The sequence below is a fragment of the Armatimonadota bacterium genome (genome assembly GCA_016789105.1).
Taxonomy (GTDB): Bacteria; Armatimonadota; Fimbriimonadia; order Fimbriimonadales; family Fimbriimonadaceae; genus UphvI-Ar2.
In genome coordinates, this window is record JAEURN010000006.1 from 1 (window position 1) to 227846 (window position 227846).

At 58.5% G+C, this 227846-nt stretch carries 223 protein-coding genes, 2 tRNA genes and 1 pseudogene (1 of these 226 running past the window's edge); 92 read left to right on the forward strand and 134 right to left on the reverse strand.

The window, feature by feature from the left end:
* Window positions 1-398: 398 nt before the first annotated feature.
* The 3 genes from JNM28_05635 to JNM28_05645 form a co-directional block, all read right to left on the reverse strand.
* Window positions 399-484: transfer RNA gene (locus tag JNM28_05635), tRNA-Leu, on the reverse strand.
* An 82-nt stretch (window positions 485-566) separates the two neighbouring features.
* Window positions 567-893, reverse strand: a complete 327-nt coding sequence (locus tag JNM28_05640) for a helix-turn-helix transcriptional regulator (protein ID MBL8067910.1) — start codon at window positions 891-893, stop codon at window positions 567-569.
* Window positions 883-1317, reverse strand: coding sequence for an SRPBCC domain-containing protein (locus JNM28_05645; GenBank protein ID MBL8067911.1), 435 nt, complete (start codon window positions 1315-1317; stop codon window positions 883-885). Before JNM28_05645 ends, JNM28_05640 begins: the two co-directional genes overlap by 11 nt.
* Before the next feature lie 98 nt (window positions 1318-1415).
* Between JNM28_05645 and JNM28_05650 the strand changes: the two genes are divergently transcribed.
* Window positions 1416-1736, forward strand: a complete 321-nt coding sequence (locus JNM28_05650) for a helix-turn-helix transcriptional regulator (protein MBL8067912.1) — start codon at window positions 1416-1418, stop codon at window positions 1734-1736.
* On the forward strand, window positions 1726-2172 hold the full coding sequence (locus JNM28_05655) for a hypothetical protein (GenBank protein ID MBL8067913.1): 447 nt from the start codon (window positions 1726-1728) through the stop codon (window positions 2170-2172). Before JNM28_05650 ends, JNM28_05655 begins: the two co-directional genes overlap by 11 nt.
* A 21-nt stretch (window positions 2173-2193) precedes the next feature.
* Here the strand turns inward: JNM28_05655 and pheT are convergent, their stop codons facing one another.
* Genes pheT through rocD form a run of 3 tightly spaced genes read right to left on the reverse strand, consistent with a single transcriptional unit; the run spans window position 2194 to window position 6430 of the window.
* The gene (pheT, locus tag JNM28_05660) at window positions 2194-4248 is read right to left on the reverse strand and encodes a phenylalanine--tRNA ligase subunit beta (protein ID MBL8067914.1); all 2055 of its coding nucleotides are present in this window, start codon (window positions 4246-4248) and stop codon (window positions 2194-2196) included.
* A gap of 3 nt (window positions 4249-4251) precedes the next feature.
* Window positions 4252-5247 carry a phenylalanine--tRNA ligase subunit alpha gene (gene pheS, locus JNM28_05665; GenBank protein ID MBL8067915.1) on the reverse strand — a complete coding sequence of 332 codons (996 nt, stop codon included), beginning with the start codon at window positions 5245-5247 and terminating at the stop codon, window positions 4252-4254.
* A gap of 4 nt (window positions 5248-5251) precedes the next feature.
* Complete coding sequence (gene rocD, locus JNM28_05670) at window positions 5252-6430, reverse strand: ornithine--oxo-acid transaminase (GenBank protein MBL8067916.1); 1179 nt, start codon at window positions 6428-6430, stop codon at window positions 5252-5254.
* A gap of 220 nt (window positions 6431-6650) precedes the next feature.
* Between rocD and JNM28_05675 the strand changes: the two genes are divergently transcribed.
* Complete coding sequence (locus tag JNM28_05675) at window positions 6651-7253, forward strand: flagellar basal body-associated FliL family protein (GenBank protein MBL8067917.1); 603 nt, start codon at window positions 6651-6653, stop codon at window positions 7251-7253.
* On the opposite strand, the gene JNM28_05680 is transcribed toward JNM28_05675, so the two are convergent.
* Genes JNM28_05680 through JNM28_05690 form a run of 3 tightly spaced genes read right to left on the reverse strand, consistent with a single transcriptional unit; the run spans window position 7250 to window position 10302 of the window.
* A complete protein-coding gene (locus JNM28_05680) occupies window positions 7250-8539 on the reverse strand; it encodes a glycosyltransferase family 39 protein (protein MBL8067918.1) in 1290 nt (429 codons plus the stop codon). The genes JNM28_05675 and JNM28_05680 overlap by 4 nt on opposite strands.
* A gap of 30 nt (window positions 8540-8569) precedes the next feature.
* Complete coding sequence (locus JNM28_05685) at window positions 8570-9586, reverse strand: transglutaminase domain-containing protein (GenBank protein MBL8067919.1); 1017 nt, start codon at window positions 9584-9586, stop codon at window positions 8570-8572.
* Between the two features lie 26 nt (window positions 9587-9612).
* On the reverse strand, window positions 9613-10302 hold the full coding sequence (locus JNM28_05690) for a peptidase E (protein MBL8067920.1): 690 nt from the start codon (window positions 10300-10302) through the stop codon (window positions 9613-9615).
* Window positions 10303-10351: 49 nt separating this feature from the next.
* On the opposite strand from JNM28_05690, the gene JNM28_05695 reads away from it, so the two are divergent.
* The gene (locus tag JNM28_05695; protein MBL8067921.1) at window positions 10352-10975 is read left to right on the forward strand and encodes a YdcF family protein; all 624 of its coding nucleotides are present in this window, start codon (window positions 10352-10354) and stop codon (window positions 10973-10975) included.
* Here the strand turns inward: JNM28_05695 and JNM28_05700 are convergent, their stop codons facing one another.
* From JNM28_05700 to JNM28_05710, 3 genes are all read right to left on the reverse strand, one after another.
* Window positions 10976-12175 (reverse strand): metallophosphoesterase family protein, encoded by a 1200-nt coding sequence (locus JNM28_05700; GenBank protein ID MBL8067922.1) that lies wholly within the window; start codon window positions 12173-12175, stop codon window positions 10976-10978.
* A 114-nt stretch (window positions 12176-12289) separates the two neighbouring features.
* Window positions 12290-13144 carry a ParB/RepB/Spo0J family partition protein gene (locus JNM28_05705; protein MBL8067923.1) on the reverse strand — a complete coding sequence of 285 codons (855 nt, stop codon included), beginning with the start codon at window positions 13142-13144 and terminating at the stop codon, window positions 12290-12292.
* The gene (locus JNM28_05710; GenBank protein ID MBL8067924.1) at window positions 13141-13917 is read right to left on the reverse strand and encodes a ParA family protein; all 777 of its coding nucleotides are present in this window, start codon (window positions 13915-13917) and stop codon (window positions 13141-13143) included. The genes JNM28_05705 and JNM28_05710 overlap by 4 nt, the downstream gene beginning before the upstream one ends.
* Before the next feature lie 42 nt (window positions 13918-13959).
* Here JNM28_05710 and carB point away from each other — a divergent pair, with 42 nt between their 5' ends.
* Window positions 13960-15633 carry a carbamoyl-phosphate synthase large subunit gene (carB, locus tag JNM28_05715; GenBank protein MBL8067925.1) on the forward strand — a complete coding sequence of 558 codons (1674 nt, stop codon included), beginning with the start codon at window positions 13960-13962 and terminating at the stop codon, window positions 15631-15633.
* A gap of 5 nt (window positions 15634-15638) precedes the next feature.
* The gene (locus JNM28_05720) at window positions 15639-16136 is read left to right on the forward strand and encodes a bifunctional nuclease family protein (protein MBL8067926.1); all 498 of its coding nucleotides are present in this window, start codon (window positions 15639-15641) and stop codon (window positions 16134-16136) included.
* Between the two features lie 2 nt (window positions 16137-16138).
* Here the strand turns inward: JNM28_05720 and JNM28_05725 are convergent, their stop codons facing one another.
* The 3 genes from JNM28_05725 to JNM28_05735 form a co-directional block, all read right to left on the reverse strand.
* The gene (locus JNM28_05725) at window positions 16139-17590 is read right to left on the reverse strand and encodes a hypothetical protein (GenBank protein ID MBL8067927.1); all 1452 of its coding nucleotides are present in this window, start codon (window positions 17588-17590) and stop codon (window positions 16139-16141) included.
* A gap of 161 nt (window positions 17591-17751) precedes the next feature.
* Window positions 17752-18885 carry a hypothetical protein gene (locus tag JNM28_05730; GenBank protein ID MBL8067928.1) on the reverse strand — a complete coding sequence of 378 codons (1134 nt, stop codon included), beginning with the start codon at window positions 18883-18885 and terminating at the stop codon, window positions 17752-17754.
* Window positions 18886-18970: 85 nt separating this feature from the next.
* Window positions 18971-19423: a cyclic nucleotide-binding domain-containing protein gene (locus tag JNM28_05735; protein ID MBL8067929.1), complete on the reverse strand. Its 453-nt coding sequence runs from the start codon at window positions 19421-19423 to the stop codon at window positions 18971-18973.
* A gap of 192 nt (window positions 19424-19615) precedes the next feature.
* Here JNM28_05735 and groES point away from each other — a divergent pair, with 192 nt between their 5' ends.
* The 5 genes from groES (at window position 19616) to JNM28_05760 (ending at window position 23279) form a co-directional block, all read left to right on the forward strand.
* Window positions 19616-19909, forward strand: coding sequence for a co-chaperone GroES (groES, locus tag JNM28_05740; GenBank protein ID MBL8067930.1), 294 nt, complete (start codon window positions 19616-19618; stop codon window positions 19907-19909).
* A 17-nt stretch (window positions 19910-19926) separates the two neighbouring features.
* Window positions 19927-21561 (forward strand): chaperonin GroEL, encoded by a 1635-nt coding sequence (gene groL / locus JNM28_05745; protein ID MBL8067931.1) that lies wholly within the window; start codon window positions 19927-19929, stop codon window positions 21559-21561.
* 136 nt (window positions 21562-21697) lie between these two features.
* On the forward strand, window positions 21698-22087 hold the full coding sequence (locus tag JNM28_05750) for an MmcQ/YjbR family DNA-binding protein (protein MBL8067932.1): 390 nt from the start codon (window positions 21698-21700) through the stop codon (window positions 22085-22087).
* Window positions 22088-22101: 14 nt separating this feature from the next.
* Window positions 22102-23142, forward strand: coding sequence for a hypothetical protein (locus tag JNM28_05755; GenBank protein ID MBL8067933.1), 1041 nt, complete (start codon window positions 22102-22104; stop codon window positions 23140-23142).
* A gap of 60 nt (window positions 23143-23202) precedes the next feature.
* A tRNA-Met gene (locus tag JNM28_05760) sits at window positions 23203-23279 on the forward strand.
* On the opposite strand, the gene JNM28_05765 is transcribed toward JNM28_05760, so the two are convergent.
* Window positions 23236-24087: a recombinase zinc beta ribbon domain-containing protein gene (locus JNM28_05765; GenBank protein ID MBL8067934.1), complete on the reverse strand. Its 852-nt coding sequence runs from the start codon at window positions 24085-24087 to the stop codon at window positions 23236-23238. The two genes, JNM28_05760 and JNM28_05765, sit on opposite strands and share 44 nt — an antisense overlap.
* 216 nt (window positions 24088-24303) lie before the next feature.
* Window positions 24304-24774, reverse strand: a pseudogene (locus tag JNM28_05770) (recombinase family protein).
* A 383-nt stretch (window positions 24775-25157) separates the two neighbouring features.
* Here JNM28_05770 and JNM28_05775 point away from each other — a divergent pair.
* Complete coding sequence (locus JNM28_05775; GenBank protein MBL8067935.1) at window positions 25158-25610, forward strand: hypothetical protein; 453 nt, start codon at window positions 25158-25160, stop codon at window positions 25608-25610.
* 382 nt (window positions 25611-25992) lie between these two features.
* On the opposite strand, the gene JNM28_05780 is transcribed toward JNM28_05775, so the two are convergent.
* From JNM28_05780 to JNM28_05860, 17 genes are all read right to left on the reverse strand, one after another.
* The gene (locus JNM28_05780; GenBank protein MBL8067936.1) at window positions 25993-28077 is read right to left on the reverse strand and encodes an AAA family ATPase; all 2085 of its coding nucleotides are present in this window, start codon (window positions 28075-28077) and stop codon (window positions 25993-25995) included.
* Window positions 28078-28080: 3 nt separating this feature from the next.
* Complete coding sequence (locus tag JNM28_05785) at window positions 28081-29466, reverse strand: hypothetical protein (protein ID MBL8067937.1); 1386 nt, start codon at window positions 29464-29466, stop codon at window positions 28081-28083.
* Window positions 29467-29501: 35 nt separating this feature from the next.
* On the reverse strand, window positions 29502-32477 hold the full coding sequence (locus JNM28_05790) for an HsdR family type I site-specific deoxyribonuclease (protein MBL8067938.1): 2976 nt from the start codon (window positions 32475-32477) through the stop codon (window positions 29502-29504).
* A 5-nt stretch (window positions 32478-32482) separates the two neighbouring features.
* Window positions 32483-33652, reverse strand: coding sequence for a restriction endonuclease subunit S (locus JNM28_05795; protein MBL8067939.1), 1170 nt, complete (start codon window positions 33650-33652; stop codon window positions 32483-32485).
* A complete protein-coding gene (locus JNM28_05800) occupies window positions 33649-34485 on the reverse strand; it encodes a hypothetical protein (protein ID MBL8067940.1) in 837 nt (278 codons plus the stop codon). Before JNM28_05800 ends, JNM28_05795 begins: the two co-directional genes overlap by 4 nt.
* The gene (locus JNM28_05805; protein MBL8067941.1) at window positions 34472-35611 is read right to left on the reverse strand and encodes a helix-turn-helix domain-containing protein; all 1140 of its coding nucleotides are present in this window, start codon (window positions 35609-35611) and stop codon (window positions 34472-34474) included. The genes JNM28_05800 and JNM28_05805 overlap by 14 nt, the downstream gene beginning before the upstream one ends.
* Window positions 35604-35945 carry a killer suppression protein gene (locus tag JNM28_05810; protein ID MBL8067942.1) on the reverse strand — a complete coding sequence of 114 codons (342 nt, stop codon included), beginning with the start codon at window positions 35943-35945 and terminating at the stop codon, window positions 35604-35606. The genes JNM28_05805 and JNM28_05810 overlap by 8 nt, the downstream gene beginning before the upstream one ends.
* A gap of 87 nt (window positions 35946-36032) precedes the next feature.
* The gene (locus tag JNM28_05815; protein ID MBL8067943.1) at window positions 36033-37520 is read right to left on the reverse strand and encodes an SAM-dependent DNA methyltransferase; all 1488 of its coding nucleotides are present in this window, start codon (window positions 37518-37520) and stop codon (window positions 36033-36035) included.
* Window positions 37517-39034, reverse strand: coding sequence for an SAM-dependent DNA methyltransferase (locus JNM28_05820; protein MBL8067944.1), 1518 nt, complete (start codon window positions 39032-39034; stop codon window positions 37517-37519). Before JNM28_05820 ends, JNM28_05815 begins: the two co-directional genes overlap by 4 nt.
* Window positions 39009-39515: an NADAR family protein gene (locus JNM28_05825; GenBank protein MBL8067945.1), complete on the reverse strand. Its 507-nt coding sequence runs from the start codon at window positions 39513-39515 to the stop codon at window positions 39009-39011. The genes JNM28_05820 and JNM28_05825 overlap by 26 nt, the downstream gene beginning before the upstream one ends.
* Before the next feature lie 504 nt (window positions 39516-40019).
* Entirely contained in the window at window positions 40020-41981 is a 1962-nt protein-coding gene (locus JNM28_05830; protein ID MBL8067946.1) for a hypothetical protein, read from the reverse strand.
* Window positions 41982-41995: 14 nt separating this feature from the next.
* Complete coding sequence (locus tag JNM28_05835; protein MBL8067947.1) at window positions 41996-42229, reverse strand: hypothetical protein; 234 nt, start codon at window positions 42227-42229, stop codon at window positions 41996-41998.
* A 207-nt stretch (window positions 42230-42436) separates the two neighbouring features.
* The gene (locus JNM28_05840) at window positions 42437-42631 is read right to left on the reverse strand and encodes a hypothetical protein (protein ID MBL8067948.1); all 195 of its coding nucleotides are present in this window, start codon (window positions 42629-42631) and stop codon (window positions 42437-42439) included.
* A gap of 493 nt (window positions 42632-43124) precedes the next feature.
* Window positions 43125-43382 (reverse strand): hypothetical protein, encoded by a 258-nt coding sequence (locus tag JNM28_05845; protein MBL8067949.1) that lies wholly within the window; start codon window positions 43380-43382, stop codon window positions 43125-43127.
* Window positions 43379-43960: a recombinase family protein gene (locus tag JNM28_05850; GenBank protein MBL8067950.1), complete on the reverse strand. Its 582-nt coding sequence runs from the start codon at window positions 43958-43960 to the stop codon at window positions 43379-43381. The genes JNM28_05845 and JNM28_05850 overlap by 4 nt, the downstream gene beginning before the upstream one ends.
* 156 nt (window positions 43961-44116) lie before the next feature.
* On the reverse strand, window positions 44117-44500 hold the full coding sequence (locus JNM28_05855; protein ID MBL8067951.1) for a hypothetical protein: 384 nt from the start codon (window positions 44498-44500) through the stop codon (window positions 44117-44119).
* 639 nt (window positions 44501-45139) lie between these two features.
* Complete coding sequence (locus JNM28_05860; GenBank protein MBL8067952.1) at window positions 45140-45421, reverse strand: hypothetical protein; 282 nt, start codon at window positions 45419-45421, stop codon at window positions 45140-45142.
* Window positions 45422-45477: 56 nt separating this feature from the next.
* On the opposite strand from JNM28_05860, the gene JNM28_05865 reads away from it, so the two are divergent.
* The gene (locus JNM28_05865) at window positions 45478-45747 is read left to right on the forward strand and encodes a helix-turn-helix transcriptional regulator (protein MBL8067953.1); all 270 of its coding nucleotides are present in this window, start codon (window positions 45478-45480) and stop codon (window positions 45745-45747) included.
* On the opposite strand, the gene JNM28_05870 is transcribed toward JNM28_05865, so the two are convergent.
* A complete protein-coding gene (locus JNM28_05870) occupies window positions 45722-46111 on the reverse strand; it encodes a hypothetical protein (protein ID MBL8067954.1) in 390 nt (129 codons plus the stop codon). The two genes, JNM28_05865 and JNM28_05870, sit on opposite strands and share 26 nt — an antisense overlap.
* Window positions 46112-46123: 12 nt before the next feature.
* The gene (locus JNM28_05875; protein ID MBL8067955.1) at window positions 46124-46954 is read right to left on the reverse strand and encodes a DUF1738 domain-containing protein; all 831 of its coding nucleotides are present in this window, start codon (window positions 46952-46954) and stop codon (window positions 46124-46126) included.
* A 229-nt stretch (window positions 46955-47183) separates the two neighbouring features.
* On the opposite strand from JNM28_05875, the gene JNM28_05880 reads away from it, so the two are divergent.
* Both JNM28_05880 and JNM28_05885 read left to right on the forward strand, forming a co-directional pair.
* Window positions 47184-47789 carry a type IV toxin-antitoxin system AbiEi family antitoxin domain-containing protein gene (locus JNM28_05880; GenBank protein MBL8067956.1) on the forward strand — a complete coding sequence of 202 codons (606 nt, stop codon included), beginning with the start codon at window positions 47184-47186 and terminating at the stop codon, window positions 47787-47789.
* Window positions 47786-48649, forward strand: a complete 864-nt coding sequence (locus tag JNM28_05885) for a nucleotidyl transferase AbiEii/AbiGii toxin family protein (protein ID MBL8067957.1) — start codon at window positions 47786-47788, stop codon at window positions 48647-48649. The genes JNM28_05880 and JNM28_05885 overlap by 4 nt, the downstream gene beginning before the upstream one ends.
* 260 nt (window positions 48650-48909) lie before the next feature.
* Here the strand turns inward: JNM28_05885 and JNM28_05890 are convergent, their stop codons facing one another.
* Window positions 48910-49368, reverse strand: a complete 459-nt coding sequence (locus JNM28_05890; GenBank protein ID MBL8067958.1) for a hypothetical protein — start codon at window positions 49366-49368, stop codon at window positions 48910-48912.
* Window positions 49365-49703: a P-II family nitrogen regulator gene (locus tag JNM28_05895; protein MBL8067959.1), complete on the reverse strand. Its 339-nt coding sequence runs from the start codon at window positions 49701-49703 to the stop codon at window positions 49365-49367. Before JNM28_05895 ends, JNM28_05890 begins: the two co-directional genes overlap by 4 nt.
* A gap of 113 nt (window positions 49704-49816) precedes the next feature.
* Between JNM28_05895 and JNM28_05900 the strand changes: the two genes are divergently transcribed.
* Window positions 49817-51067, forward strand: coding sequence for a hypothetical protein (locus JNM28_05900; GenBank protein ID MBL8067960.1), 1251 nt, complete (start codon window positions 49817-49819; stop codon window positions 51065-51067).
* Here JNM28_05900 and JNM28_05905 read toward each other — a convergent pair.
* The gene (locus tag JNM28_05905; protein MBL8067961.1) at window positions 51000-52481 is read right to left on the reverse strand and encodes a family 10 glycosylhydrolase; all 1482 of its coding nucleotides are present in this window, start codon (window positions 52479-52481) and stop codon (window positions 51000-51002) included. The two genes, JNM28_05900 and JNM28_05905, sit on opposite strands and share 68 nt — an antisense overlap.
* A gap of 100 nt (window positions 52482-52581) precedes the next feature.
* Here JNM28_05905 and JNM28_05910 point away from each other — a divergent pair, with 100 nt between their 5' ends.
* Window positions 52582-53097: an LmeA family phospholipid-binding protein gene (locus JNM28_05910; GenBank protein ID MBL8067962.1), complete on the forward strand. Its 516-nt coding sequence runs from the start codon at window positions 52582-52584 to the stop codon at window positions 53095-53097.
* On the opposite strand, the gene JNM28_05915 is transcribed toward JNM28_05910, so the two are convergent.
* Genes JNM28_05915 through JNM28_05930 form a run of 4 tightly spaced genes read right to left on the reverse strand, consistent with a single transcriptional unit; the run spans window position 53090 to window position 56546 of the window.
* Window positions 53090-54121 carry a glycoside hydrolase family 88 protein gene (locus tag JNM28_05915; protein ID MBL8067963.1) on the reverse strand — a complete coding sequence of 344 codons (1032 nt, stop codon included), beginning with the start codon at window positions 54119-54121 and terminating at the stop codon, window positions 53090-53092. The genes JNM28_05910 and JNM28_05915 overlap by 8 nt on opposite strands.
* A 19-nt stretch (window positions 54122-54140) precedes the next feature.
* Window positions 54141-54797, reverse strand: coding sequence for a phosphatase PAP2 family protein (locus JNM28_05920; protein ID MBL8067964.1), 657 nt, complete (start codon window positions 54795-54797; stop codon window positions 54141-54143).
* Window positions 54784-56376 (reverse strand): NFACT family protein, encoded by a 1593-nt coding sequence (locus JNM28_05925; GenBank protein ID MBL8067965.1) that lies wholly within the window; start codon window positions 56374-56376, stop codon window positions 54784-54786. Before JNM28_05925 ends, JNM28_05920 begins: the two co-directional genes overlap by 14 nt.
* Window positions 56373-56546 (reverse strand): hypothetical protein, encoded by a 174-nt coding sequence (locus JNM28_05930; GenBank protein ID MBL8067966.1) that lies wholly within the window; start codon window positions 56544-56546, stop codon window positions 56373-56375. The genes JNM28_05925 and JNM28_05930 overlap by 4 nt, the downstream gene beginning before the upstream one ends.
* 43 nt (window positions 56547-56589) lie before the next feature.
* Between JNM28_05930 and JNM28_05935 the strand changes: the two genes are divergently transcribed.
* Complete coding sequence (locus tag JNM28_05935) at window positions 56590-57006, forward strand: hypothetical protein (GenBank protein ID MBL8067967.1); 417 nt, start codon at window positions 56590-56592, stop codon at window positions 57004-57006.
* A 32-nt stretch (window positions 57007-57038) separates the two neighbouring features.
* The gene (locus tag JNM28_05940) at window positions 57039-58139 is read left to right on the forward strand and encodes an Mrp/NBP35 family ATP-binding protein (GenBank protein MBL8067968.1); all 1101 of its coding nucleotides are present in this window, start codon (window positions 57039-57041) and stop codon (window positions 58137-58139) included.
* Here JNM28_05940 and JNM28_05945 read toward each other — a convergent pair.
* Window positions 58024-58962, reverse strand: a complete 939-nt coding sequence (locus tag JNM28_05945; GenBank protein MBL8067969.1) for a M48 family metalloprotease — start codon at window positions 58960-58962, stop codon at window positions 58024-58026. The genes JNM28_05940 and JNM28_05945 overlap by 116 nt on opposite strands.
* Window positions 58963-59123: 161 nt before the next feature.
* On the opposite strand from JNM28_05945, the gene JNM28_05950 reads away from it, so the two are divergent.
* From JNM28_05950 to trpB, 7 genes are all read left to right on the forward strand, one after another.
* Entirely contained in the window at window positions 59124-59507 is a 384-nt protein-coding gene (locus tag JNM28_05950; GenBank protein ID MBL8067970.1) for a prepilin-type N-terminal cleavage/methylation domain-containing protein, read from the forward strand.
* A gap of 204 nt (window positions 59508-59711) precedes the next feature.
* Window positions 59712-60095 carry a prepilin-type N-terminal cleavage/methylation domain-containing protein gene (locus tag JNM28_05955; protein MBL8067971.1) on the forward strand — a complete coding sequence of 128 codons (384 nt, stop codon included), beginning with the start codon at window positions 59712-59714 and terminating at the stop codon, window positions 60093-60095.
* Window positions 60096-60213: 118 nt separating this feature from the next.
* Window positions 60214-60744, forward strand: coding sequence for a hypothetical protein (locus JNM28_05960; GenBank protein MBL8067972.1), 531 nt, complete (start codon window positions 60214-60216; stop codon window positions 60742-60744).
* 7 nt (window positions 60745-60751) lie between these two features.
* Entirely contained in the window at window positions 60752-61378 is a 627-nt protein-coding gene (locus JNM28_05965; GenBank protein MBL8067973.1) for a prepilin-type N-terminal cleavage/methylation domain-containing protein, read from the forward strand.
* Between the two features lie 14 nt (window positions 61379-61392).
* Window positions 61393-63360 (forward strand): hypothetical protein, encoded by a 1968-nt coding sequence (locus tag JNM28_05970; protein MBL8067974.1) that lies wholly within the window; start codon window positions 61393-61395, stop codon window positions 63358-63360.
* Window positions 63361-63362: 2 nt separating this feature from the next.
* Complete coding sequence (locus JNM28_05975; GenBank protein ID MBL8067975.1) at window positions 63363-63797, forward strand: hypothetical protein; 435 nt, start codon at window positions 63363-63365, stop codon at window positions 63795-63797.
* Between the two features lie 38 nt (window positions 63798-63835).
* Entirely contained in the window at window positions 63836-65011 is a 1176-nt protein-coding gene (gene trpB, locus JNM28_05980; protein MBL8067976.1) for a tryptophan synthase subunit beta, read from the forward strand.
* Window positions 65012-65013: 2 nt separating this feature from the next.
* On the opposite strand, the gene JNM28_05985 is transcribed toward trpB, so the two are convergent.
* On the reverse strand, window positions 65014-65874 hold the full coding sequence (locus JNM28_05985) for a helix-turn-helix transcriptional regulator (protein ID MBL8067977.1): 861 nt from the start codon (window positions 65872-65874) through the stop codon (window positions 65014-65016).
* A gap of 120 nt (window positions 65875-65994) precedes the next feature.
* Between JNM28_05985 and JNM28_05990 the strand changes: the two genes are divergently transcribed.
* Complete coding sequence (locus JNM28_05990; protein MBL8067978.1) at window positions 65995-67002, forward strand: aspartate-semialdehyde dehydrogenase; 1008 nt, start codon at window positions 65995-65997, stop codon at window positions 67000-67002.
* Window positions 67003-67008: 6 nt separating this feature from the next.
* On the opposite strand, the gene JNM28_05995 is transcribed toward JNM28_05990, so the two are convergent.
* The 4 genes from JNM28_05995 to JNM28_06010 all read right to left on the reverse strand — a co-directional run bounded on the left by JNM28_05995 (window position 67009) and on the right by JNM28_06010 (window position 71602).
* A complete protein-coding gene (locus JNM28_05995) occupies window positions 67009-67944 on the reverse strand; it encodes a helix-turn-helix transcriptional regulator (protein ID MBL8067979.1) in 936 nt (311 codons plus the stop codon).
* Window positions 67945-68329: 385 nt separating this feature from the next.
* The gene (locus tag JNM28_06000; GenBank protein ID MBL8067980.1) at window positions 68330-69634 is read right to left on the reverse strand and encodes a DUF1501 domain-containing protein; all 1305 of its coding nucleotides are present in this window, start codon (window positions 69632-69634) and stop codon (window positions 68330-68332) included.
* Window positions 69631-71064, reverse strand: coding sequence for a DUF1800 domain-containing protein (locus tag JNM28_06005; GenBank protein ID MBL8067981.1), 1434 nt, complete (start codon window positions 71062-71064; stop codon window positions 69631-69633). Before JNM28_06005 ends, JNM28_06000 begins: the two co-directional genes overlap by 4 nt.
* A 13-nt stretch (window positions 71065-71077) precedes the next feature.
* A complete protein-coding gene (locus JNM28_06010) occupies window positions 71078-71602 on the reverse strand; it encodes a hypothetical protein (protein ID MBL8067982.1) in 525 nt (174 codons plus the stop codon).
* 187 nt (window positions 71603-71789) lie between these two features.
* Between JNM28_06010 and JNM28_06015 the strand changes: the two genes are divergently transcribed.
* Window positions 71790-73748 (forward strand): hypothetical protein, encoded by a 1959-nt coding sequence (locus JNM28_06015; protein MBL8067983.1) that lies wholly within the window; start codon window positions 71790-71792, stop codon window positions 73746-73748.
* Window positions 73749-73762: 14 nt separating this feature from the next.
* Here JNM28_06015 and JNM28_06020 read toward each other — a convergent pair whose 3' ends face one another.
* Window positions 73763-75211, reverse strand: coding sequence for a glycogen synthase (locus JNM28_06020; protein MBL8067984.1), 1449 nt, complete (start codon window positions 75209-75211; stop codon window positions 73763-73765).
* Window positions 75212-75224: 13 nt separating this feature from the next.
* Window positions 75225-75692, reverse strand: coding sequence for an EVE domain-containing protein (locus JNM28_06025; protein MBL8067985.1), 468 nt, complete (start codon window positions 75690-75692; stop codon window positions 75225-75227).
* Window positions 75693-75824: 132 nt separating this feature from the next.
* Here JNM28_06025 and JNM28_06030 point away from each other — a divergent pair, with 132 nt between their 5' ends.
* Window positions 75825-76994: a hypothetical protein gene (locus JNM28_06030; protein ID MBL8067986.1), complete on the forward strand. Its 1170-nt coding sequence runs from the start codon at window positions 75825-75827 to the stop codon at window positions 76992-76994.
* 58 nt (window positions 76995-77052) lie between these two features.
* Here JNM28_06030 and JNM28_06035 read toward each other — a convergent pair whose 3' ends face one another.
* A complete protein-coding gene (locus tag JNM28_06035) occupies window positions 77053-77976 on the reverse strand; it encodes a hypothetical protein (protein ID MBL8067987.1) in 924 nt (307 codons plus the stop codon).
* Between the two features lie 38 nt (window positions 77977-78014).
* The gene (gyrA, locus tag JNM28_06040) at window positions 78015-80528 is read right to left on the reverse strand and encodes a DNA gyrase subunit A (protein MBL8067988.1); all 2514 of its coding nucleotides are present in this window, start codon (window positions 80526-80528) and stop codon (window positions 78015-78017) included.
* Between the two features lie 94 nt (window positions 80529-80622).
* Between gyrA and JNM28_06045 the strand changes: the two genes are divergently transcribed.
* Window positions 80623-81114, forward strand: coding sequence for a GNAT family N-acetyltransferase (locus JNM28_06045; protein ID MBL8067989.1), 492 nt, complete (start codon window positions 80623-80625; stop codon window positions 81112-81114).
* Window positions 81115-81121: 7 nt separating this feature from the next.
* Here the strand turns inward: JNM28_06045 and JNM28_06050 are convergent, their stop codons facing one another.
* Together JNM28_06050 and upp are read right to left on the reverse strand one after the other, a co-directional pair.
* Complete coding sequence (locus JNM28_06050) at window positions 81122-81730, reverse strand: 2,3-bisphosphoglycerate-dependent phosphoglycerate mutase (GenBank protein MBL8067990.1); 609 nt, start codon at window positions 81728-81730, stop codon at window positions 81122-81124.
* A gap of 21 nt (window positions 81731-81751) precedes the next feature.
* Window positions 81752-82372, reverse strand: a complete 621-nt coding sequence (upp, locus tag JNM28_06055; protein MBL8067991.1) for a uracil phosphoribosyltransferase — start codon at window positions 82370-82372, stop codon at window positions 81752-81754.
* Between the two features lie 53 nt (window positions 82373-82425).
* Between upp and glmU the strand changes: the two genes are divergently transcribed.
* From glmU to JNM28_06115, 12 genes are read left to right on the forward strand one after another with little or no spacing between them, the layout of a single operon-like run.
* On the forward strand, window positions 82426-83814 hold the full coding sequence (glmU, locus tag JNM28_06060) for a bifunctional UDP-N-acetylglucosamine diphosphorylase/glucosamine-1-phosphate N-acetyltransferase GlmU (GenBank protein ID MBL8067992.1): 1389 nt from the start codon (window positions 82426-82428) through the stop codon (window positions 83812-83814).
* A complete protein-coding gene (locus JNM28_06065; protein ID MBL8067993.1) occupies window positions 83811-84776 on the forward strand; it encodes a ribose-phosphate pyrophosphokinase in 966 nt (321 codons plus the stop codon). Before glmU ends, JNM28_06065 begins: the two co-directional genes overlap by 4 nt.
* Window positions 84777-84810: 34 nt before the next feature.
* Window positions 84811-85236, forward strand: coding sequence for a hypothetical protein (locus JNM28_06070; protein MBL8067994.1), 426 nt, complete (start codon window positions 84811-84813; stop codon window positions 85234-85236).
* Window positions 85199-85573, forward strand: coding sequence for a hypothetical protein (locus JNM28_06075; protein ID MBL8067995.1), 375 nt, complete (start codon window positions 85199-85201; stop codon window positions 85571-85573). Before JNM28_06070 ends, JNM28_06075 begins: the two co-directional genes overlap by 38 nt.
* Window positions 85545-86543, forward strand: a complete 999-nt coding sequence (locus tag JNM28_06080) for a hypothetical protein (GenBank protein MBL8067996.1) — start codon at window positions 85545-85547, stop codon at window positions 86541-86543. Before JNM28_06075 ends, JNM28_06080 begins: the two co-directional genes overlap by 29 nt.
* Window positions 86543-87472 (forward strand): hypothetical protein, encoded by a 930-nt coding sequence (locus tag JNM28_06085; protein MBL8067997.1) that lies wholly within the window; start codon window positions 86543-86545, stop codon window positions 87470-87472. Before JNM28_06080 ends, JNM28_06085 begins: the two co-directional genes overlap by 1 nt.
* The gene (locus JNM28_06090; GenBank protein MBL8067998.1) at window positions 87469-88425 is read left to right on the forward strand and encodes a hypothetical protein; all 957 of its coding nucleotides are present in this window, start codon (window positions 87469-87471) and stop codon (window positions 88423-88425) included. Before JNM28_06085 ends, JNM28_06090 begins: the two co-directional genes overlap by 4 nt.
* Complete coding sequence (locus tag JNM28_06095) at window positions 88422-89204, forward strand: hypothetical protein (GenBank protein ID MBL8067999.1); 783 nt, start codon at window positions 88422-88424, stop codon at window positions 89202-89204. Before JNM28_06090 ends, JNM28_06095 begins: the two co-directional genes overlap by 4 nt.
* Before the next feature lie 31 nt (window positions 89205-89235).
* Window positions 89236-89949, forward strand: coding sequence for a DNA repair protein RecO (gene recO / locus JNM28_06100; GenBank protein ID MBL8068000.1), 714 nt, complete (start codon window positions 89236-89238; stop codon window positions 89947-89949).
* A 10-nt stretch (window positions 89950-89959) separates the two neighbouring features.
* Entirely contained in the window at window positions 89960-91594 is a 1635-nt protein-coding gene (locus tag JNM28_06105) for an ABC transporter substrate-binding protein (GenBank protein MBL8068001.1), read from the forward strand.
* Window positions 91578-92771: a helix-turn-helix transcriptional regulator gene (locus JNM28_06110; GenBank protein MBL8068002.1), complete on the forward strand. Its 1194-nt coding sequence runs from the start codon at window positions 91578-91580 to the stop codon at window positions 92769-92771. Before JNM28_06105 ends, JNM28_06110 begins: the two co-directional genes overlap by 17 nt.
* 40 nt (window positions 92772-92811) lie before the next feature.
* Window positions 92812-92949 (forward strand): hypothetical protein, encoded by a 138-nt coding sequence (locus JNM28_06115; protein ID MBL8068003.1) that lies wholly within the window; start codon window positions 92812-92814, stop codon window positions 92947-92949.
* Here the strand turns inward: JNM28_06115 and JNM28_06120 are convergent.
* On the reverse strand, window positions 92946-93509 hold the full coding sequence (locus tag JNM28_06120) for a LemA family protein (GenBank protein MBL8068004.1): 564 nt from the start codon (window positions 93507-93509) through the stop codon (window positions 92946-92948). The genes JNM28_06115 and JNM28_06120 overlap by 4 nt on opposite strands.
* A gap of 32 nt (window positions 93510-93541) precedes the next feature.
* Window positions 93542-93967 carry a hypothetical protein gene (locus JNM28_06125; protein MBL8068005.1) on the reverse strand — a complete coding sequence of 142 codons (426 nt, stop codon included), beginning with the start codon at window positions 93965-93967 and terminating at the stop codon, window positions 93542-93544.
* Between JNM28_06125 and purL the strand changes: the two genes are divergently transcribed.
* The 8 genes from purL (at window position 93966) to JNM28_06165 (ending at window position 102869) form a co-directional block, all read left to right on the forward strand.
* Window positions 93966-96215 (forward strand): phosphoribosylformylglycinamidine synthase subunit PurL, encoded by a 2250-nt coding sequence (purL, locus tag JNM28_06130; GenBank protein MBL8068006.1) that lies wholly within the window; start codon window positions 93966-93968, stop codon window positions 96213-96215. The two genes, JNM28_06125 and purL, sit on opposite strands and share 2 nt — an antisense overlap.
* A gap of 49 nt (window positions 96216-96264) precedes the next feature.
* The gene (locus JNM28_06135) at window positions 96265-98268 is read left to right on the forward strand and encodes a tetratricopeptide repeat protein (GenBank protein ID MBL8068007.1); all 2004 of its coding nucleotides are present in this window, start codon (window positions 96265-96267) and stop codon (window positions 98266-98268) included.
* Window positions 98268-99119: an NAD(+)/NADH kinase gene (locus JNM28_06140; protein MBL8068008.1), complete on the forward strand. Its 852-nt coding sequence runs from the start codon at window positions 98268-98270 to the stop codon at window positions 99117-99119. Before JNM28_06135 ends, JNM28_06140 begins: the two co-directional genes overlap by 1 nt.
* Window positions 99095-100027: an ABC transporter ATP-binding protein gene (locus tag JNM28_06145; GenBank protein ID MBL8068009.1), complete on the forward strand. Its 933-nt coding sequence runs from the start codon at window positions 99095-99097 to the stop codon at window positions 100025-100027. Before JNM28_06140 ends, JNM28_06145 begins: the two co-directional genes overlap by 25 nt.
* A gap of 63 nt (window positions 100028-100090) precedes the next feature.
* Window positions 100091-100780: a phosphate signaling complex protein PhoU gene (gene phoU, locus JNM28_06150; GenBank protein MBL8068010.1), complete on the forward strand. Its 690-nt coding sequence runs from the start codon at window positions 100091-100093 to the stop codon at window positions 100778-100780.
* 44 nt (window positions 100781-100824) lie between these two features.
* The gene (locus tag JNM28_06155) at window positions 100825-101244 is read left to right on the forward strand and encodes a hypothetical protein (GenBank protein ID MBL8068011.1); all 420 of its coding nucleotides are present in this window, start codon (window positions 100825-100827) and stop codon (window positions 101242-101244) included.
* 21 nt (window positions 101245-101265) lie between these two features.
* Window positions 101266-102132 carry an ABC transporter permease gene (locus JNM28_06160; protein MBL8068012.1) on the forward strand — a complete coding sequence of 289 codons (867 nt, stop codon included), beginning with the start codon at window positions 101266-101268 and terminating at the stop codon, window positions 102130-102132.
* Window positions 102129-102869 (forward strand): ABC transporter ATP-binding protein, encoded by a 741-nt coding sequence (locus tag JNM28_06165; GenBank protein MBL8068013.1) that lies wholly within the window; start codon window positions 102129-102131, stop codon window positions 102867-102869. The genes JNM28_06160 and JNM28_06165 overlap by 4 nt, the downstream gene beginning before the upstream one ends.
* On the opposite strand, the gene JNM28_06170 is transcribed toward JNM28_06165, so the two are convergent.
* On the reverse strand, window positions 102866-103768 hold the full coding sequence (locus tag JNM28_06170; protein MBL8068014.1) for a glycosyltransferase family 2 protein: 903 nt from the start codon (window positions 103766-103768) through the stop codon (window positions 102866-102868). The genes JNM28_06165 and JNM28_06170 overlap by 4 nt on opposite strands.
* Window positions 103769-103841: 73 nt before the next feature.
* Here JNM28_06170 and mqnC point away from each other — a divergent pair, with 73 nt between their 5' ends.
* The 3 genes from mqnC (at window position 103842) to JNM28_06185 (ending at window position 107554) form a co-directional block, all read left to right on the forward strand.
* Window positions 103842-104933 carry a dehypoxanthine futalosine cyclase gene (mqnC, locus tag JNM28_06175; protein ID MBL8068015.1) on the forward strand — a complete coding sequence of 364 codons (1092 nt, stop codon included), beginning with the start codon at window positions 103842-103844 and terminating at the stop codon, window positions 104931-104933.
* Window positions 104934-105000: 67 nt separating this feature from the next.
* Window positions 105001-106359: an MHS family MFS transporter gene (locus JNM28_06180; protein MBL8068016.1), complete on the forward strand. Its 1359-nt coding sequence runs from the start codon at window positions 105001-105003 to the stop codon at window positions 106357-106359.
* Between the two features lie 55 nt (window positions 106360-106414).
* A complete protein-coding gene (locus JNM28_06185; protein ID MBL8068017.1) occupies window positions 106415-107554 on the forward strand; it encodes a hypothetical protein in 1140 nt (379 codons plus the stop codon).
* 3 nt (window positions 107555-107557) lie between these two features.
* On the opposite strand, the gene JNM28_06190 is transcribed toward JNM28_06185, so the two are convergent.
* From JNM28_06190 to tilS, 6 genes are all read right to left on the reverse strand, one after another.
* Window positions 107558-107959, reverse strand: a complete 402-nt coding sequence (locus JNM28_06190) for an ATP-dependent Clp protease adaptor ClpS (GenBank protein MBL8068018.1) — start codon at window positions 107957-107959, stop codon at window positions 107558-107560.
* Entirely contained in the window at window positions 107956-108243 is a 288-nt protein-coding gene (locus tag JNM28_06195) for an ATP-dependent Clp protease adaptor ClpS (GenBank protein ID MBL8068019.1), read from the reverse strand. The genes JNM28_06190 and JNM28_06195 overlap by 4 nt, the downstream gene beginning before the upstream one ends.
* Entirely contained in the window at window positions 108240-110570 is a 2331-nt protein-coding gene (locus JNM28_06200) for a hypothetical protein (GenBank protein ID MBL8068020.1), read from the reverse strand. Before JNM28_06200 ends, JNM28_06195 begins: the two co-directional genes overlap by 4 nt.
* 24 nt (window positions 110571-110594) lie before the next feature.
* Window positions 110595-110942, reverse strand: coding sequence for a tetratricopeptide repeat protein (locus JNM28_06205; GenBank protein MBL8068021.1), 348 nt, complete (start codon window positions 110940-110942; stop codon window positions 110595-110597).
* 71 nt (window positions 110943-111013) lie between these two features.
* On the reverse strand, window positions 111014-112984 hold the full coding sequence (ftsH, locus tag JNM28_06210; protein ID MBL8068022.1) for an ATP-dependent zinc metalloprotease FtsH: 1971 nt from the start codon (window positions 112982-112984) through the stop codon (window positions 111014-111016).
* Window positions 112985-113031: 47 nt separating this feature from the next.
* Window positions 113032-114402, reverse strand: a complete 1371-nt coding sequence (gene tilS, locus JNM28_06215) for a tRNA lysidine(34) synthetase TilS (GenBank protein ID MBL8068023.1) — start codon at window positions 114400-114402, stop codon at window positions 113032-113034.
* 58 nt (window positions 114403-114460) lie between these two features.
* Here tilS and mgtE point away from each other — a divergent pair, with 58 nt between their 5' ends.
* Window positions 114461-115915, forward strand: coding sequence for a magnesium transporter (gene mgtE, locus JNM28_06220; GenBank protein MBL8068024.1), 1455 nt, complete (start codon window positions 114461-114463; stop codon window positions 115913-115915).
* A 76-nt stretch (window positions 115916-115991) separates the two neighbouring features.
* A complete protein-coding gene (locus tag JNM28_06225) occupies window positions 115992-117254 on the forward strand; it encodes a PDZ domain-containing protein (GenBank protein MBL8068025.1) in 1263 nt (420 codons plus the stop codon).
* Window positions 117255-117270: 16 nt separating this feature from the next.
* Here JNM28_06225 and JNM28_06230 read toward each other — a convergent pair whose 3' ends face one another.
* From JNM28_06230 to JNM28_06250, 5 genes are read right to left on the reverse strand one after another with little or no spacing between them, the layout of a single operon-like run.
* Window positions 117271-118524, reverse strand: coding sequence for a hypothetical protein (locus tag JNM28_06230; protein MBL8068026.1), 1254 nt, complete (start codon window positions 118522-118524; stop codon window positions 117271-117273).
* 5 nt (window positions 118525-118529) lie between these two features.
* Window positions 118530-119411 (reverse strand): ABC transporter permease, encoded by an 882-nt coding sequence (locus tag JNM28_06235; protein ID MBL8068027.1) that lies wholly within the window; start codon window positions 119409-119411, stop codon window positions 118530-118532.
* A complete protein-coding gene (locus JNM28_06240) occupies window positions 119404-120411 on the reverse strand; it encodes an ABC transporter permease (GenBank protein ID MBL8068028.1) in 1008 nt (335 codons plus the stop codon). The genes JNM28_06235 and JNM28_06240 overlap by 8 nt, the downstream gene beginning before the upstream one ends.
* Window positions 120408-121886 (reverse strand): ABC transporter ATP-binding protein, encoded by a 1479-nt coding sequence (locus JNM28_06245; protein ID MBL8068029.1) that lies wholly within the window; start codon window positions 121884-121886, stop codon window positions 120408-120410. Before JNM28_06245 ends, JNM28_06240 begins: the two co-directional genes overlap by 4 nt.
* 17 nt (window positions 121887-121903) lie before the next feature.
* Window positions 121904-122776, reverse strand: coding sequence for an NAD(P)-dependent oxidoreductase (locus JNM28_06250; GenBank protein ID MBL8068030.1), 873 nt, complete (start codon window positions 122774-122776; stop codon window positions 121904-121906).
* Window positions 122777-122846: 70 nt separating this feature from the next.
* Between JNM28_06250 and JNM28_06255 the strand changes: the two genes are divergently transcribed.
* From JNM28_06255 to JNM28_06265, 3 genes are read left to right on the forward strand one after another with little or no spacing between them, the layout of a single operon-like run.
* Window positions 122847-123425 carry a nucleotide exchange factor GrpE gene (locus JNM28_06255; protein MBL8068031.1) on the forward strand — a complete coding sequence of 193 codons (579 nt, stop codon included), beginning with the start codon at window positions 122847-122849 and terminating at the stop codon, window positions 123423-123425.
* Between the two features lie 2 nt (window positions 123426-123427).
* The gene (glmM, locus tag JNM28_06260) at window positions 123428-124810 is read left to right on the forward strand and encodes a phosphoglucosamine mutase (GenBank protein ID MBL8068032.1); all 1383 of its coding nucleotides are present in this window, start codon (window positions 123428-123430) and stop codon (window positions 124808-124810) included.
* Complete coding sequence (locus JNM28_06265; protein ID MBL8068033.1) at window positions 124794-125558, forward strand: type III pantothenate kinase; 765 nt, start codon at window positions 124794-124796, stop codon at window positions 125556-125558. The genes glmM and JNM28_06265 overlap by 17 nt, the downstream gene beginning before the upstream one ends.
* Here the strand turns inward: JNM28_06265 and JNM28_06270 are convergent.
* The 5 genes from JNM28_06270 to JNM28_06290 are packed head-to-tail and all read right to left on the reverse strand — an operon-like array spanning window position 125555 to window position 130959.
* A complete protein-coding gene (locus JNM28_06270) occupies window positions 125555-126427 on the reverse strand; it encodes a hypothetical protein (protein MBL8068034.1) in 873 nt (290 codons plus the stop codon). The genes JNM28_06265 and JNM28_06270 overlap by 4 nt on opposite strands.
* A gap of 58 nt (window positions 126428-126485) precedes the next feature.
* A complete protein-coding gene (locus JNM28_06275) occupies window positions 126486-127856 on the reverse strand; it encodes a caspase family protein (protein MBL8068035.1) in 1371 nt (456 codons plus the stop codon).
* A 9-nt stretch (window positions 127857-127865) separates the two neighbouring features.
* Window positions 127866-128999, reverse strand: a complete 1134-nt coding sequence (locus tag JNM28_06280) for a hypothetical protein (protein ID MBL8068036.1) — start codon at window positions 128997-128999, stop codon at window positions 127866-127868.
* Window positions 129000-129041: 42 nt separating this feature from the next.
* Window positions 129042-130142, reverse strand: coding sequence for a hypothetical protein (locus JNM28_06285; GenBank protein ID MBL8068037.1), 1101 nt, complete (start codon window positions 130140-130142; stop codon window positions 129042-129044).
* Between the two features lie 7 nt (window positions 130143-130149).
* Window positions 130150-130959 carry an HAD family hydrolase gene (locus JNM28_06290; protein MBL8068038.1) on the reverse strand — a complete coding sequence of 270 codons (810 nt, stop codon included), beginning with the start codon at window positions 130957-130959 and terminating at the stop codon, window positions 130150-130152.
* A 94-nt stretch (window positions 130960-131053) separates the two neighbouring features.
* On the opposite strand from JNM28_06290, the gene JNM28_06295 reads away from it, so the two are divergent.
* From JNM28_06295 to fliD, 4 genes are read left to right on the forward strand one after another with little or no spacing between them, the layout of a single operon-like run.
* Window positions 131054-131512 carry a purine-binding chemotaxis protein CheW gene (locus JNM28_06295; GenBank protein ID MBL8068039.1) on the forward strand — a complete coding sequence of 153 codons (459 nt, stop codon included), beginning with the start codon at window positions 131054-131056 and terminating at the stop codon, window positions 131510-131512.
* Between the two features lie 20 nt (window positions 131513-131532).
* The gene (locus JNM28_06300) at window positions 131533-133620 is read left to right on the forward strand and encodes a chemotaxis protein CheA (GenBank protein ID MBL8068040.1); all 2088 of its coding nucleotides are present in this window, start codon (window positions 131533-131535) and stop codon (window positions 133618-133620) included.
* Between the two features lie 15 nt (window positions 133621-133635).
* On the forward strand, window positions 133636-134508 hold the full coding sequence (locus JNM28_06305) for an HDOD domain-containing protein (GenBank protein ID MBL8068041.1): 873 nt from the start codon (window positions 133636-133638) through the stop codon (window positions 134506-134508).
* Window positions 134509-134532: 24 nt separating this feature from the next.
* On the forward strand, window positions 134533-136764 hold the full coding sequence (gene fliD, locus JNM28_06310) for a flagellar filament capping protein FliD (GenBank protein MBL8068042.1): 2232 nt from the start codon (window positions 134533-134535) through the stop codon (window positions 136762-136764).
* Here the strand turns inward: fliD and JNM28_06315 are convergent.
* The 3 genes from JNM28_06315 to JNM28_06325 are packed head-to-tail and all read right to left on the reverse strand — an operon-like array spanning window position 136761 to window position 139433.
* Window positions 136761-137948 carry an ABC transporter permease gene (locus JNM28_06315; protein MBL8068043.1) on the reverse strand — a complete coding sequence of 396 codons (1188 nt, stop codon included), beginning with the start codon at window positions 137946-137948 and terminating at the stop codon, window positions 136761-136763. The two genes, fliD and JNM28_06315, sit on opposite strands and share 4 nt — an antisense overlap.
* Window positions 137945-138688, reverse strand: a complete 744-nt coding sequence (locus JNM28_06320) for an ATP-binding cassette domain-containing protein (protein ID MBL8068044.1) — start codon at window positions 138686-138688, stop codon at window positions 137945-137947. Before JNM28_06320 ends, JNM28_06315 begins: the two co-directional genes overlap by 4 nt.
* A complete protein-coding gene (locus JNM28_06325) occupies window positions 138663-139433 on the reverse strand; it encodes a TerC family protein (GenBank protein ID MBL8068045.1) in 771 nt (256 codons plus the stop codon). The genes JNM28_06320 and JNM28_06325 overlap by 26 nt, the downstream gene beginning before the upstream one ends.
* 92 nt (window positions 139434-139525) lie before the next feature.
* On the opposite strand from JNM28_06325, the gene JNM28_06330 reads away from it, so the two are divergent.
* Window positions 139526-140950: a Gfo/Idh/MocA family oxidoreductase gene (locus JNM28_06330; GenBank protein ID MBL8068046.1), complete on the forward strand. Its 1425-nt coding sequence runs from the start codon at window positions 139526-139528 to the stop codon at window positions 140948-140950.
* 102 nt (window positions 140951-141052) lie between these two features.
* Here JNM28_06330 and JNM28_06335 read toward each other — a convergent pair whose 3' ends face one another.
* The 7 genes from JNM28_06335 to nusA all read right to left on the reverse strand — a co-directional run bounded on the left by JNM28_06335 (window position 141053) and on the right by nusA (window position 148616).
* On the reverse strand, window positions 141053-141664 hold the full coding sequence (locus tag JNM28_06335; protein MBL8068047.1) for a hypothetical protein: 612 nt from the start codon (window positions 141662-141664) through the stop codon (window positions 141053-141055).
* Window positions 141665-141734: 70 nt separating this feature from the next.
* Window positions 141735-143315, reverse strand: coding sequence for a GAF domain-containing protein (locus tag JNM28_06340; GenBank protein ID MBL8068048.1), 1581 nt, complete (start codon window positions 143313-143315; stop codon window positions 141735-141737).
* Between the two features lie 9 nt (window positions 143316-143324).
* On the reverse strand, window positions 143325-144551 hold the full coding sequence (locus JNM28_06345; GenBank protein MBL8068049.1) for an insulinase family protein: 1227 nt from the start codon (window positions 144549-144551) through the stop codon (window positions 143325-143327).
* 8 nt (window positions 144552-144559) lie between these two features.
* Window positions 144560-145348, reverse strand: coding sequence for a fumarylacetoacetate hydrolase family protein (locus JNM28_06350; GenBank protein MBL8068050.1), 789 nt, complete (start codon window positions 145346-145348; stop codon window positions 144560-144562).
* A 12-nt stretch (window positions 145349-145360) separates the two neighbouring features.
* On the reverse strand, window positions 145361-147283 hold the full coding sequence (gene infB / locus JNM28_06355; GenBank protein MBL8068051.1) for a translation initiation factor IF-2: 1923 nt from the start codon (window positions 147281-147283) through the stop codon (window positions 145361-145363).
* Window positions 147284-147294: 11 nt separating this feature from the next.
* Window positions 147295-147630: a YlxR family protein gene (locus tag JNM28_06360; GenBank protein ID MBL8068052.1), complete on the reverse strand. Its 336-nt coding sequence runs from the start codon at window positions 147628-147630 to the stop codon at window positions 147295-147297.
* On the reverse strand, window positions 147537-148616 hold the full coding sequence (gene nusA, locus JNM28_06365) for a transcription termination/antitermination protein NusA (protein MBL8068053.1): 1080 nt from the start codon (window positions 148614-148616) through the stop codon (window positions 147537-147539). Before nusA ends, JNM28_06360 begins: the two co-directional genes overlap by 94 nt.
* A 676-nt stretch (window positions 148617-149292) precedes the next feature.
* On the opposite strand from nusA, the gene JNM28_06370 reads away from it, so the two are divergent.
* Both JNM28_06370 and JNM28_06375 read left to right on the forward strand, forming a co-directional pair.
* Entirely contained in the window at window positions 149293-149826 is a 534-nt protein-coding gene (locus tag JNM28_06370; GenBank protein MBL8068054.1) for a hypothetical protein, read from the forward strand.
* Window positions 149808-150422, forward strand: a complete 615-nt coding sequence (locus JNM28_06375) for a type II secretion system protein (protein ID MBL8068055.1) — start codon at window positions 149808-149810, stop codon at window positions 150420-150422. The genes JNM28_06370 and JNM28_06375 overlap by 19 nt, the downstream gene beginning before the upstream one ends.
* Here the strand turns inward: JNM28_06375 and JNM28_06380 are convergent.
* From JNM28_06380 to JNM28_06395, 4 genes are all read right to left on the reverse strand, one after another.
* Window positions 150412-150909, reverse strand: a complete 498-nt coding sequence (locus tag JNM28_06380) for a DUF192 domain-containing protein (protein MBL8068056.1) — start codon at window positions 150907-150909, stop codon at window positions 150412-150414. The two genes, JNM28_06375 and JNM28_06380, sit on opposite strands and share 11 nt — an antisense overlap.
* 53 nt (window positions 150910-150962) lie before the next feature.
* Window positions 150963-151562, reverse strand: coding sequence for a 3-isopropylmalate dehydratase small subunit (leuD, locus tag JNM28_06385; protein MBL8068057.1), 600 nt, complete (start codon window positions 151560-151562; stop codon window positions 150963-150965).
* Between the two features lie 155 nt (window positions 151563-151717).
* Window positions 151718-152137, reverse strand: a complete 420-nt coding sequence (locus tag JNM28_06390) for a cell division protein SepF (GenBank protein MBL8068058.1) — start codon at window positions 152135-152137, stop codon at window positions 151718-151720.
* A gap of 26 nt (window positions 152138-152163) precedes the next feature.
* Complete coding sequence (locus JNM28_06395; GenBank protein ID MBL8068059.1) at window positions 152164-152838, reverse strand: YggS family pyridoxal phosphate-dependent enzyme; 675 nt, start codon at window positions 152836-152838, stop codon at window positions 152164-152166.
* 24 nt (window positions 152839-152862) lie between these two features.
* Here JNM28_06395 and trpE point away from each other — a divergent pair, with 24 nt between their 5' ends.
* On the forward strand, window positions 152863-154296 hold the full coding sequence (gene trpE, locus JNM28_06400) for an anthranilate synthase component I (protein ID MBL8068060.1): 1434 nt from the start codon (window positions 152863-152865) through the stop codon (window positions 154294-154296).
* Here trpE and JNM28_06405 read toward each other — a convergent pair.
* A complete protein-coding gene (locus tag JNM28_06405) occupies window positions 154293-154880 on the reverse strand; it encodes a DUF4339 domain-containing protein (protein MBL8068061.1) in 588 nt (195 codons plus the stop codon). The two genes, trpE and JNM28_06405, sit on opposite strands and share 4 nt — an antisense overlap.
* Before the next feature lie 118 nt (window positions 154881-154998).
* On the opposite strand from JNM28_06405, the gene JNM28_06410 reads away from it, so the two are divergent.
* Together JNM28_06410 and hisD are read left to right on the forward strand one after the other, a co-directional pair.
* The gene (locus JNM28_06410) at window positions 154999-156531 is read left to right on the forward strand and encodes a glutamate--tRNA ligase (protein ID MBL8068062.1); all 1533 of its coding nucleotides are present in this window, start codon (window positions 154999-155001) and stop codon (window positions 156529-156531) included.
* The gene (gene hisD, locus JNM28_06415; protein ID MBL8068063.1) at window positions 156528-157850 is read left to right on the forward strand and encodes a histidinol dehydrogenase; all 1323 of its coding nucleotides are present in this window, start codon (window positions 156528-156530) and stop codon (window positions 157848-157850) included. Before JNM28_06410 ends, hisD begins: the two co-directional genes overlap by 4 nt.
* Before the next feature lie 96 nt (window positions 157851-157946).
* Here the strand turns inward: hisD and JNM28_06420 are convergent, their stop codons facing one another.
* The 3 genes from JNM28_06420 to JNM28_06430 form a co-directional block, all read right to left on the reverse strand.
* Window positions 157947-158573, reverse strand: coding sequence for a thioredoxin domain-containing protein (locus tag JNM28_06420; GenBank protein MBL8068064.1), 627 nt, complete (start codon window positions 158571-158573; stop codon window positions 157947-157949).
* A 7-nt stretch (window positions 158574-158580) separates the two neighbouring features.
* On the reverse strand, window positions 158581-159180 hold the full coding sequence (locus JNM28_06425; protein MBL8068065.1) for a hypothetical protein: 600 nt from the start codon (window positions 159178-159180) through the stop codon (window positions 158581-158583).
* A gap of 355 nt (window positions 159181-159535) precedes the next feature.
* On the reverse strand, window positions 159536-159736 hold the full coding sequence (locus tag JNM28_06430) for a hypothetical protein (GenBank protein MBL8068066.1): 201 nt from the start codon (window positions 159734-159736) through the stop codon (window positions 159536-159538).
* A 698-nt stretch (window positions 159737-160434) separates the two neighbouring features.
* On the opposite strand from JNM28_06430, the gene JNM28_06435 reads away from it, so the two are divergent.
* Complete coding sequence (locus tag JNM28_06435) at window positions 160435-161049, forward strand: PEP-CTERM sorting domain-containing protein (GenBank protein MBL8068067.1); 615 nt, start codon at window positions 160435-160437, stop codon at window positions 161047-161049.
* 73 nt (window positions 161050-161122) lie between these two features.
* Here JNM28_06435 and JNM28_06440 read toward each other — a convergent pair whose 3' ends face one another.
* The 7 genes from JNM28_06440 to JNM28_06470 form a co-directional block, all read right to left on the reverse strand.
* The gene (locus JNM28_06440) at window positions 161123-162232 is read right to left on the reverse strand and encodes a sigma-70 family RNA polymerase sigma factor (GenBank protein MBL8068068.1); all 1110 of its coding nucleotides are present in this window, start codon (window positions 162230-162232) and stop codon (window positions 161123-161125) included.
* A gap of 265 nt (window positions 162233-162497) precedes the next feature.
* Window positions 162498-163556, reverse strand: coding sequence for an aminotransferase class V-fold PLP-dependent enzyme (locus JNM28_06445; protein ID MBL8068069.1), 1059 nt, complete (start codon window positions 163554-163556; stop codon window positions 162498-162500).
* Between the two features lie 31 nt (window positions 163557-163587).
* Entirely contained in the window at window positions 163588-164472 is an 885-nt protein-coding gene (gene sucD / locus JNM28_06450; protein ID MBL8068070.1) for a succinate--CoA ligase subunit alpha, read from the reverse strand.
* Between the two features lie 49 nt (window positions 164473-164521).
* Window positions 164522-165058 carry a peptidylprolyl isomerase gene (locus tag JNM28_06455; protein ID MBL8068071.1) on the reverse strand — a complete coding sequence of 179 codons (537 nt, stop codon included), beginning with the start codon at window positions 165056-165058 and terminating at the stop codon, window positions 164522-164524.
* A gap of 35 nt (window positions 165059-165093) precedes the next feature.
* A complete protein-coding gene (locus JNM28_06460; GenBank protein ID MBL8068072.1) occupies window positions 165094-165243 on the reverse strand; it encodes a hypothetical protein in 150 nt (49 codons plus the stop codon).
* Between the two features lie 40 nt (window positions 165244-165283).
* A complete protein-coding gene (locus JNM28_06465) occupies window positions 165284-165928 on the reverse strand; it encodes a hypothetical protein (GenBank protein MBL8068073.1) in 645 nt (214 codons plus the stop codon).
* Window positions 165929-166088: 160 nt separating this feature from the next.
* Entirely contained in the window at window positions 166089-167213 is a 1125-nt protein-coding gene (locus JNM28_06470; protein ID MBL8068074.1) for an enterochelin esterase, read from the reverse strand.
* Between the two features lie 229 nt (window positions 167214-167442).
* Between JNM28_06470 and JNM28_06475 the strand changes: the two genes are divergently transcribed.
* Both JNM28_06475 and JNM28_06480 read left to right on the forward strand, forming a co-directional pair.
* Entirely contained in the window at window positions 167443-171021 is a 3579-nt protein-coding gene (locus tag JNM28_06475; protein MBL8068075.1) for a DNA polymerase III subunit alpha, read from the forward strand.
* A gap of 26 nt (window positions 171022-171047) precedes the next feature.
* Complete coding sequence (locus tag JNM28_06480) at window positions 171048-171758, forward strand: hypothetical protein (protein MBL8068076.1); 711 nt, start codon at window positions 171048-171050, stop codon at window positions 171756-171758.
* Here JNM28_06480 and JNM28_06485 read toward each other — a convergent pair.
* Genes JNM28_06485 through JNM28_06495 form a run of 3 tightly spaced genes read right to left on the reverse strand, consistent with a single transcriptional unit; the run spans window position 171745 to window position 173923 of the window.
* A complete protein-coding gene (locus tag JNM28_06485; GenBank protein ID MBL8068077.1) occupies window positions 171745-172401 on the reverse strand; it encodes an SdpI family protein in 657 nt (218 codons plus the stop codon). The genes JNM28_06480 and JNM28_06485 overlap by 14 nt on opposite strands.
* Window positions 172398-172685, reverse strand: a complete 288-nt coding sequence (locus JNM28_06490; GenBank protein MBL8068078.1) for a winged helix-turn-helix transcriptional regulator — start codon at window positions 172683-172685, stop codon at window positions 172398-172400. The genes JNM28_06485 and JNM28_06490 overlap by 4 nt, the downstream gene beginning before the upstream one ends.
* Window positions 172686-172708: 23 nt before the next feature.
* Window positions 172709-173923 (reverse strand): cation:proton antiporter, encoded by a 1215-nt coding sequence (locus JNM28_06495; protein ID MBL8068079.1) that lies wholly within the window; start codon window positions 173921-173923, stop codon window positions 172709-172711.
* 813 nt (window positions 173924-174736) lie between these two features.
* On the opposite strand from JNM28_06495, the gene JNM28_06500 reads away from it, so the two are divergent.
* Both JNM28_06500 and JNM28_06505 read left to right on the forward strand, forming a co-directional pair.
* Window positions 174737-175525 (forward strand): tryptophan synthase subunit alpha, encoded by a 789-nt coding sequence (locus tag JNM28_06500; protein ID MBL8068080.1) that lies wholly within the window; start codon window positions 174737-174739, stop codon window positions 175523-175525.
* The gene (locus tag JNM28_06505; GenBank protein ID MBL8068081.1) at window positions 175522-176625 is read left to right on the forward strand and encodes a histidinol-phosphate aminotransferase family protein; all 1104 of its coding nucleotides are present in this window, start codon (window positions 175522-175524) and stop codon (window positions 176623-176625) included. Before JNM28_06500 ends, JNM28_06505 begins: the two co-directional genes overlap by 4 nt.
* Here the strand turns inward: JNM28_06505 and JNM28_06510 are convergent.
* Both JNM28_06510 and rpsD read right to left on the reverse strand, forming a co-directional pair.
* The gene (locus tag JNM28_06510) at window positions 176615-177808 is read right to left on the reverse strand and encodes a TlpA family protein disulfide reductase (protein ID MBL8068082.1); all 1194 of its coding nucleotides are present in this window, start codon (window positions 177806-177808) and stop codon (window positions 176615-176617) included. The genes JNM28_06505 and JNM28_06510 overlap by 11 nt on opposite strands.
* 70 nt (window positions 177809-177878) lie before the next feature.
* On the reverse strand, window positions 177879-178487 hold the full coding sequence (gene rpsD, locus JNM28_06515; protein MBL8068083.1) for a 30S ribosomal protein S4: 609 nt from the start codon (window positions 178485-178487) through the stop codon (window positions 177879-177881).
* A 217-nt stretch (window positions 178488-178704) separates the two neighbouring features.
* Between rpsD and JNM28_06520 the strand changes: the two genes are divergently transcribed.
* Window positions 178705-179295 carry a PilZ domain-containing protein gene (locus tag JNM28_06520; protein ID MBL8068084.1) on the forward strand — a complete coding sequence of 197 codons (591 nt, stop codon included), beginning with the start codon at window positions 178705-178707 and terminating at the stop codon, window positions 179293-179295.
* Between the two features lie 57 nt (window positions 179296-179352).
* Here JNM28_06520 and JNM28_06525 read toward each other — a convergent pair whose 3' ends face one another.
* Complete coding sequence (locus tag JNM28_06525) at window positions 179353-179640, reverse strand: hypothetical protein (protein ID MBL8068085.1); 288 nt, start codon at window positions 179638-179640, stop codon at window positions 179353-179355.
* A gap of 41 nt (window positions 179641-179681) precedes the next feature.
* Here JNM28_06525 and JNM28_06530 point away from each other — a divergent pair, with 41 nt between their 5' ends.
* A complete protein-coding gene (locus tag JNM28_06530; protein MBL8068086.1) occupies window positions 179682-180365 on the forward strand; it encodes a 16S rRNA (guanine(527)-N(7))-methyltransferase RsmG in 684 nt (227 codons plus the stop codon).
* On the opposite strand, the gene JNM28_06535 is transcribed toward JNM28_06530, so the two are convergent.
* From JNM28_06535 to JNM28_06545, 3 genes are read right to left on the reverse strand one after another with little or no spacing between them, the layout of a single operon-like run.
* On the reverse strand, window positions 180337-180909 hold the full coding sequence (locus JNM28_06535; protein ID MBL8068087.1) for a hypothetical protein: 573 nt from the start codon (window positions 180907-180909) through the stop codon (window positions 180337-180339). The genes JNM28_06530 and JNM28_06535 overlap by 29 nt on opposite strands.
* A 37-nt stretch (window positions 180910-180946) precedes the next feature.
* Entirely contained in the window at window positions 180947-183643 is a 2697-nt protein-coding gene (locus JNM28_06540; GenBank protein ID MBL8068088.1) for a leucine--tRNA ligase, read from the reverse strand.
* Window positions 183644-183679: 36 nt separating this feature from the next.
* Window positions 183680-185746 carry a hypothetical protein gene (locus JNM28_06545; protein MBL8068089.1) on the reverse strand — a complete coding sequence of 689 codons (2067 nt, stop codon included), beginning with the start codon at window positions 185744-185746 and terminating at the stop codon, window positions 183680-183682.
* Window positions 185747-185801: 55 nt separating this feature from the next.
* Here JNM28_06545 and JNM28_06550 point away from each other — a divergent pair, with 55 nt between their 5' ends.
* A complete protein-coding gene (locus tag JNM28_06550; GenBank protein MBL8068090.1) occupies window positions 185802-186710 on the forward strand; it encodes an RluA family pseudouridine synthase in 909 nt (302 codons plus the stop codon).
* 32 nt (window positions 186711-186742) lie between these two features.
* Window positions 186743-187360 (forward strand): DNA repair protein RadC, encoded by a 618-nt coding sequence (radC, locus tag JNM28_06555; GenBank protein ID MBL8068091.1) that lies wholly within the window; start codon window positions 186743-186745, stop codon window positions 187358-187360.
* Here radC and JNM28_06560 read toward each other — a convergent pair.
* Both JNM28_06560 and JNM28_06565 read right to left on the reverse strand, forming a co-directional pair.
* Complete coding sequence (locus tag JNM28_06560) at window positions 187357-187740, reverse strand: VOC family protein (protein MBL8068092.1); 384 nt, start codon at window positions 187738-187740, stop codon at window positions 187357-187359. The two genes, radC and JNM28_06560, sit on opposite strands and share 4 nt — an antisense overlap.
* 82 nt (window positions 187741-187822) lie before the next feature.
* Window positions 187823-188746, reverse strand: coding sequence for a ribokinase (locus JNM28_06565; GenBank protein MBL8068093.1), 924 nt, complete (start codon window positions 188744-188746; stop codon window positions 187823-187825).
* A gap of 66 nt (window positions 188747-188812) precedes the next feature.
* Between JNM28_06565 and JNM28_06570 the strand changes: the two genes are divergently transcribed.
* The 4 genes from JNM28_06570 (at window position 188813) to JNM28_06585 (ending at window position 192766) form a co-directional block, all read left to right on the forward strand.
* Entirely contained in the window at window positions 188813-190210 is a 1398-nt protein-coding gene (locus JNM28_06570) for a dicarboxylate/amino acid:cation symporter (protein MBL8068094.1), read from the forward strand.
* 100 nt (window positions 190211-190310) lie between these two features.
* Entirely contained in the window at window positions 190311-190925 is a 615-nt protein-coding gene (locus JNM28_06575) for an RNA polymerase sigma factor (protein MBL8068095.1), read from the forward strand.
* A gap of 4 nt (window positions 190926-190929) precedes the next feature.
* Entirely contained in the window at window positions 190930-191763 is an 834-nt protein-coding gene (locus JNM28_06580; GenBank protein MBL8068096.1) for a hypothetical protein, read from the forward strand.
* Entirely contained in the window at window positions 191744-192766 is a 1023-nt protein-coding gene (locus tag JNM28_06585) for a PDZ domain-containing protein (protein ID MBL8068097.1), read from the forward strand. Before JNM28_06580 ends, JNM28_06585 begins: the two co-directional genes overlap by 20 nt.
* Here the strand turns inward: JNM28_06585 and recJ are convergent.
* From recJ to JNM28_06620, 7 genes are all read right to left on the reverse strand, one after another.
* A complete protein-coding gene (recJ, locus tag JNM28_06590) occupies window positions 192763-194487 on the reverse strand; it encodes a single-stranded-DNA-specific exonuclease RecJ (protein ID MBL8068098.1) in 1725 nt (574 codons plus the stop codon). The two genes, JNM28_06585 and recJ, sit on opposite strands and share 4 nt — an antisense overlap.
* A 68-nt stretch (window positions 194488-194555) precedes the next feature.
* Window positions 194556-195221 carry a TrkA family potassium uptake protein gene (locus JNM28_06595; protein MBL8068099.1) on the reverse strand — a complete coding sequence of 222 codons (666 nt, stop codon included), beginning with the start codon at window positions 195219-195221 and terminating at the stop codon, window positions 194556-194558.
* Between the two features lie 2 nt (window positions 195222-195223).
* On the reverse strand, window positions 195224-195682 hold the full coding sequence (locus JNM28_06600) for a TrkA family potassium uptake protein (protein ID MBL8068100.1): 459 nt from the start codon (window positions 195680-195682) through the stop codon (window positions 195224-195226).
* Window positions 195683-195732: 50 nt separating this feature from the next.
* The gene (locus tag JNM28_06605) at window positions 195733-198099 is read right to left on the reverse strand and encodes an ACT domain-containing protein (protein MBL8068101.1); all 2367 of its coding nucleotides are present in this window, start codon (window positions 198097-198099) and stop codon (window positions 195733-195735) included.
* Window positions 198096-199625 carry a hypothetical protein gene (locus tag JNM28_06610; GenBank protein ID MBL8068102.1) on the reverse strand — a complete coding sequence of 510 codons (1530 nt, stop codon included), beginning with the start codon at window positions 199623-199625 and terminating at the stop codon, window positions 198096-198098. The genes JNM28_06605 and JNM28_06610 overlap by 4 nt, the downstream gene beginning before the upstream one ends.
* On the reverse strand, window positions 199622-200038 hold the full coding sequence (locus JNM28_06615; protein MBL8068103.1) for a hypothetical protein: 417 nt from the start codon (window positions 200036-200038) through the stop codon (window positions 199622-199624). The genes JNM28_06610 and JNM28_06615 overlap by 4 nt, the downstream gene beginning before the upstream one ends.
* Window positions 200035-200598 carry a sigma-70 family RNA polymerase sigma factor gene (locus JNM28_06620; protein MBL8068104.1) on the reverse strand — a complete coding sequence of 188 codons (564 nt, stop codon included), beginning with the start codon at window positions 200596-200598 and terminating at the stop codon, window positions 200035-200037. Before JNM28_06620 ends, JNM28_06615 begins: the two co-directional genes overlap by 4 nt.
* 110 nt (window positions 200599-200708) lie before the next feature.
* Between JNM28_06620 and JNM28_06625 the strand changes: the two genes are divergently transcribed.
* Window positions 200709-202247, forward strand: a complete 1539-nt coding sequence (locus JNM28_06625; protein ID MBL8068105.1) for a hypothetical protein — start codon at window positions 200709-200711, stop codon at window positions 202245-202247.
* 54 nt (window positions 202248-202301) lie between these two features.
* Here the strand turns inward: JNM28_06625 and JNM28_06630 are convergent, their stop codons facing one another.
* Entirely contained in the window at window positions 202302-202517 is a 216-nt protein-coding gene (locus JNM28_06630; protein ID MBL8068106.1) for a hypothetical protein, read from the reverse strand.
* A gap of 192 nt (window positions 202518-202709) precedes the next feature.
* On the opposite strand from JNM28_06630, the gene JNM28_06635 reads away from it, so the two are divergent.
* Window positions 202710-204608 (forward strand): glycogen debranching enzyme family protein, encoded by a 1899-nt coding sequence (locus JNM28_06635; protein MBL8068107.1) that lies wholly within the window; start codon window positions 202710-202712, stop codon window positions 204606-204608.
* A gap of 56 nt (window positions 204609-204664) precedes the next feature.
* On the opposite strand, the gene dnaN is transcribed toward JNM28_06635, so the two are convergent.
* The 6 genes from dnaN to ilvE form a co-directional block, all read right to left on the reverse strand.
* The gene (gene dnaN, locus JNM28_06640) at window positions 204665-205762 is read right to left on the reverse strand and encodes a DNA polymerase III subunit beta (protein MBL8068108.1); all 1098 of its coding nucleotides are present in this window, start codon (window positions 205760-205762) and stop codon (window positions 204665-204667) included.
* Window positions 205763-205806: 44 nt separating this feature from the next.
* The gene (locus tag JNM28_06645; protein MBL8068109.1) at window positions 205807-206085 is read right to left on the reverse strand and encodes a hypothetical protein; all 279 of its coding nucleotides are present in this window, start codon (window positions 206083-206085) and stop codon (window positions 205807-205809) included.
* Window positions 206082-206549 carry a sigma-70 family RNA polymerase sigma factor gene (locus JNM28_06650; GenBank protein ID MBL8068110.1) on the reverse strand — a complete coding sequence of 156 codons (468 nt, stop codon included), beginning with the start codon at window positions 206547-206549 and terminating at the stop codon, window positions 206082-206084. The genes JNM28_06645 and JNM28_06650 overlap by 4 nt, the downstream gene beginning before the upstream one ends.
* A gap of 162 nt (window positions 206550-206711) precedes the next feature.
* Window positions 206712-207452 (reverse strand): DUF4397 domain-containing protein, encoded by a 741-nt coding sequence (locus tag JNM28_06655; protein ID MBL8068111.1) that lies wholly within the window; start codon window positions 207450-207452, stop codon window positions 206712-206714.
* 5 nt (window positions 207453-207457) lie between these two features.
* The gene (locus JNM28_06660; protein ID MBL8068112.1) at window positions 207458-207757 is read right to left on the reverse strand and encodes a hypothetical protein; all 300 of its coding nucleotides are present in this window, start codon (window positions 207755-207757) and stop codon (window positions 207458-207460) included.
* Between the two features lies 1 nt (window position 207758).
* Window positions 207759-208646 (reverse strand): branched-chain-amino-acid transaminase, encoded by an 888-nt coding sequence (ilvE, locus tag JNM28_06665; GenBank protein ID MBL8068113.1) that lies wholly within the window; start codon window positions 208644-208646, stop codon window positions 207759-207761.
* Between the two features lie 91 nt (window positions 208647-208737).
* Between ilvE and JNM28_06670 the strand changes: the two genes are divergently transcribed.
* Window positions 208738-210117, forward strand: coding sequence for a VanW family protein (locus tag JNM28_06670; GenBank protein ID MBL8068114.1), 1380 nt, complete (start codon window positions 208738-208740; stop codon window positions 210115-210117).
* Here the strand turns inward: JNM28_06670 and JNM28_06675 are convergent.
* From JNM28_06675 to JNM28_06695, 5 genes are all read right to left on the reverse strand, one after another.
* Window positions 210114-211997, reverse strand: coding sequence for a hypothetical protein (locus JNM28_06675; protein MBL8068115.1), 1884 nt, complete (start codon window positions 211995-211997; stop codon window positions 210114-210116). The genes JNM28_06670 and JNM28_06675 overlap by 4 nt on opposite strands.
* Window positions 211998-212022: 25 nt before the next feature.
* A complete protein-coding gene (locus JNM28_06680) occupies window positions 212023-212382 on the reverse strand; it encodes a hypothetical protein (GenBank protein MBL8068116.1) in 360 nt (119 codons plus the stop codon).
* Between the two features lie 18 nt (window positions 212383-212400).
* Window positions 212401-213594 carry a hypothetical protein gene (locus JNM28_06685; protein MBL8068117.1) on the reverse strand — a complete coding sequence of 398 codons (1194 nt, stop codon included), beginning with the start codon at window positions 213592-213594 and terminating at the stop codon, window positions 212401-212403.
* Window positions 213591-214304 (reverse strand): hypothetical protein, encoded by a 714-nt coding sequence (locus tag JNM28_06690; protein MBL8068118.1) that lies wholly within the window; start codon window positions 214302-214304, stop codon window positions 213591-213593. The genes JNM28_06685 and JNM28_06690 overlap by 4 nt, the downstream gene beginning before the upstream one ends.
* Before the next feature lie 86 nt (window positions 214305-214390).
* Complete coding sequence (locus JNM28_06695) at window positions 214391-215416, reverse strand: hypothetical protein (GenBank protein MBL8068119.1); 1026 nt, start codon at window positions 215414-215416, stop codon at window positions 214391-214393.
* A 115-nt stretch (window positions 215417-215531) separates the two neighbouring features.
* Between JNM28_06695 and JNM28_06700 the strand changes: the two genes are divergently transcribed.
* The gene (locus JNM28_06700) at window positions 215532-216248 is read left to right on the forward strand and encodes an outer membrane lipoprotein-sorting protein (protein MBL8068120.1); all 717 of its coding nucleotides are present in this window, start codon (window positions 215532-215534) and stop codon (window positions 216246-216248) included.
* A gap of 63 nt (window positions 216249-216311) precedes the next feature.
* On the opposite strand, the gene JNM28_06705 is transcribed toward JNM28_06700, so the two are convergent.
* The 3 genes from JNM28_06705 to JNM28_06715 all read right to left on the reverse strand — a co-directional run bounded on the left by JNM28_06705 (window position 216312) and on the right by JNM28_06715 (window position 220114).
* A complete protein-coding gene (locus JNM28_06705; GenBank protein MBL8068121.1) occupies window positions 216312-217130 on the reverse strand; it encodes an FAD-binding protein in 819 nt (272 codons plus the stop codon).
* Between the two features lie 68 nt (window positions 217131-217198).
* Entirely contained in the window at window positions 217199-217939 is a 741-nt protein-coding gene (locus JNM28_06710) for an electron transfer flavoprotein subunit beta/FixA family protein (GenBank protein MBL8068122.1), read from the reverse strand.
* A 3-nt stretch (window positions 217940-217942) separates the two neighbouring features.
* Window positions 217943-220114, reverse strand: coding sequence for an enoyl-CoA hydratase/isomerase family protein (locus JNM28_06715; GenBank protein ID MBL8068123.1), 2172 nt, complete (start codon window positions 220112-220114; stop codon window positions 217943-217945).
* Between the two features lie 200 nt (window positions 220115-220314).
* Here JNM28_06715 and JNM28_06720 point away from each other — a divergent pair, with 200 nt between their 5' ends.
* From JNM28_06720 to rplT, 3 genes are all read left to right on the forward strand, one after another.
* Complete coding sequence (locus JNM28_06720; protein ID MBL8068124.1) at window positions 220315-220872, forward strand: translation initiation factor IF-3; 558 nt, start codon at window positions 220315-220317, stop codon at window positions 220870-220872.
* Entirely contained in the window at window positions 220829-221026 is a 198-nt protein-coding gene (rpmI, locus tag JNM28_06725) for a 50S ribosomal protein L35 (GenBank protein MBL8068125.1), read from the forward strand. The genes JNM28_06720 and rpmI overlap by 44 nt, the downstream gene beginning before the upstream one ends.
* 92 nt (window positions 221027-221118) lie before the next feature.
* Complete coding sequence (gene rplT / locus JNM28_06730; GenBank protein MBL8068126.1) at window positions 221119-221466, forward strand: 50S ribosomal protein L20; 348 nt, start codon at window positions 221119-221121, stop codon at window positions 221464-221466.
* 64 nt (window positions 221467-221530) lie between these two features.
* Here the strand turns inward: rplT and JNM28_06735 are convergent, their stop codons facing one another.
* The gene (locus JNM28_06735; GenBank protein MBL8068127.1) at window positions 221531-221893 is read right to left on the reverse strand and encodes a VOC family protein; all 363 of its coding nucleotides are present in this window, start codon (window positions 221891-221893) and stop codon (window positions 221531-221533) included.
* 107 nt (window positions 221894-222000) lie between these two features.
* Complete coding sequence (locus JNM28_06740) at window positions 222001-222960, reverse strand: metalloregulator ArsR/SmtB family transcription factor (GenBank protein ID MBL8068128.1); 960 nt, start codon at window positions 222958-222960, stop codon at window positions 222001-222003.
* Window positions 222961-223090: 130 nt separating this feature from the next.
* Here JNM28_06740 and JNM28_06745 point away from each other — a divergent pair, with 130 nt between their 5' ends.
* The 4 genes in view from JNM28_06745 to JNM28_06760 are tightly spaced (at most 24 nt apart) and all read left to right on the forward strand, a layout consistent with a single transcriptional unit that may run on beyond the window.
* Entirely contained in the window at window positions 223091-224245 is a 1155-nt protein-coding gene (locus JNM28_06745) for an acyl-CoA dehydrogenase family protein (protein MBL8068129.1), read from the forward strand.
* A gap of 24 nt (window positions 224246-224269) precedes the next feature.
* On the forward strand, window positions 224270-225229 hold the full coding sequence (locus tag JNM28_06750) for a hypothetical protein (GenBank protein MBL8068130.1): 960 nt from the start codon (window positions 224270-224272) through the stop codon (window positions 225227-225229).
* Window positions 225230-225248: 19 nt separating this feature from the next.
* Window positions 225249-227129 (forward strand): glycosyltransferase family 39 protein, encoded by a 1881-nt coding sequence (locus JNM28_06755; GenBank protein MBL8068131.1) that lies wholly within the window; start codon window positions 225249-225251, stop codon window positions 227127-227129.
* Between the two features lie 11 nt (window positions 227130-227140).
* A protein-coding gene (locus JNM28_06760) for a tyrosine-type recombinase/integrase (GenBank protein ID MBL8068132.1) crosses the window boundary here: on the forward strand, window positions 227141-227846 show its 5' portion. 20 nt of this gene lie beyond the right edge of the window; 706 of the gene's 726 nt are visible here — the first part of the coding sequence; it begins with the start codon at window positions 227141-227143; its stop codon lies off the right edge, out of view.

The window sequence follows — 227846 nt, forward strand, 5'->3', positions numbered from 1 at the left end:
CCCCCCCCCCCCCCCCCCCCCCCCCCCCCCCCCCCCCCCCCCCCCCCCCCCCCCCCCCCCCCCCCCCAAAAAACGCAGGATGGTACCGGCGGACGGGACTCCAAAAACGGGAGTCACATTCGACGTGTGGGCGGGGATTTCGCTCGGAGGAAGCGGCTCGTTCAAACAACTTGCGACGGAGAAGTCTCGAAGCTCACCTCTGTTAGTGAATCGGTGGCGAACACAATTCACAGATTTCTAGCCTGTGTCAAGACTCAGAATGAGGGGACTTTACCCTCTCGAAAGTCTCGAAAGAGTCCATTCCAGGGTTATGTCCAGGGTTATATAACCCTTCTCCGCACTCTCCGCCGTGGGACACTGATGGCATTGTGTAACCGATTTTAGGCTCAAATTTGGCTTGGTGGGCGAGGTGGGACTCGAACCCACACGGCTGTTAACCACTGGAACCTAAATCCAGTGCGTCTACCAATTCCGCCACTCGCCCCCGGGGAAGAAGCTTGAGTGTACCGGGAGCCAGAGTCTGCTGGCCCGCCCCCACCCTTCAGAAATGGGGGCAGGGAAGGGCACTAAGGCAACTCCGCGTCGTATTGGGCGGCAAGTCGGCCCAGCGCGGCTTGCCACTGACGGTCAATCTGGTCAAGCCATTCGCCGGTTCCGCGCAGAGGCTGCAGATTCAGTTCGCGATAAACAACCCGTCCAACCCGATGGCTCGTCACGAGTCCCGATGTCTCCAAGACCCCCAAGTGGCGGTTGGCCCCTTGACGAGTCATGGGCAGGCCCTCCAGCAAATCCCCGGTCCTCATTCGACCGTGCCTTGCCAGCCGCGAAACCATTTCCCGACGGTGCCGGTCGGCGAGGGCGGCAAAAACGGAATCGGCGGATTCAAGATGCATATTGCTTCGGCAGTTTGGCCAGTTCTTCTTCCCACCCACCGGTGTTTTGGCCAAGGGCCCACTCGCGCCGGTCTTCTGCGATGTTCGCAAAACCGCTTTCGACCATTGTGACTTTGGTGTTCGGGCCATCGGGCTCCAAAGTGAATTGGACGGTGGTCAATTGGTCTTCTGGATGAGCGTCGAGGGTAAAGGCGTCTCCGGGATGCCACTGGTATGCCAAAACCCGGGGCGGGTCAAAGATGGTCATCCGGGCCTGGCTCCGGTGTTCGCCCCAAACCATTTCGAAGACGCCGCCATCGCCGTAGTCCCCTTCGATGCTTTGGGGGAACCAACTGGAAAGTGCCGCCGCAGAACCGAACGACCGTTCCCAAACGGTTGCCGGATCGGCGGGCAGCAGAAGGACATGGATGATGCTGTCTCGCATATGCAACATTTTAGTTGCATTTGTCCGGAATTGTCAAGATCCCCGAAACAAGATAGATCGAAAACTGCAGAGAGGTTACTATCTGGTAACATAAAGCGGTGCACGACCAGGTCTGGAAGGCTCTCGCCGACCCAACACGGCGGGCAGTGCTCGACCAACTTGCCCAAGGGCCCAAAACCACCGGCGAGCTTTGCGAGGCATTCCCATCCATCGATCGTTGCACAGTGATGAAGCACTTGGAGGTGCTGGTGCGGGCCAATTTGGCCCTGACCGAACGGCGCGGAAGGAACCGCTACAACTTTATCAATCCCCTGCCGTTGCACCAAATCGTGGAACGGTGGGTGACGGGGCACACGGCGCGCTTGGCGCTATCGGCCCAACGCCTCAAGGAAATCAGCGAACAAACCAATGGAAATTAAGATCCACGAAATCATTGTCGAACTCGATATCAACCAGACCCAACAAAACGTGTGGGACGCCATGCTCAACCGGTTGCCAGAATGGTGGCCGGCCGACTTCGTCGGGTTTCCTGGAAAGGGCAAAGTCAAATTCGAGCCGGTTGCCGGAGGGCGGCTCTATGAAGAGACCGAAGAAGGCGGACAGCTGATGTGGGGGAATGTTGTTGGCATCTATCCCGGCGAGGCGATTGAAATCTCCAGTATCGTCACCCCGGCATTCGGTGGGCCAAGCCTCAACTTCATCCGCATGGCCCTGCTTGGCGAAACCGGAGGTGTGACGAAGTTCCGGTTGAGTAACACGGTTATGGGCCACATGTCCGCCGAAGGGGAAGGCTCCGTCACCGAGGGCTGGCAATACCTGTTCGGCGGCTTGAAGACCTATTGCGAAGCCAATTGACGATGACCAGGGCGGGCTGCGCTAGCGGAGCGTTGCCCCCAAGGCTTGGAGCGCTGAAACCACCTGGTCCCTCAGCGCATTCGATTCGTCGTCGGTCAGGTTTGCGTTCATGCGCCGGAACTGCAAAGCCAGGGCCAGCGAGTGCAAGCCCTCCGGCACGCCCTGGCCTTCATAAACATCAAAAAGCCAAAACCGCTCCAGATCCGGGCCACCAGACCGGGCGACGGCGTCCGAAATCTCCGAATAGGGGACATCCTTCTTGATCAAAATGGCGATGTCGCGGCGGGATGCCGGGTTCCGGCTGATGGGGCGGTAATCCGGGATTCCGGCTGCGACTGAAGCCAGCGGGTCAAGAGTCAACTCTGCGAGCACGGTGCCGGGCGGCAATCCGCATGCTTCGGCAACTAGTGGGTGGATTTGGCCCATCACCCCAAGCTCAGCACCTGCCATGACCACCCGGGTTTGACGGGTCGGGTGGAACCGGGGATCCGTCGTCGTCCGTCTAAATTGGGTGGCCAGACTGACCGCCTGCGCGACCGATTCGACAACGCCCTTGAGCGTGAAGAAGTCGGCCGTGCTGGAGTCGCTTGGGCGCCACCCAGGACCATCGAACCGGCCGGCGCTCATCAGGCCAAGTTGTGTGGATTCGACACCGGTGCCGTGGACGCGGCCGATTTCAAAAATGTGGAGGTCTTCCACGTTGTTGCGGCGTTGTGCATCGGCCAAGGAAGGAAGGATGGAGTTGCGCAAAAAGGCCATTTCCGGGCTATGCGGTTGGCGAACCCTCACCCTTGTGTTCTCGCCAGACCCACTGTCTGCCGGGAAATCCAGCGGATGAAGATCCCGCAGCGAATGGGAGATGGTTTGGTCGAACCCCGCCATCAAGACTGCCTCCCGAATCTTATCGGTCAATGCTTCGAATCCGTGCGGGCCACCGAGCGGTGTTGAACCGATCGGTAGCGCTTCCGGGATTTTTTCGTAGCCATGCACCCGTCCAAGCTCCTCGACCAAATCTTCTTCGCGCAAAATGTCAGTTCGCCAGGAGGGGGGCACAACTTCAAGAGAATCAGGGGAAACGCCTAAAATCTCGAACCCCAAGCCCTTCAAATAGCGTTCAGCGTCGTCGGCGGAAATCGCCATCCCAAGCAAGCCGGAGGCCCGCTTGAGGAAGACAGTCAGGCTTTCCCGCTCCGTCCGTTCCGGATAGACGTCGATGACGCCGCCAACCGGTTTGCCGCCGGTGATTTCGGCATAAAGCTCTGCAAACCGGTTCAATGCTACAACGACGCCCTCTGGATCCACAGACCGTTCAAACCGGTAGCTGGCTTCGGTCGCGATCCCCAATTCTTTCCTTGTCCGGCGGACAGAAGTGTTTGAAAAGTGGGCCGCTTCGAGGAGGCATCGGGTGGTCGTACCGGTCACCTCGGTCTCTTCTCCCCCCATGACCCCGGCCAAACCGATGGCCTTCTGGGTGTCGGCAATCACCATGTGGTGGGGTTTCAATCGGTGTACGACCCCGTCCAACGTCTTGAGTGTTTCCCCTTCTTCGGCTTGGCGGACGATGATCCGCCCCCCAACCAACTGGTCCAAATCGTAGGCATGCAGAGGTTGGCCGACTTCGAACATCACATAGTTGGTTAAATCAACGAGCAGCGAGATCGGTCGTTGGCCGATTTGGCGCAGCCGTTTTTTTAACCACTCTGGGGATTCCCCATTCTGGAGGTCTTCAAAAACCCGGCAGGCAAAACGGGTGCAACTGCTGGTTTGGATTTCGGCACTGGCCATCGCCCAGATGTCCCGGGAACCGGAGTCGGCGGCGGGGAAGCGCGAAGCGGCCCGTTGGTAAAGTTCGGTCGGTTCGGCATGGGGATCCTTGGCCAAAATCTCCCGGGAAAGACCCAACACCGATGCGCCGTCGCCTCGGTTCGCCATGATGTTGATGTCCAGGACGGATTCGCCCTCCGATTCAAAAATCTCCTCGAGCTCGAAGCCGGTCATGGTCAACAAGTCGGCAAGCTCAGGGGCGTCCAAAGGTGACTTCACGAAGTCGCGGAGCATCGATTCGGTGAGTTTCATGTGTTAGGCGAATTGAGAGAGGAAGCGGAAATCGTTGTCGAAGAAGTGTCGGAGGTCATCAACGCCGTAGGCCATCATCGGGATGCGCTCCACCCCGAGCCCAAAGGCGAATCCGCTGAATTCACGGGTATCGATGTCATACCGCTCCAAAATATTGGGGTGGATCAGGCCGGCACCGCCGAGCTCAACCCACTTGCCCCCGAACAATTTGGGCGTCGAAATCGCATAGTCCACCCCTGGCTCGACAAAAGGGAAGAAGTCCGGACGGAACCGGATCTTGACCTCATCGCCGAACATCGCTCGGGCAAAAACCCCGAGCGTTCCTTTGAGGTGGTGCAAACCGATCCCACGGTCCACCATAAAGCAATCGACTTGGTGGAACGTGTGGTTGTGGGTGCGGTCGACCGCTTCATTCCGGAAGGTTCGGCCTACCGTAAACATGCGCAAGGGCGGTTTGACCGATTCGAAGACCCGGCCCTGTAGGGCCGTGCATTGGGTGCGCAGAACCATGTCGTCTGTGACATAAAACGTGTCCTGCTCATCCATTGCCGGATGGTCGGGCGGGTAATTCAAAGCGTCGAAGTTGTACTTGAACTGTTCGAGTTCGGGTGATTCGGCATAAACGAACCCCATCGATCCCAAAACCCGCTTGATCTTGTCTGTGGTGAGTTGCAGGACGTGGGCGCGGCCCACGCGCGGGGCCCGTCCGGGCATTGTCACGTCGATTTTTTCCGCTTCAAACTGCTTGGCGAGCTCTGCCGTCCGAAGCTCACGCAGCCGGGCGGCATGGGCGGCTTCCACGGCTGCTTTGGCAGCGTTCACCGCCTGGCCAAAAAGCGGTTTCTGATCGTTCGGTAACGCGCCGATCCCTTTCATCAGGTTGGCCAGGCGCCCATTTTTGCCCAAAAAGTCCAATTCCACCGCCCGGAGCGCCTCGGTGGTAGCAGCAAGCCGGATGGCTGCAACCGCCTCGTTTTGAACAAGTGCCACTTCTTCCATTGCGTTAGGCGATTGTGTCGATGGCAGTCAGCACGCGGTCGATGGCATCCATAAGCAGGTCTTCTTCGATCGTCAAGGGCGGCGTCAACCGGAACGTGCGTTTGCGGGTTTCTTTGGTGAGGACGCCGAGTTTGGTGAGCTCGGCGGAGACGGCTTTGCTGTCAACGTCGTCGTGAACTTCGATCCCGATCAAGAGCCCTCGGCCCCGAGTGTCCTTGATGGCCGGGTGGTTTGCCGCTTGGAGCTTGGCAAAGGCTTTTTCCCCGAGCTCGGTAACCCTAGTGCCGTAGCCCCCAGTTTCAAATTCGGCGAGGGCCGCCAGGGCTACGGCCGCGCCCAACGGGTTCCCCCCAAACGTCGAACCGTGGTCGCCAGGCTGGAACAGCTTCATCACATGGTCTTTGCCAACGGCGGCAGAGACCGGCAAGATCCCGCCTCCGAGCGGTTTGCCGACGGCGAGCATGTCGGGTTGGGCCTCTTCAAATTGGTAAGCGAACTTTTTGCCGGTTCGGTAAAAGCCCACCTGGATTTCATCCCAAATCAAGAGTGTGTTAGTTTCATCGCATAACTGCCTGACTCCGGCCATCCAACCGTCCGGAGGCATGATGATCCCACCCTCGGCTTGGATCGGTTCGGCGAGGATGGCGACCGTGTTGGGGGTGATCGCCGCTTTCAGGGCGGCCAAGTCGCCAAATGGGATGATCTTGAATCCCGGGGTGAACGGTCCGAAATTCTCCTTGTATCCCGGTTCCGAACTGAAACCGACGATCGTCGTCGTCCGGCCGTGGAAATTGTCTTGGAAGACGATGATTTCAGCCTGGTCTTTTGCGACTCCTTTGACCGTGTAGCCCCATTTCCGCGCAAGCTTGATGCACGTCTCGATGGCTTCTGCCCCTGTGTTCATAGGGCAAACCCGGTCCAACCCGCAAAATTCTGCGAGGCCTTTGAGGAACAATCCCACCCCGGCGTTGTTGAAGGCCCGGGAGACGACCGCGATCTCATCGAGTTGGTCTCGCATGGCCTGAACGATTGCCGGGTTCAAGTGGCCGTGCGCCATGGCTGAATAAGCCCCGATGCAATCGATGTATTCGCGACCGGCGTTATCCCAAACCCGCGCATTCCTTCCCCGGACAATGTTCACCGGCAACGGTTTGTAGTTGAGCGTCCCGTAGTCGGCGCTCATCGTTGCGGCTTCGTCATCCGAGATCCCATGGATCGCCTCCATCAATCCCCCATTGGAGATCTGATCCCAAAGGCCCGGGCTGTGCGTGGTCGCCATCTGACTATTGTGAGGGATCGGGCCGCCCGCTGTGAACCCCACTAGGCCAGGGGGCGCGGGGACAGTCTGGGACGCATGTGAAATTGCGGGGGCGATGTGGAAGAACTAGCCTGGGAATAGGACAATGGCAGAAAAGGCAAAAAAGAAGGGCGGAAAGCTTCCAATCATCCTGGTCGCCGTGCTGGTGGTGGCCGGAGGCGGGTTCTTTGCCATGGGCAAAAAAGAAGCTCCGAAGAAGAAAGAAGAACCAGAAGTCAAGCTGGGGGCCGTCCAAAGCCTCGGCGGGGAGTTCCTCATCAACCTGAAGGACGGTAGCACCTTCCTCAACGCGGAAATCAGCGTCCAGCTCGACGCCAAAGGGCATATCACCGACCCTGTCGCCGGGGGCGAAGGCGGCGGGGAACACGGTGGGAAAACCGAAGCCACCTTCTCAATCGCCCGCGACGCCGTGAACATGGTCCTCGCTGGCAAGAGCATCGAAGACCTCACAAAGCCCGGTGGGCTCAAGATCTTGAAACACGAAATTGCCGCGGCAATCAACCATGCCGTGCACCCGCCCGAAGAGCCGACTGCCGAAGAGAAAAAGAAGCAAGAGCACGAAGCCAAGAACGGAAAGGGCCACGAAGAAGGCATCGACCACGAATGGCTGAATGAACTCGGGCGGGATAGCGAAAAGGGACCGGTACTCAAGGTCTTCTTCGACAAGTTCATGTACAGCCGGGTCTAACCGAGTCCGTTGTAACCATAGCGATCCGGATCGGGAGGCGTGAGTTTCCCAGCCCATTCGGCTACCGATGCCAACCCCGCCACAGCCAGCAACGCCTGGAAGGGGATCGTGGGCAGGGCAAACCGGCCGTTCCCAAAAAACAATGCGGCCACGAACGCCGTCAAAACAATCTGCGGCAAGGCAACCACGATCAGCCGACGGCCGCTTGGGGTCAACACTCCCGCCAATAATCCCAATCCCGCCCCGATCAGCAACCCGACGTTGAATACGGTGGAAGCCGACCGGACAGCCAGAAAGAGATCCCGTTGCCGATCCATACCCGGCACGACGACTTTGCCTGGAGTGGTCTGGAACGCCCAATAGGGCACATCGCTTGGCGAGGCAAATGTGGCCGCGATTTTGGCCGGGACCAAGCGGAACGAGTGGCCTGGATCCTCGCGGATCGCCTGGAGAGCCGCTTGCCGGGATTCGCGCTCGTTGGCAACCTCGCCAGCCGGCGTATCCGGTTTGCCTGGCGGGGTTTGGTACCGGCCGGTTGCCGACGCGTTGTGGCCGATCCAGAGGTTGTCACCGCCGTTGAGGGAAACGAATGCCACCACACCGTGCGACCGCCAAGTCCGCACGACCCAAGGGGTCACCGTGGTCAGGGCCACCATCAGGCACAGGACGACCGCTGCCCACCGTTTAGGTTTTCGGTGTTCGGCTTGCGGCCCAGGGGCGGCAGCCAAGGCCAGCGGGACGAGGATCGCCTGTGGACGCACCAGAGTGGCCAACCCAGCCAAAAACCCCGCATACCCCCACCTCGGGTACCCCTGCGCCCACAGGACCAGATAAACCGACCCCAAAATCAAACACGTGTAGAGGGGCTCCGATGCGATGACCCCGCTGTAGGCCACCATCCCCGGGCTCAAAACGGTCACCAGTCCCGCGGCAAACCCCAGCCACCGGCTCCCCGTCAACCGAAAGCCAACCGCCGAGCACAAAACCCCGCAAAGCAGGGTCAACAAGGCATTTGCCGCCTTGGCGGCAAGGAGAGACGGGCCAAAAACACGGAAAACCAACGACAGGAACAAAGGAAATCCCGGTGGCCAATAGGCCGTGTGGCCGAGCGGTGTGGTGTACCCCATCCCTTGCGCCAGCCCCACGGCACGGTCAAAGTACCAGCCGAAATCGGTCACCGGCTGCGTATCCACCGTGGCTAGCCACCAAAGGCGGACAGTTCCGCCTACAAGGGCCAGCACCAGCCACGGCCAGTTCCTCGCCCACCAATTCGACCGTGCCGCCATGGTCCTATTGTGGTGGCATCGTCATCCACATCACCGGTTGACCAAGGGAGTGAAGGAAACGCCGTACTGGCCGGTTACCTTCCACCCATCCCACGTGCCTTCCCAACGCCCAAAAACCCAATCTTGGCTTTGGAATGAGCGCGTTTGACTGTCAAGGTGGACAAAATTGTAGTGCTTGGACACATGGTCGCCGTTTGCAACTCCCAGGAAGGGTTTGAGTTCTAACCCCCTTTCATTGGAATCTGGTCCAGTGGCCGAGGCTTCGATGGGGATCCATCCGATGCCTTCGCCCCAGAATTCGGCCGCCACATGGTAGCTGTTGGTGGTTTCGGGGCCCCAAGCCACATTCGTCCCGGCATTCCGGCCCTGGCGGAGCCGGGCAGGGATGCCGTTCAACCGCAAAATGTCGACAGCCAGGGCGTTGAGCTCGCCGCAGGCCCCGAACCCGTTGCGAACGCACGCGGGAACCCCCCGTTCGCCATTCTCGATGAACTTGTATCGGAAACCCTTCTGGATGTGTTCCAGAACCCGTTTGGCGAAGACGACGTCGCGCTCGCCATCGATTCGGCGGAGACCCCGGCTCTGAATCCATTTTTGGGCTACTGCAGCATCTTCAGGTTCGTCGATCCTCAGCCAGGAAGAGCGGTTCGGTAAAGTCGGCTCCTTTTCAGGGGGGCCCTCCTTGAGGATCCGGCGGTTGAGGGTCAGGGTGGCTTTGAACCGTATCGTGAGCGTAGTCCGCGTCCGGTCGTTGGCCGGGGCTTCGAGCAGCCAATATTGGCTGCCGTACTGGTCGAAAATCTTCCTGACCCCGTATCGCACGCCATATGCTGAAATCTCAAGGTCGTCCAAAGTCTGGCCTTCGTCCGATGGGCACGTGCCAAACCCAACGCCCCAGGTGATCATCCATATATTTGGTGCCGCCATCGTGTGTTCCTCGGTAATCACGACGGAATTCGCTTTGGTCGTTTCCATATGAAGCGGCCCCGCGAGGTCCACGTCTCCGAGATTGGTGAGGTTGATTCCTAGGGCAACGGCGAGCAACACACAAAAATTCTATCCGAATACGCGGATCAAGCGTCATCAAGGATTTCGGGGTCGATCCGGCGTTCGCCGCCATGGTCGACCCAGTATGCGGCCGATTGCGGGTTGACCGAAAGCACTTTGACGAATTCCCTTCCCGAAAACAGGCATCCGGCCCCCCCATCGCAGGCCAGGGTTTGCCCCATCGACCCATTGGCCACCATGGCCGCCAAACTCGGTCGCCTTTCCGGCTCCTCGTCGTAATGGGGGCAAAAGTCGAGGGGGATCCAGCCGAGCCCATCCATGGGAGACAACTCTCCATGGAACGAATCCGTGCTGCACCGCCGGAACCAACAGTTCGCCCCTGCCGAGGTACCGGCAAGCGGAATGCCTTGCTCCCACGCGGCTTTCAGAATCGAATCGAGATTCCAAGCCCGCCAAAGCGCAAGCATGTTGTATGTCGAGCCCCCACTCACATAGATCACGTCTTGGTTCAGGATGAAATCTTCGAGGTCGCGGCTTGGTGGTCGGAAGAGTTCGCAGGTGGTGGGGCGGCAGGCTAACCCTTCAACCGATTTGTTGAAGCGAGCGATGCGCGTCAAGGAATCGCCCGATGCCGTCGGGATCAGGCAAATTTTGGGATTTGGGCGGGAAGCCAACCCCAAAACGTACCGATCCAGGGCCGCCCGGTGCGGCTGGTCGGAATCGAAAGCCCCTCCGCCAATCGCAAAGATCGTCATGGACAGAGGTTACTCCCCGGCTCCTCCCCAGTAAACTAGCGGGGTGGGTTTGGAGCGGAAACCGGGGAAGACGAAGAAAAAACGCCGGGCCCGATGGGGCCGGATCACCCTTGTGGCTGCCTTCCTCGCCCTCGCGGCTTACGGTTGGTCGTGTTGGGATGTGTACGCCTACTCCAAATCGACCTCCTCAAAAAAGGCGGATGCCGCCATCGTTTTGGGCGCGGCGGCGTGGGGCCCCAAACCGAGCCCGGTTTTCGCCGCCCGGCTAGACCATGCGGCGGAACTTTACAAATCAGGGCAAGTGAAAAAAATCGTCGTGACGGGCGGGGTGGGGCGCCTAGGCGGTCCGAGCGAGGCATCGGTCGGGGCCGATTACCTGGCCAAACACGGGGTTGCCAAACGCGACATCATCCAAGAAGACATCTCCCGCCGCACCTACGACAACCTCCGTAATGCCCAAAAACTGATGGTGTGCAACGGATTGCAATCTGCCCTTGTCGTCAGCGACCCGCTGCACATGCGGCGGGCCATCGTGTCTTGCGGTGCTTTGGGGTTGCCGGCCGAACCGTCGCCAACCCCCACATCGGCCTACAAAACCTGGGAGTCCAAACTCAAATTCCTCTTGCGAGAGGGCTCCAACATGCTCGGCGTCCGGTTGGGACTGGTTCAGTGATCATTTCTTGATCTCGAACGAGTCATAGAGCTCGCCGGTGGCCAAGCGGGCCTCGTATTTGATCGTATCCGGGGCCACGCGAATCACCTGGTAAAGCTGCTTGTACTCCCCGAGTTTGGTCATACGGTCTTTGGCGTCGTCGCCCACGTTGTACTGTTTAGGGCCGCTGACCGAAACAACCAGGTAGGTCGTGCCTTTTTTGGTGCTGACCCCGCTGGGGAGGTTCATTCGTCCATAGCTGTGGTCGTGCCCTTGCAGAACCAAATCGACCTTGTGTTTGAGCAGGATCGGCAGCCACAGTTCGCGCAGGGCCTTGTTGTCGCGCCCGTTGGCCGTGCTGTACATCGGGTGGTGGAACGTCACAATCACCCAATTGGCCTTGGTGGCATCGAGGGTTTTGTCCAGCCAAACCGCTTGCTCGGCCGTCTTTTCGTTCGAATTCAAACTGATGATCCGAGCGCCTTGGTAATCAAAATAGTAGTTTGTGTCTTCCAGCCCCGCGACCCCGTTGTGCGGGTAATGGAATTGTGGCCGCCACAGTTTGCTCAGCCCGTTTTTGTATTCGTGGTTGCCCGGCGTCGCGATGCTGGGCACGGTCGCGTGCAACCATCCGCCCGCATAAAACCACTCCGCCCATTCGTGATCGGCTTCGGCCACGTTGATCAGATCGCCCGCATGCAGCATAAAATCGGCATAAGGCGCATCTTTGGCCGATTGCCGGACAACCCGGCTCCACATCGACTTGATATCGTTTTGCGCGTCGCCGAAATAGACGAAGGTGAACGGCTTGGGTTGGGAACTCGCCGTTTTAAAGTCGTACCACTCGCTCCACTTGACCCCGTCGCCAACCCGGTAGGAATACCTGGTGTCGGGTTTGAGGCCCGTCAGACTAGCCGTGTGGTAGTAGGCCGACCCACCTTCGGCCAAGTCGACATTTTGGGAAACCGCCTTTGCGCTTGACGTGTTGGATACAAACCGAGGATCGGCGGAGGCGACGGCATACTGCAATTCAGCCCCACCTGAAACCGCTTCGGTGCGCCAGGTGACCACGGCCGTCGTCGCAGGATCGTTGCCCCAAGTGAGCAAAACCCGGCTGGGCGTCGTGTCCTCGGCGGCGGGAACGGTCGATTTGGGCATGGCGACCGCAAAGTAAGTTGCGATGCTGAACAGAGCGATGCCAGATGCGAAAATCGGTTTCACAAGGGGAATTTTGGCTTAACAAATGTTAAGGCAGGGTTTTGGCCTGGGGTCCGGCTGGGCCTTCCACGGGAGGATGCGCGGAGTCGGGTCGGGGACAGATGGCCAGGCCGCCCTTTAGAGGGAGACTCCCAGCACATCCAGGATCCGCTGCAAATCCTCGTCGCTGTAAAACGAAATGGTCATCTTCCCGCCGACCTTGTCGGCCGCGAGTTGCACCGGAGTGCCGAAGTATTCGCTCAGCCCCTGCTCCAGGGCCAGCCAGTTCGGGTCTGAATGGGCTGGTGCGGAGACGCTCCGGGGTTTTTGGCCACCAAGTCGCGGCGATTCGACCGATCGGGCCAGCTTTTCGGCTTCGCGGACGCTGAGCCCCTCCCGGATGATCCTTTCGAACAGGGCGGCCTGGCGGACGGGCGATTCCACCATCAGCAAGGCCCGGGCGTGGCCTTCGCTCAGTTCGCCCGAATATATCGCCTGAGTGATCCGCTCCGGAAGCTTGAGGAGCCGCATGGTGTTGGAAATCGCAACCCGAGACTTGCCGACCCTCTGGGCGATCTGTTCCTGGCTGAGCCCGAACTCATCGGCAAGCTTGCGGTAGGCCAGGGCGCATTCCATCGGCGTGATGTCCTCCCGCTGGACATTTTCAATCAAGGCGATTTCCAGCGAGGCCTGGGCGCTTGCCGCCCGCACGATGACCGGCACTTCGGCCAAGCCGGCGAGTTTGGAAGCGCGGAGCCGCCGCTCACCGGCAATCAATTCGTACTCGCCTTCTGCCAGAGGACGGACGATAAGGGGTTGCAAGACCCCGAATTCGCGGATGGAGGCGGCGAGCTCGGCGATTTTTTCGTCGTCGAACTGCGTCCGGGGTTGGCGGGAGTTCGTTTTGATCGAACCTACCGGGAGCACATTGGCCGATTCTTCAGCCTGTTCGCCTAAGAGTTGCGAAAGTCCCTTACCAAGTGCACGCCTCATTTTTTACTCAAAATCTCGTCGGCCAGTTCGAAGTAGGCCAGCGCCCCTTTCGAATCCGGGAACAGGCAGACCGCCGGTTCCCCGAAACCGGGGGCTTCCCCCAAACGGACGTTGCGCGGCACCTGGACGCCGGACACTTTTTCCCCAAAATAGGACTTGACGTCTTCGGCCACCTGTTGGCTGAGCTTGTTGCGGCTGTCCACCATCGTCAGGACAACCTTGGCGATTTGGATCCCTGGGTTGATGCGCTTGCGCACGATCTCCACTGTTTTGGAGAGCTGGCTCAACCCTTCTAGGGCGTAAAACTCGCTTTGCAACGGCACGACCACCCCATCGCAAGCGGCGAGGATGTTGATCGTTAGGATCCCCAGGCTGGGCGGCGCATCGATCAGGATGAAATCGTAATGGCTTTTGATTGGTTCTAACGCATCGCGCAGGATCATCTCTTTGCCAACGGCGTTGAGCAGAACCGGCTCTGCCCCGGCAAGGTCGAGGGTCGCGGGGATCATGTCCAACCGATTGACCTTGGTTGGGATCACCGCCGCTTGGACAGCTCCGTCGCCTGAATCTTCCACGACCGCCGAAAACACATCGAACAACGTGGCCTGCACCGTGTTTTTTTCGATTCCGAGCCCGGTGGTCGCATTGCCTTGGGGGTCGGCGTCCACCAGCAGCACCCGCTTCCCGCGCAGGGCCAGGGCCGCCGACAAGTTCACCGATGTGGTGGTTTTGCCGACCCCTCCTTTCTGGTTGACGACGCCGTAAATAGGCATTGGAAGGGCCCATTATGGCAGGGCAGGTAAGGTGGCTTTTTAGTGAAAGGGACGGTTGTCGTGCTGGGATCCGGGCCGATCCGGATCGGCCAAGGGATCGAATTCGATTACAGCTGTGTCCACTGCGTGTGGACCCTGCAAAAGATGGGGTACCGCGCTGCCATCGTCAACAACAACCCGGAAACGGTTAGCACCGATTTCGATACGGGAGACGGCCTGTATTTTGAACCTGTGGCGCTAGAAGAAGTCGCCGACGTGTGCCGCCATGAACAGGCCATTGGTGCCGTCTGCCAGTTCGGCGGCCAAACCGCGATCAACCTCGCCGAATCGCTGGACCAAGCAGGAATCCAAGTCCTCGGAACCCCGCCGGACGCCATCGCCGCGGCCGAAGACCGCGACCGCTTTGAAAAGCTTCTCAACCGGCTCGGCATTCCCAAACCGGAAGGCCGCGCCGTCAACAACCTAACCGAAGCCCTCGTCGTCGCCGATGAGGTCGGCTACCCCGTGCTCGTTCGGCCCAGTTTCGTCCTTGGGGGCCGGGCCATGGCCATCATCCACGACGCGGATCACCTGCGTTCTTTTTATCAAGAGGCGGAAGACGCCAACCCCGGTCAACCCGTCCTTGTCGACAAATATTTTGTGGGCAGGGAAGCCGAAGTGGACGTCATCAGCGACGGAACCGACACCCTTGTTCCGGGGATTATGGAGCACATTGAACGCGCCGGAATCCACAGCGGCGATTCCATGGCCGTTTATCCCCCGGTTTCGATCCCGGCCCCACTGCAAGCCAAGATGGTCGGATATGCCGGGCTCATCGCCCGAGAACTGGGCGTCAAAGGGATGATGAACATCCAATTCGTCTTGGTGGGCGACGAGGCGTTTGTCATCGAAGTCAACCCCCGGGCCAGCCGCACCGTGCCCTACCTGAGCAAGGTCACCGGTGTGCCGATGGTCCAGCTGGCAACGCGATGCATGATGGGGCAAACCCTGGCGGAACTTGGGTACGCATCCGGGCTTTGGGAACCGGGCTCATCTGACGGCCATGTGGTTTCTGGCGGGCAAGAACCCCCCCGGACCGACGGGTCGATTCGAACTGCTGCTCAAGTCTCCGCCGGGACGGCGACTCCGCGACTGTTTGCCGTGAAGGCGCCGGTGTTCAGTTTCCAAAAACTGGCGATGGTGGAGCCCAGCCTGGGGCCGGAAATGAAATCGACCGGGGAAGTTTTGGGAATCGACAGCAATTTCGAATCGGCCCTGTTCAAAGCACTCATCGCCAGCGGGATCACGTTCAAACCCAAAGGCCAAGTCATCTTGACCGTCACCGACGAAGACAAGGGCGATGCGGTGGAAATCGCCCGGGCTCTCAGTCAGAGAGGCTATCAGCTCGGGGCCACGGGCGGAACCTGCGAAGCCATTCGCGCTGCAGGGGTCGAATGCGACCGGCTTGCGAAAATCCAAGAAGGAAGCCCAAATCTTCTCGACCGGCTTTATGCCGGGGAAGTCAGCCTCATGGTCAACACGCCGGGAAAAAGCCAAGCCATGGGATCCCAGGCGAGCCGTATCCGCCGCGCCTGCATCGAAACCGGTGTGGCCTGCGTCACAAGCATCGACACGGCCAAAGCGCTGGCCCGCGCACTGGCCGTTTTCGAAGACCAATCGCTGGCCACCTGCCGGACCATTGACGAGCACGTCGCCGGTCCCCAGATGGTAACCTGAATCCGATGTCGGAAGAGAGCCGCGAACCGGAAGACCTTGGCCAACCGCCTTCGTTCTTCCCGTACGAAGAGTCCGACGAACTCGATGCGATTGTCGATTTCGGCAATCCGGTTGAAGTTAAAGTCGAGGCAGTTTTTGCCGCCCAATCGCAAGAAACCGTTCAACGGTTCGTCCTGCTCAGCGATGGGCAACGCAAGCTTCCGATTGTGATCGGAGGGTTCGAAGCGATGGCCATAAGCCTGCAACTCGACTCCCACCAGCCCGACCGGCCGATGACCCACGACCTCCTCAACAAGGTCATCGAAAAATTGGACGGCCAGGTCAACCGCATTTTCATCGACGACTTTGTCGGCAGCACCTACTACGCCAAGATCGTCTTGGAGAACTCCGACGGGGAAGAACTCATCGTCGATTCGCGGCCCAGCGACGCCATTGCGCTCGCCGTCCGGGTTGATGCCCCGATCTTCATCGCCGAAGGCATCCTCAACCAGCACGGGCACTAACGCTAGCCACCGCGCAACAGTTGCAGAATGTTCTGCGGCGCTTGGGAGGCCTGCGCCAGAACCGACATCCCGCTTTGCCGCAGGATGTTCAACTTGGTGTATTCGGTCATCTCCTCGGCCATGTCGGCATCGCGGATAGTGCTTTCCGAAGACGTCAAGTTTTCCTGGGCAATCCCCAGCGAGCGCATGTTGGAATCGAGGAAGTTGGCCTGGAAAGAGCCGATGTCGCCGCGGATGAGGCCGAGCTGTTTGATGGCCGCGTCCACAATCTGGATTGCTTCGGTGGCACCCGATTCGGACGTCACGTCAACGGTGTCAATGCTCTTGCCGCTAAACACATTGGTGCCCAGATCTTTGGCGAACACGCTGGGAAGTGAGAAGCTTGCGAATTGGTTGGCCCCGGCGCCGATCTGGAACCGGACCGCTCCGACCGTGACCGAACCGATGGTCGTTGGTGCCGAAACGAGGTTGCCGGCCGGAGTCAGGTTCAGACGGTTCCCGCTCGGGGACTGCAGGTCCAACCCGCTCACCCCAGGGCCAAGGCCGCCGGTGAACCGTTCGGTCGCCGTGTTCGGGGACGGTTCCACAGGGACGGTGACATCATAGACGCCGTCTGAGCCAAGGGTGCCCGTCGCGCCCGAGCCGCCATTGAGGATGTTGCTCGTTTCTGTGTATTGGATCGGGAACCGGCTCCCGAATTCGATTGAAGTCAACACCACGTTCGAGCCGTTGAAGCTGGCCAACACCCCGGTCAACCCTGATTTGGCGTTGAGCTTGGAGATGAACGAGGTCACCGTTTCGCCGGGTTCGCTTGAGAACGAAACCCCGTTCACCGCGATCACGCCTTGTCCGACGGGGGCGTTTGAGTTGGCAAATGATGTGGCCAGCGCACCCGTGGTCGTGTTGGTTGCCGCCGTGATGCGGGTCATGGAAATTGAACCGGATCGCACCGTTTCGCCGCTGAACGAACTGCCGATGTACATGCTGTTGACATCGTTGATGTCGGTGATGTTGGCAATGGTGCCGCTGGCGCCGTTGAGGAGCTTTTTGTCGCCCCAGCTGGTTTGCTCGGCAACCCGGTTCAGCGAAGCCACGATGTTGCGGATTTGGCTTTGGTTGGCTTGCAACTGGGCCGCATCGACAACTGCCGTGTTGGCGCTGCTAACCGCGAGGGAGCGCATCGAAAGGAGGAGTTGGCTGACCTCGTCGAGGGCGCCTTCTGCCGTCTTGTTCATGTTGACGGCGTCTTGCGAATTGCGGATCGCTTGCTTGATCCCCCGAATTTGGGAACGTAGACCTTCCGAAATGATCATCCCGGCCGGGTCGTCCCCGGCGGTGTTGATGCGCAGGCCCGTGCTGAGCCGCGTCACCGAACCGGTGATCCGGTCTTCATTCAGCGATAGTTGGCGCATGGCCGTCATCGCGGGGATGTTGGTGTTAATCCTAAGGCTCACTCTTGTCCACTCCGTGGTTCTTCTGGCCCTTTTCGGGCCATCGTTGTGTGAGATTTTTGGCGGGATGTGGAACAAACTTTAGCCGGATTCAAAACGGCCCCATAACCGGGCCCGTCTGCGGGCTCGGTTATGGGGCTTAGGTGCGGGGTGGCTTGGTGGGCTCAGGCTGTGGCAACGTGCGCCGGGTGAACCGTTGCTTCTGCCGTCCGCAAATCGGGGAAGTACCGTTCGGCCAGCGACTTGATGGCCTTGGAGGCAGCATCGCCCGGCTTCCACCGGGCCAAGGGGGTTCGGCAGGCCCACGCTTTGTCGCTCCACTTGCTATCGGGAATGGCCCCTCCATACTGCACGGCATCAGATTCCATGTGGGCCCGGAACTTGAGAAACGCGGACTTGGCTTCTCGGTCAGAACGGCACCGGTTGTACACCAGTCGGATGTTCGAAGCCGGGTGTTGGGCCAAGTATGCCTGGGCCCAGACCATTGCATTATGCTGGTCGGCCGGCTCCAAGGTGGTCACCAGCAGGATCTGATTTGCCCGGGCGGCCAGGCTGAACGTGTTCTGGCTCGCGGTGCCGGGCAGGTCGATCAGATAGTGGTCGAAATGGCTTGAGAGCTGTTCTGGGGCGACGCCGAATGCCGAGAGTTCCGCATAGCCGTAGCTGGCGCATTCGCTGGCACCGGGCTCGCCGGCGATCAGGCGAACCCCGCCGCTCGCTGTTGTCATCGCGTCCCAAGCCCCAACCCGCTTGCGGGCCAAATCACGGATGGTGTGCGATGGCCGCGACCCCAAGGCGATGTGGGCGGCTGGGCGGCTGAACTGCGCGTCCAACAGGGCCACCATGTGGTTGCGGCATCCCAGGAGGGCGGCCAGATTGGCGGCCACCGTTGTTGCCCCAACCCCGCCGGATGCCCCGACGATGGCCGTGACCTTGCAACTTTGGCGGGCCCATTCAAGCGTGTTGCCGTTGGGTTCGCCGCGCAGTTCGGGCGGTTCGGGGCATAAGGAATCCAAGAACGATCCGGCTAGGGGAACCTCCCGGGTTCCGTACTGCTTTTCAAACGCCTCAGAAAAAATCGGCTCCGGCACCCGGACCACGGTCAAGTGCCGTTGCAACCGGAACTGCAAGCGCGTCAGGAAATCGATGTCCAAGTTGCCAGAACCGGCGCAGACGACTTGCCGGTCGTTGGCGGTGAGAGGGAGGAGCCGGTGGGCCGAGGCAATGGCCGATGGGATCAAGGCCAAGGCGTTGGGTTGAGGCACCAGCCGGGCAGATTGCGGTTGGGAAACTGACATGGTAAAGCCACTCCAGACAGTTCCTTCTTTCCTTGGAAATGTCGGGAATGGCTCAGGCTAATTGCTGGTTTTGCCGCAAGAAGCTCTATCGTTCAACGACTTCGTCCAGCGCAACGTTGGCGGCCCGGAGCCGGGCCGTCAGGATCCGCGAAATGTTGAGGAGGATCGTTTTGGCAATCTCGGGCTCGCTATCCATAAGCTTCCAGAGGTCGGTGTTGCTGATGGCGGCCGCCCGCACCGGTCCGGCGGCGATCACGGTGGCTGACCGCGGCTTGTCGTCGATCAGCGACATTTCGCCGATCACCGAACCGGGGCCGGCCTGGGCAATTTCTTCACCCGAAAACGTTTTGATTTTTGCGGTGCCATCCAAAATGATCAACAGATCCGCATCCTTGGCGAACTGGCGAACCAGCGTGTCGCCCCCGTTGAAGTCCTTGGTCGTCGCGATCTGCGAGATCAGCGAGATCTGGGCGACGTTCAGCCCCTGCATCACATAGTTGTTTTGGAGGGCGCTGTTCAGATCCATGGCCATCGACATGGGATCAGTATGCCTGGCAAAAGGGCAGCGGTGCAAGCAAAATATCATCGGATCAACTAATTTGTCGCCGGGACGTTGGCACTCTAGTCCCATCTCTGCCAACGAAAGGGCGTCTCCATAAGTACAATGTTGGCAATCGGGCGACGAGAGTGCCAAACCTGGTCGCCCCGCACAACTACGGAGAACAACACTATGTCATCCATTCGACCTCTCGGAGACAAAGTCGTCGTCAAACCCCTTGACGCCGAAGAAAAGACCGCTGGAGGCATCATCCTCCCCGACTCGGCCAAAAAGAAGCCCACAGAAGGCGAAGTCGTGGCCGTCGGAGAAGGCCGGATGCTTGAAAACGGCAAACGCAACGCCCTGACCGTCAAGGTTGGCGACCGCGTCATCTTCAGCAAATACGGGGGCAACGAAGTCACCCTCGGTTCCGACGAACTCACCATCCTCGACGAAGACCAAATCTATGCCGTGGTCGGCAAATAAACGGGAGAACACAAACAATGCCTGCAAAACACCTGATTTTCGATGAAAACGCCCGCCGCGCCCTGGAACGCGGCGTCAACAAAGTCGCCGATGCCGTCAAGGTCACCCTTGGCCCCAAAGGCCGCAATGTCGTCCTCGACAAGAAATGGGGGAGCCCGACCATCACCAAGGACGGCGTGACCGTCGCCAAAGAAATCGAGCTCGACGACCCCTATGAAAACATGGGCGCCCAACTCTGCAAGGAAGTCGCCAGCAAAACCAACGACGTCGCCGGGGACGGCACCACAACCGCCACCGTCCTTGCTCAAGCCATCGTGAACGAAGGGCTGCGCTACGTCGCCGCCGGAGGAAACCCCATTGCCGTCAAGCGGGGCATCGACAAAGCCGTCGAATCGGTCATTGCCGAAATCAAAAAGCAAGCCAAGCCGGTCAAAGATAAGGAACAAGTCCAGTTCGTCGCCACCATCGCCGGTAACGACCCCGAAATCGGCGAGCAAGTTGCCAACGCAATGGACAAGGTCGGCAAAGATGGCGTCATCACCGTCGAAGAAAGCAAGGGCCGGGAAACCACCGTCGAAATCGTCGAAGGGATGCAGTTCGACCGCGGCTACATCAGCCCCTACTTCGTCACCGATCCCGAGCGCATGGAAGCCGTGCTTGATAACCCGGCCATCCTGATCCACGAAAAGAAGATCAGCAGCGCCCAAGACTTGCTGCCGTTCCTGGAAAAAGCCGCTCAAGCCCGCCGCCCGATCCTGATCATCGCCGAAGACATCGAAGCCGATGCCCTGGCCACCGTGGTTCTCAACAAGATCCGCGGCGTGCTCAACATCGCCGCCGTCAAGGCGCCTGGCTTTGGCGACCGCCGCAAGGCCATGCTGCAAGACATCGCCATCCTGACCGGAGGCCAATTCATCAGCGAAGACCTGGGCACCAAGCTCGAAAACGTCTCCCTTGACATGCTCGGCACCGCCAAAAAGGTCGTCATCACCAAGGAAGAAACCACCGTGATCGAAGGCGCTGGTTCCAAAGCCGACGTGATGGGCCGGATCAACCAGATCAAAGCCCAGATCGAAACCACGGACAGCAACTACGACCGCGAAAAACTCCAAGAGCGGCTGGCCAAACTCAGTGGAGGCGTTGCCGTCATTAAAGTCGGCGCTTCCACCGAAACCGAGCTCAAAGAAAAGAAGCACCGATACGAAGACGCCCTCTCGGCAACCCGCGCAGCGGTCGAAGAAGGCATCGTCCCCGGCGGCGGCACCACGCTACTCCGGGCCGCGGCCGCGCTGGATAGCCTCAAGCTGGAAGGCGACGAACTCACCGGGGTCAACATCGTCAAGCGCGCCTTGGAAGCCCCGCTCCGGCAAATCGCCGAAAACGCTGGGCAAGAAGGCAGCGTCGTGGTCACCGAAGTCCGCGCCGGCAAACCCGGCATGGGCCTCAACGCCGCAACCGGCGAAATGACCGACATGGTCAAAGCCGGCATCGTCGACCCCGCCAAGGTCACCCGGTCTACCATCCAAAACGCCGCGTCCATCGCCGGCTTGGTGCTGACCACCGAAGCCTTGGTCGTGGAAAAGAAGGAAGAGAAGAAGGCCGGAGCCGGCATGCCGGGAGGCATGGACGGCATGGGCGGAATGGACTTCTAACCGCCTGAGAGCAGGTCATTTCAGCTCCCCTGGGTTCTGCGGAACCCGGGGGAGTTTTTTTGCGGGGTTCAGCCAAATTCCAACCGCCTGTCTCTCGCCTCCGGCATCGGCGGGGCCGATCCAGCTACCATGAGGCATGGAACCCCTCGACCGCATTCGGGCCCTCTACCTGGCACACCCAGAAGTTGAAGAACGGCTTTCGCACGGGTCGCCTGCCTGGTTCTGGAAAGGCAAGCGGTGCCTGGGAATGTTTGCCGACTACCACCACGGGGTGGATTGGGTTGCCTTGTGGGTGCCCTGCCCGCCGGGGGTTGCGGCGGCACTGGTGTCCGGAGAGCCTCCCGCCCCAAGTCTGGGGCAAGGGAGGGGAGGGAGTGAGGGTTCGGCTCCAATTGGTGGCCAGAGCCCTTTTTTCATTCCGCCGTATGTCGGCCCCAAAGGGTGGGTTGGCATCAAACTGGGACCGGAAACGGATTGGGATGACGTCGCGGGGTTGGTCGAAGGGGCGGTAGGGTCTGTATTCTGAGTAATATTAGAGGGTTGAAAGACCCAGATATCATCTCAAATCACCCTGTCGTTTCTCGCCTGGAAATGCTTGTTCGCTCCAATGCAAGCAATCCAATGGTGATTCGCGACTTGCCATTTAGTGCAGTGCCATTTATTATTGAAGATTTTTATGTAAGAAAGTATGGTAATAAAATCGGACAATACCCTGCAAGACTATATCATTATACTTCGTACGAATCTGCCCTTGGTCTGCTGTTAGGTGATGTAAGTGGCACTACCATTTCCCCGGAGGGCCATAATCGAAGTGGCGCGCTGTGGATGCGAAGCGCAACTTGGCTAAATGATAGGAATGAGCTTAAAAGTGGCGTCCGAGAGACCCAAAAATTCCTGAAGACAAAGTGTAATGACTTTTCACAGCATTTTAAGCACAATATTTTAGCCAAGTCCTCATCTATTTTTTCATTAAGTGGTTCAAAGGACAGCATTTTCATGTGGGAGGCTTATGGGAGAAAAGGAGCCGGTTGCATGCTCGTGGTCAATACTCGGTTGTTAATGGAGATAGATCCAAGCGCGGCAATTCTTGCAAGAGTGACTTATAATGCTGCTGTCTTTAGGGAATTGCTAGATTATGTATTCCTTGTTTACACACGGTTGTGCGGAACAGCCGGATGGGAGCAATATCAAGAAAAATTGATTGAAATTGTGTTCCCGGCACTGTCTGCATTTCTTAAGGATCGAGATTTTGAACATGAGATGGAATTCAGATTGTACTGCAAAGAATCATCAAATCAAGTCCAATATGGTCGCCCGCCGGCCTTCTCCTTTTATGCTTTTGATATCGCAAATCATATCGCAAATGGGAATCATGCTATGAAAGTAGTGAAAAGAAAGGAGTATTTTGGTGGAAATCACTTAATTCAAAATGAATTTGAGAATCCCAGCGTCAGCTGGCTCGAGCAGATAGTTTGCGGGCCGAATATGCCAACAAGTGCACAAGAGACTTTGTCGGTAGCCGTATGCCACTCACCGTTGAGCCCGATTGTCTCGCGGTCGAAAAGTCGTCTTAGGTTATGATCTGCATATTCAACGGAAATAGTCCCAAGTTAAGGCGCGTTAACAGGGCATAATCTCTCCTGCGGGATGGAGCAGTCTGGTAGCTCGTCGGGCTCATAACCCGGAGGTCGTTGGTTCAAATCCGACTCCCGCACCCATCTTTTCCGTTGTTCCGAACCCTAGAGGTTCGGAACAAAAAAACGGAGAGATGGAGACCACTGCTCTGTCTTTGTCCCGCATCTCCACGCGCTGGACAAGTCCTCTCAAGATCGTCTGCTTCTGATCGTCGTCGGCTTGCTCCCACAGGCAAAGAGCCGAGGCCCACACAGACTGAACTTGGGCTGCAGTTGGTCTCTTGGCCGTTGAGCGGGCGATGAGTTCATCGGCTTCCAAGATTTTCGCATCGAGCACCTTGATCTCTTGCTCCAACTCTTGTAATCGATCCAACAGGGTTTGAATCACTTGACCATTCTCGATTGCCTTCAGCAAGTTCGATTGCTTGATCGAAAGCTGTCGTCGCTGTTCTGCCAGCGCAGCTCTAAGGGCAACCTTCTCCTGCTCGGGTTCTGACCAGGCGTGTGACTCTGCGATGGCCTGATGCATCACCGTCTGATGCTCTGCATGGCGAGCCAGTTCAGCGAGGATCGTTCGGTGGAGTGCTTCGCAGTTCACGCGTGCCACGGGGCAGTTGGACAGTTTCTTCTTTGCGTGGAGGCATTCGTAATATCGAACCGCTCCTCCCTTTGCAACGGAGGGGGTGTATCGACACCCGCAGTGTGGGCACCAGATCAGCTCACGAAGTAGATACACGTAGTCATCTGAACGGGGCGAACGTACGGCTCGAACCTGAGACGCAAGAATCTCTTGAGCCTTCTCGAAGACGCCTCGATCCACGATGGGTTCCCACGCCGTCTCGTTGGTCCACTCTCCGAACTCGTGTACGCCAACGTATCGACGATTGCGCAGTAGGTGCTTAGTGGTCGTTGTCGTCCACTTTCTGGCGGTCGAATCGTTTAGGAAATTTCGAACCGAGGCCAAGGTTCGCTGCTTCAGAAAGACGTCAAACGCCGCAACCACAATCGGAGCCTCTTGCGGATGCGCAACTGCGATCTGAGGCCCATTTTCTTCGTTATCGTTGATCGGCTTTCCCATCAGTCCAAACGGGAGACATCCTGTGACCAATCCTTGCTTGACCATTTGCTCCATCTTCTTCTTGGTCACATCGCTGATGTAGTCAACATAAACGTTATTCATGAAGTGTCTGGCGTTACGCTGAATTCGCGCTCCAAAGCCATCGTCCTCGGGCATGTCAATCGAACGGCAGACCACTCCAATGCGATTGAGGCGATCCTCGATCACGTGATACGCGGCCCCTCGTCCGAGGCGACACAAGGCCACTGTTAGAACAACAGTCGCCTGAGTCACTGGTAACTCCGCCATAAGCTTGGACAAAGATGGCCGCTCGGTCTTGGTGCCAGAGACACCCTCTTCCTTGTATTCGCCGACCACAGAGCCTCCTCGCTCGTAAACCCAGCTTCTCAGCGCCTCAAGTTGCGCATCGACCGAGGGGTAAGAGCGGTCGGCCTGATCCTCCGTTGACACTCTTGCGTAAAGCGCATATCGATTCGATTCGGAATGGGTTCGTCTCTTCATAGTTGCCTTCAGTTGATGTTAGTGCCTTGGATCGGGGCAGCCGAGCTCTTCGACTTCTTGGAAATTTCAACAAGCACTCTTGTGGCCTGAAGCCACGGATCGGTCTGAGTAGCAGCGCCGCCGCCACTCGTCTCCAACAGGAGAGCTAGCCGTCTCTTTCGGGTGGATGAAACTGCTGATCGTTTCGCTCGCATCCCAAACGTAGGAAGAAGGCTCTTCCGAGCCAGGGGGAAACTTTTTGATTTAAGGAGACTGACGTCTGCATGCGGCAAACGCTAGCGCGCATTCTAAGTTCAAAAGATATGTAGACAGACGAGTCACACGAGGTGAGATGCGAAAAGTTTCCCTCTGATTTGCGGCACACATCCGACTCATATGAGGAGATGAACAGACAAACTGCGTCAATCGACGAAAATCCGACCACGGCCTTCACGCTGCCCGATCTGCCCCGAATGGTCCAAGCGCCATCCGAGGAGTTGTCCTGCGGGCTGTATTCATTTCTCGCCGTAAACTCGGACGGCGAGTGGCACCCCATCCTGGGTCACCGCAACGGTGCACGAACTGACGGATTTTTCGAGGGCCTCTTGGAAGGAGAAGAATCGTACTGGGAGGAAATCGAGGAAGAGATGTTTGTCGGTCGCTCCGAGTTCATGGATCGCCAGCTAGACGTGGCAATCTTCACCGTCCATCGAGACGGACTATTCACCGTGGACGCAACTACGGATTCCATTCTGCCTGTACCCACTCGAAGAGAGGTTCGAGAATGGCTCAGCGACTTCGGAGTTTATGAACGCTGGCCAGCCGATCCTAATCGGAAGTCGCCAACAACTTTCTGAGTGCGGACATATCGATAAAAGCGACAACCCCCTCGGCAATCCAATGATCGACCGAAGGGGGTTGCATCTATCAAAACACCACACCTTTTTAGGTTCTTACATATCTCTTTCGAGCATCGACACGTGTAAGACGTTTCTCTTATCACAGCTCCCTTGATGGGAGTGGGCTATTTAAGTGCGCAGCTCTTGACTGCCCCTCATTAGTGTCCGTTGTGATCGTAAGTCGCTTGCCTTGTTCTACGCCAAGTGAATGTTCGAATCAGCATGGCGCACTAGATTTTCTGAAGGCCCTGTGGTGCGAGGTCGCGGACTTGTGCATTGGAACCATGCCGTTCATACGGATGGAGGGGCGGCGGGAAACTTCCCGCCGCCACTCAGATGCCTATACCTTCAGCGCTTTGAAGATCAGGGACCAGCGCTCGACCAGTTCGTCGTTCTTGAGGAACTCGTCGGCCTTCAGGAAGAGTCGCTGCTTAACGAGAGTGGCCACTTGAACCTTCCAACCGAGTTCGAGTTTGATCTCATTCTCCTCGGCATAGGCTTCGACCTGAGGGAGGATAGGCGCTCCTGCCTCCACAATCTGATCGAAGTCTTCTGAATCAGTTCGTGGCAGGAGTCGAGTCACAACGTTCGCGACCGTCTCCTGAGGAAGCACATCCTCGATCTCTGCGCGAGCCATGTCGATGATGTCGCCGATCAGGAGCACCCTCTCTGGGTTCGAGGCATACAGCCCAGACTTAAGCGCCTTGGCCGTGCTGACACCAATCGTGTCCGAGTCCAAGAGCACGAACGGGAGTTCGTGCTCCTTGCCCATTACGATGGCGGCCACCGTGCTCGCTCCTTTTGCCCCTCCGCAAGGGATGAAGACAAGTTCACGCTTCGGCGCGAGCTTCTTCTTCCGAATCAGAAGCGTCTTCAGGGCGCTCAGATAGACCTGATCGGAAACACCCTCGACGAGAATGGGCTGGCAGCCCTCAAGCAAAGTCTCGCTGACGCTCAATCCCAGGGCCGCATGCACGGGGTAGATCGAGTTCGTCGTCTGCTTCGGATTGGTCCCTGCGCGGAGGTCCGCCGAGACGCAAGTTGCTCCATCGTCGCCCACGAACACCGCGCGAACGAAGTCGAGGTGATCGGGGTTCACCAAGAACGGTGAATGAGTGGTGTAGACGATCTGATTCGTTTCGGCCAGATTGCCAAAGAATCGGAACAGGTCTCGTTGACCAAGAGGATGGAGCGAGTGGCCTGGCTCGTCGAGAAGGATCACCGCATTCGAGTGGCTCTCCTTGCGCTCCACCAGGAAGATCAGGAAGAACGAGAGGAACCACTGCAGTCCAGTGCTGCGACCCTCAAGCTCAACGGGGTCTGGGCGCTTCGAGTCTGACACCCAGACCTTAAAGAAGCTCCCGTCCGCTTGGAGATCAAAGACGTACTCGCCCTGCTTCCACCAGTCTTTAAACTCCTTGGTCAGTCGCGCGGACGCAGACTTAAGCAGGATTTCTCGCTCGGTCTTGTTTGCCGCGATCTCTTCGAGCTGTTCAGATGAGTACTGGCTGTAGTTGGCTCCTGGATCGACTCCCAACTCCATGATCTCCTCTGGGCTGAGCTGCACGAAGTCGAAGAGCACCTTGAGAGTCCTCGTGCGAGCCTGCTCTTTGGGTCCCAGATTCGTCCGCTTCATGTCCTCGATCACGCGAGGAAGCAGAATCTCACTATCAAGGTTGCCGTAGTTCGAATAGTACGTGAACCGAGGCATTGCCTTACGGATCGTTTCGACCACGCCGTTGACCTCACCAGGCTCGCGAGAGAGGTTTGCTGCCCTGGCCTTCAGTCGAGTAACGGCGTTTGAAGCAGGCTTTCCGATTGCCGTAGCCAGTTCCTCAGTGGTGATCGCGGAGGTGATCGCAGAGCAGATTTCAAGCAACTCGTCCGCACCGTGGTCACCCTTAGGAACCTTGCTAAGGGCTTCGGCAATGGCCCCATCGACCCTAGTCTTGAGCATGCGTTGGTCTTCATCCGCCGCGACAAGCTTTCCAAGCTCCTGTCGCGCCAATGAGAGAGTCAAGGTCGTCCAAGCATGGGTCTGGCACCTGGCGCTGGTCAAGTTCGGGAACTCGACGCAATACTCCCCTTCGAAGTCCCGAGACACTTCGACAATGCAGAGTTCGGCTGGCTTCGCTCCAACGTCACGAGCGATCTGGCTCGCCAAATCTTCGGGAACTTCAAAGTGCGCACGGATGAAGACGGGCTTCTCGTCGGCGTCTTTGATTTCCGCATAGCGGCTTCGCGGATAGTCCGCGATGGGGTCGATCTCGCCATCCTGGGCGGGGTTCAGCTTCCACAAGGGAAGAAGCAAGTTGGTCTTGCCCGACTCGTTCGTGCCGATCAGCGAAGTGACGGCTCCTACATCGATCCATCCGCTGTCCTTGACTGAGCGGAAGTCTGTTACTCTGAATTGGATTAGCTTCATAGCTCACATGGCATCCCCCTCCTGTTCCAATGCTTGTGTCTCTTCTTCATCGGCACCTGGAACATCCGCTATCGCCGAGCCGAGATCAACAATCCCATTCGTCTCCCATAGGAGTTGCCAGAAACGGTCTCGGTCGAGCAAACCTTGCAAGTCCTTCAGATGAGCCACGAGAAGATCAAATCCAGTTAGCACCGCGAACCCTGAAAGTTCCGCTTTCTTCCGAAAGTTGTCGCTAAAGGGCAGTTTCCGATCCTGTAGCGGCTTGTTACGCGCAGCCGTTCCGATCAGCAGTCCCTTTGGGCGAATCTCTCGCTCCAAGATGCCCTTTTGCACCCAGTGGGGAAGCTGTTTCAATCCTTCTTCCCCAAGATGGTCGCCTGCGACACCTTTGACCTCCAGAACAAAGTGCCGCACCTCGTCGCCATTCTGAACGCTCACCCAGCCGTCCTCCTCCCCCTTTCCATCTGGCTTGGATACGTGTCCGCCTAACCCAGCCAGAACTTCGAGAACGACGTCTTCAAGGGATTCGCCAGAGTCGTAAATCAGTCGAAGCGGCCTTCGTGCCGCCGCACATGCAGCCTCAAGATCGGACTGTTGAGCTTGCAGTTGAACGATCTCCTCCTTGACGAGAGCAAGAGACTTCCTTAACTCTTCTTCATGCGGCAAGATCACCTCGGCGAGCCAACCTGGCTCTTCGTCTCCGAGACTCATGCTGTAGAAGTCTGAGAGGATTAGTCTGAGCGTCTCCTCTGGGGTCTCACTGATTTCGGGAAACAGCCAGAGGGAGCCGTGCGAGGACGACTTCCTCCACGAACCTTGGTATCCGAACTCGCTTATGTAAACTTCGAACGTCAAGACCAGCTTGAGTACAAGGGCATGGTCCGAGCGGCTCCAGGCAAAGACCTCCTCATCGAACCGCACTCTGTCATCTCCTTTTCGCACCCTCTCTTCATCCCTTTGAGAAAAGTGTTCGGAGGACCTGTACGACCATGTGTAGCGTTGGAGTCTTTGGAGATAACGAGACGCAAATCTATGTCCGTAATAATCCGACCTGCGGATGTTCTTTCCCTCGTCGTTCTCAAAGTCGAAGTCAAACCCAGTCCAAGCGAGGAAAGGCCGTGTATTCTGCATACCATCGGGGACAGGAATAGAAAGCCTCGGATCGCCGATGACAACGAACTGGCCACCTGGCAGCACCACCTTGCGAAACGAATCGACGTCGAACTTGGTCAAGAAAGCACCCCAGTTGACATCTTCCTGGGCGCTGGGAAGCGTAAGCAGGTCAATCACAACCACATCAAAATCAGCAATGTCGGGCAGATTAAGCAAGTTCTCCCAAGCGCAGCAGGAGATGATCGGGTTCGAAACGGCCAGCTTCTTGTGACCCACAACCAACACCCGATTAATGCTTGATCGCCCCATGGTTAGATCGCGTAGTAAGTCTTCACGTAGTCGTAGGCCTTGTCAAAAAGCTCGTTGTCGTGGTGGAGTTGGTACTTCAAGAGCGCCCGCCGCAGCGACTGCTTCACCTGCCGCTCGCCTGCATTGGTCGCTTGCCAGCCAGGGAATCGAACCTGCCGCACAATCTCGTCGATGTCGTTGACAACTCGCTCGACGATCACGGGCGTCTGCTCGGTCTTCACGCTCTGGAACAGGTCGGTCAGAGCGGCTTTGCCTTGAACCGTTGGATCAATGGCAGCCTCTTCCTTCTCAGCGTTGACGACTTCCTGGGCAATCTGCAGCAGCTCCTTCAGGAACTGAATGCTGTGCATCAAACCCTTTTCGAACTTCTCCTTGAGGTCTTCCAGCCGTTGCCCAAGCGCGATGAACTTCGGGTGGTTGCCATGCTTGCGCAGGCGCTCAACGATCTGAATCTCGATCTCCTTGCGCTTCTTTGGATCGTCCTGAAGCAGGATGCTTTCAAGGACTTCCTGATCGAGAACAAGCTCTTCGAGGTCCGTTCGGACGGCATCGACGTGGATGTTCCGATGGATCAGCTCCAACGTCTTCGCGCCCAGGCGGTGCCAAACCAGCTTGCCATTGCCGCTTGGCGGTTGCACGGACTCGTACACCTTCGCCAACCACTCATAGTCAGCCGTGAACTCCGCGAGGAACGGATCAGGCGAGAGAGCTTCCCAGCACTGAGAGAGCGCCGAGAAAGCCGCCGCGAAGGCGTCGCGTACTTCGTTGTTGGGAAGGCATTGCTGAGCGGACACGAGGCCCTCATATCCAGCGACCGTCCGATCAACGCCTTCAAAGAACCCGAGGCACTTGGCCATGAATCCAGGCAGCTTCGCCTTCAGCTCTGAGATGTTGCTGACAACCGTCTGAACGGACTTGTCGTCGAAGTCCAAGGCGGCTTGGATATCGTCGAAGACGCCGATGTAGTCCACGATCAGGCCGTGCGACTTGCCAGGATACGTTCGGTTGGTGCGGCAGATCGCCTGGAGCAGCGTGTGTTCCTTCAGGAGCTTGTCCAGATACTGGACTTGCAGGATCGGAGCATCGAAGCCCGTGAGAAGCTTCGCCGTGACGATGATCAGCTTGAGCGGGTCCTGCGGATCGCGGAAGCGGTCGAGAATCTGTTCTTCCTGATCGCGGTCTCGGCGGTACTTCGTCAGCCGAGGATCGGCCTCTCCAGCGCCAACCGAAATGACAACCTCGCTCCACTCAGGCGGGAGCAACTCGTCGAGTGCCTCCTTCATGAGCAGGCACGACTCTTGGTCGTAGACCACGACTTGCGCCTTAAATCCGTTCGGCTCGACCTTCTCCTGGTAGTGCCTCGCAATGTCGGCGGCAATCGCTTTCACGCGATTTGGAGCCTTCATCAGGTGCGCCATCCGCCCTGCCTGCTTGCTCAGGTTGGCGAGGTCAGATTCCGAGAGATCGCTCCCAATGGTCTTGAACTCTTCGTCAATCGTCTTGCGGTCGATTCGGAGGTCGATCAGTCGAGGCTCGAAGTGAAGTTTGAGCGTCGCGCCGTCTCGGATCGACTCATCAAAGCGATACCTCGACATGTAGCCGCTCTCGTCTTCCTCAGAGCCAAACGCCCAGAAGGTATTGCGGTCCCGCTTGTTGATCGGGGTGCCCGTCAGGCCGAACAGGAACGCGTTCGGCAACGCCTGCCGCATCTTGCGCCCAAGGTCTCCCTCCTGGGTTCGGTGGCACTCGTCCACCATACAGATAATGTTCCCGCGGTCGTTCAGGACCCCATCTGCCTCACCAAACTTGTGGATTGTCGTGATGATCACCTTGCGGGTGTCGGCCTTCAGAAGCTCCATCAGTTTCGACCTGCTTTCGGCAGGCTCGACGTTCGGGACATCCGTTGCGTTGAACGTGGCCGTGATCTGAGCATCGAGGTCGATGCGGTCCACCACGATCATGACCGTAGGAGCACCCAGGCTGGGCTGCTTCCGCAGCTTCTGCGCGGCGAACACCATGAGCAGCGACTTGCCCGATCCCTGGAAGTGCCAAATGAGACCTTTGCGGACGCGGCCTTGGACAACGCGATCCACGATGCCGTTGACGGCGTGATACTGCTGGAAGCGACAGATCATCTTGATCTTCTGCTTCTTCTTGCCCGTCGCGAAAAGCGTGAAGTGCTCCAGAATGTCGAGCACCGTCTCTGGCCGTAGCATCGACTCGACAGCCTCTTGGACCTCGTTCAGTCCTGTCTTGATGTCGGAGCCATCTTCGCGCCAGGGTGCCCAGTGCTCCAGCGGGAGGCCGATGGAGCCATAGCGGTAGGTCTTGCCCTCGGTGCCGAAGCTGAAGACGTTTGGGACGAAGAAGGCGGAAACCGTCTTCTCATAGTCGTTGTGGACGTCGTCCGCCGCATCCACCCAGCTCACAGCGGGACGGGTTGGTGACTTGCACTCACCAACAACCAGAGGAAAGCCGTTCACAAAGAGGACCAGGTCGAACCGCTTCTCTACCCCTTGAACGAAGGTGACTTGGGTCGAAGCCACGAGATGATTGCTTGCGGGATTCTCGAAGTCGATGAGGCGGATGGAGACGTGCTCTTGGTTGGCACCAAACGGCATCGACATCTCGCCCCGAAGCCAGCTTATGAACTTCTCGTTTGAGCGAACGAGGCCATCATCTCGGACCGACTGGACGATGGCGCGGAGCCGATAAATGACTTCGTCAGCATAATCGGGGTTTTGGCCGATTTCAGGGTTGAGTCGGATCAGCGCCGCTTTCACATCGGCCTCGACCATCACATCGGTGGTCTGGCGGGCGAGTTGAGGGCCTGGTACGAAGTGCCAGCCCATGCCGCGAGCCGCTCTCGTGATGGGTTGTCCGCCATAGCTTGCTTGTCCCTCCGCAACTCCTTGGATCGGCCTACCCGCGAGGAGGTCACGGATATAGTCTTCGACACTATTTTGTTCATTGAACATATTCACTATCCACACACCCAACTAAGAATCGCACCTCTTACCCTTTGGAGATAGTCTGTGTGGTCCTCCAATTGCTGACTCTGATTGTCAAGTAACGTGATTACTCGAACGATCTCGGCCTGTTCCGCGACTGGCACATTGGGGATGCGGAGTTGCCGAAGCTTCTCAGCAGTCAAGTGGGCAATCGTGGAATGGCCCGTTAGCTTTGAAAGGTCACCGCTTTGTGCGAAGAACTTCAGAAGTTCACGCAAGAACTCGTTCAGGTAACAGTCGCTACGCGGTCGCAACCTATGGAGGGCCTTTTGATAGTAGCAATCAGCGAGTTCACCGTTCCAGATGGCTGCACGTCCGACTTCACCACCTTCGCATACCAAGAGATCGCCTTTTTGAAGCTTAAACTTGTCACGCTCCCTTTCATCAAAGTGCATGGTCCGTACATCATGAAGATCGAGATGACCCCACTGAATATTCGTATTTGTCAAATATGGATACTGATCTGCAACCTGACGTGCTTTGGGTGATAGCATTTTGCCAAGTTGGACTTCGAAAACGTCACCCAATGGAACGCTTTTGTAGGAATGTCCCCTGAACTTTGACAGTAGGATGAGTTTCCTGACCATCGCAAGACTCGCGATGGCTTGGGCAACTTTGTAACGGCAATCCTCGATGCTCCAGAGTAGGGCAGCGATGCGGTGCTGGTCGGCGAAACTGGGCACGAGAAACTCGTATTCAGCCAGTTCTTTCCACTTTGTCCGCGGCGAAAGTGAGCCTGCCGAAGTCCCGATGGCGTGATCAAAGAAGGATGAGGAAGCAATTACGAACGGCAGCAGTGCTGGGGAGAATCGGCTAGAGTCAGCTTCGAAAACGAGAATGTCGCCTGAGCAGATGCCGTCAAAGTCCGCAACTGCTGCCTTCCTCTGATAGGCTCTACGCTTTCCAAAGAGCACTTGCCCCGCTCTGAAGGTGCGGGTAAAGCTGGTTCCGTCGGCAACGTCCGCCCAACGGGTGATCTTCAACTCACCTGGATCGAGGTGTTCCAGTCCGACGACCCGCGTCAGTCCCTCCGCTTGCGGGTCTCGACAGGTCTTGTCCACGCAACGAACGACATCGCCAAAGCGAACTCGCTTCCACTTCGACCGATCCATCGGCGGCAAGGCTTCCAGCTCCTTGATCAAGGCTTCACCTTAGCCGCATGGCCGCTTAATCTCGCAAGAAGTTCGCTAATGATCGCAAAGTTTGTCTGGAGGCCTTCGACGGTGAGGGGTTCGCTCTTCATGCTGACGTTCGGATGAATGTAGTTCCGCTCTTCACGAATCTGGTCGGTAAGCTCGGGGACCCCAGCGCGGAACTTGACTTCCGCGACCACCGCTTCAACAAGCTTGAACAGTTTCCAACGGTCTGAGTCCGCGCCGAGCTTGTACTTGTCTCGCACCGTCTGGTCCGCAACAAACTCGAAGTAATAGACCAGCGCTCCCTCAAGAACGCTACCCAGAACGGCACTTGCCGAGAGTAACAGACCCAGACTGGTGCACTGCCATGCCTCATTCCATCTCTCGACGAGCATGCTTTGGACGGTTCGGTCTTCGATGAACGCCAGTGAAATCCTCGGGGGTTGTTGCGCCGCGGAACTCTTGTCGTGGACAGGTTCGCAAAAAGACAGAGCCTCCAATAACTCTCGTTTGATATCCCGCTTGAAGCGGTATGTCAGAACAGTGTCAGCCTGCTCCCCTAACTCCTGCGATTTGAAATATGCGTATTCAAGTTCGCCGTCCTCGTTGTAGTCATAGTCGATCATCGGATCGAATTCAAGTTTCTTGATTCGAGCTATGATTTCATCCCGCTTTTGATCGGGCAAAGAGGCAGACCGCAATCGGCTGACTGCGAAGGCGACTGCAGTTTCACGGCGCGAATCGTTAACACACTCATCGACAGGCATGGACTCAAACAACTGGATGAGCTGAACGATTTCCTGATAACCTGGCAGCGATGTAAAGTCAATTGGTTTCATTAGCGCTCCTCAAGCCTTGTGCGCGGCCACTCCAGTGGAAAGTGACCTTCAACTCATTGGCAAATCGGGTGTCAACTACTCCCAACGCTTGAAGTCGTCCAACGACCACACCCTCATGGAGATTGATGCGGGCGGCAAAGCGCTGAATGTCCTCGACGATGGGTCTCGGATGGTCCACAAGGAACCGACTGAGTTGTTCTGGCTTGATCAGAGTCTCACTGGCAAAGAGGTCTGCCTCGCGCTCGATCTCTCCTGACCCGCTGCCATCCTCAGGCGAATCGATGAACGAGGCCTTTTTGCTGTGGAGCAGGATGTGGCCGATCTCATGGAAGAAGCTGAACCAGAGCTGATCGTTCGTCATGTCTCTGAGTGAGAGCTGGACAAGCGCCTTCGTTGGAGTGAGCCATCGAGCCGCACCGTAGAGATGCGTCCCTGACAGCTCTGGCACGAACACTAGGGCAACTCCACAATCGGCGCAGAGCTTCACCAGGTCACTCTGAATCGCATCGGCTTTTCGCACGGTGAGGTCGCGCATCTTGCTGATCGAAGCTCGGAGCTTCGAGGCGCTATACGGCTTGGTCTCGATTCCTTTCGCGATCCACTCGCCCTGCCGAAGCCAGGCGTGAATAGCATGGGGATCGGCCTCAAACGCCGCGGATCGATAGCGCCCTTCTGCAACGGCCAACATCGGTTGATATTGCTTGAACGACGCGATCCCAAAGAATCGGAGCACTTCTTCTCGAAGCCCCAGTTCCGACTCTCTCAGGGGAATCATCTTGGCCTTGATCATCGCCTCGATCACGGTTCGAAGCGGCTTGGAGTTCCAGATCGAGCGTTCATCATCGAGCTTCTCAGCCTCTTCTTGTCGGAGGAGAAAGTCGCGATAGGCCGCCTCATATCGATTCCAGAACGTCGCGGCGATGCCCAGCACACGCTCAAGTCCAAGAGCGGTCTCGGGAAGGATCGGTGCCTTTCCATTGATGATCTTGTTCACCGTTGGAAGCGACATGCCGAGACGGGCAGCCAGCTCGCCCTGGCTGATGCCCAGGGCATCGATAGTCTCCGCAATCGTCAGCCCTGGGGGCACGACGACGGACGGATTGTATTCGTGGCGCGAGTTAATCATGGTAGTCAACGATCTCGATGATCTTGATGGCCGTAACCTGCTCCCAGTCGAGGCTCCCGTCCTCCTTGGTTGGACGAGGCTCATGAGCGGGTTCAAAGACGATTCTGAATTTGTTGTCCACCCAGACGGCGAGCTGGCCCTTCCTTCCGCCATGGAGCAGCGGATGGCATCGGGCTTGCGGGAACTGGTTCATCTGGGCGAGGTTTTCGACGTGCGTCAGTTGCAGCAATCGAGCCGCGGCAAACTCGGCGCGCTTACGCTGCAGCTTCTTCTCCAGCAACTTGTGATCGTTGCAGAGCTTCCTGATCTGGGCGTTGTCGAACTGGATTTCCAAGCAGTCGAATCCTCTCTCGATAGATATTATAGCCCATCGCGATAAGAAAACCAAGACCTGTCACGAAAGTTTCTTTTAACCAGCACGCTATAAAGAACGCTCCAGCGTTTCGAGGAGTTCCGCCATCGACACCCGAAGGTCAGCCGAGGATTCGCTCCAAGACGCGATGGCGTCGTCCAAGCTCCCCTCGCTCTGGCTCAGGGTCTGATGCTTGCCCGCACGAACGTAGAGCGGAAGATTCAGGCTGAAACTGCGTTCGGAGATATCGCCCAGGGTCGCAACTTTGGATAACCCGTCCACCTCTTTGAACTCGTGGTATGCCTCGGCGATCCGCTCGATGTGCTCAGGCTTCAAGAACGAGGTGGCTCTCTCGCGCGTCACCTGATCGACGGCGTTGATGAAGAGCACTTTCTGCCTCTGATCTGGTCGCTTCTTCGTTCGGCAGATGACGATGCAGGCTTCCATCGGACTGTTGTAGAACAGGTTTGGCCCCAGCCCGATGACGCACTCGATCAAGTCGGCCTTCACGATGCTCTCACGCATGGTGCGCTCTTCGTCGCGAAAGAGAACGCCGTGCGGAAACAGGATGGCGCAGCGTCCCGATTCGGGCTTCATGCTGGCCAGAATGTGCTGCCAAAAGGCGTAATCGGCTCGCCCCTGAGGCGGGGTGCCATGGTTGTTCCGTCCGTAGGGATCGCTCGACCATCGACTCCGATCCCATTGTTTGATGGAATAGGGAGGATTCGCCAGGACGACATCGAACTGCCGCAGACGATCTCCTTTGAGCAGCTTTGGCTCGGCAAGGGTGTCACCGCGCGCGATCTCGAAGTCCTCGAACCCGTGAAGGAAGAGGTTGATTCGAGCGATGCCCGAGGTGAGCAGATTTCGCTCTTGGCCGTATAGACGGAGCGTTCGCCAGTCCTTCTTTTGACCCTTCAAATGCACGGCGCATGAGAGAAGCATGCCGCCCGACCCGCAAGTGGGGTCATAGATCGATTCTCCTTCCTCGGGAAGGAGAAGTTCCGTCATGAGCTGCACGACGGTTCGATTCGTGTAGAACTCGGCAGCCGTGTGTCCGCTGTCATCCGCGAATTTCTTAATTAAGAACTCGTAGGCGATGCCCAGCTCATCCTCGGGCACGTTCCCGAGGGTCAGCCTATGCTTGCTGAAGTGTTCGATCAGGTCGCGAAGCGTTGAGTCGGACAACCGCTCCTTGTTGGTCCACTGCGCGTCGCCGAAGATGCCCGTGAGGAGGTCGGGATTCGCTTTCTCGATTGCCCGCATCGCATTCTGGATCGCGGTGCCAAGGTTGGCAGTGGTTGAACGAAGATCGGACCAGTGGGCACCTTGAGGAATCTGAAAGCGATGGTTCTCAGGAAACTGAGCGAACGTTTCATCCCCTCCAGACTCTTCAAGCGCCTGCTCATACTCTTCGTCGTAAACGTCGGAAACCCGCTTGAGGAAGAGCAACGGGAATATAAACTGCTTGTAGTCCCCTGCGTCGATGAGTCCTCTTAAGAGGGTTGCGGCTCCCCAGAGATAGCTTTCCAGGGCCGACTGCGTCAGCTTGCTCACTTGAGGAGGCCCTCCCTGACCAAAAGCTCTCGCAGCCGATCTTCGGCCCCATAAGCTGCTTCGAGACTGTCCTTCAGGTTCTTGATTGCCTCTTCGACGGTGATCTCCACCGTCTCGACCTTCTTCTCAACATATCGAGTGATGTTCAGGTTGAACCCATGGGCCTCGAACTCACTGAGATCGACAACCCTCGCAACCCCTTCAACGTCCTGGAACTCTTCGTACCACTTGACGATCTGCTGAGCCTGCTGATCGAGGAGGACGTTTTGCGCCTTCTGTTTCTTGAAGAGATGTGAGGCGTCGATGATAATGGTCTTGCCCTTGCGCTCAGGTGACTTCTTCGCACGGAAGACAAGCACACAGGCGGCCAAGCCCGCCCCGTAAAAGAGGTTGGGTGCAAGGCCGATGACTGCTTCGAGCTGGTCGGTCTTGAGGATAGCCTCTCGAATTCGGCCCTCGACTCCCATCCGAAAGAGAACGCCATGGGGCACGACGACTGTCATGCGTCCAGACTTCGGGTGCATCGAGGCCAGCATGTGCTGAACCCATGCAAAGTCTGCCGTTCCATTCGGCGGGACACCTGTCTTGTTTCGCCCAAAGGGGTCACTCGACCAGGATTCTGCTCCCCAACTCTCAAGAGAGAACGGCGGGTTGGCAATGACACAATCGAACTGGGCCAATCGATCACCATCGAAGAAGGCGGGGTCTCGAAGTGTGTCACCCCGCGCGATTCTGAAGTCCTCGTTGCCGTGGAGGATGAGGTTTATTCGAGCAATCGCGCTTGTGGTCAGGTTCTTTTCCTGGCCGAAGAGCTTGCCGTAGAGCCGCTTGATGTCCAAGCCCTTCTCTTGGGCATGCTGGATCACGCCGAGCAACATGCCGCCCGTGCCGCAGGCAGGGTCGTAGGCCGTCTCGCCTTCCTGCGGGTCAAGGACCTCGACCATCATACGAACAACACTGCGTGGCGTGTAAAACTCTCCAGCTTTCTTGTTTTGAGCGTCGGCGAACTTTTTAATCAAATACTCGTAGGCGTCGCCCAATAGGTCTGATGTAACGTTCTCGTTGCCAAGACTCAGCTTCGAAAAGTGCTCTAGTAAGTCTCGAATCAACGCATCGGAGAGGCGCTCCTTGTTCGACCACTGAGCATCACCGAAGATGCCGAAAAGGGTGTCGGGATTGGCCTGCTCAATCGCCCGAAATGCAGACTGCAGTGCCTGGCCGAGATTGGCGGTTCGCTCCCGAACGTCTTTCCAATGCGCTCCTTCTGGAATCTGGAATCGGTGATTCTCAGCGAAGAGAGCGAACTGGATATCGCCGCTCGATTCTTCAAGGGCCGCCTCGTACTCTTCGTCGAATACGTCACAGATTCTCTTGAAGAACAGGAGCGGGAAGATGAACGTCTTGAAGTCGCTGGCATCCACAGGACCCCGCAAAATGTTCGCGGCTGCCCACAGATGGGATTCCAGTCGATCAAGAGTGACCACGCGACTATTTTGCCGCATGGGTTGAGCCATAAGTTCGATTCTGGGCAGCTTCTCGAAGTTCTGATCGAACTTGCATGAGAATCTCTCCAAGCCAGTTCTTGCCTCTCCAAGAGCCGTCTTTGGCTTGGACACATCCCCAGCGTCGGTCTCCCCAGGTGTTGCCCTCGATCAAGAGCCGATCTCCAGTGGCCAAGAGTCTCTGCGCCATCTCGTGCGAGCTGAATTTCGCTCGAATGATCTCAAGCATGATGTCAAATCGTCGCTCGGCGTGGCCGTCGAGTCGGTGCTGACCACCGAGGCGTCTCGCCAGCCATTTCGCCGATTTCGGGGTGTTGGCCCCTTTCACCCGATCCCGAAACTCTCCAGCACGAAACTTCGCGCACTGGTAAGCGTGCTCAGAAGTGGCGAAGTTCTCACCCCACACGACCAGTGGGCATGGAAACATGTTGCTGAGAAAGAAGTGCTCGTCGCGGAAGGAGACGATGGCGTCGGCAGGCGCGTGGATTTTCATTTCGAATCCACATAGGACTCGCGCGAAGGAAATTAGGGAGAAAGTTTTGGGAGTGCTTCTAAGCCAGTTCAGATTCAAAACGAGCCACGAAGTGCTTTCAAGAGGTCCAACCGTAGGTCTCGTAGACGGTTTCTCGCAGCCAGCCACTTTGACTTCAGATCGGGATTCGCGGCGATCTCAAGCTCTCGTTGCAATCGCTGAATGGATCGTTCTTCGGCCTTGATCAGGCGCTCGATTCGGGCGATCTGGCAACTTTGGACGTTGATTTGGAGGTCGTTGGAGAATCGCATGACTCTCAGTTTCAAAGTGGCCGAAGCCTAGACCTGCTCGGTGACTCTGCCAGTCGCTGACTGATTTCAATCACGAAGTCTAGACGATTGAATGCCCCTTGTCGAAAATTGAACTCAGGCGGGCTTGATTTGAGTGTGAGCGAGCCGTAGACCACGTGTTCGAGGTCCGTGGGCGACGTGTACCCACTCCCTCACTGAACCGTTACACCTTATATTAAGGGTTTTGTGGCTCTATCACGAGTTCGTCGAATGAGAGTGACACTGGCTCAGGAGCTTCTGCGAAGCTCTCATCAGGATGATCATCCTCAATCTCAAACTCCGCTTCCTTGGCTTCTAGCCAGCTCTGATATCGAGCCTTGCTCTGTCTGTACAGAGCTGAGTTCTTAAACATCGCAGCGAGCGCATACTCGTCGGAGATCGACTTCCAGCTCTGTCCACGATAGCGATGGAAGGCTCGAACAAGCGACTGGTCCGCAAACGTGATGCGAGGGATCATTTCGGAAACTCGCTGACGATTGCAGTTCGAGCCTGGCCACTTTTGGTTGATTGAATTGGAGATGGAGCCAAAGCTGATCCTAAGGCGGCCATTCTCCGAATCTCGAATTCCGATCAACAGCACGGTGACTACCTTTCGGGCAAGGTCCCAGCTCCATCGGGGCTTTGCCTGAACTTCAAGCATTCGACCTAGAACAGTGTTGACCATTTGCTCGATGTCCTCGTCCGAGTCTCCGAGCACCAGGGCCGACTTCTCAGAAGCTGTCTTTGTTGGTCTGAAATGCTCCTTCAGTTCGAACGATCTCCACAATGCGCGGATCGTATGCTCACGCGCTCGTAGCTCGGACTCAGTGATTGCTCCGATCCTCTTTGAGAGATCGAGAAGCGCTTGCTCACCACCGTCTTCCCCGAATAGGATCGCTGCCGCAAGAATTCCTCGCTTGCCAGCCATGTTGATCCACTCCCAGTGTCCGCCAGGCTCGTAGGCTTTGTCCCACACCAACCTTGCCCATTCGATGGTGCCCGCGGGATGATCGGATTGTTCAGCCATCGCAGACTCCTGATCCGCAGCGGCCTCTTCGCTGATCAGCTCATCCGATTCAGTCTGACCAAGCAACTCGGACATGAACCTCTCATGTTCAACCTCAATCTCACGGCGAACGCGTTTCCCCTCCTCGATGGATCGCAGGATCGCTGCCGCGATCTCATTCGCTGAGTGCTTCTCGATGATCGTGAGCGCCAGGTCACTCTCCACTAGGCGATGAAGATCGTAGCCTCGGCCCCTCATCTGTCTGATCAGGTCGTTAGCCGCCCTGGTGAACTCTTGGTTCGACATTGCAGACGAATCTCGCTCGGACCATGTCAAGCCCGATTTCATTAGTGAGATTTGCTCTTGTAGCGAGTGAAGCTCTCCAGCATCAACGTCGATCCACAAGCCCAGATCACCTGTTTTCGCATGGACGCCACCAGGCAGCCTGAGCAGCCCGTGCAAGTTGTCCTTGTCAACCCCAACGAACGATGATCCTCTGGCCGCTAGTGCGAGCTTAAGTCCCTCGCTGATCAGCGAAGCAAGGCTTGGGGGGACTGAGAGAGGGAGCGGAATCACCACCTGAACTCCTCGTGATCCTGTTCGAAACACGCGGTAGGGGAGTCCAGAGGCCTCAATCACTCGCTTCTGGGATCGGAGTTCTCTGAGCAGCCGATCCGAGTTGTAGTTGCGGAACACTCGATCCAGGTCGATATCGAACCGAAGCGCAGGCACGAAGTTGGGGACCATAGTCCCGTCGGCCCGAGGGTGATAATTCGCAATTGGTTTATCGGTGGTTCCCCTTGCAAACCAGCTCCTGCCCGTCAGATGCTTAAGCACATCCTGCAGCTTGATTCGTTGCCCTCGCCGAAAACCGTGCCTGGTCCGAATCTCAGACCCTTCAGATTCGAAGGTCCACCGATCTGGACTGATCTGTACACCCCAATCGCGGCGCTGGTGAATCTGCGCGAAGAGACCCTGGGCGATCTCGAAAGTTGTGGGCACGAGACGCTGATAGTCGGGCAGTCGGGGAGCGCGGAGGCGATGGATTTCTTCGAATCCGTCGGGGTCCGTATAGTAGGCGAATGGTCCGTCGCAATAGAAGAACAACCCCTGACCCAAATCTTGGCGCTCGGCATCGGGATCGATCCACATGAGGTGATTTTGTATCACCAGTTGTCATCTTCGAAAGCCTCGCCTTCGGCGATCCGCTCGACGAGGGAATCACGGTTTTCGACGGCGACTAGATACTCGCGGCGAGCAGCTTCTATTCTTTGACGGTTTCTGTTCGTTGGACTCTCGACATACGCAAATCGAGCTGCTTCTAGGTTGTCATTGGCAAGTCGCACCTGTTCGGTGACTTCGGCGAACTGTTCGTGCAGTGCCTTGTCCTGATTCATCATCTCCATCTCCTGAAATGGAGCGGGCCGCTGCGAGCTGGGGACTCGACAGCAGCCCGTGGAGGTGATCTTGGGTCGCCAAGTTTTGATCAGATTGTCTGCCCCAGCAGCGTCGCGTGCCCGCTCCGCCTCAGGCTTATTGTTCTGGCTGTCAGGCGGGGACACCTCGTTGAAGTAAGAAAGTTGTTAGGCGTACGCCTAGCCTTCAAGTCATGACACTTCTGATTCGGTTCGTAGAACAAATGCTGTTTTGCGAACGAGGTCGATGATGTCTTCACTTCGTGCACCTGCTCGCAGGATGATGTCGATCCCTGCGAAGACCAGCATCCCAGCCAGTTCTGGATCGTCTGCCATTGCAGAGGCCATTGTCTCGTATTGTGATCGTAGTTCGGCTTCGGTTTTCATTTCTATTTTTCTCCTTCGATTCAATCTGAGGCTAAGTCCAGCATCAGATGAAGTACCTGTTCTACGCCAAGCCTCTTAACTTCGCGGCCAGCGCCTAACCATCCGTAATCATCATTTGGGTTCTGAACGAACCGACGCGTATGGGGCCTGGCAAGAGGATGTACAAGAAGGGACGTGCGCAACGAAAATGTGAACGATCTAGCGGCACTAACCGTCGGACATGTCATCCATCGCGGCTTCTGCGACTTAATCATTGGTGTCAGCCATGCTGGCTCAAACATGTCTGTCAGGCTGAGCCTTGAGGACGCTGAACGACTCGCTGAGCGCCTTCATGGCCTCGTTGAGCAATTGCGATCAGTGCCTGACTCTGCCTCTCCAAACTGAGAAGGCACATGGTCCCCGTGAGCAGGGTTCACGAACTGGGCAATCCATGCGATCATGACAGTTACGGCGGAAAGAGCGCCGAGGAGCCAAACTGCTATGAGAAGCACGATCAACGTGATCTCCAGAGTGCGATCCCGATGATCAGATGAAACGCAATCACCGCAACCGCGCACTCGATTGGGCGCTGGGTTATCGCCGATAGCAATATCCAAGCGGTGAATGCTTCGAAAATCACGATGCCCGTCGCGACCAGCGCGAAGGTTAGCCCCAATGGAATCAGAACCCACTCCTTTCGACTTTCGGGTAGAAGCGCGTAGGTGAGCCAGATGATAAACAGCGAGCAGAGCAAGAGGCTGAAAACCGTCATTGCGCACCCCGCCGCTGCTTGCGCTCCTCTTCATCTTTGTAAAACCGAAACAACGTCGCGCGGCTGATCTGGGCAGATTCGAGAATCTCGCTGGTGGTCATGCCCTGCGCCCGCATGGCTCGGATCGAGCGAGCCTTGGCAGCGTCAACGACTTTCGGGCGTCCGCCGATTCTGCCCCGCTTTCGAGCCGCTGCAAGTCCTGCGTTGACTCGCTCGCGAATGAGGGTTCTCTCATAGTCCGCGAGGCAAGCGAGAATGCTGTAAACAAGCTTCCCACTGGACGTGTTTGTATCGATCTGCTCTGTTAGAGACTTGAGTTCCACTCCTCTGCGTTGAAGTTGCTCGACGACAGAGATGAGATGAGAGAGGCTTCGCCCCAAGCGGTCGAGTCTCCATACAACAAGCGTATCTCCCTCCCGCACGTAGTCGAGCGCTTGCTGGAGGCCTGGCCTGTCGTGCCGTGCTCCACTCATTTGGTCAGAGAAGAGCTTGGAGCAACCAGCAGCACGAAGTGCATCAGTTTGCAGGTCGGTGGATTGATCCGAGGTCGATATGCGCGCGTATCCGATGATAGCCATGGTAATTGTTGTTTGGGAGTATCAAAAACCCCTTAAGTGGAGTTCATTGGGTGGTTGCAAGAGAGACTAGGTATTGAGATTCGGAGGCCCACGCGTTGTTTTTTCAATGGGTCTCAGCAAGCCCCTGTATCCAAAACTGATGTTTTCTATACTTGGCTAGCCGCCCCGAAGAGAAGACAGGACAGATTCGGACATGATCTCCGCGAAGGCGGCGATGGAGTAAGCATCGTCAATGTCGATGTCGCTCTGATCGTTGATCAGCGACTCGTTTTGCGCGGCCAGCTTCCAGAATTCGAGGTCGAACGGATCGTCTGTTCCAATCAGCTCGTGAGATGGGAGTCGCTCCCTTAGCTCGGCGAGAAACCCTCTTTTGTCCAAGAGGTTCATCACCGCATCACGGGTGGTGGAACGTACAAAGCTCTCGATCCACGCTTGGCTGGCGTCATTTCTGCGCGAAATCGCTCGTCGAACGAGGTGCTCGTGATAGGTGCAGATTGCGTCGAGCAGAGTTCGCTCTGGCAGGATGTCAGAGGTTTTCACATCCCATGTAGGGATTGTCTCAAATGAAGTTGGGGGGAATCTTTTGAGCCAACTACCTCTTGAAGAAGGGGGCGAAAACTAGTGCCACGACGAATGCACAGATTGCCATCAGGGCAACTAAGGGGAAGACAGGCAAGAGCCACGGTCTAACCATGACGAGGTGGCCAGCAATGGCGACGGTCCAGAGACACCCTTTACCTGCGCAACCTGCCGCGCTCCTTGTGTCCTCCCACTTCCATCGGTCTCGGTCGGCCTGCTTGGCGCGTTCACGCTCTGCCTCGATGCGCTTCTGGTTTTGGCATTCACCCCACAGCTAGCGCACGGTTCACCTTCGATCATTGGCTGGCAATTCCCACCTGAAGTCGCTCGGACCGAGGCTCTCTTCAAAGTCCAACATGCGACGGATGGAAGAGAGGTCAATCGTTTCCTGTTGCGTTTGGGAGGATTTTGTAGATATCTCATCCGCCCTCCGAGCCTTTCCAATCCATTCCTCCTTGTCTTGAGGGGTCAGGCTGTTGTATCGGGGCGACTTCATGAGATTCTCCATTCTCGTCTCGTACGGCCCCTTGATTTTCTGGCAGCCTAAAGAGAGAAGCGCAGCAAAGGTCATTAGCACCGCAAGGCCATGTACGATCTTCATCAGCGGCAGCCGCCCCGTTCCATGTTTTCAAGAACTCCGCGGTTGTATTCGCGAACCCTGACACAGTACATGTCATTTGCTGCACATGGCTTGCCTGAATCCAAATCTCGTCCCATGGCGATAAGTGAGCGCTTTTGCTCAACGCTCATGTGCCAACCGTAGGATGAGTTCACGCAGCCGACAGCGATGGACTCGTAGCGTCCTGGACCTTGTTTGCATCCACTGGCAAGGCTGCCGACCACTAGAGTCAGCAGCACAGCATACGCGGGGATGTGCCTCATGGTCACCAGTTTATCGGCTGTAGACTATATGATGCAACCTCCTCCAGCATCTACGCATGCCAGCGGAGAGCCTCGCCCAAGTTTTCGGACAAGTGGTCAGAGACTGGCGAGTCGAGCGAGGCTATTCTCAGGAGGAGTTCGCCTATCGATGCGGAATCCACAGAACGTACATGACTCATGTGGAGCGCGGATCGAAGAACCCAACTTTGGCCGTCGTGGCGAAAATCGCGCGCGGACTCGGAGTCGAGTTGAGCACGATCTGGATCGAAGTGGAACGACGAGGCGGGATAGTTTCCAAGGTTACAGACCCTCCAATTCCTCGTTGACGAGTTCTTCGAGCAGTTGGATGAGGCGCTCGATCTCCTCTTCTCTTTGGCGAAGCGAGCGCAGTAGGGTCTCCACCGAATCTAACTCTGCCTGGAAATCTCTCCAGGCGCTAATCTCCCCTCGCAAGTGTTCGGCGCGAGATCGAGCTTGTTGGTAGGCCACCACAGCACTTTCCATTGACTGAATCATGGACTCGGCGGCGCTCAACTCGCGGCGAAGATCACCGATATCTCGGAGTCCAGCTCGGCGGTGCATAACAGAAGCAAGGCGCTCCTCGGCATCGACGAATGCGCGGCGAATATCCTGGCGCTGAGACTGTGCCGCGTGCAATGCGTAGCGAAGTTCTTGTTGCTTGCGTTTCATTTGCGCCTCCTTTCAGGCCACCGACCCAGCCATGGGGGCGAGGATGAAGTCCACGGCAGCTTGAGCGGAGCTGGCGGCCTTGATAATGAGCGACTTGTCATTCTTAAGTGCCTTGAGCCAACCAGCGACATACGAGGCGCTCTGTTCGACGTCGCTGTGGATTCCTAGGTCGGCAGTAAGGAATGCGGCTCCCAATTCGGCCACCAACTCTTCACGGGCATAAGGGTCTGATCCGAACTGAATCGGATCGCATACCTCCTTTCGAGCGAGCCGACTGGAGTGCCCCGTGGCGTGAACCAATTCGTGAGCAAGGGTCTGCTCGTAGGCTTCGGCAGAATCGAATAGTTCAGCACGAGGCATTACGACCACGTCCTCAGGTGGAGAGTAGTAGGCGGCAGTTCCTTTCCGATGGACGTCCACACTTGGGCACATGATCTCAGCGAGGGACGCGACCGACGAGCATGCGGACTCGTCAAGCCCCTCTGTAAGCGGTTCTAGGTTCAAGCCCTCTGTTTGCTGGACGTTGAAGACATAGTAATAGCGGGCCACCATTCGCTTCTGCGTTTCGCTGCCGCGCTCTTCCTCGACTTCGTTCCAGAACATGATTGGGGTGCCGTGCTCGCCTCGTCGCACATGCCCTCCCAACTCGGACACTTGTTTGAACGTCACCCAGCGAGGATCGGCATAGGGCTGAATCGACAGGACAAGTCGGTTGATGCCACGATAGTTGTTGCCCCGAAGGTTTCGGGGGGATTCGGCGCGCCATGGCTTTCGCCAAGGGAGAAGACCCTCGGTCTCGATGGCGCGAATGATGCGGTCGGTGATGTGCTGATACGCTTTCACACCGCATATAGCTTTTTCCCGCTCGAAGTCAGGGGGAAAGTTCTGCCAGCGTGTTGAGGTTAGAAAATGCACTCCTCAGGGGCGATATGTATGCAATTTCTAACCTGGTCTACCGCGGAGTGCGGGCCTAATCACAGTCTGTTCTCGCACGCTGCCGCCTCGTTCACCTCAGTTAAGATTTACGCGGAGTGTTCCGAAACGTAGATAGTGAAGTACAATGATCGACAAAATGGAACACGAGAGGAATACCGAGGCGCTGGTGAAGTTCGTGACAGAGCGTGGAGTAGCCCGAACTCGGGACATCGTCGATGCAGGCTTTCCGAGAGTGATGCTAACTCGACTTGTCAGAAATGGAGAGCTTCAGCGTCTTGGACGAGGGCTGTACGCGACTGCGGATCACCCCCTGACCGAGTGGCATGATCTCGCCGAGGTTGCTAAGGCCATCCCATCAGCAGTAGTGTCTCTGATCTCAGCGCTTGCGTTCCACGAAATCGGCACACAGGTTCCGCATGAGATTTGGATAGCCCTGCCAGACGGGGCAAGGAAACCAACGTATCACCACAAGCTCCGCGTTACGCGACTCTCGGAACCTTACCTGTCTGCTGGAGTAGAAGTGCATCAAATCGAAGGCGTCCCAGTTCGGGTCTTCGGCGCGGCCAAGACCGTCGCTGACTGCTTTCGCATGCGGTCCAAGGTGGGATACGATGTGGCCGTCGAGGCCCTAAGAGAAGGCTGGCGGCTTCGAAAGTTCACGCTCGACGAACTAGCCCACTTCGGAAAGCTCAACCGAGTTGATCGGATCATGCGTCCCTACATTGAAGCGATTACCGCATGAAACCAGCTCCGTCAAACGTCTCTGCCTCAATCCTTTCACGACTCAAGAACGAGGCCGCGAAGAACTCCGAGCCGTTCAACCCACTGCTCGCGAGATATGTCGGGTTTCGGCTGCTTTACAGACTGTCGATCTCACCGTATCGCGATCAGTTTCTTATCAAGGGCGCAACGATGTTCCTGTTCTGGACAGGCTCTGCGCATCGTCCCACACGCGATCTCGACCTCCTGTCCCTCACGAATTCTGACCTTGACGAGCTTCGAGACCTCTTTGTCAGTATCTGCGAAATTGAGTGTGCTGAGGACGGAGTCGTCTTTGATTCAGATTCGGTTACTTCCGAGTTGATTCGCGAAGAGCAGGCATACGGAGGGTCGAGAATCAAGTTGGTTGGCTACCTGGGAACCGCCCGCATTCCGCTTCAAATTGACGTTGGCCTTGGCGACGCTGTGACTCCTGGTCCAGTCGAGATTATCATCCCAGGAATTGTCTCTGCGGTGCCTGAGGCAAGGATTCGCGGCTACCCCGTCGAGACAGCCATTGCGGAGAAGTTCCACGCGATGGTGGTGCTTGGATTGAACAACAGCCGCATGAAGGACTACTTCGACGTAGCCATGCTGGCTTACTCCATGTTCATTGACGCAGACACTCTACGAAGGGCTGTCGAGGCAACATTTCGCCGCCGCAAGACCGAACTTCCCGTCGAGGTGCCGATCTGCTTCAAGAAAGAGTTCGCAAACGATCCTCAAGTGAGCACTCGATGGCGCGCGTTCGTCCGCAAGAACGACATCACCACCCCATTCGACGATCTTGAATTCGTTCAATCAAAGCTTCGTGGATTGCTGCTGCCAACCATTGACCATTGAGAGTCGGTTCAAGCTCAGGCGTCCCCAAAAGCCAACGGTCTGCAATCGGCTCGGTCAAGGTGAGTATCATTCATGTCGTCGAATTCGGTTGCTTCGATGGCCCCGCAAACGCCTCTCGTCACCGAACCTCGGAATTTGAACCTCCAGCACGATGGGGCGAAAGTTCGGAACAGGTGATGTCCCCGCACCCAAAATCCCCCGTTCCTTAGGATCGGGGGATTTGCTTTTTAGCCCCCATCTCTCCCGGGCCAGAGTCTGAATCAAGGGGATGGCGGCAACCGCTTTAGGGAGAACAGCATCCGGTCGGTTTCGGGGAACGACCCGCACCCTCGGGCTTGGCACAGGCCGCGCAGGTGCCCCCGGTGGTAGGTGCCGTGGTTGGCTACGTGCAGCGCGATCTCCCCAAACGGCAGCGATTGCGCCTCTCCGTTGAGCCGGCGATAGGGGATGATGTGATCCCACGCATGGGTTTCAATCAAGCCAATCCACAGCGAGTGGTTGGTTTGCAGTGCCTCCGTCGTGAGGGGGATGATCGGTATGGCGCTTGGCGAATCCCCGTTCACTCGGCTGGCCCACAGGGAGCCGGCCATCAGGATGTGGCCAAAGACCTCCTTTTCGCCGTCGGTGCCCTCGGCCTGCAAGAACTCGAGCCATTTCAAGTTGGCCCACAGGTCGTAGTCAAAGTTTGCGGCCAGCACAGGTCGGTCGTCGGTGTTCATAAGGCGTCTTCCCCCCGTTCGCCGGTGCGGATCCGCACGGCTTCCAAGACTTCCGTCACAAAGATCTTGCCATCGCCGAGCTCGCCGGTGTGGGCAGCCCCGGTAATGGCTTCCAAGCAGTCGTCTAGCTGGTTGTCGCGGATCACAATGTCCAGTTTGACTTTCGGCACAAGGTTCAGGGCGTAGTTCGATCCTCGGAATGTGCTTGTTTGGCCTTGCTGGCGTCCAAACCCCCGGATTTCCATAACGGTGAGCCCCAAAATGCCGCGGTCGGCCAGGGCATCTTGGATTGGCTCCAGCTTGTTCAGCCGCACGTAGGCTTGGACACGCTTCATTCCCACCCATTCTGGCGCAAACCTCCCGGAATCGGCACTCTCAGGGGTTCCCGTTGACAGTCTGCATGGGCAGGTTTCAGGCGGCAAGGTGATCCCAGGTATAAGAAGTCCTGGTGAAGTGGCTCCCTTACGCGCCGGTGTTTTGGATCCTGGCCCTGGGGGCCGGAGCCCTGGCCGCCCTTTCGCCCGATTCCCGGATTCTGGGGCTCGTCGCCATGGCCGGATTCGGCATCGCCGCCTTGGCCGGGTGGTTTGAAACAAACCGGCAAATTGAGAGAGCCCAAGAGGAGAAGGCCGCGCTCGAAAGCGAGATCGAGTCGCTGGAATCCCAAGTGGTTCGCCATCGCGACGCCCTGGATGACCTTGCCGAGGGCATCGATGCCTCAATATTCTTGCTGGATCCCGCCTTGAAGATCCTTTACTTCAACTCTCAGGCTGATGAGTTCTTCCGGATCGGCGACCGCGAAGGCGAACCGCTCGGATCGGTCACCCTCAGCAACGAACTGGCCGAATTGGCGGAAACCGTCGTCCAGACTGGCAAACCACAGGAACGGGAAGTTGCCTTGCACCACCCCCGCCAAAGGATCGTGCAAGCCCGGTGCTGGGCCGAAGAGTATGGCGAAGACCGCCTTTTCCTCAAGCTTAGGGATGTCACAGAACTCCGGCACCTGGAAACTGTCCGCCGCGATTTTGTCGCCAATGTCAGCCATGAACTCCGCACGCCCATGACAACCATAAGGGCCATGGCCGAAACCCTGGAAGAACCGGATTGCGACGAGGATCTTCAAAAAAAGTACCTGGACCGTATCATCCGCGAAGTCGACCGGCTCACCAGGATCACCGATGACCTCCTTACCCTCAGCATCGCCGAAAGCGGCACCGTGCAGCGCACCAAGTGCGACTTTGCCGAAATCGTCGGGACGGTAGCCCAACAGTTGGAGAAAAAAGCCGCCGCCAAGGGCCTTGCCATGGAGACCGAGCGCCCGAAATCGCTCAGCCTTTTCGCCAACGAAACCCAGTTGGCGCAGATCGCCTTCAACCTGATCGACAACGCCATCAACTATACGGTGGAAGGCAAGGTCGCCGTGCACCTGGCTGATGTCGGCGGCCAAGCCGTCCTCACGGTCTCCGACAGCGGCTTGGGGATATCCAGCGAGCACTTGAACCGAATCTTCGAACGTTTTTACCGTGTTGACAAAGGCCGATCCCGCGCCAGCGGGGGCACGGGGCTGGGTCTCGCCATCGTCAAACACCTGGCCGAACTCCATGGCGGCACGGTGAAAGTCGAGAGCCTGCTCAACCGCGGTTCGACGTTTTCGGTCCTGTTGCCTTTGCCGAAAGGCGATACCCATCCACCGCTTTGAACGGCCCGAGCTTGCCCGTCCGATCCATAATGCGCAGGAACACGGTTTGGCCGGGGGCGTTGGCCAACTGGACGGCACCGGGCTCACCCGTCGTCACTACCGCCCCATTCGAATCTTGCAGGACGAACAGGCTCACCCCCTTTTGATTCGGAGCCGAGAAGTGCAGGCTCGGCGGGCTCTTTTTGTCCAGAATCACATCGGGCGCGCCCGGGTTGGGCGATTTCATCCAAGGGGATTCTGGAACCAGGGCCGGCTCCCGGTATGCGGTGGCCAAGGCATCGGCGACGCCGTTCCAGTTGGATTGGATCGCCTTCATGCTGAAGTGGACTGTCCCGTCTGCCCCCTGGCTTTTGCGAACCAAGTTGATTTGGTCGGTGACTTCGCTTGCCTTCCAATTACCGCCCTTGGGATCAGTCCGGCTGGTGAACTGCCCCGGCCACAAGTGGATTTTGGCCCGGTTGTTGGCAACCCACCAATTAAGCAGGGTGGGGAAGGCCTGGGCGGTTTGGGCGATCGGCCAATACAGTTGAGGGGTGTAGTAGTCGCACCACCCTTGCTGGTACCACTTGAGCGCGTCGGCATAGAGCTCGTCATATTGGTCGATCCCCGCCTTGATTCCCTCCGGCTGGCCGGGGCGGTAGATGCCAAAAGGCGAAATCCCGAACTTCACCCAGGGGGTCTGCTTTTTCAGTCCTTCGTGAACTCTCAGAATGAAGTCGTCGACGCCCTTGCGCCGCCAGTCGCCAAGGCTGAGTTGCCCGCCAGACTGCAAGTAGTTCTTGTAGAGCTGGTCATCGGGAAATGGCACTTTGGCTCCGTCTTTTTCAACCGGATAGGGATAGAAATAGTCGTCGATGTGGACTCCGTCCACATCGTATTTGGTGGCGACCTCCATAAATACATTGTATGAGCGGTCCTGGACATCCTTGGCGGTCGGGATCATCCACTTCAAGTTGCCGTAATCCACAACCAGGTCTGGCCGGGCATTGGAGATCTGGTCTGGGGAGATCGGCCCCTTTTGGGCGGGGTGGTTGGCCCGGTAGGGGTTGAACCACGCATGGACTTCGATGCCCCGCTTATGGGCTTCCGAGACAGTGAATGCGAGCGGATCGAAACCCCCATCAGGTGCCTTACCCTGTTTCCCGGTCAAATAGTAACTCCAGGGTTCGTAGCTTGATTTGTACAGGGCGTCTGCGTGCGGCCTGACTTGGAACACGATGGCATTCATGTTCAGCTCCTTGCACTTGTCCAAAATGGCCAGCATCTCGGCTTTCATTTGCTCGACCGGGAGCCCAGGCTTGCTGGGGTAGTCGATGTTGTCCACCGTCGCCACCCATGCGGCGCGGAATTCGCGTTTGATTTCAGGTGGGGCAGAACTCTGCATCGGGATGAGTCCGAGGAGCATTGGGATCATTGCTTTGGAATTTACTCCGTCTAGGGTATGACGGGCAATCATCCAGGGGGGCACAGTAGGCCCCGCAACCTGGGTGATCGCCCAAGGGTAGAGTTCTGGCGTGAAGGGCCTAAAAGTCGGAGCGGTGAAAGCCCGATTCGAGCAGATTGAGCTGGACTTTGGATTGGTTGTCGAAAGCTTCGAAGTCTCCGGTCAAGAGGCGGATTGCTCGGCCGACCCGTTTCACATCAGGCTGTCCCAGCCCGGAAAAGCCCGCGCCGTCGTCACAGAAGGTGCGGTCGCCCAGTTGCTGGCTGCCAAGGCCCCCAACTCCATCAAAGACTTCCAAGTCCAAATCTCCGACGGGTTGATCTATGTGGAAGCAAAGGCCCAAATCGTTGTCACGATCCCGGTCAAAGCCGCTTGCTCGCTGGAAATCCAAGAAGGGAAGCGGCTGATAGTGCGCATCGAATCCGTGGACGTTATGGGCGGTGCGGCCAAAAACCTCGTCGAATCGCAGATCGCCAAAATCAACCCGATCTTCGATGCGTCCGACCTACCAATCGACATCCGATTGGATACAGTGGATGCCGACGCCGGAAAGATCGTCGTCGATGGAACCGTCTTGGCTATTTAGCGCGGGACCACAGCTCAGCAACTGCTAGGGCCCGGATTGCGGCCGCTTGGTGCAGCATTTGGGATTTTGAACCTGCTCGCTGCCCCCAACGGGTGCCGAACAAGCCCTCGTTGTTTCGAGAGGCAGCCAGGGTTGCGGCGTACTGCCGGTAATCGAAAGAGCCTGGATCCAGGTTTTCGAACAGCAGATGGGCAAACTGGGTTTCGTCGTCGATCACTCCGGCGGGTTTGAGCCATTTCGCCATGGCCGCCCGCTGCATCACCGCCGCGTCCTCCCCAAATCGGCTTTGGCCGGTTGCCTGGGCCAATCCCTTTGCCGCCCGGATCATGAGGGCGGTGTTGTAGCTCCAAAAAGTCTTGTCGACCGAGCCGTCCTGCCGCATGTTGTCCCAGAACAGGTGAGTTTTGGGATCTTGCAGGTTTTTCTTTGTCCAAGCGTAGATGTCTTGGGCGGCGGCGAGCAGCCGTGGTTCTTTGGTATGGCGGTAAACGGCCAGGCAGGCGGCGGCCGTCGGCCCGTTGGAACACGTGTTCTTGGATTCTTTGTGGTTTTCACGCCAGTAGATGCCGCCGCCAAGGGATCTGTCCAAACCGCTCAGGCAATAGTCGATGGCCTTGCCAGCAAGTTCCAGGCAATGGCGGTCACCCGTGACTTCGTAGCTCTCAACCAACGTCATTGCCATCCAGGCGTTGTCATCGTAGTAGCGGTCTTCCGGAAACGGAGGGCCTGGGTTGACATCGAACCCGGGAACCGGGCCCTGAGGGTTCCAGTAAGTTTCAGCCATCGATATCACTGAGACAAGCCGCGGCTTGCGGGAGGGATCTAATCTGGCCAAGGCGTTTTCCGCCGAAAGCACAACGCCCAGCCCCCAGTTAAACATCACGGCGTCTGGGTCGGAGCCGCTCCCAATTGACTCCCGGAAGTAGCCCGTCCGATGCGAGGCGAACTGACGGCAGATCACCTCGTACATTTCGGTGGGATCTGGCGGAGGCGGTGCGAATGCAGTCAAGAGAAAGGAGACCATGTCATGGGGATCCTGCCTGCTATTGTGCCCCGTCGGGTTCTGGGGAGGCGTGGCGGGCGGGGGAACCCGGTAGCCAGCCCCGGTTGACCCACAAAAGGTAGACGGCAGACGTGCAGAGTCCCGCCAATGCCGCCCCGCCCACGACATCTCCGGGATAGTGCACGCCGATGTACACCCGGCTGAACCCCACAAGAGTGGCCCACAGGCAGGCCACCCAGCCGATCCAACCGTTCTCCGTCCTGTACACCAGCCATGCCGCCATGAACGCGATGGCAAAGCTGGTCGTCGAATGTCCGCTGGGAAAACTGGAATCCCCAAACGGCACCACGTCAAACGTGCGGCTAAGCCACCCATCGGCCCCCCCGGGCAAGCCGCCAGGCCACGTCAACGGGCGCGACCACTCAAAATTGGTGGGCCGAGGCCGGGAAACCCAATCCTTGACGAGCAACCGCAAGCCGCCCGAGAGGAGGTAGCCCGCTGCCAACGCGTAGCCGGCGCGGCGGGTTTTGGGCCAAGCAACCAATCCAAGCAGCACCGGAATCTGGATGTGTCCGTCGCCCGTGTAGGTGAGCAAGAGCATCAACCGGTCCAGGAACTCGCGGTGCAGGCCGATGTGGATCGCCCGGTAAAGATTCTGGTCGGCCGCCCAAAAGGAGACCCAGCTAGGGATCCACATGGATCGTCTTCTCCCTTTCGTAGACGGCGAGCCCGGGTGCCGAACCGCGCGGCTTCCGGACGTACTTCTTCAACGTGTAATCGACCGGCACAAACGATCCGTGCTTGGCCACGCTGTTCCGCACGGTGACGAGCGCGGCAAACTCGATATCTGGCCGCTGGACTTTGTCGGGTTGATTGTGGGTCTGCAACACCACATGGGCCGAAGTCTGGCCCCGGACGTGGAACCACCAATCATTGCCTTTGGCGACCCGGTTGGTCAAAAAGTCGTTGCTGGTGGCGGTTGTCCCATAAAGGACTTTGAACCCACCAGGGCTGAGCAATTCCCGGATCGGGTTGCCTTCATAGGGCCGGTCTTCTTTGGCCTTGGGGGCGGCCGCATGGTGGAGATACTTGCGCTTGTCGGCCTCTGCGCGTACGGATCCGAGTTCAGAAAGCGTTGCGGCCCCTTCGATTTGGATCAGCAACGACTCGACCGTGGTCAGGTCTTGGCGCAGGCGATCACCTTGGGCTTCAACCTCGTCGCGGCGTTCTTTGGCGTGTTTGGCTTTTGCGAACAAGCGATTGGCGTTTTCGACGGCTGTCATTTCCGGATCGAGCTTGATCTGAACCGGCTCGCCTTGGAAATCCCAAGCATCCAATTGCTTTTGCCCTGGCCGGATCGAGCCTTGGTAAGCCAAGATCAATTCGGCCTGGGCTTGGATTTCGGCCGCGCGGTCAGCCAGTTCTATCGCTTCCTCGATACCTCGAAGGGCCGCCCTTCGGGCATCGGCAACCCTTTGCAATTGCGTGGCAAGTTGGCTCCTTTGACCGGCAAGCGCGTCGCGGAGCCCACGATCCACATAGGCAGACTCTAGGGCAGTGTTGAGGTTGGGTTTGGGGATGGCCGATTGATCCAGAATCGAAAAATCAAGCGGATAGGCGCCAGCTGAGTTACTCAAACAGGGATCCCAATCGTTTTCCCGGATCCGACGTTGCACATCGGACAGGGAAACCCCGGCCGATATCAGTTTGGTCAAAAACGGCGAGACCCCTTCAAACCCGCCCAATTCGTCGCCCTCGTGGGCGAGCAGAAGGGAAGGTTTGGCGTCGAACGGGGGCGGCTCATAACCCTGCCCAATTCTGATTGGCCGCTTGGAGAGCCGCAAGGGCACCGTTTTTCCGGCCGCCAAAATCCGCCGGTTGCCATCGACCAAAACAGCGTTGCTGTGCCGTCCCATCAGTTCGACGGCCATCTGGAAATCTCCATGGGCCGAGGCAAAGCCGAAATCCGCCACACGGTCCAATCCGCGTTGTCGGATGAACTCCAAACGGCCGCCGACAAGGTATTTCCGCAGCGCCATACAGAGCGCAGGAGGCTCGCCCAAAGCCGTCGGCCGGTTAGCCAGCAAGTGGATGCGAAACAGCTCGGGATGCCAGCTCACCAACAATTGGTGCTCTTGGCCTTTGGTGTAAAGCCCAAACACCAAGGTGGAATCGTCCAATTGGACGATCCGCTGCACTTTGGCCCCCGCCAAGAACGCCGTTTCGTGCAAAACGGCGGCCAAGGTCAGGCTATCGAACGGGGTGCGTAAACTCACCTCTTCTTCCGGGCGTTGGCAATCACCAACACCGCCACAATATAGTCGAATGCGCCCACCGCCGCAAGAACAAGGCCCAGCCTTCCGGTGACGACGTGAAACAACACCAGCAGTGTGCAAACGACCCCGGCAAAAAAGCAGGCGGTTCCGGCGGCGATCTGCCCAGGCATGGCAACAGCCCAGAATGGCACATCCGGGGTAACTTCTTGCCCGATGAAACCCGAGACGGTCGTGCTGGTCAACCGGGTTTACTGCTATTGCCGGGTCGTTTTTTGGATGCTCACCGGCCTCGGGTGTTTTTGGGCGCGGGGGAACACGCACACCGTGTATGTCAACAGCCAGGCGATGTTCGAATCCCTAGGGTATTCGGAGCAGATGCTGGTCGGCCTCTATTCAATGGTGGGGATCCTCGCGTTTATCTTGGCGGTCCTCAATGTCGGCCTGGCGAATGCCCCTCAAACCCGGAAGTGGTGGACGGCCCATGTGGTCAACCAAATCATGGGCACGTTGGAATGTTGCTGTCTGCCGCTCGGCTTACCATTGGCGATCATGTTCATGAGCCCTGCGGTCAAAGCCCTCTTCCCGGTTGAACCCGGCCGCGCCAGCGGTCCCGATTCCACGCAGGGATAGGGTTTGCAAACTAGGTAGCCTCTTTTGAACCAATGGCCGTCACCGAGTCCCAGGTTCTCGACGCTTTGCGCGCTGTCCAAGACCCCGACCTGCACCAGGATATCGTGACCCTCGGATTCGTCAAAGATGTCCGGATCGAAGGCGGAACTGTCGGTTTCACCGTCCAGCTCACGACCCCGGCCTGCCCGGTCAAAGAGATCCTGGAAGAACAAGCCCGCGAAGCCGTGGCGGCGATCCCGGGAGTCGAGGCTGTCCACGTTGAAATGACCGCGCAAGTTCGCGAACGGCCCAATCCGGCCGATATGCTGCCCACCGTCCGGCAAATCATTGCGGTGGCATCGGGCAAAGGCGGCGTGGGCAAGAGCACCGTTACCGTCAATTTGGCGGTCGCTTTGGCCATGCAAGGGGCCAAAGTCGGGCTCATGGATGCCGATGTCTATGGTCCCAGCATCCCGATGATGACGGGAACCAATGGTCAATACCCCCTGACCCAGGATGCGAAGATCATTCCCATCGAGCGGTACGGGATCCGGTTGATGAGCCTCGGCTACCTTTTGGAGGAGGGTCAAACCCCGCTTTGGCGCGGTCCCATGGTCGCATCGACCGTCAAGCAACTACTCAGCGATGTCAAGTGGGGCACCTTGGATTACCTCATCGTCGACTTACCGCCTGGAACCGGGGATGCCCCGATGACCCTGGCGCAACAGGTGCCACTAACCGGGGCCGTGATCGTCACCACCCCGCACAATGTCGCAGCCAACATCGCCGGGAGCTGCGCCGCCCTTTTCCGCCGGTTAAACACCCCGGTTCTTGGCGTGGTTGAAAACATGGGTGCCATGACGTTGCCCAACGGGGAGACCGTCCGGGTTTTTGCCGGAAAAGGCGGCGAAGAGCTTGCGCAGGATCTCGGCGTGCCCTACCTGGGATCGATCCCGCTCGACCCGGAAGTCAGCTTTGCCGGGGATTCCGGTGAACCGGTTTTGACGACGCACCCGCATTCGCCGGCATCTGCGGCATTCAAATCGGTTGCGGGAGAAGTGGCCCGGCAAGCCAGCGTGATCGCCCTGTCAAGAGACCCCCACCCTTCTGGAGGGGATCCTGGCCCGCTCCAGTTCCAGCCGAGCCAGGGTTGATCGGCCCTAGGTTTGGCCATCCGCCAACCCATGAGACATCCAAGTTGGGCCCGCTGGCCAATTTGGATTTCCTCGGTTTGAGGGCGGGGAACGACCGGCTGTCTTTCTTCATCCGATCTTTGATCGAGTCGATCCGTTTTTGCGTGTCGGGGTGATCCGAGATAAATTCCGGCTGCTTGGATCCCCCTTGATCCAGCAGGATTTGGAACAAGTCGACCATCCCTTGGGGGTTGTATCCTGATTCGGTCATCAGGTCGTAGCCCACGGTGTCGGCTTCTGATTCGTGTTTGCGCGAGTACTTCAGCCCGATCAAGATGTCGTCGAGCATGTCGGTCGCATTCAAAATGTCTTGGTTTGCCCCGATGACGGTGAGGACGACAATGATCCCGAGTTTGCGCTTGAGGTTGTCGGCGTATTGGCTGGCCCAGTGCTGGTTGCGGACATGGGTCATTTCGTGCCCCATGACCGCCGCCACTTCGTCCTCGGTCTTCATTTTGTCCAAGAGCCCGGTGTAGAAAAAGATCGGGCCACCCGGCAGGGCAAAGGCGTTGACATCTTTGGAATCAATAACGTCGAAGCTGAATTCCCAGGGACGATCCTTGAGTTCCTTGGCCGGGATTTTGGCTCGGAGCTTGTCGCCGATCCGGCGCAATTCAATGACCCTCGGGTCACTTGCGGGCAAGACCTTTTCTTCCTTTCGAATTTGTTCGGCTGCCTTTTTGCCCAGGTCGATTTGTTGGAGGACGCTTGGGCGGAACGGGTCGGCCCACCCGGTGGCGGCCAGGGCGGCGGCCGCGACGAATACCATTGTCCAACGAACCATCATATTAGGTTAGACGATCTGCCGCTTTTGAGAATGCGACCCCCCACGGCTCAAATCCCGTATTTTTGCTTTCTGATTCCGGGCGGTCATTGCGGAACGAGTTAGTTGGCGGTTTACACCCTGGGCAACTGGTGCTGTCAACCGGAGGATTTGAGAGAACTATGAAAACTAAGACAGGCGGTTTCACCCTCGTTGAAATCATGATCGTCGTCCTGATCATCGGCATCTTGCTGGCGATTGCAGTCCCCAACTTTGTCAAGGCCCGGCAAAACAGCCGCGTCCAAACGGTTGTCGGAAACCTGAAGCAAATCGAATCGGCCAAGGAGCAATGGGCGATGGACACCGGGGCAGCCAGCACGGCAACCCCGACGAGCGCTGACCTCACCCCGACCTACCTGAAGAAATGGCCGGTCGGCCCGGTTGGCGCCGGCACCGACTATGTTGCCAACGACATGGCCACCTTGCCGACCTTCAAAGGCAAGAACTCCAACGACTTCCAAGATGCGGCAACCAAGGCTGCTGCCATCGCTGCCGCCGGACTCTAAGCCTCGGCCAACAATCAGAAGCAGTTGCGCCCCAGACGAGGTCTGGGGCGCAACTTTTCGTTTAGGCGGGAGTCCGGTGATGATTGGGAAATCATTGTTTTCCTCAAGAACCATACAAATACGGGGGGAATGCGGTGGGGTTTGAGGCACAAGCACACTTGGCAGGCCCTCAACAGGGCTGAACGCACGAGGAACGAGAGAACTATGAAAAGCAAGACAGGCGGTTTCACCCTAGTTGAAATCATGATCGTCGTCCTGATCATCGGCATCCTGCTGGCGATTGCGGTCCCCAACTTTGTCAAGGCCCGGCAAAACAGCCGCGTCCAAACGGTTGTCGGGAACCTGAAGCAAATCGAATCGGCCAAGGAGCAATGGGCGATGGACACCGGGGCAGCCAGCACGGCAACCCCAACGAGCGCTGACCTCACCCCGACCTACCTGAAGAAATGGCCGGTCGGCCCGGTTGGCGCCGGCACCGACTATGTCGCCAACGACATGGCCACCTTGCCGACCTTCAAAGGCAAGAATTCCGACGACTTCCAAGATGCGGCTACCAAGGCTGCCGCCATCGCCGCCGCCGGACTCTAAGCCCCCAAAAGGGCACAAATCCTCCGACCTTGGCCCGCATCGCAGCAGATGTGGGCCAGTCGGCATTTGGAACCGATGGAATTTTTCCGAAATGTTTACTAGGGGTTTTGCCACACCGATGAGGAACAACACCCCAGGGGAGACCATCCCCAGGCACCGCCTTATGCAACGAGCCCAAAGACGCCTACGAGCCCACACCTTGATCGAAGCCATGTTTGCCTCGTTCTTGGCCTTGGCTTGCGCGTTGATCTTTTCGGCCACGATCCCGGTTGCCAACCTCACCCGGGGCAAGGCGGACAACATGAATGCGGCAACAAGTCTCGCCCAAAAAATGATCGAACGGGTGCGGCACGACGGCTACCCCAACGCGTCCAATGCGCAGTTCGTTGTGAACGGTTTGGCCGATTCCTCTGCCCTTTCTTCAACTGCCACTTACGGATGCGGACCGGCCGGTGAACAAGCCCTGGAGTTCACCAATGTCGATTCCGGGCTCGTTGATAGCCCGGCCAAAGTCCTCCCCGGCGGCAAAGGCTACATCTATGCCACCCAAACCGGGATCGATATGCGCCAGGTCACGGTCGTTGTGGCTTGGAAAGAAAAGAGCGTCACCAAATCTGTTCGTTTGACCACGTTGGTCGCCAACCTTTAACCCTCCCATGACCCACCCCCGCCACCGAAGAAATAAAGGATTTACACTCGCCGAGGTCGTCGTCGGATCGGTGATCTCGACAATCGTAATTACGGCGGCCGTCACCATGTTCATCGGCGTCGCGGCTGCCTGGGCCCGCGGAGAAGGCATGATTGATGGCGATTCCTATACCCGGCAAGCCGTCTCCATCGCCGCCGACGAATTGCGAGAGGCGATCTACGTGAACGTCGATGCGGATGGGATGGGAGTCACTTACCGCAAACCAAAAAAGGATGCCAGCGGAAACTTTGAAGTCCCTATTGTTTGGGACGGGATCGACCGGAGGCTTTTTGTGAGCGGCGGAAAGCTCAAGCTGAACGACGGCACCAACACGCGGACGATCGCCAAAAACGTGCTCACTAAGGATCCGTTTATGCTCCATTCAACGGTTTACGGATCCCAGCGATACAACACGTCTTATGGCGAAGAAGAAGCGCCCGCCTACCGGGTTTTTGTCCCGAACGCCGGCGGGCTTGTGAGTGAGGTCACGGTGACCGTCGTCACGGGCAGCAAGGGGGGCAAACCGGGCGAAACCGTCAGGTCGAGAAAAAGGGAACGGGTCGTTTTGCGAAACGTGCCGGAACTGATCAAGTGAGGGGGAATACGACGATGAAACGCACACGAAGAAAGAACCGAAAAGAACGCGGCGTCGCCCTGATGGTGACATTCGGACTCATGATGGTGATCACCGTCGCGGCAACCAGTTACATCGACCGGGCAACCGTCTCGATCCGGTTAGCCCGCCGCAATACGCTTGAAGCCCAGACCACCCAACTGTGCGATGCCGGCATCCAGTCCGTGCTCCTCTCGCTCTGGAGGCCTTTCAAGCAATCCCAGATGTTCACTGACCTGGACACCCAGCTCGCCGGGGCCACCGAACTGGCCCCCAAATCGGCGCAATCGTCCGAGCTGACAGGAGTCGGGAAGTTTGCCGCCGGAGTTATCAAATACTGGCAACCGGCGGGTGACAACTATGGACGAATGGTCGTGATCCGCGTGATCGGGTGGGTGGATCGCAACGGCAACAATATCGCCGACGCCGACGAGCCCCGGAAGACCGTGGACGTCGTCTCCGAATTCCGATTGGCCCGCAGCCGCGTGTTTGACTACACCTACTTCATCAACAACTTCGGTTGGATGGAAGGGTTCAACCAAAACAACTTGATCGTCAATGGCGACATGCGCTCCAACGGCAACTTCTCGTTCATCAGCGGAACCGGTACCGTCAACGGATCGGTCGTCGCATCCGTCAACGATAAACTCGTCCCGGGTGCGGCGGGGATCATCAACACAACCCCATACAAACAGTCTAACGCCTCTTACACGACGACCTACAACAACGGGTCGACCCCATTCCGGACCCGGATGCGCCAGGTTTACGACCCGGCAAAACATGGGGCGGTAGGCAGCGCCCAATTCAATGAATGGCGCGATTACCTGTTCCAAAGCGATGCTTCGATTGCCGGGAACCGGATCTTCGGTGCCGCGTTGGAAGACTCCAGCGGATCGAAAGCCTGGGTGAACACGGGTGGCACGCCGACCACGACCATGCTCGACCCGAGGCCGACCGATGAGATCGTCATGCCTGACCTTCGCGATTTTGGCAGCGTCGGCGATTCGCCTGACCCCGCCGGTAAACGGTTTGCCCGGACCAAGGCCTACACAGACGACAAGCCGACATTCTTGGATGGGTCGGCCAACCCCAACTACAGTGGCAACGCCGGATCGCAAAATAATCTCAATGCCGATGGCTCTCCCAATGTCGATTACAAAGGGGCCTACCTCGATGTCTGGGATTCCACGCTTAACAGTGGTGCCGGCGGATACAAGCGGGTCACCGTCGATGGGGTTTCCACAGGCAGCCAACTGCTGGTCGGGACCGACTCGCGTCCGATCCGGATTCACGGGCCGGTCGCCATCAATGGCGATGTCGCGATCGCCGGGACGATTCAGGGACAGGGGACAATCTACACATCGAGGAACGTGCACATCATCGCCTCGGTCAAGTACAAAAACCCGCCCGACTTCACCGGAAACGACATCAACGCAACCATGCAGGCCGCTGAAAAGAAGGACTTTCTTGGTCTTGCCGCCAGCGGTTCGGTGATCATGGGGAATACCACGACGTTCGGCTTCTATCCGCTGAACTATATGTCCCCACCGTTCACCAAGCCCCGCCTGGATGAAAACGGCAACACGATCCCGGCCTTCAACGCCTACGATACCGATGCCTGGGGGATCAAGAAATATCAATCCCTTCTGGAATTCGACCCGGCCACCAAAGCCGCCTATAAGTCAGTCGCGGCCAGTGGGGTCAACCAGGTCGATGCGATCCTCTACACCAACTTCGTCGGAGGAGGGAACGTCGGCACCTCTGGCGGCGGAATGACCCTCAACGGCACGATCATCAGCCGCGACGAAGCCATCGTCACGTGGTCGCTCCCCATCCGCATGAACTACGACGTCCGGGTTCGTGAGCGCGAAGTCACCCAACAGCCGCTCATCGACCTCGACCTGCCCCGCAGCCCCACGATCCTCAAGAGTTCGTGGCAAGACAAAGGATTCTACGGCAACTGACCATGAAGAACCACATCCGATTCGCCGCCCTCGCCCTCGCCGTCTCCTTCGCCGGGCTCTGTTTTGCCCCGATTGAAGGCATGCCCCAAGGTGAAAAATTCCACCCGGAATTGAACGACCAGCAACTGGGGCAATACCAAGGTGGCAATGCCGCTGCCTCCCACGATCCGATGGCATCCCCTTCCCACGAAGACAGTGGGCAAGTCCCAGCTGGGAGCGCCGAGGCGGCCAAGAACTTGGCCCAAGCCCAAAGCAATGCCGATATGGCCGCCAAGAGCCTGGCCCAAGCCGAAAGAGACCAGAAGTCCAAATCCAATTCAGGCGGCCCCAACCTCGCCATGGCCGGCGCCTTCGTGCTGATCGGCCTGGCCTGCGCCGTCGGATTCAAAACCTACATGGACAAAACCGTCCCAGAAGCCCCGGGGCGCAAAAAGTAGACGCAGTCGGATTTGCCTGGGTGCCGTAGAATGGTTTGATGGCACAACCTTCGGCCCCAGGCCGCTTTGGAGACTACGGCGGGCGTTACGTCCCCGAAACCCTGGTGCCGGCCCTGGATGAGCTGGATGCCGCCTTTAGGGAAGCGTGGGTTCAACCCGATTTCCGTGCCGAATTTGAGGGGTTCCTCCGCGACTATGTCGGCCGGCCGACTCCGCTGACCGAAGCCCCCCGGATCAGCGCTGAGACCGGATATGCCGTTTCGGTCAAACGGGAAGACCTCAACCACACCGGAGCCCACAAAATCAACAATGCCCTGGGGCAATGCCTTTTGGCCAAGCGGATGGGCAAAACCCGCATCATCGCCGAAACCGGTGCGGGGCAGCATGGGGTTGCAACCGCGACGATCTGCGCCCGGCTCAACCTGGAATGCGTCGTTTACATGGGCGAAGAAGACACCGAGAGGCAACGGCTGAATGTCTTCCGGATGAAACTGCTTGGGGCCGAGGTGATCCCCGTTTCGAGCGGGACAAAGACTTTGAAGGATGCGCTCAACGAAGCCATGCGCGATTGGGTCGCCAACGTCCGCGACACCCACTACGTGATCGGCACCGCTGCCGGCCCGCACCCCTACCCTTATATGGTTAGGGAGTTCCAATCGGTGATTGGCAAAGAGGCCAGGGCGCAATATTTGGAACGCCACGGGTGTTTGCCCGACACGCTTGTGGCCTGTGTTGGCGGGGGATCAAATGCAATTGGGTTCTTCCATGCTTTCGTCGGCGATCCGTCGGTCCGCATCTTTGGCGTTGAAGCGGGAGGAGACGGGGTTGCGACAGGACGCCACGCCGCCCCGCTCAGCGCCGGGCGCCCCGGAGTTCTCCATGGGTCTTACAGCTACCTGATGCAAGATGGCGACGGTCAGATCTTGCCGACCGCGTCCGTTTCGGCCGGGCTCGATTACCCTGGTGTCGGGGCCGAGCACAGCTATTTAAAGGACTCGGGACGGGTTGAATACCTGGCAGTGACCGATGATGAGGCCTTGGATGCCTTTCGGTGGCTTTCCCAAATGGAGGGCCTGATCCCGGCATTCGAATCGGCGCACGCCATCGCCCTGTTGCGCAAGGGTCTTTGGGAGCCAGGCACCCGCGTGCTGGTCAATCTCAGCGGGCGCGGCGACAAAGACATGGAACGCGCCTCTCAAATTTTCAACCTGTAAGGCTATTCCCCGTGTCGGTCGCGGAGTTCGCTAGGCAAGAACCCGGCATATTCGCGGCAGGCATTCCTCAGGGCTTGCGCTGTACCAAATCCGCACTGGTCGGAAATCGAGCAGATCGGTTGGGACGTGTTGATTAGCAAGTCAACGGCAATCTCAGCTCGGCACCGATCCACGAACTCTGGGAAGCCCATTTTTGAGATCTGACGGAAAATCCGGGAAAGGTGGAACGGGGAATACCCGGCCAATTCGGCCGCATTTGTGAGGTTCCATTGGCGTTGCGGCTCGGCCCGGATGGCGGCGATCAGGTCGTCGAGGGGTTCGGCACCTTGCATGAACGTCGGTGTGAGCGAAAAGACGTTTCTTGTCACGTGCCATTCGTGGAAAAGTAAGTTGAACCAGGCCAAGACAAAGTTGGGCCATTCAGCCAAATCGTCTTTTCGGGCGACGACTCGGTCGGTCAACATCCTGACAACCGGGCTGCACGACGTGACCAGGCAGGCCCCCTTGGCAATACGGTCCGAATTCGGGATGGCCGGGTTATCGGGAGACCACGTTGCCAGTAACCAAGATTGTTCTCCGCGCCCCAGCAACAATGTCCAAGGTTCGCGCGGCCCGATGATCATGGCCGTGCCAGGGCCGATGAACTGCGCATTGGCATCGCCGATGAACAGTTGGCCGGTGCCATGGGCGCAGTAGAGGAGCGACCGGTCCTCCAATTCCGGCGCACACTTTAAATAGGCTGGGGAAATGTTTTGCCCTTCGACGCAGAAAATGCGCGGCAGTTTGATGGCCGCCTGAGTGCCCTGGTTGGCCGCGGCGGCTTTCAATTGCACTGACTCGATCAATTCCGTTTGACTTGCCATTTGTTTCCCTACTCAAGACCCTGTGAAGTAACAGCAAATGAATCGACGGCGATCATGGGAATCCAGAAAAGGAAGTTCCATGTCCTGGCTCCATGCCCCGGGTGCCATCACAATAACTCCATGTCGTCGAAGACCTCGGTTGCGGTCATTGGAAGCTCCGGCGCCGTCGGGCAAGAAATCGTCCGGCTTTTGGAACGGGAACCGTGGCGGGACGCTACGATCTCCTTGTTCGGGAGTGAACGTTCAGCTGGGAGTTCCGTGCCTTTCCGTGGAGAAAACCTCACCGTCAACCTCCTATCAACTGACAATATTGTAGGCTACAATATCGTTTTTGTTGCTGCAACAAGCAATGTTTCCCGCCATATTGTGCCGATATTGGCAAGTTTCAGTACTTTTGTTGTGGACAACACCAGTGCCTTCCGCATGGATCCCTCCGTGCCGCTGGTTATCCCGGAAATCAACTTCGATTCGATCGCGCCAGGGTGCCGCCTTGTCGCCAACCCCAATTGCTGCACCATCATCATGCTGATGGCCGTCGCCCCATTGCGGGTTTTCGGCCGAATTAGGCGCATCATCGTCTCCACGTATCAAAGTGCCAGCGGGGCCGGTCGCCCGGCAATGGAGGAGCTTGAAACCGCGACTCGGGCCGCCCTCGATGGCCGACCTTTCGAGCCCCAGGTTCTCCCCCACCCCTACGGGTTCAACCTTTTCAGCCATAACACGCCGATCGGTCCGGAGGGCTACAACGGGGAAGAAGAAAAGATCATTGCCGAGACCAGGAAAATCCTGGATGACCCGGAAATCATGGTCAACCCCACTTGCGTCAGGGTGCCCGTCCTGCGATCCCACAGCGAATCCATAACAGTTGAGTTCGATGGACCGGCACCGGCCGAATCAGACGTCAGAGAAGTCTTGGCTACATTCCCGGGGGTGTGCGTTGTGGATGACCGAGAGAATAACCGCTTCCCCATGCCTATTGATGCCAATGGGCAGGGTGACGTGCTGGTCGGGAGAATCAGAAAGGACATCTCCAACCCCAACGCGCTTTCCCTGTTTGTTTGCGGTGACCAGTTGTTGAAAGGGGCCGCCCTCAACGCTGTGCAGATCGCGGAAAAGCAGTTTGCTTAACGGTAGTTATTCGCCGCCGCGTCCGCGGAGTTCGACCGGCAGAAATCCGGTGTGCTCCCGGATCGCCGTCCGCATGGCTTGGCATGAACCAAATCCGCACTCCTGAGCCACGGTGCCGATGGAGCCGGCTTCTTTCAGCAACCGGTTGACGGCCAGTTCGGCCCGGCACAACTCCACGTACTTCGGGAGTCCGACGCCAATTGCCGAGCGGAAAATCCGCGAGAGGTGGAACGGGGAGTAGCCGACGAATTTTGCCGCCGATGTCAAGCTCCATTCATCCCCAGGCGCATTCTGAATGCCTTGGATCAGATCCGAAAGAGTGTCTTCGTGCTCGCCGGCGATGGGGGCGAGGTGGAACGGCTCTTTGGAATCCGCCGACTCATCCAGGAGCAGGTTGAGCCAACCGTTGACGAGATTCGGGCGGTTGCGCGCGTCGCTTTGAAGCGCGCTCACCGTGCGGGTCAACGAAGCGAGTTCCGGGCTCAGATCGCCGATGGTGAACCGGCGGATATCTGCGAAGTCCGAACCCGGAACATAGAGAGAATCAGGTTCCCAATAAGCCGTGATCCAAACCTGGTGCGACCGGCCCAACAGCAAGTCCAAGTCGGCAGTGGCGGGGAAAACAACAAAGGACCCCGGAGCCATCAGGGTCGATTCACCTTCCGGCGATATCAAGAGTGCGGAGCCAACTAGGCAATAAGCCATGCGGACAAACCCTGTTTGGCGGCTTAGCGGGTGGTAGGCCGGCGTGATGGATTGGCACTGCCGGAACATGAACCGGGGCCGTTTATCGGCAACCGACTCCTCCTCAATTGCCAAGATCTCCGGCAAAGAGTAGGTCATGTCGTAAATTTCCGGGGTTTTCAAGGCGTTGGTCGCCTCGCACCGCACCTTCCAGTTGGTTTGCGGATGGCAATCAAAGCCAAGTGTCGTTTCGCTCATGGTGGTATAGAATCCAGGTGCAATCCCATGGATTCCATAAGATTGCCGTTCTGCCTAGAAACCTGTGCAGCTTTGATATGCTCGGCCACCCTTGAGGTTGTTCAGACAGTATGCCTTCAAACTGATGGGGTTTGATGGATCTGTTGTCGGCTATTTGGATAGCCTTATTAAAAATGTTGTTCCACCCTGGGTTGTAGTCCTAGTTCGTTCGGTCGTTTCGACCTAGCCAACATTTCTGTTTTTAGCCGGAGTTAGGCGTTATTAGATCGAGTTCCAGCAGGCCCTGCAGGTTGGAATTGAGCCAAATGGCTCATATTTCCGCAAGTTACCCTTGGAAAAGACGTTCTTATGAATGTCGTCCTGATTCCCGAACATTCAGGCGCTGTCATCCGAGTATCCCTAAGGGCTTATGGCTTTGGCCAGGAAAAACAACATCCGCGTTTTGATTCTGCAAATGCCCTTGCAAAATTTCGCTAAAAACCGAACGATAGTCGGTGGTGACAGCCAAATCACCCGGGCCAGATAACCGGTCGTTCACCAATCCCGGCCATTTGCCAAATATCTTGCCGCCGGAGACCGCCTCTCCCAGCACGGCCATGCAGCCACCCGCCCCGTGATCCGTGCCGAGTCCCGAATTTTCGGCCACCCGGCGGCCAAATTCCGTCTGGACTGTGACGACAACCCGGCGCATTTCGCCGCCCAGATCTGTCCGGAATGCCGCAATGGACCTGGCGAGGTCACTCAACAACTCAAAGAGCCATCCGTCTACCGACCCTTGCGTGATGTGGCTGTCCCAGCCCGTGCTGTCCAGGCAGGCGATTTCAAGACCCACCCCGTTTTTGATCAGGAAAGCCGTTTCTTTCAAGGCCTTTCCAAGGGGGCTGTCGGGGTATTTGGCGCCGTTTTCGGGGCGGTAATCCCGAGGGTCGCTGGAGTTCAATATCCTCAGAACCCTGAGGGTATCCCGTCCGGCTTCGGCAATTTCGGTGTCCCCGCGGGAATAGAGCCTTTCCAGGCTTTGGCGCCATTCCGGTTCAACGTCAGAGAGCCGGTAGTCTGCTAACGAATTGACCGCCACCGCACCATGGGCGCCGCTCAAACTATCGGGCATCGTCCCGCCAAATGCTACGGCTCGCAAAGGGGCTTGCCTTTCTGGGGTCGAATTGAGGTGCCGGGCCAACCACCCCCCAGATACCCGGTCAGATTGATTCAGGAGACCGAGTTCCATGGTAGACATCGCCTCGAAATGGCTGTGGGTTGTGTCCCCTGAACCGATCGCATGGACAAAGGCCAAATTGCCTTCGGCAAAATCGGGAAACAAGGGGAGGAAGGCCGGGTTGAGGCCGAAAAACCCGTCCAAGTCGGTGAGCCGCTTTGTTTCAGGCTTTCCAGACCGCGGTGCCGGAATGGCCAGGCTTGGCCGGTGGCGGTAATAGTCGTCTTCCTGATAGGGGGCCACGATGTTGAGCCCATCTGCGCCGCCCCGCAGGAAGATCGTGACGAGCACCGGGCCGTCGCCCCCATCGGATCGGAATGCCCCCTGGGCCAGGGCCGATTTGGCCCCCGCCCACCAAACACCCCCGGCAATCAGGCTGGCCGCACCGACGATCGCTTGCCGCCGGGTGATCGTCGGAGCAGCCCGGTCCAGGCGTCCGTTGCCGTCGCAAAATGTCCAAGAATTGCGGTTCATCGCCATTGAAACTCCGGTGAGGCCAAAGCCAGGGCGACCTGGCCGGCAAGGTCTTTCCGGCTGGCGGCCTTGGCCAGCCCGGATAAGTCGTCCGAATCCGACGGGCGGCGGAAGACAATCGCCGTGCCGTCAACCGCTGTGCGACCGTCGCGCATCCGCTCAAAGTCTGCGCGCGTGCCGCCAAAGCCGTTCTTTGCAAGGGTCGAAGCAAAGTTCCAACGGCCCAGCAAGGAACTTGTCCAGGCCGCTGTCTCAACCGGAAACCCGTCGGGCATGGGCCAAAGGTAGAGGGGCTGCCCCATGCCGGAAAGGGCCGATTGGATCGGACCCCCGGCATCTGTGGCCGCATCCGTGGCCCTCAATGCCGAAACAACGTAATCGAAGGGCCTTTTGAGAACTGGCCCCGCGCCCGAAGGAAACTCGGCGAGGATCAGCCGCATCACCGATTTGATGTCCCCGGCCGATTCGATGAAGACCTTGGCCAATTGAGGCTGGACAGAGTGGTGCTCGTCCCCCAAGAAGTAGCCGCAAAGCTTGCGTGTGATGTGGTTGGCCGTGGCCGGGTGGAGGGCGACGATTCCGATGACGGCCTCGCCGTCTTCGATACCTTGGCCCGCCGGAATCCTTTGGCCAAGAACCGTTTTGGATCCCGAATCGTGGATTTCCGGCCGAAAGACGAACGCCCCCTTCTTCTTGAGGAAACCCCGCTCTTCCGACCATCCTGTGAAGCACCTCGCCACTTCCATGACGTCTTTTTGCGTGTAACCGCCATCAACACCCAAGGTGTGGAGTTCCAGGAGCTCGCGGGCGTAGTTCTCGTTCGGATGGGCGGCGGTTGAGTTCTGCTGGTCTAAATAGAGCAGCATCGCGGTGGACTTTGCCGACGCCGTGATCATCTCGGGGAATTTTCCCAAGGCATGCCGGCGGATCACGTTCCTCTCATCCCAAGGTTTGCGGTACACCGCCAAGCCCTTCTTGGTGAAGATATTGAAGTGGTTGGTCCAAAAATCCACCATCCGTTCCTGTAGCTGCCACGGGGAATAGGTGGCCCTCAGGATTGCGTTCTGCTGCATTTGGGCGATCACCGCGTCCTCTTTCCAGTCGCGCAAATCCCAGGGACCCAAGTGGTAGATCTCCAACCGGCCGATCCGGGCGGCCAAATGGGCCGGGATCGCCTCGCTGGGGTTCAGCTGTTCCTCAATCCATTGTTCGCGGCCCAATTCTTTGAACCGGGACACCGAGGCCGAATCTGGCCCAAACCCGAACCGGTTCAGGATAGAGACCGGCTCTGAATCCCCGAGGTTGGGCGGGGAAATCGGTTCCCGGGCCGAGTTGTACGCAGCCGAGACGGCTTGGTTGCAGCCGCCCAGGGCGGCCGCCCCCGCCCCGGCCGCGGCCAGGGCGATTGCTTCGCGTCGGGATAGTTTCATGGTCTCCCCCAAGTCAGGATGCGTCGCCGGCGGGCCAAGGAGCTTCCGAACGGCGAGCACCGACAAACCCATAAACGAACGACCCCAAACTGGCAAAAAGGAACAAAGGGGCCAAGAAGAGCCAACCTAACAGCGGGATGTTCAGGACACCGACGATGAGGGCCGAGGCCCGAGCGATGGACTGAAGCATCGGAATCTCGACGCCGTTGGATGAACTGCGGATTCGGTCGCTGAGCAGCCGCGCCAGGCCACATCCCCCCAGGGCCGCACACCCCAAGAAGGCCATGGCCAGAAAAAGCGCCGTGATCTTTGCCAACGGCACGGGCAGGGAAGCCAGGGCCAAGACCGCAAAGAGGACGGGGAGAAACACCGCGGCCCCGGCCGCAACCGTCTTGCCGGGCGACGTGTCGAGCCGGTAGGCCATCTTGGCCGCTCGTGCCGGAAGGAGAAGGGTGAACATCACCATGCTGCAGAAGAGAGAGATGCTGATCAGCGCGATTGCGCCAAAAACCATCAAAACGTCACCGATTGTCGTCATTGTCCGGGTTCCTCCGTTGCCAGGCAGTGTAAGAACCCTTCTCCGGGCCGCCAAACGCCGCCGCAAATCCAGGTCTTATGTCCCCATGACGGATGGGCCATAAGGAGGGATTTCCTGCCGGAAGTCCTGCCCAGCCGGGCGGGAAACGTAAGCACTGGGCGCAACTGCCGGGTGCTATGATTAGGCGATGGTCGCCCTGATCCTGACTGGCCTGTTTTGCGCGGCGGTCACGCTTGGGTTCCGGGGGTTGCTCGCCAAGTGGCTCGACCACCTTGACCCGCAAGAAGCGTTCGGGGTTGCCGGGTTGGTCGGACTTGGTTTGGTTGGCACGGCCACTGTCGCGCTTGGCCTCATACCGGGCTTCCTCAAACCAGCCATGTTTATCGTCGGGGGTGGCGCGATCCTTCTCGCCGCATTGGCCCTCAAGAAATTTGGGGCGACCCTGATTTCAACCGAAAAGCCGGAAAAAATGGGGCTTGCAGGTGCATTGGCCATTGCGGCCATGGCCGTCTTCCCGGCGGTCGCAAGCCAAGTACCCAGCACCCAGCTCGATTGGGATTCGTTGGCGTACCACCTAGCCGTGCCAAAACTTTGGTTGGAAGCCGGCCAGGTCACTTGGGTGCAGACCATCCACCATTCCAACTTCCCGTTTGCGCTGGACGCCCTGTACCTTTACGGCGAAAGCTGGGGCGGGGAGTATTCCGCAAAGGCCTTCATGTTCTACGTGATGCTTTTAGGCGCACGGGCTCTGTTCGGCCTTGCCCGCCGCTGGGGGGCTGGGGGCAATGCGGTTTGGGCTCCGGTGGCGTTCATGGCTTCGCCCGTCGTGCTATGGGAATCTGGCACTGCCTATATAGATGCCGGACACGGGCTTTTTGCCGGATTGGGGATTCTTTACGTTGCCGAAATGGTGCACCGGATCCGCAAATCAGAGGACTTGCAGGGCTTGGCTTTTGTGGCCGCCCTGTGCTGGGGGCTCGCCCTTGGCACCAAACTCACAGGGCTCCAGTCATTTGCGATTGCCGGATTGGTGTTCATCCTCTTTTCGGCCCGGCGGGTCAATGCCGCCCTTAAGCCTGCAGCCATTGTTGCCGGGATCGCCCTGGCGGTTGCCGGAGTCTGGTTTGCCAAGAGCACGGCCTTTACGGGCAATCCCGTTTTCCCGTTTTTCTATGAACAGTTTGGGGGCAAAGGGTGGGATCAGTGGCGGGCCGACATCTACCGCAATGAGCAGAATTCGTTCGGGGTCGGGCGGGCGGTGGACTCGGAAACGGGCAAATCGCATCTGCAGCCTGCGCAGATCGGCAACGCGATTCTCGGCCTCGCCTACCAGCCGGGCCGGTACACCAATCCGGCCCAGACCGCCGGTGGGGGTTTTCCAACCGGTTCAATCGGATTCCTGACGCTGCTGACCATGGTTTTTTGGGCCGTTTCCGGTAGGGCCGGGCCCAAAGAAAAGGTCGTCTTGGCTTGGGCCGCCCTCTCGCTTTTGTTGTGGTTCTTCCTCAGCCAGCAAAGCCGATACCTGACTTTCCTGGTCATCCCGTCGGCGGTGATGGTTGCCACGGGGGTTGGGCGCCTCCAACTTGGCAAGGCGTTGGCGGGTGCGGCAGCGTTGCAAGCTTTGGCAACGGTCTCGATCGTGGTCCAGTTCGGATTCGCCGACCAGTTCAAAGTCGTGACAGGCAATCTGACGCCGGAGGCGTACCGCAAAGCCGGGGTGCCGTTTGCACCGATGGCCCAAGTCATCAATGCCAACACCCAAGTGACCGAAGTGGCCTTGTTCGATGAGGTCTTTGGGTTCCTGCTGGACAAAAAGTACTTTTGGGCGAACCCGGGACATAGCAACCGGCTGGACTTTCAATCGATGGCCGATGGCGGGGCGCTCGCCGATGAGCTCAAGAAGCAAGGGGTCAGCCACGTTTACTTTAGCTTGGCGACAACCGACCGCGCTAATCAAAGCAAATGGCTCGCCGCCGCTGGCTTGATCCCCGCCGAACCTTGGAGTGGGGAAGAGCGGAAGGCGATGCTTGCCAACCGAGAGCTAGCCTGGAAAGTTTTGCTGGCCGATGCCGTCCGATCCGGCCGGCTGACGGTGGCCAGCGAACCGATCAGCCCCCGTGGGCTACTCTTTAAAGTGGAATAGCCGCCAGGCGGCGGTTAGGCATGGGAAAGGGCGAACTTCCGGTCTGCGACGGCGAGTCGGTAGAGCTGAACGTAAGCCTGCGCGCTTTTGGACCAGGAAAAGTCGCTGGCCATTCCGGCATAAACCAGTTCACGCCACCGGTCTGCCTTGCGGAAGGTGGCGGCGCACCGCTCGACGGCGTCGGCAAGGGCGGCGCCGCTTTGCTCTGAGAACGTGAAACCCGTATGGCCGTCGAACACGGTGTCGGCCAATCCGCCGGTGTGGCGGACGACGGGCACCGTCCCGTAGCGCATGGCGAACATCTGGCCCAACCCGCACGGTTCAAAGGCACTTGGCATCAAAAAGGCGTCGCAACCGGCGTAAACCTGCTGGGCCAAATCCGCGTCGAACAATTCGAAAAACTTGACCTGACCCGGATACTTGGCTTCCAGCCGGCGGAGTTGGGACGAGGCCCAAGGGTCTCCAAGGCCTTGCACCACTAAACAAGCACCGGTGGCAAAAAGCCGGTCAGCCGCTTCAAGGAGCAGGTCAAAGCCCTTTTGGTTGCTCAGCCGAGTGACCATGCCCAAAATCGGCCCCTCCGACGCCTTTGTGAGTCCGCCAAGTTTGACCAAGTGGTTTCGGCAGGCCGATTTGCCCTGCAAATCCTCGGCCGAATAGTTTGCCGGGAGGGCCGGGTCGGTCGCCGGGTTCCAAACTTCCGCGTCGATCCCGTTCAAGATGCCATGGAGCCGGCCTTGGGAGTGCAAATACCGCATATGACCATCCAAACGGCAACCAAACTCGGGGGTTTGGATCTCATGGGCGTAGTTTGGGCTAACCGTGTTCACCTGGTCGGCAAACGCGGCTCCCGTCTTCAGGAAGTTCACGGATCCGTAGGCTTCCACCATTTCTGGACGGTAGAGGCTATGCGGGAGCCCGCAGGCATCCAATGTGTCGAAGCCGAATTCTCCCTGGTAGGCCAGGTTGTGGATTGTGAACACGCTCGGTACGTTGTCCCAGATCCCTGATTTGAGTTCGCGGAGGATTGCCGGGATGAAGCCAGTGTGCCAATCATGGCAGTGGACCACATCCGGGATCCAGCCCGTTTCTTGGCAGGCTTCCAATGCCGCCTGGGAAAAATAGAGGTAATCGTCCCGGGAGAAGGTGTAGACGTGTTCGCTGGATCGGGCCCGGCGGAAATTGACCTCTCCATCCACCGACCAAACTTCGGTTCCGCCGCTTTGCGAACGGTAAAGGGTGCCCTTGACGAACCGGGCCGCATTGACCCGAACAATAAATTGATCGATCACGGGTTTGGCTCGGAGCGAAGGGTCTTCAAGCAGCAAGCCGTAACCGGGCATAAAAACCCTAACTTCATGACCAATCGCCTTGAGGGCCTTGGGTAGGGAAGCCGCCACATCGGCAAGCCCTCCCACTTTGGCGAACGGAGCCATCTCGGCGGACACAAACAGGATCTTCATGCCGTGGTTCTGATTATCGGTCGTGCTTGGCGAGTTCCATGACGGCCCGCCACTCGCCTTCGGTCACGGGCATGACGGAGAGCCTCTGCCCTTTGCGGAGGACCAACATCTCCCCTAGTCCGGGATGCTCCCGCAGGTCCGCCAAGGACAGCACCCGATCGAACTTTTCGACGAACTCAACATCCACGGCCAGCCACCGGCTTCCATCGGCGGGGGCTTTTGGGTCGTGGTATTTGGATTTGGGGTCGAACTGGGTGGGGTCGGGGTAACCGCCGCGGGTGACCCGCATTGTCCCCACGATGCCGATGGGCTCATTGACTGAATGGTAAAAAAAGGCCAAGTCGCCCGGCTTGAAGTCGTCCCGGAAAAAGTTCCGGACTGTATAGTTCCGGCACCCTTCCCACATATCGGGGCCACCTTTGGCCCGCAAGTGGTCGATGCCATATGTCGCGGGCTCAGATTTCATCAGCCAGTAACGCATCCTCAGCCGGTTTACCTGAAGTGCACAGACTGGCGCAGTCGGAGTGTTCTGAGATCCACCAAAACAATTGTAGAAACTTCGTAACAGGGGCAACAACCAGACGTCTCTACTTGTACACTGAGAGTGTTTGAAATGAAGAAGTTCCTCCCTCTTTTGGTTGCAGCGTTTATGGCGCTCTCCGTCCCGACGATGGCCCAACAAGGCCTTGGGAAGGGTGGTGGCGGCAACGGCGGCGGTAGTGGCGGCAGCGGCGGCGGAAACGGCGGCGGCAACGCCCCACCTCCCCCGACGCGCGGTTCTGGTGGAAGCGGCGGTGGTAACAGCGCCCCTCCCGTCCGCGGCGGCGGCAACAACAACGGTGGCAACAACAACGGTGGCAACAACAATGGTGGTAGCGACCGCAATGGTGGCAACCGTGGCAACGGCGGCGGGCAATCCGCGCCGCCCGAACGGGGCACCCGCCAGGGCCCGCCCCCGCCCGTGGGCAACGGCGAACAACGCCAAGGCCAACCGCCCGCCGGACGATCTCAAGATGAGACTAGCCGTAGCGGCCGGGTGAACTACGGCAGTGGGAACAACAACCAGGCCGGCAGGGGCGCACCAAACTTTAGCCCGCCCCCGATTGTCGGGCAAAACCGCGCTTCGCGGGAGGCCGACCAAGAAAACCGGATTGGTTACGCCAATAACAACTACCGGAACGGTTACTACCAATACTCGAACCAGTGGTGCGACAACAACTTTTGGTACCCGCACTACCAGTTCAACTACAACAACAATTGCGTGCCTTCGCCTTGGTACGGGTACACGAACATGCCCGGCTACATCTCGCAAGTGCGGGTGACGTTCGGCAATTTCTCCTTCTCTTGGCGAAGTGGCGACCTTTATCGTTGGCGGTACCAAGAGTACGACGACAACTTCGGCTACTGGAACAATTCCCGCTACGACCGGAACCAGGTGGACCAAGCTGTCGACGACATCTACGACGCGTTCCGACACGGCCGGGCGCGGTACATGGATGCGTTGATCCCGACCCGCGGAAACGTCTGGGTCGAGTTGGATCGGTACTCGTCGTACAGCATCTCGGGCAACGACTTCTATGATCTTATGGAAGACCTCATCGACGGTACGCGGACTTACGATTACCGCATTCGCGAAGTCCGGCGGTATGGCAACCAGGTCACGGTGGTGGCCGAGCACGTGTTCCAGGACTCGTGGGGCCGGCAACAATACGCCCGCCATTACTACGGCCTGCAAATGGGGCGCCGGGGTTACGAGATCGTCGCCTTCCGCGTGGAGAACTAGGCCGCTCAAAACGACCGGGCAAACGCCCCCTGGCTCCTTGAGCCGGGGGGTGTTGCTTTTAGCTGGTCGGGAAATCTGGAGGACGGGGGTTTTCCGGAACCGGGGGCATCTCGCCGCCCATCTCGCGCGGGTAATTCGAGTATCCGCCTTGAACCCCCACAGGGGCCAACGGGATGCCCATGACATTGCTGTAAATGAGTCCAAGGCTCACCCCGTACCAGGCAAATGCGAAGAGGGCGGGGATGCAACAGAGGAAAACGGACACGACGATCGCCAACCCGAAAACGAACTGCAGCAAAAATAGCTGCCAATAACACTTTTTAGCCATTTCGATCGACCGTTTGACGGCTTCCCAAGCCGTCAGATCTTCCAACACGACTGCTGGAACCGCCCCATAAAAGAACGGATAGATGGCGAGGTACACCGGGCTGACCAGGAGCATCGGGATGAGGATGCCAAGAATATGGCCGCCGACCGCACTGGAGTCCGAAAAGTGGGGAGAAGTAATTGCAATCAGGTGGGGAAATGCAAAAAAGGCCGCAACGGCATAGAACGGCAGGGTTGCCAAAATTGGCGCGAACTGGGCCAGACCCAAATGCAAGGCTTTGGAGATCGGTTTGAACCCGTCGCCGATGTCTACATATTTGGATTCGCCGTACCTTCGCAGCATGGAGGTGTATCCACCCATGGTGACCCCCATGCCCAAAGTCTGGAGCAGAGTGCTCAGGATGTAGGTCAGGGCGTAAAACGGGATCTTTGACTCGAACGGACCGTTCGAGAACTGGGCGAACAGCTGCGGGATGCTGGCAATCTGACCCAATATCGCTGTGCCAAAGTAGGCGACCAGCGAGAACCCCATGAAGACGACTGGATAGGCTTTGACGACTTCAAACGCCTCGTTCAGGATGGACCACTCAAAAAATCCGCGGGGACGGTTGAGTTCGTTGAACGGGTTATATCGGACGGTTGGCGGGGGTTCCATAAGTCACGCGGCCCCGGCGGCAGCCGGGGCCAGCCAGATCATTCGTCTTCAAGGGTCATTTGGTCGTCAGAGTCTTCTTCGTATTGCGGGTTTTCGCCTTCGTCTGGGTCGGCGATGATCCGGGCGATGCTGGCAACTTGGTCGCCGTCCTTCAAGTTGATCAACTTGACCCCTTGCGCCACCCTTTTGACGTCGCGGATCCCATTGACTTTGATCCGGATGCCTTGGCCCATCGTGGTGAGGACGACGAGGCGATCCTTTTCATCGACGACTTCGGCGGAGACCACCTTGCCGGTCTTATCTGTGCAATTCATGGTCAAGATCCCACTGCCACCCCGAGTTTGGATCCGATACTCGTCCAGGTCGGTTCGCTTGCCGTACCCGTTCTCGCCGACGACCAAGAGCTTTGCCCCTTCGCGGACGATATCGGCCCCGACGATGTAGTCGGAACCTTTGAGCCGGATGGCGCGGACACCGCCCGCCGCCCGCGAACGGGAAGTCGCGTCCCGTTCGTTGAACCGGATCGACATGCCGTTGTGGGTGACGATGATGATGTCGTTGTTGCCGGCGGAGGTGAGCACCCAGCCCAATTTGTCCCCGTCTTCAATGTCGAAGGCGCGCAAGCCGTTGCTCCGAAGGTTGGCAAACGATTCCATGGGCGTCCGCTTGACTTCACCAAATTTAGTGATCATGGTCAAGAAGCCTTCGCCCTTGATGTCCTTGACGCTGACGGTCGCGGTCACGGTCTCGTCGCTTTCGATGGCGATGTAGTTGATCACCGGCATCCCGCGGCTGTAACGGCTGCTTTCGGGCAAGTCGTAGGTGCGAAGTTTGTAAACCCGGCCCCGGTCGGTGAAGAACAGGATGAAGTGGTGCGTGTTCACCTGGAACAGGTGGGCTGGCTCGTCATCTTGCTTCATCACCGATTTAAGCCCTTTGCCACCCCGCTTCTGTTGACGGTAGGCATCGATGCTGATGCGTTTGATGTAACCGTCGCGGCTGATGCTCACGATGGCTTCTTCCTCGGGGATCAGATCCTCTTCATTGAAGTCGCCGGCTTCACGGGCAATGATGCGGGTCCGCCGCTCGTCGCCGTATTTGTCGCGCATGGCGACGATTTCTTCGCGCAGGATCGACCGCAACCGTTCGTCGTCGGTCAAGATGTTCATCAGGTCCTGCACCCGTTGCAAGGCTGCCTTGTAATCGGATTCCAGTTGGGCTTGGTCGAGCTGGGTGAGCCGCCGCAACTGCATCGCCAAAACCGCAAGGGCCTGGGCCGGCGACATGTCGAACTGGCGCACCAAGTTGACAAGGGCTTCGTTTTGGTCGGAACTCGCCCGGATAGTCGCGATGACCTCGTCCAGGAACCGGCGGGCGATTTGAAACCCTTCCAGTTGGTGCATGCGCTCCAGCGCGCGGTATAGCTCGTACCGGGTTCGCCGGATGATGACGTCACGGCGGTGCTCCAGATATTCGTCGATGATGGTCAGCAGTGGGCTGACCCGTGGGGCCCCATCGATCAGGCTCAGCATGATGCACCCGAATGTCGAGCGCAACGCCGTGTGCTTGAGCAGGTAATTCAGCGCCTTGTTTGGGTTGACATCCCGGCGGAATTCGACCTCGATCCGCATGCCCCGTTTGTCTGAATAATCCTGGACGTCGGTGATCCCGTCAAATTTCTTGAGCTTTGCCAGTTTCGCGATGTTCTCAACCAAAGTCTTTTTGTTGACCTGGTAGGGCAATTCAGTGATCACGATCTTCGATTTGCCCATTTCGGCGGGCTCGATCATCGTTTTGGCTTGCATGATCACGCTGCCGCGCCCGGTTTCGTAAGCGTCCCGGATCCCTTTCTTGCCCATGATGAGGCCATAGGTGGGGAAGTCCGGCCCGGGGATGTGCTCCATCATCTCCTCCAGGTTGCATTCAGGGTTGTCCAACCGATGCAGGATTCCGTTGCAAACCTCGGTCAGGTTGTGGGGGGGCATGCTGGTCGCCATGCCAACCGCGATCCCTTGCGTTCCGTTGCACAACAGGTTGGGGAACTTGCCCGTTAGGTACATCGGCTCGTTGAGCGAGTTCGAGTAGTTCCGCATCCACTCGACTGAATCCTTCTCCAAATCCTCCAAGAGCTCCATGGCGATGGGGGCGAGCCGGCATTCGGTGTAACGCATCGCGGCCGGTGGGTCGCCGTCGATCGAACCGTAGTTCCCCTGGCCCGTGATCAACGGGTAGCGCATGCTGAAGGTTTGCGCCATCCGGACGAGGGTCGGATAAATCACTTGTTCGCCGTGGGGGTGGTAATCGCCGGAGGTCGATCCGCAAACTTTGGCGCACTTTTGGAACGAAGCGTCTGGCCCCAAATTGAGCTGGCGCATCGCATAAAGGATGCGCCGTTGAACTGGTTTGAGCCCATCGCGCACGTCTGGCAAGGCGCGCGAGATGATGACGCTCATCGCGTAGTTCACATAGCTCTTGGCCAGTTCCTCGTTGATGGGCACACTTGGGATGTTGGACGATTCCTGATCGGGCACGGTTTGTTTCCAGACGGCCAAAGGGGCGGCAAAGCCGCAAGAGCCCAGGCCGGATTAGGTTCAGAGACTACCCCCTTGGAAGACCAGTAATCGGGCCGGTAACCTGGGCAGCGCAATGCCGCCCTTCACGATCAGGCCGATGAACGGGCCAGAAGACATCGCCGCGGCCCAACGGCTTCTCCGCCAATACCACGATGGGATGCGTGAAGACCGGTGTTTCGTCCGGTTTGAACAGGAGATCCGAAACCTTCCCGGCGACTACATCCCGCCGCATGGAGAGTTCCTGTTGGCCTGTATCGGCAACGAAGCCGTGGGTTGCGTGGCTTTGAAGCCGATGGCCACGCCCCATTGCAGCGAACTCAAGAGGTTTTTTGTCCGCCCAGAATTCCGGGGGCAGGGGATCGGCCTCGCCCTGTTCCGGGCCATCATCGGACACGCTTATTCCGTCGGGTATCGAGAGATCCGCCTGGACACGATCCCAACTTTGGAGAAAGCCATTGCGATGTACCGGCAACACGGCTTTGTCGAGGTCGAGCCCTGGGTCGATCCGGTGCCGAGCGCGGTTTTGTTTATGGCGCTGCACTTAGAGCCACCGGACGGCGTTTGAGGCCCCCTCAACCCAAAACTTCGACGGAATTCATGGTTCCGTCCAAGTTCAAATCGTAAACGAGCGGAACACCAGTTGCCAATTCTTTCGCCAGTATCTGCTCCGGCGTCAGGTTCTCAAGGGCCATCACGATGCTGCGGTTGCTGTTGCCGTGGGCGGCGACCAAAACGTTCTTGCCTTGTTTGATATCGCCCAAAATTGCCCGCTCAAAAAACGGCAGTGTCCTGGCTCGGGTGTCTTTGAGTGATTCGCCACCCGGGGGGGCCACATCGTAGCTCCGCCGCCAGACGTGGACTTGCTCTTCGCCATATTTTTCGCGCATCTCATCTTTGTTGAGCCCGCTGAGGTCGCCGTAGTCACGTTCGTTCAACGCCTGGTCGCGGATAACGGGAACATACTCTTTGCCGCTTTGCTCCAAGATCAGGGCAAGGGTGTTTTGGGCCCGCCGCAGGGCGCTGGTGTAGGCCACGTCGATCAGGTACGGCGTGATCAGTTCACCGGCCCGGCGGGCCTCCTCTTCGCCTTGTGCGGTCAACGGGACGTCAACCCAACCGGTGAACCGGTTTTCCAGGTTCCAAAGCGATTGGCCATGGCGGACGAGGATCAAATGCGGCATGCCCTGAGGTTACCTAGAAGCTCAGAGTGTCCCAAAAAGCCGGTCGCCATAATCGCCAAGCCCGGGCAGGATGTATTTTTTCTCGTTCAAGCCTCTATCCAATGCGGCGACGAACACCTCGACATCCGGGTGGTCGGCGGCCATGCGGGCGACCCCTTCCGGCGCGGCCACAACGCTGACCAGAGTGACGGTGCGGGGGTTGCCTTGCTTGACCAAGCCGATCGCTTGGGAGGCGGATCCACCTGTCGCCAGCATCGGGTCGACAACGATGGCTACCGTGCCGTCGAGCCGGGGGAGTTTGCAATAGTACGAAGAAGCCTCCGCTGTTTCTTCATTCCGCTCCAGCCCGATGTAGCCAACGGCGACGTCGGGGAAGAGCTCCAAGAACGGTTCAAGCATGGAAAGTCCGGCCCGGAGGATCGGGACAACGGCAAGCGGAGCGCCCAAGACGATGGCGTCGGTTTGTTCAAGCGGGGTCTGGACCTTTGTCGCCCGGTTCGGCAGGGTCTGGGTGGCTTCCAACGCCAAAATCGTCCCCAAAACCCGGGCGGCCCGGCGGAAGGCATGGGGGTCGGTCCCCGTGTCGCGCAGATCCGCCAACAGGTGGTGGGCCAACGGGTGGGTCGAAACATGGACGGGCATAGACCGGAATGCTACAACAATTCGGACCGCCGGGTATTGTTCAAGACCTCTCAATGACCCCATGCCTCGCCATCGTCCTCGCCGCCGGCCAGGGCACCCGCATGAAAAGCGACCTCCCCAAAGTGTTGCACAAGGCTTGTGGGCGGAGCCTTGTCAAGTGGGTTCTCGCCAGCTTGGGTTCAGCCGGGGTGGATGACATCTGCGTCGTTGTTGGACACGGGGCAGAAGCCGTCCGGGCCGAACTGGGTGACAGGGTGGGCTATGCCGTCCAGACAGAACGATTGGGCACCGGCCATGCGGTCATGAGCGCCGCCGACGCCCTGGCAAGTGCCACTGGATCCGTCATCGTCCTCGCCGGGGATGTCCCCATGATCGAACCCGAAACGATTCGGAAATTGGTTGCGCTCCAGGCCGGTGAAGGGGCCGAGGTTGCGATGGCGACTTTTTCAATGGCGAACCCGACGGGCTATGGCCGAATCCTACGGGACACTTACGGGGCCGTCAAAGGGATCGTCGAAGAAAAGGACGCCTCTCCAGATGAAAAGGCGATAACCGAAGTCAATCCGGCGGTTTATTGCTTCCGGGCCCAAACACTGCGGGAAATCCTCCCCCAAATTTCGAACCAAAACGCCCAAGGCGAATACTATCTGACGGACGCCATCGCCCTCATTGCCGCCCAAGGAGGGCGCGTGTTGACCATCGAATCCGACGACCCGGACGAATTCTTGGGCATCAACGACCGGTGGCAGTTAGCGGAGGCGGCCGGCCTCATCCGCAAACGGATCCTCCGCAACCTCATTGAAAACGGCGTCTCCATCCCAGATACGTCCACCGTTACGATCGACCCGGATGCGGAGATCGGTGCAGGCACCACCATCCTTTCAGGCACGGTCATCGAGGGGCAAACCCGGATCGGGAGCGGTTGTTCGATTGGTCCAAACACGTGGATCAAAGACTCGATAATCGGCGATTCGTGCCGGGTTTTTATGAGCCACCTTGATGGCGCGGCCATGGAAGAAGGGTGCCGATGCGGGCCGTTTTCCAACCTGAGGCCGGGAGCCGTGCTCAAAAGAGAGACGAAAATCGGCAACTTTGTCGAAATCAAAAACTCCGAAGTCGGCCCGGAGACCAGCATCAGCCACCTCACCTATATCGGCGATGCCACTGTCGGTTCCGAAACCAACATCGGGGCGGGCACCATCACCTGCAACTACGACGGATTCGACAAACACCGGACCCAGATCGGCGACCGGTGCTTCATTGGCAGCAATTCGACCCTCGTCGCACCCGTAACCGTGGAAGACGACTCATTTGTTGCCGCGGGGAGCGTCGTCAACCGCCAAGTGCCTTCCGGTGCTATGGCGATTGGCCGCGCAAGGCAGGAGAACAAAGAGCAATGGTACACAGCATGGCGAGAACGGAAGACCTCGGAGAAAAAATGAGCAACGACCTCACAGGCCTCAAACTGTTCGCCGGGAACTCCCATAAGGAGCTCGGCATCAAAGTCGCCGACTACCTGGGCGTGCACCTTGGCGGGCTGACATCCACCAAATTCAGCGATGGCGAAATCCGGCTGATGGTGGAAGAAAGCGCCCGGGGCAACGACGTTTTTATCATCCAGCCCACATGCGCCCCGGTCAACGATTCGCTGATGGAACTGCTCATCATGCTTGATGCCTTCAGGCGGGCGAGCGCCCGTCGGCTGACGGTCGTGATGCCTTATTACGGGTACGCCCGCCAAGATAAAAAGGTCAAACCCCGTGAACCGATCACGGCCCGCCTAGTGGCCGACCTCATCGTGACCGCGGGGGCGAACCGGGTCGTGGCTGTGGATCTCCATGCCGAACAGATCCAAGGTTTCTTCGACGTTCCGGTCGACCACCTCTACGGCGGACCGATCTTGGGCCGGTATTTTCAAGACGAAGGGCTCTCCGAACAAGACGACATCGTCGTGGTCAGCCCGGATGTCGCCGGGGTGCCCCGGGCGCGCAGCCTGGCCGAAATGCTCAAGGCTCCCATCGCCATCATCGCCAAAAGGCGCCCTGAACCCAACAAAGTCGACATCGTCGAAATCATCGGCGATGTCAGCGGCAAACGGTGCATCATGATCGACGACATGATCGACACCGGCGGGTCGATCATCATGGGGGCCGAACAGCTCCTTAAACGGGGCGCAACCGAAGTCATCGCCTGCTGCACCCACGCCGTTTTCAGCGGAAACGCCAGCCAGCGGCTGCAAGACAGCATCGTTAGCCGGGTCGTGACTATGGACACCCTGCCCTTGGGGTCGGAAAAGCATTTCCCCAAGCTCTCGGTCCTGCCGAGTGCCCCGTTGCTGGGCGAAGCGATCCGCAGGATTCACTTGAACGAGTCGATCAGCACCCTGTTCAACGATTGGCGATAAACCGTTGGCAGATCCGCAAGCAGAGACTCCGGCGATGGCCTGGTCCGTGTCCATCGGCGAAGGCCATCCCCGCAAGAGGGCGGCCTTGGCGGTCGTGACTCTGGCCGCCGGGGTTTTCGGGTTTGCTTTCCTCGGGATGTGGGGGCTCCTCATCAGCCTTGCCGCCGTGTTCGTGTCAACCGCCGAATATTGGCTGCCAATCCGGTTCCGGTTGGACGAGGCGGGCGCCGAGTCCAAAATCGGGCTCAGCACAAACTTGCTTCGCTGGGGGGATCTCAAACGTCTGATCCACACAGCCGACGGCGTCAGGCTCTCGCCCCTGCCATCGCCGTCGAGGCTTGACGAGTTCCGAGGGGTTTATCTGAGGTTTGCAGGCAATCGGGAGGAAGTATTGGCCAAAATAGCCGAACTAAGCGAACGATATGGAAACAGTGTGGATCGAGAAGCTGACGCCGGATGAGGAGGAGTACCTGATCGCGCAGTTCGTTTATGAGGTCAAAAGGCGGGGGTTGCAGGTTCCTGCCACGTTCGCTATTGAAATGCACCGGCCGTTGGCCGGCCTGGCTGAGACGTTCGGGATCGTGACGGCCCCATTCACCGCGCCGCTGGTCGGACTTGGGAACGTGCACGGATACAGCCGGATTTTTTCCAACCGCCAGGCGGTCGACCGCATTTTGGCCGCACTCGAAGATCCTTCCGAACCGGTCAAACCGATCCGGCCCGTAGGGTCAGACATAGAAGGGAACACAGGACAACAAAGAATGGGTAATGACGACGAGGTGGGGCACGGTGCTTGAAGGCGAACAGTATTTAGACACCGGCTGGGTCAACATCCTGATGACGCTCGTGGTCGTCGGATTCATCCTGTACAACATCTTCCGCGCGGAACGCAAATCAGAAAGCATGTTCATCCGCCGGATTGCCGGCCTCAACGCCATCGATGACGCCATCGGGCGGGCCACGGAAATGGGACGCCCGGTGCTGATGGTTCCCGGTATCGGTGTCCTGGATGCCATTTCCGTCCAAGCGGTCAACATCTTCGCCCAAGTCACCAAATCGGCGGCCCAGTTTTCAACCCCGATCCGGCTGTGTTGCGCCAATGCAGCGGTTTACGCCTATGCCCAAGAGGTGATCCGAGACGTTTACACCCAGCAAGGCATGGGAGACCGGTTCACTCCAGAATCGGTTCAATTCGTTAGCGACCAACAGTTCGCGTTTGCGGCCGGGGTCAGCGGGATGATCTACCGCGAAAAAGTGGCGGCGACGTTCCTTTTGGGTGCTTTTTATGCCGAATCCCTGATCTTTGCCGAGAGTTCCAACTCCATCGGGGCGATTCAAATCGCGGGGTCAACCCAGTCAACCCAGACGCCGTTCTTTATCGCCGCCTGCGACTATGTGTTGATCGGGGACGAGTTTTACGCCGCTTCGGCCTATCTCACCCGCCAACCGGTGCTCGTCGGTTCCTTGGTCGGCCAAGACTGGACAAAGATCATGATCGCCGGCATGGCACTCTTCGGCACCCTTGGGCTTTCGTTCCAACTCACGGGGATGACAACCGAACACCGTGACGGCGCCAAGATGGTCTCGGTCAGCGAATCCAGCGAAGGGAAGCGAACCGAAGAACGAGTCAAAAAGAGCGACACGGCGATTTTCCGGCTGTTCAACCCCATGGTCACCGAAGAAATGACAGAGAAATACAAGCGGGAATTGACCCCAGAGGCCAAAAAGAAGAAAGACGAGGAAGCCGCAAAGGGAGGTGGTGAATAATGCTCCCGCTGCAATCTCTGCTCGCCCAGGCCGTCCAAGAGAATTTCTGGAAATACAAACCCGGCCCCACATTGGTCATGTGGGTCGTCGTCGGCCTGTTGGCCGGTACGGCCCTGTGTTTCGGGCTGTCCCGTGTTCCAACCAACATGCGGCGGCGGGTGATCTTCGCCTTCACCTTCCTCGCTGGGCTGCCCTACGTGCTCGTCTACTTGTGGCCAACGCCGATCAAAGCCGATTTTGCCAATGAAGTCCCCCGGAACGGGGTCGAGCAGTTCGGGTTCTTCCTCAACCAGGCCGTTGACCCAGTTGGGAGCATCACCAACATCCTGCAAGGGTTCCTCCTTGGGGTTGGGTTCTACTCACTGGTGTTGATCCACTCGACCAGGGTGAGGCGCAAACAAGAGAACTGGGGTTTTAGCCTGATCCTTTTGCTGAGTTTTGCCGCGATGACCATTGCTGGCTTCTGGGATTGGCGAACCCGCCAGTTCTTGGATCCCGACGGAAAACTCAACGTCCGCGAAAACTGGGGATTTGTCAACTACGCCCAGGATTTCTTGTTCGAGGGCCTGTACCAACAAATGGACTCGGCCATGTTCTCCATGATCGCGTTCTATATCCTGTCTGCGGCTTACCGGGCCTTCCGCATCCGCAGCGTCGAAGCGACCGTCATGATGGCCTCCGCGCTCATCCTGATGATCAACCTCATGGGGGCCGTGACCTACCTGCAAGGGCAAGCCGTGGAGCAACTCGTCATTTCGAGCGGCAACCCGTTCTGGATGAACTTGAAATGGACCGCGATTGCGGATTGGCTTCGCTCCACGATGCAGATCCCGGCGATCCGGGCCATCGACTTTGGCGTCTACATCGGCGCCCTCGCCATGGGGCTCCGCCTCTGGCTCGGCCTTGAAAAAGGTGGTGTATCGGCATGACAATTTGGGAAAAAATGCAGAAAATCGACCGGCGCATCCTGTATGCGATCTTGGTTGTGTTGGTGTGCGGCGGGTTGTTCTTCCCAACAACGATCCCAACGGATCCTGACCCCAGCAGCAAGTCGTTCTATGAGGCGATGCAGGCGCTGCCAGAAGGAGCCACCGTCATTGTCCAAACCGATTGGACGAACAGCACCCGCGGCGAAAGCATGGGCCACTTTGAAAACCTGCTGCGCTTGCTGATGGACAAAGACGCGAAGTTCGTGTTCTATTCGGCAGCAGACCCCGCTGCACCGCAGGTCGCCCGGACCGTCCTTGCCCGGATCGTAGCCGAGCGCAAATCGCAAAACCTCAAGGAATACAAAGTCGGGGAAGACTACATTGACCTCGGGTTCTTCCCGAACGCAGAAGCCACCAACACCACCATGGGAGCCAACCTCCGGGCCGCTTGGGCTGGCCGGAAATCCAAACTCGCCGGCCAAGGCGATGTGGATATTTGGCAGACGCCGGTTCTGAAAAAGGTCAACAAAATCGAAGACTGCCAGATGATGGTCGTCGTGACGGCCTCCAGCTCCATCGACGTTGCCGTGCAAAGGCTGGCCAACAAAATCAAGATCACGGCTCTGGTCACCGGCGTCGTCGGCCCGACCGTCCTGCCGTTCTACCAATCCGGCCAGGTGGCGGGCGTCGGAGTCGGGCTCAAAGGGGTTTACGATGTCGAATACCTGATGAAAAACGGCATCAACGATGTCAAGGACAAAGATGGTGAGCGGCCGGTGGTGACCTGGAATAAGCCTGGAACCGTTCCGCACGTGACCGAAGGGACGACCCTGGCCCGGGGCCAACAGTATTACGGCACCCTGCATGTGGCCCTCGCGCTGCTCATCCTTGCCGTCATCTTGGGGAACGTCGCCATGTTTGCCGCCCGCCGCCGCAAAGGAGATTCGGTTTGAACCAGCACTTCTACGACGTCCTGAAAATCAGCTCGGGGGTCATTGCCATGCTGGCCCTCTACAGCATCCTCTACCGGGAGAACAAGTTCTACCGCCTGTTCGAGCACATCTTCCTTGGATTGGCCGCCGGATACACCATCGTGGCAACCTGGAAAGACACGCTGTATCCCCAATGGTGGGTCAAGATGATGGGGCAAGAGGCCACCAAAACCGACCCCGCTGTTCCTGGCTATTGGGTTTTTGCGGCGCTCTTGCCGGTTGGCATGCTGGCCTATTTGGTCTTCAGCAAAAAACACAACTGGATGAGCAAAATCCCGATCGGCGTCATCCTGGGTCTCTGGTCGGGACAACAGGTGCAGATCTGGTGGCAAACCTGGGGTCCGCAACTGTTCAGCTCGATGCAGCCCATCATCCCCACCACTTTCCAACCCCTTTCCGTTCCTGCAACGGTCGAAGTGGTCGGGGGCAGAATCCAACCGCTTGCCGGGGATGCCCTCACCAACACCCAACAACTCATTAGCAACAACCTGTTTGCCACCCAAGCCCTCACGAACTTCATTTTCGTGGCGACCTTCTTGTCAGCGTTCAGCTACTTCATCTTCAGCTTTGAGCTCAAGGGGCCGATCCTGACCGGGGTCAACAAGTTTGGGCGGTGGATGCTGATGATCGGGTTCGGTGCCATCTTCGGCTCAACAGTCATGGCCCGGTTTGCCCTGGTCATCGACCGGATGAGCTACATCGTCAACGAGTGGGCCCAGGTCGTCCTGCGGGGCGGATAACACGGCAGAGACGACCGCCCGCGCCCTCGTCTTGCACCGAACCGATTCGGGCGAGAGCGACCGGCGGCTCTCGCTGCTGACCGAGGAGCAGGGGATCGTCGATGTTGTGGCCAAAGGAGCCCGGAAATCCGGGAGCCGGCTGGCCGGGGCCTCCGAACCCATGGTTCTCGCCGAATTCACTTGGGCGGATGGCCGGGCGAACCGGTTTTTGCAACATGTCCGGCCCGTCACCTCGTTTCCGGGGCTCCGGCAAGATTACGACCGGATCGTTGCTGGTGTCGCCTGGTGCGACACCCTGCGCACATACCTGCCCTATGGGGCACCTGGCGGGGAAGCGTTTTCTTTGTCTGTCACCGTTTTGGCTGCCCTGGAGCAGTTCCCCGAGCCGGTTCCCGTGCTCGTGTGGGGTTTTGCCCGCCTCCTCATGGGCGACGGAGTCGCCCCCGATTGGTTGACTGCATTGGACACCGGTGAACGGGTTTCTGTCACCCCCGTAGCGTTTGATTTTGCCGCCGGAGGGCCGGTGGAAGATGCGACGCAAGCCAGGGGAGGCGTTCAATGGGTGGACGCCCAAGTCCTCATCGGCCTCAGCCGAGTGGGCTCATTGGAAACCCCGCCCGTCAAAATGGCTCAGAGCCTGGATTGTCTGGACCTCCTCAAATCGGTGTTGGAATTTCATACCGACCGCAAGGTTGCCGCCCTCGGGGGGCTCATCTCGGAACTGCGGGCACGGACCGGGGTGTAGAATGGTTTCCATGGCGATGAAGACGTCAACAGTGGTTGCCTTGGCAGCCGCATTCACAGCCGCTGGCATCCTGGCCGGGTGCGGTACAAGCGGCAAAGCTGGCGGAGGGTTCAGCTCCCGCAATGCGGCCGCAGCCGATAACGTGCTCCGATACGCGATCCCCACCAATCCCACGACCCTTGACCCCGCGATCGTTCAAGATGGCGACACCATCGACTTCCTCCAACAGGTTTATGAATCGCTTGTCGGTTGGAACGAAAACAACGAGGTCGTCGGGCTTGTCGCCGAAAAATGGGATGTTTCGCCAGATGCCAAAGAATTCACGTTTCATTTGAGGCCGGGCGTCAAATTCCAGAACGGGCGGGAAGTCACCGCAGAAGACTTTAAATGGAGCATCGAACGGGCCTGCAAACCGGCAATGGCTTCCACCACCTGCACCGCTTACTTGGGCGACGTGGTGGGTGTCAACGAATTCCACGACGGCAAGTCCACCGAAATCCAGGGCATCACGGTGATCGACCCGAAAACGATCAAATTCACGCTCAACCAGTCCGCCGCCTATTTCTTGGGCAAACTCACCTACCTGGTTTCTGCCGCCCTCCCCAAGGAAAGCGTCCCCGCCGACAAGCAGATCAGCAAAGCCGAGGAAATGGTCGGCACCGGCCCGTTCAAGGTCACCAAGTACGAGGACAAGATCTTGGCCGAGCTTGAACCGTTCGATGGGTATTGGGGCGGCAAACCGACCCTCACTAAAATCGAGCGCCCCATCATCGTCGACGCCCAGCTCCGGTTGACCAAATTCCAGAACGGCGAGACCGACCTGCTGTTGATGCAGCGCCAAGATTTGAAAGGGGTTGAAAGCGATCCCAAGCTCAAAGACCAAATCGTCTACCGCAACCGGGCGGCGATCTACTACATCGGCATGAGCCAGGTCAATTACAAGCCGTTCCAAGATAAGCGGGTTCGGCAAGCTTTCGCCATGGCAATCGACCGGCACAAAATCGTTAGCGAACTCTTGGGCGGTGTTTACCAAGAAGCCAAGTGCATCTTGCCGCCAGGGATCCCTGGCCACCGTGATGATGGCCCAGCCTACGATTACAAGCCCGAAGAGGCGAAGAAACTCTTGGCGGCGGCCGGATTCGCCGGAGGTAAAGGAATGCCGGAACTTACCATCAATTTCCAAGAAGGCAAACCGGACATCAAGACCGTTGCCGAAGCTGTGGCCGGCATGATCAAGGAAAACCTCGGAGTCCCCGTCCGGGCCCAGCCGATGGAGTGGGGCAAATACTTGGATGATTACAACAACAAGAAGCTCTTCTTCTACCACATGCGCTGGTCGGCCGACTTTTACGACCCCCAGAACTTCTTGACCCACATGCTCACCACCAACGGCCCAGAAAACAAGTTCGGATACAGCAATCCCGCTTATGACGCCTTGTGCCACCAAGCCGACACGATGGTGAAGATGGAAGACCGGATCCCCATTTACCAAAAAGCAGAGGACATGGTGCTTCAAGATGCGGCATGGATCCCCATCTACTTCCAACGCGATGTCGAGCTTGTCTCGCCGTCCGTCAAAGGGTTGCGGGTCAGCCTAGGCGGCTACTTGCCTCACACCAAAACATCCGTTGAACGAAAGCCGTAACCCCGAGCCGATCAGCGGACAGTTCGCCCCCCCGGCCGGGGGGGCGGCCTGGAGTCGGCCCGATGGGAGCCCTTTGAGGGCATGGCAGGGGAAAGGCGGGCCCGGGAGGTTGCACCCTGCACGGGCTTTGCCATCAGTTTTGACGGCGCAGTTTTCCAACCCCGTGCGGGCGGGCAAAATCGTATTGCGAGGATGTCTGGCCTTGTTTGCTTCCGCCCGGCACGAGCCTTTTGGCACTATCGGGGCCGAAATCCATGCGGGACGGTTCTCGTTCAAACTTGCCAATGGCCGACATTACCGCGACGCCGCCGAGCCGGCTTCCGTCGACCGTGTGAACGGCGACGGCTCCCGGCTTTTGACCGTTGGCGAAGCATTGGGCCCCGAAGGGCGGTTCATGGTCGATGAGTTGACGGTTGACTTAGCAACGCCCCAGATGCTCGACTCGTTTGAGGTCCGCATCTTCGATACCCCCTCGAGCTTCGTCCTGTTTGAGGCATTGGCGGTTCCAGTTGCTTCGGAATGTCCCTTCCGTGGCCACGGGGGGCGGATCTCGCTCTCCGAAGTGGGATCCATCGTGCGTCTGCGGGACTGGGAGAGGTTTGAGCAGGCGGTTGGCCAGCTTCACCGCGCCCTGGTCGCCGAAAATGACCTGGATGACGCCAAAGGCTCCGTCCTCACGTTTTTGGCCGTTGTCAGCTCGGCAATCTTGGATTTTGGCGGCAACCGCAAGCTGCACCGGTTTCAGTTGGATTCGGCCCGTCGGCTAGACCGCCTGGCAACCGTGGAGGAAGTGGCCAAAGAGGCTTGCCTGCTGTGCCAAAACTTGGTCGGCGAATACCTCCCCGTCCAGCGGAACCACACAACGGCGGCGATCGACCGGGCCCTGCGCTATGTGGAATCCCGATTTGCCATGGAAATCGCCGATGACGAAGTTGCTGAAGAGGTCGGTCTGAGCACCAGCCACTTCCGACACCTGTTCAAGGAGCGGACTGGCGTGCCGTTCCACAAGTATCTGCTCAATTTGAGGTTGGAACGGGCCCGCCAGGAGATCCTTGCCGGGACGGCACCGATCCGGGAAGTGGCCGAGCAGTGCGGTTTTGTGAGTTCAGCCCATTTCAGCCGGGCGTTCAGCCACCGGTTCGGCATGCCGCCCAAGCAATTGCGGGAAAGCGTCTGAGCGCCTCAAGTTCCCGCCGTGGATTCCCAATAATCCCGATATGGCTTGGGTGGTCTTCGCAATCTGTTATGCGGTCGCAGCAGGATCGTTTTATGTGTTGAGCGTCAAAACTGCTGAGCCCCATGTCGAACTCAAAGTCGTAGACGGGCAAGCCGATACCCAATCGCGGGCGGCCTAAAACTTCACTTTGACAGGCTCGCGCTCGGCTGGCTCGGTGAGTTCGAAGAGCTCCCTGGCTTGAAATGACCCAATTCCGGCAACGATGCTGCTTGGGAACGTTTCCAACTTCGTGTTGTATTCCGTCACCACGTCGTTGTAGTATTGCCGAGAAAAGCTGATCTTGCTTTCGGTCTCGCGCAATTCTTCTTGCAGTTGGATCATGTTCGAATTCGCTTTGAGGTCCGGATAGGCTTCTGCCAGCCCGAAAATGCCGGTCAAAGCTCCGGCTAACGCGCCTTCGGCCTTGCCCTTTTCCGAGACTCCGGTGGCGTTCATTGCCATGTTGCGGGCTTGGATCACCTTTTCCAGCGTGCCCTGTTCGTGGGCCATATACCCCTTCACCGTTTCGACGAGATTCGGGATGAGGTCATACCGGCGTTTGAGTTGGACATCGATCTGAGCCCAGGCATTCATCGTCTGTTGGCGCAACCGCACCAGGCCGTTGTACATGGCGATGAAAACCGCCACCAATACGGCGACGAAAACGAAGACGGCGATCAACCCACCCATTGTTGACATTCAAGACGCCGCAGCCATCCCGAGGGTTGCGGCTATTTGGGCTCCTGCTTCTGCAAGAGGATGGATTCCGAACCAAACCGGTAGCCGGTGAGCCGGATGGTCCCCGCGGACTGCATGGTCGCGGTCACTGGAGTTTGGGCGTCGCGGATTTCAGCCGGTTCGTTTTCAATGGGTTTGCCGAGGATTTTGGTGATCGTCAGGGTCGCATCCGCGCCCTGGACGGAGTACCGGCCTTCATAGGGCATGCCGGCGACGAACAGGGCAAATGTCCGGTCCTGCTTGAAGGACAGTTTCACCATTCGCAAGGTGCCGGCGATCACCGGGTCTTTCGCCGCTTCCGCGTCTGAGACCAGGGTTTTGTCCTCACCTTTCCACTCGCCGACCCATTTGGGTGTCGGATCCGGCGAGCAGCAAGCGACCCCGGCCAAAATCATCGCCAGCGGTAAGATTTTGGCCATGGCGGCAATGGCTCCGGATGTATACCGGTCGATGGGGTTGAGGGATTCCGAGTTCGAACGCATTGTCGGCCTGATGGGTCGCGAACCTAGTTTGACAGAAACCGGGATGTTCGCCGTCATGTGGAGCGAACACTGCGGTTATAAATACTCCCGCCCAATCCTTCGGTATTTTGCGGAATACAAAAAAGCCATGGATGGGGCGGGGTTGGAAAATGCCGGCATCGTCGAGATCGGGGACGGTTTGGGAATCGCCATGAAAGTGGAATCGCACAACCACCCCAGTGCGGTGGAACCCTACCAGGGCGCGGCGACTGGTGTGGGCGGAATTATCCGGGATATCTTCACCATGGGCGCACGACCCATTGCCTGCCTGAACAGCCTGCGGTTTGGCCCGTTGGAAGGGGATGGGGAGGCTGCCAAACGGAACCGTTACCTCTTCGACGGGGTCGTGAGGGGGATCGCCGGATACGGCAATTGCGTTGGCGTCCCGACGGTTGGCGGGGAAGTCTCGTTTCATCCGCGGTTCAACGGTCGGCCGCTTGTCAACGCCATGTGCATCGGGATCGTCGAATGCGACAAGGTCGCAACGGCAGGGGCAGAAGGTGTCGGCAACCCGGTCATCTACCTTGGATCAGCAACTGGGAAAGACGGGATCCACGGCGCGACGTTTGCCAGTGAGGAATTGGGGGAAGATAACCATGCCAAGCGACCAAATGTCCAAATCGGCGACCCATTTGCCGAGAAACAACTGATTGAAGCGACGCTCGAAGCGTTGCAGACCGGAGCCGTCCAGTCGATCCAAGACATGGGGGCGGCCGGGCTGACTTGCTCAACGATCGAAATGAGTGCAAAAGGCGGGGTGGGCATGGAGATCGACCTCGACCTCGTCCCCATGCGGGAAAGCGACATGAGCGGCTACGAGCTGATGCTGAGCGAGAGCCAAGAGAGGATGCTTGCCGTGGCTCACCATGGGCGGGAGCAAGAGGTCATCCGCGTTTTTGAAAAGTGGGGTGTCCACGCCAGGGTGATCGGCCATGTGACCGGCACCGGCCGGGTTGTGGTCCGCCGGCATGGTGAAATCGTCGCCGACGTAGAGGCCGTCCATTTGGCGGATATGTGCCCAACCTACACCATCGAGGGAATTGAGCCGGATCATTGCCGCACCGCCAAGGCGTTCGACATCTCCCAAATCCCCGTCCCGGGAGATTTGGGCGCAACCCTTGTGGAACTCGCCGGTTGGCCAGACCTTGCGGACAAGTCTTGGGTGTTCGGGCAATATGACTTCCAAGTGCAAACCCAGACCGCCCTTTGCCCTGGCGACGGCGATGCGGCCGTCTTGGCCCCCCGGGGAACGGCAAAGGGTCTCGCCGTTAAAATCGACGGCAATGGGCATTGGGTGCGCCAAAGCCCTTATGCCGGTGGGCAACTCGCCGTTTGCGAGGCCGCCCGGAATGTCGCCTGCGTTGGGGGAGTCCCAGCCGCCGCTACCGACGGATTGAACTACGGGTCGCCCGAAGATCCCGGCATCTATTGGACATTTGACCAAAGCGTCAAGGGGATCGCCGACGCATGCGAGGCGCTGGGAACCCCGGTTGTCAGCGGCAATGTCAGTTTCTATAACCACGGGGATCTGGGCGAGGTCTTGCCGACCCCGATGATCGGGATGCTCGGCATCTTGCCGGATGCGTCAAAGCGGTGCGGCTCAAAAGTCCACGGGCCGGGGGGCACCCTGTGCCTTCTGAGTTACACGCACCCCGAGGTGCCCCAACAGGGATTGGGGGCTTCTGCTTACCTGCGCGCCGTGCATGGGATTGAAGACGGCATCCCCGTCCCGCCGGTGCCCGCGTTGGAAAAGGTGCTCTGCCACACGCTCGCCGGCTGGATCAACCAAGGGCTCGTGGAAGCCGCCCACGACGTGAGCGAAGGGGGGTTGGGGTTCTGCGTGGCAGAAATGGTCGCAATCCCGGGATTTGGGGCCGAGATCGAATTGCCGAACCCCTACGGTTTCACCCGTTGCGACGCTTTGCTCTACGCAGAATTGCCAGGTTTTGTCGTGATTGCCGTCAAACCGGAGAACATCGGCCATCTTAGGGCCGCCTTACCATCGGATTTGAATCTAGCCGAACTGGGGCCGATCACGGATGGGGTGTTAAGATTCCGATACAATGGCGACGTGGTTGCGGAGACTGGCGCAAAGCAGTTTGCGATTCGGCACGCATCTTGCCTAGACGGATTGGTGCAGAGATAGCCGCGGGAGCCTGAGGGCGACCCCGACTGGGCGAAGAGGAATTATCGACATGAAATACACACGCTTGTGGATCATGGCCATGGTGGCTGGGATGGCGGTTTGCACATTCGCCGACTTGGCTCCGGCCTTTCAAATCGCCGAGGCGGGGAACCTCGCCGAAGGGGCTTTGCAGCAAACGCCTGACAAACTTCCCGCAGAAAATGTGGACGGCACAAAGGCCAACACCAAAACGCACAACGCCGCCGCAAAAATCATCAAGGAATTCAATGATGCTTCACAAGCAGACCTGATGGGGGCGGCCGTCCAGGCATTGGCCAAGTTCGAAGAACTCCATACCCAAGACCCCGTCTATCTACCCGCGATGACCTGGATCGGTTATTTGGCCACCGTCACGGGCAACCAAGTGCGATCCATCGAAGTTTTGGAAGCCATCCGGGGCAAGAGCAGCGACCAGAAGGTCAACTTGATGAACCTGCGCAACCTTTGCGCCGCCTATTACGCAACCCAGGATTACCGAAAGGCGGCTGGCGCCCTCGTCGAACTCGATTCGCAAGAACCAGGCAACCCGACGACCTTGTCGCTCCTTGGCAGCTCCTATGTGTTGGACAAGGATTACCGCAGCGCCATCGCACCTCTCGAATCGGCCGCCGGATACCTGGCAAACGATCCCGATTCCCTCCGCAATGTGCGGGTTGACCTTGGCATCTGCTACGCCCGCACAAACCAACAGGAAAATGCGATGGGCCTGTTTGATTCCATGTTGGACGATGGGGGGCTCACGGCGACCCAGTTGGGGTGGATGGGTTACATCTACCTGGAAAACAAGAAATACGGCCAAGCCATCAACGCGTTGGAACGCGCCAACAAGATGGATCCGACCAACGCCACGGTGGTCAACAACCTGGCAACGGCCTATATCGAGCGAGGCCAATCCGGTGACGAGGCAAAGGCGGTCAGCCTGTTCGAGACTTTGGCTGGAATGTCTTCTGGCAACCCGGTCGCCGACTACAACGTCGGCACCATTTATTTGAAGAAGGGCGAATATGCCAAGGCCAAGACCTACCTCTCCCGGGCGGCCAAAAGCAATGACCCTTATGCCCTCAACAATCTGGGCATGGCGCACGAAGGGCTCAAAGAAGACAAAGAGGCCCTGGCCGCGTACGCCAAGGCTAGCGACCTCCGGCCGGATGTCGTGGTCTTCTCCCGCAATGCCGGATTTGCCGCTGTCCGCGTCAAAGACGACAACTCTGCCGTCAAGTACCTTTCCCGAGCCTCGGCATCGGATAAATCTGCCGAAGTGCTGATCCCGCTGGCCGGCGTTTATAGCCGAACGGGACAAGGAACCAAGGCTCTTGATATCTGGACGATGCCGGAAGTGCGCGAAAAGCTGAAGGGGGACGCCGACTATTGGTTCAACCTTGGGTTGGCCCACGCCGGTGCCGGTCAGATGAAAGAAGCCGCAGCTGCCTACCGCCAAAGCCTGCTGATCAAGCCGGGCAACGGCGCGGTCCTCAACAATTTGGGCGCCCTTTTGTGGGATAGCGGGGACTACGCGGGCGCAAGGGATGCTTTTGAAAGGCAATCCAAGTTAGAGCCGGAAAACGAAACCGCCAAAATGAACATCGCTGCCTGCTACGTCAAAGAAGGCAACATCGATGGCGCAGTGGCGATTTGGCGCGATGTCGTCCGGGCCCATCCGGACCGCACCGACGTGCGGTTGGATCTTGCCGACGGGCTTTGGAACACCGGGGATACGCCAGGGGCGCGGTTCCATTACGCCACGGCCCTCAAATCCCAGCCCAACAACCCCCGGGCCTTGAACGGACTTGGGATGTGGGCACTGCTCCAAACCCAAAATGATGAAGCCGAAAGCTATTTCCGCAAAGCGGTTTCCGCCGACCGGAAGTTCATTCCCGCCTACCAAAACCTGGCCATCGTGTTGGAGCGCAAGAACAAATTGGCCGAGGCGGTCAAAACCTTGGAAGCCGCATTAAGCATGGACCCGGACAACGAGGCGGTCAAGCAACACCTTGCTCGGCTAAAATCGCTGTAGTGCGGATCCACACGATTGTCAACTCATTCCGCCCGGATGCTGTCCAAGCTGCCAAAGAGGCGCTGGAGGGGCTCCGGGCGGAGAATATCGAGTTTGGCGCAGACCGCGATTCCGCGTCTTTGCTTGGCGTGCAAGCTATCCCCCCGGAATCGTTGGGGGATGCGGATCTCATGGTTTCCTTCGGCGGCGATGGCACGTTGATCCGGGCCGCCCACCTGTGCGCGGAGCACGGGACTCCGATCCTGGGGGTCTACTTTGGACGGTTTGGGTTCGTCACCCAATGCATGCCCAGCGAAGTGGGGGCCGCCCTGAGCGCATTCTTAGACGGTCAGGCCCAGATCGAAGAGCGGATGATGGTGCAGACAGAGTTGCTGCGGGGGGATCGCAGCGTGGCCACCCTCCATTCGCTAAATGAAGCGGTCGTGCAACGTTCGGCGACCACCCGGATCCTGACCTTTGACGTCAAGTTGGATGGAGTCCGGCTCAGCCGTTACCCGGCCGACGGCGTCATGGTCAGTACACCGACGGGTTCCACCGCCTATAGCCTGAGCGCGGGCGGCCCGATCATCGACCCGTCCGTCGGTGCTCTCTTGATCACGGCGATCATGCCGCACACGTTGAGCGCCCGGCCGCTTGTCGCGCGCGATTCAGCGGTCATCGACATCCACATCGAAACCCGGGGGGATGCCGTCCTTAGCTGTGATGGGCAAAGCCGCTTGCACTTGTTGAGCGGCGATGCCGTCCGCATCACAAAATCTCCGCGCGTCACCCGGCTTGTCAGTGTGGATGAGCATGACTTTATGAGTAAGCTCGCCAACCGGTTCCAATGGAGCAAAAGCTCGCGACAGTAGCAATTCCCGCCCTCCGCATCTGTGGGGCGGCCGTCGAATTCCCGGTCCCAGGGGGTCGGATCAGGGCGGTCGACGATGTCGATCTAGAGGTGCAGCCGGGAGAGGCGATGGCCGTTGTCGGAGAATCCGGATGTGGCAAAACCACCCTTGCCCGGGCCGTTTTGGGGCTGCAGCCGTTGGCAGACGGGGAAATCCAAGTGGCGGGCCAAACTGTGCAGGGCAACCTGGCTGGCCAAGCCAAGCGGATCGGCATGGTGTGGCAGGACCCGTTCGCCAGCATTGAACCCAAATGGACGGTCCGCAAAATCTTGGAGGAACCTGTGCGGTTGGCGGGGCAACAGGCGGATATCGCCAAAATGATGGAGCAGGTTGGACTCGCCCCGGCACTCGCTGAGCGCTACCCCCATGAACTGAGCGGCGGCCAAAGGCAACGTGCGGCCATTGCCCGCGCCATCGCCCTCCGGCCTCCCCTCGTTATTTGTGACGAACCCACCGCTGCGCTCGACCTCAGCATCCAAGCGCAAATCCTTAACCTGCTCAAGGATCTCAAGGCAGAGACCGGTTGCGCCTTCCTTTACATCACGCACGACTTGCAAACCGTCCGGTACCTCGCCGACCGCGTGGCCGTGATGTACATGGGGCAAATTGTGGAGATCGGGCCGACCGAGGCCGTTTTCACCCACCCCAAACACCCGTACACCCAAGCGCTTTTGGCATCATCGCCAAGCCTGGAAAAACTAGGTCACATCCCCGACGCGCCGCTTGGAGAAATCCCAGAACCGACAGCGCAGATCGCCGGATGCCGGTTTGCCAGCCGGTGTCCTTTTGCCCAAGACGATTGCCAGCAGCCCCTTCCGGGATACGATCTTCCGGACGGCCACCGGGCCCTTTGCATCCACCCCAGGTGACGGCGATCCGGGACTTTCCCGGATCGTTTACCGGCGACTGGTATTGTTGATCTCTTAACAATTATGTCGGAAGGGATTACGCCACGCCGCGCGCTCGACGATGAGCGGAGGTTGATAGAGGTTGAACTGCTCGACATGGTCAACAAGTCAGTTGCCATGTTCAACCTGGCTGTCCGGTCGCTGCACCAACTCGACACAGGGATGGCCCGCCAAGCCTTGGGCCTCGACGACGAGATCGACCGGCTGGACCTTGAAATCGAAAGCAAGTGCCTCGACATCCTGGCGCTCCAGCAACCGATGGGAAGCGACCTGAGGGAAGTCGGCACCTGCCTCAAAATCATCACGGACATCGAGCGGGTCGGCGATTTAAGTGTCGATATCTCCAAAATCACCCTCAAGATTGACAAGGAGCTCGGGCGATCTGATTTTGTTGACCTGCCCCGGCTGGCCGTCGTCGTCACCCGGATGCTCAACGAGAGCGCGCAGATGTTCGCCCGGAAATCGGCCGATGGGCTCGACCAGATCGGCAAACTTGAGGACGAAGTGGACGAGATGTACCGGGAATTCCGTACGCAAACCCAGGAGTTCATGGTTGCCCATCCCGAACAAGTGGTTGCCGCCAGTTGGATGTTACTGGCCTTGCACCATATCGAGCGGGTAGCCGACCATGCGCTCAATATGGCCGAGAGGGTCCACTTCATGGTGACCGGCGAACTCCGGCAGATCGTTCCAGACGACCCAGACCGTGGATAACTCTGCGCCCTCTATCGGCTAGCCTGCGTCTGGAAGTGCATCCGATGGTGCCTTGGTTTATCGCCTATTACGCCTCCCCGATCACTGAGGGGCTCCACATTAGGACGGATTCCGTCCAAGCCCAACGGCAAGTCGGCATTCAAACGGTGGAGGTCACACACACTTCGGGGATCCACGCCCGCGACGGGGACAGGGTCACCATCCAGTATCGGTTCGTGGCCGCGGGCCGCGTTTTGGCCGACGCCGACCTGGTCGGCATGCCTTTCACGTTCACATTGGGGGATGGCACGGTGCCTGACCCCGTCGATGACTGCGCATGGGGTTTGCAGCTTTGGGCGCGGCGCCGCGCCAAAGTGGATGCCGCCCAACTCGGCCCGGGGTTTGCCGCCCGGTGGCCCGACATTCATGGCCAGGTCGAGTTTGAAGTCGTTGTTGTCGGCCTTGTGCGGCCCGGAATGCCCTAGGGCCGAGTAGAATCCCTGCCTATGGTGGAAGACCTCAGGGAGTTGTGGCGGTTCCGCGAACTCCTTTGGGCAATGGTGGAGCGGGACCTCCGCATCCGATACAAGAATTCCGCCCTCGGTTTTTTTTGGAGCCTTCTGAACCCGTTGGTGACCGTGCTGGTGATGTGGGCGGTGTTCACCTTTTTGCTCGGCAACCACACCAAGAGCTACGCAGCCTATATCTTGGCCGCCTATCTCCCATTCTTGTTTTTCAACATGAGCCTCATGGATTCGGCCCAGTCTGTCCTGGGGGCCTTGCCGGTGGTGAAAAAAGTCTACTTCCCCCGGGAGATCATGCCCCTTGCGAGCGTGATTAGCAACTTTGTCAATTTTTTGTTGACATTGGGCGTCTTCCTTGTATTCCTGTTTGGCGTGTGGGCTCTCAGTGGGTTCCAGGTCACCCCATATTCTTGGAAGCTTTTAGCGCTCCCCTTGCTGCTCGTCCCGTTCTTGAGCTTGGTCACCGGGCTCGCCCTGTTGGTCAGCGCCCTCAATGTCTTTTATGAGGATGTCAAATACATCCTCGGCGTTGTCCTCTACCTGATGTTCTTTGTCTGCCCAGTGATGTACTTTAGCGAGACGGTTAAGGCTTCGCTCGGCAAATATGCCAACGGCGACCTCCTCTACATGCTTTATCACCTGAACCCGCTGGCCACCATGCTGACGGCATTCCGCAAAGTCCTTGTGCCAGCGGGGGTGATCGATATCCCGCAAGCCGGCGGACAGGTGCCGCCTGACCCGTTCAACTACCCGATGGTGGCGGTGGCCAGCCTGGTCAGCTTCGCCGTCCTGATCTTCGGCTATTCCGTGTTCAACCGCATGAAGTGGAGGTTTGTCGAACGGCCATGAAATCCGGGGACGCCATTGCCATCAAAGATTTGCGGAAACAGTTCGTGCTCAGCCATTCCGGCGCCGCTTCACTCAAAACAGCCCTGCTTTGGTGGAAGAGGAAAAACATGGAAAAGCTCGAAGTGCTGCGCGGGCTCGACCTCACGATCCGTCATGGCGAATGCGTCGCCCTGGTGGGTAGGAACGGAGCAGGGAAATCAACCTTGCTCAGCCTGATCTCCAGGATCTACAAGCCGACATCGGGCAGCATCGCCGTAGATGGGCGCATCGCCCCCCTTCTCGAACTCGGCGCGGGGTTCCATCCAGACCTCACCGGGCTGGAAAACATCCTCTACAATGGGATGATCCTTGGCCTCACCCGGAAGGAGGCCACGGAACGCACCCCGGCCATCGTGGAGTTTGCCGAATTGCAATCCCATATCGACGCCCCGGTCCGCACTTATTCCAGCGGGATGCAAGCGCGGCTGGGCTTCAGCATCGCCGCCCATGTCGATGCCGATATCTTGATCGTCGACGAGGTTTTGGCGGTCGGGGATTATGCTTTTGAAAAGAAATGTTACGACTACATCGATTCGTTCCGGGCCAAAGGCGGAACGATTTTGTTCGTCAGTCATAACCCAGATTCAGTCCAGCGGGTTGCCGACCGAGTGGTTTGGATTTCTAAAGGTGAAGTTGAGCGGGATGGCCCGGTCGAAGAAGTCCTAGAGGCGTACCTCGCCGCTGGCGATAACCGCTAAGCATCATCAGGCAAAGGTGGCCCGGATATTCCCGTGCCCAATACCCGGAGCCAAAGCCGGGATCCTCTTGGTTTGAGCGCGATCCGGAGAAGGGCCCCGAGACGGTTGACCGCATAGCAAGCCCATTGGGCCGCCAGCCCGTGGTGGATCCGGAAATAGAGCTCCTTGCCGTAGTTGTAGCAGGCGACAGACCACCAGCGGTTTTCTTTGGACGACACGCCCAACTCATGGGTAAAAACCGCCATTGGATCATAGACGATTTTCCCCATGCGGGAGAGCCGGAGGCAAAGTTCGGTGTCTTCACAATAGAGGAAGAACCGCTCATCAAAGCGGGCGACCGGCCTCATCATCAGGCATGCTCCCATCACTTGAGCCACATGGAACGGCCCCCCAGAACCCCCGACCAAGCGCGCTGAAAGGTAGTACGGGTTGAACACCCGGGATTTGGGGAACAGCCGGTAAGTTAATAGCTGCTCGCAGACAACAACCCACAGGGTCAGCCGGCTGCATGCCGATTCTTGCAAGCTGCCGTCGGGGTTGAGCAGCCTCCCGCCGGCGGCGACGACACTGGGGTCTTTGAACGCCTCGGCGAGTTTCGCCACCGCGCCGGGCTCCGGGACGCAATCAGAATTCAACAGAAGGGCAAGATCGCCGGTCATGGCATCTAGCGCCTGGTTGTTGGCCGCGCCAAAACCCCGGTTCCGCGTATTGATGATGAGTTTGACCCCCGGGTGCCTTTCTTTGACCAACTCGACCGTCTTGTCGCGGCTCGCATTGTCCACGACGATCACTTCGTGTGCTTGCCCCTCCAGGGCCTCCAGGGCCGCAAGGACGTGGCCCGCCGTGTTGTAGCTGACCAAGATGACGGAGACTTTCTTAGCGTGTTCTGCTCCGCCCACATCCGGATTATGACCGTTTGGCGAACTTTCAGCCTAAATTGAAAATTCGCGCCGGATCGAGGTGTAGAATCAAATGACGATGGCGGCAACGGTCAGCCCGGGAGTTTCGATCGATTCGATCGCGGAAAAGGTATTTGGGGGTGTGCGCATCACGCCGGAAGATGCGCTGTTCTTGTTCAACCACCCCAACCTCAATGATCTGGCCACCTTGGCCAACCACCGCCGCGAACAAGCGACCGACCCCGATACCGTCACCTACATCGTCGGCAGGATTCTCAACTACACGAACGTGTGTTGGGTGCGTTGCAAATTCTGCGCGTTCTACCGGGTTCCGGGCAATGAGGAAGGCTACACGCTCAGCGAGCAGGAAATCCTCGACAAAGTCCAAGACACCGTGGACAGGGGCGGGGTTGAAATCCTTTTTCAAGGCGGTCTCAACCCCAAGCTTAAGATCGACTACTACGAAGAGATCTTTGGCAAGGTCATGGCCAAATTCCCCGACGTGATTTTGCACGCCCTCAGCCCGGCAGAAATCATCTATATCGCCCACATCAGCAAGCTGACCTTGGAAGACTGCCTTAAGCGGCTTCATGCCGCCGGACTGCATTCAATCCCAGGAGCCGGGGGCGAGATCTTGGTCGACCGCGTCCGCAAAATCATTGCCCCGTACAAAGACACCACCGACGAGTGGCTGGCCTGTATGCGCACCGCTTCAAAGCTTGGCATCAAGAGCACGGCCAGCATGATGTTCGGCCATGTCGAAACTTTGGAAGACCGCGTCGAACACCTTGGGCGGATCCGCGACCTCCAGGACGAGTGCCAACCGTTCCGGGCATTTGTCACTTGGAGCTTCCAACCGGAAGAAACCAATCTGCCCATCCCCCACAAGGCATCTTCGTTCGATTACCTCCGGACGGTCGCGGTCAGCCGCATCTTCCTCGATAATTTTGCCAACATGCAGCTCTCGATCCTCACCCAGGGGCCCCGCATCGCCCAATTGGCGCTGGGTTATGGCGCCAACGATTTTGGGTCGACCATGATCGAAGAAAATGTCGTCAGTGCGGCGGGAAATAAGTTCATTCTAAGTGCCGAAGAATTCGAACGGCTCATCCGAGACGCCGGATACACCCCCAAGCGGCGCAACACCCGGTACGAACTGGTGTAAACCAACACCGGTGATCCCCGCGGGGAATTTTTGACATTTGCCTGGCAAGGGCGGCATACTGCCCCCCATGCCGAGCCCAGCCATGACGGCCGATGAAAAACGCGGCCTCTCCCGGGTGATTGCCGCAAGTTCGGCCGGGACGCTGATTGAGTGGTACGACTTCTACATCTTTGGGTCTCTTGCGGCGACCTTTGGGGCGCATTTCTTTCCCAGTAATGGGGACGAAACGGCGGCACTGCTCAAAGCCTTTGCCACATTTGCCGTTGGGTTTGTGGTTCGGCCGTTCGGCGCGTTCTTTTTCGGGCGGCTAGGGGACTTGGTCGGCCGGAAGTATACGTTTTTGCTCACGCTGCTCCTGATGGGTGGTTCAACGTTTGCAATCGGGATTTTGCCAACCTACGGACAAATCGGGGTAGCTGCAACGGCCTTGCTGGTCCTGCTCCGAGCCGTCCAGGGCCTCGCCCTTGGCGGGGAATATGGCGGGGCTGCAACCTATGTGGCGGAGCATTCCCCGGTCGGGCGCCGGGGATTCTATACGAGTTTCATCCAAACGACCGCAACCCTCGGATTGTTTGTCTCGATCATCGTCATCTTGCTCTGCCGGAACGCCGTCGGCAAAGACGCCTTTGAAGACTGGGGCTGGAGAATCCCCTTCCTCCTCTCGTCCGTGCTGGTGGTTTTTAGCTACCTAATCAGGCGGAATATGGAAGAATCGCCTGAGTTCGCGGAAATGAAGGCGGGCGGCAAGACGAGCAAAAACCCGTTGAAAGAAGCGTTTGGGAACACGGAGAACCTGCGCTGGGTGCTGCTCGCCCTTTTTGGGGCAACAGCGGGGCAGGGGGTGGTTTGGTACACGGCCCAGTTTTATGCCCTTTCGTTCATGCAAGACACACTAAAGGTCGACAAGGGCGTTGCCGGAACTGTCATGTTGGTGGCCCTGGCTTTGGCGACCCCGTTCTTTATCTTGTTCGGTTCACTTTCGGACCGTGTCGGCCGTAAAAAAGTGATGATGGCCGGCATGGTTTTGGGGGCGGTTGGGTTTATCCCGATGTTCAATCTGCTCACCGTGGCGGCCGGCTACGATGCGGCAACAAAGTCGTCATCCAACCCCAACGTCCCGATGCTGGTCGCCGTGGTCTTTGTGATGGTCTTGTTCGTGACCATGGTTTATGGCCCGATAGCCGCTTTCTTGATCGAACTCTTCCCAACCCGCATCCGGTACACATCCATGAGCGTGCCTTACCACATCGGGAACGGCATTTTTGGGGGACTGGTGCCCTTTGTCAGCACCGCCCTTGTCGCCTCTAGTGGGAACCTCTTTGCTGGGCTTTGGTACCCGGTGGGGGTGGCGGCCGCGACATTCGTCATCGGATCCCTATTCCTGAAAGAGCGGGAGCACGAAACCACCGATCCCCTGCCAGGCTAGGCTGGTTTCACGCGAATTTCGCGGTTGGGGCTTAAAGTCACGGCGGAGACCGATGATGTCCAAGACCCGAATACTACGCATTGCGCCCCTCCTTTGCATCGTGGCCCTCATGGCCGGATGTGGAGGGAATGGGAGCGATACCCCTCCGGCTGGAGGCGGCACTTCTGATTACACAGCCGAGATCGCCTTAGGCGGGACAGAGAGTGCCACCCTGACCGTTTCGGTGAGCGGCAACACCGCCACCGGGACGCTTGTCAAAGATTCAACCCGCGGGTTCCCACCGGTTCCCGATGGAACGACGCAACTCAGCGGCACGTTCACCGCCCCCTCGACTTTCCACTTGACGGGCAGCCTGACCGGCGGGGTTCCGATTGAACTCGATGGCACGTTGCCGGGGGATCAGACGGCCGGTAGTTACCAACTCAAATCTGGATCAGACACGCTGACCGGAGGGTTCTTGCCCAAAAAGTTCCCAAAGCCGGCCATCGCGTGGGATCGCCAGACGCTCTCGTTTGAACCCGGGCAAGGCGGAGGGAACTCCCTCATAAAGACGAACTTCCCGACCGGTGGGACAATCAGTTACCGCTATTTCATCGCGGCGCCGGCAGCCTATGTGCGGAACTCGGCAACTCCCCCTGTCACGGGGCAAGACATCGAGATTTCTGACGACCAGGTTTATGTCCAAACCAGCGCGGCCGATTCCGGCAAGCTCAAAACTTATTGCCAGGCCTATTTCACGAAAGATGGTGTCCGGACTTTCCTCGCTCAGGCCTACTTCACGGTCGACTTGGTCGATGTCCAATTCGTCCCGGCCACCTGGTTCGAAGAAATCGGGACAAACCCGCAAGGGAACATCGACTACCACTCATACGGCTGGGATATTCCGCTAGTGGCCGATGCCAAGGAGTATGTCGTTAGCCACTTGAACTACCTGAACGGCTCCGAACTCCTCCGATACCGGATTCATGCTGGGGATATCGACGCAACGGCCAACACTACCACTCCGATCTTTTTCGGGGCGTTCCCGCACAGTTTCCCGCCGGTTATCCCGGTTTCCGAAGAACTCTCGGGGTCAGCCCACACCCAGTTCTTCCGTCGGGGCAACTCGATGCGGATGCTGATCGTGGTCACGGATCCCGGGCTTGAGGGCCCCTATCGGGATCACAACCCGATTTCGGTCAAGGTCTACAAATAACGATTAAGCCAAGGGATCCGGAGTCGCTTCGACCCGGATCCCGATTGTAGAAATCACATTGGCCGCATCTTGGCAGGCCGATTCGGAATCGCGGTGGACGACCGAAGAACCCAGGTTGTCAATCTCCCAGGTTTCGATGGCTGCCTCTTCCGCATCGCAGCCTGTGGCAACCATCAAGATGGAGATCACTTCCAAATGGGTGTTGGTGTCGTTGTCGTAAACCGTGACGATCCAACCCTTTTCTTTTTGGGTCGACGATTCTGAAAGGAGGCCGGGATCTGCTACCGTCGCCCCGCCGTTCCAAATTGGGCATTCCACAACCGCGACATGGGAGACTGTCCCGGCAAACCGGTCGAGGGCAGAGACGCCGTACCCTGGCCTGCTTTTGGGCCCACGAGTGGTCAATCGTCCCATTCCAACCTCACTTCGGCCTCCACGCCAGCCGTCCTGATGATCCGGGCGGCTCGCTCGCACATCTCCCGCGTATCAAAATGGACGTCGGCCTTTCCGAACGTGTGGGCCTCCCACATTTCGATGTAGGCCTCTTCCGCACTGCACCCGGTTGCGCGCATGAGGATTGAAACCACCGTGTCCATCGTCGTGTGGTCGTTGTTGAATATGGTCGTCCGGTACCGTTTCGTCTGACTCAACGAATCGGGTTGACGGGTTGTCAGGGGACTGCTACTCATGCTGGATCAGGTGGCTGGTTTCCTGATTCTACGGGATTGCGGTCGGAGTTTGGTTTTTTTGGCTTCCAAGCCTGGGCCAGCAGACTCAATACGGCAACCAGCGGGTTGAGATAGGCTAGGGACATGACTAGGGACGGGGACGGCAACCCGGGAGGAAGGTATTTGAAGTCGATGGGGGCCGCGCGATCCACCGGTTCGACTTCCAACCACCGACCACTACCAATCGGGAGGTCTTTCCCGGCTTGAGTTGCGCGCCACCCGGGGAGGTTGGCGAACCGGGCGACGACATGGCCGTCCATGGGGCCGGAGAGCCGGAATCCTTCGGTGTTGGCAGTCACGACGAGCGGTTTGTCCCCGGCCGTGGCGATTCCTGGCCCTGGCAGGGCATAGATGTGGGCTTCGCCCAGGGTGCGCTCTTCCAGCAAATCAGGAATTGAGAACTTGGAGCAAACCCTCGTGACGCCGGCGGCCGCAAGGGCATCGGGGTCGAACCGGCTCTTCACGAACATCATGTTCCCATTGGTTGGGGGCGCGGCATCTTCGCCTCGGTTGATTTCGCGGAGGATGTCCACGCTCGATTTGGCCATCAAACTGTCGTATCCGCCGATTTCGGGGGTGCCATAGATTGTCGCAAAGTTGGGTGGCATCAGTGCGGAACGGGGCGCGGCAAAGAAGTCCCACTTTTCATTAATGTAGGCCGTGCGGATCCCCGGGTCGATGGCCGTGACCGCTTTTGGCGGGTCTGAAAAGGGAAGGACGCCCAACGGAACGGCTACCAAATGAGCGGCCACCGCGCAAATTGTGCCGACAGCCAACCAACCCCGCTTGGCCCAAAAATACCAAGCCCCCGCCGCCGCAATCAGCGAGCCAATCAAGAAGGGAATCGCCTCCACCATTCGCCGGGCAACGATGGAATTTAGTTCGATTGGCAGCCAGGTCTTCAATCCGCCCATTTGCGTGGAGGCGAGGATCGAGGCCAATGCGATTCCGAGCAGGGCAAAGTAGGCCAAGGCCTTGGCCTTGGGGTTTGATTGAGTCGGCTCAGCGGGGACGGCGACGGCGGCCATTGTGCAAGCCGCCAGAACAAACAGGATCGCCGCCCTGCCCGGTGAGCCGGTGGAGGCAAAACCAGGGATGCCAAAGTAGAACAAGCGGGCCAAAGGTGTGCCCAATGCAAGGAGTAATCCTGTCGCCCCAACCGCCGCCAAGGGGGCAAGCCGCCGCCAATCGGTGCGCCGGCCCAACAAGCAAAGGCCGAGGATAACCGGGGTGCCAAGCCAGATTGCGCTTTCGGCATAGTTCCCCCCCGGCTTGACATACATCATCCAGGTCGAGGGGATTTTGCCTTCCACATCCTCGGCATCGAAATGGCCGGGTGTGCCCATGAAAACCGGAGTCGTTGTCCCCAAGAACTCCCACGGCTGAATGGCAGAGGCCGCATAGGCCGCATAACCTTCTTCGTTCGCTACCGCCTTCCGGTGGGAAAGTTTGCTGAAAGCCAAGGTCGGCCCGATCTGGGGCCAGGCCATGGCCACCCCCAAGGCCAAGGCCGAAACCGATGCCAAGAGGGACATCACGATGTTGGGGCGTTGCAAGGAAGCAACAAGGCTCACTGCACCGAATACTGTCCAAGCCAATCCGCCATAAAAGACGAACTGCAGGTGCCCCGCGGAAAAAAGCATCAGTGCCGCACCACACAAGCCTAGCCAACTTTTGGTTCCGGGATTTTGGATCGCGGCCGATTGCGCGGCCAAAACCACCGGGATCCAGCAACAAGCCGTCATGACGCTGGGTAGGGCCGACCATGAAACGGCGAACGGGCTCAAAGCCATTGCCACGCCGCCAAACAACGCGCCTTCCACGCCAGCCCCGAGCCGGCGGGCTAGGCAGAACACCCCCAAACCAGCCACTGACAAATGGAACCAAGCCAAAAAGACCAGGTACGGCCCCGTTGCGATCCCTTTAATCGCAATGGGAACCAGGTGCAGCGGGTAGTAGGGCGCCGACTGCGAGTTTGCCAAAAGTGGAGTCCCCGCTAGCTCATTTGGGTTCCAAAGGGGCATTTGTCCCTTCTTGTGGGCTTGGAACACAAGGTTGCGCCACCCGTAGAACTGGAGGGCGCCATCGGCTTGCAAAATGTCCCAGGCGCGGTCAGTCTGCGGCTGCTCGGCACTTTCGCCCAGCACCATGTGGCGCATTTGATCGAACGGGCCAATCGTCTTGCCGGATAACAGCGGGGGGCCGAACACCAGGCCTGGCATCAGGGCGATGACGAGCATCGCCACCCAAACGGGGATGCGGATATCGGCGAAAGGGTTTTTCTGCATCCCGTCCACGACAGCTAAGACGGGTCAACCGCAGTAGGCGATCTGCTGCTTTGCTTTTTCGTGCCCTGGTTCCTGCCGCAAGACTTCGTGGAAATGCGCGCAGGCCTCCTCATCCATGCCGAGCATCATTTGGGTCATGCCCAAATCGTATCGTGCATTAACGTGGTTCGGATGCTTGTCGACGATTTCTTGGAGGGTTGCCATGCTCCCGTCAAAGTCGCCCTCGAACCCTTGGATCAAACCCAATTGCCATTTGGAATCAGCATGGTCGGGCTCTTGCGACAAGATCTGTTCAAACAGCATCTTCGCGTACCCGTATTTGCCATCGCAACGGGCCTGAAAGGCCTGCTCGTAGAGTTCGTCCACGCTCATAGGGTTCCGTCAGAAGTTGACTATACCGAAATTGGGGCAATCCCGTCCGCAGTGCAACGATTTTGCCCAGTTCAAGCGGTTCCCGGCTCAAGTTTTCCAGGAGGGACAGAATCAGTCTGCTTGCTTCCCGGTTCGACCGGCGGCAGGGGCGGGGCCCCGTCGCTCAGCTTGAGTTCCAACGGCGGGAGTTCCTCGCCCCGGAGCACCGCCAAGAATTCTTCGCGGTCTAAAGTCTCCCGTTCCAGCAGGGCCGAGGCGATAGCGTCCAGCTTGGCGCGGTTCTCTTCAATGATCTGCCGGGCGCGTTGGCGGCATTGGTCGACGATGTGGCGAACCTCTTCGTCGATTTGGCGGGCCAATTCTTCGCTGTAATCCCGGTCGGACTGGATTTCCCGGCCCAAGAAGGGGTTGCTGACGTTGCGGCCGATGGCCAACGTCCCAAGCTTCTCGCTCATTCCAAAGCGCGTAACCATGGCCCGCGCAATCCGGGTGACCCGCTCCAGGTCGTTGCTCGCCCCGGTCCATCGTTCGCCAAAGACGATTTCTTCCGCCAGGAGCCCGGCCAAAAGCACGCTGATGTCTTCGTAAAGTTCTTGCCTGGACGTGTGGTAGCTATCGGTTTCCGGGAGTTGCCATGTCGAGCCAAGCGACATGCCCCGCGGGAGGATGGTGACTTTGTGAACGGGGTCGGAATGCTCCAAAAGTTCGCCAACAAGGGCGTGTCCAGCTTCGTGGTAGGCGGTGATCTTCCGCTCTTCCTCGTTCATGACGCGGCTCTTGCGGGCCGGCCCGCCAATCACGCGATCCAGCGCTTCTTCCAAATCGTTCTCGGAGATTTTGGTGTGGTTGCGCCGGGCGGCTAGCAGGGCGGCTTCGTTAAGCGTGTTGGCCAGGTCGGCACCGGTGAAGCCCGGGCTGCGTCGGGCAAGGTTCTTGAGATCCACGTCGGCGGCAAGCGGCTTGCCTTTGGCGTGGATCTTCAAGATCGCCAGGCGGCCTTCCATGTCCGGCGCATCAACCATGATCTTGCGGTCAAAACGGCCGGGCCGCAAGAGGGCCTCATCCAACACGTCGGCCCGGTTGGTGGCGGCAATCACAACGACCCCAGAGTTCGTCTCGAACCCGTCCATCTCAACCAAGAGTTGGTTCAACGTTTGTTCGCGCTCGTCGTTACCGCCTCCAACACCCGTGCCGCGTTGGCGGCCGACGGCGTCGATTTCATCGACAAACACCAGGCAGGGCCGGTGGGCCTTGGCGGTTTCAAACAGGTCGCGGACGCGGGCGGCACCAACCCCCACGAACATTTCGACGAACTCAGAACCGGAGATGTGGAAGAACGGGACGCCCGCTTCGCCCGCAATGGCCCGGGCCAGGTGGGTTTTCCCAACCCCCGGAGGGCCCACCAACAAGACGCCCTTCGGGATTTTCGCCCCGAGCGAAACATATTTCTTCGTGCTCTTCAGGAATTCGACGACTTCAAACAGCTCTTCTTTGGCTTCGTCGATGCCGGCAACGTCTTCAAACGTGACTTTTGGGGTGTTTTCCCCGGCCCGTCGCGCCCGGGATCTTCCAAAGCTCATGGCTTGGTTGCCACTCTGCTGGGCTTGACGGCTAATCCACCAGATTACGAACCCGCCCAACAACAGGGTTGGCAGCAGGAGCCCCAGCAGGCCCGCGAGCTGCGTGCCGATCGGTGCCGGCGTGATCTTGTAGTCGATTTTGTTGGCGTCCAGGAAGTTCGAAAGCTGCGCACCAGACGGAGACTCGGAAGGGTAGGCCCGGACAATGAACTTGCTCCCCGATTTGTAGTCTCCCTTGATCGTGTCCACTTGCCATTCCACCGGGCTCTTGATTTGCCCGGCGGCAATCTCAGTCTTCAAAGTCCCGACGGAAATCTCTTTGGGCGGGGCAAAACCCAGCGCGGAATTGGATGACAGTAGATTCAAAACGGCGATCACGGCCAAAAACGCGATCGCAACGAGAATGAAGTATCGGGATCCTTTCAAATCTTCTCCTGGCGGTTTGCCGCCTTCACCTGTCATACGTGCAGGCAGGGGGCAGCGTTCCTGTCATTATGACTGTCGGACCCTCAAAGGGGCCCGAACCGAACCGAAATAGCCCTAACGGTCTTATCGGTCACCCGGACGCGGTCGGCCAAGCGGCAACCGGGAATCCAAATCGGCCCAGCCATATCGTAAATGATCGGCAGACGCCGCCGCGCAGCCGAGGTCAATTTTGACTTGGCCAACAAGTCGGAGACCTTGCGGGGGGAATCCCCGCCGAGAGGCACCATTTGGTCGCCTGGCTGGGCCGAACGGAAATAGAGTCCTCCTTTGGCAGATTCCATGTCGATGACGGCGTCCAATGAACCGGGCTCCCGTTGATAGCCATCCGACGGTGCCGGCAGGGTGGTGAACTTCCAACCGAACACCTCGCTCTCGGTGACACCAGGAACCGTCAGCGGGAACCGGAACGGCTCAATATCCTGGAGATTCCGGATCATCAGCCGGCTCTGCGAGAGCTCGATGACCGCTTGGCCGGCCGTGACGGAAATGGAAGATCCGGGTTGCCGGATTGAATTGAGGATTGCCAAGGTGTTTTCGTAGCCCAGTTCGCCTCCGATGAAGGCAGCAGCCAGCCGGATCCCCCGCCGGGCCAACACGCTTGGGGCATCGGCCAGTGCCTGCCGGTCAAAGCAAGCCTCGACTTGATCGGTCAAAAAAGAGAGGTTGCCGTTCAACGGGATCTCCGCCGTTTGTATCAGGTTGGCGGCCATATGTTGCAAAAAAGTATCTTCTTCGGCCAAGGTTTCCGCCACCCGCGAAACGGCAGATTTGAACTTCGGGTTGACTGCCTCGAATTCGGGGATGATCCGCTTCCTCACCTTGACCCGAGTGAACGATTCGTCGAAATTCCCCGGGTCGTCATGGAACCAAAGACCCCGCTCCTTGCAGAACATCCGAGTTTCGTCACGGGTGAACGGCAGTAGCGGACGGACGAACCCGTCCCGCAGGGGCCGGATACCGCCCAGTCCCGACATTCCCGCACCCCGTGCCAGATTCATGAGGACCGTTTCAACATGGTCATCCTGGGTGTGGCCGGTCGCAATTAAGCTGCAGCCGGTTTGACCCGCCGATTGCTGGAAAAACGCTCTGCGGGCGTGCCTCCCCGCCTCTTCCACCCCGATCCGCAGCTTTGCCGACATCGCTGGGATATCGGCGCGGCCAGAGAGGAACGGGATGCCCAACGAATCGGCAAAAGCCGCGCATTGATCCAACTCCCGATCAGCTTCGGGCCGCATCCCGTGGTGGAGGTGGGCCGCCACGCAATCAAAACCGCTCTCTACCAAAAGCACAAGGAGCGCGGTCGAGTCCGGCCCGCCGGAATACCCGACGAGCAGTTTTGACTCCGGTGGGATCAGGCCGGATTCGTGGAGATGTGTCTTGAACCTGTCGAGCAACAACCCGATGTTACTTGGGCTGCCTATACCCTGTTGGGGAAATGTAAACTGGCTTGCGATGAGCCGCCTGTTCACCCTGTTGAAAATCCGGGTCTCGCGGTTCTTCCGGGATCGGGGCCGGGCCCACGACGACCGGGGTGGGTTCAGGGAAAACCTTGCCCGCCTCCTCCACCTCAAATCTCGGCTGGAAAACACGAAGGCAAAGCCCGAGGCCATGGCCGAACTCGCCGCCGAGCGGCCAGAAGACCTCGCCGAATCCATTGCCCATATGGAGACGGAGGATGCCGCGGCCCTTTTGCAGGCCATGGACCCCATGCAAGCGGGGAACGTTATGGTGGAACTCCCCACCGAGACGGCCAAAGAAATCGTCTCCGAACTCCCCGACGAGGTTTTGGCCTCCTACCTCGATGTCCTGCCGATGGACGATGCCATCGACTTGCGCGAGGAAGTCGGCGAGGAGCGGTTCGAATCTTTGCTCGAGGTCATCCCGGACGAGGATGCCCAAGAAATCCGCCGATTGCTGGCCTACCCAGAAGACTCGGTGGGCCGCATCATGACGGAGCACTACTTTTGGGCGACGCCGGAAATGGCGATCAAGCAGGTCCTTGCCGACCTGAGGAAGGCCGCCGACGAAAAGTACGAGCAAATCCACGACATTTACGTGGTCGGCCCGGAAAAGGAGCTGATCGGAGTCACAAGCCTGCGCCGCGTTCTCCGCGTCCCCCAAAGCACACTTGTCGGGGAAATCGTCCAGACCGACCCGGTCTCCGTCAAAGCGGACGACGACCAAGAGACTGCGGCCAGAACCATGGCACGGTACGGTTTTTACGCCTTGCCGGTCATTGACGACGCGGGGCGTCTGGTTGGGATCTTCACTGGCGACGACGCCCAGACGATATTGCGGGAAGCTGAGACGGAAGACGTTCTCGCCGTTGGTGCGGTCAGTGGCGATGCCGAGCCGTACTATTCTCTCAGCCCGTGGTCGCTCTACAAACGGCGATTTCCCTGGCTGGTGGCCCTGTTTGCCGCCGAATTCCTAACCGGGATGGTGCTGCGCCACTATGGGCAGGACGACGGCCAACCTAAATCGTTGCAGGTGCCGCAGCTCTTGCTATTCTTGCCGCTGATCTTGGGGGCAGGAGGGAACAGCGGGTCGCAGGTGACAACGACGATCACCCGCGCTTTGGCCCTTGGCGAGGTTCGCACGGCAAGCTGGCTTTCGGTTTTGGCCAAAGAGGTGACGGTGGCGACGATGATCGGCGCTTCCCTCGGCATCGTGGGGTATTTCCGCGCGGTTCTGTGGCAAAGCCCCATGGATTTGTGCCTCGTCGTCGGACTCTCATTGCCGGTGGTGGTGATCTGGGCCACCACGGTCGGCAGCATCTTGCCCATTGGGGCAAGGCGGCTCGGAATCGACCCGGCCGTGATGAGCGCCCCCTTCATTTCTACATTTGTCGATGCGACCGGCCTCATCATTTATTTCGAAATCGCCAAAAGACTCCTGACCCCGTAAACCGCCGCCAAACAAATTCGTCTTAAGATAAATCCGCGGCACACAAATCGCATCGGCCGTGGTAGAAAGGTAACAGATGAAGAGTTTTGCGGGCATTGTGGCCAAGGTGGCTGTCATCGCCACCCTGTTGGCATCGGCGGTCGGAGCGGTCGCCCAACCTAAAGATCTCGAAAAGATTTCAGCGGCCGAGAAGAAGCAGACCCTTGAAAGGCTGGAATTCCTTTTGACCCGGGCGGCTTTCGTTCCCGGTGTCGACTTCAAAAAGTGGCCAGACATGGTCACAACCCACCAATCCGCCATCGACCAGGCAGAAACCGTCGGAGATTTCACGCGGACGGTCAACCAGGTGATGGAGTCCTATGGATTTAGCCACATCGTCTTGTTCTCGCCCGAACAAGGGGCCTCGCGCGAAACGCAAAGCCGGGCGGGAATCGGGATCCGCATTGAAATCGAACCCGATGGCCTGCGGGTCGTCAACATATTTCCCGGCAGTCCAGCATCCGAGATTGGTTTGCAACCTGGCGATCTCGTTTTTGAATGCGATGGGCACCCGGTGAAAGGGGTTGCCGATCTTGCCGGCAGTGAAGGGCAGAAGTCGACGATCAAATACAAACGGGAGAACCGGGTCGTGACTGTCGATGTCACCCGCCGCAAATATAGCACCGTGTTGCCCGAATCGCTGACATGGCAGGGCGATACGGCGATCCTCACCGTTCCCAGTTTCGACGCCGGCTACAACCGCGACCGGGTTGAAGAGTTGATGGCAGAAATCGACAAGAGGGCCAAAGCCGTTGTCCTGGATTTGCGGGGCAATGGAGGGGGCCGCGTCATTAACCTCCAGCACCTTGCTTCGTTCTTCTTGGACAAAGACAGCCAGCCGCTCGGCACATTTGTGGGTCGTCAGGAAGTCGCCAACTATTCCCGGCGGTTTGGGCCATCGGTCGACCCGGTTCAAATCGCTGAAAAAACGGATTCCAAAGTCCGGGCCACCCGGAACTCCAAGGGGATCCTCCTGAAAGTGCCGGTCTCTTGCCTGATCGACGGGGGTTCTGGGAGTGCCTCGGAAATGATGGCGGGGGCGCTTAGGGACAACCTCGGCGCAAAACTGTACGGTCGCAAATCTGCTGGCGCGGTGCTGGCTTCCATGATTGTGCCGATGGGTGACGATTTGGGCTTTTGGCTTCAGTTTCCGGTCACCGACTACGTGACCATCAAAGGGCTCCGAATTGAAGGGCATCCGCTGGTTCCCGACAAGGAATTCCCGATCGCCAAGTTTGGCGAGCCGGATGGTGCGTTGCAAGCGGCCGTGGCCAACACAATCAAAACTTCCCGAATGTAGCAGATAGGGATTGCGCTTAGAGCAATTCGGAAAGGGGACGGGCTTGCGATGGGGGATCCAACCGCAGGCCCGTCCCGTTGATGCGTTTAAAGGTCGTCACGGTTTTGGGGGCCGCCATTCCGCGGGCCACTGGCTGGGATTCGATCTTCAGGACGAACCCATCCTTTTTCGCAAATGTGACGGTCAAATCCGCGTAAGGGCTCTTGGCAGTGGCAACAACCGAAGGTTCTGCTGCGTTGGCCACCGGCTTTGTTGCAATCCCCGTCGATTCAGAGAACAGCCTCCGCATGGGATTGCGGCCTTCCATAAGCCCCCGGAGATAAGGGTCGACCCGGGAACCGCAGGCGGCGACAGCCGCCAAGACATCCTCTTTGGTCGCCGGTCCAGAGTACGTCAAGCTGGAAACTTTGTTCCTCAAGGTTAGGGTTTTCCCGTTATATCCCCACTCGACCTTGGCATCCGACTGGTAGGCGTAGGAGTTGCTGAATGCCGCCGTCACCTTCTCCCGTCCGGTCGTCAGCTCATAGGCAAGGGAATTGGGAGGGTCATACCGCCGGAACATGGTGTCGATGGCGGCCGTAGCGGCCCCCGATGTCACTTGCATCTTGCTCAAGCGGTCGTCAAATTGGGCGACCAAGTACGCGCCCGGCTCCTTGGAAACCGGTTTGACCGATGTGAGCGGGGAATACTTGAAATCCCAAACCACCCCCCCCAAATTGTTGGAAAAGGCTAGCTTTTGGAGGCGAAGGGATTTTCGGTCGACGACAAATTTTGCCGAGCCGTCCTTTTGTTTGTATTCGATTTGGACATTGGCCCCGGCACCGCTGACCGTCCATAGGGGGCTCTCCAGGTCTTGCTTGGCAAGCACGGCCCGCAACCCCATCGGGGTCAAGAGACTGACGACGAATTCATCGAGCTGCGGCGTCGCCGCCTTCACCAGCGACTCCAAGTCTCGCTCATTGCCCCGGCTCTCGGTGTATTGCTTGAGCACGGGCCGATAGGCGTTGGCCACGGTGCCCGAATCTGTGACCCGGTAATAGTAGCTCTCCTCCTGCGAGTTCGACATCGTGAGTTTGAAGTCGATCCTGGCTTCCCGCCCCCGCACGACTTGAATGACAAAATGGTTGTCTGCCGCGCTCTTGGTGGCAATCATCGTGGCGCGGGCATCGATGGTCTCCTTGGAAACTTTTGCCTGTGCCTCCACCATCCCTTCCAGCAAGAACGGAGCGGGCTTGAATCCCGGGAGGGCGGCCAAAAATGAGACAAGCATCTGGGTCAGGGCTTCCCGAGGCCCGATGGGGCCTTGCCTTTGCCAAGCGTACCCGCCAAGGCGACGAGAGTGATGAGGTAGGGCAAGGCTTGCCAGACCTGGTCGGGGATCTGGATGCCCATCGGCGATTGTCCCTGGAGCGACAACTGCAAGGAACCAAAAAAACCAAAGGCCAGCGCCGCGGCCAAGGTCGGCCACGGCTTCCATGCGCCCAAAATCAGGGCCGCCAGGGCGATGTAACCCCTACCCGCCGTCATATCTTCGCTGAACCTCCCCGCGCTCGATGCGACCAGGGTGCCGGCAAGTCCGGTCAAAAGGCCGGTCCCCAGCAACGCCTGGAACCGGATCCTCACCGGTTTGAGACCCATTTGCCGGCTCTTGTCGGGGTCGTTGCCCACGGCTGTGAGCCTCAATCCGGGCCGCGTGTCCCGCAACATCCACCAGATCACCGCCGCCGCTAACCAAGCCAAGCCATAGTAGAAGCCCGCAGGGAAGGACGCCATTTCTTTGGAATTGATGTCGGGCAGCGATTTGAACACCAATCCGGTCCCACCCAGGGCCAAGGCATTGATCCCCATCCCGCTGACAATGTGGTCGATTTGGTACCCCTGGGTCAGCAGCCAGTGGAGCAACGCCAACAGCGTTGCCGCAAGCAATCCGGCTACCAAACCAATTGCCGCCGAACCGGTCGCCTGCGCCGCCAAAGCCGAAGCGCATGCGGCCGAGAGCATCATGCCTTCCAAACCGATATTCACAACGCCGCTCCGTTCGCTGAACAACCCACCTAGCGCGCAAAGGATAAGAGGGGAGCTATAGGCCAGGGTGCTGAGGACTATCGAAACTGCCACACTTCCTTGCTGGGCCAACAAGTTTGTGAGGTCAATCACGGACAATCGCCTCCTTGCGGTAACGATAAGCCGCAAACACGATCACCAGGACCCCGAGCAGGATTGAACTCAGCGACTTGGGCACGCCTGTTCGCCCCAAGATGCTGGTGCTTTCGCTGATGAATCCGAACAGGAGCCCGGACGCGGCGGTGGCAAGAGGGTTGCCGCCGGCCAGTAGGGCCACCCCCAGGGCATCGAACCCGTACCCAGGCGAAAAGTGGGCGTAGAACCGGTGTTCAAACGCAAGAACCTGCACGGCCCCGGCCAACCCAGCAATTGCACCGCTTGCTGCCATCGCCCTCACCGTCACCTTTTCGACCGCGATCCCGGCAAACCGGGCGGTGTTGCTGTTTTTGCCAGTGGCGGAAAGTTCAAAACCGCCGACCGTTCGGCTCAAATACCACCAGAGCCCGGCGACCGCCATGACCGCGATCAGAGTGGCGCTGCTCACCCGGAAGGGCCCATCCTGGATCAGCATCGGGAGTTGGGCGGAATCGGCAATCGTCGCGGTCGATGGTTGTTGGCCGGTCGGATCCATGATCGGCCCGCTGACCAAATAGAAGGTCAGGAACCCCGCGATGTTGTTGAGCATGATTGTGGTGATGACCTCGTGCCCACCCCGGTATGCCTTGATCAAGCCGACCGGATAGGCCCAAAGCGCACCACCCAAAATCCCGGCGATAATCCCGGCAACGATCCCGGTTGGCCCAGGGAATTTGAGGGCGGCTACCGTGGCGCAACAGGCCCCGATGACGAATTGGCCATCGGCCCCGATGTTGAACAATCCAACCCGCAGGGCCAAATAAACGCTGCAGCCCAACAAAATCAGCGGCGTCGATTCCTTGAGGATGTTGCGCCAACCGGCCGGACGGGTCAACCCCTTTTGCCAGATCTGTGCCAGCACATCCTGGGGAACCGCTTTGACCACGACAAGGGCCAACACAATCAGACCGAAACCGGCCAATGCCAGCAGGATCTGCTTCCAGCCGAACGACTTCAACCGGTGGCCCCCACCATCATCCGGCCGATCACAGCCCGGTCATCGCGTTGCCCAGCAGGAACCTCGGCCAATTGCCCGTCGTTCATTACCAAAATCCGGTCGCAATAAGCCATCAATTCGTCCAGGTCGAAACTGACGACAAGGCAGGTTGCGCCTTCCCGGGTGGCCTGGACCAATCCACGGAAAACCAGATCCGCCACATAAAGGTCTATGCCCCGGGTGGGTTGAAAGGCCAAAACAACCTTGGGATTTTGCAACAGGGCCCGGGCGGAAACGACTTTTTGCTGGTTACCCCCGCTCAAATCGCGGAAAGGTTGGTCGATGCTGGCAAATTTGGTGGGGAACCGTTGGGTTGCCGCCTCGGCGAGGGCCCGTTGCGCGGCGCGATCGATCCCTGCGCCCTTTTTGAGCCCCGCCGTGCGTTGCAACCCCAGGATGGCGTTATCGGCGATGCTCCACTCTTCGATCACCGCTTCGTCATGCCGGTCTTCGGCGATCAGACGCATTCCGTCGGCGATCCTCTCAGCTGTGGGCACTCCGGCGAGGTCGCGCCCCATCAGTAAGGCCTTGCCGGTTGCCGGGCGCAGGCCCATCAGTGCGTGGAAGAGTTCCCTTTGGCCATTGCCATCCACCCCCGCGATGCCCACCAGCTCGCCCGAGCGCAAAGAAAACCCGATCGACTTGACCGCTTGGTCACCGCGGTCGCCCCGAACCGAAAAGTCTTGGACATCCAAGATCGGATCCCCGGGGTTTGCGGGTTGCCGGACATGTTCGGCAACCGATTGGCCGACCATTTTTTCGGCCAGGTCGGCAGGGTTGGTTTGCGATACCGGGCCCGACCACACCAGCTTTCCTCCGCGGAGGACGGTGACATCCTGGCAATGCTCCATCACGTCGGGCAAGCGGTGGGTGACAACGATGACCGTCGCTCCTTGGGCGGCCAGTTCATGCAGTTTTGAATAGAGCAAATCGGCATCTTCCGGGGCCAGCATCGCCGTCGGCTCATCTAGGATCATGATTTTGGCGTTGCGCCACAATAGTTTGAGAATCTCCAACTTTTGCGCCTGGCCAGGAGACAGGGCAGACGATGACTGCTCCCAATCGAATTCAAAGCCCATTTGCCGGGCGAGCCCGTCGGCCCGGGATTCGGCAGTTGATCGGGAAATCATGAAGCCCGGCTCGGCCCCGAGCATGAGGTTTTGCAGGCAAGTCAGCTCGGGGATCACGGCGTAATGTTGGCTGACCATGCCCACGCCGGCGGCGATGGCCGAATCTGGATTTGGGAACCGGACGGTGCCGCCGCCAATCTTGATGTCTCCGGAGTCCGGCTGGCAGGCCCCATAGAGAATTTTCATCAGTGTGGTTTTGCCGGCCCCGTTCTCCCCGACAACCGCATGGATCTTGCCGGGTTCAACGCGGAGTCCGACCCCATCTAACGCGGATACCTGGCCGAAATTCTTGCTGATCCTCAGCATTTCGACTACGGAACCGGTTATGTCGGCACCCCCTGACACAGAACATCGAACAGGGCGGTTGTGGCTTCTTCTTCGCGTCCGGCGGCGGTCAGGGCAGCCAGTAGCCGATCTGCCAATTCGGTGGCCGGGAGCGCCATTCCGGCATCTGCCGCCGATTCAAGGCAATAGCCAAAGTCTTTGCGCTGGTTTTTGACACTGAACCCAGGGGAGTGATCTCCGGAGATGATTTTGGGGCCGTAGTTTTCAAATGCCCAACTGCCGGCTGCCCCGGTTGAAAGCAGATCCCGAGTGGTCGCAAGATCCAATCCGGCCTGGTTGGCGAACGCGAGGGATTCGCAGAGCCCCAGCAGGGCGCCGCCCACCGCAATTTGGTTGGCCATCTTCATCATCTGGCCCTGCCCCGGGCCCCCGACGTAGGCGATCCGCTTGCCATAGGCCCGGAGGATTGGCTCCGCCCGGGCAAAATCTGATTCCGCTCCCCCGCAAAAAATCGTCAAAGTCCCGTTCTGGGCTCCCATTGAACCGCCGGTGATGGGGGCGTCAACAAAGCCGATCCCTTTTTCCGCACACTGCTCATGGATTTTGCGGGCTCCCGACGGGGAGATCGTGCTGTGGTCGATGAGCAAGCCACCTTCGGGCATAGATCCGAGGAGGACATGCACGATTGCGGCCACATCTTCTGTCCTTCCCAAGCACAGGCAAACGATTGGGCAAGCGGATGCCATTTCGTGCAGGTCGGCCGCAACTCGGGCTCCACAGGAAACCGCGTGCGCCTCTTTGCCCGGAGTCCGGTTCCACACCCACGTGGGGGTGCCAGTCGTGGCAAGGTGGCCCGCCATGGGCGAACCCATGGTTCCCAGTCCGACGAACCCCACCGCATGGCGATCCATGACCGCCTGTTTTACCCTTAAGCTCGCCCCGGTGCCCTCGGATCGGCAAGGGTATCTTTAACGCGATCCCATGAGCGAAAACGAAGGGCAAACCACACCCCAAGACACTCCCCGGGTAGATGTTTCCGAACCCCAGGCCGAAGCACTGGGAGACTCCGAATCCGCTGAGACCGTCGATCCCCGAGACATCCTGATTGCCGGTTTGAAAGAGGAGCTCAAGCGGACCTCCGACGACTTGCTCCGCCAGCTCGCCGAGGCGCAAAACATCCAGCGCCGGTTAAAGCAGCAAATGGACCAAGACCGCAAGTACGCAGTGGAAGGATTGATCCGCAACCTGATTCCCGTCCTCGATAATTTCGACCGGTCTATCGCCGCCGCCGAACAAGGGGCCAGCCCAGAAGCCGTCATTGACGGGATACGGGCCATGCACAAGAGCCTCCAGCGAGCATTAGAGCCCGTCGGGTTGATCAGGATCACGGCCGTAGGGCTCCCCTTTGACCCCGAACGCCACGAGGCGTTGGCAACCGTCGAAACCAGCGATGTGCCGCCAGAAACCGTTACGGATGAAATCGAGCCGGGCTACATTCTGGCCGACCGCGTTGTGCGGCCCGCACGGGTTCGGGTGAGCCGGGCCCCCGGGGAAGGTTAGGCATGGGCAGTTTGTTCGGTACAGACGGCGTGCGGGGCGTGGCCAACCACAAGCTGACGCCGGAAATCGCCTTCCAGATCGGTCAGGCGGCGGGGGTCTGGCTCAAGTCGCAACCCAACCTGCACCACCGTGTGGCGATCGGTCGAGACACGCGGCGCAGCGGGCCAATGCTGGGCGCTGCCCTTGCCTCCGGGTTTTGCAGCGCCGGAATCGATGCCGCCACCCTCGGCTTCTTCCCAACCGGGGGCGTGAGTTATGTCACCCGGACGGGGGATTACGGCATGGGAGCTGTGATTTCGGCAAGCCACAATCCTGCCCCGGACAACGGCATCAAGCTGATCGCCCATAGCGGCACCAAGGTGCCTGCGGAAGTCGAGGCATTTGTCGAATCGCACCTGGGGGCCGAATTGCCGACTCGGCCGGTCGGTGCAGACCTCGGGATGCTTGCCCCGGCAGCCGGCGAAGCCGAACGGTATTTGCAATGGCTGGGCTCTCTGGTTCCCGAACGCCTTGATGGCCTCAAAATTGCCGTCGATGCGGCCAACGGTGCGGCGTTTGAACTCGGGGCGCGGTTGTTCCGGGACCTGGGGGCCGAAGTGGTCTCTGCCGGCGACCAGCCAGACGGCATGAACATTAATTCCGGTTGCGGGGCGACCCACCCGGCCTTCATCCAGGAGTTGGCAAAATCTCACCGGTGCGACCTAGGGATCGCCTTTGACGGAGATGCCGATCGGGCCGTTTTCGCCGATTCGCAGGGCCGGTTGATCAACGGGGACCGGACGATGGCGATCTGGTGTGCCCACCAAATGAAGCACGGGGAGCTTTCGCCTGCCTTGGTGGTCGGCACCGTGATGTCGAATGGCGGCTTTGAATCCTACATGCGTTCACAAGGGATCCAGCTGATCCGGGTGGATGTCGGAGACAAGTACGTTGCGGCAAAACTACGCGAGACCGGTGGGAAGGTCGGAGGCGAACAGAGCGGCCACATCATCTTCTCGGACCATGTCCCGACTGGGGACGGCTTGGTCACAGCCTTGATGCTGGCCAAAGTCCTCCGGAATCAAGGCAAGTCAGCCGCCGAACTTTACGATAGTTTCGAAAACTGGCCCCAGATATTGGTCAATTTGGAGGTCGAGAGGAAGGAGGGGTGGGACTCCAACTCGGTCATCCAGGGCAAGATTTCGGAAGCCGAATCTGCCTTGGCCGGGCATGGGCGTGTTAATGTCCGCGCCAGCGGCACCCAGCCGATCCTCCGCGTCATGGTCGAATCCTCGGATTGCCGCGACCGCGACCACGCCGCGGGGCTCATCACCGATGCCATCCTTGCCGAGTTGGGGGGAACCGTGTATAGCCGAGTAGACTTGACCCATGCTTTGGGCGATTGACATCGGCAACACCCAGGTCAACGTCGGGGTTCATGACGGTACGCGGTGGTTGGCCAGTTGGCGGCACGAAACCGACCATCAACGCACTGAAGACGAGATTGCCGGGCTGCTGTTCCCGCTGGCGCAATTCGCCGGCATCGCCTTTTCCGATTGCTGCTCGGTCGTTGTTGGCAGCGTCGTCCCCCCTGTCGATGTAAATTGGCACCGGTTCGCCCTCAAATACCTTGGGTGCGAGGCCCGGTTCCTGCGGGGCGGGGATCAGGTCGGTTTGAAGGTGGATTACGACCCGCCCCGGGCTGTTGGGGCCGACCGGATCGCCAATGCGCTTGGGGCTTTGGCCCGCCTGCAGCCGCCATTGGTCGTGGTCGACTTTGGGACGGCGACCACCTTCGACTGCGTTGACCGGTCGGGAGCCTACACCGGCGGAGCAATCATGCCCGGTTTGATGGTGAGCCTGGATTCGTTGGTTGGCCGGACAGCCAAACTCCCGGCGGTAGCCATCGAAGCTCCGAACCGCACAGTGGGGAAGAACACTGTAGAATCGTTGCAAAGCGGCGTTGTCCTGGGTTACGCCGAGGCGATAGACGGGTTGATCCGGCGGATTCGGGCCGAGCTAGGCGACCCGTGCCCCGCAGTGGCCACCGGCGGACTTGGGCAAACTTTTGTCGGCCTTTGTCAGGAGATTTCTGAATACGATCCGACCTTGACCCTGGAAGGGTTGAGAATCGCGGCCGGCAAGATGGCCTAATCGCCGATCCGGGCGATCAAAGCCTTCATTTCGGCATCAAACCGCGAAGGCTCGCGGACAACGCGTTGGCCAAAATAGGTGAGCCCCAGATTGAATCGGATGCCGCTGACTTTGGCCCTGCGGGCATATTTGTTGACTTTGCCGGCTACGATCCAATCGGCGAGCCGGTCGTCGTGTGGTTCCGGAACGCAATAGGTGGTTGCCAGCCTTGTCCACCGGTCGACCGGCTGGATGTGGATCCGGTCGGCGGGGTTGACCTTCGCCTCCAGTCCATAAATCAAAACCAGGTCCCGCAGGAATGTGGAGGTGCTTTTGGGGCCGACCCCGCGGATATCGACAATCCGGTTGAACTGGGGCTCAATGTTGCTCGTTTGCTCAATGCCGTCGGCGACCCATCCGCAGATCGACCCGCACCCGTCGAGGGCGAAGATTTCCTGTGCCAGTTCGGGGATGCCCTGGACGATGCCCCGGTTCTGGCTCTCATTGGGTTTTATGGCCCGCCTTTCGCACTGGACGATGAACGCATCCCACAGGGCAACGCCGTCTCCGGCGGTCAGCAGCTCATCGATCGGCGTGGATTCTAAGACTTGATCCAGGGCGCGCAATGTGGTCCGGGCGTAAAGGTCGCGGTCTTTTCCCCGCCTTGCATAGGCATAGGCCCCCAAAAACACCCGGATCGAGGCCTCTGGTTCATCCAAAACCTCAACCCAATCCTCAAGGCTTTCCGCGGTTTTGCCGGTTGACTTTTCCAGTTGGGGGATCAGGAATGTGGCCAGGTATTTGTCGGCATATTCACCGGCGATTGTCCGGTAAATGGCGGCGATTTTCGGGTCGAGGGGTTCTTTATCGTTGTGATGAGCCGTTTGCATAGTTCCAGCGCGGCCAGCCAGGCTGATCAAGACTGGCCGCGTCCAAGTTGTTGTCGGGTCAGAACGGGCTGGTGGGCCCGAGGTTGACGAGGATGGGCAAGGTCGGAGTTTGGGTTCCGCCGCCACGCTGGGCATTGGCGTCGGAGCCGCCCCTCATGGCATAAAACACGTGCCAGCAGAATTCGTTGATCGGCACTTGGTTCGTGTAGAACTCGGCAAGCGTTGCCACAAAGGCTGCCGTGTACAGCCCGACTTGCTTGCCGTTGGAAAAGATGCTGTTGGCCTGGGTGCCGGAGATGTTGGCGTAAACCTCGCTGAATGTGCCGGAAGCCAGCCTTTCTTTGCCGAAGTAATCAGGACCATCCATTTCCCGGTTGCATTGGGCGAAGAAGTAGACCCGGGCCCCTTTATCGGAAAAGCGCCGGATGAGTTCCGACTTGGAAACCATCCGGGTCGAGTCTTTCGGGAGTTCGAGGTCGTTGCCCCCGAGGTAATCCTTGCCGCCAAGATACGCGGCGTACCCGGTGAAGTAAACGACCACGGTGGCATTGTCGGGAAGGGAAGACGCTAGCTCAGAAGCGGCGGCCTGAATCGAGGACGCAGAAGCGTCGATCAACACCCGCACGTGTTCTGAAGCGTAGCCCGCATAGCGGGTGAGCGCCCCGGCAACCATTTCGGCATCGTTGCCAGCAAAGGAAAGACGGGAATCTTTGTTCGGCGAATTGGTGTTGCCAATGATGAGGGCGTACTTGGTCTCGACGGTCGGAACCGGTTCTTCACCATAGATTCCGGCGAGGTTGCCGAGGTCGGCGGGTTTGATCTTGATGATTTGGCCGCCGTTTGTACCGGTGGTGACTTTTGCGCCGCCAGAAGTTGTCGTGGTGTTCGGTTCCGGCTTGCCGCTGCCTTGGGATTTCACGGGCCCGGTCATGTCTTCTGGAGCAAGGAACGAACTGTCGACTTTCCAAGTTGCCGTCATGCCCGCAAGTTCGCCGAGTCCGTTTTTGTCGCCAAGGAGGGTGTAAACAGATTTGAGCGCCTTAAGGGTTTCCGGCGCGCTTTGTCCTTTGTCGGCCAGGCCGCGCAATTCTGCCGCGGCCAGCATTAAGTATTGCTGTTTGGTTGCATCGTCAGCCGCTGACAATCCAAGCCGGTAGGCGGAATAGGCGGCACCAAATTCCGGTGAATAGGCAGAGCCGTTGCGCCAGAGCCGGGGTTCAGTCACCGGCCCGGGCAGGCGTGTCGCCTCGGGCGAGTCGCCGGCCCGTTGGGATTTGGCACCCTGAAAGGCATCCCGCGCCGTCATCCAATCGCCTTCGGATGCCGCCCGCAGTGCCCGTTCATAGTCGCTCTGCCAATCGCAGGACGCAACCACGGCCAGCAACGCAGCGGCAGTCGCCAAGAACAATTTCAGGGTTCGTTGAATCATCATCGGTGGTTACTTTTGGGGCTTGTAAACGAATCCTAGACCAAAATCATACCGGCCAGTTTCGGTCGATCGAGCGACGTTGAAGTCGATGGAATAAGGTTGGCCATTCGGCCGGTATCCAAAGCCGAACGTAAAGGCGTTCCGGGAACTGAAGCCGTCACCCATGCTGGGAACCCCTTGGAATCCAAACCGGAGGGGGATCCGGGCATTATATCGGGAGAAGTTGTATTCGAGCCCCAAGCCATAGCCCAATGTGTTGTCCCGGCCAAAGCGGTCGGTGGCTTTTCCGCCAAAGTTGTAGTCCACTTGGGCGGCCCACACCAAGAACTCCTCGCCTTTCCCGACGCCTTTCATCTGCCCAGCCGCGCCAAAGCTCAGCTTGCCGGGGATGACGTCGTAAATGGCCGACGTCTCATTGTTGTTGGTCAGGTTGATTGGAGTCCGAATCGAAAGCCCCCATTGGGCGCTCCCATCAGCTTCCAGATATCCCTGCACACCGGCGACCAATCCGACTCCAAAGCCGTTGCTGGAGGCATCAAAGCTGCTGTTGCCGACCGGGGTGTTGCCATTGAACAAGGTGTAGCTTTGCGAAAACTTTACATATTGGTTGGCCAGCACGATCCCGACGCCGGCATTGAACCCGTTGCCGATCTGGCGGCCATAGGAGACGGTGAAGAAGTCGGTTTGCGCTCGGGATTCCTCGTTCAACCCTTGAACCGTCAACGCCCCATTAGAAAGGTTGTTGCCGTTCGTGCGGTTGTCGATGTGCCCGCCGATGGTGTAGCTGACACCGAGCGTTCCGCCCTTCATGGGCATTGCATAACCCACATGGGACAGCGCCGTGCGGCCCGGCTGTTCGGTGAAGTCGAAGTTGCGGTCGTTGAAGTTCCCAAATGCGGTCGTTGTGGATTTCGGCAAATTGCGGAACGATGTCCCAACCGTCGGCTCCGTGATGTAGGCCAATCCGGCTGGGTTATCGAGCGCCGAATAGGTCGTCGAGTCTGTGACCCGTGTAGCACCGCCCACGCCCATCGCCCGCCCGCCAGAATCCAAGGCGGTCAAGAGGTCGGGAACCTGAGCGAACGCCGCCCCGCTGGCGGCCAGCAGGGCGGCGAGGACGATCGGTTTGCACGCGTTTTGCATCACTTTCTCAACCCGTTATTATTACCTGTCATTTCCTTGTACTTAGTGACGGCGGCGCAAACCGAAGATGATTGTGCCCTTCCGCCACATGATCCCTTTGTCGACAACTGTGTCGCTACCAGGTTCTTCGGAAGATTGGTTCCCGTTTTGGATATGGACTCCACTCCGGTTCCGTTCGATTCTCACCGTCTGTTCCACAGCGGAGTTGCCCGCTTTGTCGGTGGCTTGAACCACCACATCGAAGATGGATGGAAGTTGGGATATATCGCGGATCCGGCCGGTCCAGTTCATCGTGGCGCCGTTGTTGTTCACGCTGCGTCGGGCGACCCGGGTGACGAAGTTGCCGTTAGTGTCGCGAATGAACACTTCGACCGTCCGATCGTCCACGGCACCGGCGAATTGGTCGGCAATTTGGACGACAACCGGCACGCGAGCATTACCAAAATACCGGTCGCTCGAAGTTGGGGCGAGGACGGTTGAAATCGGCGGCAACCGATCCAACGTGACGTTGATGGTCTGGTTAACGGAATTTTTGGCTTGGTCGTCGGCCGTGATGACAATGCTTTTCGGCCCGTCGGTCAGTTCAAGGCTCGTGTCCCAGTTCACCGAAAGCATTACCGTCGATCCGGTGTTGTTCGGGATGTCGGCACCGCCGACCTTGACGCGCCACTCCTTCATGTTCGTTTCTTCCAAAAGGGCGGAAATCAGGACGCTGTCCCGGACAAAGCCGTTGCTCAACGGGTTGAACGCCAAAAACTTGGGGGCGACGACATCCACCGTGACGTTGATGGGGGGAACCGCCGGATAAAACCCGCCGACCTCCGTCGGGGTGACGTTCAGGGTGTAGTCGCCACTCGGGAAACCGGTTGTAAAATTGAGCTGGACGCTCCCCGATGCCTCTCCCTGGGCGTTCGGCGTGACCTTGGTCTCCACTTCAACTTGGATGGCGGGGTTGGCCACCTGGGTCGCCCGAACCCGAACCGTCACCTGGGTGCTGGCATTGACAATGTTGAACGAAACCGTGTTGTTCAACCCAAGGAAATCCCCGCTGGATGGCGACGTCACCGTCAGTGTCCCGGCTTGGGCCACTGTTGCTCCCGTCATGGCGAAGAGAAGGGCGAGGCACTTGCTAACCCGATTCACCCTGCCACTATACCCCTTCAACCGAACCTGTGAGCGTGCGGATGAATGAGGCCACCCCGCCCGAATCGTTATCCGGGAAAACTTCTGGGCAAACCGCCAGAATTTCGGGATGGGCGTTGGCCACGCACGCCGGCCGGCCGACCCACTCCAGCATCTCCAAGTCGTTCAGCCAGTCGCCGATTGCGGCGCACTCCTCTGGCTTGATCGAAAGGTGGGCGGCAAGTTTTTGCAGGCCAGCGCCTTTGGTGACGCCCCCGGGGAGGAATTCCAAATATTCTGGTTCGCTGCGGACAACCGAGACCAGGCCGGTCGGCAGGAGCGGCTCAATCAAGGATTGGTACCCATCGATCTCCTCTGGCGTGCCGACAAACAACAGCTTGGTCGCCGGGAGCGACATGGTTTCCCGCATCGAGGCGATCGGGGGTTCGCATCCCACCCGATCCCGGTAGAGCTGGGCATGGGGGCCGTCGCCAGAAAATGTGATCTCCTCTCCGTGGTAGCGGTTGAGGTGGATTCCGTGGCGGTCGGCAAAGGCAACGATTTCTGTGATGGCATCTGGTGACAAAACCGAGTCGAAAACCACCTCCCCCTGCAAACCCACCACATGGGCGCCGTTGCTGCTGACGACTGGGCCCTTGAGCCCCAATTCCGCCAAAAACGGCCGGATTGTGCTGATCCCCCGCCCGCTGGCCAAACAGAAAAGGATCCCTTGTTCGACGGCTTCGCGGACGGCAGAAAGGTTATCCGGATGGGCGGTGCGGTCTGACCGCAGAAAAGTCCCATCCATATCGCACGCCAAAAGCTTGGTTTTGCCCATCCATGCTGTGCATACCGGAAAAGCACACGGGCCTGCCCCGACCTTGTAAAGAACCGGACCTTCTTGCCCGATATTTATGCCAGGACAGAGAGCAATGGACCAAGACACCATCCGCCTGGAGAAGAGTCTGCAAGATGAACAGCAGACAGTTGTTTTCCGACTTGCCGACGAATCTTACGGCATCGAGATTTTCCGCGTGAACGAAATCATCCGGTTGCGCGAAATCACTCCGGTCCCCCGGACTGAAAGGCATGTCAAAGGGCTTGTGAACCTGCGGGGCAAGACCATCCCGGTAATCGATTTGAGGACGCGCTTTGCGCTCCCCACCTGCGAAGAGACCGAATCTTCGCGGATCATCGTCGTCGAAAGCGAATCGGGGCAGATCGGCGTCGTCGTCGACGCGGTCACCGAAGTCCTCACTTTGGATGCTGATAGCATCGAGGAAACCCCGGTCCTGGTCAGCGACTCAGAAAACCAGTTCGTCCGCGCTGTCGCCAAGACGAATAGCAAGCTGATCACGCTCCTTGACCTCGACCACGCGTTGGCTGCCTAAGGCACCCGCAACCCACCGATATGAGCGCCGAACTGGATATGTCGCAATATATCGATCTGTTCCTCCAAGAAGGTGAGGAGCAGATCGAGATCCTGGAACAGGAATTGCTAAAGCTCGAATCCGACCCGACTGACGAGCGGATGCAGACCATTTTCCGTGCCGCCCACACCCTTAAAGGGAGCAGCCGGGCTATGGGGTTCAGCAACTTTGCCGAACTCACGCACGAGATGGAAAACGTTCTGGACCAGCTCCGGAACCACACGATCGAAGTCGACCGGAACATTGCCAACAGCTTGCTTGGATGTATCGACAAGCTCAGCGACATGATGGATTCGATCCGGTCTGGCGAAGGCGACAAAGCCGAGTGTGCCGACCTGGTCGAGGCTCTAAAGGCCATCCTCTCGGGCAAAGTCAGCCCGGCCGCGTCCAGTCAGGTCGGCGGAGCCCCCGCGACCGCTGCCGGGATCCCGTTCCCAACCCAAGTCCCACCCGACCTGCACGATGCCCTGACTGAGGCAAAGTCCCAGGGAGCCGTATACCACGTCCAATTCCGGCTGACCGAGGACTGCGTGATGAAGTTCGTCCGCGCCTTCATGGCCGTCAGCGTGGCGCAAGAGGATGGGGAGATCTTGGCTTGCCACCCCAACCAAGAGATGCTGGAAGAAGAGGAGTTCGACCGCGATTTCGAATTGGTCTTCACCAACACGGGGGATATGGCCGAAATCCGCTCCAAGTTTGAAGCGATTGGGGAAGTCGATGCTTTTGTCTTTGGCCAGTGGGGCGAACTCACGGCCGAACCTGGACGCCATCTCGAAATCGTTGAAGGGGGAGCGCCCGCGCCTGTTGCCAGTGGGACACCCGCTGCCGATCCCGCGCCAGCCGCGCAAACTGGGGCAGCCGCTTCCGCAACCCCGCGAAAGGCCGACACCGGGCAGACTGTCCGCGTCGATGTGGCCCGATTGGATAACTTGATGAACCTGGTCGGCGAACTGGTGATCGACCGGACCAGGATTGCCCAAATCGGGACCGACCTCGCACTCCGATACAACGACAATCAGATCGAAGACTTAGGCGAAACGGTTAGCCACATCGGACGCATCACAAGCGACCTCCAGGACCAGATCATGAAGGCCCGGATGTTGCCCATCGAGACGGTCTTCAACCGGTTCCCGAGGGTCGTCCGGGACTTGGCCCAAAAGCTTGGCAAAGAGATCCAACTCAACCTGGTCGGCGGGGAAACTGAACTGGATCGGAGCGTGATCGAAGTCATCGGCGACCCGCTGCTGCATATTCTGCGCAACAGTATCGACCACGGCGTTGAAATGCCGGACGAACGGATTGCCGCCGGGAAACCCGCTATCGGAACCGTAACGGTCTCCGCAAAACACCAGGAAAATCACATCGTCATCGAAATCATCGACGACGGCAAAGGGATCAACCTGGGGCGAGTCAAACAAAAGGCCGTCGATGCCGGGCTCGTCACGGCAGATGCCGCGGCAAAGATGAGCGATAAAGAAGCCTTGCAGTTCATTTTCCACAGCGGCCTCAGTACGGCCGCCGAAGTCAGCGAAGTCTCGGGCCGGGGGGTCGGCATGGATATCGTCCGGAGCAACATTCAAAAGCTTGGGGGACTCATCGATTTGGATACGGCCCAAGGGAAGGGGACCCGCTTTAGCTTGCGACTCCCGCTGACCCTGGCGATCATCCGGGGACTGCTCGTGGATGTTGCCAAAACCGTTTTTGTTTTGCCCTTGGGGAGCGTTGTCGAAACCCTTTTGATCAAAAAGGACGATATCCAAAGGATCAACCAGCGCGAAGTGGTGGTGATCCGGGGGGTGACCACGCCGTTGGTCCGGATGGGAGAAGTATTCGGGCGCAATGTGGAACAAACCCCGTGCGAAGACTTCTACGTCGTCATCGTCGGGCTCGCAGAAAAGCGCATGGGGCTCATCGTCGACAAGCTGATCGGCGAACAAGAAGTTGTGATCAAGTCGCTTAGCCGGTTCTGCGGAGACGTTGCCGGGGTGAGCGGGGCCACGATCCTGGGTGATGGCAACGTGGCATTGATCGCCGACATTAACGGGATCGTGATGGGCGACCGAGGATAAAGAAGGGAAACAAAAATGGCACTCAGATCGGAAAACATGCTCCTGCGGAGATATGTCGAAAAGGCGATGGTGGATTTGCCGGCATTGCCGACCGTCGTTTTGCAGGTTGTGCAAGCCACCGAAAAAGACACCGCGACAACCACGGAGATTGAAAGCATGTTGACGGCCGACGCGGCCATCACCACAAAACTCCTCAAAGTCGTCAACTCGGCGTATTTCGGTTTGCCTCGCCAAATCGTCAACGTCAACCAAACAATCGCGATTTTGGGGATGCACCAGGTTCGGAACCTTGTCATGAGCATCGGGGTGTTGAACGCCCTGAGCTCGCCGAGCCCCCGGATTCTGGAAGTGCAAAAGGCGTTTTGGCAGCACAGCTTTGCCTCGGCGACTTGTGCCGAATCCATCGCCAAAACCAAAGGTCTGCCCCGAAAGGACATCGAAACGGTGTTTATCGGCGGCCTGTTGCACGATGTCGGCCGGTTGTTCCTGTTCACGCTTTTCAACCTGCCTTACCAAGAAGTCCTCAAAGAGTCGATCAACCGAAAGGAACCGATTGAAAGCGTCGAAGCCCGGATTTTGGGAATCACCCACGCCCAGTTGGGAGGCATCCTGGCTGAAAAGTGGAACTTCCCGCAGGCCCTGATCGAGATGATCCAAGGACACGACACCATCCCCGATGTCGGCACTGTCCCGGATGGCGTTTATTGCACCCACATTGCTGACGCCATCGCAAACGAACTCGCGCCGGTCGACATCGTCGGCACACCAAGCCCGGTCAGCGGCAAGGCCTTGGCATGGCTTGGCCTTTCGGATGACGAGTTCGGCATCCTCAAACAACGCACGGCCGAACAAGTCGAGCTGGCCAAAGAGATGCTCGGCGTGATGTAGGCCAGGAACGCAGAGGATACGACCATGAGCATCAGCGGCCCCCAATCTGGAATCCGGTTCTCCGGGCTCGCTTCGGGAATCGATGTCGAAAGCATCATCACCCAGCTCGTTTCGCTGGAACAGGCGCCGATCCAGAGGTTGCGGGCCCAGTCTGCCCAAATCCAAGCCCGGCAAACGATATTCGGCCAGTTCAAATCCTCCCTTCAGGCATTTAACACGGCAGCGTCATCCCTCTCCATCCCGGCGGCCTTTTCACTCAACCAGGCCTCGGTGAGCGACGACACGCTCCTCGGCGTATCGGTGACGGATTCCGCCGTCCCGGGCACCTATGCCGTCAACGTCACGCAAATGGCCAAGGCACACAAGCTCACGAGTGCCGCACAGACCAACACAACTTCTGCGCTGGGATATGCCGGCGAATTCTTGGTCAACGGCAAAAAGGTCAGCGTGACCGCGGAAGACACCCTTGCGACAATCGCCGGAAAGGTGAACGCTCTTGGGATCGGGGTTTCGGCCAACGTTATCGATGGCGGTGCGGGCCAGGCGTACCTGGTGTTTGGCGCTTCCAAGACTGGCAAGGCGAACGAAATCCGCTTGACCGATGTCACCGGCGGGATTGCGCATGGGCTTGGGCTCATCAACAACCTCAAATCGATCCGCGACCTCAGTGGCACGGTTGCCTCATCCGCCTCGTTCACGTCCAGCTCGGCGAGCCTGGCCAACTTGACCGGTTCTTCAGTTTCCGGGAACCTCACCCTGGGAACGGACGTCATCGCCTTCGATACTGCGACCGACTCCCTTCAATCCTTGGCGGACAAGATCAACGCGACAGGGAACCACACGGCAAGCGTCGTGACCGAAAAAGTTGACGGCTCCGATGTTTTCCGGCTCAAGATCGATTCGTCAGCTTGGCCGGCCAACTATGCCGATCCCGCGAACCTCCTCGGGATTTTGGGGGTCACTAAAGATTGCATTTCCAACGAGGTTACGGCCGCGACCGACGCGTTGCTCACGGTTGATGGCGTCGCATTAAGCTCCGCCAGCAACACGCTCTCCAACGTTGTCGGGGGCATGACTTTGACCTTGAAGAAGGAAGGCTCTTCCTCTGTCCAAGTCAGCCAAGATAATTCGGCGATCAAGAAGAAGTTCACCGATTTCCAAAAGGCGTTCAACGACATCATCGGCTTCATCCGCAGCAACACCCAGTTGGATCCCGAAACCTACCAAACCGGGGCTCTTTTTGGCGATCAAAGCGTCACCCAAGTCGAATCGACGCTCAACACGATGCTGTTCGACAACCTGGGTACCGGCGCGTTCAAAACCCTCGCCGACATCGGGTTCTCACTCGATGACCAGGGCAAGCTCAAACTGGACGAAACTAAACTGGATTCTGCTATTGCCAACAAACTCCCAGATTTGAAGTCACTCATGGTGGCCTCGGGCAGCAGCATCAACCCGAGCATCAAATTTGTCAGCGGGGGCAGCCTTTCGGTGGCATCGGGGCCCGGCGGGTATGCCATCGACATCACGCAAGCCGCAACCAAAGGGACGGTTTCGGCGAATACGGCCTTCACAACAAATTCTTCCGTTGCCGAGACGCTGACTTTTGACGGGTCTTTGTTCGGCAGCGGGCCCGTGAACCTGTTTGTGCCAACAGGTAGCAGCCTCACGTCGCTCATCGACCTCATCAACAAAGACAGCCGCCTGAAAGACCTGGTCGTCGCCAGCAACGACGGCGGGAAGTTGAAGGTCGAAAGCAAACGGTTCGGCACAGCCGGGAATTTTTCTATCGTCAGCGACCAAGCCGAAGCCGCCGACAACTCGGGCATCGGTACGGGAGGCGGCGTCGCTGTTGCCGGCCTAGACGTCGCCGGGACCATCAACGGTGAGGCGGCAACCGGGAGCGGACAATTCCTGCTCGGCAAATCAGGGAACAAGACCACCGACGGACTCCAAATCCAATACACTGGCTCCTCCACCGGGAACGTCGGGGCTTTGGTGTACAACCGAGGTGTCGCGGCCATGGCCAATTACCGGGTGAACTCGTTCACCGATTCGGTGAACGGCCTCCTCACTTCGGTCGATAAAACCTACACGGATCAAATCCAGGACATCGACGACCGGATTTCCAGCTTGCAAAAGCTCATCAGCCTACGGGAAGAATCGCTCCGGAGCAAGTTTTTGGCGATGGAGCAGGCCATGAGCGCGGCCCAAGCTCAAGGCGCCCAGCTTTCCGCGATGCTGCGCAGCGGCTAAACCCGCAGGACGATCTCTTCCCGCCGGAACAGTTGGATCGAAACCCTGAGGAACACGGCCGCGAGCAACAGGTTCACCAACCAGACGGGCCAGTATTGAGCTGGGACGGCCGTGCCCAAAATCACCGCCTTGAGCAGCACCGCCGTGTTAAGTACGGGCACCCAGTTGACCCAAGCCGCGTGCTCCATCCCGGTGAAACCGATGATTTGGCTAAAAACGGCCGGCATGATGATCATGAAACTCATCAACCCCAAATAGGTTTGCGCCTCGCGGATGTTGCGCGCCCGGGCCGCTAACGACACCATTAGGCTCGCAAAAAACGCCACCAATGTGACAAGGGTCAGCGCGGCCAACGCCACTTGGCCGATCCCGATTTGGAGCCCGCTCGGGAAAAGGCCCGCCGAGATTGGCGTTTTCACCGTCCCGGCCAGGAAAACGCCGGCCAGGGTGGTCAGGCTTCCGATGAAACAAACCACCATGAGGGCGAGGATTTTGCCCAAAGCCACAGCCGCCCGGCGGACGGGGCTGACGAGCAGGGTTTCCATCGTGCCGCGCTCCTTTTCCCCCGCCACGAGGTCGGCCACAACGCTCATACCGCCATAAAATGCCCAAAGCACAATTAGGTAAGGCAGCAGACTGACAATCGATGAACCGGCAAGCCCTTGGTCTTTGGCAAAGTTGACCTCTTGGATCTTAAACGGTTCGGCCAGCCCGGGGTCGAGTTTGTGCTGTTCCAATGTTGCTCTGACCTGGGCCCGGTTCGCTTCGCCAAAGATGGCTTTCCACTTGCCCAACTCGATGGCGGAAAGGGGTTCTTGGTCGTTGTATCCCAGGCGCACCGGACGATCGGTTTTGCCTTCCTCCGCCGGCGGGATGTCCACAACCAGATCGACTTCCTTATCTTTGAGCTGCCTGATCCCGGACTCCCACGTGGCAACCGGCGTGATGACGAACAGGGGGCTGTCCTGCAGCTTGTCCAAGAATTTGTCGGCCGGGTCGCCAACGATGGCCACATGGGACGCCTTGGATCCGGTGACGCTGTTTTGGACCACGCCCATGATCATCACAAACAGGGCGACCATGAAGATTGGCATCACGATGCTGGCTTGCACCACCCGGCGGTCGCGCGCCATTTCGCGGAGTTCCTTTAAAAAGACGTGCTTGGTTCCCGTGCCCGTTGTCATGCCGCGCTCCCTGGATCGGAAATCAGTTGGAGGAACGCCAATTCGGCAGATTCTTGGCCGGTCGCCGCTTTGATTTCGGCTAATGTTCCGCTGCCGCGGACACGGCCCTGGTGGATCGCCGTCACACGGTCGGCCAACCGTTCGACTTCGTTCATGTTGTGAGTACTGAACACGATCGTCTTGCCATTTGAGCGGGCGGATTCCAGGAACTCGAGCACTGTTTGGGCAGCCAGGATGTCCAATCCGGCCGTTGGTTCATCGAATAACAGGACAGGCGGTCCATGGACGATGGCCCGGGCAATGGAGATCCGCTGTTTTTGACCCGTCGACATCCGGTCGCAAAGTTGGTCGGCAAACCCATGCGATTGCGTCTGCTCCAATGCGGATTGCACTCTGTCCCGGGATTCACTCCCAGCAAAACCGTACAGGCCGGCGAAATAGGCGAGCATCTCCCGGCCGGTCAAACGGCCGTAAAGGGCCGTCGAAGTGCTCAAAAATCCAATGGAGCTCCGAACCTGCGCCGCCTCCTGCAGAATGTCAAACCCGTTGAGGGCTGCAGTGCCGGAAGTCGGACGGATCACCGTCGAAAACATCCGGAGCAAGGTGGTCTTTCCCGCGCCGTTCACCCCGAGCAGCGCATGGATCTCGCCGGGATGCGCGGCAAAGTCCACGGCGTCCACCGCCAAGATCTCTTTGGCCCCATCCCGGAAACGCTTAGTGATCTGCTGGGTCTGAACCATCGGGCTCTCCCACGATACTCGGATCGCCGTGGAGTTTGACCGGCTTCCCGCGAGAAACCCGGATATTGAGGAGTTCGACAACCGTCGCGAAGGCCATGGCAAAGTAGGTGTAACCCTTGGGGATCTCCACGTGAAAACTCTCGGCAACCAAATTTATCCCGATCAAAATCAAAAACGCCAGGGCGAGCATTTTGATAGAAGGATGCCGCTCGACAAACGTGCCGATCGAATTGGCAAACGCCATCATGACCCCCACCGCAATGATGACGGCAGCCACCATCACCTCGATTTGTTTGGCCATGCCGACCGCGGTGATGACGCTATCCAGGCTGAAAACGATGTCCAAGACCATGATCTGCCCGATCACCGCAGCAAATCCCGCAGCCTTGATCGGCTTGGAACCGTCCTCATGGCCTTCCAGCTTGTGGTGGATTTCATGAACCGATTTCCACATGAGGAACAACCCCCCGCCTAGGAGAATCAGGTTTTTGCCTGTGCCCTCAAATGGTCCGACGTGGAACCACGGCACCGTCAGTTTCATCACCCAGCCAAGGCTGAGGAGCAAAACGACGCGGGTGATCAGCGCAGCCGCCAAACCCCACTGGCGAGCCTTTGCCCGTTGACCTTCTGGCAGTTTTCCGCTGAGGATCGAGATAAAAATGATGTTGTCGATGCCAAGGACAATTTCGAGGACAGCCAAGGTCAGCAACGAGATCCAAGTTTCGGGTTGGGCCAGCCATTCCATTGTCTACTCCCTGTTCTATTCGTTGCAGGAATGCCAGTCGATTCGCGCCTAGGCGGAAGTCCTGCCGAGTTTTAGTGCAGTGGGTGCGGGGAATGGGGGAGAATAGGGATATGCGACGACGAGATTTCTTGGCTGGCGCGGCAGCGGCCGGTTTTGGTGCCCTGACCGCGAACGCCCTCGGTCAATCCACTGCATCGGCCAAACAGTTGGCCCGGATCCCCGAACGGAAGGGCAAATCGGTTGCCGGGCTCCGGCACAAGCCGATGGAAAAAGTCCGGGTCGCGGTGATCGGTGTCGGTGCGCGGGGCAGCGGGCACGTCGTCCAACTCGCGGCCATCGAAGGGGTTGAGGTCAAGGCCATCTGCGACTTGTACAAGGACTGGGCGGACAACGCCGCCGCCAACGTCGTCAAAGCCGGACAGCCCGCGCCAACTTTGTACGTCGGCGACCCCTACGCCTACAAGGAGATGATGAAGCGCGACGACATCGATGCCGTTTTCATCGCTACCCCATGGCAGTGGCACACCCCAATGGCCTTGTGCGCCATGCAAAACGGCAAGCACGCCTTCACAGAAGTCCCGGCGGCCCTCACCCTCGATGAATGTTGGGCCTTGGTCGACACCGCCGAAGAAACCCAACTCCACTGCATGATGATGGAGAACGTCAACTACGGACGGGAAGAACTGATGGTGCTTAACATGGTCCGGATGGGGGCACTCGGCGAACTGTTGCACGGAGAGGCAGCCTACATCCATGACCTCCGAGGCCAGATGCACGAAGAACAGCGGGGAACCGGAAGCTGGCGAACTTTGGAATACATGAGCCGGAATGGGAATCTCTATCCCACCCACGGCCTGGGGCCGGTTTCGCAATATATGGACATCTGCCGTGGCGACCGGTTCGACTTCCTGAGTTCGGTGAGCTGCAACAGCCGGATGCGCGAGATCTACGCCCGCGAAAACTTCCCAGAAGGGCACAAATGGCGTCGCGGCAAGTTCGTCTGCGGCGATCTGAATACCTCCATCATCCGTACGGTCAAAGGCCGGACAGTCATGGTGCAATGGGACGAACAACTCCCACGTCCTTACACCCGCCACAACCTGATCCAGGGCACCAAGGGGTGCTGGGGCGGGTTCCCCGATCGGTTGACCATTGAAGGCAAATACAAAACGGCCGAGGGCAAGGTGGTCGGCACCGAGGATTGGATGGAAAATGGCGACCTGGATAAGGTGTATGCCGAATTCGACCATCCCCTCTACAAAAAGCAAGGGGAGCTGGCCAAAAAGATGGGCGGCCACGGGGGCATGGATTTCCTCATGCTCTGGCGGATCATCTATTGCCTCCGCAACGGCGAGCCGCTCGATCAGAATGTGTACGAATCGGTTTCTTGGAGCGCCGTCACCCCGCTCAGCGAATACAGTGTGGCTAACCGGGGGGCTTCGGTCGATTTCCCCGACTTCACACGCGGGAGCTGGAAAACCGACAAGCCTTTGGGGATCGTCGATCCGAAAGTTTAGGCTCCACCATTACTGCCGCAGCATCCACGGTAATTCCGGCTGAGTAGAGGCCCTGGTCTACCATTGACCAGGGCCGGCCAGTTCAGCGTTCTAAGGGCCGATTCACCGCCGACGGCGGCGGGCGAGGCACGCCAGAGGGGCGAGAAGAAGCAGGCTGACCGGCTCCGGGACGACGGTGCCCTCAATTTGGATCGTGTTGAGCAGCGCGGAATTCGACCATGTCGCGCCGCCATCGTTGGAGAAGACGTTTCCGGTTGCCGTTGCCCAACCCGAATACGCTTGGCTCGGCGAACTTGAAAGCCAATTCCAGCTGACATTAGACAAGGAGCGGGCTTCGATGAAGTACCGGGTGGAAGGCTGCATGACAAATACTGCGTCTGCCGTAAAGGTGTAGTCCGCCCGCCCATCGACAAACGCCGAAGTCGGTGTGAACGAGACGATCCAGTTTGTCGGGTGTCCGCCGAAATCCTCCCTCAATTCAAACACAACGTCGGATGCATTCGGCATCGAATTGGCGAAAAATTGCAGGTGCACTTGCAAGGAATCGATCCGCATCAGCTCCGACCCGGTGCTGAAGCCCACGGCCTTGTTTTGAGTCGTGGTGATCCCATTCCCGGAAATCTGGGATGTCTGGGGGTAGTTCGTCAAGATGATGTCGGCGTGGGACGATGCCCCAACGATCCCCAAGGCAACAACTGTCAGGATTCGGTTCATGATGCTCTCCAAATTGCCAATTGGCACTTAAACAGTATCACAATTGCCGGCCCAGCGGGGGAGAAATCTTTCACTCCGCCAACTGACGCGTAAACTTAACCTCGCACACCGTCCAACCAAGGCGGTTTTCGATTTTGAAAGTTCCGCCCAATGCGCCAGAAAGCGATCGGATGATCTGGAGTCCCAATTGCCCCCCTTGTACGGGGTCGAACTCTGCGGGGAGCGGGTCGCCATCGTTGCTGACCCAAATTCCGATTTCGCCATCTAGCTCTTCGATCGTGATGTGGATTTCGCCGCGGGCCGCTCGTTCGAACCCGTGTTCCACCGCGTTTTGGATCATCTCGTTGAGGATTAGGGCAACTTGCGTTGCTTGATTGGTGTTGAGGTGGACATCGTCGCCGCGCACGCTGAACCGGATCGATTTACCCGGCATGATGAACGACTGTTGCTGGTGGTGTCCCAAGGTTTCGGCAATATGCTTCAGGCTGACGTGGTCCAAGTCGTCCCGGCTCAGCAGCTCGTGAACGGCGGCAATGGCTTGGATGCGCGAGAGGGAATCCTGCAGGGCCTCTTCCATAGATTTGTAATGTGATTGCCGGAGTTGCAGGCGCAGGAGGGAAGCGACTTGTTGCAGGTTGTTTTTGACCCGGTGGTGCATCTCCTGCATCAGCGTGTTGCGAACCTGGAGCCGGGTGTGTTCGATGCTTACGGCCGCTTGCTTGGCCAATGTTTCCAAAATGGAAATCTCATCTTCTCCGAATTGGCGGATTTCGCCGGTGTAGCAACTCATCACGCCGACTGGGCGGTTTTGCACGATCAGTGGGATGCAGACCATGCTCCGGAGTCCCTGTTCTTCGGCCAGGTCGTGTCCGATGTAGTCCGCCTCATGCCGGACATCGTCGATAAAAACGGGTTTGCGCAACTGGATCGCCTTGCCGGCAATGCTCTCGCCCAGCTTGATGGCCCGCTTCCGCTGGTACGCCTTGTTTGTGGCCTGGGTGGCGCGCAAAATGAGTTCGCCTCGCTCTGCATCCAACAGGCGCACGGTCACCACCCGGTAGTTGAAGCGCTTTGCCGTCAGGTTCACCAACAACTGCAAAACCTCTTCCAGATAAGGCGATTCGGTAAGAGAGCGGGCTACCTCGCTGAGGGCATCCAGTTTGTTGAGGTGGGAACCGCTTGCAAACCCCGCTTGGAACCCGGCAAGGGCCGACATGGCCCTGTGGACTGCCAACTCCAATTCCGGATCCTCAAGGTCGTCTGCCGGCCAAAGACCCCGTTTGCGCAAAAAAACGACCCCGGAGTTGTCTTCGGAGGAACGGTAGGGGATGATCCGGGCAGAAACGAATTCCGGGAGGTCGAACTCCTCGACATGCCGGCTTTCATGGTGGGAAGGCAAGTCGCTTTCGATGTCGATCTTTCGGCCGCTCGTGTAGGCCCGGCCGGCCAACCCGACTCCTTTGGCAAGCCGGATACGCTCGATGAGCTCAGGGTCGAATGTGCTGGCGGCCAACACCAGCCCCCCACCTGGGGAAGCCGTCAAGATGTCGCAGGCATCGGCTTTGGCAAGCCCTTTCAAAAACTGGGCCGCATGCGCCAAACGTTCGCGCTCATTTGCGCACTCCGCCCAAGCCTCGAACAGCCGCTTCATGGCGGTAGTTTAGGCCGGGCCGATGGCGGTTGTGCGCATTTGGGCCGGATCGAACAGGCGTTGGGCCAGACCTTGAACCTGATCCCGGGTGACCGCGTTGATTTTTGCGACTGTCTCTTCGACCGGGATTTGACGGCCATAGACCAATTCGTTCTTAGCCATCCGTTGCATCCTGGCCGATGTGCTTTCCAGGCCTAACACCATGTTGCCAGCGATCTGGCGCTGGACCTTGGCCACCTCATCGGCAGAGGGCCCTTCGGACATCATCTTGTCCAGCTCGGTGCGGACGACATCTTGAACCTGTCCCCAGGTTTTCGGCCCCGTTCCGCCATAAATCGTGAAGGCTCCACCCGCCGTGTAACTCAGCATATAGCTGCCGATGGCGTAAACCAACCCCCGTTTCTCGCGGACTTCTTGGAACAGGCGGCTGCTCATCCCCCCGCCGAGGACTCCATCGAGCACCACGAGCGTGTAAAAGTCGTCGTCATAGTAGTTCATGCCGCTTGTGCCGATGCAGAAATGAACCTGCTCGACCTCTTTGGCGACATAGTTCGTTCCAGCATGGGGCTCGGGCCGGGCTTTAGGGGTTTCTTCCGAGGCCGGCTTTAAATGTCCCAGATTGACTCCTGCCCAGTTTGCAAACTCCTGGTGGTCGACTTTGCCGGCGGCCGCCACCATGACGGTGCCCGCGTGGTATCGCCGATCCATGTAGGTGGCAAGGTCGTCTCGGGTGAAAGCGCCGACCGACTCTTTGGTGCCAATGATGGAAAGGCCATATTCGCTTTGCGGCCACAAACCTTGGATGTGGAGATCGTGGACGTGGTCGCCGGGTTCGTCTTCGCCCCGCTTGATCTCCTCGATCACTACCCCCTTTTCGCGCTCCAGCTCTTCTGGGTCGAGCAGGGCATTGGCGACCATGTCGCTGAGGACGTCGAACCCGACCCCGCAATCGTCAGCCAGGACGCGGCAGTAGTAGCACGTTCGCTCTTTGTCCGTGAAGGCATTGAGCATCCCGCCGCGCCCCTCGATCGCCTCGGCGATTTGTTGGCTGGAGCGTTTGGGAGTGCCCTTGAAAAGCATGTGCTCGATAAAGTGGGTGATCCCCGCTTCGCCCTCTTGTTCATGGGTTGAACCGGTGGCGCACCAGATGCCGATGCTGGCGCTGCCGACATGCGGGAGGTTTTCGGTCAGGACGCGAACCCCGTTGGGAAGCACGGATTTTTGGATAGGTTCCATAAGAGTGATCAGCCGACGGTGCTGGTGACCGCCCCAAGGTTTTCAACAACCACCCGGATCTTGTCGCCGGGCTCCAACTGGCGGCCCAAGGGTGTGGACTCCAGGTCTGGCAAGGGAAGCGGGGGCCAAGCGACCACCTCGCCCGTGCCCATCGGGGACCGCAGGCTGGCCCGTTGCAACAGGTCGTAGAATTCCACGTCGAAAGCGTAGGCCACTTCTTCGACAATCGGGACGTTGTTCACATACAAGCTGTAAACAAATTGAAAAGCCGATTTGGTCTCGCGGACCAAATAGCCGCTCAGTTCCTCCGGCGTGACCAAGAAGGGGGAGAGCAATGCGCCGATATCGTGGCTTTCTGTCCATACCCCGGGGCTTAAACCGGCTTCTTGTTGAAGCGACCGGTCGGTGAAGCAGAGCAGGAAGGTGTAGCCCAACAGATACCGCTCGGCCTCGTTCCGATCGATCATCTGGTCGCCGTCTTGCAACACTCCGGCGATCCGGAGTTCAATCCCCAACTGCTCCACTTGGGGCGGCATGGAAAGCGATTCGTTCGTCCCCTTGAGCTGGGCGGGGTTCATAAAGAAGTAGCTCAAAATAAACTCGCCCGGGGAAACCTCGGTTTCTTCAAAGAGCCGGACGGCTGGCGGTTGGCCGATCGGCGAGAGGAAAACCACATTGGCCGGGTCGTGGATGCCGGCGGCCGAAGTGCCGTCGGTTTCGTAAATTTTGCCTTCGTGGTAGACGCCGGTGCGCGGATCGTCGGCCCGGTTGGCAACAAGGAAGCGGCAAAGTTTCACTTGACGGCCACCTTAATCGATCTGCACCATATCGTAGGCTTCGACGACGTCGCCTTCTTTGAACTCGTCCCAGTTCACAAACCGGAGTCCGCAATCTTGGCCGGCGAACATCTCGCGCACATCTTGTTTGACGTTGCGCAGAGATTCGACCGTCCCTTCGTAAACCAGTTCGCCGCCCCGGGTGACCCGCACCTTGTCGTTGCGCAAGATTTTGCCATCGGTGACGTGCGAACCTGCGACCTTGCCCGCCTTGGTGAGCTTGAACACGGCCCGGATTTCGACGGTGCCGTGGTAATCCTCTTCGAACTTGGGTTCGAGCATCCCCTTGACGGCAGCTTCGATATCCTCGATCAGTTCATAGATGATTGTGTAGGTTCGGATTTCGACCTTTTGGCGGTCGGCTTCGGTTTTGGCTTTGGGTTCCGGTTTGACGTTGAATCCCACGCAGATCGCATTTGCGGTGCTGGCGAGCAAGATGTCGGATTCGGTGACGCTCCCCACCCCGGCATGCAGGATTTTGACGTTCACTTCCTCGTTCTCGATTTTTTCGATAAGGCCCCGGACGGCTTCGACCGAGCCTTGGACGTCGGCCTTGATGATGAGATTGAGATCCTTAACGTCGCTCCCGGCCAAGTGTTTGCGCAAGTCGCGCAGGCTCAGCTTCTTTTTAGCGCCAGTGTTGAGGCGTGCCTTGGCTTGGTCGGCCCTTTCATTGGCGACTTCGCGGGCTTCCCGCTCATCATGGGCGTATTCAACCGGATCGCCAGCCCCCGGGACTTCATTCAGCCCCAGGATCTCGACCGGCTGGCTTGGGCCTGCTGATTTGACCCGCTCGCCGGCGTAGTCGGTCATGGCTTTGATCTTGCCCCAGGTCTGGCCGACGACGACCACGTCTCCGACCTTCAATGTGCCGTTTTCGACTAAGACGGTAGCCACCGGGCCGCGACCCTTTTCCAACTGGGCTTCGATGACGACACCGTGAAACTCCGCCTTGGGGTTGGCCTTGAGTTCCAGGACTTCGGCCTGGAGGAGAATCATTTCCAACAGATGGGGGACACCTTCGCCAGTGTGGGCGCTGACGGGGCAGACGATGACGTCGCCGCCATAGGCCTCGGGCACCAATTCATGCTGGGGCAGGGCCATCAAAACCTTGTCCACGTTGGCGGAAGGCTTGTCGATTTTGTTGACGGCGACGATGATTGGAACCTTCGCGTTTTTGGCGTGGGAAATCGCTTCTTGGGTTTGGGGCATGATGCCGTCGTCGGCGGCGACCACCAAAATCGCGATGTCCGTGACCTGGGCTCCCCGCGCCCGCATGGCCGTGAACGCGGCGTGGCCCGGAGTGTCCAAAAACGTGATCGTCCCTTCTGGCAAGTTCACCTGGTAGGCCCCAATATGCTGGGTGATCCCGCCGTGCTCTTTACTGACGACATTCGCCTTGCGGATGTAGTCGAGCAGGCTAGTTTTGCCGTGGTCGACATGGCCAAGAATGGTGACGACAGGGGGACGGATGATCTCCCCGTTAGAGTCGGCAGCCGGCTTGGCCGCCGAAGCGGACTTGGCTTTGGGGGCCGCATCTTCCCATCGGACGGACTTGCCGAATTCGGAAACGACCTGGGCGGTCAGGTCGTCGGCCAACACCGTGGTCAGGGTGGCCATCGTCTTGAACTTCTTGATGAGGGTCAAGACGACTTCTTTGTCGGGGACACCCAATGCGGCGGCGATATCGCGTGGCGTCCTGCCTCGGGGCATGGCGATGCCGTCGGCCGAATCAGCCGCGTGTTCGGAAACCGACTCTTTGATGAACTCGAGGGTTTCCCCGTCGGCTTCAAACGTGTTGTCTTCAACGGCGACCTCAAGATCCGCAAGAACCTCAAGCACGGCCGATGGGGACGCACCGAGTTCCTTGGCAAGCTCGTTGACGTTGATGGGCATTCGGATTGACTTTACCTCTGTTGGCATAACGTGGATTGAACTGCGGCTTCGAGCACTTCGCCCGAGACTGGTTGCCGGAGCGCCCGGCTGGCACTGCGTGCGTGCACCGCCCGGCGGCAATTCTCGCCCGGGCAAATGTAAAAACTCCTTCCTTGCGGCGATTTGGCGTTGAGCGCCAACCCCCCGTCAGGGCCGATGGAAAGCCGGAGCAGGTCCCTTTGGGGTCGCCGGCTCCGGCAAGCGATGCATGTCCTTATGGGCTCGGAGATGGGTCCCCGCTCCCCTGGGTTCGCGCCGCCGCTTTTTCTTGGTTGGCCTGCTCCTCGCTGCGGATGTCGATCTTCCATTCCGTTAGACGGGCAGCAAGCCGCACGTTTTGGCCGCCGCGACCGATGGCCAGGCTGAGTTGGTTGTCTGGCACCACGACGTAGGCGCTCTTTTCCTCTTCGTTCATGCGGATGGAGTTGACTTTTGCCGGGCTGAGGGCGTTGACGATGAAGGTCTTGGGCTCGCTGCTCCACGGCACGACGTCGATTTTTTCGGGCCGGAGTTCGTCCATCAGGACTTGGATCCGCGACCCGCGTTGGCCGACGCATGCGCCGACGGCGTCGATCCGCTCATCGTGGCTGATGACCGCGATTTTGCTCCGTTGGCCTGGCTCCCGGGCGATCGACATGATCTCGACGACGCCTTCGGCGATTTCGGGCACTTCCTGCTCAAGCAGCTTCCGCAAAAGGTTCGGGTGGCTCCGGCTGGCGATGACCTGGAAACCCCGGCGGTCTTCTTCAATTTTGAGGACGAGGACGCGCATGCGCTCTTGGGGGCGGTAATCGTCTGTCCCCACCTGTTCGCGCTTGGGCAATACGACCTCTTTGCGGTCGACCTGGAGCAAGACGTTGCCTTCTTCGCGGCGCATTACGATCCCGCTCATCACCTCGCCGACCCGGTCGCTGAACTGGTCGTGCAGCTTGCGCAACTCGGCTTCCCGGATCTTTTGCTGCAACACCTGTTTAAAGGTCTGCGCCGCGATCCGGCCAAAGGTGTTGGGGTCGACTTCCAGCGGCAGGAAGTCCCCGATTTGCGCATCGGCTTTGTATTTCTGCGCCACCTGGATGCTGACTTGAAGGCTGGGTTCCAGAACCTCGCCGACAACCTCTTTCTCGATCACCGCACCGCTCGGCACCGAATTGTCCAGCCGCAGGACCACCTCGCCTTGGACTGCCTTATACTTTTTGTATGCCACGGCCAGGGCTGTCTCAAGCTCGGTTCTGAGCTCTTCTGTTGAGAGGTCCCGTTCGTTTGCGATTTGTTGGAGCTGTTGAAGGATATCCATGGTGCGCCGTCCTTTTTTGACTCCCGGCCCGTGCCCCGCATAACAAAAAAGGCGACCTATGCGGCCACCCGTTTGATGCGGACTCCTGCCTGGTTGTAACCGTATTGTAGCATTTTCTTCTGGATTCCCCTGGTTCCCTTAATTAGGACCGGATTCCTTTGTACAATCTGCATATGAGGCTTCCTGCTCTTACCCCCCCTCATCGCCGTTCTCACTCCACCAGCGCTCGCTCTGAATTCGAATGGTGAATTTCCTTTGTTGCCAATGTCTCACTCTGGTTTGACTTCCGATGCCTCATGCAGTAGCCAGAAAGTAACTGCCGTCGGCCCGAGCGACATTTCGCCTGAACTCATGTTCAAGATGATCTCGCTGGATTACGATGCTGCAACTGAATCCACGCCCGCATGCCCAACGGATTGCACAGAGCAGACGTGGACTTGGAACGCCTGTATCAGAGTTCAAGATAATCCGTTACTCTGTGTTAAGTGGACGCATGGTGTTCATGTTTACTATTGTTCAGGTGCCACCTACTACAATTGCGACGGGTTTTCTTGGGTGAATACCGGTATTTACTGCGAGAACACTTCTCGACCTGGAGTCTTGGGGTGCAACCCGACCAATCCTAGCGAATTGCCTCAAGGTTGCGTTCCGCCTGTCCTCAGCGGGTGGGAATATTGTGATTAGCCTGAGAACCCTCAGTTCCAGCAATCCAAGAAGCAACTGGGTGACAAGGGTTTCCCTGGCGGTTTCCTGCTCGGCCTTGTCGATCTCACTCTTCGCCTATCTCGCCAAGGCGGTTCTCGATGTCCCCTTCCAAGTCATGGCTCGCAACGCGGCGGGGCTGAGACCCTTGCCGTTTCGGGAATCTTTCCAGTTTGCAACGGCATGGCAAGGGGCAACATGGAATGTGATGGCCTGGTGGCTGGCTTTGTGCATCGCCGGAAGCTCTATAACATTACTGATCGATCCGAGTCCATCCATAAAGAATGTCGCCAAGAGGATGGGATGGGCTTTCCTCATTTCGGCTAGTTGTTATTGGATTTATCCCTACGCGGTAAACCCGAAGCCTTGGCGAGTTGTTGGCGACTTGGGAACTGCTTATCACATCGTATACCACATGCCGCTCGTGCTGGCGACGGTTCTCGGCGCCCTTTTGGCCGGAACGTACTACTTAGGTTTTGAAAGGTTGATATGGAAAGAAGAGCTCTAACCCTCCCCGAACTCCTGGTCGTTGTGACAATCGTTGCCGTCCTTGCCAGGCTCCTGATGCCCGTATTCGCATCGGCCCGCAAACGGGCTCTGATCGGCGTTTCAACTTCGAACCTCAGGCAACTCGCGCAGGCTCAGAACTTGTATCTGGCTGATTCGGATGGCCGGGAACCAGTGGATTTGCAGGCCGTCGACCCTTATGTCAAGGAAGACCGCATTTATCTTTCACCCCTCGACCCTGAAATGGGTTTCAACATGAAGTTGACAAAGAAGTTTGGCAAACCGGTCTCCTATTTCTGGTCGAACAGCTACTTGGGGCACTTCGGCGGTGATTTATCCGATGTTGCCGTTTTTGTGGACGTTTTGATCGGGGAACAAGTGAGGACTCAAGCGCCAGGGCAGCTGGGCTCTTACAAAGGCAACGTCCTCCGGGCCATGCGCGATACGTCCGTCAAATCCAAACCGGTGCCCCACAAATGTGCCGATGCGGGCGGCGGCCAGCTTGTCGGACGGCCGTTTTGGGTTGTGTTCACCGACCGACCGTGCCCGCCGGGGATTTGCCCCGCAGGAAGCACCGATTGCGAACCTAGTCCTTAGATTTGACCGTGCTGGGGATTTGGACCATATCCCCGATTTGGATGAGGTTCTTCCTCAAAAATCCGGCTTTGAGCTCGATCGCATACTTCGCCATGCCATGCGAACTGTAATCGGTCGTCTCGTCCAAGGCTTTCATCGTGTAGGTGCTTAAAATCTTGCCCGATTCGCTGACATAGGCGATGTCGAGCGGCACCAAGGTGTTGCGCATCCAAAATCGCAGTTCCTGGCCCCGGCTGAACACAAAAATCATGCCTTGCTTCTCAGTCCAGTCTTCGTCCTTAAGGAACATCATCCCCTCGGCCCGCTTCATGTCCTCATCCATGACCCAACAGGTCACCGGGGTCTTTTCTCGGAACGTGATCTTGGTGGTGGCCAAATCCTTCAGCTGGAAATAGCGCTGCGAAACAAATCGCGGTTCTTGTCCCGTTTGACCGGCGGGCTGTCCTTGGGGGTTTTGGGCGAGGAAGAGGAGGAGGCTGGCGAACATGGGCATGGTCTATCCTTTACAGACGTGCGGCAGACCGCACTGGTTTTGTGGGTTCAACTGCGACTGGGGGCAAAGCTATCCCATTTTGACTCAAAAGTTGCAATTTCGTCGCAATAGTCCAAAGTCGTCCCCACCAAGTCCAGGCCGCGGAGGAGCTGGTCCTTGGTCGCCGCGTTGATTTCGAACGGCAGCTTTTCGCCGCCAGCAACCACCACCTGATTGGGCAAGTCGATCGTGACCTCTGTGCCTTGCGGCAGAGAAGCGACGGTTTGGTGCGCTGCCGCCGGCAGCTCGATCAGCAACAGGCCACAGTTGGCGGCATTTTGACGGAAGATGTCGCTGTATCCAGGCGAATCGGCATCCATCCGCGCGATTACGGCGATGAAACCCGCTTGCTGGATGGCCCACACCGCGTGCTCGCGGCTGGAACCGCATCCAAAATTCGTGCCGGTCACCAAAATGCCCGCCCCTTGCGCCGACGGTTGATCCAAAAAGAAATGGGGCTCTTGCTTGCGCACATCGGCAAACAGCAAATCGCCATAACCTGTTTTGGTGACCATGGTCAAAAACCGGGCCGGGATGATCCGGTCGGTGTCCACGTGGTCTTGCGGGTAAAGAGCGATTTTGCCGCTTGCAACGGTGAATCCGGACATAGCTTGGAAGGATTATGGATGATTGGCACCCCGCGTCAATCCCCCTCGCCGGCCCCTATGGGCCGGGAGACACAAAAAACCCCTTCCGGTGCCAACCGGAAGGGTAATTCAGGAGTTTCCAGCTCTTCGCTTGCGTTGCCTTGTTGAGAGAAAAATCAGTTGCGGCCTGCAACCATGCGCTGGCTGGCGGGGGCCACTTCCACGTAGGCATTGGCCGGAGCGAGCAAAAAGACGTTGTCGGCCACTTCTTCCCAGGTGCCTTCGGCGTTGTAGTTCACCCCGCACATGAAGTCCTTGATTTTTTCGCGGAGGTCTTCGGGGCACTTGCTGAGGTTAAGGAGTTGTTGTTCGCCCCGTTTGAGTCCATCGGCGGCCGCAACGGCATCTTGGAACGAGACAATTTGGCTGCGGACGGTCACGTGGTAGCGGTGGGCCGCATGGAGGCTCAGGCGGTTGTCGCGCTGGGCAGTCGAGCGGGTAGGCACGTGGTCGGTGTCGGACTCTTCGACTTCCTCACGTGTGAAAAAATCGCGGATGCGATCGATGACAGTGACGCGTTCCATAGCTTCTTCCATGATGCTTTCTTATCCCTTCCGTGGCGTTAACGGCTTCCAAAGAGCGCGGTTCCGACCCGGATGTGCGTCGCCCCTTCCTGGAGCGCGACCTCAAAGTCGTGGCTCATTCCCATGCTGAGCCACTCTCCGCCGATTCGCCGGTTTAATCCGGCCAATTTGCGGAAGGATTCCCTCGCCGCTTCGGGGTCTGGAGTCTGCCGGCCTATTGCCATTAAACCCCGGAACCGAACGTTATACGACTTTAGAACATGGGAAAGGACCGTGTCAAGGTCTTGAATAAAAATCCCTGATTTTTGTTGCTCTTCGTCAATATTGACCTGAATGAAAGCGTCAAGGGTCCGGTCCACCTTAGCGAATTCTGCGAGTTGGCGTTGGTTTTCCACGGTGTGGAGAACATCGGCGACAAAGGCGATCCGTTTGGCTTTGTTAGACTGGATTTTGCCGACAAAGTGCCAAACCGAGTCGTTTGGGACGCTGTGGACCTTTGATTCCAATTCCGCCAAGCGACTCTCGCCAAAATGGCGGACGCCCAGGGAGTAGGCGGCTTGGATTGCCTCCACTGGCAATGTTTTTGTCACCGCAACAAGCACCACCCCGGCCGGGTCCCGACCCACCGCGTCGCATGCCCGTCCAACCCGTCCCCACACATCTGCCAACCGGGGGGAGACCACTGATTCCCACCGTTCGGGCGAGTCTGCCATGCTTGCCAGGATAGACTAAGGGCGATGCACCCGATTGGGAGAGACGAATTCCTGAAACGCGCAAAGCCCGGTTTTGCCTGGCCATTGGTTCGCGAGCTCTTTGCTGACCTGGAAACCCCGCTGAGCGCGTATTGGAAGCTCGCCCACGATGAAACCGAGAGTTTCTTGTTGGAAAGTGTTAGCGGTGGGGAACAGGTGGCCCGGTATTCCATGGTCGGGGTAAGGCCCCGGGCCGTCGTGCGGGATTCCGCGATGCCGGGGCACGACCCGTTGGATGGGCTCGGCGGGCTCATGCCTCAGATCGATCCGGGTGCCGCCGGGGTTCTGGAAGGGTTGCCGGGTTTTGTCGGTGGCGCCGTCGGCATGGTCGGATACGACTACGTTCGGACGATTGAAGCGATCCCAGAAACAAATCCCGATGAACTCGGATTGCCCGATGTTGCGCTCATGGTTTGCGACACGGTCGCCGTGTTCGATCATGCCCGGGCCAAACTCCTCCTCATCGCGTTGGCCCAAGGAACGCCGGAAGGATACGACGCCGCCATCGCCGAATTGGAGCGGCTGGAGCACCGGCTGAAAGGCCCGCTGCCTGCCATGCCCCAAGGCACTTTCAGTCAGAGCGAGCCGGAATCGAATGTCGCCTCAGGCGATTTCATGGGGGCTGTCCGCCAGGTCAAAGAGTACATTGCCGCCGGCGATTGCATCCAAGTCGTCCTCTCCCAAAGGTATTCGCAACCGGTGGAGGCCCATCCGGTGACCATTTACCGCGCGTTAAGGGGCCTCAATCCATCGCCGTTCATGTACCTTTTGCGGTTCCGGGGGTTCGATATTGTCGGGGCATCGCCAGAACTGCTCGTCAGCTTGCACGGGCAGACGGCCAGGGTCCGGCCCATCGCCGGAACGCGACCCAGAGGGGCCGACCAGGAAGAAGACGCGCGATTGGCGGCGGAACTGCTTGCCGATGAAAAAGAACGCGCGGAACATGTGATGCTCGTCGACCTCGGCCGCAACGACCTGGGAAGGGTCTGCCGCCCGGGAACAGTGCAAGTGGAGCGGTTGATGCAGGTTGAGATGTATTCGCATGTCATGCACATCGTCAGTGACGTTGCCGGGGAACTGGCCCAGGGGCTTGGACCCATTGATTTGCTCCGGGCGGCGTTCCCAGCCGGAACCCTCAGCGGCGCCCAGAAAGTCAGGGCGATGGAAATCATCGAAGAGCTTGAAACTTCGCGGCGGGGGCTTTATGGCGGGGCCGTCGGCACGTTTTCCGCGAACGGCGACTTGAGCTTGGCTATCGCGATCCGGACGGTTCTCCTCAAGGATGGCTTGGCCCACGTCCAAGCGGGGGCGGGCATCGTTTACGACTCCAATCCAGAGACCGAATTTGCCGAATGCGCCCACAAAGCCAGAGCGGCCCTCAAGGCGATCGAGATGGCGCAATCCGGGCTCGATAGCTAATCGGCGAGCTCTCGGCCATAACCGTCGTGGCGGAGACCCCCCGCCAAAATATAGATGCCGTCGGCCCAAGACCACAGCAAGCCAAACCCGCACATTGAAGTGATTAACTGCAAAACGCCGATTGCCACATGCCCTAAGTACATCCGCCCCACGCCAGGAACGACATTCAGCAAAGCGGCCATCACCCGGTTCTTGTCCGACTTGGGCACCGAGTAAAGGGCGGGGTTCCAGGTTTGAGTCCCGTAGGGCGTCAGGGGGGCTGTGTAGCCAGATTCGATCCGCATCGGAGATTGGGGCACCGGCGTGCTTGGAGCGAGAGGAGATGGCCCCGCGGACGCGATAGGCGCGCCCATCCGGGAACCAGGAACCGGCGGTGGCGGCGGTTGGGTGTCGAGTTTGAAGAGGGGGATCAGCTGGGGGACTGATCCAGCCGGGGCCCAATCCGGCATCCCCGGACGCCAAACAAAGGTGTCGCGCTCAACCACGCAGTCCGCGATCAGTTCCGATAGGTTATCCAACGTCAGCGGTCCCAATTGACCGTAGTTGCCGACGTAATGCCATTCTGATTGACCCGTTTCGTCCATCCGCCCCTGCGCCTTGGTACATAGACAGTATGTCCCCGGGATCGGTTGCAAGGCACTCCAAAAGTCGGGGCCGGACTGGGAGTGCCGCCCATGCCGGGGTAGCCTGCCAACCTTGGCTATGCCGGTTCGCGTCCGATTCGCCCCCTCCCCCACCGGGCTCCTCCATATCGGGGCCTTGCGCACGGTTGTCTTCAACGATTTTTTTGCCAAGGGGAACCAAGGAACCCTGATTCTGCGGATCGAGGACACCGACCGGTCCCGCTATAACCCGGAAAGCGAGCAGGAATTCATCGACACGTTGGCCTGGGCCGGCATTGAATTCGACGAGGGGCCCCATGCCGGCGGGCCCCATGCCCCCTATCGACAAAGTGAGCGTAAGGAAGCTGGAATCTACGCCGAACACATCCAAACCCTCCTTGAAAATGGGGCTGCTTACAAGGCCTTCGACACCCCGGAAGACCTTGAGCAAATGCGGGAATTCCAGAGAATCAACAAAATGCCGACCGGCTATTTTGGCGGGGAGTGGCGCGATGCGACCCCGCAAAAGGTGGAGGAAGCCGAAAGTTCCGGCAAACCGTTTGTCATCCGCCTCAAAGTCCCCCACGGGACAAAGATCAAGGGGGTCGATGCTATCCGGGGGAATCTGGAATGGGATGGCGGCACCGTGGATGACCCCGTCCTCATCAAAGCAGACGGGATGCCGACCTACCACTTTGCCGCGATGGTCGATGACCACCTCATGGGGATCACGCACGTTTTCCGTGGTGAAGAATGGATCAGCAGTTACCCCAAACACATTGCCCTCTATGACGCATTTGGTTGGGAGATGCCGGTTTTTGTCCACTGCCCGGTTATCGTTGGCGCAGATGGCAAAAAGCTCAGCAAACGCCACGGGGCAACCCGAGTCTTGGATTACGCGGCCCAAGGGTTTTTGCCGCAACCTTTGCGAAACTTCATCGCCTTGATCGGGTGGAGCCCCGGTGACGACCGGGAGGCCATGACGGACGCCGAACTGGCCGAGGCTTTCGACATTAAGGGCATCCAGCCGTCTCCTGGCCGTTTCGACATGGAAAAGCTGCGGTGGATGAACGGACTCGCCATTCGGGCCATGGATCCGGAGGCTCTCTTTAGAGCCGTCTCCGATTATGTAGGCGACAGCATGGTCTGGAATTACTGGAACAACCTGGAGCCTGAAGAGGGACAGCCCCAACCAAGCGATTTCATCCCGGGATTGGAATCCCTCAAGACCATGATCCAAACCAATCCTGCTTACGTCAAGCAAGTTCTTCCCCTAGAGCAGGAACGGGTGGGAACACTTGCCGATTTTGGGCCCGCCTGCCACTTTTTCTTCATCGACGAGGTGGAGTTCGATGCCAAGGCAGTAGAGAAGGCATTCCGGTCCGACCATGTCGAACCCCTCTTCCGCCATTTGCACGAACGGGCGGGAGAAGACGACCTGCCTGCCCAATGGGAACAAAGCATCAAGGCTTGGGCAGAAGCCCAGGGGATCGAGAGAATGGGGCCTATCATCATGCCCATTCGGGTCGCCATGACCGGCAAACTCGCGGGGCCGGGCCTGTTTGACCTTTTGGCCGCATTGGGCCGTGACCGTGTCCGTGCCCGACTTGAGCGCGCGTTGGCCCAGCTATGAGCCTGTTGCGCCGATTCACATTCGGAGATCCAGAAAGCAGGTTCCTTTTTGAAAGGAGACCAGTTTTCGACCGAGCTCTGGCCGACACCGTTGCGCGCATCATTGATGATGTGGCCACAGAAGGGGAAGCGGCCGTCCTCCGGCATACGCGCCAATTTGACTCCCCCCTCATCGAGAAGCTTTGGCACGACGTCCCCGATGGAGTGCCAGAGGGGCTAGCCCCCGAAGACCAATCTGCATTGGAGTTGGCCGCCCGGAGGATCCAAGACTTCCACGAAGTCCAGCTATCCACCCATACCGACGGCTGGGAAGAACTGCCCAAAGGATGGGGGTGGCGCATGGACGCGATCGAAGACGGGGAAGACACCGGATTTGAGGGCCAACGGATGCTTCCGCTTGCCAGTGCCGGGGTCTATGTCCCTGGCGGGAAGGCCAGTTACCCCAGTTCGGTGCTCATGAACGCGATTCCGGCGTTGGTGGCCGGGGTCGGGAGGGTTGCCGTGTGCACACCGCCCAGGCCCGATGGTTCCCTGAATCCAGCCCTACTGTATGCATGCTATTTGGCGGGGGTCGATCGGGTTGCTCTGGCCGGCGGGGCTTCGGCAATCGCTTTGATGGCCTTGGGTTGCGAGGGGTTCGACCGTGTGGACAAGGTTGTCGGGCCGGGGAACACCTATGTCAACGAAGCCAAACGCCAGCTTTGGGGTTCGGTCGGGGTGGACTCTTATGCCGGGCCGAGCGAGGTCGCCGTGTTTGCCGATGGCTCTTGCGCCGCCCAAGCTTCGGCCCTTGACCTGCTGACCCAAGTGGAACACGCGGAAGACAACATCGGACTCCTGGTTTGCCAAGGGGAACGGGTGGCGGCGGCCATTGAAGAAGCCTGCGAAGCTCTTTTGCGGGGTTCGGAGCGGGAATCCGTGATGCGGGCGGCGCTGGCCACGCATGGCGCGTGCATCGTTGTGGATTCCCCCGACCAGGCCATCACCGTTTTAAACCAATTTGCGCCCGAGCATTGCTCGTTGCATTGCGTTAATGCCGGGTGGGTGGCGCAGCAGGTCGTGAACTGCGGGTGCGTGCTCATCGGCCCAGATTCGCCCCAATCGGTCGGCGACTATGTTTCCGGCCCGTCGCACACGTTGCCCACTTCGGGGGCGGCACGGTTTGCGTCCCCGGTCAGCGTGCTGGACTTTTTGAAGGTGCAGTCGGTGTCATCGCTGACCCGTTCGGATCTGGTTGCGCTGTCTCCGGCCGTCGAGCGGTTCGGATCCATGGAAGGGTTGCCGATGCACGGCCTGGGCGGCTCCGCACGCCTAGACTGAAACTTCTTTCGAAGTTTGGGGAGGTCTCAGGAGGGGTTGACCTCAAGAGAGTGCTTTGCAAGATGATAGCGGCAGGACACTGAGCAATTTGGTGCCTCACCTGGGTCGAGTAAGAGCTTCTTGGACAGCTTCAAATGTTTGGCATTGATACATGTTGCCCGTCGCATTGTCGTAAACATAGACCGTCGGGGTGCTGGATACTCCGAGGGAATTTGCAACGGAGCGCACTTTGGAGAGTGCAGTCCTTGGCTTTTCTCGCCAATTTGAAACTGAAGAGTCCAGTTTCAAAGTCCACTGCATCGCTAATGTAGCACATGAACCTTCGTTGCAGCTAAGTTCCTTGGCGTGGAAAGCATCGAGTTCGCGATCTTGCAAAGCCAAACTAATCAATGCAAGGTTGCTAGCATTGGAGTGCATTGAAAGCGGAAAATGACAACGATAGACTGCGATATCAAACCTTGTCTCAAGCTCCTCTAACTGTGGAACAAGTTTGCGGCATGGAGGACACTCGTAGTCGAAGAATTCGTACAATTCATATCTGGTGACTGAGCCACCTTGAGGCTGTGAATGGCACGACCTCAATGCGGTCAAGAAAGGGGCCACTTTTCCAGAAGCGACAATTAATGCAGAATTGGAAACAACCCTTCGAGAGGCAAAAATGGCTGCACTTAACAAGCAACTAATGAAAAAAATATATATGACAAACTTTTCGTGCTTATGCATGATAATTTTAAAAATTGACCGGAGGGTATAAAGTGCGGCATGCATCGGCAAAGTCAAACAGCTCAGCGTATCCCGCAAACTTTGTCTGACCACCGATGAACGTTGTCATCCATCTCTGCTTCATCGTTCTTGGTAACTGGCCATTGTCGTGCAAAAAGGAGTTTCTTTCGTAAAATACGGGACAATTTGCATCATATTCGGATAATGGCCCAGCGGCAAGATGATCAAGCGCAAAAGACAGGGAAGTTTCATATTGCCTATAGTCTTCTAACCCTTTGCCAACGGGGACAATGACCAGATCTTCCTTGTATCCATAGGGTTTCAACGCAACCTTTATGGAAGGAACAGTGCTCGATATAGCACAGCTTTGCGAGGTGCAAAAATCTGTGGCATAAGCTGTTCGGTCATCGTAATCAGTTGCATATAAGACGAAGGCACGATTCAGTTGCGACAAATTTGAGGCAACAACGGTTCTGAATCCGCCCCTTTTGGCACTGTTGTAGACTGGAAACACAATTGCGGTAAGGATCACAATGATTGCAATGATGGAAAGCAGTTCAACAGCTGTAAATGCTAGTGATTTGTCTTGGTAAGTCCTTTTGGCCATGATTTCATTTCTTCTGCCAGCTTTGGAAATGGTCCAACTTTAACCATTTGAATGTACGATTCGTGTTTGGCAGGACTCAGCATCCAGAGAGTCATCGCGGTTCCTTGCTGGTATTCCGCTATTGTGGCTTTGTTTAGGTTGGGTTCAATGTAAGAGGCCCACTGGCGTAGTACTCTTTTGGAAGTCCTCGCTAGATTGCCATGTAGACGGGACCCTGCGCTTGCTCCTTGCCGGTGTCAAGGACTCTTTTCAACACGGACAGATCCTTTGCATTCAACTGGGGGCTTTCCATGGTTGAAGCGCGGTTGATTATCGGAAGGGCTTCTGCCCACAAGTCTTCGGCGACTCCGCTTCTTTAACTGAAATCTCTAATACTCTTCTTGTGTTGCGCTACTTGTTTGGTCAACACATCTGCCACAAACATCGCAAGCCCAATCACCGCGATGATAACAGCCGAGATGATTGCTAATCGCATAGTGCCTGTTCCATTATGAGCAATCAGGCCAGTTGGGGTCAAATTTTCGATCACAGCACGAACGACATGCTTCTTGTCCACCAGATGTTAGGCAACTATCCGAACAACAGTCGACACAGGATTCGTAATCTGGTTTTTGCTTACAAGGCATTGCACAAGATGGCCAAATGACGGCGGCTATTGCATAGGTTACGATGAACGCGGAAAAACCTAGAACGAGTGAGAATCGGGTGAACTGGGACTTGTTCATCTCATGAGTATATTGTAAAAATGACTGACAGTGGGGGGGGCAAAAAGGAAAGAATATTATGCATAGTGTAGCTGAATTGTAACGTACTGAGGATATTATTACCAATATTGTTGGAAATCTAGGTAATCGCGCGATCCGGATTTGACGGTTCGTTAGAAGTTCCTCGATGCTCCAGCCGTGAATAACTTGATCCGGTGATGCTCAATGGCAGCGTTTTGCAGGGATCGCTCCCGCATGTATGTATTGAAAGTGGTGAGCCGCCTAACTCCATCCAATGTTTGATTGGGTGCCATCCGATCCGCTGGCTTAAATGATATCTTTCAATGAGTGGAATCATGCCATTATCGAGGCTGCATTTGGGCAATCCATCAGGCACAGGGAGCCTGAATCACCGAATCCTTCCCCGCATTTGTACTGGTTTTGCACCACCTGGCTGCTGACTTCGATTACACTAGAGAAACGTTTCGCGAAACGTTTCGCAAAGCGGGTTCAAGTCACTTGAACACCTTTCGAAGAGGAAAACATGACCATGAAATCCCACTCCCGCGCCGGGCTCCTTTGCCTTGCCCTCGTCGCCACGTCGTCTGCCTTTGGACAGCTCCTCAACCCGTCATTCGAATCGGGAACAGGGTCGTCCGCATCTAACTGGATCGCCTTTGGCAATGCGTTCCGCGAAAACGCTGGCGCCCACACCGGCGACTTTTCCATGAAGATGTTCGGCAATTTCTCCGGTTCGTTCAACGTTACCGGGGCCTTCCAAGATTTCGCCATCGGCGTCGGGCAATCCGCGTCGGCCAGCGTTTTTGCCCAAACCCTTTCGGGCGATAAGATGTCCGGTGGCAACCGGGCGTTGCTCAAGCTTATTTACCGCGACGCCGCCAACAACGACCTTCTGGCATCGGAATCGGCCTTCATCGATGCCAACACGGCTCCCGACACCTGGTTCGAACTGACGGCCAGCCTGGGCGCCGCCCCGGCCGGTACCGATCACGGTTCGGTCTTCCTGTTGTTCCTGCAAGAAGCCGACAATGCCGGCGGGAGCACGTTCTTCGACGATGCCTCTGTTTCGGTTGTGCCGGAGCCGGCGACCCTGGCGATCCTGGGCCTGGCCGGAGTTGCGGCCCTGCGGCGCAAGCGCAAGTAAAAAAGCCTTGCGCAAAGAGAAATCCCCCGGGTCGAGACCCGGGGGATTTTTGTTTACCTGCGGCTGCCGAATGTTAGTTCGGGCTCGGCGTGATGGTGAACCCTTGTTGAGCCAGCTCTTGACCGATGTGCCGGAGCTTTTTCATGGCCCGGAGTTCAATTTGACGAACGCGCTCTCGGGTGACGTTGAGGGCCGAACCGACTTCCTCGAGCGTGCGGGCCCGGCCATCATCCAAACCGAACCGCAGCCGAACCACGTCGCGCTCGCGGCTGGTCAGGCGCCCCAAAATCCCGTCGATCTCTTCGCGGCGGATCAGGTTGGTCGTGACGTCGCCGGGGTTGGGCATGCCGTGGCTGGGGATGAAGTCGCCGATCGAGGAATTGTCCTTTTCGCCGACCGGAGTTTCCAGGCTCAGGGGCTCCACGGCCACGCGCATCATCTCTTGCACGCGGTCGGCGGCCATGCCGACTTTTTCGGCCACTTCTTCTGGCGTCGGTTCCCGGTGAAGCTCCTGTTGGAGTTGGTTGGCGGTCTTCATCACTTTGTTGATGAGTTCGGCCACATAAACCGGGATCCGGACGGTCCGGCCCTGGTTAATGATTGCCCGGGCGATGGCGCGGCGGATCCACCACGTGGCGTAAGTCGAGAACCGGAAGCCTTTGCGCCAGTCAAACTTTTCGACGGCCCGGATGAGGCCCAAATTGCCTTCTTGGATCAAGTCGGCCAACGGGATTCCCCGGGCGTTGTACTTTTTGGCAATCGAGACAACAAGCCGGAGGTTGCTCTCAATCAGTTGCTGCTTGGCCAACGTGCCGATCTTCATCACGTCTTTGCGTTCAAAATCGTCAAAAACGTGGTCGCGGGGGAGGTTGAACAGTTCGGCAACGCGATCCCATTTGTCCTGTTCGGCTAAATCCTTGGCTTGGACCTTTTTGGCCAAATCTTCTTCTTGCCCGGGGGTGAGCAGGTGGGCGCGGCGGGTTTGCCGCATCCACATTTCAAGTTCTTCGCCTTCATCCCTCTGGGCAGGGGCCTCTTCTTCCTCTTCTTCCTCCTCCATCTCCAGCAAATCGTCGTCGATGGGTTCGGCATCGTCGAGCATGTGTTTGCTGGCATCGATGTAGGCGTGGCGGCTATGGGTGCGGACCGTGATCGCTTTGCCGCGCTTGACCTGGGAGGGCATTTTTTCTTCCACTAAATTCTCACTCAATTCGGATTGTTTCCTTGTGTTAATGACGCCCAAGCCGAGGGCTGGTGATTCAGCTCCCGAAAGAACGGAGTTTTTGGATGCGGGGTGATTCGCCGCGGGGACGCTGTTCCAATCTATCAGAGGGCGAGCGTTCCGTCAAGGGCGTCCGGACGAATTTCCTGCGCACCGTTGTGATAAGGGTCTCACAACTCGTGCCAAGGTGTCTGACGCAAGCCCTCTCCGGTAAGTTGCACGGGTCCTAAGGGGCAAGTTCGGGCCGGAGGCTGAAAACGGTCTCGCAGATCGCCGAGGAAAGGGCCGATGCCGACGAATCCGTGTTTCCGTGCCCAAAACTGATCCGGATCGTTGAGAGAGCTTCGGATTCCGTAAGTCCGAGCGAGGTCAGGACCGGGCTGGGATCCGTCGACCCGCTGGAGCAAGCCGGACCGCTGGAAATCGCAAACCCTTTCCGCGAAATCTCCTCAACCAAGGGCTGAGCGACGACACCGGGGATCGTGGCACTCAGGATGAAGGGTGATTGCATTGGGGAGTCGTTGAAGCAGATGCCAGAAATTGCCGACATTCCAGAAACGACCGTTCGACGGAGAGCTGCTGCCTCGTCGGCAAACGGGTGTTGCAATGCGAATTCCAAGGCAGCCGCCATGCCGACGATTCCCGGCACATTCAGAGTCCCCGCCCGGTGGCCGCCCTCCTGCCCGCCGCCTACCAATAGCGGCTGGACGGAAAACAACTCTAAAGGGTCGCGCAAGAACAGCGCGCCAACCCCCATCGGCCCGCCGAACTTATGGGCAGAAAAGGCTGCGCCGGAATAGTCGGTAAGGGAAACAGGCAACTTGCCGATGGCCTGGGTGGCATCGCAATACCAGTCGCCTGAATGATTGAAAATGGCCCCGGTTTCGTTGCAGCAGGCGGTAACGATGGCGGTTCGTTCTGGGTCGGCATGCAGCCGGAATCCTTGGTTGGGGATTAAGGGGATCCCGGCCCGGGACGCTGGCTCCCGGACTGCGGCATGTTCGAACGGCGAGACCTGCGACCGGCGGCCAGAGGCGAGCCTGACCATCGTGTTGCACGCTTCTGTTGCCCCCGACGTGAAAATGATCTGGCTCGGGTCTTCGGCGCCCAAAAGGGAAGCAATTAACTCCCGGGCTGATTCGACGGAATCCCGTGCCCGGGTTCCCCAGGAATGCAAGGAGTGGGCGTTGCCAAACAACGGTCCATACCAAGGCAGCATTGCTTCCTGGGCTGCTTCGCAGACGCGGGTGGTTGCGGCATGGTCGAAATAGTTGGCGGGATCCACCAGTTGGATTATGGCCGAGGCTGTTTGCCGGTCAGACGCCGACGGCAGCCAGCGATTCTTTGACCATTTGGGCAACCTGGCTGGTGGTGTCGGCGACTTTTGCCCCGGCATCCAAAAGCGCATCGACTTTGGATTGGGGAGTCCCCATTTTGCCGCTGATGATGGCGCCGGCATGTCCCATCCGCTTGCCCGGGGGGGCTGTGCGTCCAGAGATAAAGCTGACGACCGGTTTCGTCATATGCTCTTTGATGAAAGCGGCGCCGACTTCTTCGTCTGTCCCGCCGATTTCGCCGATCATCACAACCGCTTTGGTTGCCGGATCCGCCTCGAACAGCATCAGGGCATCGATAAACCGCGTGCCGATCACCGGGTCGCCGCCGATTCCGACGCATGTGGTTTGCCCGAGGTCGGCCCTTGTGAGTTCCCAGGCAACCTCATAGGTCAGGGTTCCAGAGCGGCTCACCATCCCCACCGGGCCCGATTTGAATATGTGCCCCGGCATGATTCCCATCTTGCATTCGCCCGGTGTGATGATCCCCGCGCAGTTGCCACCCAGCAGCCGAGACCGGCCGTTTGCTTTGATTTTGTTCACGGCTCGGATCATATCGTTGACCGGAACGCCCTCCGTGATGAGGGTGATGAACGGAATCCCTGCGTCTTCGGCCTCAAGAACCGAATCGGCCGCAAATGGGGCGGGGACAAAAATCAGCGCGGCATCGGCACCGGTTTGGGCCACGGCTTCATGCATCGTGTCGAAAACCGGGCGATCCAGATGGGAGGTGCCGCCCTTTCCCGGAGTCACGCCGGCCACCACCTGGGTGCCGTACTTGATCATCTGCTCGGCGTGGAAGCTCCCTTCCTTGCCGGTCATTCCGGCGACGACGACCTTTGTGTTCTTATCAACCAAAACCGACATGGGCCAATTGCTCGGAGAAGAGCATACCGGACCGGCTGGGCGGCTTGGGTCAGTTGATTTTGGCGGAGAGGATCAGGTCTCCCCGTTCACATTTTTCAACGACATCCCAGCCGGAGGTCACCTTGGCAAAGCATACGTACTTACCGTTCAACCGCTTGTTGTCCACCAGGTTGATGAAGAAATGGCTGCTGCCGCTGTTGTCGCCTGGGGATTCCAGGGCGATGCCCAATGTGCCTTTGAGATGGGGTAGGGGAGATTTCTCGAATTCGATGGTTGGCCCTTCCGTTTTTTCACCGAGTCCCTGGGTGCCGCCGTTCTCCCCTGGTTTTGCCCGCGCCTCTTCGGGAAGCATAGTTTTGGATTCCGGGTCTCCGGTTTGGAGCACGAACCCATTAACTTTCCGGTGCCACAGCATGCCGTCGTACATGCCGGCTTCGACATTCTTGGCAAAGTGGGCGCAGGTCTTGGGGGCGGATTTGTAATCCAGCGTGACGACAAAGGTTCCGCGCTGGTAAACCGAGAACGTGACGGTGTCGCGTTCAGGCACCAGCATGGCGGCAAGACTGAGGGCAAATGGCGTTAACATCGCTCGATTGTACTGTCAATGTCAGAGCGGCACGTTCAGGCCAGCTGGCCTTCAAGGACTTCCAACCGTTCGTGGATGTCGTCGGCCAACGCGTTGGCATCCTGGTCGGCGATCGCCTGTTCGACGACCTTGGCAAGCACAAAGCCGATCGCCACGCCGACCGCCAAGAAAACAAGGTTCTTCACGCCCTGATTTTACAGCGTTGCGCCATTGGCGGTTCCGGACTCAGAAAGGTTTGAGCGGCCCATCAGAAAGGAAATAGGAGTTGTCAAAGAACGGGAGCCCCAAAATCCTGGCGTAGCCGGCCCCGGTTTGGGCCATCCTTCCGGCCCCGGCGTTGACGGCTTGGCCAGGGCCCAGGGAAACATGCTCCGTTCCGATCACCAACAGAGGCTCTTTGCCCTGCTTCCAATACAGCACCAGGCGGTAAGTCACCGGTTCGCCAACCAAAGTTGACCGCATGAGATTGCGGTCGGCCAGCAAAACCGCGGCGTCCAAATCGGCCAATGACCCCCGAGTGATCTGCTTGAACAAGCCTTGCCCCTCGCGGCGGGTGTAAACCCGGGACTCGAGGTCGCACGTCATCCGTTCACTGGAAAGTTGGCCCCACAGCCCGGCAAAGAAGACGAGGGGCCCGGTCCAAATCAAAATCTCTGGCGACAGGAGCAAAAGGGGCCAACCAGCAATGGCCATTGCAAAAAGGGCCGCCCCGGTCGCAAGGCAACTATAGGTCAAGATGTCGTACCAGAGGGGAGGGGCAAAGATCAGGCGTGTCTCGCGCCACAAACGGCCAACAAGAGGAGTTTCTAATCCCCCTTTGCTCCGTGAGCGGGTGAGTTGCGGTCGTTCAGGGGTTGGCCTTTCGTGCATTGGCAGGGTGTTGTCAGTAAATACGGCCAGATTCTGCCAAAAGCGGTGCCTAAAGCCGCAATGGGGCATATCAAATGTGGGACGGCTATGCCAAACGCATTGGAACGCCTGGCCGCATCAAGGGTCAGAACAGACGGAGGGTTATCTCGGGATGGATGAATCAGCCCCCAAACGCGAACTTCAGTGCCTCGTCAAAGATGCTCCGCAAATGCTCGGTGCTATGGAAACCGGGGCCAGGATGCCACTGGTAGTCGTAATCTTTGAACCGGAGGGCGGCCGCCATTTCCTGGTTGGCCAGGAACCAATTGCCGAATTGGTTGTCCAAATCGTGGCTGCCATCTTGCAAGAAGATGCGGATCGGCTTTTTGTCCGACATCCGAATGAGAGGGGGATAATTGTGCCCCCCGGCGAGTCCAGATTCTCCCCGGGCCAGGTTTGTGAAACTCCCGACGGCGCTGATTGCGACCCCGAACTTGTCGGGTCTTTGCCAACAGGCGGTGAAGGCGCAGATCCCGCCGCTGCTCATGCCGATGCACGCCCGTTTGGAAGGGTCTTGGGATAGTTTAGCGAGTTTGGCGACTTCGGGCTCGATTTCTTCGAGCAAGAATCGTGTGTAGGCATCCGAGAGCGTGTCGTATTCCCGGCTCCGGTTCGAATAGTTCCCGGGCTTGTCTTGGCCCGGCTCGATGAAGACCCCGACGGTCGGCGGGATCAGCCCCCCACGGGCGGCATTCTCCAGGCCGTTGGCGATCCATTGCCTGTCCCACTGGGCATCGGTGGCAAACAACACGGGGTAATCCCGGTCAGCTTCAATGTTGGGCGGCAGGTAGACGTACCATTTGCGGACCGTGCCGGGAAAAACCGCGGATTTGAGCTCACCCATGTCGCGGAAGCTGCCTCTCATCCCTCCCGGCGGCAGTTGCACCAGCGGGTTGGCGGGGAAGAACTCGAAGTTGACCGGCCGGTCTGTTGCCTGGCCGCCGACATAATAGCGCACCACCGCCCCGGTCGGCGCCTCAAACTTCTGCCAGAAGTAAGAAACGCCACCTGCCTCAAGCATCGGCTGCCGATCCCCATGGTCAAAAGTGAGTTGGGCTCCAGACCCTTCTACTGCAAAGAGCACGGCATCGCCTTCCCGCCATGGGTTGGCGCCCAATTTGAGGTCTTCCGGTTTGTAATGGGCTCGGAGGATGGCCGCCTTTTCAGTGTCCGGTGCGGCGAGGAAACCTTGGAGAGTGGCGCTTCTTTGATCCATGGCGAAAAGGGCGATGCTGAGTCCGACCATGGCAAAAGGCTACCTTGGGGCTAGACCGAGTGCAGCGCGTCGAAGGCGGAACGTGATCGTCTAATTTTCCTACCTTGGAACCCCGAAACGGTTGCACCCGGCCCAACTGGTGACCCCGAAGTCACAAAACCGTGGAAAAGACCTCGGGAACAGAGCATCGCCCAGGGATACTGGTTTCGTCCTAATTGATTGCCGCCCCCCGCCGGGACGGCCCTTCTGTCGGTCTGCCATGCCTTCTCGCCCCTTTGTGCACCTCCATAACCACACCGAATACTCGCTGTTGGATGGGGCCAACCGGATCAAAGACATGGTGAAAAGGGCCAAGGAGCACAACATGCCGGCCCTGGCGATTACCGACCATGGCGTCATGTTTGGTTGCATGGAGTTCTACTTCGAATGCAAAAAGCAGGGCGTCAAACCCCTCATCGGCATGGAAGCCTACGTGGCTCCGGGCGGGCGGAAGGAAAAGCGACGGGGGGAAGAGAAGGACAGCTACCACCTGCTGCTACTGGCCAAGAACCAAGAGGGGTACCGGAACCTTTGCAAGCTGCATTCGGTCGCCGCCTTGGAAGGCTTTTATTACCGTCCCCGAATCGACCACGAGCTGTTGCAAAGCCACGCCAAGGGCCTGATTTCTTCCACAACATGCCTGGGCAGCGAAGTCAACCAAGCCCTGCTCAACAACGATTATGAATCGGCCCTCCGGATCGCCGGCTTCTACCGGGATCTGTTTGACCCGGACAGCTATTTTGTGGAGTTGCAAGACCACGGGTTGCCCGAGCAGCACCACTGCAACGAGGGGTTGCTCAAAATCGCCCGCGACCTAAAATTGCCGCTGGTTTGCACCAACGATGCCCACTACCTTTGCCGTGAGGATGCCGACCCCCACGACGTTCTGCTCTGCATTGGAACCGGCAGCCTCCGGGATGACAACAAGAGGTTCAAATTCACCGGCGAGGAGTTTTACGTCAAAACGCCGGAGGAGATGGCCAAGCTGTTCCCGAACCATCCCGAGGCCATGGAGAACAGCCTCAGGTTCGCGGAACTCTGCGACCTTGAGCTCGGTTCCAGCCGGGCCCTGATGCCGCAACCGGATCTGGAACCGGGTTTTGATCCGATGTCCTATCTAAGGCACTTGGCTGCCAAGGGGTTAGAAAACCGGGTTCGCGGGGCTGAAGACCGGTACTTTGAACGCCTCAACTACGAACTGGGCGTGATTGAGCAAACGGGCTATGCCGAATACTTTTTGCTGGTCAAAGAGTTTGCCCAATTCACCCGGGATCAAGACATCATGTTCGGGGTGCGAGGCTCGGCGGCCGGTTCGTTGGTCAGCTATACCGTCGGCATCACCGATGTCGATCCCGTCGAATACGATCTGACTTTTGAACGGTTCCTCAATCCGGAGCGCGTCAGCATGCCGGATGTCGACATGGACTTTGAGGACGCCCGCCGGGATGAGGTCATCCGGTGGGTGACCGAGAAATATGGCCAAGAACGCGTCGCGCAAATCATCACCTTCGGGACGCTAGGCCCTAAAGCGGCCATTCGTGATGCCGCGCGGGTGATGGGTTTTATGCCGGTCGAAGCCGATCGCATCGCCAAGACCATTCCTACGGGGCCGGGATGGAGCATCGACAAGGCTCTGGAAGAAGTTGCCGAGTTCCGGGCTGTTTATGATAACGAGCCCAAAATCCGGGGGCTTGTCGACACCGCCAAGCGGATCGAAGGGCTTGCCCGCCACGCGGGTGTCCATGCGGCGGGGGTTGTCATCTCTCAAGAGCCGCTCAGCGATTACGTGCCGCTTTACCGGGGTTCCGACGGCCAAGCCGTTACCGCCTACGAAATGGGAATCCTGGAAAAAATCGGGCTTCTCAAAATGGACTTTTTGGGCCTGAGCAACCTGACCGTCCTCGCCCGGACCATCGACCACATCCGGAAGACGCATGCCGGCCTCAATCCGGAGGAAATCGCCAAAAACCACCCTGTTTTGAGTCCAGATGGGCATCGGGCCATCCCGTTCGACGACCAAAAGACGTACGACATGCTCAGCCGGGGGGATACCGTCGGGGTCTTCCAGCTGGAATCCGGCGGCATGCGCCGCAACATTGTTGAACTCAAGCCCCAAAACGTTCGGGAGTTGGCCGCGATGGTCGCCCTCTACCGGCCTGGGCCCATGGATCACATCCCGCGGTTTGTCTCCAATAAATTCGGGCGCACTCCCATCGAATTGGCCACACCCGAGATGGAGCCGATCCTGCGGGAAACCTATGGGATCATCGTCTATCAGGATCAGGTGCTCAAGCTGGTGCAAGCCTTGGCCGGCTTCACGCTCGGCCGCGCCGACATCTTGCGGCGGGCGATGGGAAAGAAAGATGCCGAAATCATGGACGCCATGCAAGGCGAATTCATGGAAGGGGCAAAAGGCAACGGGATTTCTGAAAATGCTGCCGGGCAGGTTTGGGAACTCCTCAAACCGTTTGCCGGTTACGCGTTCAACAAAGCCCATGCGGTGTGCTATGCGATCCTTGCCTACCAAACCGCTTACCTAAAAGCGAATTATCCCGTCGAATATTTGGCCGGGTTGCTTGCGGTTTTCCGGGAAAAGGAAGACCGAGTCGCCGCGTTCATCGAAGAGTGCCGCCGGAGCAAGATCCCCGTTTTGCCGCCCGACGTCAATCGCTCCCAATTGGACTTCACAATCGAAGACCAAACGGTTGGGAAGGGAAAATCCGAGCGGTCTGTCCGTGCGATCCGGTTTGGACTGGGGGCCATCAAAGGTGTGGGAGAGGGGCTTGCCCGGAAAATCGTCGAGGAGCGCAGCGGCTCGCCGTTCGAGCACTTGTTCGACTTCTGCGACCGGCTCCGTCAAGCCGGGCTCAACAAAGGATCACTGGAAGCGTTGATTCGCGCCGGTGCCTTGGACAGCATCGACCGGAACCGGTGCAAGCTGCTCAACGCGGCGGAAGGCGCCCTTGTATTTGCCGACAACGCCAACCGGCAAAGGATCGTCGGGCAAGACTCCCTTTTTGGGGATACCGTCGAACTGGCCCTGGAACTCCCCGTCCTCCCCGAAGTTCCGGAGCCGAACCGGAGCGAGATCCTTTCGATGGAAAAGGAGACGATGGGAATCTACATTTCCGATCACCCGCTGCGGGGATATGAGTTCACGCTCCGGCAAGCGGGAACCCACACTTGCTCGGAGTTTTTGGAACTGGAACAGCCCCAACGGGTTTCCATTGCCGGAGTCCTCAGCCAGGTCAGCATCCGGCCGAGCCAAAGGACGGGCAGCCTTGTGGCCCGGGTGACCATTGAAGACTTCACCGGCCAAGTGGGGGGATTCGCCTTTGGCGAAACCGTCACCAAACTCAGCGGGGTTTTGGAGAAGGACAAGGTCGTGGCCGTCCACGGCCGGCTCAAATTTGATGAGCGCAGCCAAGCCACGGATCGGACACCGGAAATCCAGATTTTCGAGGTCGAAGAGTTGCCGCCGCCGGCCATCCAAGATTTCGACGACTCGGTTGCCGGGCGGGTGATGGTCATGATCAAATCGGCAAAGCTCAGCGAGCTGGAAAAGTTTCGGAACCTCGTGGAGGCAAATCCGGGCGATTTCGAAGTCATGCTCACGTTCTCTGGTGCCCCGGCCTCCCAGCCCATCATCCTCCTCAACCGTGTCGATCCAACCGAACATTTCCTCAGAACTGTCCGCCGCATGATCAGCCATGTTGAAGTCGAAGTGGTATCTTCAAACGGCGTGAACCCCGGGGCAGAATCCGCACCGGGCGAACTTGCAACCGCCAATCTGCGTTGAAAACAGCAACACCCAATCGATCCGCAATGAAAAACCGCGCTATCACCGCCGCTCTGCTCATCTTGGGCCCGACCATGTTGCTTGCCCAGAGTTTTGAGGAGAAGACAGCGAATGTTGATCTCCTCCGGGAGAAACCTGTCCAAACTGAACTTGGCATCACGGATGCGCTCCGCGACAAGATGAACAAAGTCGCTGACGAGTTCAACAAGAATTCAAACGAGTTGCTCGAAGCCTTCAAAAAGGATAACCCCAACGCCCAAGGGCCAGACGAGGCGCTTGTCAAGAAAATCAACACGTTCAAGTTGGATCTCAACCGCAAGATCTTGAAGCTTCTTTCGCCGGCGCAAGTCAAACGGCTCAGCGAGATCACCTTGCAAATCCTGGGCTACCAAGCCCTTCTCAGCGACGACGTCGCGAAGAAAATCGGGCTGGATGCCGCCCAATCCAAAAAGCTCCGCGACGGCTTTACCAGCCTGAACCGCCAAGTCCAAGAAGTTCAGCAAAAGGCGCTCAAGCCGATTTACGACAAGTACGGCAAGCAACAGCCAAAGAACGAGGAAGAAGCTAAAGCACTCCAAGAAAAGGCGAACAAAGAAGCCCAGGAAGTGGCCAAAAGTGCCGAGCCTGAGCTGACCAAGCTCCGGAACGAATGGCTGACTTTGGTCAAAAAAACCGTCAAGGCCATCCAACTCAACCGGTTCGAGGCCCTGCAGGGGCAACCTTTCAAGGCGTCGTAGGGCCCATCTTGTTGCCCTTGGCATAGAGCCAATAGGAATAGCCGACCGGCATCACCAACCCGGAGGTGGCGATGACGATCGCGATCACCACGCTCCCCCCTAGCAGAACGATTGCCGCCCCGATGGCCGCTGTTACGACCGCGGACCTGGCGGCAAAACGATGGGTTCGCTCCCAGTTCTCAGGAGACTCTAGGGTCCAGGGGGTGCGGATCCCGACGTAGTAGTTGGGAGTCACCTTTCCCAGCAGGTTCCCGAGGAACCCAAACAGCCCGCACATCAGCAAGCCGAAGGCAACACTGGAGAGCTTGGCATTGCCGGCGGCCGAAAGAGTCAAGACATTCATAATCGCCATGAATACCATCGTCCCGACCGCGATGAGATCGTATGTTTTGCGGAAGGGTTCGATCGCCTTCGTCTTGGGGCTGAGCAGCGGCAGGGCGGCAAACATGGCGGCCAATCCCGCCATGATTGCCACGGTGATCCAAGCCCCCGATCCCTTGGGTTGCCACCGGTCGGCCATGCCCGACGCATTGAAATGGACCGGAATCTGATCCGGCAACCCAGGATAGACCGAAGCCGTGTACAGGGCGGTTGCAACCGTCAATGCGGCGCAAATCAGCAGAAGCCGAAGGGAAGGGTTCATGATTGTTCTGCCTCACGTTGGAGGTCTGCCGAGGGCAAAAAGTCGAGGATTGCCGAGGCTACGTCTTGCATCACCGTGGTGTTGAGGCAATAGATGAGCTGCGTGCCGTTGCGGCGGACGCGGATCAGTTCGGCCTTTTTGAGTGCCGCAAGGTGATGGCTCAATGTCGGGGCCGTGAACTCGAAGTGGGCCCCGATTTCCCCGGCAGTGAGCTCGCCTTGGCCCAGAATCCGGAGGATTTTCCTCCGCCCAGGGTCGGAGAGGGCCTTGAACACCTCGGTCATCGCCTATTTAGACGATCTTCTAATTACTCTGGTTTCACCATGGGGCCTTCGGGTTTGCGGGCTGAATTCAGGACAGTCTTGGCCCAAGGCATGGCGATAATCGTGCTGGCAACCGCCATCAAGACCAATGCGGTGAAGGTATCCGAAGAGATGATTTGTTTATCAAGGAGGATGTTGGCAAAGATGATCATGATCAAGGCTTTGGTTTGCAACAGCAGTCCGATCAATAGGGATTCTCCTTTGGGCCACCTCAAGATCCGGCCAACAACCGCGACGCCGGCGAGCTTGCCGGCAACCGCGGCCAAGAACAGGATCCCTGCGGCGGCAAAAACCGCGGCCCCGCCCACGCTCCAGGTTGTCCGCAACCCGGTGGAAAGAAAGAAGACAGGCATGAAGGCCAAAAGCACTGCATTCCGGAAGCGGTCCAAGTGTTCTTGGCCATACCACTCAGAATCGGAAACCGCACCGGCAAGGAAAGCCCCGACCATAAAGTGCAAGCCACCCCAATCGGCACCAAACGAGACCAAGGCCAACCAAATCAGGGCCACCGGCCACCTATCTGACGGTGAAAGCTTGGGAACGACCTTGCGGTAAACCACTGCGGCCAAAGCGAAGAGGATCAAGAACACGGCCTGCTGGCCGAGCCGCGAATAATCCATGACGATCGCCGCCATAACCGCCCAAACCGCAATGTCGTCCAGGCTGGCATAACGCAAGATCCTTTGCCCCAGGCTAGTTCTCAGAATATCTAGCTTTTCCAAGAAGAGAACCAGGATGGGGAGCGCGGTGACGGCGCAGGCCATGCCGATCCCAATAGAGAATTGCCAGGGCATGGCCGCCGGGCCGATCCAGCCGGTGCCCATCAGGAACAAGGATGCGAAAAATCCTAACGCCAACGGCATACCTAAAGCGAGCCCGGCGGTCAGGAACGTTTCGCGGCGGTGCTTCCAAACCTGTCCCAAATCCAATTCCAACCCCGCGCCCCAAACAAACAAAATAAGCGCCCACAAGGCGACCCCATTGAGCATCGTCACCACATCTGGCTTGAAGATGAAGGAGTAGTAGCCTGGTGCGGCCCGTCCCAAAACCCCCGGGCCCAACAGGATCCCGGTCACGATCTGCACAACCACAAGGGGGGCCCAGCCGTCGGTGCGCCCCAACCGCCAGATGAGATAGGGGACGGTGAAAACCAGGGCCAATGCCAGCAGGTAGAGCTCGGGGATTTTCAACGTATCCATGCGATTGTGCGCCCTGATCCCTATGTTTTGGTGCCGATGGCCAAAAAAATCTGTCGACCCGGGATACCGCCAGCAAAGCATGAACGTCCGTTGGGGAAATGCCCCTTGCTTTTCTTGCCTTCGCGGCGCTGGCGTTACCCGCTGCGGATCAAAAGTTCGACCCCTCAGAAAACTACGGCAAGTCGGCGGATCAAGTCGTCGCGATGGGATTCCAGAATTGGTACGACTTCTTCATCGACAAAGCCGAGGGGGAAACTACGCTTTCCATGAGTGCCGCGAACTATTCGTTTGGGTGTGCGCTTTCTGACGTCAACGACAAGCGCCTGAAATCCTTGCCGGCCAAGCGAGCCCAACTGATCGATTCGATGAGGCCGCACATGGTCAAGTTCCGCGACCAAGGGGTCATGGTGGGGATGGGGCTCAGCGGAGGTGGATCTCTGTGGACGGTGGTCGGCGCCGCGACCTTGATGAGTGTCGAGGAAACGGTTGAGTACCTCATCAAACACGACGAAAAAAAGCCGAAGTCTCGGACTCAGGCCGAAGTGTGGGCGGTGCTCGTCAAAGTCGAAAAGAAGATCGAAGCATCCAAAACTGAGATCGACGAGGCGGGTGAATACACCGGGCTCAATTATGCCAAAACCTTGGGGAGCTACAAGGACATGCGGTTTGAATTTGCCGAAGCGCTCAAGATCATTTCCCAATTTCAGTCGGCCCAAGAAAGGGGCCGGATTTTGGCGGAATTCTACGATGCGGCCGAAACGGCTGAAGCCGCGGAGTACTTAGGCGCACCGCATGAGGCGGTAACGTGTGGCAATGACCCTGTCGGAGCGGTTTACATCCCTGCGCCAACGGAACGAAGCCGCCCTGATCCTGTTCGTGACGGCTGGGGATCCGACCCTGGAGGACCTTCCGGAAATCACGTCGGCCCTGCAAGGGGCTGGAGCAGACGTCATTGAAATTGGGATCCCGTTCACCGACCCGATCGCCGATGGGCCGGTGATCCAGGCCAGCAGCCAAAGGGCATTGGACCGAGGCGTCACACCGGGGATGGTTCTGGAGTCATTGGGTCGATGCACTCTGGATATCCCGGTGGTGCTGATGGGCTATTACAACCCGGCCTTGAGCTGGGGGCTCGGCCGGTTTGCCAATTCTGCCAAAGCAGCAGGGGCATCGGCCACCATCATGTGCGACCTCATCCCCGAAGAGGCCGGCGACTGGGTGGCGGCATCCTCTGAAGCCGGATTGGATACCGTCTTTTTGGCTGCCCCCACGTCCACTCCCCAAAGGAGGCAAGTGGTTTGCGAGGCTGCAACCGGGTTTATCTATGCTGTTTCGAGGATGGGGGTCACGGGGTCAGGGGTGGAAATGGGGGAGTCGACCGCCGGATTGGTCGCCGATCTCAAGTCGCGGACTTCGACGCCCGTTTGCGTGGGGTTCGGCATCTCGACACCGGATCATGTCCGCCAGGTTTCGGGGTATGCAGACGGGGCGATCATCGGATCCTGGCTCGTTGAGCGGCTCACCCGGGATTGGGCCGACCCCGTTTCCCGGAACGGCCTGCTTGAGGACGTCCGGAAGTTGAAAGAGGCGACGCGCCGGTGACCGGCAATTCCAAACGTGCCTTCCACGGAGGGGCCTCTTTTGGCGCAATCGGGGAGTCGTTGCAAACACTGGATCGTGCTAGCCACGTGATTTCCGCAGATGTGTTGGATGCCTGGTACGACCCGTCGCCCCAAGTTATCGAATCGATCCAGCGCTATCTCCCATTTCTTGTTAAAACAAGCCCGCCCACTCACGGCGAGGGTTTGAGGGAGGCCATTGCCCGCGAACGGTTCCTGCACGCCGAGAACATCTTGATCGGCCCGGGCACTTCCAGCCTGATGTTTTTGGCACTCCCACGATTGGTTGCACCGACCGACGAGGTGCTTGTCCTCGATCCAAGTTATGGTGAATACCAGCACATCGTCGAAAACGTCATCGGGGCCAGGCTTGTGCGGTTCGAACTGCCGCTGGATTCGTTCCAGCCCGACATCGGAGAACTGATCGCCGCCTGTCGCAAGGTGAAGTTGGCGATCTTGGTCAACCCCAACAGCCCGACCGGGGTCGGGATCGGGCCCAGCCAGGTGCGCGAGATCCTGGAAGCTTGCCCTTCCACCAATTTCTGGATCGATGAGACCTACATCGACTATTTTTCCCTGGAAGCCGGGGCTCCGATGACGGCCGAGGGTTTGGTTTCCCAAAACGACAATGTCATCGTGTGCAAGTCGATGAGCAAGTTCTATGGGTTGAGCGGGTTGCGGGTCGGCTACTTGGCCGCCCCGCAGCATCTTGTCGACGGGTGGGAACGCTTTTCGCCTCCTTGGTCGGTTGGGTTGATCGGGCAATTGGCCGCTGTTTTGGCCCTGCAAGATCACGACTATTACGCAGCGGTGGCGGCCGAAACCCGGATCTTGCGGCACGAACTCGCCACTGGCTTGTCGTCTTTGGGCTGGATTGTCACCCCTTCGGTGACAAACTTCCTGCTCGCCCGAGTCGAGGGCAGGAAGGCCGCCGAGATTGTGGCCAAACTGGCGGAACAGGAGATTTTCATCCGGGATGCCAATAACCTTTCACCGCGGTTCGGGGGCCAGTGGCTCCGAACCGCGGTGAAGAAGAGGGAAGAGCAGGATCGGCTGCTCAATGCTTTGGCGACTATTCGCTGATCGCTTTCTCGACTTCTTTCCGGAAGGCGGCGTAGCTTTCTTTGCTGTAACCCACGTGGACGCTCCGGACAAGGCCTTTGCGGTCGATCAGGACGCTGGTCGGGATGCCGCTGACGCCATAGGCCGTGAATGCTTCGCCGTTACCGGCATCGTAGATCACCGGCCAGTTGATCTTGAAGTCGTCGTTGAACCCTTTCATCCGGGCGAACTCGTCATCTTTGCTGAGTCCCTTTTCTTGGTTGTAGTAGCCGTAGTATTTGGTGACGCCGATGATCTCGAGTCCTTTCGGCTTGAGGGCGTCGTACATCTCCCGCATATCCGGGAAGGCGGCCTTGCACGGCGGGCACCAGTGGGCAAAAAAGTCGATGACCACGACTTTGCCTTTCAGCGCCTCCAAACTGGTGTAGCTACCATAGCCGCGTTCGCTGGCGATTGCCGGCGGGGCGTTGCCAACCAAGCCCATCCGCGTTTTGGTGAACGTGAGCGCGCGTTTATTGGCATCGGGGATCCGTGTATCGGCAAGGCCTGCGTCCAATGCGGCCATGCCTTCGTCTTTCCGACCGGCATCAATCAAGATCTCGGATTTCGTGCCGTAATAGCTTGCCAAGATGCTGGCCACGATTTTGGAATCGTTGTCGTTGGTGGCGGCAGGCATTTTTGCCAAAACGCCGTCCAGCAGCTTCACCGCTTCGTCGGCACCCTGCTTCTCCGCGATTGCCGGGGCAAACACGTTGGCCGCGTAGCTCATCATCATGTTGGCTTGGCTGACGTTGGTCGGCTTCATCATGCTGACCGTCATGGCACCATCCTCCATTTTGCCCAGCCGGTAATAGCTTTGCATGCAGTAGGATTCCGCATTGAACATCCCGTTTTCATCGGGATTCGATGTCATGTAGCGGTCGCAGAGGGCCTTGATGTCCTCATATTTTTCGGCCATGAAGAACAGCTGCATCCAAGCCATTCCTTCTTCGGGTTTGATTTCGCCCGGTTTGACCCCGTCGGTTGCGGCGGTTGCCTTATCTTTGACACCCTTGTTGAGGGCTGCGGCATCCAGGGTCTTGCCCGATGACCGGGCTTGGTTGATTTGATCGGTGCGCCACTGGTTGATTTCCTGCAAGGCGGCGTTCGGGTCGCCGGCACCCGGGAACATCAACAAGGCGGCTAGGCAGAGTTGGCTGACCATATATGAATAATACATGGTTGCCGGCCACAAAGTGCACCGGCAACCATTCAAGTGGATTTCCAAGCCGATCTTAGCGGGCGTAGAATTCGACGACTTGCTGTTCTTTGAAGAACTCGGGGAAGTCTTCCCGCTCGGGCAAGGCAATGATCTTGCCGCTCATGCCTTGGATGTCCGGCTCGATATAGACCGGGACAGGAGCCCCTTCATAATGGTTTTTTCGGGCGATATTCTTGCTGGCTTCGCGGTCGCGGACAGCGATGACATCGCCGACGCGGCACGTGTAGCTGGGGATGTCAACCAGTTTGCCGTTGACTGTCACATGCTGGTGGGTGACAAACTGGCGCGCTTGGAAGATCGTCCGGGCATAACCCATGCGGTAAACCTGGGTTTGCAGGCGCATTTCCAACAACCGCAAGAAGTTCAAACCGTTGTTGCCATGCATCTTGCGGGCTTTTTCAAACGTTTTGCGGAATTGCTTTTCCAGCATCCCGTAATAGCGGCGAATGACCTGTTTGGCTAAGAGTTGCTCGCCATATTCGGACATGCGGCCGTCGCGCATGTTGGGCCCGTGCTGGCCGGGGGGGTAGGGTCGTTTGGTGCTCGGGCATTTGGCCTGGCCCCAGATGTTGAAGCCGACTTTGCGGCAGATGTCTTTCTTTCGTCCTCGATAGGTCGCCATGCTTGTTTCCTAAGCCTTTTCCAGTTGGTTTCATCCTCAGCCGGGCGGCTGGGACGGGCGTGAACGCCTATGATGGCCGATAAGCGCTCAACCGCGTTGGGACCAAACCCTCCGGACCAATACACCAACAAATTAGCGATCTTGTGCGGAATTGCGCAAGTCTCATCAATCGATATTGAATAGGTCGCCCAATGATTGTAGTAGCAAGGAATCTGAAATGTTGAGGGCGATGCTGAACGAATCGTTGGTGGTTGTGAGGGCGACCGACAACGCGGAGTACAGGGGGACTGTCCGGGAGGCAGAATTCCCGCTGATGGTTTTGGTGCTGGATGCCCCATCCGATCTGAAGGCGGGTGAAGAAGTTGCTTGCGAAGTATTGATGAAGGGCAACTTGGTCGAAGTTGAGGCCACAGTCGTCTTTGCTGAAGGACTTTATTGCGGTTTGTGTTTGAAAGCCGAACATTTCGCCTCGGGGGAAGAGAGGGCCCCCCGGGCGGTCGCACCCGGGACAACGATCACCGTCGAATCTCAAGGCGAGTCGGCAGTGGGTTCTGTCTGTGACGTCTCCGAATCGGGATTGAGGATCCGGATCCTCGGTTCCTATGGCCAGGGCCAGGTCTTGCACCTGCACATCAACTCTGACATTGGGCCGATCACCTTCACTGGCATCGTTGCCCGGGTCATCCGCGAATTGGAAAACGATGCGTCTGACATCGGCATCAAGATCGATGACATGGGAAAGCTCGAAAGGGCCCGTTACCAACACTTTGTCGAAAGCCTCATCCACCGGACAAAAAAAGCTTCCTGACCCTCCGACTGCCCGGGCCGGTCAATACCGGCCCAATTACTTTTGTTGCGTCATCTTTCAGCCACGCATGATCGATGTGACTGCAATCACGATGACTGCGACAAACCCCAACCGGACAAGCCGGAGTTGGTTGAAAACCTGATTCCGTTCTTTGCCCCGGCTGGAAAAAAAAGCCAAAAACGCGCCCGGAAAGTAAATCGCCGAGCCGACAAACACCGGCCAAGGGAACACTCCGACTGGCACAACCGCCGGAACAAGGCTGAGCACTGAGACCGCAAGTCCGGCAATGCAAATCCCCATGCCGGTTTTGACCATGCTAACCTTGCCCCTTTCTGACGATGGCATGGGGATATTCTGAGGGAGGGGTAGCCTGACCAGCGGGCATTATGAACCTTGAACCAGTTTGGGAAGAGTGTCGGCGGCAGGGGATTGAACGCGATGGATCCCAAAAAAGTGCCCTTTCCGCTTTCCTTGATGCGCTCTACCGAGAAAACGCCCACACCAACCTGACGCGCGTATCTCCAGAAGAAGCCCCGGTGCGCCACATCGTCGATTCGCTGCTGGTTTTGCCGTACCTCCCCCAACGGGGCCGGGTGCTGGACGTTGGCAGCGGGCCCGGGCTCCCCGGTTGGGTGATCGCTTGGGCTAACCCCGGACTGATCGTTGAGGCTCTCGATGCCACGGTCAAAATGCAGCGGTTCATCGCCACCCAACCCCTCCCCAACTTGAGGCAACGCATCCAAAGGGCCGAGGAAGATGTCGAATACGAGATGTTCGATGCGGCAACTGGGCGCGCATTTGCCCCATTTGGGATTCAGGCCGAGGTCACGGCACCCTGGCTCAGGGTAGGCGGACGCTTCATCCCCTTCCGCACCCAGGCCGAGCGCCAAGAAATCGAAACGGCCAACGCCGGGATGCTGGGATTGAAGCTCATGGATATCCACGAAGTCCCTTTGCCAATGGATATGGGCATAAGGTTGTTCCCAGTCTTCGAGAAAACGCGGTCGACCCCGCCAGAATTCCCTCGGACATGGGCGAGGATCAAGGCGAAGCCGCTTTTTTCCCGGTGACTTCCTGATAGAACGTGCGGGCGGGTTCATATTCCGCATCGGCCAAAAGGGCTTTGAGTGCCTCTTCCTTTGCCCCCGCCGCATCTCCCCGCGATTGGAGGATCCGCCCCAGCATGACGTGCGCTTGGGAAGACGTGTCTTCAATCAATATGGCTGTCCTCAATGCTCGTTCAGCAGCGGCCGAATCGTTGTTGCGCAGGTGCAGATCTGCCATTTCGACGTACAGGTCGCTGCGGATGGTCCGTTCGATCGGGGTGTCGTTGGGTTTGGTTTTGGCGATGCCATCCAAATAGGAGTCCATCGCCTGCTGGGGCTCATCCAACGCCAAATGGATCTTTCCAGCCATGGCGTAGGAGTTGATCGTGATTGGGTCGTAGGCCGTGATCTTTTTAAGGACCGGCAACGCCTTGCGGAGGTTTTCCTTGTCTTGCTCAGAAAGGGCTTCCTTCGCCAAAAACTTACGCAGGGGCTCTTTGGTCAGAGTTTCCAACTCGCGGTTGGCTTCTTCCGCTTGCTGGGGCGTGTAGATGACATTCGGATCCATCCCCGTGCATCCCCCGGCCAGCAGCACGGCGAATAAGCTAATTCGCCACGATGTTGACCAATTTGCCTGGGACAACGATCACCTTCCTGATGGTTTTTCCGTCGATGAACGCGGCGACTTTGCCGCTTGCCCGGGCCGCCGATTCGAGGTCGGCATTGCTGGCCCCGGCCGGTAGGGTCAAGGTGTCCCGCAACTTGCCGTTGACCTGGATGGCCACCGTGACCTCGTCTTCCGCTGCCAATTCCGGGTCGGCCTCGGGCCAATCCAGCCCATAGGTGAAGCCGGATTGGCCCAGCCCGTTCCAAAGCTCGTCGGCCGAGTGCGGGGCGGCCGGGGCCAGAACGGTAATGAAGAACTCCACCGCTTCGCTCATGGCAAGCCGTTCCGATTCCGTAGGCGATTCGATACCCTTCACCAGGTCGGTGAGCGTGTTGAGGGTCGTCATCATGGCCGCAACATAGGTGTTGAAAGCAAAGCGGTCGATGTCCCCGGTGGCCTTGGCGACCAGTTGGTGCGTGGCACGGCGGATCTCTCGCGACCGGCCGTCGGCTTGCGTGACTCCGATGACCGTCCGCCAATCGGGGTGCCAATAGGGCTGGAGGTCGCTGACCAGCCGGAAAACTCGGCTGAGGAAACGGGACGCCCCCTGCATCCCCTCGTTGCTCCAGTTGACACTCTGTTCAAAGGGCGCAACAAAAAGTTCATAGATCCGCAAGGCATCGGCGCCATATTGGTCGACCGCTTCTTCCGGTGTGACGACGTTCCCCTTGGATTTGGACATCCTCACCCACCGCCACATCAGCTCCTCTTCAGGGAGTGATGCCGCTTCTTCGAAACTGACCAGGATCCCTTCTTCGCCGACTCCCAGGATTTCGCCTTCCCGCGGGTGGCGGTAGGGCGTGTAACCCAAAACCTGGCCTTGGTTCATCAGCCGCTGGAACGGCTCCTTCACTGAAACAAGGCCAGCGTCATAGAGCACCTTCGTCCAAAACCGCGCGTAGAGCAAGTGCATGACGGCATGTTCGGCACCGCCGACATAGCAGTCAACAGGCATCCAGTAATCGACCTGCTCCCTATCCCACGGTTTCTCATCATTCCAGGGGTCGCAAAACCGGAGGAAGTACCAGCTGGAACAGGCAAACCCGCCGAGCGTGTCGGTTTCGCGCCGCCCAAGGGAACCATCGCGGGTTGTTGTGTTCACAAAGTCGGGGATCCGGCTCAAGGGGCTCGACCCGTCGTCGCTGGGCTCGTAGTTGTCAACTTCAGGCAGTTCGACCGGCAAGAGGTCGTCGATGACCGTTTCGATGTTGCCGTCGCGGTCGTAGACGACCGGGATCGGGCAACCCCAATATCGTTGGCGGGAGATCAGCCAATCCCGCAGTTTGTAGTTGACTTTCCGTTCGCCGATCCCAAGGGCCTCGATCCATTCGCCCATTGCGGCCGCACCCTCGGAATACGACATCCCGGAATATTCGCCGCTGTTGACCAAGATGCCATCTTTGGTGCTGAAAACTGTTTTGAATCGCTTGGGGTCGGCAAGGTATTCGGCTTCTGTTGCTTCGTATTGGGCAAGGTAAGCGGCATCCGGCTTGAAAACCGGGACGACATCCAACCCGAACCGCACGGCAAAATCAAAATCGCGCTGGTCGTGCGCGGGCACGGCCATGATCGCACCTGTCCCATAACCCATCATCACGTAATCGGCAATAAAAATCGGAACTGGTTTGCCGGTGGCGGGGTTGATGGCGAACGCCCCGGTCTCCACCCCGGTTTTTTCGCGGCTGTCGGCCTGTCGGTCGATGTCGCTGAGGGCTTTGGCCGATGCTTGGTAAGCCTCAATCGCCAGAACTCGGTCTTCCGACACCCGCTTCTTGATGGTCTCAACCAGGGGGTGTTCTGGCGCCAAAACGCAGAATGTCATCCCGAAAATCGTGTCGATCCGGGTGGTGAAGACCCGGAACGTGGCGGGCTTGGTTTTGACGACCAAGTCATCGGGGTGCGCTTCCGGCTCTGTGCCGCCGAACTGCACCTTCATTTCGAACTCGACCCCTTCCGACCGACCGATCCAGTTCCGTTGCTGATTCTTGATCCCTTCCGGCCAATCGAGCCCGTCCAGGTCGTCGATCAGCCTTTGGGCATAATCGGTGATCTTAAAGAACCATTGAGGGATGGCCCGGCGTTCGACCGGTGTCCCGCACCGCTCGCAAAGGCCGCCGACAACCTCTTCGTTGGCAAGGGCGGTCTTATCCTTGGGGCACCAGTTGACTTCGGCGTTGGATCGGTAGGCCAATCCCCGGTCGAACAAGAGTTTGAAAATCCATTGTGTCCATCTGTAATATCCGGGGTCGCTGGATTTGAACCCCCTCGACCAGTCATAGCCGATGCCGATCAGTTCCATCTGCTGCCGGTAGCGGGCCGCGTATTGGTCGATCATCGGAGCGGGGTGGATCTGCCGTTTGATCGCCTCGTTTTCTGCGGGGAGGCCGAACGCGTCGAAACCCATGGGGTGCAAGACATTGAAGCCTTGCATGTACTTCATCCGGCAAATCACATCGGTGGGGATGTAATTCCGGCAGTGGCCGACACTGAGCCCCGCCCCGCTCGGATAAGGGAAAAAGTCCAGGCCGTAGAACTTTTCGCGCCCTTCTTCTTGCCGCGTCCGGAACAAGCCAGTCTCAAGCCACCTCTGCCGCCAGGCGGCTTCGAATTCTTGGGGCTCGTATCGGTCGCGCATCGGCCTATTTTAGCCAAACCGGTGCGCGGGGCCGGGTCAGGGGATTGCCAGCGGAGGGGTTCCCCCGCCGCCGCGCCCGCCGCGCCCACCGGGGCCACCCCGGCCCCCGGGGGCGCCTTGGGCTCGACCCTGGGCGCTGTTGGCCCGGGTAGCGATTTCCTGAGCTTGCTTTTCAATCCGGGTCGTCACATCGGATGGCAACCGGTCATACGTGGCAAACGAGCTGGCCTCCAACGTGCCGCTGACGGTGCGGCTGAACGATGTCCCGTCGGCAAACCGGATCGTAAACGTGTAGGTTTGGGTTCGCGTCGTGCCAAACAGGTTGTTCGTCAAACTCAAGCCGCCGTCGCGGTATTGCACATTGCTGGACAGCTGGCTTGCCCGGAAGTAGGCGAGTTCGCCCTCGGACATCGTCGATTGGGCCGAACCATCTTGGGACCGGACGATGAACACCGGGCGGTTGTTGGCTGTGACCTCGATTTGCCCAGCTGCGGGTAAACCCATCGCATACATCTCCGTTCGCTCGCGAGGCTGGGTGAACCCCCTGAATTGTTGCGCACCCTGGAACTGAACGCCCGCAACGGGGATCTCCGTCAACATCGCAACGCCGTTCCCCCCGTTGGGTTGAGGCACGGAGCGCGAGCCCCCTTGGGCGGCCTGTTGCGGCGCCGGATTTGGGTCGACCGGGGAATTGAAGACCGTGAAACTCACGAAGTTCCGTTGGAGTGAGTCGATCGGCAAGACCTCGCTCTGGCCGGAGAGCCTTTCCCGCAACCCGTTGTAAATCGCGAGGCCCTCAATCTGCGAACCGCTGATTCGTCCGAGTTCGCGAACCGCCGAATTCCCGAGTGTGCGGCGGGCAAACCCGTATTCCCAAGAATTTGTCGTGAACCAAGTCGACACGGATTTGGCGTAGTCGGCCTGGTCGTCCAATGAAAGGATCCCGGTTCGGGCAAGCTTGTTCGCCAAAATGCCAAGGGCTTTACGGTCGCGCCGCGTGTCCCAATTGTACGATTTGAGTTCGGGGGTGATTACCACCCACCCGTCGCCATCCTTGAATGCCGAAACGCCGGTTCCACCCAAACCGGATGGGCCTTGGAATTGGAGGGCCGTCGAAATGCGGTCGAACGACTCATCCGGGATGCAAGCCACAAAGTTCTGTCCGGCTGGGGCCGAATCAAACAAGGCCGGACCGATGGCCAGGGCGATGGGTTCATGAGCCACCGGATCCAGGAGGCACTCACGCAATGGCGAAAAGCTGTTGCGGTCGGCCGCCGGGCCCGATGTTCCTGTGGTCAGCTTCAAGAGCTCGCGCGAAGGGGCGTTTTCCGGTAGCTTCCATCCGGCCAAAGCGTCGGCAGAGCCGGATACCGGATCAATGGCATAACCGCTGGTGTAGGAGAACCGGGCAGCGCCGTTAGCGTCCAAAGCCTGCAGGCTTGCGGAATAAGTGGTGAGGCTATTCCGGCGGAAGATAAGGATGATCTTGGCTGGAGCAGCCTTTTGAGAATCAATGATGGCCCGAAACTGCTCGCTCGGCCGGTTTTTGTACATTGCTTCCATGGCGTCGATGCGCCGCTGTTGGTCGGCGGCAACCAGGTTCCGCGCTTTTGACTGGGCCTCGGTTGGGAGCAGGATCTGGTTCCGGTTGTTCCGGTCGGCAAAAACGACCCGGTTCCCGATCCCGATCCCTGCCAGAGATTCGGTGGGGAGGGAAGCGACAATGGCATCGACCTCGCTGTTTCGGGCCGGGTCGGGCTGCCAGTTCTGCCATCCGGCCAGCGTGGCTTGGTAAAGGGTTTGGCCCGCATTCTGGTCATCTTGGAACGATCGCGATAGCCGGTATCCCCCGCTGTCTTGGGTCCAGGTTAGCCCGGTTGCATCCCCGATTTTCTTCAGGAGGGTCGTGGCATCCACGTTATTGGCCCGTAGGACGACGACCTCATTTGCGACATCGGCGTTGACATAAAGAGTCAGGCCCGTTTCTTTCGCCAGCTTGGGGAAGAGGCTCCCCAACGTCTCGCCCCGGGTTTCAAAATCCAAGGCAAGGGCAGGGAAGGCGGCGGCCAGCCCGGCGACGAGCAGGATCGCGCGGCTATTCATAGGGGTTCAAGACGGAAAACCGGGACAAATGTTCACATTCCGGTAACATGGAGGGGTGGAATGGATTGCGGCCGAGAAGGAGCGGCTGGACAGGTTCCTGTGCCGCCAATTCCCCCAAGCGAGCCGGGCCAAGGTTGCGGCCCACGTCCAGGCCGGATTCGTCACCGTGGATGGGGTCGTTGCCACCAAAGCCGGGACGCAGCTGAAACCAGGGATGTCCATCACGGCCGACCCGATTGCCGACACGGCCCCGCACCCGCTCATCCCGGTTCCCATGGATCTCGAAATCCGGTTTGAAGATGAGCACCTGCTGGTTGTCGACAAGCCGCGGGGGCTGGCCGTCCACCCGGCGAACTCGTTGACCGGGACCACATTGGTTCATGGCTTGTTGGCGCGGTCGCATTCCCTCAGCACATTTGCCGGGGAATGGCGTCCGGGAATTGTGCATCGCCTGGACAAAGAAACAACCGGACTGCTCATCGTCGCCAAAAGCGACCAAGCCCATGCCAAGCTGGCCGCGTTGGTCCAAAAGCGGGAAATCCATCGCCGCTACGTCGCCGTGGTCAATGGCGACCTTCCCAATCCCCGGTTCACCATCGATGCCCCTTTGGCCCGGCACCCCCGGAACCCCTTGCTGAGAGCGGTCGTGCCCGGCGGAAAAGCGGCGCGAACTCACATCCAACAACTCAAGCGGATCAATAGCGGCTTGCTGGTTGCTTGCCGCTTGGAAAGCGGCCGCACCCACCAGATCCGCGTGCATTTGGCCCATTTTGGTTGGCCGGTGATCGGCGACGACCTTTATGCGCCGCCCAAGCTCCAGCCTGGCCCGATGCAACTCCATGCGGCAAGCCTGCAGTTTGTCCATCCGTTCACCGGGGAACCAGTCAGGATTTTTGCCGCGCCCCCGACGGACTTCCTTGGCCGGGATGACGTCACCCAAGAGGGGGTGGACGGTTGGGAATAGAAGGATCTGGGGTCACAGCCCGAATCCAACAAATGGGCATCGGCTCGGTTCATTTGCATGACCTCCTGGCGGTCGTGCTCAGCCGAACTGAGGAAGACGTCGCGTTCCGGGAAGATCCGGCGGCCGAGCTCGTGCGGCGCTATCCTGGCCGGCGCATTGTGGACCTCAGCCAGAGTGAACTGCATGCGATCGCTGGATTTGAACCGTTCGAGTCCCTCCGGGTTGTTGCCGCCATCGAAATCGGCAGAAGGGCTGGCCAAAGCCGCCTCCAGACGATTGAAAGCATCGAGGGCGTTGAAGACGCCTTCAAGCTATTCGCGTGGTTGGCCCACGAATCACAAGAAAATTTCTGCGCTGCTTTCCTTAACTCGAAAGGCGGCATCCTCAGCACAAAGGTCATCCACATCGGCACATTGAACATGTCGGTGGTGGGGGCACGGGAAGTTTTCCGCGAGGCCGTCCGGGAAAATGCGGCGTCGGTGATCGTAGCCCACAACCATCCAAGCGGCGACCCAGAGCCATCCGAGGAAGATATCGCGATCACTGAAAAACTCAGGGAAGCCGGAGACCTCCTCGATATCCGGCTCCTCGACCATGTCGTCATCGGTTCGAACCGATGTGTCAGCTTGATGCGGGAAGGGCTGGTTTAGCCTTCCATCGGAGCGGGCTGGTGGACGGCGAAGTGTGCGCCGCCATTGTCGTGGACAATCGCGATGCGGCCGACCCCGGGGATATCCATCGGACCATGCACCGTCTTCCCACCTGCCGCATCGATTTTTGAAAGAGTTGCGTCGATGTCGGCTGTATGGAAGTAGATCAACCAATGTGGCGGCACGCCCTCCATGTCGGGGCTCTTGAGGCTCATCATGCCAGCGTGGAAAGGCTTGTCGCCCGATTTGAGCATCGGGTACATGAAGTCTCCCATGTCTATGTCTTCGCTGGACCAGCCGAACACGTCGGCATAGAATTTTTTGCCCGATTCAGTATCCGGGCTGTAGACTTCGAACCAAGTGTGGACGTTGTTTTCCATGAGTTTTCTCCTAACGCGAGGCGAACCGCCCCAGGGCTACCCGCAATCAAGCTGGGTAGACACCAGTATATATGGTTGGCCTTCAGATTTGTTCCTCCATTTTCTGGTTTTTCGCTTGGATGAAGGCCGCTGTTTGCTGGGAATCAGGGATCGAAGGCACCGCCCCCGCGCGGGTTACGCTGAGGCTGGCGGCGTCCACGGCGTAGGCGACGGCGGATTCAATGTCGTCACCCAGACTCAACCGGGCAATCATCGCCCCATTGAAAACATCGCCGGCGGCCGTCGTATCCACCGCATCGACCGCCGGAGCCTGGAAATGCCGGGAAACTGATGCGTTCTTAAAGAACACCCCGCGCTCCCCAAGCGTGACCACCACATTGGCAACCCCGGATTCCAACAGCGAATCGGCACATCGCTGCAATCCCTCTTCCGTGGAAGGGGAGTGCCCGGTGATGGATTCCGCCTCTGATTCGTTTGGGGTCAAGGCAAAACACCGGGGAAGAACCTCCTTCGGGAAGGCCCTGTATGGGGCGGGGTTAAACACGAACCTCCCCCGCGCCGATGCGGCCAAAACGACTTCGTCCGGCACTTCCAACTGGCAAAGCACATAGTCGTTCGGGGCAATCGGTGCGTTTTCGATTGCCAAGGCGGGAAGGGCCATGTTGGATCCCGGGTAGACGATGATCTGGTTCATCCCATTTGGCGTCAGCGCGATGGCCGCCTGGCCGGTTGGGAGGCCATCGGCGCGGAGAACCCCCTCCATTCCCAGGCCTTCGGCTTCGAACAACCCGGCAAACCGGTCGCCTGCCGGGTCGTGGCCCAAACACGCGAAAATTTCGGTCGCCGCCCCATGCCGGGCGCAGGCGACGGCTTGGTTGACGCCCTTTCCGCCGAGGAACTGGTCGAAGCTGCGGGCCAAAACGCTTTCTCCTGCCTTTGGCAACCTGTCCACCGCCAAAACGTTGTCCAGCACCGCGCTTCCCACAATCCAACACCGGGAATCCATGCGGTGGACTTTACTTGAATTGGAAATTCCAAACTTTCACCGCAAGGATTGGCTAAAATCGCCCCCATGTCAAAGGCGATGCCGCTCCACAACAAGATCCTCATCGGTTTGGGATTGGGGGCAGTAGCCGGGGTTGCCGCCAACCTTGCGGCTCAAGGCAACCCGGCCGTCCAGGACTTTGTCAAAACGGCCAACGAAAAAGTGGTTTCCGTCGTCGGGGATTCCTTTTTGGCGATGATTTTTATGATCGTCGTTCCGCTGCTGTTCTCCGCCCTCGTGCTCGGGATTAGCGAAATCGGTGATGTTGCCAAAGTCGGGCGGATCGGTGTCCGGTCTTTGGTGATGACAGTTGTCTTTTCCGGCATCGCGGTGGCAATTGCACTTGTCCTGGTAAACACGCTGCAACCGGGGAGGGCCGTCTCCGAACAAAAGCGCATCGAACTGCAGAACCAATACGAGAAGGAAGGGCTGAAAAAAGAAGGTTTCAGCGACTCGCAGATCGAGCAGATCTTCAAAGAGCGGTCGGAAAGCCCAGACGGCACGAGCAAGACCGAAAGAGAGAATGTCGCGCCCAAAGGGGGCACGGAAGCCGACCCTGCCGTCATTGGCGTCGTCCCCAAGAACCCGTTGCTGGAAGCGACCAGGGCCCTCAGCGGGGGGATCCTCCCGTTCATGTTTTTCGCCTTGGTCTTTGGGCTTGCCCTTGCCAAATCGGATACCGAGGTCGTCGCCCCAGTGCGCCAGTTTATGGAGGGTCTTTTCGAAATCAGCCAAAAGGTGATCGAAATGGCCATGTCGCTGGCACCCTACGGTGTTTTCGCGCTGATTTTCAAAACTGCCTCCACCTTGGGCCTCGGGATCTTTGTGACGCTCGGTGCTTATGCCGGCACGGTGCTGCTCGGCCTTGGAATCCACCTGTTCTTGGTGTATTCGATCTTGATCAAGGTGGTCGCCAAGCGCAACCCTTGGGATTTCTTCCGCCGAATCCGCAACGTGATGCTCACTGCTTTTGCCACCAGTTCTAGCAACGCGACCCTGCCCGTGGCCCTCAAATCGGCTGAGGAAGACCTTGGGCTGCCAAAAAACATCTCGAGTTTCGTGCTGACCGTGGGGGCAACCGCAAACCAGAACGGGACGGCTCTGTTCGAAGGGATCACGGTGATCTTCTTCTGCCAGCTGTTCGGGATTCCGCTCGATTTGCAAAAGCAGCTGATGGTTCTCGGGCTCTCGATCGTCGCCGGGATCGGAACGGCCGGCGTCCCGGGTGGATCCTGGCCGGTGATCGGGTCGATCGTCAAAGGTTTGGGGGTTCCGGCTGGCGCAATCGGCATGGCCATCGGGGTCGACAGGATCTTGGACATGAGCCGCACGGTGCTCAACGTCACCGGCGACATCGCCATTGCCGCGTGTGTCGCCGAGTGGGAAGGCCAAGGCTCGGCGATCCCAGAAGAGGCTATGGGATAGGTTCCCAGTAGGCCCCATTCACGTAACGGGATTGAACGAGAGACGTCTCCGTTCATGTAACATGGAACTGAGGATCGCCTTGAGCCCGAACCAGCCGCCTATGAGCGACCGTTCCAAAATCTTGCCGGCCGGGATTGCCCCCGATTCCGACGAGGCGTTGGTTTGGAAGGCGCGCAATGGCGACTATTCCGCATTCGAACGCCTGTTTGAACGGCACCGCGACCTCGTTTACCGCTACGCCTACCAGATGGCGCCACGACGCGACGATGCCGAAGATATTGTTCAGGAGGCGTTCATCAAGGCGTACCAGAATCTGCAACGGTATCGGGACGAAGCCAAGTTCACCACTTGGCTGCTGCGGATCACCGCCAACCTTGGCACCGACCGCGCCCGGATGTCCAACCGGCGCCAAACCCTTGAACAAAGGGAGTCTGGCGGCGCGCTTGTGTGGATGACCGTTGGGAACTCTCACCAGGATCCGGTGGACAACCTGGAACAAGAGCAAAGAAGAGCCCTGTTGAGGGAAGCGATCGACCAGTTGCCCGACCACCACCGGAATGCCATTGTTTTCCGAGACATCCAAGAGATGGAATACGACGACATCGCCGAGTTTTTCGGGTGCTCGGTGGGGGGCGCAAAGCTGAGGGTTCTGCGGGCCCGCCGGGCTCTGCGCGACCGGCTGGCACCCCACATCCAAGAGGGCAGCCATGAATAACAAAATGAACAACGAACAATTGGATGCCTTGTTCCGCAAGGTTTTCGACGAGGCAGAACCTGGCGATGCCACCCATCTCTCGGTGGCGGCACAGGCAGAACTCGATCGTGAAGAAGCTGTTTTGACCTCCATCCGGTCCGGCTTGCAAGACCTTGCCGACATCCCGGAATGTCAGCTGGGCGCAGACCGCTTGCGGGAGGCGATTTTGAACCGGGGCGCGCTCCCGGCTAAGGGCCCGCTGTTCCCGAATTGGTTCCGGGCGGCTTTGCCGGTTGCGGCCTGTGCCGTCATCGGTGCTTTTTTCCTCCTCAACAAGCCCGCTTCCTTCTCGGGGGCGGAAATGGGTGGGGAACCAGCCACCAGCGTGGCCCAGAGTCCAAATGTCGTCGAGCCTGACGCGCCAGGGCAATCCGCGCCATCTGCAACACGGGAACCATCGGCCGAACCGAACACAACGGGGTCTGCCGATGCTGCCGTCAAGGTTTCTATCCCCAAGGGTATCAAAGCCCGGTTCGTCGCCAAGAAGTCTGTCGGGAACAGCTCTGTGTTGGCCTATGCCAAGCCAATGGCACAAGCCCCAACACTGACGGGGGCCGGTGCGGAACAAATCGCGAATTCGGTAGGGAACGCTCGGACAAGCGGTTCGGTTTCTGATTCGGCAACTGGGGCGTTGAAAGGATTTGCCGACCGTGGCAATGAAAGCCCGACCATGTCCCCCGATGCCATGCCGAGCCAATCCGAACCCAAGGTCGTGATCGTCACCGCCGGTACCGACCCGCAAACCCGTGCCAGCAGCGCCACCGAGGTCGACAAAAAGAATGTCGTTTTTGGCGGCTAGCCTCCTGGTTGCCCAGCAGTTGCTGGTTCAAGAAAGAGGTTTGGGTGGCAACACACTGCAGCCAAATTCGCCCTACCAGAACGCCGCTTGGGCCTCTGTCGTGGATGCTCTGGCGGTGCTGCCGGATATCAATGGCAAGCCGTTCGGCGTCGCCGTCCTCATCGACGACAGGGGCTACTTTGTCGCGCATTCGTCTAGTCTGGTTTACGAACCCCTCGTTGCAAAAATGAGCGGCGGCGCCGAAGTCAAGCTCGGGCGAATCGGATACGACAAAGAAACCCAACTCGTTCTCTTCGGCGCCCACAACTGGGAGCCGGGCAAGCGGCAGCCGGTTCGAGTTGCGCCACAGGTCAAACCGGGCGAACTCATGGTCGCCACGGTCAAGGGCCCGGTCAGAGGGATGCTCACAAGCGACAACCGCCCCGGATTGTTCTTGCCGAGCCAAAGGTTCGTCCCCCTTGCCGAAATCCAATTTGAGACAAAAGATGTCCCCGTCGGTGGCGCCATCGTTTTCGATAATTCGGGCGGTCTCGTCGGAATTCTGGGTGCGATCCTCAAACCCGACCACCCCAACCAGGGCGACGATTTCGGCAACCCGATGGGGGGCACGGGCGGCAACGCCCAGCCAGCCAAAAACGCATTTGGACCTCAGGGCCTGACCGTTGCCTATGCTCTCGGGCCAAAGATTTTGAACCGGGTCGTAGAAGGATTTAAGAGGGACGACCACCAGGTGGAACACCCAAGTGTCGGACTCTTTTTCAAAGATGGGCCCGGACCGGGGCAAGTCGTTGTCGACGAAGTCACCCCAGGTAGTCCTTGTGCGTTGGCCGGGGTCAAGGCAGACGATTTGATCATGGCGGCTAACGACGTCCCGGTCGGGAACTCTATCGACTTGGCCGCACTGCTCTTTGGCTTGGAACCGGGAAGCCAACTGGAACTCTTGATTTTCCGGGCCGGTCGCCGGATCACGGTTTCCATGACGGTTGGCGTCAACAAAGACTAACCTTCGGCCAACCGGAAGTCGCGCACCACCGATTTCAGCCTGACGTTGCCGTTGAAAACGTCTTCTTCAAGTTCGCAGATGAGATCCAAGACCGTGCCGATCCGAGTTGCGGCAAGCGCTTCACCTAGCCCAAAGGCCATCGCCGTGATATGCCGGCCCCCCGATTCCAACATCACCCGCGAGTGGGCGGGATTCCGGGTCGGGTTGTTGGCCGCGAGTTTGAGCCCGCGCATCAAAAATGCGGGCTGCGGATTTGCCTCGCCGAACGGCTCCAAGGCGGCAATCGCCTGGGCGGATTGAAGGGTGGCATCGGTGACCGATGCTTCTAGGTCTGCGACGACCCGCGGCAAAAAGTCTTCTGGAGACAAGCGGGCCGAGGCATATGACTCCAAAGCGTCCGAAAACGAAGGGATTTTGACCGTTTCCATGGTCACTCCGGCGGCGGCGGCGTGACCGCCCCCTTTGATCAGCAAGGCCCGGTTTGCTTCAATCGCCTCAAACAGGTTGAACGCAGGGATCGATCGGGCCGAGCCGCTGGCCGTGTCGCCGTGGATCCCTAAAACAAAGGCTGGGCGACGGAACCGCTCCACAACCTTGCCGGCTACGATCCCCACAATCCCTTTGGGCCACCCTTCGGCTGCGATGACGATGGCCGACCTCGTGTCGAGGCCCTCGGCGGCAATCCGGTCGCATGCTTCGGTGACGATTCTGTCTTGCATCGACCGGCGTTCTTGGTTCTTGGTATCCAAGAATTGAGCCAACTGGTTCGCTTCGGCTTGGTCAGCGGTCGTTAGCAGCCGGAAGGCCACATCGGCATCGTCGATCCGGCCGACCGCATTGATCCTCGGGCCGAGCTGATAGCCGATGTGGCGGGTTGTGAGCTTCATGCCAGGGTCATCCAATTTGCTCACGCCGAGAAGCGAGCGCAGACCCCTCTTTTGGGTTGCTTGGATGGCCGGCAGGCCAAACCGGGCGATGACCCGGTTGTTGTCGCGGAGGGGCATTACGTCCGCCACGGTGCCCATCACCGCCAAGTCCAAAAAGTTTTGGTAGAAGTACTTTTCCTCAAGGCCCAACTCACGGCACAGGCCGAGGCAGACGAGGAAGGCGATTCCGGCTCCCGAAAGCTCCTTTCCAGGCCCATCGAATCCGCGTCGGTGGGGGTTGACCACGGCTTCGGCCGGCGGCAGTTCTTCCGGGCATTCGTGGTGGTCGGTGACCACGACCTTCATGCCAAGTTCATAGGCCGCCGCTAACTGGGTGTGGGCGGATGACCCACAGTCGCAGGTGAGCAAAAGTTTGGCCCCGGCGGAATGGGCCCTGCGCACTGTGTCGATGTGGATGCCATACCCTTCGGTTTCCCGGTGCGGCACATGGCCGATAACCTGGAACCCGGCCTTGGAAAGGAACCGGAACAAGATCGCGGCACTGGTGACCCCGTCGACGTCGTAGTCGCCATGGATGTAAATGAGGTCGCCTGATTCCCTTGCAGCGAGCAACGTGCCGACGGCTTGACGGAAATCTGGCAAGTCCTCTGGCCGAGAGAGGTGATCCAAAGACGGGTTCAAAAAGCGGTCGGCTTGGCCAGGATCGCAAAAGCCCCTCTGTGCAAGCAGAGAAGCCACGAGGGGATGGACACCCAATTCCTGCTCGAGCCGGGCAGACGCTTCCGGGTTGCGCGGCAAGAGTTCCCAAATCGAAGAGGGTCCATCGGGCACCATAGCATTCACTATGGCTGAACCGCAGGCCTAACCAATCCGGTCGATCCCCAGGTCTTCCCCATGCCAAGTCAACTGATATCGCTGAAGACGGCCCGAAGTTCTTCAGCCCGGGCGGTGGGGACCATTGCAACAATCATGTCGCCGGCGAGGAACCGCGTGTCGCCGTTGACCGGCATCCCGACTCCGTCGCGGAAAAGGTAAACGATGAACGAACCTTGCGGCAAGGCTATTTCCCGGACGGCGACCCCGAGCAATTTGCTTTTTTCGCTGAGGATGCTCTCGACGATTTCCACGGCCCCTTTGTGGAGGTGGCCCACCGGGATCAATTCGTCGGAGGCGATTTGCTGGTCGATCAGGCTGAAAATGATCCCCGTCGCAGATACCGTGTCGTCGATCCCGATCTCCCGGAAAACCGATTCGTGGGTGGGGTCGTTCACACGCGCCACAACCCGTTTGACATCCCAGACTTCTTTGGCGAGTTGGCAGCAGATCAAGTTGTCTTCGTCTTCGCCGGTCACGCTCACAACGATGTCGGCCCGTTTGAAACCAGCGGCTTTTTGCACCAGGATGTCGCATCCGTCGCCGTGCATGATGTGTTCGTCGCCCAGGAGGTTGCCCAGCTTTTGGGCTTGCCCCCCATCCTTTTCAAGCAAGAGGACTTCATGGCCGCGGGCGAGCAACTTTTTCGAGAGTTGCTGGCCCACGTTCCCGCCGCCCACAATGACAACGTACATGCTCACAGTTCAAACCCCTCGGCAACCGTGCCAGCGTTGTATTGGTCGATGGGTTGGAATTCGGCACCGACCATCCAATCGCGGCACATGCCGGCCAGGAGGGCCGCCGCGTTGATGGTGAACAGCCCGAGTTTGCGATACGCTTCGGCCCGCAAGGGGTCGGCGACTTTTACCGCCACTCGTTCCACTTTAAAGTTCCGCTTGACGATTTGGGCCGCCATCAGGTTGGTGTTGTCGCCGCGGGTCATGGCGAAAAAGACCTCGCAGGTGCGCACATCCGCTCTTTCCAACGTGTCCAAATCAAGGCCGCTCCCCAGCACAATGCGGCAAGGGTAAGTTTTGCCAAGGCGGCGCAAGGATTCTGGGTTCTTTTCAACGACCGTCACCTCGTGTCCGGCAGCCGAAAGTTGGAGGGCGAGAGAGGCACCGGAGCGGCCGCATCCCAGGATGACGACTTTCATGTCCAGGCCGAACTATACCAGTGCCCCGGCTCTGTCCCAAGGCTTGATCGTTAAGGTTCGCCACCAGAAAATGCTGACCTCAATGCTCGGGTGTCCACCGGGCGCCCGCTCGGGTCATAAACGTAAAAGCCGGCGCTGGCCGAGCCGGCCCATTGACCGAGCCGCGCGGAAAGGATGCTCAGGCCCTGCTGGCTGATGACGCGCGACAACCGGAACGCGAGGCCTCGGCCTTTGGGGGCGCGAATTTCTAGAATGACGGGATCCCGCTCCAAAATCTCCAATGTGAAGAACTGTTGCTGGCGGGATGGGTCCTTGCTTCGTTGCCGCAGCAAGTCATCCACGGCGAATTCCCCCAGCAAGACTGATCGGAGATCCTGACTGATGGACCGCCTCTGCCGCTGGTCGACCGGCCGCCCAGCCTTGGAAAGCAGGAACGTGTCGATGATGCCCGCCGGCTCGCCGGTAGAGGTCGAACAGCGGAGGTTTTGGATGGACAAGTTGTGGGAGTAGAACACACCCAAGATCTCCGGAAGGATCCCAGGGCGATCCCGCATGGCAACCGTGACCTCTGTCAGGCCCAAGTCGCGGTGGTCTTGGAAATCCAAAAGCACTTCGCCCTCGGCAATCTCGGAAAACAGTCGGCTATGTTGTACGATCGATTCGCCAGGCGTGCTCAGAAGGTAATGGGCCGGCATGGCATCCAAAAACGCGGCCAAATCCCCCATCTCACTGTTTGGCGCGTTCCTCAAAACCCGCCTCGCCGCGTCCGATTCCAAAACGTCGGGGAAGTCTTGGTTCTGCATCAGGTGCTGGGCGCGTTCAAACAATGTCAATAGGTAAGTTTCTTGGACGGGTGTCCAGATGTCTGGCCCAACGCTTTGCACGTCGCAATAGGTGAGCAGGGTCAATGCGCAAAGGGCCTCTTGGTCCGGAATGCCGTCAATGAACTCCATCACCGTCTCGGGGAGGTCGATGTCCCGGGTACGGATGGTTTGACTCATCGTGAGATGCTCCCGAACCAGCCAGACGACGGTTTGGATGAGGGCTTCATCCAATTCCCAACGCTGCATGGTTTCGAGCGCGATTCGGGCCCCAGATTCCGAATGGCTTGTCTCAAGGACGGCTTTGCCCAGGTCGTGGAACAGCAACGCCAGGATCAAAGCGGCCGGGTCGGTCAATTGTTGTTTGACTTCCCACATCGCCGAACCGGGGGCAATTGATTCGAATTGCTCCAGAGCTTTGAGCGTGTGTTCATAAACAGAATACTGGTGCGAAGCGTCCCGCGGCATTAAAAATTCACATGCCGACAACTCTGGGAAAGCGACCCGGAATATCCCGGTTGCCCCAAGCGCGCGGATTGTTTTGGCCCCCGATGTCAAGGCTGTCACGAACTCAGGCCCGGCATCTGGCTTCAGCGGCGGGAGCGATGTGGGAAGTTCCAGCCCGATCCTGGTTGCATCGGCCAGAACTACGGCAGCCATGCCCGCCGGTGAACCTGGCTCTAGCCGGGCTTCGCCCCGCACGGCATGGGCAAACGGTCCGAGCCGGTACCGGTTTTCGGTCAAGCGCTTCTGGCTCAGCCGGTTCTGGTGGTAAATCCTCGCCATGGCGCTGGCAATTTGCGATCCCAACTCAAAACTATCCAGACCCAAAATACGGGCGACTTCCTCCCTCCGGGCATAGTTCAGCTCGTCCAGTTGCTTGCCTGCCGCCAAATGCAGAAGGTTGCGGATCTTGAGGATGAAATCGAACTCTGGCGGGGCAGATGCCGGACGTTCCCCAATCGCGAGTCCGATCCAATTTGATGAATGAAAATCCCTCAATCCGCCTGCACCGAGTTTGAGGTGGGGTTGGGTCACCAATGGCGTACCGTGGGTTTTGTGGTACTCCTGCCGCCTCTCTTCCAGTTTTGCATTCAAAAAGTCGCTTGTCGGGAAGGCCGCCCACATGGCCCCGGCAAGGGATTGGAACGGACCGCTCGGGCCGGCGACATGGCGGCCATCAAGGAGGTTGCTGAGGCTGACGCTATCTAAGCCAGGAAGGTCGGAAGCCAGCCGGTAGACATAGCTCAGCCGCACGTTCAGCGACTTGCCAAAGACCTCGTGGGCGGTCAAGAACATCCACCGGATCGCTGATTCGAGTTCAGAACCGGCTTCTACCGGGACAAAGGCGATGTCCACATCGGAATGGGGGGCTGATTCTTGGCGGCCATAACTCCCGGTGGCAACAATCGAACAATCGGGAATGCCGACATACCGGTTGCGAGCCTCAAGCCATATCTCCCTCCACAGGTTGTCGTACACGGAAGACAACCGCCGGCACCACTCATCCCCTCGGGGATCTGATGCCAGTGACTCCATCAGGAGGGCCCTCTCCCGTTGCGCCTCGGAGACGGCGGTGGCGATGCGGTCGCTCATCGGTTGATATAGTATGCCGTTTCGTTGAGGGCCACTTTCTTCAAATCCTGGTTCAGGCGGTCATCCAGATAGATACAGAGCGGGGTCAAGAGCACCGCCCCGAACAGACTTGCCAGGGCCGCCTGGGCCAATCCATGCCGGGCAACCAGCAGGCAAAAGCGTCCAGCCGGCCGCTTGAGCCGGTAGGAAGTCACCTGGCACAGGATCAGGAACATCCCCACAACCAACAAGCCGGAACCGATGATGGGCCAATCGCCTTCGGACCACCAACCGGCCGGCAGATACTGGGCCAACGAAACAAACGGAGTCGAGTGCACGATCCCGAAACAAGCGACCAAACCGGCGAACAAAATGGCACAGGTTGTGCCCGCTGCCAGCGCGGCTCTTGGGATTTTGAGCGTCGGTGAAGTGAGGCTAACCGGCGGGTGAATTGCGAACAAAGCCACCGTGACCAGGATCCACAGGCTCACCAACACATTTTGCGTGGCCAGGTACGTGCCGATCGCAATCGCCAGTGCGGAGCCCGCCGGGATCATCGGGTGGAGGGGTTCGCCAAGCCGGTGCACCGGGGCGGCGAATACAGCCAACAACAATACGGCGCACGTGGCTGAGGCCAAGAGGAGCGATCCGGGGGCGGTTGAAAGGAGCACCGATTGTCCGCGCCGGCGGCTGGAATCCTTTTCGGCTTGCGAGGTAAAGACCAAGGCCCGATACGCTTCATTCTCCTTGAGGATCTTCGAGGCCGAGTCGCCCTCTTGCTCCATGCCCGCGCGGATAAGTTCGGTGGGGAACTCCTCCCGGCGGAAAGTTTTGGCTTTTTGCGACCCGGCAGAGGTGAAGGGTCCGGTTGCCGCCGTTTCGCCAAGCCGGTAGCCGAACCACGAGCCGATTCGGCTGCGGGCGTTGTCACGCAGGAGCGCCGCATTGGACAGGGTTTGGTACCGGCACTTGAGACTCGGGTCATTGCTGAGCTTGGCAAGCCCAAATGAGGTGATCGCCCGGTCTGCCGCGACACACCGGAGGTCAGAAGCGACGGCCGAATGCCAGCTCATGGATGCCCCGGATTCGGATTGCAAATCCAGAAGAAACCGTTCGATCTGCGTGGACTGGAAGTCGTTCCACTGATCTCGGTTTGCCGCCCGTTGCCAAGCGGTGTCTGCCGCTTCGGTGTTCCCCAAAGCATCCTGGAAGACAGCCTCACTCTGGCGCCAAAAGGCGTTTTGGGGATCTTGCACGGCGGCCGAACGGCAAAGTTCGGCAAGTAGCAAGGCGTTATTGTCATCCAATTTTTGGCCGCTTGCCATGCGTTCAAACGCCGCTTGCACAAACAAAGAAAGCCGGTCATCCGTGTCGGGAGGCGGCACTTTGCGTAGCGTTCTTGCCAAATGGGGCGATGAGGAGACGCTCGGGCTCGGCCCAAAGCCACGGAACCCGTAGTTCAACCAGGGCCGGGAAAGGGGGTGCAGGTAGAGCGCGATGACCGCGCCTCCCAACGCACCGAGGAATGCCCGGAGGGCCCTTGTCATTTGGCGAGCGGTTCGCGGAGGGAAGGGAAGTCCACTGGGCTTTGGTTTTCCAGCCGGGCCTCAGCCCTGGGTTTCCCAAAGGCCGCGGGTGAAACCGGGGCAGTCAGAACCTGGATCAGGGCCAAGATTCCGACGGCTGCGGCCACGGCGGCAAAGGCCGTCGGGGCCCAATAACCGGCCGAACGCCGAATCCGATCCGCCCTCCACAGGGCCACAACTCCAGAGTCGAATCCCAGACTGGCTTCAATCGGCGCCAGTCCCAGGGCACCGTGCATCGCGGATTTTTGATCGACGTACACCTCCATCCAGTCCGGATGGGATTCGACGGCCGATTCAAAATTTGAGACTTCGTTTTCAGATGCTTCAAGGTCGAACACGCGATCGGCCAAGGCAAAAAATTCGGACTGGTTCACTTGAACGTCCCCCCGACCGCATCCAAATAAACCGCTCGGAACTTTTCGCGGGCGGCATGGAGCCGAGATCGGACGGTTCCAACGGGTATGCCCAAAGCGTCGGCGACTTCGTCGTAGCTCAGTTGCTCAATTTCCCTCAGGATCAAGGTTTGCCGTTGATCCTCGGGGAGGCATTCCAAGAGTTCGTGGACGAGGATCTTGGTTTCAACCCGGTTGTCCGTGCCGCCTTCTCCAAGTTCCTGCGATTCAGAGGTTGGCTTCCGGCTCCGGATCCGATCCATGCAGAGCCGTACGCAGATTTTGTAGATGTATCCACTGAACGCGCGGTCGTCCCGGAGTTTGCCGATTTCGCGGAAGGCCTTGATGAACGATTCTTGGGCGATGTCCTCGGCTTCGTGTCGGTCATGGAGCAGGTTGGCGGCTACCCGGATCAAACGATCCCGGTGGCGGGCAACAACCATGTTCATCGCCGCATCGTCGCCCGTCCGCAGCCGACCGATGCATGTGAGCTCGTCGAGCTTGAGGTCAGCCGCTTGCTGCAAAGTCCATTCTTCTGCCATGCCTACTTCCCCTAGACGGTTAGGATACTTCTTAGACACCCAGATCATGGTGAAACGTTCAGTATCTACGTGGATTTACCGGGAACGGTAGACTCGCCCTCCGGCATCAAATGCTCCCGATCACGCCCCTGTACCAAGACCCTCCGATAACTCCGCCGGCCGTTGTGCGCCCGGCACGTCGCACCCAACAGGTCGATGGCACGCTGAGCATCGAGGCAGCTACTTGGTATGAAGACCTGGAAACCGGCATGACGGTCTTTGAAGGTGGGGTCAAGGCAACTTACGGGCCGACGGTTTTGACCGCGCAAAAGGTGACGGTAGATAAAGCCGCCGGCGTTCTGCACGCCGAAGGGGAAACCCGGATCGAAGACCCCGAGGGCAAGGTTTTGGCCGACGATGCGGAAATTCACTGGCGCGATGGCTTTGGGACGGCTTCCAACGTCCGGGTGGAAGTCGGCTACGTGAGGATCTCCGGTAGGCAATTGGAAACCTACTCCGGGGATAACCCTAAGTGGCTCGTCCGGGACGCATCGGTGACCCTGAGCGACCTTTCGGCAGGAGGAACCCGGTTCATGGCCGATGAATTGGAGATTCAACCGGGCAAGCGCGCCGTGGCACGGCGCATCTTTTATGTCGTGTTGGGGCAAAGGCTAGGGCCGTTCCCCAGCCAAACATTCAACTTGGATCGCCGGGTCACCGGATTCAAATTCCCTTCGATCACCAACAAGCGCGGGGTTGGGCTCGGAGTCTCATGGGATTCGAGCTTTTTGCTCGACGACCACACGGCCGGAACGGCGCTCTGGAACGCTTTTGCGGGCCAGCCTCAGGAATATCAGCTTCAATTCACCCGGTCGTTCATTGATGCGGGCAAGCAATCGACAAGGATATCGCCCCGATCCGACCTTGGGGAACGGGCCAGCGATTCTTGGTTCGGGAATATCTCCGTTGCCACCCCCGACTTGGAATCCAGCCGGATCCGGGATCGGAAGTCCAGCCTGACCCTAGGGACGCATTGGAACACGTCGACCAATGGTCGGTTCACTAACGGGAACGAGGTTAGCAAAGCCTGGGATCTGGCCTATGAACTCGGCGGGCCGCTGGGCGGCGGGGGATTTGTCTTTACGGGCCGGGTGGAGCGGATCCGGGCAAGCGGGTCTTCGCCTTGGGTTGACCGGGCATACCTCGACATGGCCGTCCTCATGCCGCCGGTCGAGTTGGGAGGGCAATTACAATCCCATATCCGGGCCGATTTGGTCGGATCGTTCAGCAAACAGAATACGTTTGGGGCTGGGAGGGCAGAAATCGGCCTGCTCTACGGGCTGGCCGACGGACTGACCGTCGGGGCGTCCTACATTCATGCAGTTCAGGCGGGGGATGCCGATTTCATTTTCGACCAGTTGGCGTTTGGCAGTGGCTACGTGGTGCGCGCCGATTACCAACGCGGGCCCTACACCCTGCGGTTTTTGAACAAGTACGACATCGGAACCAAGTCTTGGTACGACCAAGAGTGGGAGATCGCCATTGCCGCCGGTTCGCTGGAGCCGTTCATGACCCGCCGGAGTTTCCCCAGCGACTACCGCATCGGAGTCCGATTCCGGATCGATGGCTTCACCAATCGGTTGCTAGACCGAAACCTGAACCGCAAATAAAAACCGCCTGGCGGCAAGCGCCAGGCGGCGGAGAGTGAATGGAAACCCGGAGGCTTAGGCAGCAGTCCGGTATTGATATTCGGCAGCCTTGTATTCAAGGATGCGGTCCAGCCGCACTTCACCCGAGTCGGTGATCATGCACGGCCCATAAAGCGGGATGAATGCCACATCGTAGATCTCGGTGACTTCGGTGTACTCCTGCCCGGTGCGATCCGTGTAAGTCAGTGCGATGGTTTGGCCGATGAGGGTTTTAGCTTCGGAAATCAACATGGTTTTTGCCCTTGTCATTGAATTCAGCCGATCGGAACCGGCTTCAACATCCTGTTTCTTCCTCAATGGCTCCAGCCCTCAGCCTGGCAATTCTCCGCGTCCCGGCCAGAACCGGTAGCGGTACCGGCTGTCACAGTTGCGGTCAGCATTTGCACGATGGGCCAATCGGTTCTCCGAGTAGACTCAATGACCGTGCCGGCCCGGATCAGACGCATCAAGAGTGAAATCTGCCGCAACTATGCCCGGGCATCCCGGCTCGAATGGATCCTGACAAACGGGATTGGCGGGTTCGCTATGGGAACCGTCGCCGGCAACAATGCCCGCCGGTACCACGGGCACCTGGTTGCCGCCACCAAGCCACCAGAAATCCGGACGGTGCTCCTTTCGGGATTAGAGGCCTACATATCGATTCAGGGCGAAACCCACGGCCTGAGCAGCAACCAATATGTCGGTACGGTGCACCCAGAAGGGTACAAGTTTTTGGAAGGGTTCGGTTACGGCGACCACGTCGAATGGATCTGGGATTTCGGCGGTCAGCGCATCCGAAAGCAATTGGGGATCCACACGGGGCATAATGCGGTCACTGTCCGGTATTCCAACCTTGGCGCAGAACCGGCCACGCTCAGCCTGCGCCCGCTTGTCTCGCACAAGTTCTATCACAACAACTTCCGAGTCACGGATTTTTATCCAGAGTTGTTGATGTTCCCCGATGACCGGACCGCCCTCACCCACCAAGGGGTTTCGCTGACTTTGGATCACCCTGGGGCCAGCCGGACGCCTGCCACCGGGTGGTATTACCGGTTCGAGCACCAGCGCGAGTCCGAGCGCGGTTTGGATCCAATCGACGACCTGTTTTGCCCCTGTGAGCTCCGCTACTTCCTGGGATCCGGCGAATCGGTGTCATTGGTGGCGGCAGAAGGGGAGCCGCCGCCGGCCCTGGAATTTGGGGAGGCCGCCATGTCGGACGGCGAACCGGTCGATCATACGCTCCAAGCAGGAGCCCGGCACTTCATCGTCCGATCTCCGCAGCGCACAGGAGTGATCGCGGGATACCCCTGGTTCACCGATTGGGGTCGCGACACCATGATCTCGCTACCAGGAATCTGCTTGGAAACCGGTCACATTGAAGATGCCAAGTCGATCCTGCGCGGCTATGCCGGCCAAATGAAACAGGGCCTGATCCCAAACCGGTTTGTTGACAAGGGCGACTCTCCCGATTACAACACAGTCGATGCGTCGCTCTGGTTTGGCAATGCCGTTTATGCCACTTTGGAAGCCGATTGGGACGGCGATTTTGCCCTGGAAGCGTTGGGGTGGCTTGCCGAGGTGGTGGAATGGCACCTAAAGGGCACCCTTTATGGGATCCATGTCGACCCGGATGACGGATTGGTTTCTCAAGGCGAGCCGGGTCTGCAACTGACCTGGATGGATGCCAAGGTCGGGGAATGGGTTGTGACGCCGCGGCATGGCAAGCCGGTTGAAGTTAACGGGCTTTGGGTCAACCTTTTGAGGGTGGCCGCCCATTTGGCCAGAAAGTTGGGCAGCCCTTCTACCGCATATGAGAATCTTGCCGACAAAGCAGAGATTTCGATGCGGGCGAAGTTTTGGCATCCCCGGATCGGGCACTTTTTGGACACCATCGAACCAGACGATGCCTCGTTGCGGCCGAACCAATTGATCGCCATGGCATTGCCGTTTGCCCCGCTGGGCGGGGATGAGGCGGCCATTGCGCTCGGCAAGATCGAACGGGAACTCCTTACGCCGATGGGTTTGCGCACCCTGGGCCCAAAAGAAGCGGCCTATGTCGGCCGGTTCGATGGGCCGCTCGACAAGCGGGACGCGGCCTACCACCAGGGCACCGTGTGGCCCTGGCTTTTGGGGCCATATGTGAGTGCCGTGCTGCGGGTGACCGGGGACAAAAAGAGGGCCCAGGCGGCGCTGACCCACATTGTGGGTAGCCTGGATAGCTACGGTTTGGACGGCATTGCGGAAGTTTATGACGGCGACCCGCCGCAGTTCCCGGGCGGTTGCCCTTGGCAGGCCTGGAGCGTTGGGGAAGTTCTACGGGCTTGGCGGGAATGCAACCGGTAGTGTAAAAAAGAAACCACCCCGCCGAGACGGGGTGATCCTACTTGGAATTTGTTCTCTTAACCCATGGCCATCGGCATGACAACGCAGAACGTGTCGTCGCTGTCCGTGGGGCGGAGGATGGCAGGGCGGCTGGATTCGGTCATTTCGGCACGGACACCTTCGCCTTCCAGGGCACCGAGGGCTTCGATGACATAGCGGCCGTTGAAGGCGATGTCCACATCGCCGTTTTTGGCGACCATCGCGACTTCCTCTTTGGCTTCGCCTTTGTCTTCGCTGCGGGCGGAGATCACAATCTTCTCGCCTTGTCCGCTGAAGCGGATGCGGTTGGCGCTGTCGCGGGCCAAGATCATTGCGCGCTTGACATTGATGCTCAGTTCGTCGCGATCCATGGTCCACACCCGGGTGTATTCGGCCGGCACGACGCGCTCCCAGTTGGGATATTGCCCCACAAGGAGCTGCGAAACCAGTTTTGCCGAACCGATATCGACAACCAGGCGATTTTCGCTCATGCCCAATGTGATCTCGTCATCCATCCCAAGCCCCAAGCTGCGGACAACCCGCAGGGCTTTTTCTGGGACGATAGCGGTGACTTGGTTGCCGATGCCTTCTTGGGCGACCTTGTGCACGGCCATCCGGTGGGTGTCGGTTGCGACCAAGGTCAGGTTGCTGCCGTCGTAGGTGAACAAAACCCCGGTCAACACGGGCCGGCTGGTGTCGTCGCTTACGGCAAACATGACGCTGGACAAACCTTTGATGAGCTGGCCGAACTTTAGGGTGAGCGTGCCGGTTGCCTCAACGTCGGGAACAGGGGGGAATTCGTCGGCCGGATAGGCCATGAGTTTCCATTCGGAGGCACCGATCCGGAGGAAGACTTGGGTTCCTTCCAGACTGATTTCGACCTCGCCGTCGGGGAGTTGGGCGGCGATATCGGAAAGGAGCTTCTGCTGGACGCAGACAAACCCTTCGGATTCCACTTGGGCCGGGCAGGTCGCCTGCGCCCACATTTCTCCATCACACCCGGTGAGCGTGACGCCGCTCCCTACTGCCGCGATCTTAATCGATGCGAGAACGGGGAGGGCCGTCCGGACGGACGACGCTCCCGCTGCGATGTTGAGCGCATCGCTCAGTTCCTTTTTACTTACCGTTACTTTCATCTGCCACTTCGTGTGAACTTAGGGTTGGATTCGGCGGGTGCCAGTCACATGGGCAACTGGTACTGTCCCGGGTTGCGTTCGGCTTCGGCGAATTCGATTTCTGCCCCCGCCGTCTGCATCCGGAAGATGATCCGCAAATAGTCTTGCTCGTTGAACTCCGGGGCAGGCTCGCTGCGTAAAAGTTCAACGGTTTGCTTGAGGGTCGCCATGTCCGTGGCGAGGGACTCGTCGTGGGCGGCGGCCTGGTTCAGGTCGTCGACCATTTCTTCGGGCAGTTCACCGCCCGCGTAAAGATCCACCAATTTTCGATAAAGGTCACTCATTTCAGTTTCTCCAACGAGCCACCCAGTTTCTCGCGCAGTGCCTTCCGGCCGCGGTAGAGCCGCGACTTGAGCGCAGGCACGCTGATGCCCAGGGTCTCGGCCGCTTCCTTGGCCGAAATGTCCTCGAGGTCGCAAAGAATCAAAGGTTCGCGGTAATCCATCGGGAGTTCGTTCAGAGCGTTCTGAACCGTCACCCTCAGGGCTGCCCGTTCCTCAGTCCCAGTGTACGACCGTTCCCCCGAAATCTCAAGCAGTTTCGGTTGGCGCATTTTGTCGATGCACAGGTTGCGGGCGATCCGGAACAGCCACGTTTTGAAGGCCCCGTCGGCGCGGAGGTCGTTTGCCCTCCGCAGGACCCGCAAAAATGTTTCTGCCGTCGCGTCTTCAGCATCCGACCGGTTTCCTAGCATCCGGTAGGTATAGCGAAAGATCTTTTCGCCATAAAGCTGATACAACCCGTTCATCGCCGACGAATCCCCTTTTGCAAGGGCATTCAGCCAACGTTTCTCTGCTAGAGAATCTTCGCGAGGATTGCTCGACATAAAGGACGGGGGAAGCTCCGGAGAAGCCGCAAAAAATTATAGCCTAGGCCGGGTTGGAACCCGGCTGGCTTATGCACATCCTGCTCAAAGTTTGCCCGGAAGTTCGATGAACGTGACTTTCGCCTGACGGGCCGGAACCGGATCTTGGTCGATCCCGCTGACGAGCACCAGATAAACCGCGCCTGCCTTCAAGTTTTGGGTCACGGTCACAAACACGCCGTCGGTTCCTTGCCTTTGGACATCGAAGGTTTGGTTGCCTGAATCCACGGTGATCACGGCATTGCCGCCCGGATCGATAGCCGGGGTCGTGTAGAGGGAGTTTTGCCCCGGCGATTTGAACACGATTTGGGGAGTCGTCAATCCGGCTCCGAGTTCCAATCCGTGGTAGACGATCAGCTTGGCCTTGTTGCCGTTCGGGGACTTTCGGTCAAAGGTGAACGTGTTGAACCGCAATCGCTTGAGAGGTTCGCCGGCCGGGTAGTTTAAGATTCCGTGGGCAATTACCAAGTTGTCGGTGTCGCGGTTGAAGACGATGGCTTGGCGGTCGATCTCGGCGTTGCCGGGGTTCGTGTGGAGCGAAACATCCCAACCGTCTACATCCGGGCCTTTGAAATCGATCGCAGAAAGGGAGGCATTCGTGACCGTGTAGGCCAAGCCCGTCGCAAACGCCGAGTCGTCGAGCCGGAAATCAAGGTCGCCGGCATCTGCCGAGGCATTGATGAACAGCACCGTTGGGCGTGTGTCCGAACTGCCTCCGCCGCCGCCACAACCGAACAGCAGGAACAGGGCACCAATGATTGCGAGAAGGCACAGCCTCTTGACCATCGCGGTTAAGATACCTGATGGCCGGCTTGTCCGCCGCCCCCGGCTATTGCCGGGGTTGATTCCAAGTAAGCCTCCATGATAAACGCATAGCAGGCCGGGCACCCCATCAAGCTTGTGGCGGTCGCTTCAGAGGCCGTCCACCCGCACGCGGGGCAGGCTTCGGCCACTTCGGAGCCGAAAAACGAATCCAACACCTGCCGGAGAGCCGGGTAAGCGGTTGAACGGCCCAACTCTCGGCCATCGACGACGGCCTGGCTTCCGAACGGGTCTGTCAGGGAGTACCGTAGGGTCTTTTGTTGGCGCACGTCAGACGGTCACCGCCCCGATGGGCACGCCATGTTTGGTTTCTTCGCGGAACAGGGTGATGATGTGCCGCGTCTTGGCGCCCGGTGCCCCATCGCCGATCGGACGGTTGTCCAAAGAGACCATGGGGATGACCTCGGCCGCCGTACCGGTCAGGAAGGCTTCATCGGCGCTCAAGATGTCATATCGGGTCATGACTTCCTCGACCACCTCGATCCCGGCGTTCCGGGCCAGCTCGATGACGGTGTTGCGGGTGATTCCGCACAGCAGACCCTGGCTTGGGTGGGGGGTTTTGAGGACGCCATCTTTGAAGATGAAAATGTTGTCGCCCGTGCATTCAGCCACATACCCTTCGTGGTTGAGCATCAATCCTTCGCCGGCGCCGGCCCGGTTCGCTTCCTCCTTGGCCAAGATGTGATAGGCGTAGCGGCCAATGCATTTGAGCCGTTGGTCTAACGTGCTCGGCGGGGCGACGCGATAGCTGGTGGTGATGACGTTCAGGCCCGTTTCATACATGTCCGGGGTGTACAAAGCCAGGGTCGAAACCATGATCATCACGTTGGGCGGCGTTTTCACGGCTTTGGGATCCAACCCAAGGGCCGTCCCCCTCGTCACGTTCAGTCGGATGTACCCGTCTTCGATCCCGGACTGCCGGCACACGTCCAAAATCTGCGCCCGCAACGAAGGCTGATCCATTTCCATGCGGAAATTGAGGAACTTGCACCCGTGATAAAGGCGCTCCAAGTGCTCGTCCAGCTTAAAGACTTTGCCGCCATAGATCCGGATCCCCTCAAAAAGGCCGTCGCCGTAAAGATGAGCGTGGTCGGCAGCTGGGACGGTCGCGGATTCCAGCGGAGAGACCTCGCCATTGAACCAAACGAGCTTTTGCATTCTCACGATGATACCGATGGGGGCGGGTGAGGCTCGGCATCGGGAGGAGCTTTTGGCCCCCCCCTCCGTCATAATCAGTATCGGAGCAATCATGAAGACGGGAGTGCGCATAACCCTATGGTGTTTTTTGGGTCTGGCCGCCACGGGCGGCGCGGCACTCGGCATCCTTTTTGCAACTTATGACCCCCAGGTTGTGCCTGGGCAGTATGTCGGGGAAACCGAATTGCGCGGAAACCGGGCCGCAGTCCGGACGCAACTGGCGGCGTGGTGGAGTGATTTTTCAAACCGGAAAGTCAAACTCAGCCACAAACAACTGGGCGAAACGCCATTTGAGACGACTCTTGCTGAAATCGGGGAAGAGTTCGACCCACGGGAGTTCAATCCCAAATATCGGGAGTTCATCCCCAACTTGCTGGGGGATTATGACCGCCAGCCGCCAACCAAAACCGAACTGCGCCCGCAGCTCGCCGGAAAGCCGGCCCGATTAGACGAAGCAAAATCTTACTTTGCCGCCCACAAGCCAGAAATTGGGCCCGCCAAAGCCGTTTTCAAGGACGGGAAAGTCCAGCTCGATTATGAATCCACCTCCATCGATTTTGATTCGGAAATGTTGGCGACTGCCGTTGCCATGGCCGCTTGGAACGGCGGCAGCGGCGAGTTCCCGGTAAAAGAAGGGGACAAAAAGGTTCCGGACAAAGAACTGGAAAAAATCAGGGTCGTCATGTCCGAATTCAAAACGTCGTTCAGTGCCGGCAACGTTTCCCGGTCGTCCAACATCCGGCTTGCGGCCCGGCTGATCGATGGAACCGTCCTCATGCCGGGAGAGACATTTAGCTTCAACGGTTTTTTGGGCCAACGGACGACGGCTAAGGGGTTCAAAGTCGCCGGTGTTTATGTTTCGGGGAGGCACGACATCGATGTCGGTGGCGGCATTTGCCAGGTGAGCACGACCTTGTACAACGCGTCGATCCGATCGGCACTCAAAATACAAGAGCGATCCCCCCACTCCTTGCCGGTGCCTTATGTCCCCCTGGGGCAAGATGCCGCGGTCAGCTACCCCAACCCGGATCTCAAGTTGACCAACCCGTATGACTTCCCGATCGCCCTTTCGGCCACACCCGAGACGTCCACCATCACATTCCGAATCCTTGGTGCCGAAAAGCCGCAATTCACTTACAAGTTTCAGTCCAGCCTAATTTCCAGCTGGTCGCGCGGAGAAAAGGTTGTCCATGACCCATCTTTGGGATACGGGGTGCGCAAGGTTGTGGATCACGGCGGTTCTGGCCGCAAAGTGAGGACATGGCGGATCACCTACGAAGGCGGCAAAGAAGTCAAACGCGAGGTGCTAGGAGACAGCACGTACTCCGGTGGGCCCCGCATTGTGGCGGTGAACACAAAAGCCAGGCCGGTTGCCCCCAAACCGGATTCGCCTGAACCCGTGGAAACGCCCCCAGCCGATGCCGGCAATTAGTTAAGCGTGCTTTTGTCCACCCGGATCAACCGGAACTGGCGACCCTCGAAAACTACTTCACCGTAACCGGAAAGGTCCCCGCTCGGCAGACCGGTAAAGGTTTGTGGCAAAGGCTGGATCAGGTAGTCGGCTTGGCTTTCCTTGATGAATGCCTTGACTTGCTCGGGGGGCAATGGCCTGAAAATGCCTTCGGCTACCTTTCGCCGGTTCGCATAGTCGGGTGTTTCACTCCAATGTCCGGCGTACGTATAGGCGCCGGTAAAGCCGGAAACAACCGGGTTGAGGTCAGGGAGGTAAGGGGCGCCCCAAGGGTCTTCAGGTGACCGGCCGGGAACTCCCGGCCGCGCCACCAGGACTTTGCGGCCCGGAACCGAATCCAGATAGCGGAGGATCCCCGGGACATCCGAAGGGAGGAAAACGGGTTGGACGGTTGTGGACGTCACATCGTTGCGGATGAACAGGGTCTCGCGTTGAAACCAATACAGGCTGGTGGCGCAACTGAGAAGGAAAACCAACCCGGTGGCAACGTTTCGCCGGATCCGGAACGACTCTTCCGGCCCAGACCCCGAACGGAGTTTTTGGCAAGCCCATTCGAAACCATAGGCGGCCAAAAACCCCCAAGGGATCGCCATTCCCATGGCCAACTTGCGTTGGAACAACTGGGGAAAATACGGCAAGACGAGGCTGACCGCCGCCCATGAAGCCAAAAATTGCCAATTGCTGTCCTTGCGGGTCAGCCCCAAGGGGACGGTTACGCCCGCCAGCGCAACCACCCAAAGCACCGCCGGAAGGTAATAGCCTTTGTCCGGATCGTATCCCGTCCCGCCAACGAAGAGGCCACCGACCACGAGGGCCAGCAACGCCGGGCCATACCACTTCTTCACATCCGGGTGCCCGCCCCGGAACGACAACACACCCAAAGAAAAGAGTGGCAGGATCCCGAAAAGCAATTGGCGGTATGTGCCGCTATAGGTCAATGTTGCGGCCCGGGCCTGAAACACGGGATCGACTTTGAGGACGTGCATAAACCACAAGGCGGGTGGGATTGCGGCAGCCCCAATCACAGCGGCCCGCAAAGCCCAATTCCAGTCCATCTCCTTTCGCACCAGGCAAACACCGGCAAAAGCAGCTAGGCTGAACGCCACGATCAGAACATCGTAGCTGTGGATGTTCATGAGCAAGGCCATTGCGGCGGCCCCAGTTGCGACCGGCCGCCACCCTTGACGGGCCTGCCACACGGCGGTGAACACGGTGATGATCAGGCAGAGGCTCACCATGAATAACCCGTTGACCAACGCCGATGGGAACACAAACGCCTCTGGTTGCCAAACGTCAATCGGTGAGCGCTTTTCCAGCAGACCTAGGAAAGGATCCGATTCCCCGATCTGCCCAAAGGCCTGCCAGGCCATGAAGCCCAATCCCGCCCCGAACGACGATAGGATCAGGCCGGTTTTGGCGACAAAAATCGGGAGTTCCAACTTCCGCGCAAACCGTCCCAAAAGCACGACGAACAGGAACGTGAACGCGAGACGCGCCAAATTGGAGACCAGCGGGATCGCCACCCAAGAGCCTAACCCTTTGAGCGGGACGCAAAGGATCCCCAGCACCCAGAAGTAAAGGTGGATCGTCAGTCCGGGCTGAGATTCGATGGCAAATCGGTTGTCAAACAAGAACCGGCCCTCCATCGCTTGGTGCATCCAGGCCGCGTAGACCATTTGGTCGTCGGAGCTGAATTGACTGCCGATGTAAACACTGCCGGGAGGGGTCGAAGCCAAAGCGATCAGCCACGGGATGGCCGCGACACACGTCAAAACGCAGGCCAACCGGAAGCAGAACCGCTTGATATTTTGTTCGTAAGAGAGGGAAGCGTCGTTGCTCATGGGGAAACGGGTTACCGGGACAAACTTACCGGATCGAACCCAGGTCGTAGGTTGCTGGTTCGCGGCCAAGGGATTTGTAGATGGTCAAAATCGTATTCTCCCATTCGCGGGCGGTTTCGTTGTCGGGATCCATTTCCAACACTTGCCGGAAAAGAGCCAAAGACAGCGGGTACTTCTCGCCTGGCATCAGGGCCGGCGAATTCACCGCGACTTCCCCATAGTGCAAGGCGGCTTCTTTTAACCCAGAGCGGCTTTTGCGGGCATCGATATAGGCCTGCCTGGCCGCGGAAAGCTCCCCTTGGGCATTGGCTAGGGCGTCTTCTGGCGGCGTAGTTCCTGCCTGGTTGGCGGCAAACACCGCCGCGGCAACTAAGATAGAGACCATCAGGGGGATTCTATCCTCTTACCGCGGCGCCCGGCGTGCTTTCTCTTGGAACTCAATATCCCTCAAATGCGATTCCAACGACTGGGCAATGTTCACGGCAATCTTTGGGTCAACCTCGTGGCCTTGCAACCGGATGATTTGCGCCATGAGCATCTGGGCGTCAGCCGGCATCCGGGCGATAATCTCTTGTTCCGAAAGGCCGACCGAGAGTCGCAATGCCGACCGGACGCGGTCGACGGCCGCCGACCTGAGGATGAGCAACGCATGATCGTGGCGTCGAGCTCGGCTGAGCGTATCCCCCATCGCAAACATGAGCTCCTTGGCCCCTCGGGCTTGGGTTAATTCTCGGCTCGGCAGGCCAAACCGCCGACCCAAAGTGACGACAACCACCGCGAAGAGCAAAATGGCCTGCCAGAAGGCTGTCGTCGCCCACTTGCCGATTTCATCCAAAGCCGACCTCGTTTCAGCGTTCCCCGATGTCGCTTCGGCAAAAACCATCCGCCCACCTGGTGGCAAGTACCTTTGGGCCAGCCACAGGGCGAGATCCGCATTTTGAGCTTCGGCGATGAAACGGTTGCGTAAAAATGTTGCATCGGTGACTTCCAGCGTGACCCCACCATCTTGGGGCACCAGGAATGCAAAAGGCTGGCCACCCGATTCTAAGAGGACAACGGCATTTTCAGTAGGGTTAGCCTCGCGCAGCAGGGGAGCCTCAGCCACCCTGATGGAAAACTTCTTTGCCCCGCCAAATGTTTGCACGGCCAGTGGTTCACCTTTGGGGCGCATCTCTGGCATGTTGCCGGGCATGCCCAGCAACAAGACCCTCCCTCCCTGTGCCAAGTGCCGTTGGACGGACATTTGCATTTGGCTTGGTCGCTGGGCCGGTTTTTCCAATTCGTCTGAGTACTCTTCGCGGTCTGGGTCGGCTGGGCGGGAGCCCTCGGAGCGGTTGGATCCGAGCCCCTGCCGGGCATCAAAGTCCGTCATGACCAGGACATCGTTTTTGCCCAGGTGCAAAACCGGTGAGCGGTCGGATTCAACCTCGACACCGTTCTTCCGCAGGAGTTCGGCATAGGCCGCGAGCCCAAGGCCACGCGTGTTGACCGTGCTGGGGTTGACAACGGAATTTTCGCCGCCAAAAACGAACAGCACCGAGGCGGCAATCAGCAAGAGGCAGGCGACTCCGGCCACCCGGTTGAGGTTTTTGTTCACCGGGCTACCCCTTTAATCCCATCCATCAGACGCCGATATTCGGTCTTGAACCATTCAAGGTCGTCTGGGCCTTGGGGGACAAGTCCGTACCAGGCTTGGTCGAACCTCTGGGTCGGGGGTCTCAGGTCAAATCCCCCGGGCTTGGCGACGACGCTTTGATACCGGCCAAGGTGCTCCCAATTGGTTTCGTGCCTCTCCATTCGCAAAACGTTTGCCTCGTCGAGCCGGGTGAGGCAGGCCAGGTAGAGACACCGCACGGCGGATCGGTAGTCTCCATCCTTGGCCAAGCGGTCGGCATGGACGAGCCATTCGTCGGCGGTCCGGCCGATTTCTTCTTCGTCGATCAGGCCTTCACCCCCCTCCCCGGTTGACTTAGATTTGAACCGCACTTTGGAAAGTGCAAAAACAATGAACCCGAGTAATACGGCGCAAAGCAGTCCGATGACGACATAGGTGATGACATCTCCGAACGGGAGCCCGACTGCGGGTTGCTGCCGGCGCTTGCTCTTATCTTCAAAAAGCTTGGCGATCCGCTCCCCAATTTTCCGGAACGCATCCGCCAGCCATGAATCTCCACCACTGGTCGACGGCTCGTCGTGGTACAGCGGGTTGGAGAGGATCTGCTTGGCGTCCGCTTGAGGGTTGGCCGACGGGGTGCGTGCCGCCCCTGTTGGTATGGGTTTGGACGGGGCCGGGGCTTTCCCAATCATTTGATCACGGAGTTGGGCCACGTTGGGCGCCCCTTGCCCAAAAGAAAATCCCGCCAGCAACCCAGCGCAAAGCAGAGCTAACGCTTTCACTCGCGCACCTCCAGAACGTCTTTGGCCAACATGCGGATATCGAAGCCTTCCACCCGGACGCGGCGGTCATAGTAGAGCGTTGTGCTAAGAGCGGCCCAAAACGGAGTGAGTAGCCATAAAAGTATATAGCCCGGGGCCATCCAAATCGCTGACCGGATTAACGACCCGAATATGGCGCCGTTCAACCAGGAATCCACCGGGCCAGCCCCGACAATGAGGCTCGTTGCCAGTTGGATCATCATGAGCAATCCGGCAGAGACGAATCCGAAAACGATCACCGCCTGCATCGCCGTCTCCCACACACCGCTGACCATTTGGTGCCGCTTGGCCAAATATGTCCCCCGGCGGAACGCCTGCAATCCGGTGCCCCCTTCTACCACCGCAACAACGGGAACCAAGGAATAACGCAACAGGAGAGCGGGGACTGCGACGAACGACCCGAGGATGCCAAAACTCCCGAACAAGGCCGAGATCTCCGCAAAACCAGAATCCGGCATCAGGCCATCGGCGAAGGCACCGCCCAGGAAAACCACCGCCGAAGCGACGATCGGCCCGAATGCGATGGCCGTGACTGCGGTCAACAGCAAGGTGTAGCGGAACAGGTTGGGAGAGAGTTTGCGCCCGGTCGGGGGTTCGCCCGGCAACCGGTCGCCGGTGGCGTAGTCGTTCACCGCATCTACCGAAACCGCGTAGGACTGACCCAAGCCCAAGACAAACAAAGGCATCGCTACAAAGAAAGTGAGGGCGCCCGATGCAGCAAGGCGTGAAAGTTCGCCCGCTAGTTGATCCCGCCCCGAAACGACGAAAAGCCCGGGCAAGAGGAACGTGCCCGCAAAAACCAAGGCGACATAACAATAGAGGGCGGGCAAGGCCGTCCGGGGCAAGATGTCACGGGCTGAGATTTGGTAAATCCGGGCTGCCCGCTCCAAAAGTTCGCTGGAACCCATCGGGCGCAAAAATTGGCGTCGGTCAAGCGAATTGACCCGTTCCAAATGCAGTTCGATGGGGTCTTTGAGCTCCATTTCTCCCGGCCAGCCACGTGGAATCGTACCTTCCGGCCCAATCGGCGATCCGCCCGGCGGCCATAACCGTCTGTAGGGAAGCGGGTATCTCCCGCGACCGGAGAACAGAACTGGCATGAGCTTGACGGCAACTTTCTTGGCGACAACCCTTCTTGGGCAATCCAATTCCATTAGCTCTTACTGGCAATCGGGATTGAAAGATGCGACTTTTACCGCGAGGGTCGGCAAGGCATCGCAGCGAGAGCTGCAAAAGATCAATAAAGACTTTGCCCAGTCATACCGGTTCGACTACACCGATGTGAAAATGAAGGAGCCGTTCATGCTCCGGCTGGAATCCAAAGTCGACGACCAGTCGATCTGGTACATCATCAATGGCCCCAACCGGTTGCTGAGTATCCCCAAAAGCGGGATCCGGAATCGCGAAAACCTGAGCAAGTCGCCCGGCAAACGGCAAACCATTTTTGATTTCGGTCTTATCGCCCCGTCGTTGTTCGACGGATTTATGCAGGCGGCTTTCATCCGCGTGGACAGGGCAACTAACGAACCCGTTTTTGATGTCACTTACGAGTCCAGGCTGGGGGACGACTCCCGGCACCGGATTTGGGTCGACCCCAGCAAGCATTACGTCACCAAGCGCGAATGGTATAGCCAAAACGGCAGCAAGCCGCTTTTGGCGGTCTTCAAATATAAAAACCCGAAGCAGGTGAGCGGGGTGTGGGTGCCGACGGTTTTGGAGGTCTACAACTCCCAGAATACTTTGGCCGGCACCACCTATTACGAAAACATTTCCGTGAACACGGGGCTCAGCTCCAGCCTGTTCGCCACAAACTGATCCGTCGGGGGTGGATTTTGCCTTGCGGGGCAGGATCCCCCTTTTCGATTGAGTTGCCGAGGCTCAGCCCTTGAGCTTGCGTGTCATTTCCGGGACTGCCTCGAACAGGTCGGCGACCAATCCATAATCGGCGGATTCAAAGATCGGCGCGTCGGGGTCGTTGTTGATCGCCACGATCACCTTAGAATCTTTGATTCCGGCCATGTGCTGGGTGGAGCCGCTGATCCCCGCGGCAATGTAGAGGTCGGGAGCGACGACTTTGCCCGTCTGGCCGACCTGGAGTTCGTTCGCCGCGATCCCGCTGTCCACTGCGGCCCGGGTGGCCCCGACTCCGCCCCCCAAAGCATCGGCTAACCCGCCGATCACCCGTTCGAATGTCTCCGCATCTTTCAGCGGCCGCCCACCGCTGACAATAACCTTGGCTGTTGCCAGGTCGGGCCGGCCGGCGGATCGGATGCTTTGGCTGGCCCGTTTGGATGTTCCGCGCCACTCGGGCCGGGACGCATCCACTTGGCTCGATCCCGACCTTTCAGCCGGTGGGAATCCGGCGGGTCGGAATGTCAACAGGAACTTAGGGGCCGCGACCCGCACCGTGGCGAGGACAGAACCCGCCAAGACCGGACGCACGAATGTGCAGTCATCAACGATGGAAACAACGTCGGTGACCATGGGCCAATCCAGCAGTCCCGCAAGCCGGGGCAACCCGTCTTTCCCTTGCATGGAACTGACGGCCACCACCCGGTCATAGCCCTTGGCCAACGGCTCCAGTGCATTCGCCAGGTAGTCGGCCGGGGGGAGGCTGGGAAGCCCCCATGCGAACACGGTGCCGGCTCCGGCGTCGGTTACCGGGTGGCCCGTCAACTGCACAATATCGAACCCCATGCCCGCCGATTGAGGCAGGGCCGCGCTAACTGCGGCATCGCTCGCGTCAAAAGCGATGCACAAGGCCTTCACGGAAGCACCCCCTTGGCCTTCAATTCGGCTAGAAGCTCATCGACATCTGACACCCGTTTGCCCGCAGTCCTCGCCGCTGGCGCGGCATAGCTGAGGGTTTCGATGAGGGCCGGCCCGCCGCTGGATCGGCTGCGCTTGTGCAAGGGTTTGGATCGGGCTTTGATGATTCCCGGGAGGGGGATGAACCGGGGCTCGTTGAGACGGAGATCTGTGGTGACCAAAGCGGGAAGGGGCAAGATCAAGACCTCTTCGCCGGCGTCGGTTTCCCGGGTGACGGTGGCTTTTCCGCCTTCCAATTCCAGTTTGCTGGCAAATGTCGCCTGAGGCCAGCCCAGGCGGGCAGCCAGCATCTGACCGGTTTGATTGTTGTCGTTGTCGGTGGCCTGTTTCCCCATCAGGATGAGGGCGGGTTCGGTTTCCAGGACTACGGTTTCGAGTTCCTTGGCAACGGAGAGAGGATCGAGTTCATCGGCTGTTTCAATGTGGATCGCCTCGTCGGCTCCCATCGCCAAGGCTTTTCGCAGTTGGTCTTCGACCTCTTGGGGACCAATAGAAACCACGGTGATCCGGATATCTCCATCTTTCTCCTTTTGGCGGACGGCTTCTTCAACTGCGATCTCATCGAACGGGTTGATCTCGAACTTAACTCCGCTTAAGCTAAGAGCGGTGCCGTCTTCCAGGGGTTTGACCTTGGCGTAGGGGTCGATGACGCGCTTGATTGGGACGAGGATATCCATGGGCTAGTTGCGGAGGGGCTTGCCGCTTTCGAGCATGTGCTTCATGCGGGCGAGGCTGAGCCCTTCATGGCAGAGCTCGACAAACGATTTCCGTTCGCGGTCATTGGCTTCGTCCCAATCCGCGGAATCCGCAAAGACGTGTTTGACCTTGTCGCTGATTGCCTGATCGTGGCGGCTGAGGGCGCCTTCTTTGAACAGCTCTTGTTGCATCCGGTCGATCATGCCTTTGAGCGGCCCCCCGACTTCCTGCCACACGGGCCGCTCCAACGGCTCTGCCGCAAGCGCGAGCCTCTTGGCTTCGGTCAACAGCCGGTCGGGGTGGTAAACGGTCACGTCTTCGTCGCGTAGGTATCCCAACCGCCGGGCATCGTCGGCGTTGGCCGAAAGAGTCCCCTGGGCAATCAGTTGGCACGCCTCCACCAGCCCCTTGGCCCCTCGGGCCTGGTTGCGGAGCCGCATGACGGCATTGCCACACCCTCCCGGGATAAGCCCAACAAGCGATTCGGGCAAGCCGATTTGAGTTTCGGGAGATGCCGCGATCAGGGTGCATCCGGCCGCTAACTCAAACCCTCCGCCGATGCAAAAACCCCATACCGCGGCGACGCTCGGGATCTTTCCAATTGAGGAATTGAGGTTTTGGAAGGCGGCAATCGCCGCTTCCACACCTTCGAAATCCCCGGCTTCAATCCGTTCCACAAAGAATTTGAGGTCGAACCCGGCGGAAAACACCTTGGCTTCACTGGTCAGCACCAGGCGCTTTGCTTGGCCAGATTCCAAAAAGTTGGTCAGGCTCTTGACCAAACCAGGACCGACCACTCCCATTTTCGAAGTCAACGAAACGGCGGAGACGCCGTCTCCGAGGTCGCGCACGTTGAACCCGTCGCCTGTTTCGACAACGGGAAAGTCCCCGATTTGCTTGAATTCAGGCTCTGGTGCCGGTGCGAAATACCGGCCGTCGAAGCCTTTGACCTCGAGGCCTTGGTAATAGGGGCTGTCTTCCATGCCAAGGTTTGCGGCCCCGATCGCATCGATTGTGGCAAACGGCCCGTGCTCCCACCCAAAACCCCACATCATCACCCGGTCGAAGTCGCGGACGTCGTGGGAGATTTCTGCGGCAATCGTGGTCGCATATTTGAGGGCCGGACGGAGGTACAGCCGGAGGAATTCGCCGACTTCGCTCTTGTCTTCCAGGGCGGCTCGCAAACGCTCGCCAAACGGCAACCGCCCGAGGCTTTCCAAGGCGGGGAGATCGGGTTCTTGGCGCTCGCGGTAGGCGAAGGTTTTGAGATCGAACGAGACGAACTGGTTGCCTTCCTTTTTGAAATACCCTTGGCCGGCCTTGTTGCCGATCCACCCTTTTTCCAGCAGGTGGGCGATGCTGGCCGGGGTCGCCAGGTGCTTGGTCTCTGGATCGTGGGGGCACCGCTCGATCAAGTTAGAGGCGATGTCTTGCATGATGTCCAGCCCGACGATGTCATTGAGCCGGAAGCTGGCACTCTTGGGCCGGCCGATGAACGGCCCGGTGATCGCATCGACTTCTTCAACTGTCAACCCGAGTTTTTCTGCCACGTGGACGGCATGAAACATGCACCACATGCCATAGCGATTGGCAATGAATCCGGGGGTGTCTTTGACGGTGACGCAACGGCGTGCCCCAAATTCGTGGAAAAAGCGGACATACCCATCGATGACGGCCGGATCGGTCTCGCCGGTCGGGATGAGTTCCATGAGCTTGAGGTACCGCGGCGGGTTGAAAAAGTGGGTTCCGACCAGTTTCTGGCGGAAAGAGTCGCTCCGCCCTTCGACGAGCAGGCCGATTTCCAAACCGCTGGTGTTGGTGCTGACGCTGGCATCAAGCCCGATGAGAGGGTCGATCAATTCGAACAGGGCTTTCTTGGCATCCAGCTTTTCGATGATCGCTTCGCAAACCCAATCGGCCTCCCGGACGGCATCCAGACTGTCGGCGATCGACCCGGTTTTGATGGTTTTGACCGTGCCAGGGAGGTAGAAGTGGGGCGGCTTGAGCCTTGCGGCAGCGGCAAGCTTTTCATCCGCCATTTCTTTGGTTTGTTCCAACACCGTGACGTCGAAACCCAGGTTGGCGAAGTGAGCGGCGATCCCCGAACCCATTGTCCCCGCACCGATGACGCAGATCCGACGGCACTGTTGACGCATAAGCGGAACGATCTTACCCAGGGCCCCGGAAGCGGGAACCGGTACAGTAGCCCCCGATTTTGACTCTAAGGGCCTGTTTGACAGGTGAAACCAACCGACGATATAATCAATGACCAACATGAGAAAAATAACAGGATCGCCTGAGGTGCCCGCCTATCAATAAATTCCGAAGGGGGAGGCCCCGGCCAGAGCCCGGGCCGATGATTAACCGGCGCCTGCTGAAGTATGAGCAGCTCCGGGTGATCGACTCCGAAGGCACCCAATTAGGAATCCTGGACACGCGTGATGCCCTTTCGCGCGCAGAAGCGGTGGGGCTGGATCTTGTCTTGGTTGCGCCCAACGCTGACCCGCCGGTTGCAAAAATCGTCGACCACGGCAAGTACAAATATGAGCAAGACAAGCTCAAAAAGGACCAAAAGCGCAAGACCCAAGAAGTAAAGGGTATAAAGATCAGCCCGGTTATCGCGGAAAACGACCTCATGACTGCCCTGAGGAAAGGAAGGAAATTCCTGGAAGAAGGCGACAAAGTCAGGGTCGTGTGCCGATTCCGGCAACGGCAACTCGCTCACCCCCAAATCGGGGAGGAAAAGTTGTTGTGGCTGGCAAAAGAGCTGGAAGATTTAGGCAAGCCCGACCGGGCCCCCGTTTTGAACGGCAGGGAAATGGTCATCGTGCTGAGCCCGAAACCGCAAACTGGCGGGAGCAAAAACAAGAATGCCAAAGCTGAAGACACACAAGACAGCAGCGAAGAGGTTTAAGATCTCAGGCTCTGGGAAGATCATGCGCCGCAGTTCCGGCAACAACCACATGTTCTTCCACAAAAGCGGAGCCCAAAAACGCCGGCTGGATCAAGCACAACAGCTCAGCAACACCGAGTTGCCGCGCGTCAAGCGCCTGCTCGCCCTGAAGTAATCGGGAACTGCTGGCACCGACCTCTACCGCCACCGCCGACCAATCGGCTGGGAACCGGTTAGAAACAACATAAACGAGGAAACGAACAAACAATGGCAAGAATCAAACGCGGCCTGATGCGCCACAAACGGCACAAGAAAGTCTTGAGCCGCGCCAAAGGCTACTACGGTCGCAAGAAAAACGTCTTTAAGAACGCCCACGAACAGGTCATGAAGAGTGGGCAATATGCCTTCCGCGACCGACGGGCCAAGAAGCGCGATTTTCGCCGCCTGTGGATCGCAAGGATTTCCGCCGCATGCCGCGCCGAAGGGGTGCGCTATGGTGAATTGATCCATGCGATGACCGCCAAGGGCATCCAAGTCAACCGGAAGATGCTCAGCGAACTCGCAATCCACGATCCGGCAGCTTTCAAAGCTCTCGTGGGCACCGTCATCGGTTAAAACCGAAGGCAGAAACCTTTTCCAATCCCCTGAACTCCGGTTCAGGGGATCGGCATTTTTGGGGTCAGTCTTTTCCGCTTTGCCAAATCAAGAAGCGGTTTCCGTCCGGGTCGGCGTAGGTTGTGTGGCGCAATGTCCCGGGGCCGCCGGGCCCGCTGGGATCAGGGAGGTCGATGCCGTTTGCCCTCAATTCGGCCACATCGGTTTCGATATCCTGAGATTCAAAGGCCGCCATCGGGACGGGCATGGAGTCGGAGCCCGGCTTCTGCTGGATGAATCCGACCCGTCCCCCGCCGGGAGTTGCCAGGAGCACCCAACTTTCGCCAAAGGATTCAACAACTTCCCACCCGAAGCCGGAAACCATCCTTTGGGCAGATCCCGAGGGGTTTGGAGAGGGGTAAACGATTTCGCTGAAAGCCAATGTCATCGTGCAGTCTTGTTTACCTGGCTTGAGCGGGGAACTGCGTCAGTAGTTTTTTCGAGGTGTGCCGCCCATTGCCTCGTGGCCCAGGCACCTAGCCAAGACCAGTGGCATTACCCTGCAGAAGGCTTTTGGCGGTTACCGGCCAGCTTCTGTGTGCCAAATGGATCGATGAAGCCCGCCCTGAAGTGGGCAAGGTCGCGTCCGATGAAATCTACACCAAGGGACAAATAGTGGGACTCCCGGTTTATCACGGCCGCGCCCCCGCCAACGATTTGGAACCTGGCCCCGCCCGCCCGCAGGTTGGCGAGCGATTCGACCAACTTGTCGACCTCGGCCAGGTTATCATCCAATGGGGAGCTGAAAAGAACCGCGTCAGGCTGATGGTTGGCCACGGCGCTCAAAAATGAATCGATGGGCACGTTGGCCCCCAGATAAAAAGTTGACCACCCGCTCAGCCGCATCACATCGCTTACCATGCGCAATCCCAGGGTGTGCCAGTTCCCCGGAGGGCAGCCCAATACAGCCCGGAACGACCCGGGCGCGGCGGGCGGCATCCGGTGGACTGACCGGGCCATCAACCGTTCCACAATCGCCGAAGCCAGATGCTCTTGGCCGGTGTCGATGGCCCCGACCTCCCACCAAGTGCCGACCAATTGCATCGAACGGCCGAAAAGGCCTTCATAGATGTCGGCCAACGGCTCCTTTTGGGCCGTCAGTTGGTCTGTAATCGCTTCGCAGCCGGCTTCATCGCCAGCCACAGCATGGCGGCAAAACACCTTGACCAGCTCGCCATCGAGGATCATCTTCTCCAAACCCGGCATGCCGGAATCGGTCAATGTGGCCAAGTGCTCAGCGATTTGAGGGGAGCCCAACGAATAAAAAACCTGCCGCCCGACCTTGGCCGCGCGAACCAAACCTTTGGCGCGCATCCGCGAAAGGTGGTTGCTGACATTGGGCTGCTTAAGACCCGTGTGGCCAACCAAGTCCCCCACGGATTTCGGCCCTGACTTCAGGTGGATCAGGATAGAGCGCTTCGACGCTTCGCCAAGTTCGCTGATGAGCTTGTCCATGAGCAGAGAGGTTCGATCCTGTGGCGGCTGGGCCGCTGTTCCAATAGTCTAACGAGAGTTTGGCCCGATAGTCGGCATCTTTGCCCAACTTGCCAACCGCAAAGGGATCAAACCAGTAGAATCGGATCGTATGTCGCAGACCTTGATGGATCCGGCCTTTGCCGCCGTGATCCCGAACATCAACGATGATGAAGCGGCGTTCATTCAGAACGTTCGCGACTTTGTGGCCCGGGAGGTTTTGCCCAACACCCGCAAATGGGAGGAAGAGACCGCCCTTCCCGATGACATTTGGGAGAAGATGGGGGCAATCGGCATTTTCGACACGGTCGTCCCAAAAGAAATGGGTGGCTCCGGCCGCAGTTGCCGGGCATATGTTGAAATGTGCCTAGAGTTGGCAAAAGGCGACCCTGCGCTTGCCATGAACGTTGCCGCCTGCAATGCCCTGGTCATTGGCCACCTGGTGCACTTTGCCAGCCAAGAGCAGCGCGATAAGTACCTCAAGCCGGCCATGGAAGGGAAGTTGAAGCTGGCCTGGGGGCTGACCGAACCCGACGCGGGCTCAGATGCCCGGCGGGTCAAAACCGCCGCCACCCCGATCGAAGGGGAAGAGGGTTGGTGGCGCATCAACGGCGAGAAGATGTTCATCACAAACGGCGGCAAAGCCGACCTGATCATCGTCGTCGCCCGAACGGGGGAAAAGGAACTCTCGGCGTTCTTGATGGAAACCGACCAACCCGGGTTTGCCCTCACAGACCGGATCCACACCATCGGGGTTCGGGCCAGTAACACGACCCGGTTCAAACTGACGGACGCCCGGGCTTGGCACACGCCGTGTACGTTTGAAGAAGCGATCTCCCTGCTCTACCGCGGCAGGCTCGGCATTGCCGCAATGGCCTGCGGAATCGCGGAAAAGGCCTTTGAATTGGCTTTGGAATACTCGCAGCAACGGGAACAGTTCAACCGGCGGCTGTGCGACATGCAGTCAGTTCAAAACATGCTCGCCGATTCGGCCATGGAAGTGGAAGCGGCAAAACTCTTGCTTTACAAAGGTGCCGCCAAGCACGACCGCGGAGAACCCGTGGTGCTCGAATCCAGCTACGCCAAGCTTTATGCCAGCGAAACGGCCAACCGCGTCACAAACCGCGCGATCCAAATCCACGGCGGTCGCGGCATGACGTTTGAATACCTCGTTGAAAAACTTTGGCGCGACGCGAAACTTACCGAAATCGGCGAGGGGTGCAGCGAAATCCAACGGCTGGTGATCTCGAAGCAACTTTTGAAGTAACCAGGCGTCAAAATAGCTGAAACCATGTTAAGCGCCCTCGTTGCAACGGCGGTCTTGGCCGATGGCCCCCGCGAGCTATACCGGTCGTTCGAAAAGGGAAAGACGTTTTCCTATTCGGTTCGGACCCACTTGCAGTCCGACACCCGCCAAGGCGAACTCAATACGTTCATCCCTTCAGAGGTCGACCTCAACTATGATTTCACCTACCAAATAACCGACGTCAAATCGTCCGGGTTAGCAAAGGTGCTCTACCAAAGGCCGGCCATCACCCAAATCGATGGGGAAACGGCAGATAGGGGCCCCGTGGAAACCAAAATCCCGCTGAAATGGAAGATGGAGCTGGATTTGTCGCCGGTGAACGCCGTGACAGGGATCAAGGATCTTTCCCCGAAAACGGACAAAAGATTATTCACGTTTCCAAAAGGGTTCAAGAACTTCTACACGATGACTCCGGCCATGCGCCAAGACATCGTTTCCCAATTCGCCGGGGAACTCCAGCGTCTTGCCCTTTTCATCGGGGGTTTGGACAGCTCTTTGGACTTCGCTCCAAAACTGCCAGTCGGCGAAGTGGAAGTCGGGGACACTTGGCGCCAGACCATGAGCTACCAGCCCATGGAACTCAAAGGGTCTGGCGGCAAGTTCGAAGTTCAGCGGCTCGACATGGATCTCACCTATAAGGGGCCAGGCGAGTACAACGGGAAACCGGCGGAATTGGTGGAAGGCGTCATCCACTTGGACAGTGACGCGGCCCAATACATCAACCAGGCCATGCGCATGACCGCCAACGAATCCGGCCTTTCCAAACTCCCGCTCCAGTTGGACTCCAAAATCACGTTCTATCTCGATCCAAAGGGGTTGCACACACTCCGGGCCGATGCCCGAACGACTGGAGGGTGGTCCATCTATTTGACCAGAGTTGAAAAGCCCATGATCGAGGAGAAGATCAAGGGCCGGGCCTCCATTACGCTCCAATCCATCAAGTAGCCGGTATCATGGCGGGGTGATGAACGCCAAGGTCGACAGAGCCCGATTGGGGTTCGGCCTTGGCATTTTTGCTCTCTGTTTATTTGTGCGGTTCATCGGCATCGGCTGGGGGTTGCCGTCCGCCGAACGGCACCACAGCCTTCACCCGGATGAGGAGCTGATCCTCGCGTACTCGCAACTGATCCAGCCCGCACAGGGGAAATTCACGCCCGGCTTTTACAACTACGGCACCCTGTACCTGACGATCCAGAAAGTGGCGACCGACATGGCTTCTTCCTATGGGGCGGCCGAGGTTGGGCAAGATGGATCCAATTATTGGGCCAGGAACCGCGACTTTTTGATGGCCGGGCGGGTCGTCAGTGCGGTGGCGGGAGCTCTAGCGGCCCTGGCGGTCTATTTGTCCTTGATCCGGCACACGGGCCTCATCGGCGGGGTGATGGGGGGGCTCGCCATGGGTTTGACCCCAGCGTTCGTCATGCATAGCCGGTTCCAGACCGTCGACGTGTTGGCGACGTGCTTTTTGGCTTGGTGCTTCTACCACTGTTCGCGCATGGTTCCGACTGGCGACGAGGAGGTTGACCTCAAAGTTCTGCAGCGGGCAGCGATTTGGGCAGGGGTGTTTGCCGGGCTTTCGGCCGGAACCAAATACACGGGCGTCCTTGCCATTCTGGCGATAGGGACAACGCTATTCCTGGTTCTTGGAAAGGGCCGGTTGCCGGAAGTCGGAAGGCTGGTCGCAATTGCCCTGGCCGCAATGCTCGGTGTCTTTGTCTTGGTCACGCCAGGGGCAGTCCTGGATTCAGCAAAATTCTTGCAAGATTTCCAATTTGAGCTCACGCACACTTCAACCGGGCATGGGATGGTTTTTGCGGGGACTGCCCCGGGATTCGTCTACCACATCTCCAACATCATCGTGGGCTATGGCGGAGCCTTGTTGCTGTTCAGCCTTGCCGGTTTAGGACGGGGGGTTTATCGCAAGCAGGCCTGGCTCATCGGGCCCTTGGTGTTCGCGCTGGTCGAATACCTTCTTATCGGCCGGGCCGAAGTCAAGTTCATGCGCTACATCTTTCCGCTGATCCCGGTGTTGGCAATGGGGTACGGGTGGGCCATCGGCCAGGCCCATAAAAACGGATCGATGCAAATGAAGGCCTTCGTCGCCTTTGCCATTTTCGGGATCGCCGGTTTCGGCGGGGGGCTGGTATCCACCGCGATGCTGACCAAGTGGATGACAGAGCCCGACGTGCGCGACCAAATGGCCGCTTTCGTCCGCGAAAACGTCCCCGAAGGTTCCTCGGTCGGGCTGGTCAGCGACCCCTGGTTCTACACGCCCACCTTGCACGCCGAAATCCAAGCGGGGCCGGCCAACATGAGAATCGGGGATCGGATCGGATTGCTGGAGACGGTTCCGGGATTGAAAGTCATCCGGTATGCCCCCGACGGCCTGGATCAAAGGCAAGACTGGGATCCCCGACTGATCTCTGAGGCCCAACCCGACTTCATCCTGTTTAGCAGTTACGAGGCCGAAGGGTACGTCAAGCTTTACGGTCAAAAGGACATTGATCCCCAATTCAAGGGCCAAGTCGATCGGTATTCCGATTTCATCAAACTGCTCACGGAACGCTATGCCATGGTCGATGTGAGAGATTTTGCAGGCGTGAAGACGAAATTGTTAGGGTTGGATGGCCTTTGGTATACGGCGGGGATCCATGACATGGCTTACATCCGTCCTCAAGAATGGATTTGGATTCGAAAAGATTTGAAATCGGGATCGGGCAGTTCATCGACTCCCTCCAATTCGAACGGGGGGCGTCCGGACACACCGTCGGATCCTACGAAGGAGACCTCAAGCGGGCCGCCGAATTCTTCGCCGGGCGTGGGCGCACCGACTGGCGGGAACTGACGGCGGAGGATTTGCTGCTGTTCCAAACGGCGGCGCGACAAGGTGTTGCCCCTTCCACCGCACGCCGGCGTGTGAGTGCGCTCCGGTCACTGCTCAAATATCTCAAGCGTCACGGCCAAGGCCCAAGTGCGGATTTGCCGAGTGCCTCCGGGATCAGGCTTCCCAAAAGGATTCCCAAAGCTCTCAATCCCGAGGTTCTCCACCGGCTACTCGAGTCTCCGGATCTTTCGACCGCAGAAGGATTGCGGGATCGGGCGCTGATGGAACTGGTTTATGGCACCGGCCTGAGGGCCAGCGAGGCCGTTGGTCTCCGGATGGAAGAAGTCGATTTGGATCAGGCGGCTTTCCGGGTGACGGGGAAGCGGGGTAAGACGCGGTGGGTTCCGGTGCCGATGCACACCATCCCCTGGGTGGAGAGGTACTTGGCCGAATCCCGACCCAAACTGGTGCGCAAACCGGTTGCCGAACTCTTTTTGGGCTCACGGGGAGGGCCCCTCAGCCGACAGTCCGCTTATGCGATTCTGGAGCGGCATCGGGTGAATGCCGGTATTGAATCGGCGGTGAGTCCCCACACGTTGCGGCACACCTATGCCGTTCATTTGATCCGGGGTGGGGCCGATCTGCGCGTTGTCCAAGAACTGCTTGGCCACAGTAGCATCAACACAACCCAGGTTTACACCCAGCTGGATCTCGACCATGTGGAACAGGTTTATGCCA

Bases quoted from the DNA above. Each gene is read 5' to 3' on its own strand.
- JNM28_05640 (MBL8067910.1), bottom strand. From the start codon at position 893: ATGCATCTTGAATCCGCCGATTCCGTTTTTGCCGCCCTCGCCGACCGG.
- JNM28_05645 (MBL8067911.1), bottom strand. From the start codon at position 1,317: ATGCGAGACAGCATCATCCATGTCCTTCTGCTGCCCGCCGATCCGGCA.
- JNM28_05655 (MBL8067913.1), top strand. From the start codon at position 1,726: ATGGAAATTAAGATCCACGAAATCATTGTCGAACTCGATATCAACCAG.
- pheT (MBL8067914.1), bottom strand. From the start codon at position 4,248: ATGAAACTCACCGAATCGATGCTCCGCGACTTCGTGAAGTCACCTTTG.
- pheS (MBL8067915.1), bottom strand. From the start codon at position 5,247: ATGGAAGAAGTGGCACTTGTTCAAAACGAGGCGGTTGCAGCCATCCGG.
- rocD (MBL8067916.1), bottom strand. From the start codon at position 6,430: ATGAGCGCCGACTACGGGACGCTCAACTACAAACCGTTGCCGGTGAAC.
- JNM28_05675 (MBL8067917.1), top strand. From the start codon at position 6,651: ATGGCAGAAAAGGCAAAAAAGAAGGGCGGAAAGCTTCCAATCATCCTG.
- JNM28_05680 (MBL8067918.1), bottom strand. From the start codon at position 8,539: ATGGCGGCACGGTCGAATTGGTGGGCGAGGAACTGGCCGTGGCTGGTG.
- JNM28_05690 (MBL8067920.1), bottom strand. From the start codon at position 10,302: ATGACGATCTTTGCGATTGGCGGAGGGGCTTTCGATTCCGACCAGCCG.
- JNM28_05705 (MBL8067923.1), bottom strand. From the start codon at position 13,144: ATGAGGCGTGCACTTGGTAAGGGACTTTCGCAACTCTTAGGCGAACAG.
- JNM28_05710 (MBL8067924.1), bottom strand. From the start codon at position 13,917: ATGCCTATTTACGGCGTCGTCAACCAGAAAGGAGGGGTCGGCAAAACC.
- JNM28_05720 (MBL8067926.1), top strand. From the start codon at position 15,639: ATGTCGGAAGAGAGCCGCGAACCGGAAGACCTTGGCCAACCGCCTTCG.
- JNM28_05730 (MBL8067928.1), bottom strand. From the start codon at position 18,885: ATGTCAGTTTCCCAACCGCAATCTGCCCGGCTGGTGCCTCAACCCAAC.
- JNM28_05735 (MBL8067929.1), bottom strand. From the start codon at position 19,423: ATGTCGATGGCCATGGATCTGAACAGCGCCCTCCAAAACAACTATGTG.
- groES (MBL8067930.1), top strand. From the start codon at position 19,616: ATGTCATCCATTCGACCTCTCGGAGACAAAGTCGTCGTCAAACCCCTT.
- groL (MBL8067931.1), top strand. From the start codon at position 19,927: ATGCCTGCAAAACACCTGATTTTCGATGAAAACGCCCGCCGCGCCCTG.
- JNM28_05750 (MBL8067932.1), top strand. From the start codon at position 21,698: ATGGAACCCCTCGACCGCATTCGGGCCCTCTACCTGGCACACCCAGAA.
- JNM28_05775 (MBL8067935.1), top strand. From the start codon at position 25,158: ATGAACAGACAAACTGCGTCAATCGACGAAAATCCGACCACGGCCTTC.
- JNM28_05780 (MBL8067936.1), bottom strand. From the start codon at position 28,077: ATGAAGCTAATCCAATTCAGAGTAACAGACTTCCGCTCAGTCAAGGAC.
- JNM28_05790 (MBL8067938.1), bottom strand. From the start codon at position 32,477: ATGTTCAATGAACAAAATAGTGTCGAAGACTATATCCGTGACCTCCTC.
- JNM28_05800 (MBL8067940.1), bottom strand. From the start codon at position 34,485: ATGAAACCAATTGACTTTACATCGCTGCCAGGTTATCAGGAAATCGTT.
- JNM28_05805 (MBL8067941.1), bottom strand. From the start codon at position 35,611: ATGATTAACTCGCGCCACGAATACAATCCGTCCGTCGTCGTGCCCCCA.
- JNM28_05820 (MBL8067944.1), bottom strand. From the start codon at position 39,034: ATGGCTCAACCCATGCGGCAAAATAGTCGCGTGGTCACTCTTGATCGA.
- JNM28_05825 (MBL8067945.1), bottom strand. From the start codon at position 39,515: ATGAAAATCCACGCGCCTGCCGACGCCATCGTCTCCTTCCGCGACGAG.
- JNM28_05830 (MBL8067946.1), bottom strand. From the start codon at position 41,981: ATGTGGATCGATCCCGATGCCGAGCGCCAAGATTTGGGTCAGGGGTTG.
- JNM28_05835 (MBL8067947.1), bottom strand. From the start codon at position 42,229: ATGATGAATCAGGACAAGGCACTGCACGAACAGTTCGCCGAAGTCACC.
- JNM28_05840 (MBL8067948.1), bottom strand. From the start codon at position 42,631: ATGAAAACCGAAGCCGAACTACGATCACAATACGAGACAATGGCCTCT.
- JNM28_05845 (MBL8067949.1), bottom strand. From the start codon at position 43,382: ATGACGGTTTTCAGCCTCTTGCTCTGCTCGCTGTTTATCATCTGGCTC.
- JNM28_05850 (MBL8067950.1), bottom strand. From the start codon at position 43,960: ATGGCTATCATCGGATACGCGCGCATATCGACCTCGGATCAATCCACC.
- JNM28_05860 (MBL8067952.1), bottom strand. From the start codon at position 45,421: ATGAGGCACATCCCCGCGTATGCTGTGCTGCTGACTCTAGTGGTCGGC.
- JNM28_05865 (MBL8067953.1), top strand. From the start codon at position 45,478: ATGCCAGCGGAGAGCCTCGCCCAAGTTTTCGGACAAGTGGTCAGAGAC.
- JNM28_05870 (MBL8067954.1), bottom strand. From the start codon at position 46,111: ATGAAACGCAAGCAACAAGAACTTCGCTACGCATTGCACGCGGCACAG.
- JNM28_05880 (MBL8067956.1), top strand. From the start codon at position 47,184: ATGGAACACGAGAGGAATACCGAGGCGCTGGTGAAGTTCGTGACAGAG.
- JNM28_05885 (MBL8067957.1), top strand. From the start codon at position 47,786: ATGAAACCAGCTCCGTCAAACGTCTCTGCCTCAATCCTTTCACGACTC.
- JNM28_05890 (MBL8067958.1), bottom strand. From the start codon at position 49,368: ATGAACACCGACGACCGACCTGTGCTGGCCGCAAACTTTGACTACGAC.
- JNM28_05895 (MBL8067959.1), bottom strand. From the start codon at position 49,703: ATGAAGCGTGTCCAAGCCTACGTGCGGCTGAACAAGCTGGAGCCAATC.
- JNM28_05905 (MBL8067961.1), bottom strand. From the start codon at position 52,481: ATGATCCCAATGCTCCTCGGACTCATCCCGATGCAGAGTTCTGCCCCA.
- JNM28_05915 (MBL8067963.1), bottom strand. From the start codon at position 54,121: ATGGTCTCCTTTCTCTTGACTGCATTCGCACCGCCTCCGCCAGATCCC.
- JNM28_05920 (MBL8067964.1), bottom strand. From the start codon at position 54,797: ATGTGGATCCCTAGCTGGGTCTCCTTTTGGGCGGCCGACCAGAATCTT.
- JNM28_05930 (MBL8067966.1), bottom strand. From the start codon at position 56,546: ATGCCTGGGCAGATCGCCGCCGGAACCGCCTGCTTTTTTGCCGGGGTC.
- JNM28_05935 (MBL8067967.1), top strand. From the start codon at position 56,590: ATGAAACCCGAGACGGTCGTGCTGGTCAACCGGGTTTACTGCTATTGC.
- JNM28_05940 (MBL8067968.1), top strand. From the start codon at position 57,039: ATGGCCGTCACCGAGTCCCAGGTTCTCGACGCTTTGCGCGCTGTCCAA.
- JNM28_05945 (MBL8067969.1), bottom strand. From the start codon at position 58,962: ATGGTTCGTTGGACAATGGTATTCGTCGCGGCCGCCGCCCTGGCCGCC.
- JNM28_05950 (MBL8067970.1), top strand. From the start codon at position 59,124: ATGAAAACTAAGACAGGCGGTTTCACCCTCGTTGAAATCATGATCGTC.
- JNM28_05955 (MBL8067971.1), top strand. From the start codon at position 59,712: ATGAAAAGCAAGACAGGCGGTTTCACCCTAGTTGAAATCATGATCGTC.
- JNM28_05960 (MBL8067972.1), top strand. From the start codon at position 60,214: ATGAGGAACAACACCCCAGGGGAGACCATCCCCAGGCACCGCCTTATG.
- JNM28_05965 (MBL8067973.1), top strand. From the start codon at position 60,752: ATGACCCACCCCCGCCACCGAAGAAATAAAGGATTTACACTCGCCGAG.
- JNM28_05970 (MBL8067974.1), top strand. From the start codon at position 61,393: ATGAAACGCACACGAAGAAAGAACCGAAAAGAACGCGGCGTCGCCCTG.
- JNM28_05975 (MBL8067975.1), top strand. From the start codon at position 63,363: ATGAAGAACCACATCCGATTCGCCGCCCTCGCCCTCGCCGTCTCCTTC.
- trpB (MBL8067976.1), top strand. From the start codon at position 63,836: ATGGCACAACCTTCGGCCCCAGGCCGCTTTGGAGACTACGGCGGGCGT.
- JNM28_05985 (MBL8067977.1), bottom strand. From the start codon at position 65,874: ATGGCAAGTCAAACGGAATTGATCGAGTCAGTGCAATTGAAAGCCGCC.
- JNM28_05990 (MBL8067978.1), top strand. From the start codon at position 65,995: ATGTCGTCGAAGACCTCGGTTGCGGTCATTGGAAGCTCCGGCGCCGTC.
- JNM28_05995 (MBL8067979.1), bottom strand. From the start codon at position 67,944: ATGAGCGAAACGACACTTGGCTTTGATTGCCATCCGCAAACCAACTGG.
- JNM28_06000 (MBL8067980.1), bottom strand. From the start codon at position 69,634: ATGAACCGCAATTCTTGGACATTTTGCGACGGCAACGGACGCCTGGAC.
- JNM28_06005 (MBL8067981.1), bottom strand. From the start codon at position 71,064: ATGAAACTATCCCGACGCGAAGCAATCGCCCTGGCCGCGGCCGGGGCG.
- JNM28_06010 (MBL8067982.1), bottom strand. From the start codon at position 71,602: ATGACGACAATCGGTGACGTTTTGATGGTTTTTGGCGCAATCGCGCTG.
- JNM28_06015 (MBL8067983.1), top strand. From the start codon at position 71,790: ATGGTCGCCCTGATCCTGACTGGCCTGTTTTGCGCGGCGGTCACGCTT.
- JNM28_06020 (MBL8067984.1), bottom strand. From the start codon at position 75,211: ATGAAGATCCTGTTTGTGTCCGCCGAGATGGCTCCGTTCGCCAAAGTG.
- JNM28_06025 (MBL8067985.1), bottom strand. From the start codon at position 75,692: ATGCGTTACTGGCTGATGAAATCTGAGCCCGCGACATATGGCATCGAC.
- JNM28_06030 (MBL8067986.1), top strand. From the start codon at position 75,825: ATGAAGAAGTTCCTCCCTCTTTTGGTTGCAGCGTTTATGGCGCTCTCC.
- JNM28_06035 (MBL8067987.1), bottom strand. From the start codon at position 77,976: ATGGAACCCCCGCCAACCGTCCGATATAACCCGTTCAACGAACTCAAC.
- JNM28_06045 (MBL8067989.1), top strand. From the start codon at position 80,623: ATGCCGCCCTTCACGATCAGGCCGATGAACGGGCCAGAAGACATCGCC.
- JNM28_06050 (MBL8067990.1), bottom strand. From the start codon at position 81,730: ATGCCGCATTTGATCCTCGTCCGCCATGGCCAATCGCTTTGGAACCTG.
- upp (MBL8067991.1), bottom strand. From the start codon at position 82,372: ATGCCCGTCCATGTTTCGACCCACCCGTTGGCCCACCACCTGTTGGCG.
- glmU (MBL8067992.1), top strand. From the start codon at position 82,426: ATGACCCCATGCCTCGCCATCGTCCTCGCCGCCGGCCAGGGCACCCGC.
- JNM28_06065 (MBL8067993.1), top strand. From the start codon at position 83,811: ATGAGCAACGACCTCACAGGCCTCAAACTGTTCGCCGGGAACTCCCAT.
- JNM28_06070 (MBL8067994.1), top strand. From the start codon at position 84,811: ATGGCCTGGTCCGTGTCCATCGGCGAAGGCCATCCCCGCAAGAGGGCG.
- JNM28_06075 (MBL8067995.1), top strand. From the start codon at position 85,199: ATGGAAACAGTGTGGATCGAGAAGCTGACGCCGGATGAGGAGGAGTAC.
- JNM28_06080 (MBL8067996.1), top strand. From the start codon at position 85,545: ATGACGACGAGGTGGGGCACGGTGCTTGAAGGCGAACAGTATTTAGAC.
- JNM28_06085 (MBL8067997.1), top strand. From the start codon at position 86,543: ATGCTCCCGCTGCAATCTCTGCTCGCCCAGGCCGTCCAAGAGAATTTC.
- JNM28_06090 (MBL8067998.1), top strand. From the start codon at position 87,469: ATGACAATTTGGGAAAAAATGCAGAAAATCGACCGGCGCATCCTGTAT.
- JNM28_06105 (MBL8068001.1), top strand. From the start codon at position 89,960: ATGGCGATGAAGACGTCAACAGTGGTTGCCTTGGCAGCCGCATTCACA.
- JNM28_06115 (MBL8068003.1), top strand. From the start codon at position 92,812: ATGGCTTGGGTGGTCTTCGCAATCTGTTATGCGGTCGCAGCAGGATCG.
- JNM28_06120 (MBL8068004.1), bottom strand. From the start codon at position 93,509: ATGTCAACAATGGGTGGGTTGATCGCCGTCTTCGTTTTCGTCGCCGTA.
- purL (MBL8068006.1), top strand. From the start codon at position 93,966: ATGGCGGCAATGGCTCCGGATGTATACCGGTCGATGGGGTTGAGGGAT.
- JNM28_06125 (MBL8068005.1), bottom strand. From the start codon at position 93,967: ATGGCCAAAATCTTACCGCTGGCGATGATTTTGGCCGGGGTCGCTTGC.
- JNM28_06135 (MBL8068007.1), top strand. From the start codon at position 96,265: ATGAAATACACACGCTTGTGGATCATGGCCATGGTGGCTGGGATGGCG.
- JNM28_06145 (MBL8068009.1), top strand. From the start codon at position 99,095: ATGGAGCAAAAGCTCGCGACAGTAGCAATTCCCGCCCTCCGCATCTGT.
- phoU (MBL8068010.1), top strand. From the start codon at position 100,091: ATGTCGGAAGGGATTACGCCACGCCGCGCGCTCGACGATGAGCGGAGG.
- JNM28_06155 (MBL8068011.1), top strand. From the start codon at position 100,825: ATGGTGCCTTGGTTTATCGCCTATTACGCCTCCCCGATCACTGAGGGG.
- JNM28_06160 (MBL8068012.1), top strand. From the start codon at position 101,266: ATGGTGGAAGACCTCAGGGAGTTGTGGCGGTTCCGCGAACTCCTTTGG.
- JNM28_06165 (MBL8068013.1), top strand. From the start codon at position 102,129: ATGAAATCCGGGGACGCCATTGCCATCAAAGATTTGCGGAAACAGTTC.
- mqnC (MBL8068015.1), top strand. From the start codon at position 103,842: ATGACGATGGCGGCAACGGTCAGCCCGGGAGTTTCGATCGATTCGATC.
- JNM28_06180 (MBL8068016.1), top strand. From the start codon at position 105,001: ATGCCGAGCCCAGCCATGACGGCCGATGAAAAACGCGGCCTCTCCCGG.
- JNM28_06185 (MBL8068017.1), top strand. From the start codon at position 106,415: ATGTCCAAGACCCGAATACTACGCATTGCGCCCCTCCTTTGCATCGTG.
- JNM28_06195 (MBL8068019.1), bottom strand. From the start codon at position 108,243: ATGAGTAGCAGTCCCCTGACAACCCGTCAACCCGATTCGTTGAGTCAG.
- JNM28_06200 (MBL8068020.1), bottom strand. From the start codon at position 110,570: ATGCAGAAAAACCCTTTCGCCGATATCCGCATCCCCGTTTGGGTGGCG.
- JNM28_06205 (MBL8068021.1), bottom strand. From the start codon at position 110,942: ATGAGCGTGGACGAACTCTACGAGCAGGCCTTTCAGGCCCGTTGCGAT.
- ftsH (MBL8068022.1), bottom strand. From the start codon at position 112,984: ATGACAGGTGAAGGCGGCAAACCGCCAGGAGAAGATTTGAAAGGATCC.
- mgtE (MBL8068024.1), top strand. From the start codon at position 114,461: ATGAGCCGCCTGTTCACCCTGTTGAAAATCCGGGTCTCGCGGTTCTTC.
- JNM28_06225 (MBL8068025.1), top strand. From the start codon at position 115,992: ATGAAGAGTTTTGCGGGCATTGTGGCCAAGGTGGCTGTCATCGCCACC.
- JNM28_06230 (MBL8068026.1), bottom strand. From the start codon at position 118,524: ATGCTTGTCTCATTTTTGGCCGCCCTCCCGGGATTCAAGCCCGCTCCG.
- JNM28_06245 (MBL8068029.1), bottom strand. From the start codon at position 121,886: ATGCTGAGGATCAGCAAGAATTTCGGCCAGGTATCCGCGTTAGATGGG.
- JNM28_06250 (MBL8068030.1), bottom strand. From the start codon at position 122,776: ATGGATCGCCATGCGGTGGGGTTCGTCGGACTGGGAACCATGGGTTCG.
- JNM28_06255 (MBL8068031.1), top strand. From the start codon at position 122,847: ATGAGCGAAAACGAAGGGCAAACCACACCCCAAGACACTCCCCGGGTA.
- glmM (MBL8068032.1), top strand. From the start codon at position 123,428: ATGGGCAGTTTGTTCGGTACAGACGGCGTGCGGGGCGTGGCCAACCAC.
- JNM28_06265 (MBL8068033.1), top strand. From the start codon at position 124,794: ATGCTTTGGGCGATTGACATCGGCAACACCCAGGTCAACGTCGGGGTT.
- JNM28_06270 (MBL8068034.1), bottom strand. From the start codon at position 126,427: ATGCAAACGGCTCATCACAACGATAAAGAACCCCTCGACCCGAAAATC.
- JNM28_06275 (MBL8068035.1), bottom strand. From the start codon at position 127,856: ATGATTCAACGAACCCTGAAATTGTTCTTGGCGACTGCCGCTGCGTTG.
- JNM28_06280 (MBL8068036.1), bottom strand. From the start codon at position 128,999: ATGCAAAACGCGTGCAAACCGATCGTCCTCGCCGCCCTGCTGGCCGCC.
- JNM28_06290 (MBL8068038.1), bottom strand. From the start codon at position 130,959: ATGGGCAAAACCAAGCTTTTGGCGTGCGATATGGATGGGACTTTTCTG.
- JNM28_06295 (MBL8068039.1), top strand. From the start codon at position 131,054: ATGGACCAAGACACCATCCGCCTGGAGAAGAGTCTGCAAGATGAACAG.
- JNM28_06300 (MBL8068040.1), top strand. From the start codon at position 131,533: ATGAGCGCCGAACTGGATATGTCGCAATATATCGATCTGTTCCTCCAA.
- JNM28_06305 (MBL8068041.1), top strand. From the start codon at position 133,636: ATGGCACTCAGATCGGAAAACATGCTCCTGCGGAGATATGTCGAAAAG.
- fliD (MBL8068042.1), top strand. From the start codon at position 134,533: ATGAGCATCAGCGGCCCCCAATCTGGAATCCGGTTCTCCGGGCTCGCT.
- JNM28_06315 (MBL8068043.1), bottom strand. From the start codon at position 137,948: ATGACAACGGGCACGGGAACCAAGCACGTCTTTTTAAAGGAACTCCGC.
- JNM28_06320 (MBL8068044.1), bottom strand. From the start codon at position 138,688: ATGGTTCAGACCCAGCAGATCACTAAGCGTTTCCGGGATGGGGCCAAA.
- JNM28_06325 (MBL8068045.1), bottom strand. From the start codon at position 139,433: ATGGAATGGCTGGCCCAACCCGAAACTTGGATCTCGTTGCTGACCTTG.
- JNM28_06330 (MBL8068046.1), top strand. From the start codon at position 139,526: ATGGGGGAGAATAGGGATATGCGACGACGAGATTTCTTGGCTGGCGCG.
- JNM28_06335 (MBL8068047.1), bottom strand. From the start codon at position 141,664: ATGAACCGAATCCTGACAGTTGTTGCCTTGGGGATCGTTGGGGCATCG.
- JNM28_06340 (MBL8068048.1), bottom strand. From the start codon at position 143,315: ATGAAGCGGCTGTTCGAGGCTTGGGCGGAGTGCGCAAATGAGCGCGAA.
- JNM28_06345 (MBL8068049.1), bottom strand. From the start codon at position 144,551: ATGGAACCTATCCAAAAATCCGTGCTTCCCAACGGGGTTCGCGTCCTG.
- infB (MBL8068051.1), bottom strand. From the start codon at position 147,283: ATGCCCATCAACGTCAACGAGCTTGCCAAGGAACTCGGTGCGTCCCCA.
- JNM28_06360 (MBL8068052.1), bottom strand. From the start codon at position 147,630: ATGGAAGATCGACATCCGCAGCGAGGAGCAGGCCAACCAAGAAAAAGC.
- nusA (MBL8068053.1), bottom strand. From the start codon at position 148,616: ATGGATATCCTTCAACAGCTCCAACAAATCGCAAACGAACGGGACCTC.
- JNM28_06375 (MBL8068055.1), top strand. From the start codon at position 149,808: ATGGAAAGAAGAGCTCTAACCCTCCCCGAACTCCTGGTCGTTGTGACA.
- JNM28_06380 (MBL8068056.1), bottom strand. From the start codon at position 150,909: ATGTTCGCCAGCCTCCTCCTCTTCCTCGCCCAAAACCCCCAAGGACAG.
- leuD (MBL8068057.1), bottom strand. From the start codon at position 151,562: ATGTCCGGATTCACCGTTGCAAGCGGCAAAATCGCTCTTTACCCGCAA.
- JNM28_06390 (MBL8068058.1), bottom strand. From the start codon at position 152,137: ATGGAAGAAGCTATGGAACGCGTCACTGTCATCGATCGCATCCGCGAT.
- JNM28_06395 (MBL8068059.1), bottom strand. From the start codon at position 152,838: ATGGCAGACTCGCCCGAACGGTGGGAATCAGTGGTCTCCCCCCGGTTG.
- trpE (MBL8068060.1), top strand. From the start codon at position 152,863: ATGCACCCGATTGGGAGAGACGAATTCCTGAAACGCGCAAAGCCCGGT.
- JNM28_06405 (MBL8068061.1), bottom strand. From the start codon at position 154,880: ATGGACGAAACGGGTCAATCAGAATGGCATTACGTCGGCAACTACGGT.
- JNM28_06410 (MBL8068062.1), top strand. From the start codon at position 154,999: ATGCCGGTTCGCGTCCGATTCGCCCCCTCCCCCACCGGGCTCCTCCAT.
- hisD (MBL8068063.1), top strand. From the start codon at position 156,528: ATGAGCCTGTTGCGCCGATTCACATTCGGAGATCCAGAAAGCAGGTTC.
- JNM28_06420 (MBL8068064.1), bottom strand. From the start codon at position 158,573: ATGCATAAGCACGAAAAGTTTGTCATATATATTTTTTTCATTAGTTGC.
- JNM28_06425 (MBL8068065.1), bottom strand. From the start codon at position 159,180: ATGGCCAAAAGGACTTACCAAGACAAATCACTAGCATTTACAGCTGTT.
- JNM28_06435 (MBL8068067.1), top strand. From the start codon at position 160,435: ATGAAATCCCACTCCCGCGCCGGGCTCCTTTGCCTTGCCCTCGTCGCC.
- JNM28_06440 (MBL8068068.1), bottom strand. From the start codon at position 162,232: ATGCCCTCCCAGGTCAAGCGCGGCAAAGCGATCACGGTCCGCACCCAT.
- sucD (MBL8068070.1), bottom strand. From the start codon at position 164,472: ATGTCGGTTTTGGTTGATAAGAACACAAAGGTCGTCGTCGCCGGAATG.
- JNM28_06455 (MBL8068071.1), bottom strand. From the start codon at position 165,058: ATGTTAACGCCATTTGCCCTCAGTCTTGCCGCCATGCTGGTGCCTGAA.
- JNM28_06465 (MBL8068073.1), bottom strand. From the start codon at position 165,928: ATGCACGAAAGGCCAACCCCTGAACGACCGCAACTCACCCGCTCACGG.
- JNM28_06470 (MBL8068074.1), bottom strand. From the start codon at position 167,213: ATGGTCGGACTCAGCATCGCCCTTTTCGCCATGGATCAAAGAAGCGCC.
- JNM28_06475 (MBL8068075.1), top strand. From the start codon at position 167,443: ATGCCTTCTCGCCCCTTTGTGCACCTCCATAACCACACCGAATACTCG.
- JNM28_06480 (MBL8068076.1), top strand. From the start codon at position 171,048: ATGAAAAACCGCGCTATCACCGCCGCTCTGCTCATCTTGGGCCCGACC.
- JNM28_06485 (MBL8068077.1), bottom strand. From the start codon at position 172,401: ATGAACCCTTCCCTTCGGCTTCTGCTGATTTGCGCCGCATTGACGGTT.
- JNM28_06490 (MBL8068078.1), bottom strand. From the start codon at position 172,685: ATGACCGAGGTGTTCAAGGCCCTCTCCGACCCTGGGCGGAGGAAAATC.
- JNM28_06495 (MBL8068079.1), bottom strand. From the start codon at position 173,923: ATGGATACGTTGAAAATCCCCGAGCTCTACCTGCTGGCATTGGCCCTG.
- JNM28_06500 (MBL8068080.1), top strand. From the start codon at position 174,737: ATGACCCTGTCGGAGCGGTTTACATCCCTGCGCCAACGGAACGAAGCC.
- JNM28_06510 (MBL8068082.1), bottom strand. From the start codon at position 177,808: ATGGTCAGCCAACTCTGCCTAGCCGCCTTGTTGATGTTCCCGGGTGCC.
- rpsD (MBL8068083.1), bottom strand. From the start codon at position 178,487: ATGGCGACCTATCGAGGACGAAAGAAAGACATCTGCCGCAAAGTCGGC.
- JNM28_06520 (MBL8068084.1), top strand. From the start codon at position 178,705: ATGTTGAGGGCGATGCTGAACGAATCGTTGGTGGTTGTGAGGGCGACC.
- JNM28_06525 (MBL8068085.1), bottom strand. From the start codon at position 179,640: ATGCCATCGTCAGAAAGGGGCAAGGTTAGCATGGTCAAAACCGGCATG.
- JNM28_06530 (MBL8068086.1), top strand. From the start codon at position 179,682: ATGAACCTTGAACCAGTTTGGGAAGAGTGTCGGCGGCAGGGGATTGAA.
- JNM28_06535 (MBL8068087.1), bottom strand. From the start codon at position 180,909: ATGGATCCGAATGTCATCTACACGCCCCAGCAAGCGGAAGAAGCCAAC.
- JNM28_06540 (MBL8068088.1), bottom strand. From the start codon at position 183,643: ATGCGCGACCGATACGAGCCCCAAGAATTCGAAGCCGCCTGGCGGCAG.
- JNM28_06545 (MBL8068089.1), bottom strand. From the start codon at position 185,746: ATGAATAGCCGCGCGATCCTGCTCGTCGCCGGGCTGGCCGCCGCCTTC.
- radC (MBL8068091.1), top strand. From the start codon at position 186,743: ATGGGCATCGGCTCGGTTCATTTGCATGACCTCCTGGCGGTCGTGCTC.
- JNM28_06560 (MBL8068092.1), bottom strand. From the start codon at position 187,740: ATGGAAAACAACGTCCACACTTGGTTCGAAGTCTACAGCCCGGATACT.
- JNM28_06565 (MBL8068093.1), bottom strand. From the start codon at position 188,746: ATGGATTCCCGGTGTTGGATTGTGGGAAGCGCGGTGCTGGACAACGTT.
- JNM28_06570 (MBL8068094.1), top strand. From the start codon at position 188,813: ATGTCAAAGGCGATGCCGCTCCACAACAAGATCCTCATCGGTTTGGGA.
- JNM28_06575 (MBL8068095.1), top strand. From the start codon at position 190,311: ATGAGCGACCGTTCCAAAATCTTGCCGGCCGGGATTGCCCCCGATTCC.
- JNM28_06580 (MBL8068096.1), top strand. From the start codon at position 190,930: ATGAACAACGAACAATTGGATGCCTTGTTCCGCAAGGTTTTCGACGAG.
- JNM28_06585 (MBL8068097.1), top strand. From the start codon at position 191,744: ATGTCGTTTTTGGCGGCTAGCCTCCTGGTTGCCCAGCAGTTGCTGGTT.
- recJ (MBL8068098.1), bottom strand. From the start codon at position 194,487: ATGGTGCCCGATGGACCCTCTTCGATTTGGGAACTCTTGCCGCGCAAC.
- JNM28_06595 (MBL8068099.1), bottom strand. From the start codon at position 195,221: ATGTACGTTGTCATTGTGGGCGGCGGGAACGTGGGCCAGCAACTCTCG.
- JNM28_06600 (MBL8068100.1), bottom strand. From the start codon at position 195,682: ATGAAAGTCGTCATCCTGGGATGCGGCCGCTCCGGTGCCTCTCTCGCC.
- JNM28_06605 (MBL8068101.1), bottom strand. From the start codon at position 198,099: ATGAGCGACCGCATCGCCACCGCCGTCTCCGAGGCGCAACGGGAGAGG.
- JNM28_06610 (MBL8068102.1), bottom strand. From the start codon at position 199,625: ATGACAAGGGCCCTCCGGGCATTCCTCGGTGCGTTGGGAGGCGCGGTC.
- JNM28_06620 (MBL8068104.1), bottom strand. From the start codon at position 200,598: ATGGCAGAAGAATGGACTTTGCAGCAAGCGGCTGACCTCAAGCTCGAC.
- JNM28_06625 (MBL8068105.1), top strand. From the start codon at position 200,709: ATGCTCCCGATCACGCCCCTGTACCAAGACCCTCCGATAACTCCGCCG.
- JNM28_06630 (MBL8068106.1), bottom strand. From the start codon at position 202,517: ATGTTGATTTCCGAAGCTAAAACCCTCATCGGCCAAACCATCGCACTG.
- dnaN (MBL8068108.1), bottom strand. From the start codon at position 205,762: ATGAAAGTAACGGTAAGTAAAAAGGAACTGAGCGATGCGCTCAACATC.
- JNM28_06645 (MBL8068109.1), bottom strand. From the start codon at position 206,085: ATGAGTGACCTTTATCGAAAATTGGTGGATCTTTACGCGGGCGGTGAA.
- JNM28_06650 (MBL8068110.1), bottom strand. From the start codon at position 206,549: ATGAACGGGTTGTATCAGCTTTATGGCGAAAAGATCTTTCGCTATACC.
- JNM28_06655 (MBL8068111.1), bottom strand. From the start codon at position 207,452: ATGGTCAAGAGGCTGTGCCTTCTCGCAATCATTGGTGCCCTGTTCCTG.
- ilvE (MBL8068113.1), bottom strand. From the start codon at position 208,646: ATGCAAAAGCTCGTTTGGTTCAATGGCGAGGTCTCTCCGCTGGAATCC.
- JNM28_06670 (MBL8068114.1), top strand. From the start codon at position 208,738: ATGAAGACGGGAGTGCGCATAACCCTATGGTGTTTTTTGGGTCTGGCC.
- JNM28_06675 (MBL8068115.1), bottom strand. From the start codon at position 211,997: ATGAGCAACGACGCTTCCCTCTCTTACGAACAAAATATCAAGCGGTTC.
- JNM28_06680 (MBL8068116.1), bottom strand. From the start codon at position 212,382: ATGGTCTCTATCTTAGTTGCCGCGGCGGTGTTTGCCGCCAACCAGGCA.
- JNM28_06690 (MBL8068118.1), bottom strand. From the start codon at position 214,304: ATGATTGGGAAAGCCCCGGCCCCGTCCAAACCCATACCAACAGGGGCG.
- JNM28_06695 (MBL8068119.1), bottom strand. From the start codon at position 215,416: ATGGAGCTCAAAGACCCCATCGAACTGCATTTGGAACGGGTCAATTCG.
- JNM28_06700 (MBL8068120.1), top strand. From the start codon at position 215,532: ATGAGCTTGACGGCAACTTTCTTGGCGACAACCCTTCTTGGGCAATCC.
- JNM28_06705 (MBL8068121.1), bottom strand. From the start codon at position 217,130: ATGGGGTTCGATATTGTGCAGTTGACGGGCCACCCGGTAACCGACGCC.
- JNM28_06710 (MBL8068122.1), bottom strand. From the start codon at position 217,939: ATGGATATCCTCGTCCCAATCAAGCGCGTCATCGACCCCTACGCCAAG.
- JNM28_06715 (MBL8068123.1), bottom strand. From the start codon at position 220,114: ATGCGTCAACAGTGCCGTCGGATCTGCGTCATCGGTGCGGGGACAATG.
- JNM28_06720 (MBL8068124.1), top strand. From the start codon at position 220,315: ATGATTAACCGGCGCCTGCTGAAGTATGAGCAGCTCCGGGTGATCGAC.
- rpmI (MBL8068125.1), top strand. From the start codon at position 220,829: ATGCCAAAGCTGAAGACACACAAGACAGCAGCGAAGAGGTTTAAGATC.
- rplT (MBL8068126.1), top strand. From the start codon at position 221,119: ATGGCAAGAATCAAACGCGGCCTGATGCGCCACAAACGGCACAAGAAA.
- JNM28_06735 (MBL8068127.1), bottom strand. From the start codon at position 221,893: ATGACATTGGCTTTCAGCGAAATCGTTTACCCCTCTCCAAACCCCTCG.
- JNM28_06740 (MBL8068128.1), bottom strand. From the start codon at position 222,960: ATGGACAAGCTCATCAGCGAACTTGGCGAAGCGTCGAAGCGCTCTATC.
- JNM28_06745 (MBL8068129.1), top strand. From the start codon at position 223,091: ATGTCGCAGACCTTGATGGATCCGGCCTTTGCCGCCGTGATCCCGAAC.
- JNM28_06750 (MBL8068130.1), top strand. From the start codon at position 224,270: ATGTTAAGCGCCCTCGTTGCAACGGCGGTCTTGGCCGATGGCCCCCGC.
- JNM28_06755 (MBL8068131.1), top strand. From the start codon at position 225,249: ATGAACGCCAAGGTCGACAGAGCCCGATTGGGGTTCGGCCTTGGCATT.